We start from the raw sequence: 226,608 nt of genomic DNA, 5'->3' as shown, positions 1-226,608 counted from the left end.
CAGCGCGTATCCCGTCGCGCGGTCACCCGCCACCACGTAGGCCCAGTACCAGCGCCGTCCGAGCAGGGGATAGTCGCCGACCCGCACGAAACCGCCCGCGGTGCCGTCGGCCGCGGCGAAGTCGAAATACCACGACTCGCCCCACAGGCGGTCGGTGCCCGGCTGGTGCAGGCGCGCCGGGGTCGCGCCGCCGGCGGGCGGCGCGGCGTCCCTGTCGAGGTCCATGTCAGGCACACCTTATGGTCGAGCACGCCCCGCTGTCGGGGACGCCGGCGTGGACAGGCGGGCGGATGAGCGGGCGGGTGGGCGGGCATTGTGGCGGGCGGCCGATCCTGCTGGAATGCGACCGTGTGTAACGGCAGCCTGAGGCCCCTGGGCGAGCCGTCCGGGCGCGCCGCGTCGTTGGTCTGTTGCCCGCACGCGGGCGGGACGGCCGCGTTCTTCCGGAGCTGGCCGACCTATTTCCCACCTGACATCCACGTCGTGCCCGTGCAGTACCCGGGCCACGGCGACCGGCTCGACGAGTCGTGCCTGGACGACGTGCACGAGCTGAGCGCCCTGCTTGCCGCCGAGGTGGCGGACCTGCCGGGGCTGATCCTGTTCGGGCACAGCTTCGGCGCCGCCGTCGCCTTCGAGGCGGCGGTACGGCTGAGCGCCGCCGGCACGCCGCCGCTGGCCGTCTACATCTCCGCCAGAGGTGCCCCGCACCACGACCTCGAACGGGTCCGGCCGCCGCGCACCGACGCGGCGATCTGGCAGGAGATGGAACGGCTCGGCGGGACGCCGCCGGAGATCGCGGCCGCCCCCGAGTGGCGCGAGTTGCTGACGCCGATACTGCGCGCCGACTTCCACGCCGATGCCGACTACCGGCCCAGCCCCACCCGGCTGCCCTGTCCGATCACGGTCCTGCTGGGCGAGGACGACGCGGACCTGCCGGCCGCCTCGATCGAGGCCTGGCGGGAGTACACCACCGCGGAGTTCGCCGTCCGGGTGTTCCCCGGCGGCCACTTCTACCTGGCCGACCACGTCCCCGCCATCGCCGCGCAGGTGGCAGGGCAGGTGGCGGCGCTGCGCTCCCCGTCGACCCGCGCCGGCGGGGACGGCGCGCGGTCATCCACGTCCGGGGGCACCCCGTGATCGACGCTGCCGAGCTGAGCATCCGCGAGCTGCGCGAGATCGACCTGCTCGATCCGAACACGTTCGTCGACTACGACCTGACGTCCCTGTGGCGGAGCCTGCGCCATCAGAGCCCGATATTTCGGCATCCGCACGGGTTCTGGGTGCTGACCCGGTACGCGGATGTGGTCGCCGCCTACAAGGATCCCCGGTTCGGCTCCGACGGCGGCAACGTGCTGTCCACGCTGATGGCGGGCGGCGACTCGGCCGCGGGCGCCATGCTGGCGGTCACCGACGGGGCGCGCCATCGGCGCCTGCGCACCGCGCTCGTCGACGCGCTGCGGCCCAGGACGATGAACGCCCTGGCGGAGCCGCTGCGGGCCCGTACCGGCGAGCTGGTGCGGGCGATGACCTCGGGCCGGCCGTTCGACTTCGCCTCCGAGATCGCCGAACGGCTGCCGATGGGTACTATCTGCGACCTGATGGGCATTCCGGCAGGCGACCGCGCCGAGCTGCTGGAGTGGAACAAGCAGGCGCTGAGCTCCGACATCGCCGGCACGACCGAGGCCGACGCCCAGCTCGCCCGCGGCGAGATCCTCCTGTATCTCAGCGACCTGGTGCAGGAGCGCCGCGAGCGGGCCGGGACCGACGTGGTCACCGAGCTGGTCGCGCACCGGCCGGAGGACGGGGAGCCGCTGAGCGACGAGGAGATCGTCTACAACTGCTACAGCCTGCTCATCGGCGGGGACGAGTCGAGCCGGATGTCCGCCGTCTGCGGGGTGCTGGCCTTCTGCGAGCGGCCCGAGGCCTGGCGCCGGGTGCGGGACGGCGAGGTCGGCGTGGACTCCACGGTCGAGGAGATCCTGCGCTGGACCACCCCGGCGATGCATGTCGGGCGGCGGGCCAGGGCCGAGGCCGAGGTCGGTGGCCACCGCATCGCCGAAGGCGACATCGTGACGCTGTGGAACAGCTCCGCCGACCGCGACGAGACGGTCTTCCCCTCACCCGAGACCTTCGACCCCGCACGGCGGCCGAACCGCCACCTCGCCTTCGGGTACGGGCCGCACTTCTGCGTCGGTGCCCAGCTCGGCAGGCTCGAACTGAGGATCCTGCTGGAGGCGCTGCGGGAGTCGGTCACCGAGATGACGCTGGCGGGCAAGCCGCGCCGGATCTACTCCAACTTCCTGTACGGCTACAGCACCCTTCCCGTGGTGTTCACCTGACATCCCTCACGCCACGGCGGCCAGGAACTCCCGCATCAGGCGCATGAACCCGGCGAAGTCGCCGCGGTGGAGCTCGTGCCCGCTGCCCGGAAGCTCGCCCGCGACGCAGTGACCCGGCAGACACTCGCGGGCGAGCTGCCAGTCCGCGTCGCTCAGCATGCCGCCGCGCCGCGGATCGCCGCGCAGGACGAGCGCTGGAACCTTCACCCGCGCCAGGAGCGGGAGCAGCGGGCCCGCGGCGGCGCCCTCGTCGATTGCGCTGAGGTAGACCTGCACGTCGGCCCCGCGCAGCTCCTCCAGCAGGCTCTCCCGGTCGACCGGATGCCAGTCGCGGCAGACCAGGTCCACCCACTTCGCCACGTACTCCGGCGAGCTGCGCATCATCCGCAGGAAGTCGCGCACCACCGGCTGGGTCGCCGTGGCCGCCATGTCGGGCGGCAGCTCCTCCAGCACCAGGCCGCTCAGCACCGGCGGCACCCGGTCGGCCACCGCGCCGGTCGCCAGCGCGAGCGCCGCCGCGCCGCCCCAGCAGTGCCCGATCAGCAGGGGAGCGTGGACGCGCAGGGCGCGGAGGAGGTCGTCCAGGTCGCCGGCGACCTCGCGCAGGCCGTACGACCCGGCGGGCGGTCTGACGCTGGCGCCGCTGCCACGCAGGTCCACGGCGAGCACGTCCATCCCCGCCGCGCCCAGCGCCGCCCCGACGCGGGCCCATGTCGCCCAGGTGCCGCCGTTGCCGTGCACCAGGACCGCGCTGGGAGCCGGGACGTCCGGCGTCCACCTGCGGTAGTGGAACCGGCCCGCGGGCAGGTCGACGTAGTGTGACGTCCCGGAATCGGCGACGGAGCGGAGGTCCTGAGTCATGCTGCCGCCCGGCCCGCGCTCAGGCGAAGCGCTCACTGGGCGGCCTTCGCCTGGCCGCCGTTGGAGCGGACCAGCTCCGCGATGCTGCGCACGTCCTGGAAGTTCGAGGCGTTGAGCTGCTCTGGCGGGATCTGGGAACCGAGCTCGTCGTGGATGAAGCCGACGAGCCTGGCGGTCTTGAACGAATCGAGTACGCCCCACGCGAGCAGCGGCGTCTGGTCGGTCAGCTCGCCCGCGGGATCGCCGTCGAGGAACTGCGTGCGGATGAACACCAGGAGGTCGGACACGATCTGGTCGTCGGCCACCTTGCTTTCCTTCCTGCTACCGCCCGGCGGCGGGGTGGTGATTGGCTCGCCGGCCGAGTGCGGCGCGGTCGACTTTTCCGTTCCCGGTGCGGGGCAGCCCGGCGACCAGGTGGATCCGATCGGCGATCATGTAAGGAGGAAGGCGCTCCGCGCTGTGCCGCTTGAGCGCCAGCAGCCCCGGCGCCCGGCCGCTCACCGGCACCACGAACGCCTCCAGCCGCGCGTCATCGCCGTCCCCCACGACGATCACCGCGGCCTCGTCGACCTCCGGGTGGGCGGCCAGCGCCGCCTCGACGTCGCCCAGCTCCATCCGGCACCCGCGCACTTTCACCAGGTGGTCGCGCCTGCCGAGGTAGTCGAAGCCGCCGTCCGGCAGCACCCGGACGATGTCACCCGTGGGATAGGGCCCCTTCTGCGGGTCGCGCCCCCAGTAGCCGAGCATCACCGTGGGCCCCTCCACCCACAGCTCGCCCTCCTCGCCCGGCCCGGCCCGGTCGCCCTCGCTCGTGAGCGCCCACACTGTGTCGCCGCCGGCCGCCATGCCGATCGGCGCCGGGCGGTCGCGCTCCAGGTCGGCGGGCCCGACCTGGTGGAAGGTGCACACGTTGGTCTCGGTCGGGCCGTACAGGTTGAGCAGCCGCGCGGAGGTCCACGCGGCCAGCTCGCGCAGCTTGGTGATGGGGAAGGGCTCCCCGGCGAACAGTACGGCGCGCAGCGCGCCCGGCGCACGCCGCTCCAGCAGGCCGCCCTCGCGGATCATCAGGGTCAGCGCGGACGGGACCGAGTACCACACGCTGATCCGTTGCTCGTGCAGCAGCTCGACCAGGCGCTTGGGCGAGTAGGCGAGGCCGTTGGGGACGAGGTGGACCAGGGCTCCGGCGCTGAAGGCGGCGTAGATGTCCAGGACCGACAGGTCGAAGGACAGCCCCGCGTGGTTGGCGAAGCGGTCCTGCGGGACCGCGGCCAGCTCGGCCGCCGCCCAGTCCACGAACGCGCGGGCGTTGCCGTGGCTGATGGACACGCCCTTCGGCACGCCGGTTGAGCCCGAGGTGTAGAGGATGAAGGCCAGGTCATCGGTGCCGGCCGTCTCGTTGACCGGTTCGTTGGCCGGCTCGGGGCCGCCGGGCGCCGCCGCCGTGGCGAGATCGAGCATGCCGGGTGCCGCGCCGTAGTCGCCGGCCGCCCGCAGCAGCGGGCCGTCCCCGCACAGCAGGCGCGCGTCGCAGTCGCGGATCACGGTCGCGGCGCGGGCGGGCGGGGTGGCCGGGTCCAGCGGGACGTAGGCGGCGCCGAGCCGCAGGACGGCCTGCATCGCCGCCACCACGTCCGGCGACTTCTCCGCCCAGATGGCCACGCGATCGCCCCTGACGACCCCGGCCTCGCGCATCACGGCCGCGAGCGCGTTGGCTCGGCGGTCCAGCTCGGCGTAGGAAAGCTCACCTCCGGCCCCGGCCACGGCGGGCCGGTGCGGGTGGAGGGCCGCCGCGTCGATGGCGAGCTGGTGCAAGGTCATAGCCCGGCCCCGTTGGCGATGATCTCCCGCTGGATGTCGCTGGTGCCGGAGAAGATGACGCTGGGCACCGAGTCGCGTAGCTGCGCCTCGCTGCCGGCGCCCGACAGGTAGCCGGGGCCGCCGAAGATCTGGACGGCGTCCAGGCTGTTGGCCACCGTCGCCTCCGAGACCGCGAGCTTGGCCAGCGCGGTCGCCTGGGCGTCGGACCGCTCCCGGTCCAGCAGCCAGCAGGCCCGGTAGAGCAGCAGCCGCGCCGACTCCAGCCGCTGGGTCATGGTGGCGATCCGGTGCGAGACCGCCTGGAAGGCGCCGATCGGCCTGCGGAACTGGCGCCGCCGCTTGGCGTGGGCCACGCACTCGTTCAACTGGCGGCGCATCTGGCCCAGGTAGAGGGCGAACAGGCAACCGCGCTCCCAGCTCATCGAATGCTTGAAGATCGCGTTGCCCTGGCCCTCCGCGCCCAGCCGGTAGCGCACCGGCACCCGGCAGTCGGCGAACTCCACCCGCCCGGCGGGGCAGGCGTGCAGGCCCATCTTGGTGAACGGCTCGCCGACCGTGACACCCGGCAGGTCTCTGGGTACGGCCAGCGCGGTCTGGCCCAGGAAGCCGGCCTTCTCGTCAGAGGTGCCGTAGACGACGAACACGTCGGCCGCCGAGGCGTTGCTGACGAAGGACTTCACGCCGTGCAGCACGTAGTCGCCGCCGTCGCGGACGATCGTCGTGCCCAGGGTCCCGATGTCGGACCCTGCCGCGTCCTCCGTCATCGCGTTGGCGGCGACCAGAGTGCCGGCGGCCATGCCTTCCAGCAGTTCGGCGCGCACGGGGTCGGTGCCGAAGTCGCGCACCGGGACCGCGCAGGCCAGCAGGTGGGCGCCGATCGCGAAGGCCAGGCCGGAGTCGGCCCCGCCCTCGGTGAAGGCTTCCAGGCAGAGCGCGGTGTCCAGCGCGCCCAGGCCGCCCCCGCCGTACTTCGACGGCAGGCACAAGCCCGTCATGCCCAGGCTCGCGGCGGCCAGCCATTCCTCGCGGGAGAACGGGACACGCGGTCCGACCAGGTCTTGAACCTGCCCGCGGACACCCGCGAGCACTTCCTCGTAGCGCCTGCGCTGTGCTTCGCTGAAGTCGAAATCCATGCTTTGCACCAACTCGTCCGGAGCGGAGAAGGACACGGTGGCCGACAGGACGTTGGCAATCTGGCACAGCGTTCTCCGTCTGTCGAGCGTGTCGGTCGGCTCCTATGGAGGCGGGGCACGGCATGCCATGATGGGGCCGAAGGATCAGGTCCGAAGGAGGGCACGGTTTTGTCCGAGCGATCGAAAACGCTCGCCGACGACCCTTACGGCGGTCGGCGCCCGACCAGTCACGAGCGGCAGTCGGGGGAGCCGTGGGACGCGTCCTACCAGGACGGCCCCGCGCCGTGGGACATCGATGGTCCGCAGCCGGCGCTCGTCCGCCTGGCTTCCCGAGGCGGCCTCGCCGGCACGGTGCTCGACGCGGGCTGCGGCAGCGGCGACAACACCCTCCACGTGGCCTCGCTGGGCCTGCGGGTGCTGGGCGTGGACGTGGCGGAGACCGCCTTGGAGCAGGCCAGGGCCAAGGCCCGCGAGCGCGGGCTGGAGGCCGAGTTCGCCGTGGCGGACGCGCTACGCCTGGGGGATCTGGGGCGCGAGTTCGATACGGTGCTGGACTCCGGTCTCTTCCACACCTTCGACGGCGAGGAGCGGCCGGAGTACGTCTCGGGCCTGGCCTCGGTGACCGCGCACGGCGGCACCCTGTACGTGCTGTGCTTCAGCGACGAGGGGCCGGAGCCGGGGCCGCACCCCGTCAGCCGGGAAGAGCTGACGGCGGCGTTCTCCTCCGGGTGGAGCATCGCCGCCATCGAGCCCGAGCGGGTCCTGACCAGGCGCCACCCCGACGGTGCGCCCGGCTGGCTCGCCACGATCAAACGGATCTAGCCGGCCTGCGCCGCCCCCTCCTGTCCCATAAGAAGAGAGCGAAGGGTGTTGACGATGGGAACGTCCGAGTCCTGGCAGCGGCCGACCGTGACGCCGAGGATCATCACCGGCGACCCGGCCGGGCTTGTCGGCTTCCTCAAGGAGGTGTTCGGCGCTCAGGGCGAGATCCAGGGTGAACGGCCGGTCGAGATGCGGTTCGGCGACTCGCTCGTCATGGTGAGCGACGGCGGGGGAGTGCACGCGGATACGCCCGCCTTCCTCATCGTCTACGTCGACGACACCGACGCCGCCTTCGCCCGCGCCGTGGCGGCCGGGGCGGCTGTGCAGGACAAACCGGATGACATGCCATGGGGTGACCGGCGCGCCACCGTCCGCGACAAGTGGGGCAACACCTGGCAGATCGCGACGTCGCGCCACTGACCACTCCTGGCCGTGCGTAGGGCCACTGCGTCGACTTCGCCCCGCGCGACCGCCGCCTCACCCGCTGCCGCAACAGCGTCGGCGCGTCACCCGAGATCGGGCATGTCCCTGAGCCGCCTGCGCGACGTGATACCGAGTTCGCGGAAGATGCCGCGCAGGTGGGCGTCCATGAGCACCAGGTCGGGCCGGAGGCAGCGGGCCAGCTCCACGGCCTGCTCCCCCGTCCCGGCCTCGCCGACGGCCTCGGGGGCGGGAGCCGCGGCGGATGCCCAGGAACGGTCGGGGTTGCTGGCCGTCCCGAGCAGCGCCGCCCCGGCTCGAACACGTAGGGAACGCCAGGCAGGCCGTCTCAAGGTGGCGATCATCCGCCGGAATCAGGCACGCTGTACCGCCCTGGGCTGATCCCGGCCGGGCCCCGGGTTAGAGCGCTTCGGGGCGGACCACCCACGGCCGGACACGCTCGACGGCGGCGCCGATGTGGAAGACGGCGGCGTCATCATAGCTGCGGCCGACGATCTGTACCCCGGTCGGCACGCCGTTGGACGCGCGTCCGGACGGGACGTTGAGCACTGGGCAGCGGCTGGCGATGTTGAAGACCGTCGTCAGCACATATTCCATGTAGTGGTCGAGCTCGACGCCGTTCACGGTGAGCTTGGTGTCGATGTACTCCTCGCCCGCGCGCAGGCCGGGCGCGCCCGTGGTCGGGCAGATCAGCGCGTCGTAGCGGTCGAGCAGCTCGCCGATGGGGGTGTAGATCGCCGCCTCCAGCTCAAGGCCGGCGAGGAAGCCGCCGGTCTCCTCCGAAACGGCGCGAGAGTACGCGGCGAAATCCAGCGCGTACCGGGTGAGCGTGTCGCCGTGCTCGGCGGCGACCTGGCCGACCGATGGGCCGAAGACGGCGCCGAAGTGGGTGAACGTGGCACGCATGACGTCGGCGCGGCGCAGCCCGACCGTGACCTCCTCGACGACGGCCCCGGCCTCCCGCAGTGCGTCGGCCACGGCCCGGGTGTTGGTCGCGATGTCCGGCTCGATCTCCCAGTCGCCCAGGTTCGGCGCGTACGCGATGCGCATCCCGGCCACGTCGCCGAGCCGGTCGGGGATCTGGACGGCGGGGCGGATCGAGACCACGTCATGCGGGTGCGGGCCGGCGATGACGTTCTGCAGTAGCGCGCAGTCCGCCACCGTGCGGGCCATCGAGCCCTCATGGCAGTAGTGGTCGAGGTTGAACGGCGGCATGACGGGCACCCGCCCGTAGGGCGGCTTGTAGCCGACCGTGCCGGTGTTGGCGGCGGGCAGCCGGATCGAGCCGCCGATGTCGGAGCCGGTCGCCAGCGCGGCGGTGCCCGAGGCGAGCGCCGCGCCGGAGCCGCCCGACGAGCCGCCGGGGGAGTAGTCGAGGTTCCAGGGGTTGCGGGTGACGCCCCACAGCTTCGAGTGCGTGAACGCGGCACAGCAGAACTCGGGCGTCGTCGTGCGGGCGTGAATGATGCCGCCCGCGGCGACGATCCGTTCGACGACCGGGTGGGTCACCTCGGCCACGTGGTCGGCGTACGCGAGCGAGCCGCTCCTGGCCGGCCGTCCGGCGATCGGCTGCTCGTCCTTGGCCGCCACGGGGAGCCCTTCCAGCGGGCGCGGCGAGCCGTCGACGTAGGCGCGCTCGGCCTGCTTGGCCTGGAGGAGGGCCTCCTCGAAGGTGCGCTCACTCAGCGCGTTGACCTGGGGTTCGACGGCCTCGGCCCGCTCCACGACGGCGGTCATCAGCTCGACGGGGGACAGCTCGCGGGATCGGAACATCCGCAGGGCCTCGGTCGCGGGCAGGTAGGGGAGATCGGTCATGAGGCCACACTCCTTGTCGCGTTGTGGGGTGAAGGGATCCGGTGGGGTCCGGCGGGGCGGATCATCCGAGCCGTCCTCTGATCGGGAGGCGGAGTACCGCGCCGTCCGATCCCCCGAGGCGCAGCGTCTGCCGGGCCGCCCGAGACGAGGACGCGTGCCACGGATCCTCGTCGTTGCCGGGATGTACGAGATAGAGCGGGAAGCACGAACCGCTGATCGCCAGGCGCAGGCGGTGCCCGGGCCGGACCCGGTAGGCGGTGTCGCCGAGGCGCACGCGTACCCGGGCCGGACCGGCCACGGTGGACGCGATCTCCGCCCCCTCCAGCACCATGCGCGCCCGCCCGGAGGGATAGACGTCGAGCAACCGGACGATCACGTGGGTGGACGGCGCGTCGGCGTCCACCGTCAACGTGACCTCCACCGGCCCCACGATGTCGAACGGCGTGTCCTGCGCCTCCCCGGTGAAGGTCGCCACATCGTCGCGCGCATGGACGACCTGCTCGTCCGGAAGCCCGGAGAGCTGGCTCCACTCGACGGCGACCAGGTAGGGAACCGGGTTGAGTGGGTCGTGTGTCCACGAGACGCTCGTGCCCGTGCCCTCCGTGCGCGGGCGCAGCGCGCCGCCGTCCGCCCCGGACAGCGCCCGTTCCCCTTCCGCCAGGTGCAGCTCGACCAGGTCGACGTCCCCAGCCGGCCAGCGGTCCGCGATCTGCCAGCCGGAGTTCGCGACCCGGTACCGGACCCGGGGAGCCCGCCACCGGCCCGCGCGGCCCGACAGGTAGTGGTCGAGGAACCGGATGGGCTCATCCAGCATCCTGGGCAGATAGCGCACGAGCGCGTCGTCGTCGGCCTCGTGGTCGTCGACCGGGACGCCGTCCTCGCGCAGTTCCAGGTCCTCGTGATCCGTCGCGTTCATCCGGAGGAACTGGTGCGCCGCCGCCGGGGACGAGCCGGTCCAGCGCCAGTCATCGAGTTGGCTTCGCTGGAGGTTGTCCCACCAGCCGCCCATGTGGAGCGCGGGCAGCTTCATGACCGGGGCGGGCGGTCCGGAGGGGAACGAGCGCCGCAGCAGCGTGCCGTCGCCGCAGGCGCGGACGAGATCGTTGAGCAACGCGGCCATGTGGGCCGCGTATTCGGGGAGCGAGTCGAGCCCGGCCAGCGGTTCGGTTGGCAGGATGGCCCCGTCGAGCATGCCGAACGACGTGAACGTGTGCAGGACCCACTCGTAGAGCGGGAGCTTGGGCACGACGCCGGGCGAGAACATGTCCATGAACCGCGAGCCGGTGACGCGCGGGACGATCGCGCGCAATGCGGGGTGGGCGCTCGACACCGCGGCCCACTGGGTGAAGCCGTAGTAGGAGTCTCCCAGCATGCCGACCGTGCCGTCGCTCCAGGGCTGCGCGACGATCCAGTCGATCGTCTGGTGCCCGTCCGCGGTCTCGTTGACGAAGGGGAAGCGCTCGCCCTCGGACCGGAACTTTCCGCGGACGTCCTGGACCACGGCCGCGAAACCGTGGGCGTTGAGATAGGCGGCGACCGCCGGCATGAAGGTGTAGCGCCCGCACTTGTCGTACGGCAGGCGCACCAGCACGGTCGGCAGGTCCCGCCTGCTGGACTCGGGCAGGTAGACGTCCGTGGCCAGGCGCACGCCGTCACGCAGGCGCAGCATCGTGGCGTCGGCGCGTGCGTCGATCGGCGCCGGGGTGCTGCTCCAGCGCGGGCCGGTGGAAAGACCGGTGGAAGTGGTGCTCATGGACAGAACCGAATCTCCTCGTATGGGGGAAAGGGGAAGAAGGTGGCATGGCGACACCCGGCGCCGGCTGTGACGTGACCGGCGCCGCGATGCGTCCGCGGTCGGGAGGCGGGCCTGCGCGAGTGGGGGCTAGACGGCGCCGATCATGGCCGCCCAGGGCATCTGCAGGTACGCGAACGACGCCGGCGCGCCGGTGACGCGCTTGTTCATGTAGAGCTGCTGGTACGGAGCGGCGAGTGGGATGACGAGGCGTTCCGGCGTGTAGCGGGCTTGGGCTTCGATGAAGAGTTCGGCCGACTTTCGGGCGTCGGCCGTGTGCAGTCCCTCGTCCATCAGCCGGCGGACTTTGGGGTCGTCGTACCCCGTCCAGTTGAACAGGCCGTTGGGCCGGACGTAGTTGTCCGGGTAGGAGATCGGGTTGGCGAACTCGCTGTAGCCCACGGCGTAGACAAGGTCGACCTTCTTACGGCGCTCGGCGTTGTAGAAGAGGTCGGAGAATTCCGTCGGCTGGACCTGCCTGATCGTCATGGTGAGACCGATGTCCTTGGCGGCCGCCTGGACGAAGGTGAGGATCTGTAACGCGGTCTGGTCGCCGGCGGGCATCGCCGCCACGAACGCGCGGTTTGACGGGCCGGCCTCGGCGACGAGCGCCCGAGCCTTGTCCAGGTCGGGCTTGGCGGTGTCCTCCAGTTTCGCGTACGCCTCTTCGAAGATCTTCTGGGTGGGACCGGTTCCCCACATGCCCGGCGGGATCATGGTGTTCAGGGGTTCAGCGGCCGGACCGAACACGTTCGTGACCAGCGCGGTCTTGTCGATGGCCAGATCGAGCGCCTTCCTCACCTGGGCGTCGGCCATCGGGCCCGTCTTCTGCGCGGGAAGGAGCTCCACCATCTGGGTGCTCGGCCCGAGGTACAGCGTGCCCGACCCGGAGCCGGAGAGCACGGGATAGCTCGTGCTCGGCGGGCTGTACGTTCCGTCGACCTCTCCGGCGAGCAGCGCGCTCGTCAGCGTGCTCGAGTCGCTGATGAACGTGAAGACGACCTTCTTGGTCTTGGCCGCCCGGGTCTTGTCCCAGTAACGGTCGTTGCGGGTGAGCGTGATCTCCGCGCCGGGTGCCCACTTCTCCAGCGCGAAGGGGCCGGTGCACATCACGCCCCCTTTGGGCGTTCCGTAGGCGGCGCCCGCCTTCTCGACGTAGGACTTCTGGGAGATCAGACCCGCCGCTATGGCCATCGACTGCTCGAAGATCGCGCTCGGCCGCGAGAACCTGACGGTGACCTGCATCGGGCCTGTCTGTTTGATGGAGGTGACGGAGGCGTACGTCGACGACCAGAAGGAGCCGAGCTTCTTGTCTTTGGTGTGCCGTTCCAGGCTGTAGACGACGTCCTCCGGTGTGAGCGGGTCGCCGTCGGTGAACGTCACGCCCGGCCGCAGGTCGTAGACGAGCGTCCGGTCGTCGGGGCGGGTGACCTTCTCCGCCAGGCCGGGCTCGATCGAGAAGTCGGCGTTCATCCGCACCAGGCCCTCGCACAGGTTTCCTTCGACGGTGCTTCCGGGATAGTCGCCGGTCAGCGCGGGGTCGAGCGACGTCGGCTCCCCGTTGGGCAACGCCCACGTCAACTGCTCCAGTTGCCCGTCGCCCGGCGCCGTCGTGTACGTCACCGACTTCTCCAGATCCTTTCGCGAAACCTGCGCGGCCGGCTTGGCCGCGCATCCGGCGGCCAGTGACGACGCTGTCAGGCCGGCGGCGAGCGCGTAGAACGGGCGTCCGGTCGCGAACGCGGCGCGGTGTCGAGGATGGGTTCGGTCCCTCATTGGAGGGGCTCCTTCGTCTCGAATTCGGGGGGTGGGGGATGGCCGTTCGAGGCCGGCGGCTCACCGGCGGTCGTGCGGCGTCGCGGAGTCCACCCCGGACGCGGCACCGACGCGAGAAGCCGCCGCGTGTACGGATGAGCCGGCCGCTCGAGCACGTCCGCCACCGGCCCGCGCTCCACGATGCGGCCCGAGCGCATGACGACGACGTTGTCGCAGACCTGCTGGACGACGGCCAGATCGTGCGTGATGAACAGGTACGCGACACCGGTGGCCTCGCGGACGTCGGCGAGCACGTTGAGGACCTGGGCCTGGATCGACACGTCGAGCGCGGCGACGGCCTCGTCCAGGATCAGGACCTTCGGCTCCGCGGCTAGGGCGCGGGCGATGGCGACCCGCTGACGCTGTCCGCCGGACAGTGCGCGCGGCAGGGCGCCCGCCTGCCGCTCGTCGAGACCGACCTGATCGATCAGTTCGGCAACCCGGCGATCGCGCTCCCGCGCGTCCAAGCCGAAGTGCAGCGTGAGCACCTCGGCGATACAGTCGCGGACACGCTGGCGGGGATCCAGCGATGAATAGGGGTCCTGGAAGACGATCTGCACCTCACGCCCCCGCCGCCGGCGACGTGCGGCGCTCATGCGCCCGCGGCCCCGTTCCACCCCGTCGACGAGGACGGCGCCCGAAGTTGCGCGTTCGAGCCCCACGATGAGGCGGGCACAGGTGGTCTTGCCCGAGCCGGACTCGCCCACGACGGCCAGGGAACCGCCGAGCGCGAGGGTGAAGCTCTCGCGGTTCAGGGCCGTGAACTCGCCGTCGGGACAGTCCTCCGTGACGGCGACGGGGTACACCTTGCGCAGGTCGCGCACCTCGAGGACGGGGTGGCTCATCGGGCGCCTCCTTCCCCGACCGCAGCCTGGGATCCGGCCTCCCCGACGAAGTGGCAGGCGACCCGCCCTCCTGGGACGCGGGCGGGGGCGGGACGTTCCCGCCGGCACAGGTCGCGCACCATCGGGCAGCGGGTGGTGAACGCGCAGCCGGCGCCGACCTCGAACGCTGATATCGGCCGGCCCTCGATCGTCCGGAGGCGGGGCTCGCGTCGCCCGATCTCGGGGCGCGCGGCCAGGAGCCCCCTGGTGTAGGGGTGCGACGCGTCCGGAGTGAGCGCGCCGGCCAGCCGCTCCTCCACGATCGATCCGGCGTACATGACGGCGATCCGGTCGCAGACCGCGGCAGCGAGGTCGAGGTCGTGTGTGATGAAGAGCATGGCGAGGCCTCTCTCGCGGCGGAGCTCGTCGATGATCGCCACGACCTCCTCCTGTGTTGTGACGTCGAGGGCGGTCGTCGGCTCGTCGGCCAGGAGCAGGTCCGGCTCGGTGGCCAGCGCGGCGGCGATCATCACGCGCTGCAGGAGCCCGCCGGAGAGCTCGTGCGGGTGCTGACTCAGCCGTCGATCGACGTCGTCGACACCCACGGCGCGCATTAGCCGGGAGACCCGCTCCCGGGCCTGCGCGGCCGAGAGCCGCCCGTCGAGCCGCACGCCTTCCAGCAGGAAGTCCCCGATCCTCCGTACGGGGTTGATGTGTGCCCGGGGGTCCTGGAAGACCATGCCCACCCGTGTTGCCCGCCACCGGCGCAGCGCACGCCGGGGCATGCCGGGGATCGAGACGCCGTCGAACCGTATCTCGCCGGAGAGCCGCGCCCCCTCGGGGAGCAGCCGCATCACCGCCCGCGTCGTCATGGACTTTCCCGACCCGGACTCGCCGACCAGGGCGACCGCCTCGCCCGCCCGGACGTCGAGGGACACGTCGTGGATGACGGTCCGCATGTCCTTCTTCGCGGGGAGCTCCACGCGGAGCTGGTCGATCGACAGCAGGGCGCTCATCGGTTGTCTCCCAGGAACGTCCTGGACAACCCCTGGCCGAGCAGGTTGAAGGCCACAACGGCGACGACGATGGTGAGCCCGGCGGACAAGGACTGCTCCAGGTGGCCGGCGACGATCGACGGCTGGCCGTTCGCCACCATCAGTCCCCACTCGGGGGCGGGAGGCTGGGTGCCCAGGCCGAGGAAGGAGACGGCAGACAGGTCGAGCAGTGCGTACCCGAAGGCCACGGTCGCCTGCACGATCAGCAGCGGCAGCAGGTTGGGGACCAGATGCCGGGCACAGATCGCGGCAGCGCCGAACCCCTGCACCTCCAGCGCGGAGATGTAGGGAAGGTTGCGCTGGCGGATCGCGGCGGTTCGCAGCACCCGGGCGATGTAGGGGACGTAGGAGATCGACAGGGCGGCGGCCGGGGCCATCAGGCCGGGCCCGATGACCGCCACCGCGACGATCGCGAGAACGAGGCCGGGGAAGGCGAAGATCACGTCCAGGGCGCGCGAGACGAACGCGTCGAACCGTCCGCCGATCCAGGCGGCGGAGACGGCGACGAGGGTGCCGACGACGGCCGCGACGGCGACGACGATCGCCGGACCCAGGAGACTCGCCCGCGCGCCGTACAGCAGCCGGGACAGGATGTCCCGTCCCACGTCGTCCGTGCCCAGCGGATGCGCGCCGCCCGGCCCCTGGTAGACGGCGGACGGGTCGACCTGCGTCGGGTCGTACGGCGCGACGGCCGGCGCGAACACGGCGGCGAGGGTGAGCAGCGTCACGATGGCGCACGCCACGGCGGTGAGGGCGCCGAACCGGGAGGCCCGTGAGGTGATCTCGGGGGAGTCCGGCGCGGCGGCCAGTTGGAGGACGCTCATCCGGCCGTCCTCCTCGCGGCCCGCGGGTCGAGCAACGCGTTGGCAACGTCGACCAGCATGTTGACCACCACGAACGCGACGACGAGCACCAGTGAGATGGCCTGCACGATCGCGAGGTCCTGTTTGGCGGCACTCTGCACGAGAAGTGCCCCGACTCCGTTGATGCCGAACGCCTGCTCCGCCACCGCCGTGCCGGCGAAGAGTCCGGCGACGGTAAGGCCGCTGACGGTGAGGATCGGCCCCGACGCGTTGCGCAGGACATGGCGACGCAGGATCGACCGCTCCGGGACACCGCGACCGCGAGCGGTGTCGACGTGCTCCGAACGCAACTCTTCGCGTACGGCGGCCCGCGTCACCTGGGCGACGTAGGCGATCCATGAGAACGCCAGCGCGAAGGCGGGCAGGGTCAGATGCCACAACCGGTCGGCCAGGCCGCTTCCCGCGCCGAAGACGGGGAACCAGCCGAGTCCAGTGGCGAAGACCGCGACGAAGACGACGGCCATCACGAAGGTGGGCGCGCCCATCATCACCGTCGTGGCGACCGTGATGACGGCGCCGGCGTGCCTCTCCTTCCAGCCCGCGAGCAGGCCGAGCCCCACTCCGGCGACGATGATCACAATCGCCGCGTACGCGACGAGGAGCAGCGTGGTCAGCGCTCGGGCGGTGATGAGGTCGCCGACCGGGCTGCGGTAGACGAGTGACGTCCCGAAGTCACCGCGAACTGCCCCGCCGAGCCATCGGAGATAGCTCTGCCAGAACGGTTCGTCGAGGTGGAACTGGCTGCGTATCGCAGCCAGCGCCTCGGGATTCGGCTTGCTTCCCCCGACGAGCAACGACGCCGGATCGCCGGGTACGACGAACATGGCGCCGTAGATGACCACGCTGGCCACGACCAGTGTGGTGACAAGTGCGGTGAGTCGCCCCACTAATGATCGTGTGCGCGACGCTGCCCTGGAAGTGATGACGACACTCCCCTCTGTGCAGGTGAAATCGCGCGGGCCGGACACCGGCGCGGATCTCACGGAAGACGACGGGGCGGGTAGATGCAACGCTGTTGTATGACAGTGTTGTATGACGTTGTTGCAGGAAGCTATATGCTCTGCGAGACGGGCGTCAAGAACCGGTTTCCCGCGAAATCCCGGGGTCGTTTCCCCCGCGCAGGCGGGCGCCGTCGTCACGCGCGACAGCCGGAGAAGTCAGCAGCAGCGAAGGATTCGTGGTCAGCCAATGCCGATCGAGATCGACATCACCGAGCGTCTGGAGCAGATCGCCGAGGCCACGCTGCGCGTAGCCGAGCGCGAGGGGCCCGGGGCGATCACCATCCGGGCGGTCGCGGCCGAGCTCGGGGGCTCGACCGCCGTGGTCACCAACTACCTTGCGACCCGCTCCGACCTTCTGGTCAACGCCATCCGCCACGCCCAACGCGGATGGCGGGAGGACCTGGACAGCCACGTCAACCCGCACGAGGGGGCGCAGCGCCTGCGCGCGTACATGGCCTGGTCGTCGGGCACCGTCGGCCACGACCGCGCGGTGCGGCAGATATGGCTCGACGTCGCCGCCAAGGCCGAGTCGGGCAGTGCGGCGTTCGAACTGCTCCGCCAAGATGCCGTGGAGCATCACCGGATGCTGCGCGCTGCCGTGGCCGAGGCGGGCGTGCCCGACGCCGACCTCGCGGCGGACGTTCTCTACCTGATGCTTCGCGGCTTCTACTTCGCCAGCACCGAGGACCCCGAACGGTGGACGGATGAGCGGGTCGGCACGGCCATCTCCCGGTTGACCGATCTGTTCATCGCCGGACTGGGAACGCGTATGGACGGCGCGGGCGAGACCCCCGCCAAGGCGGACGGAGCATCGGAGCGGTAACCGGACACCGCACGGCGGAACGCAGCCGCCCTCCCGGAACCGGTTCCGGAACTCGCGGGTGACACGCCGGGCGAGCTGCGCGTGGCGCGGGCGGTGCAGGGTGGGCTGAGAGTGCCACGCCGCCCTGCGGCGATCTCCGGAACGTAAAAGACGATCACCCAAAACACCAACAAATGCGGTGGCAGATGTGCCGATTCGGTTGAATTCGTCCCATAGTGTGGGGTCCTCCCTTGATAGACGACGGAGGAGCCGGCATGGAAATCAAGCCACAGGCAGTTGTCATTCCCAAGGAGACCGACCAGCTCGAGCAGGGGAAATACGGCCCTGTCTTTCCGAGGACCCCGGCGTGTTATGGGTTCACCATCATCGCGAAAGTGAAGCCCGGCCGGGCCGACGCGATCCGCAAATACGGCTACACGCTCGCCAAGGCGTTGGAGGGCGATCCGTACCTTCTCGCGCCGCTCAAGCTGCACTATCTGCGCTGGGTGCTCTTCGACGACGACACCCGCTTCATGTACCAGGGCATCTTCGACACCGACTTCGACAAATACACCGAAGACGCCATCGCGCTGTTCACCAAGTCGGGCGTGAGCACGGCTTTCGAGAACCTCGAGGGATTTCCCGAGGACTGGAGAACCAATCCCGAGGCGTTCATCAGATTCGTTCGCGCGCACCACTGCCCGAGCTTCATCGAGTACGGGGAATACCCGTACGTCACCGCCGACGAAGTCAAAAAGGCGCTGCGGATCAAGAGCGCTCTGTCGGAGATGCTCGACCAGCTGCAGTGATATTCGACCCCGCCGCCCACATACCCCTGTAGATCGGAGACGTGATGAGTGAGTTCAGGACCGCCCGTACCTACAACCAGAACCATGTGCCGCGCGATTACACCCCCGGACGCCGACGCGTGAGCATCTACGTCGCGTGGAGCTACCCGGCCGAGGCCGGCCGGAACCCGGCAGAGCTCGACAACCGGTTCTCCACCATGACCGAGGTCCGGCGCGTGGCCTGGCCCGCGTACGAGGACCCGAAGTGGTCCGACCCGATGCAGTTCCAGCAGGGCATCGCCGGGACGCTGGAGCTGTTCTTCTGGGCCTGGGTGCCGTTCCAGCAGTTCGTCGAGGAGACCACCGGACACCCGGTGCCCGTGTACCAGCGGATCGATCAGGCCGGCTTCCGGACTCCGCTGGATGAGCGGGTGCTGGCGGACACCGACACCCTGTTCGTGTTCGGGCTGGACCACATGATCACCGGACAGGAGGCCGCGCCCGAGGAGATCGAGGCGCTGCGGCAGTTCGTCGACCGGGAGGGAACCTGCCTGGTCCTGGGGCCGCACCACGACGTCGGGGCCTCCGACGACCTCGCCGTACGCGATATGGAGTACCACCATCACGGCGACCTCCTGGTCCCCCGCCAGCAGCGGTTCGGCGAGTACACCCGCTCCTTGATGCGGGGGCTCGGAGTGCCGGTGGAGAACCGCTACGGGCTGCGTCCCGCGGCACAGGGACCGGGCAAGATCGCTCCGCTGTCCATCGCGAGGGATCTGGACACCAAGGGGTGGCTGGAAGGGGTGACGACCTTCAACTTCCACCTGCACCTGCCGCACTACGCCGTGACGACGGACGACCCGGACGCCGTCCACGTGCTGGGCAGGCAGCCGATCGACCTGTCCAAGCCGCACCCGTTCACGGAGGCCGGCAACACCGAGTTCAACATGTTCCTGTGGATGCCCCCGACCGGCGCGCGGGGCGGCGACATAGTCCTGGCGGACTCCACGATCTTCAGCTCGCTGTTCGGCGGCGACGAGAGCCTGCGCAACTTCTGGAGAAACATCGTCTCGTCCAAGTAGTGCCGCGGGGAGGAGGTTATCCGTGACCGAACAAACACATGCCGCGCTCGAACTCGACGACATCCAGCGCGGGGTTCTCAGCCCTCGGCCGACCCCGTACGCGGCGACATACATCCTGTTCCGCATCGACGACCGCGCGCAGGGGCGGGAGCTGATGCGGCGCATGAGCGAGGTGGTGACCGCGGCCACCGACTCGATGAGTCCCCTGGGCGAGACCTGGGTGAGCATCGCGCTCACCTGCCCCGGCCTCAGAGCGCTGGGCGTGCCGCAGGAGTCCTTGGACACGTTCGCCTGGGAGTTCCGGCAGGGAATGGCCGCACGGGCCACCGCGCTGGGCGACGCCGGCGAGAGCGGCCCCGCGAACTGGGAACCGCCGCTGGGCACGCCCGACGTCCACGTGGTGCTGGTGGCGCTCGCGCCCGACGGCGCCCAGCTCGAAGCGGCGGTCGATCGCGCCCGCCCGGCGTTCCGGAACCTGCCCGGTGTGGTCCCGATCTGGCGGCAGGACTGCTACGCGCTGCCGACCGAGACCGAGCCCTTCGGCTACCGTGACGGCATCAGCCACCCGGCCGTCGAAGGCAGCGGAATCGCCGGGTCGAACCCCTTGGAAGCGCCGCTCAAGGCCGGAGAGTTCGTGCTGGGCTACCGCGACGAGCTCGGCGGCGTCCAGGCCCCGCAGCCTGAGGTGCTGGGACGCAACGGCGCCTACGTGGCCTTCCGCAAACTCCACCAACGTGTCGCCGCGTTCCGGCGCTATCTGAAGGACAACTCCACCGGTCCCGACGACGAGGAACTGCTCGCGGCCAAGATCATGGGACGCTGGCGCAGCGGCGCTCCGCTGGCGCTCAGCCCGCTGCGTGACGATCCCGCCCTCGGCGCCGATCCACGCCGCAACAACCGTTTCCTCTACGAGCGGGACGATCCGGCGGGATTCACGACCCCTCCCGGCTGCCACATCCGCCGGGCCAACCCTCGGGACGCCGCGGTCGCGGGGGCGCCGCGGCTGCACCGGATGATCAGGCGCGGCACCGTGTACGGCCCTCCGCTGCCCGAGGGGGTCCTGGAGGACGACGGGGCCGACCGCGGGCTGATGTTCACCTTCATCGGAGCACACCTCGGGCGGCAGTTCGAGTTCGTCCAGTCCCAATGGATGAATGACGGCGTCTTCTTCGGCGCCGGGGACGCCAGAGACCCGGTAGTCGGGGCCGGCGACGGCGCCGGTGAGTTCACGATCCCCCGGCGGCCGGTACGACGGCGGCTGCGCGCGCTGCCGCGGTTCGTCGTCGCACGCGGCGGCGAGTACTGCTTCATGCCCGGGCTGAGCGCCCTGCGCTGGCTCGGTGATCTCGAAGACTGACGCGCGGCGGCGGACGCCGCCCGGACACGGCCGCCATCGGGGGACAGGGGCTCATGGATACGCTGCATCTGCTGTTCAACGCGGTCACCGTGATCTTCATCGCGACCACCATGTTCGCCGCCGGTCTCGGAGCCACGCTGCCGGAGTTGCGTGCCGTCCTGGCGAATCCGCCGCTGCTTCTACTGGCGCTGGCGGCCAACCTGGTGGCCGTCCCGCTGCTCGGCTGGGGCGTCGCCGCGCTGTTCGGCCTTCCCAGGGCGCCCTTGACAGCGCTGGTTCTGGTCGCGTCGTCACCGGGTGGACCGTTGGGGGCGAAACTGGGCATGGTGCAGAAGGGGGACGTGGTCGCGGGCGCGGCGACGCAGGTGCTGCTCGCCGCCGCCGGAAGCATCACCTTCGGGCCGACGGCCAGCGGCATCCTCGCCGCAGCCGCGGGGGGCGGGGGTATCTCTCTCGACGTGGCCGCGCTGGTGCGGACCGTGGCCATTCTGCAGCTCGTCCCCTTCGCCGTCGGACTGGTACTGCGCCACTACGCGCCGCCCACCGCGCGATCGTGGCATCCCGTCGCCGCCAAGGTCTCGAACGTGACGTTCCTGATCATGTTGGCGGGCATGCTCCTGGGCAGCTGGCACGACATCGTCGCGCTGCTCGGCTCGCGAACCCTGCTCGCGGGGTTCGTCCTGGCCGTCTGCGCGTTCATCGCCGGCACGGTGCTGGCCACCGGATCGCCGACGCGCCGCACCACTATGGGAAGCGTCGCGGCGGTGCGTAACGCGGGGCCCGCGCTGGCCGCCGTCGGCATCTCCTTCGGCAATGAGCCGGCCGTCCTGGGAGCGCTTGCCGCGGTGCTGCTCAGCGGCCTGGCGGCGGCCATACTGATCGCCGCGGTGCTCAGCCGCAGACGGAGCGGTGGCACCGCCTGAAGATGGCTCGGCGGCTCGGGGCGGCGCGGCTTCGCAGTTTAGATCCAGCCCTCGAGGCCGGCCATGAAGTCCTCGAAGAGGTGGCGGTGGATCGTGTGCTCGGCGCCCTTAACCACGCGCGTCTCGAAGCCCTTCGCGGCGAGGGCCTCGGCGAACTCGGGGGAGACCAGATCGCTCGGGTCGGCCAGCTGGACCAGCGACGGGACCACCGGCTCGGGCGTGAAGTCCGTCCCGGTGAACGAGCTCAGCGCCACCGCGGTCGCCGGGTCCCACTTGGCCAGCATCTCGATCTCCAGCGCGCATTCCTCGGCGGACCAGCCGGGATGGAACTGCCCCACCGTCTCCACGGTCTGGTCCTTGAAGGCGGCCATCATCGCGCCCAGATCCACGCCCTCGCTCTCGGGCAGGCGGAACCCCGGGTCGGAGTAGACCGCCCGGCCGGGCATGAGCCGCTCGATCGCGACCGCCAGGGTGAGGCCGCCGAGCGAGTGGCCGATGGCCAGGTCGGGGTTCGCCGGAACCGACTCCAGCACGCTCTGCGCGTACAGCTCCGGGGTGTACTCCAGCGCGCGCGAGCTGTCGCCGTGGCCGGGCAGGTCCACCGCGACGACCCGGTAGCCGCGTTCGGCCAGCGCCGGGCCGACCCGCCACCAGCAGCGGGAGTCGGCCATGATGCCGTGGATCAGCACGGCGACCCGGTCACCGGAGCCCCATTCGCGGGTGTGCAACATCGGTTACCTCACAAACATGATCGGCGAATTGCGACCGCGCCGACGGGATGGCGCCCCCGCAGGTCGATCCCCGACAGCCGGTCGCTTATACGTATAAGCATTGCTAGCACTGTCTGCGCGCGGGGGCAAGGGCGGGGCGCGGGTCGACGTCCGCTCGCCGTAATCCAGAATGGTGTCGATGTCCGCCAAGCCGCCCACCAGTCTCGACGTCGCCCGCGAGGCGGGCGTCTCTCAGGCGACGGTGTCGTACGTCCTGAACAATCGCTCGGACATGCGCATCAGCGACGAGACGCGGTCCCGCGTCCGGGAGGCCGCCGACCGGCTCGGGTACGTGCCGCACGCCGGAGCCCGGACACTGCGCACCGGGCACAGCGGGCTGGTGCTGGTGCCGCTGGTCGACATTCCCTACGGCCCGCTCGCCGTCGGCCTGATGGAGGGGTTGGATCGCGAGCTCAGCCGGCTCGGATACACCATGATCCAGTACGGCGCACGCCGCCTGAAAGGCGTGGCCGCCGCCCGCGCCTGGGCCGGGCTGCGCCCGGTCGCGGTCCTCGCCCCGGCCGACCGGCTGACCCGCCAGGCCGTGAACGTGCTGCGTGCCGCGGGGGTCAAGGCGGTGATCGGCATCGGCGGTGTGGCCAGGTCCGCCGAGATGGTCTCCACCATGACCATGGATCACGAGGCGATCGGGGCCACCGCCGCCGACCATCTCCTCGCCCGCGGCAGCCGCACTCTGGCCGCCGTCGTCCCGGCCGAGGACGGCCTGCGCGACATGGGCGTGCTCCGGGCGGCGGGCGTGCGCCGGGTGGCCGCCGCGCACGGCGTGCCGTACACCCAGGTGGGCCTGGCCTTCTCCGAGGCCGCGGCCGCCGCGGCGCTGGACGCCTGGCGGGGCGCGGGCGGCGTCGGGCAGGCACGGGCCAAGCACGGCGTGTTCGCCTACAACGACGACTACGCGATGCTGCTGATGGCGGTGCTCGCCGACAACGGGGTCTCCGTGCCCGGTGACGTGGCGGTCGTGGGGTGCGACGACCTGCCGTTGGCGCGACTGCTGCGCCCCCGGTTGACCACCGTCCGTCTCGACGTCACCACCGCTCCGGCCGTGCTCGCCCAGACCGTGGAGGAGATCGTCAAGAACGGCGAGACCACGCGGCGCCCGCTCGCCCTGTGGAGCCACACCCTGGTCGAGCGCGACTCCACCTGAGATCACGCCGCCGGGGACGGGGCGGGCCGTCAGTGAGTGGACAGCACGCCGAGTGCCACGACTCCGGCGGGAGAACCTCGCTGTGTCTCCTAAAGGGTCAGGGCCGTGGTGAGGCGGATGTCGTCGAGCGAATGCCCGGTCTGGAGCACGTAGTCCCCGGATACCAGGCGCCACCCGTCCGGGCTCCAAACCTCGGCCGCGCGGCGCGGGATCTCCACGGACACTTCGGCGGTCTCGCCGGGGCCGGCCTCGGCGACGACGAACCCGGCCAGCCAGCGTGCGGGCCGGGACTCGTCGGGCGTCGCCTGCGCGAGGTAGACCTGCACCACCTCGCGGCCGGGGCGGTCGCCGGTGTTGCGCACCCGGACGGTGAGCGTCGCGTCGGCGTACTCGGCGGATTCGTAGTGCCAGGTCGTGTATCCGAGGCCCGCTCCGAACTCGAAGGCGGGAGCCCTGCCGGACCGCTCCCAGGCGCGGTAGCCGACGAAGACGCCCTCCTCATAGCGCAGCATGCCGTCGACGGGGGTGACGTCGATGACCGGGCAGTCGGCCAGCACCGCGGGCCAGGTGGTCGGCAGGCGGCCGCCCGGCTCGGTGCGGCCGAGCAGCACGTCGGCCAGCGGGTGGCCGCCCTCCTGCCCGGGAAACCAGGTGAGCAGGACGGCCGCGACCTCGTCCCGCCACGGCATCTCCACCGGTGAGCCGGCGTTGACCACGACGACCGTCCGCGGGTTGGCGGCGGCCACCCGGGACACCAGCTCGTCCTGGCGGCCGGGCAGCTTCAGCGATGTGCGGTCGAAGCCCTCGCTCTCCACCTCCTTCGTCGTCGCCACGACGACCACGGCGACGTCCGCCGCCGCGGCGGCCCGTACGGCCTCCTCGATCAGCTCGTCCGGGCCGAGCGACGGTTCCCGGTGACCGAGGGTGGCGCCGACGAAGGGGAACGACAGCAGCTCGGACCGAGGCACCGGGTGTTCGAGGCGGACGTCCACCGGCTCGCCGGCGGCCAGCTCCACGTCGACGACCGTGCGTGGCGGCGCCATGAACACCGCGACCGGGTCGGCGCCTTCCGGGGCCATCGTCTCGTCGAAACGGGTCCGCCCCCCGACGATGAGCCGGAAGCGGCCGACCCCCTCGATCGAGAACCGGTGGACGCCTCCGAACTCGGGAGTGAACGTGCCGGTGATCTCGACGCCGCGCAGCTCCGCGAAGGCGACGCCGTCCGGCATCTCGCCGAGCCACTGGATCACCCCTTCGGGCAGCGGGACGTCACCCAGCACCCGCCCGTCCTCACCCCGGCACACCGCGCGCAGCGGGAACCGCGCCGGATTGAGCCGGTCGCTCGGGTCGGCGCCGCGGGCGTACGCCATCGGGACTCCCGCGGAGACGAGCCCCTCGTACGGCGACACGATATGGGAGGGGAAGACCTGGGCGCTGCCGCCGCCCATCACGCGGGCCTCCTTCGCCGCTCCTCCGATGAGGACCACGCTCGTGTCCGGGCCGAACGGCAGCACGCCGTCGTTGCGCAGCAGGGTGAATGACGCCGCCGCGACCTCGCGGGCCAGCACCTCCCCGTCGACGGCCGGGAGGGGGTCGGTTCGGGGCGCGCCCTCCAGGGCGCCCACCCGGCGGGCCAGGGTGAGCACCCGGCGCGCATGCTCGTCCACGACCTCCTCGTCCAGCTCGCCGGCCCGTACGGCCGCCGCGAGCGCCGGGCCGTACACGGTGATGGGGCCGGGCATGGCGATGTCGAGCCCGCCGAGCGCGGCGCGGACTGTGTCGCGGGCGGCGGTCCAGTCGGAGACGATGACGCCGTCGAACCCCCACTCGCCGCGCAGGACTCTGTTCTGCAGCTCGTCGTGTTCCGTCATGGTGGGGCCGTTGACGCTGTTGTAGGCCGCCATGACGCCGAACGGACCCGCCTTCTTCACCACGAGCTCGAAGGGCGCCAGGTAGAGCTCGCGCAGGGCGCGTTCGCCGATCAGGACGTTGGCGGTCATCCTCTCGGTCTCGGAGTCGTTGGCCACGAAGTGCTTGACCGTGGCGGCGACGCCGCCCTCCTGCACTCCGGTGACGTACGCGGCGGCGATCTCGCCGGTCAGCACCGGATCCTCGGAGTAGCACTCGAAGTGGCGCCCGCCGAGGGGCGAGCGATGCAGGTTGACGGTCGGCGCCAGTAGCACGTGCACGCCCTTTCGGCGGGCTTCCTGGGCGAGCAGGTTGCCGACGCGGCGGGCCAGCCGCACATCCCAGGTCGCGGCGAGGGCGGTCGGGCTCGGTAGGGCGATGGACGGGTCGTCGGCCGTCCATTGGGTTCCCCGGACGCCGATCGGTCCGTCCGACATGACGATCTGCTCCAGGCCGACGCCGGGCGCCGCGGGTAGGCGCCACATGTCCTGTCCGGCCAGAATGCGCGCCTTGGTGTCGAGGTCGAGTTTGCTCAGCGCCTGTTCGACGATGTCGTCGTGCTCGGTTGCCGACACGGTCAGCGAACCCCCTCGATATGAGTGACCAGAACTGTGTCCACGATCACGTCGATCTCCCTGGACCTTGCCGTGACCCGCTTCCTCCGGAGTATGCCCATGACTACCGAATAGTCGGTAGGTTGCGATATGTAATCGTTATGTCCACTGATCGCGTTAGGCTCGGCGCGACGAGAGGAGTTGACGCATGGTGCGGCGCCGAGGATCACGTGAGAGCCGGCGGGAGGAGATCCTGCTGGCCGCGCTCGACGTGTTCGCCGAACGCGGCTACACGGGGGCGTCGATCGCGTCGATCGCCGAACGGGTGGGCCTCAGCCAGCAGGGTGTGCTGCATTACTTCCCCAGCAAGGACCGGCTGCTCGCCGAGGTTCTGCGGCTGCGCGACGAGCGCAACCTGGACGTGCTCGTGCTGCCCGGTGAGGGAGGAGCGATCACGCTGGACACCGTGGCCGCACTGGTCGAGTACAACGCGCAGCGCCGTGGCATCGTGCAGTCCTTCACCGTGCTCTCCGCGGAGAGCGTGATCGAGGACCACCCGGCCAGGGACTTCTTCAAGGAGCGCTACGGAACCTCCCGCGCCTGGATGGCCGAGGTGATCCGCGCCGAACTCGGCGACGAGCTGCCCGCCGGCCTCACGCCCGAGCAGGCCGCGCCGCTGATGTTCGCGGTGATGGACGGACTCCAGCTCCAGTGGCTGCTCGCCCCCGATGAGATCGACATGCCGGGGCTGTTCCGCGCCTTCCTCTCCCTTCTGAGAGCCCGCCAATCGGTCTCCGGATAGCACTCCATGCGGCTTGTGCTCGCCGCGAGGGCCACCGCCCGCGCGGCGGCGACCGATGCGGCGAGCGCAGCGTCAGACACTTCGCTCTCCTCGGCGGAGATGGTCTGGGGCCGACGACGAAGCGACGCGGCGTCGCCACGGTCGTCGCCCCGATCCCGACAGTACGGCTCAGCGGACCGACCTGACGGGGAGCGCGGTCAGCGCCCCTACGATCGCCACCACGGCGGACGCGATGAAAAGCGTCGGGTAGCCCCCCAGGCCGATGAAGAGCGCGGCGGCGAGCGGCGCGATCATCTGCGGCCCGGCATTGGCGACATTGAGCACCCCCAGGTCCCTGGCGGCGCTCTCCGGGTTGGGCAGGACGAGGGTGACCAGGGCGGTGTCGACGGCGTAGTAGGCGCCGAAGCTCACCCCGTTGACGGCCATGAAGATCATCATTCCGGTCCAGGTGGGCGACAGCAGCAGGATCAGCGTGGCCAGCCCGGTGACCGCGCTGGAGATGAACACGAACATCCGATAGCGCTGCAGCTTGTCGGCCAGCGGCCCGCCGATCAGGGTGGCGATGACGGACGCGATCGTGTTGACCATGGTCAGGGTCGCCACGCCTCCGACGGCTGTCACGCCCGGGGGGAGCGGGATGTAGTCCTGGAGGATGTAGAGCTGGAACATCAGCACCATGAAATAGCTGAGGTTCATTAGCGCGCGGCCGACGAACACCCACATGAAGTCGCGGTGCTTCAGGGCGGACACGAAGTCCGCCAGCGCGGCGAGCGGCTTCCTGCGCTCCCTGACCACGACCTCGTACTCCCCGGGACGGGGATCCCGGCTGAAGAGCACCAGGAGTACCGCCGCCGCGACGACGCCCCCGCCCAGCAGCAGGTAGCCCGCGACCGAGCCGATGTACGTGGCCGCGACCTGGGTGCCGACGATGGCCGCGATCGAGGTGGCGATGCCGGCGACGGCCGAGGCGGTGCCACGCAGTTCCCTGGGCACGCGGTCGGGGACGATGGCCGTGAGCGCGGCCTGGAAGAGGTTCATCATGGCCTGGGCGATCGACCAGGCGACCAGGATCACGACGATGCTGCCGGCCGTGCCGAGGAACCACAGCGCGGCGAAGGCGCCCAGAGCGCCGCCCAGCAGCCAGGGGTTGCGGCGGCCGAACCGGGAGCGCGTGCGGTCGGAGAGCGCGCCGCCGATCGGGTTGAACAGGGTGGCGAAGATCGCGCTGACCGCGGCGACGATGCCGGCGTTGGACACCTTGCTGACGGGGTCGGCGGCCTCGACGGCGGTCTGCACGAGCGGGCCGCCCACCCCGAAGTAGACGGCGAACATCGCGGTGTTGGCGAGGAACAGGAGCCCGAAGAGGCCGGCCTGGCGGGTCCCCGGGCGAGAGGTCCTGACGGTCATGATGCTCCAAGGGGAGTGATCGGCATCAGTGATTGCGACGTGGTCAAAAGACGGGAGACGTGCTTCGCGCAGCGGCCCGCCTCGTGCGGGAGCCGTACCGGGGACTGGCGGGGTCGGAAGAAACGCAGGCGAGCGGCCGATCCGAAGCGGTTCTCCGAGATCAGCGCAGACCCGCCAGACGGGCGGCGGTCGCGGCGTAGGTCGCCGGGCCGGCCGTCCAGTCGGCGTCGATCGGGGTGATGCTGACCTGGCCCTGGGTGAGGGCGGCGAGATCGCTCCTCGCCTCGCCCTCGGTCTCCGCGTAGGAGACCTTCATCGTGTAGGTGTCACCGCCACCCGCCTTGTAGGCCACGCCGAACAGCTCCTCGCGGGTCTGCCGGGTGAACGCGATGCCGGTGGGCGAAGCCAGACCGGGACGCGTCGGATAGTTGACGTTGAGACCGGCGTGCTCGGGCAGCAGGCGACCGCCGCGCGCCGTGTGCTGAAGCCGCGCCACCAGCCTGGCGATGAAGTCCGCGGTGGCCGGCATGTTGGCGATCGTGTTCTGGGTGTTCACGAAGTCGAACTCGGTGCTCACCGCGATGGCCGGCACGCTGAGGTCGATCGCGGTGACCGCCGCTCCGACGGTGCCGGAGTTGTTGACGATGCCGCCGATGTTCTGCCCGAAGTTGGTGCCGGAGACGACCAGGTCGACCTTGCCGCCCGCGAGGACGTGGCCGAGGCCGAACAGGACCGAGTCGGCCGGGGTCCCGTCCACGGCCCAGATCTTGTCGGACACCTTCTTGGCGGTGATCTGATGGCCGTCCTCGACGGTCCGCTTGGCGCTCGCGCCGCTCTGGTTGGCGGCCGGGGCCACGATGGTGACGTTGTGTCCCGCGGCGGTGAGCGTGTCGAAGACGGCCTTGATACCCGGAGCGCTGTAGCCGTCATCGTTGCTGAGCAGGATGGTCAGCGGCCTGGCGGGCTCAGAACGCGGGGCGGAGGCGACGGCGGAGGCGGTCGGGAAGGCGGCCGTGGTCACGGCTATCGCGGCCAGGAAAGCGGCGCGTCGGCGGCTCGGTTTCATGGGGGGCTCCGAATCTCGCGAGGGGATATCGCTGACCAGGAGCATGAGTTATCAGACCGAGTACTCGGTAGATCTTGTTATCAGTTTGTTGCATACAACGCGTCGGGTCGTGACCATCCGCGCGGTGTCCATTGCAAGTTGCCGGCCCTTCAGGCTCACGGCGCCTGGAAGAACAACGGCAAGCTGTGACGAACCGGCCGGCCCGCCCGGCGGCGGGCCGGCCCGGTGCCGTTGCGCCGCATCGGGGTGCAAATCCGGTGGACGTCTATCCGTTATTCATTCCACGGTGAGACCAAATGGCACCCCACGCAAGAAGAATGAGACCTAGCGCGATTCCAGTGAATACCGGCGGCCCCGTATTCTTGGCGCCCGCCACGAAAGGGATGGCGGCGGTTACCGCCCATGTCACCGCTATCGCAAATGCGAATGGAGCGAACTTTGCATGCACATCCTGCCACGCCTCGTCACTTGCCATCGACTTTTGCGTACGCACACCGAAGGCGCCATTTCTGCGAAGTCGCCGCAATCGCCCCAGCAGGCCCAGAGCCAACGCTCCGAGGGAAGCTCCACCGAACATGAACGCAACGACAAGTTGCTCCGTGGCCGGATCGATATCTGCCATCATTTCCTCGATTCGCCGGAGGCGGACGTTGCCAAGCCCGTTCCCACCTCAAGGCCGGCTGGCGCCGGTCGCGGCCTACCTGAAGCACGTTTCTCAGTATGAACGCGCCTCCGACTTCACGTGGAAAAAGACAGCACGGCTTACGCCGGCCCGGGACGGGCGCGCGTCATGAGTGGGCGACCTGGGTGAGCCGGACCAGCTCGCTCATGGTGTCGAAGGGCAGGAGCCGGGGCAGGCCGTGGCTCATCAGGACGGCGCCATGGTGCAGCGCCCCGGTCTCCTCGTCGCGGTAGAGCCCGTCCGGATCGAGTGCTTTGAGCAGCACCGGGGAGGTGGTGCGGCGCAGGGCGGTGGGCTGCCAGACGAACACCACGGTCTCCGGGCCGCGCGTGTACTGCACCGCGCAGTCCCCGAGGCGATGCATCCGGCCGCCGTGCACGATCGGGCGGATCCGCTTGTACTGCTCCGTGAGCATCGCCGCCCAGCGCAGGTCGTCTTCGCTCCAGGTGAGCAGGTCACCGCCGATGCCGAGCGCCCCCGCCATCGCGACGTGGAAGCGGTAGCGGACGGGAGACAGGCGGGCGCTGATCCGGTTCGGGCTGTCGGTGACCCAGGCCCCCATCGTGCAGGCGGGATAGATCTGCGTGTACCCGTGCTGGATGGCGACCCGCTGCAGGGCGTCGGTGTTGTCCGAGGTCCAGATCTGGTCCGTACGGGCCAGCATCCCGAGGTCCGCCCGGCCGCCGCCGCTCGCGCACCCCTCGATGAGCAGGTCCGGGTGGTCGGCGCGCAGCCGGTCCATGACGGCGTACACGTTGCGGATGTACGGGATCCAGACGTCGTCCCCGGCCTCGGTGAAGGGACGGTTCATGTCCCACTTCAGGAAGGAGATGTCGTTCCTGGTCAGCAGGTCGTCCAGCCAGCCGTGCGCCCACTCGGCGACGTCGGAGCGGGAGAAGTCGAGCAGGAGCTGTTCGCGCATCTCCGTCCGCGCGCGGTTCGGTTGGTGCAGCACCCACTCCGGATGCGCGCGGTGGAGGTCGCTGTCGGGGTTGACCGACTCGGGCTCCACCCAGATGCCGAACCTCATGCCGAGCCGCTTCACGTGATCGATCAGGGGCGTGAGACCGTTCGGGAAGCGGTCCGGGTTGGGCCACCAGTCGCCCAGCCCCGCGTGCTCGCCGGTCCGCCCGCCGAACCACGCGTCGTCCATCACGAACAGTTCGACGCCGACGCCCGCCGCCCGCTCCGCGAGCTCCATCTGCTGCGTCTCGGAGATGTCGAACTCTGTCGCCTCCCACGAGTTGTAGATCACCGGGCGGACGCGGTCGGGTGCGGGCAGGACATGGCGGCGGATGTGGTCGTGCCAGCGGCGGCTGGTGCCTCCGAAGCCGTCCGGCGCGTACATGCCGGTGAAGACCGGTGTCTCGAGCTCCTCGCCCGGCCCGAGCCGCCAGGTCAGCCCCTCGTGGCCGAACCCGCCGGTCCAGCCGGCGCGGCCGTCCTGGTCGCGGTCGAGGGTCATCCGCCAGCTCCCGCTCCAGGCGAGCGCGGCGCTCCACACCTCGCCGTGGTCCTCGGCCGCGTCGCCCGCGTCGATCATCAGCCACGGGTTCACCTGGTGACCGCTGTGCCCGCGTCTGCTGGTCAGCACGGTCTCAGCCTCGGGGACGGGCCCGCGCCTGAGCTGGAACTCCCGCCCCCAGTCGCCGACGACGTGGGTCATCCGGTAGTCCTCACGCGGCGGCGCCGTCCACGCCGCCGAGTCGCAGCGCAGGATGGTGATCGGCTCGGTGCCGGCGTTGCGCAGGCGGGTCCAGCGTTCGACCGCGTCGCTGCCGGGCCGTACCCGGTAGTGCAACGTGATCTCCAGCGGGTAGTGCCGGTCGGCCATCCGGATCGCGAGCTGCCCGCCGCCCGGCTCTCCGTGGATGTCGTGTCCGAGGTGGCGCCACTCCACTCCGCGTACGGCGTCGCCGTACCTGATCTGGAGCGACGCCGCGCCGAACCGCTCGCCGCCCTCCGCCGGAAGCTCCTCGCGGTCCGGCGGCAGGGTGCGCGCCTGCTCGATCGTGAGCGGCCGGCCCCAGTGGGCGTTGTACGGGGCGTCGTCGGGGCCGAGCCGTACGGCGTAGCTGCTCGACGGCGTGGACAGCAGCCACAGCCGCGCTGCTGCGTCGTAGATCATCGTGGTTCTCCTGTGGTGGGGCGGTCAGACGCCGGTCCGCAGCCACACCGCGGTGTCGGCGGGAAGCAGGTCGCCGTCGAGCGGTCCGCTGGCGAGCAGCACCTCGTTGTGCGCGGGCAACGTGATCGGTTCCGCGCCGAGGTTGGCGACGAGGACGAAGCCCGGCTCACGCCCGAACGCGAGCACGTTGGGGCCGAGGTCCAACCAGATCATGTCGCCGTCGCCGAGGGCGGGATGGCGGCGGCGTTCCGTCAGCGCGGCCCGGTAGAGGGCGAGGATCGAGCCCGGGTCGGCCCGCTGGCGTTCGACCGCCAGCTCCGCCCAGTCGCCCGGCTGCGGCAGCCAGGTCCGGACCGGCCGGTCGGCGAAGCCGTAGGGCGCGGCGGCGCCGGACCAGGGGAGCGGCACGCGGCAGCCGTCCCTGCCCATGAAAGTCCGGGCCGTGCGCTCGAACATCGGATCCTGGCGCTCGTCGTCCGGGATGGCCAGATGCTCGGGCAGGCCCAGCTCGTCGCCCTGGTAGATGTAGGCGGCGCCCGGCAGCGCGAGCAGCAGCAGCGCCGCCGCGCGGGCCCGGCGGGTCCCCAGCTCGCGGTCCACGTCGATCCGGCCGAGCAGCACGTCCGGGGTGGGGTTGCGGACGAGGGCCTGGTCGACGCCGTACCGGGTCACCATGCGGGGCACGTCGTGGTTGCCGAGCACCCACGGGACCGAACCGCCGGTCTCGACGGCGAGCCGGTGGGAGTCCTCGATGACCGCGCGGAACTCCGCCGCGGACCACGGCGTCGGCATCAGCCGGAAGTTGAACAGCTGCGCCAGCCCGTCCCCGGCCAGGTAGGGCGCCGCCCTGGTGGCGTCGTCGAACCAGATCTCGGCCACTGTGCCGCGCGGCCCGGGGAACGCGTCGGCGGGGTAGGAGTCCAAGATTTTCCGCCAGGACCGGTAGAGGTCGAGCAGCTCGGGCTGGTGCTCGTACGGCACCGGCGACCCGTCCGGGATGAGGTAGGCCATCTGGCGGTCGGGCGGCAGGTCGGGCAGGCCCTCCTGCTTGTACAACATGGCGGCCACGTCGATGCGGAAGCCCGCGACGCCCCGGTCCAGCCAGAAACGCAGCACCTGCTCGAACATCGCCACCACGTCGGGGTTGCGCCAGTTCCAGTCGGGCTGTCCCGAGTCGAACAGGTGCAGATACCACTGGCCGTCGGCGACCCGGGTCCAGGCGCGGCCGCCGAAGTTCGACTGCCAGTTGTTGGGTTCGTCGCGGAAGATGAACCGGTCGCGTTCCGGACTGTCCGGGGGCGCCGCCAGCGCCTGCCTGAACCAGGGATGCGCGGCGGAGCAGTGGTTGGGCACGATGTCCACGATCACCCGGATCCCGCGCTCCGCCGCCTCGGCCACGAGGAGGTCGAAGTCGGCCAGCGTGCCGTAGCGGGGGTCCACGTCGCAATAGTCGGCGACGTCGTAGCCGCCGTCGGCCATCGGCGAGGGATAGAACGGGCTGAGCCAGACGGCGTCCACGCCAAGGTCGGCCAGGTGGTCCAGCCGCGCCCGTACACCGCGCAGGTCTCCTTCGCCGTCGCCGTCCGCGTCGGCGAAGCTGCGCGGATACACCTGGTAGACGACGGCGTCACGCCACCATTGGCCGGATGCGGGGCCGGCTGTGGGGTCGGGCATGAGGCCGGACGTCGGATCGGTCATCTCGGGCATCTTGGGCGTCGTTCCTTTCTTCGCGTGCTCCAGCGATCTTCCGCGTGCGTTAGCGAACGCCGCGGATCTTCCAGACGAGTACGGCTCCGCACGCGGCGGACGCCGCCGCGACGCCGTACATCAGGGGGTAGCCGCCGGCGGAGGTGACCAGGGGCGCGGCGATCACCGGCCCGAGGACGCTGGCGGCGGAGTTGGCCAGGCTCACCACCCCGAGGTCCTTGGCCCGGTCGGTGGCGGCGGGGAGCAGCTGGGTGACCATGGCCTGGTCCACGGACGCGAACATCCCGGTTCCGGCGCCGAGGAGCGCCGCGGCGGCGATGGCGGCCGGCCAGCTCGTCAGGATGGTGAGCACCAGCGCGGAGGCGCCCATGGTCAGGCCGCCCACGAAGACGACGGGCCTGCGGCGCCCGATCCGGTCCGACAGCCATCCCGCGATCAGGCCCGGCGCGACGCTGCTCAGCGTGAACACCGTCACCAGGACGAGCACGCCCTGCTCGGCCGTGGAGCCGGGGAAGAGCCGCTCGTACCGTACGGCGTCCCGCAGGAAGAAGAGCAGGTAGCCGATCCCCATCGAGAGCGTGAGGTTGATCAGGAACCTGCTCAGCCAGGCCCAGGCGAAGTCGGGGTGGCGGCGCGGGCTGATCCAGAATCCGGTGACGAAGGCGCGCGGGTCGAATCCGCGTCCGGGCGAGCGTGCGATCGGCGCCTCGCGGGTGAAAAGGCCGAAGGGCAGCACTGTCAGCAGGACCAGCGCCGCCACCGCAACGTAGCCGGGGAACAGCCCGGTGACCGCCATCGTCACGACCAGCCCGCCGAGCAGCGGCCCGGTGAGCTGGCCGACGCCCGCGAGCGCGGACACCTTGCCCCGCTGCGGGATGGGCACCTGGTCGGGGACGGTCGCAACGGCCGTGGCCATCATCGCGGTGAAGGAGAGCTGGGCCAGGCACCAGCCCGCCACCAGGCCGCCCAGCGAGTTCTGCCCGCCGAGGAAGACCAGGGAGGCCGCGCAGAGCAGCGCGCCCGCCACGATCCAGGGGCGGCGGCGGCCGAACCGGCCGACGGTGCGGTCCGACAGAGCGCCGAACACCGGATTGGCGACGGCGGTGAACACGGCGCCCGCGGCGAAGACCACGGCGAGCGACGCCTCCTTGTGCAGGGGGTCGATGCGTTCCACGTGGGACGGCAGCAGGATCTGGCCTCCGGTGGTGGAGGCCATGACGATCCCCATCTGGACCATGGCGAGCAGGGACATCCAGCCGACGGAGACCTTCCGGGCGGGCTCCCCGGGGACGGTGGTGCCGCCCTCTGCGTCACCTCCGGCATCGCGTCCGGTGCCGGATCCGGGTGTGGTGCGCCGATCGGCCACGGACGCCCCTCCTGTCCTAAGGTGAGTGGGCGCCACGTTAGAACATGACGGGGTGTCATGTTAAGACCCTGGGGGATCTATGTTGACCAGTCACGGCGTCCGTCGCAGGCCGGTGCAGAAACGCAGCATCGAACGCGTCGAGCGGATCCTCGACGCCTGCGCCGGGCTCCTGGACGAGGTCGGCTTCGATTCCCTCACCACCTCGGAGGTCGCCCGCCGCGCCGGCGTGCCGAGCGGCACGGTCTACCAGTTCTTCGACGGCAAGCCCGGCATGATGCGCGAGCTCGCCATGCGGAACCTGGAGTTGCTGATCGAGCGGCTCCGGCGCCGCGCCGCCGGCGAGGCCATGCTCACCTGGCCCCGGGCGGCCGAGATCGTCATCGAGGAGACGATCGAGATGCGACGCACCGTCCCTGGCTTCACCGTGGTCGACTTCGCCGACACCCGCCCTGGCGGCCCGTCCTTCCTGCCCGACGGCGAGACGGAGGAGGGCGGCGACGTGCTGGCCGACCGGCTCTACGCCTTCGCTGTCGAGGAGGCCGGTCTGCCTCCGCTGCCCGACCCGCATCGCGTCATGCGGCTCGCGATCGAGGCCACGTCGGTGGCTCTCGCCCTGGCCTTCCGTGCCGCGCGCCAGGGAGACCCGGCGATGATCGACCAGGGGCGGCGGCTGCTGCGCGCCTACTTCGCCGACGTCTCCCGCTGACCCACGTGGTGACCACGATCTGATCGCCTTCGCGGGCGGGTGTCGCGAAGGGGGGTGTGACGTAGGCCCGTGCTCACCCCTCGTTCAGCACTGCTGCCTGATCACGGAGGGCCTGGATGAGCGTCGTGACCTGGGGGTGGTCGCGTCGGCGGCTGATCGTGGCGACGCCGATGTGCCGGGTCGGGGCCGGTGGCCTGATCGGGACGGTGCGCAGGCCCGGCACCTCGGGGACCAGTGCGATGGAGGGGATCAGGGAGATTCCCATGCCCGCGGCGACGAGTGAGCGGGCGAAGAAGTAGTCGGTGGTCGTGCCGCGTATCTCCGGGTCGAAGCCGGCGCGCTCGGCGTAGCGGCGGAGGTACGCCTCGGTCTTGAGGCAGCCAAGCACCCAGGGCTCGACCGCCAACTCGGCGAGGTCGAGCGCGTCGCGTCCGGCGAGTGGGTGCCCTTCTGGCAGGACGACGTGCAGTGGGTCTTCCATGAGCGGGGTCCACCGCAGGCTGTGGCTCTGTCCTTGCTGTCCGGGCAGCGGGCCGTCGAAGTGGTAGGCGAGCGCGAGGTCCACGGCGCCCTGGCGGACCAGGGGCAGGCTGTGTTCGGGCTCGTTCTCCCTGACGTGGAGCACGGTGTCGGGATGGGCGGTCGTGAGCCGGTCGAGCGCGCCGGGGAGCAGCAGTCTGCCGCCGCTGGTGAAGGTGGCGATGGTGAGCTGGGTGCGTCCGGTGCTGAGCTGGTCGACCTGCTGTTTTGCGTGTTCGAGCTCGGCGGCGACCGATTCGGCGGCGCTGACCATGATCTGGCCGGATCGGGTGAGGGTGACGCCGCGGGTGCTGCGGGTGACGACCTGGGCGCCGAGGCTGCGCTCCAGGGCGGCCACGTGCTGGGAGACGGCCGAGGGGGTGAGGCGCAGGGCGGTGGCCGCCTGGTTGAAGCTGCCGTGTTCCGCCACCGCCCGCAGGACGCGGAGCCGCTGCACATCGATCAACAGTTTTCCTTAATGCCTATCCAGTAAGTCGGCACTTCTGCTGATGACCATAGATCTCCAGGATGGGGGCAGGCAAAAGATCCGCGTCATCGGCGGATCCCGCGCCAAGCGTCTGGCTTCTCCTTTTCCCGCACCACCGACCGGCTGCCCGGCGCCGTCGCCGAAGCCCGCGCCGCATCCGCCGTCCCCACCAGCTGAGGAACACAGTCACCATGCAGTACCGCAGCATCGGAAACACCACCGTCAGTGCCGTCGGCCTGGGCGCCATGCCGCTGTCCATCGAGCACCGCCCGGACGAACAGCGAGCCATCGCCACCGTCCACGCCGCCCTCGACGCCGGGGTCACGCTCATCGACACCGCCGACAGCTACCACTGGCACGCCGGCGAGGCCGGGCACAACGAGCTCCTCATCGCCCGCGCCCTGGCCCGCTACGGCGGCGACACCTCCGGCGTCCTCGTGGCCACCAAGGGTGGCCGCGGCCGTCCCGGCGACGGCAGCTGGACCGTCACCGGAACCCCGGACCATCTCAAGCGCGCCGCCGAGGCCTCCGCCAAGCGCCTGGGCGTCGAGGCCATCGGCCTGTACCAGCTGCACAAGCCGGACCCGGCCGTGCCCTGGACCGACTCCGTCGGCGCATTGCGCGAGCTGCTCGACGCCGGCACGATCCGCGCTGCCGGGATCTCCAACGTGACCACCGTCCAGATCCGCGAGGCGCACGCGATCCTCGGGGACGGGCTCGTCTCCGTGCAGAACCAGTACTCGCCGGCAGTCCGCGACAGTGAACCCGAGCTGCGGCTGAGCACCGAGCTGGGCCTGGCCTTCCTGACCTGGAGCCCGCTCGGCGGCATCTCCCGCAGCTCCCTCGACGGCCCCTCCGGCTCGACCTCGGCGGGCACCGCCTTCCACCACATCGCCGCCGAACGTGGTGTCAGCCCGCAACGGATCGCCCTGGCCTGGCTGCTGGCCCGCTCCCCGGTGGTGATCCCGGTGCCGGGAGCCAGCCGCCCGGCCTCCATCCAGGACTCGGCTCAGGCCGGGCAGGTCACGCTGAGCACGGCGGAGCTGGCGCGGCTTGAGGCGGCGCTGCCGAGCTGAATCGAGTCCCGGGGCGTACGTCGCTGAACTCTCCGGGACCTTCGCGGGAGACTCACGCTGCCCACCGGTGTCCCGAAACCCGCCAAAGGGGGGAATCCTGCACGGAGCCGGCTTCCCGGAGACCGCTTAGATCCCGGTACCGGGATCGGTCAGTCGTTGCGGGGTTTGCTGAATTCTTCGATCAGCACGGGATACTGCTCCCCGCCGTGTCCGGCGGCGATCGAGCGGTCGACCATCGCCTTGATCAACTTTGGCAGTTCGGCGTTGACACCCACCGCCTCGCTCTCCTCGATCAGGTGTGCTATCGCCCGCGCGTCGGTCTCCAGGGCCGACACCTCGGCCGGGAAGGAGCCGCTGTCGATCTGCTCGGCATAGCCAGGCAGCCATTCGGCCACACCGGCGGCGATCTGCTGCGCGAACGGCGCATACGTTGCGGCGTCAACACCGGCTGTCCTGAGCAGGGCCGTGCCCTGGAGCCAGGCGTTCAGGACGCTCCACATCATGGCGAGGCCGGCCACGTCGTACAGGGACGCCAGCCCATGGTCCGCACCCAGGTAGGTGACCGTGCCGAGCGCGTCGAGCGTTGACTTGTGCGCCTCGAAGTACGGCTGCGGCCCGCTGTGCAGAATCACCGCCTCGGCGGTTCCGATCGCCGATGGGATGGCCATGATGGCGCCGTCCAGATAATGGGCGCCACGCTGCTCGGCCCATTGGGCGGCTTCCCGGGCCTGGGCCGAGTCGCCCGAGGTCAGGTTGATCAACATCGTGCCGTCCAGCTCGCTCTCGCTCGCGCCGAGCAGCTCGTGCATGGCCTGGTAATCGCTGACGCAGATGATCGTCAGGGAACCTGCCTTGAGCGCGTCGCCAATCGTTGGCGCCAGTCGTGCGCCCTCGGCCACCAGCTGGTCGGCCTTGGAGGTCGTGCGATTCCACACGGTTGTGGGATGCCCGGCTTTCAGGAACGCGGCGGCGAGTGCCCGGCCCATCAGTCCGAGGCCGATGACTGTCACGGGTGTATCGGTTTTGCGGTTCATGGCAGCATCGTCAACGTTGATACCGGTGTGAAGGTCAAGTGAGGTTTGGATGCTGATCGGGGAATTGAGCCGTCGGACGGGCGTGAACGCCCATCAGTTGCGCTACTACGAGGCTCAGGGCCTGCTGGAGGCAGAACGCGGCGCGAACGGTTACCGTGAGTACGACGAGAAGGCTGTGCTGCGGGTGAAGCAGATCCGGCACCTACTTGGTGCCGGTTTGTCCTCTGAGGACATCGCGTACCTGCTGCCCTGTGCGGTCGGAGAGACCCCGGAGCTGCTTGGGTGTCCCGAGTTGCTGGCCGCGATGCGGTCACGGCTGCAGCGACTGGACGATCAAATGGACAGGCTCGCCCAATCCCGTGACGCCCTTGCCGACTACATTGATGCGGCCGAACGAACGGCCGGCGAGAGCTATCCCCCCTTTGACGATACTGACCAGGAGCTCGTCCCTGCCTGAGCCATCTACCCGTCGCCGGGAAGGTACGGCCCGAACACGCCGCGGTTCCAACTCTCGGCGTATGCACGGCCCGGCGTGTAGCGCGTCAACGCCCCCTCGAATCCGTTGTTCTCGCCCGGGGCGGCCAACTCCCTGAGACGGAACTTCCAGAGTGCCCGACTGTCGGAGGTGATCATCTTGTCCCGATGGAACCAGGCCAGCCGGTAGAAGGCGCCGGTCCGTTCGTCGCGCCACTGCCCGTCCACCCGGGTCACCGCACCTTGTTGGGCGGCCCGATCCGCGCGGTCAGGATCTGGCCGAGCCGTTCGGCAATCAGCTGTTGGCCGGAGGCCGCCCCCTCGATCAGAGGACCGCCGTAACGTGCTAGGCGAGCTGGGAGGGGTGCTGGTGATCGGCGTCTGCTGGCGCTGCAACCGCGGCAGGCGGGTGGTCACCTCGGGGCATCAGGCAGAGCGTGAGTAGGGCGGATAGAAGGGTGACCGCGCAAGCCGCGTTGAGTGCCAGTGGAAGGCTGATCAGTTCGCTCAGGGTTGGTCCGGCGAACGCCCCGGCCATGCTTGCCGCGGCTTCGACGGTGACAAAGGCCGAGCTGACCCGGCCGAGGAGCTCCTTCGGAGTGGCTCGTTGCAGCCAGGTCTGGATGGCGACCAGAACGGTGACTCCCGGCACTCCGAGAAGAACCGCGGCGGTCAGCGCGACGGGGAGCGACGCGGCGTTGAACATGAGAAAGAACGCGCCGGCGACGAGTGACTGGCTGAGGGCGATGATCGTCCTGGGGGTGAAGTGGTCGACGAGTCGTCGGCTGATGGGCGCTCCCAGGAGAAAGCCGAGGCCCAGCGCGGACAGGAGGTAGCCGACCTGGACGCTTTCCCCCAGGCGTGTCACGCCGAAGGGGATGAGCAGAGCGGTGAGGGCTGCGTTCGCGAGCAGGTACGCGCTGTTTGCGGCCAGCAGCGCCCGCGTTGCCGCGGCTTGCCGAAGATGACGCAGCCCTTTGATGAGGTCGGTGAGCACGTTGTGGGCGGGGCCGTGCGCGCGGGACCGTGTTGTGGTGCGGGCGATGGCCGTCGCGGACAGCAGGCTGGCGGCGATTGCGGCACCGATGACCGTGTTGATGCCGGAGGTGGCGAACAGCAGGCCGCCGATTGGCGGAGCGCTCAGTCCAACCACCCCGGTAGTGAAGGCGCCGAGCGCGTTCGCGCTGGTGAGAAGTGGGCCGACGCCTACGACGGTGGGGGTGTGCGCTTGGGCGGCCGGGCGAAAGATCACCGCAGCTGTGCCTTGGCCGATTGACGCCACGTAAATGAGCCAGATCGACTCGGGTGTTTCGGCCAGGAGCACCACGGAGATCGCCATCGTGTGCATGAGGTCGGTGGTGATCATGATGCGGCGACGGTCCCACCGGTCGGCTATGACTCCGGCGAACGGTCCCAGGAGCAGGGCGGGCAAATACCTGAAGGCCAGGCTGAGGCCGGTCGCCAGCGCTGAGCCGGTGACGGCGTAGACGTGTGCGGGAACCGCGACGTCAAGCAGGCCGGTGCCGAGAGTGGCGATTGATCGCGCTGTCCAGAGCAGTCGGAAGTCTCGCACGCGTAAGGCCTGCAGCATGTTTCCCCCCTTGGGATATTCTCTCAAGAGAGAAAGCCCTTTAAATTATTCTGTCAAGATAGTCCTATGGATCACGTCGAACTTGGCCGGCGGTTGCGGAGCCGCCGCGCGGCTCTCGGCCGGACGGTCGCCTCAGTGGCCACGGAGGCCGGGTTGTCGGTGCCCTATGTGGCGAACTTGGAGAATGGCCGCGGTAACCCGACGGTCGACGTACTCGACCGGCTCGCTGACGCGCTGGGGACCCGGTTGGTGATCGGCCTTGCCGATCCGACCGCGGAGCCGGCGATCGCGGCTCTGCCGCCGTCGTTGGTGAATTTCTCGCAGAGCCGCCGCTTTCGGCGCGAAGTCGGCCGCCTCGCCGCCGTGCTGGAGGAAGACCATCGAGCGGTCCACGCCATGCTCGTCGACGCGCTGGCGGCCGTCGGTGGTGCGCTCCGGCGAGACCTGCGGGAAGCCGATTGGCAGAGGTTGCTCGATGCGGTGGTGCTGATCTTGGGCCATCCGTCAGAGTGACGACCAGGCCGCTCTGGATTTCCCCGACCTTCACAAGTGCTATCGGGCTCCAGGGGTGTCGACCGCGGTCGGGTCAGGTCCTCGCGCTGTCGCCGTTGAGGCTGTTTTGGATGTCGGCCTGTTTCTGTTCCACCACAGTCTTGATCAAGGCTGCCAGGCCAAGCGCGACTCCGGCGATGATGGCCGTGATAATCACCCACTCGACGGCTGAAGCGCCGTGGGTTGGGGCCGTGCGCGCGCGATGGGCCCGAATGGCCAAGCAGGCCCGCAGGTAGATGATCCAGGGGTGATGCACGGACCTCGAAATCCTCCATCGCGAGTGCGTGAGGTAGCTCGTGAAGCGAGCGGAACATCCGCAGTCTTGAGAGCCACGTCCTCATAGCACTGAAAGCCACCGTCGATGTGCAGAGTGTGCCGGACGCCGCCGTGAACGAGATGAGGAACCAGCCCGGAATCTGGAACTCCATATGTGTGACGGGGTGCGCACGTGTGATGCGCCCGAGAGTCTGAGGGACTCACGAATATCGGCATCCGGGTGTTCGGCGAGGCCGGCTCCAACCCAGGGGTCGGGAGGGCCGAGGGCTGTCCGCTCCGGCCGAAGGTGGCGAGCGGCTCGCGCGCTGAGCTGCGGCTCGCCAATGGGGTCCGAACAGCCGACGCCTGAGTTGCTCAGGCCTATCTGGCGTCTTCGGCGCCGTTGGCCCGACGTGTTGAGTCCCGGGTTGCGTGGAAGCTCATGCTGTTTCGACGGACAGGCGGCCTGGTGGGTCGGAACAGCCAGAGTCCGGTCGGGTTGGTGCCGGTGTGGTCGTGGTTCGGGACGCGCATATTTGACCGTTCGATCTAGATATGGCTACGGTTCAGGGTATGGCGAGGACCAAGGAGTTTGATCCGGACGCGGCTCTGCAGAAGGCGCTGGAGTTGTTCTGGGAGCGGGGGTATGAGGCGACGTCCATGGCCGACCTGGTCCAGCATCTGGGTATCGCCCGGGCGAGCATCTACGCCACCTTCGGCGGCAAGCACGACCTCTATGTGAAGGCGTTCGAGAGGTACCAGCAGACTCGTGGCCTCGCTGTCATGGAGGCGCTCTCTCAGCCGGGGCCGGCGCTTCCGGCCGTGCGATCGCTGGTCGAAGCGTATGCCGAGGAGACCCTGTGCGATGAGCGCAGGCGCGGCTGCATGGTCGTCAACGCCGCCGTGGAGATCATGTCGCGCGATCCGCAGATCGCCCGGAGGGTCGAGGCGAGCTGGGACAATTTGGAGACCGCGCTGACCTCGGCGCTGACCCGGGCGCGTGCGCAAGGCGAGATCTCGGGCGAGAAGGACCCGCGCACTTTGGCCCGTTTCCTGCTCGTCATGATGCAGGGCATGCGCGTCCTCGGTCGCGCGCATCCTGACCCCGGCAGGCTTCGTGACGCCACCGCTCAGGCGCTGGCCGTCCTGGACTGAGGAAGTTTTCGTCGTGACAAGAAGTGCTTTCGCATGCCCGGAAAACAGAACGATCGGTCTAGATAGGCGTGGCTCGCCGATGGCGTTCGTGCTGCTCGGGGCGGTGCAGATAACGCTCATTGCCACGATCACGGTCATCACCGTGGCGTTGCCCGCCATCCAGCGGGAGCTGCGTGTTGACGATGCGGGGATGGTGCTGGTCAGTTCCGCCTACGGCCTGGCGTTCGGTGGGCTGCTGTTGCTCGGCGGGCGGCTGACGGACTCGTTGGGGCGGAGAAGAGTGTTCGTCACCGGCATGGTCGTCTTCGGCCTCGCCTCGGCGGCGGCCGGCCTCGCCCCGTGGATGGGCACGTTGCTGATCGCCCGATTCGCCCAGGGGATCGGCGCGGCGCTGGCGGCGCCAGCGGCGATGGCGTTGTTGGGCGTCGTGTTCCCTGACCCGCGTCGCCGGGGGCGGGCCATGGCGGTTTGGGGCGTGCTGAGCAGTGCCGGCGCGACGGCGGGAACCGTGCTGTCGGGCGTAGTGATCACCTGGGTGTCGTGGCGGTGGGTGTTCCTGGCGGCGGTGGTGATGTCGGCCGTCGCGGTGACCGCAGTGGCCTCGGGGCTTCTCCCCGCGGATCATCGGCCGGGCAGGAAGCGGATCGACTGGCTCGGCGCGGTGCTGGTGACCGCCGGTCTGGCCGTGCTGATCTACGGACTGCAGCGTTCCGGCTGGATGGTCTTCGGCGGTGTCGTGCTGCTCGTCCTGTTCGGGCTGGCCGAGCGGCGCTCTTCGGCCCCGCTGGTGCCATTGCCCTTCCTGGGAAGACGGGTCCTGCCCCTGATCGCCGTGATGTTCTGCGCCGGGGCGATGGCCACCGGGTTCTTCCTGCTTTCGCTTTATATGCAACAGGTCCATGGCCTGTCCCCGCTGCAGACGTCGGCCGCCTTCCTGCTGCCCGCCCCGGCCATTCTCGTTACCGGCCCGCTGGCCGGACGGCTCATCCCCCGTCTGGGGGTCCGCCGCGTGTTGGCGATCGGGTTGGGCGCGGCGGCCGCCGGCCTGCTTCTGCTCAGCCTCCTCGACATGCCCTACGCCGGGCTGCTCATCTTCCCCTTCGGAGCCGGTGTGACGTTCTCCGCCGCCACTCTCGCCGCGATGCAAGACGTGCGAGACGACCAGACCGGCCTGGCGGGCGGGCTGCTGAACACCGCGATGGAAATCGGCCCTCCCCTCGGTCTCGCGGTGCTGGTCTCTCTCGCCACCGCGTACTCGCACCACCCAGCGGGCGGCTATGCCTTCGCCCTGCGAATCGCCGCCGCCGTTCTTTTCATCACCGCCCTGTTCTCGGCGCCCACGCGCCGTACCAAGTAGGTAAAGGAAAATACGGAATGACCACACGTTTCACCGGCAAGGTAGCCCTCATCACCGGCGGAGGCTCTGGCATCGGCCGGGCCACCGCGCTCGCCTTCGCCCGAGAAGGCGCGACCGTGGTGGTCGCCGGGCGCAGCGCCGGCCTCCTCGAGCAGACCGTGAAGCTGATCGAGGACGAAGGCGGCCAGGCCAGCGCTGTGACCGCTGACGTCTCCTCCTCCGAGGACGTCGCTCGGCTTGTCGCGACCACCGTGGAGCGCCACGGTGGCCTGCACATCGCGTTCAACAACGCGGGAGTGCTTGAGGCCGGACCAATCGCGGACATGGACGAGGCCGCCTGGGACCGCCAGTTGGCCGTGAACCTGACCGGTGTCTTCCTCAGCATGAAACACGAGATCGCCTACATGCGCGGCCACGGCGGCGGCGTGATCGTTAATACTGCCTCCAACCTGGGCGCTCATATGCGACTGCCGTTCCTCGGCGCCTATGCGGCATCCAAGGCGGCCGTGAGCGCGCTGAGCCGGGCGGCTGCGAAGGAGTACATCGGGGAGGGCATCCGCATCAACGCGATCAGCCCGGGCCCCATCGACACCTCCATGTCCCTGGGACCCGGTGAGACCGAGGACGACCGCGCCGAACGGATGAAGGACGCACTGCCGATCGGCAGGGTCGGGACGCTCGACGAAGCGGCCTCCGCCGTGCTCTGGCTCGCATCACCCGAAGCGGGATTCGCCGTCGGTCACGACCTGGTCATCGACGGGGGCGCCAGCGCTTGATCCGCAGGAGGACATAACCACCGGCCGCCCACCCGCCGATCCGAGAACGAGACTTCTCGGATCTTGTGAGGTGGGCTTCCCGGGTGCATGAGAGGCACGGCCTTCGCGATCACGAGGTTGTCGAAGCCTTGATCGTGAGAGAAGACCGTGCCTGCTTCCTCATCCCCGATCTCTACCGCCCTTCGTCTGGAGGCAGGGGACCGGTCATACGGCTGCCTCCCGCACGCGCGAAGAACGCCGCCCACCGACGTGACAGGTGGGCGGCGCGCTCTCTGGGACGCGAGGCGGGGATCAGCACTCGGCGACGCCGCTCGGTGCCCGCACGCCAGCGTAAAGCTGTGCACGGCTGTATGCGCCGACCCACTCGCAGGGGCCGTCAGGCCAAAGATCGACCACGGCGCGCATCTTTCTCGCCGAGCCGCAGGCGTTGTAGAACTTCGCGTACCAGTAGATCAAGTCCTTCTTGATCGCTCCCTCGTAGGCGCCGCAGCCCATGATCTGAACATCGCCCGACGTCGACGCGGCGGAAGCTCCGGCCAGCGGGGACGCGAGCAGGGTTCCGGCGAACACCGCGGCCATTGAGCCATTTTCAGTAACTGAAGATCACGTTGTGTGACGCTGACATGGTCCAGTTGTGCTCGTGGTTGAGCAGGACGAGTGCGGCCTGAACAATTTTCCCGATGCGCCAGGGGTCGAGGCTGACCCGGCGTAGGGCCTTGAAGGTGACAGTGAGCAGGGCGTTCGCCCGCTCGCCGATTCCTCGCAGCCCGCGGAGCAGCTTGTTGTAGGTGTGCTGGTCATGGCCGAGCTTGGGCTGGCCGAACTTCTTCTTGACGGGGACGCGTACGACGTCGGCGGCGCCTTCGTAGCCCAGGTCGGCCAGGGTCGGCAGATCGGGGCGGAAAGTGGCGAGAGTGGTGATGACCCCGTGACGGCGGGCGCAGGTCATGTCGTGTTCGCGGCCGGGCCGGACGTCGGACACTCATAGCGGCCAGCCGTCCGGCGCGGAGACGACCTGTACGTTCCCGCCATGATGTTTGTGCTTGCCCGACCACCACAGGTCGGCGCGGTTGGGGCCTGGGGTGGCGACTCGGTCGGTGGCGATCACGATGCCGTCGAGGTTGACATGCGTGAGCCCTGCGTGCTTCGCCTTCTCCAGGACGTCGCGTAGGTCGGGTGCCAGGGAGGCGAGGACGTCGATGCCTTCGTGCAGGTAGCGGTAGGCGGTCGTGCGGCTGATGCCGTGATCGATCGCGAGCTGTGTGATCCGGGTGTTGTCTGCGAACCAGCGCAGGATGAGGACGGCCTGGGTGAAGCAGGTGATCGCGCGGCGGCCTCGGCGGGTACCTCGACGGCGGCGTTCTTCGCGTAGGAGAGTTGCCAGGAACAGGACGGTCTCCCGGCGGATGCTCAAGGTCGCGGTGTATGTGACACTTGTGGGCACGTGAAGCCTCTGGTTGTGAAGTTGATCTCTAGTCAAGATCACTTCTACCAGGGGCTTTACGCTTTCTGATCACCTGTCTGTCGGCGCCCCCCGCTCGCTACCCAGCGCAACAAGCCGTTACCGGCAATGGCTCAGTGTCCTCGGCCCGTGTCCGGCAACGCGATCAGAGATGTGACGAGCCGTTCCACTGGCTGGTCCTAGTGCCGGTTTATCTCATCCAGCTGCGCCTGCGCCGTAGCCACCTGACCAGTCGAGTAACAGCCGGGATTCTTGAGGACGACATAGATGGCAGCACGAGCGGCGACACGCTGAGCGGGTGACCCAGGCACCTCTAGGCCGATGGCCTCGTCGAGCTTTCTCCCATCTGCAAAGATCTGAGCGCAGTCACGGGCGAACGACTTGTCCCGGGCATGCCACCCCTCGTGGAACCCGTAGACGAAGGCGGCGATCACAAGGATGATGGCCAGGACATACTTCCATGTCGACCTCCAAGTCGACTTCCATCTCAACTTCCAGGGCTCACGTCTTGGGTTGGGCAGAAGAGGCTCATACAGGGTCATCGCGCCTCCTTGATCACGCAGGTGTCACTGAGACGCTTTGCCTGCCGTCGCGGAGCACGTTCCCAAGGATCTGGCCGGACGCCGAGGCGATACGGGGCGATGACCGTCCTCCGGACAACGGGAGAAGCTCCGACCGCGTCAGCGCCACCTCTGGCTCCGCAGCTGCGCTGGCATCACAAAGATCAGTCACTCGGAGACCTTGTTCGAGGCGCAGGAGAGTGCCTCCCCTAACCACCGTCGTGCTCGTCCACGTAACTCTGCTCCAGTCGATACAGCTGGTGGTCTTTCAGGGAAGTGCGGAGTCGGTTGTAACGCATGGTCGTCTCGATGGAGGCGTGCATGGCGATTCTCTGCACCTCATCAGGGGGTGTGCCCTCGTCGAGCAAGTGGGTCAGTACGGTGGCGCTCGGAACGCGAACCTCGGCGACGGACCTGAACCCAGTCCTGCGTGAGAGCAGCGAGGTACCGCTGAGGCGACAGGCCAACCGCCCCGCGCCTGCTACGAGAAGTGCGCGGCCGCCGTCAACTGGAGGGGGTTGTCAGGGAGACGCTGCACCCGCGCTACCGATAGCCGCTGGTCCGGGTGTGACCGTGGCGGCACCCTTCGCACGCGGCCAGGCTTCGGCGCCCCACGTGGATGGCGTCGCATCAGACGCCGCACCCCGGCTTGTACGAGCGCGCGGACCTGCTCGATGCGGGGATCGTACGACGCCAGCCTGCTCGCGGTCCGGTTCGGCGATGCCGCGGTCGACGAGCATCGACATGGACTCCGGTGATGAACACGTTCGAGGAGGTACGGCGGGCCTGGGCCGGGGACGACGAGGTCCTGCGCTCGCTGCTGGCCCGTGCCGCCGACCTCACCGACGCCAACGGCGCCGTCTTCGACGTGGCGAACGGCTTCCACGGCTGCATCGCCGGGGTCCACGAGGTGCTGCGCGGGCAGGGCCTCCTGGCCGGCACGTGGTGCCTCAACCCGGATGAAGGGCTGTCCCTGGGACAGGCCGAGGAGATCGCCCGGGTACGTGCCGCCTACCCCTGGCTGGTCGACGACGACTTCGTCGCCGCCCACCTGGACGACTGGATGCGCTGACCGCCGAGGGCGGGGTTCCGTATCTTCGGTTCGGGGCCGGGAGTGTCCTCCCGGCCCCGAACCGGGGTGTCCCCCGGGGCGGTGCCGCGGTTACGAACCATCAGATGATCGGCCCGCTCCATTACGGTCGACATTCCCGGGCCCCGCGGAAACGCCGAGCCTGCGAGGAGTTTTCGTGGGTGAGGCGACAACGCCGCGAGGCGCCATCTGGGCGACCGCAGTAGGCCAAGGAGATCCATAAAGCATGATCTAGCTAATGATGATTGGGTGACGGGCGTGGCTCCTCTGAGGATCGCACGGCTTAAAGACACTGCTGAACTTCAAAAATCGGATCCTTATTCACGCCCTGATAGGGCTGTCGGCCTCGGCCCCACACCCGCTACATATAAGAATCAAACCCGGATAAATCCTCGATGTGCCAGGGCCCTGGGTGTAACCAGGATGTAACCAGACTGTGCCCGTGTGCTCGGTCGGTGTGACGCCGACGTGACGCAGGGGCGGTAGTCTCTGATCAAGATCGGCATCTCCCCTCGACCCTAAGGATCGCCTTGTCTCTGCGCACCAAAATCCAAGCAGGTCTCACCTGCTCAATCGTCACTGCCGCCATGGTCATGACGGCAGCCGGCCCCGCTGCGGCCACCGGCGGAACGTGCGGCTCTGGATACAACTTCCTGAAGTCGTATCCGCTAAAAAGCAACTTCAGTAGCATCATCCCCGGAGATCTCAGTATCTACTACAGTCCTTCCACGGGAAATAATTGCGCCATCACCCGAGCGAGGGCGGCATGGGATGGCAAGGCACAGAATATGTTTGTCTCACTAGGCGACGGCCAGGGCCCGTCGGTAGTGGACCCGCCGAGCGGCAGTGGCAAGAATTACCACTATTACGCGGGGCCGGTTTACAAATACCTGAAGGGGAAATGCGTTTATTCCCTTGGGATTTTGGAGTATGGCGGACACGAATTCTCTGCGCATGCCGCTGGGGTTCACTGCGGATAGCCCCGGGTACGTCGGCGTAAGCAGTCATATTCCGTCGGCTGACTCGAAAAAGTCTACGCGCCGTCGCAGTTTCGTGTGGGCTCCCGCACCAGCCGGCACAGGCGACTCCCGGCAAGGTCCGGGCAGAACGGTGAAGCCTCTTCTGCCCGGGCCTTCCGACCGTCCGCCCAGGCAAGCGGCCGCACATCCTCGGCGAAGAAGTACGTCGCGTACGGCGTGGCCGAGGCGACCAGCCGCCCCACGCGCAGGTCACGCACGCGGTGGCCCGGCTCGAAATCGACACTTCAAGCGGGTCCCCGGCACAACGAGCCCGCCACCGCCAGTCATCCACGACCCGCCGGTCTGGTCGGTCACGGTTCGCGGCGCAGCAGCGAGAAGAGGATCGGCACCCAGCTCACCGCGAGGATCAGCGCGCCCAGCCACATCGGCGCCCGCACCCCCCCAGAGCTCCCCGAGCATTCCGGCGAGCAGTCCGCCGATTCCGAGCGAGCCCAGGCCCTACGCCGGGTCAGCCTCGACCCTTGGCGCATCGGGAAAATTGTTCAGGCCGCACTCGTCCTGCTCAACCACGAGCACAACTGGACCATGTCAGCGTCACACAACGTGATCTTCAGTTACTGACAATGGCTCATTGTCGTCCGGAGCAGCTTCCTGCCCTTCGTCGTGGTCCGGGATGAGGTCATCGAGTTCCCTTTCGGCCTGCCGAATGACTACTGTCAGAAAGATCGTCAGGGTGGTCCGGGTTTTCGGGAACCTGGAAGCTTCAAGGGTGCGAGAAACGACGCCCCCGACTCCGGAGTGTGACGCGGCCGGAGATGGCGGCGGAAGCGGTGCGGCCCTATCCCTTCGGGGAACTCCCAGGGACTTGTCGTGACTCAGGCAAGATGGCGATTGCCGCCACCCGCGACCAAAAATATGGATGTCGTTTTGGAGGGAAAGTTGTCCACAGCGGCCAGGAGCCTTCTCGCGCAGGCAGGTTTCCTGATCCTGTCAATAGGGGCGGTGCTTTCCAGCGCGGGATGCGGAACCGACTGCGCTTCCCAAGCAGAGCAGCACTTCGCCTCCGCAAGGAAAGCGATCAAAGATTCGTTTCCCGCCGAATGGCGTCCGTCGAGCGGTGGGCAGCATATCTGCGATCGCGACGATGATCCGCTACTGGCTATTTCCTTTGGAAGGGAAGTTGACGCAGTTGACGTCGTACTTCAAATGAAACGGGACCACTGGCAGTCGAAGATCACGGAGGAAGCGGTAAGAAGTGGAGGGCTCGCCATCCTCAGGAAGCGCGTCGATGATCACATGTTGACTGCCGTCGTCACTCGCTATCCGCAGGTTGCGGGGACCTTTGTCGAGGTGGCCGCGGGAGAGTGAGCCATTGTCGGTAAGGGCCTGTCGCCATCTCCGCCCCGGACGCTATGGGTGTCAGATGTCCGGCTAGGCCGCGAGCACGACATCACCTGCGCCCGCCACCACGGCGTCATCGCCGCCATCCGCCCTGACCTGCCGACCCTGGCTGACCTGGGCTACGAAGGCGCCGCCGACGTCGTACGCATCCCAATCAAGAAGAAGGCCGGTCAGCTCAAGCTCGGCCATGACCAGCACACCTACAACACGCTGCTCCGCGGCTTGCGAGGAGCGGGGGTCTGGCTCAGCCCGTCGGCTGCGATGGAGCAGGGGCGGTATGCGCGGTGCCGTTCGTTTCCGAGGGTGAGGGGGCGTCTGCCGGATGGGTGAAGATCATACGCATCCCTTTGGCGGTGTCCATGTACTCGCGCACCCGGTGGATCAGTCCATCTCGCAACTCGAAGACGAAGCAGTAATCGTTGGTGTAGTGGTTGCCGTTGGCCAAGATGGCAGTCATCGTCTCTTCGACGACCACGATGTCACCGTCGGCGTAGAAGCCTCGGAAATCGACCGAGACCCCCTCGGTGAACAGCCGAGGAAAGTCGCGGGTGAGGAAGTGGACGATCGCCTCCCGGCCGATCATGTGGTTGGTCACGCCGAGCGCGACGGCGGTCCCGTTGCCCGCCGGCGCCAGCCATTGGGCAGCCTCGTCGAAGAAAGGCAAGATCTGTTCTGGATCGCGGGTACCAAACGCTTTCCAGGCGCGTTTGACCAGCTCACGGTTCTGCTGAGAAGTCACAATGAGACAGCCTAGGCAGGACGGGAGAGGGGAGGCTGGCGGATTTCGGACATGGTCACCCCGCGTCGTGCGGCTAGGTTCCTTAAGCCGAACAACATGATCACGTAATGTCACCAGTCGTTACGGGTAATGGCTCATTGAGTCGCTACCAGTAGTCGAAGATCGTGCTTCACGGTGCGGGCGTGGTCATTCCGTGCTTGCGGGAGGGCGTCAAGGCCTGTGGATCGCGAGGGGTTCTGATTATCCAGCCGTCCGCATGCAACCTCACATGCAGACCATTGCCGAGCAGTACGTCGACTTCCTGACGTGAGCCGGCATGCGCCGGTACTCCCAGCCGAGCTCGGGGCGGCAGCGTCGGGTTCCGCACGATGGAGACGCGGAATCCGTCCACGAAGCCGTCGTGCACGAGCACGATGTTCCCGGTTGCCGTCATGGTCGCTCCTGACCTGGATGGACAGGCCTGACGCCGGTCCGATGCGCCTCATCCAAGTCGTGGACGCCTGCGCGGACCACGCAGAACAACACGCAGAAGTTGGGCGTCAGGCTGGGGTGGCCGCCACCGCGGCGGCCGACTGCCCTTCCCGTACGCCGACGCCTGACATCAGGGACGGGATCCGTGCGCGAACCGCACGGTGATGGACAAGCCGCCTTCTGGGCGTGCGCTGGTGGTAAGGGTGGCGTGGTGAGCGTGCGTGACGGCATTGACGATGGCGAGGCCGAGGCCATAGCCGTCGTGGCTGCCGTGACGATCAGGCACCAGTTTCTGGAAGGGGTGAAAGAGGCGCTGGACCTGATCGTCGGGGATGACCGGCCCGCTGTTGGTGACCGTAAGGGCCACCTGCGCGCCGGAGGTCTGCGTGGTGATCTCTACATGCCCGTCGGTGTGGTTGTGGCGGATGGCGTTGTCGATGAGGTTGGCGACGAGGCTTTCGATCAGTCTCGGGTCTCCGGCCGTCACCGCGGGCGTCAGGTGTTCGGCGAGGCCAATGCCTTTCCGCGTTGCTTGGTCGCGGCGGGAGGCGAGTACTCCTTCGACGACGTGGGCGAGGTCGAGAGTGTCCCAGCGGGTGGCGCCGCCCTCGCTGGTGGCCAGAGTGAGCAGTGCTTGGACGAGCCGCTCCTGATGTCCGCCGAGAGCGAGGGCCTCCTGGCAGGCCGCGCGCAAGGCGTCGGTGTCGGCGTCGGGGTCGGCGAGGGCGACTTCGAGGAGGGTGCGCAGGCCGGCGAGAGGGGTGCGCAATTCATGGGAGGCGTTGGCGACGAAGTGGCGTTGGGCGTCGAAGGAGGCTTGAAGGCGGGCGAACAGATCGTCGAGGGTGTGGCCGAGTTCGGTCAGCTCGTCCATGGGCTCGCCGAGGTCGAGGCGACGGTGGAGGTTTCCGGCGGAGATGATTCGGGCGGTGGCGGTGATGGCGCGCAGCGGGCGCAGGAACCGGCCGGCGACGAACCAGCCCAGAGCCAGGGCGACGGGAATCAGTAGGACCAGGGCGACGGCGGACCCGATGAGGAGTTGGGGCAGGCTGATCCCGGGCCCGGGTTCGGTGATCGCGCTCGATGAGGGGTATCCGTTGGGGGTGGCCGCGTCGATGCTCGCGAGCGGAACGGCGACGAATACGAGCACCAAGACACCGGCGGCGTAGATGCCCGCCGCGTAGGAGAACGCGAGCCGCGTCTGCAGGGACCTTCTGGCGAGCTTCCGGGAGGTCATGACGGTCCGATGCGGTAGCCGCCTTCGCGGATGGTCTCGATCACGGGCGGGTCGCCCAGCTTGGCCCGTAACCGATGCATGGTGTGCTTGACGGCGCTGCTGAAGGGGTCGGCGGCCTCGTCCCAGACGCGCTCCAGCAGTTCCTCGGCGGAGATGACCAGGCCGGGTACGGCGAGCAGGCATTCGAGCAGGGCGAACTCCTTGGGGCTCAGGTCAAGACGCCGGCCGGCCCGGAGCGCGGTACGACGGGCCGGATCGAGGGTGATGTCCCCGCATGCCAGGGTGGGCGGTAGCGGTGGGGTGGCGCGGCGGGCCAGGGCACGGACGCGGGCGACCAGTTCGGCGAACGCGAACGGCTTGGGCAGGTAGTCGTCGGCGCCGAGGCTGAGCCCGTCGACGCGGTCCTCGATCGTGCCGGAGGCGGTGAGCATCAGGACGCGGGTCTCGCAGCGGCCGTGGGCCAGTCGCCGGCAGATCTCGTCCCCGTGGACGCCGGGCAGGTCGCGGTCGAGGAGTACCACGTCGTAGCGGGTGGCGGCCAGGCGTTCGAGGGCGGCGGTCCCATCCAGGACGACGTCGACGGCCATGCCCTCGCGGCGCAGCCCGGTTCCGATGGAGCGGGCGAGGACCTCGAAGTCCTCGACGACGAGTACCCTCACCGCCACTCATCGCCGGTCGTCGTGCGGGAGGAGCGGCCGAACCGGCCGCCGGATCGAGGTGCCATGGGTTCACGATGCCAGATCCCCGGTTTCAGCCGGGTCGCAGCGGCTGCGACCCGGCTGGAACCGGGTGCCGCGTACAACCGTCGGCATGAGTTCGTTCACGCCTTACCGATCCAGCCGACGGGCCGGGCAGGACCGCCTCCCTCAGTTGCTGCGCGCGGAGTGGACCAAGTTCCGTACCGCGCGCGGCTGGGCGCTCGCCATGGTGGCTTCCGTACTGATCACCGTGTCGCTCGGATTGCTGATCGCCGGGGGCGCCCGCAGCACCTGCGTGACCGGGAAGGGGGAGGGCCCCTGCCCCGCGCCGTTGGTGGGACCCGATGGCACGGCGGTGAGGGACAAGTACTACTTCGTGCATCAGCCGCTCAACGGGAACGGCAGCATCACCGCCCGCGTGTCGGACATGACCGGGCAGGTCCGGCTGCCGGACGCCGTACCCGGGGTGCGCAACGTCAAGGAGGGAGTGGTGCCGTGGGCGAAGGCCGGGCTCCTCGTCAGGCAGAGCCTCAAGCAGGGCACACCGTATGCCGCCGTCATGCTCACCGGAGATCACGGCGTGCGGATGCAGTACAACTTCACCCACGACGTGCCCGGCGGTCCGCACAATGGCCCCCAATGGCTGCGGCTGGCCAGGTCGGGCGAGACCATCACCGGCTACGAGTCGGACGACGGCAAGTCGTGGACCGAGGTCGGCACAGTCAAGCTGGCCGGGCTGCCGGAGACGGTCGAGATCGGGCTGTTCGCCACCTCACCAGGCGTCTTGTGGGACATGGCGCAAGCCTTCGCCCAGGCCACCGCCACCTTCGACCAGATCACCCTGCAGGGCGCGAACGGTTCGTGGCGCCGCGACGACGTCGGCGTCTCCATGGAGTCCGACGGCACGACCCCGCATCACCCGGGCGGGGCCGTCGAGTCCGGCGACAAGCTCATCGTGACCGGGGGCGGTGACATCGGGCCCGCCACGGTGGAGGGCGGTGTGCGCGCTGACCTCATGCTGATCGGCGGGGCCGTGGGGCTGATCCCGGTGCTCGTGGTCGCGGTCACGTTCTTGACGGCGGAGCGCCGGCGCGAGCGGATCAGGACCAGCCCGCCGGTCGAGCCGTATCCGGCGCGGCTGCTGGCGGCCAAGGCCATGGTGGTCGGCGCGGTCGCGTTCGTGACGGGGCTGGTGAGCTCGGGGGTCGTGATTCCTGTCGGCCTGGTGATGTTGCGCGCCAATCAGAACCCGATTCAGCCGATCACCCCGGAGACCGAGTTGCGGGTGATCGTCGGCTACGCGGCGCTGACCGCGGCCGCCGCCGTGCTCGCTCTGGGCCTCGCCGCGCTGGTCAGGCGGGGCATCGTCGCCATCGGGCTGGCCATCGTGCTGGTCGTCGTGCCCTACCTGCTGGCGACCGCGGGCCTGGCGCCATGGCTGCTGATGATCACCCCTGCCGCCGGGTTCGCGATCACGCAGAGTGTCCCCACGTTCGCGCATGTGGACGTGGACCCGTCACTGATCGGGGGCTATTACCCGCTCCCGCCATGGGCAGGTTTGGCGGTGACCTGCGGATATGCCGTCCTCGCCCTCGGGGCGGCGACAGCCGTACACCGCAGGAACCCTCCTCAGGTTCCGCTCGCCTGAAGGTGCGGAAACCGTGAACACGGTCACGTTCACTGCGGCGGTCCCCGCACCGGGCCCCAGGATCCGGTGCGGGGACCGCTGATCACGCAACCGACTCCAGACCGCGGACACCCGTCGTGGTCAGACGGCGTGTGGCTGCGGAAGGTCCTGGATGCGAGGCCACGTGGTCTGCCCCTCGAGCGCGAAGGCGACCTCAAGCAGCGTGCGCTCGTCCCCGTACGCTGCGGCGAGCTGAACGCCGATCGGAAGCCCCTGCTTGGAGGTGGCCATGGGAAGCGAGATGGCGGGGGTTCCGGCGATGTTCTGCATGGGCGTGAACGCGACGTGGTCGCGGAGCCGGCTCATCAATTCGCCGAAGGGCACTTGGGGGCTGAGGTGTCCGAGCCGGGGCGTCACGTTCGCCACCACCGGGGACAGGATCAGTTCGCATCGGTCGAACGCGCGCGCGTACCGCGCCGCGGCGCGCCTGAGCCAGCGCAGCGCACCCGGCGTCCTGGCCCAACCGCCGCGCGTGAAGCTCCGGCGCAGGCCTTCCGTGAGCCCGTCGAGTTTGCCCGCGTCGAAGGACCGGTCGAACGTAACCTTGCCGAGCCCGCCGGTCATCGCGGCCAGCAGCCCCCAGTAGGTCTCGAAATCGTCGGCGAACCGGGCATCCACCGGGACCGGGATCGGTTCGACGACGTGTCCCTGGTCCTCCAGCAGCCGTGCGCAGCGTTCCACCGCGGCGCGCGTCTCGGAGTCGACCGCCGTACCGGTGACCGACTCCAGGAGGAGGCCGACCCGCAGCCTTCGCCGGGCGGGACCTTCCACCGCGCCGATGGGAGCCAAGCCGGGGTTACGCCAGCGCAGTTCCATCGCCGCCATGAACGCGGCGGTGTCGCGTACGGACCGGGTGACCACGCCTTCGCTGATGAGGTTGATCGGCATCATCCGTGCTGCCTCGCCGTCGATGTGCCGGCGCCGGCTCGGCTTGAGACCGATCAGGCCTGCCGCGGCGGCGGGGATCCGAATCGAGCCGCCGCCGTCGTTCGCGTGCGCGATCGGGACCGCGCCCGCGGCGACGAGAGCGGCGGCGCCGCCCGAGGAGGCGCCGACCGAGTACGCGGTGTTCCAGGGGTTGAGCGTCGGGTCACCGTCGCGGAACTCGGTGGTGGCGTTCAGCCCGAACTCCGGCATCCGGCTCTTTCCGAGCACCGTCATCCCGGTGCGCAGAAACTGCTGGGCGTAGCGGCCGTCCGACTTGGCCGGCTTCGCGACGTACGCGGCGGTGCCGTGGTTGGTGGGCATGCCGGCCAGGTCGGTGTTGTCCTTGACCAGGGTCGGGACCCCGTGGAAAGGCGCATCGGCGTCGTCGGACCGCCGGGGGCGGTCATATGCGGGGTAGGCGATCGCGTTCAAGGGAGCTGCGACGCGAGCCAACCTCGCCACCGCCGCCGCCTCGACCTCCGCCGCGCTGAGCTCACGTCGTCGGATCAGGCCGGCGAGCGCGACGGCGTCGTGGTCTCCGAGGGCGTCGTCCGAGAAGGCATGCAGGTGTTCGGTCCGGGTCATGCAGTCATGGTGAAGGCGCGGATCCAAAAAGTCTAGAAATTCTTACACACTATGATGAGCGCCATGAAACGACGCCACGGAGCCAGTGCCCGGCAGCGACGCGCCGCACTGATCGACGCGGCGGTCGAGGTGGCGGCTGAGCAGGGAATGGCCGGCGTCACCCACCGGGCGGTGACCGAAAGGGCCGGCCTCCCGCTGGCGACCGTCGGCTACTTCTTCGACTCGATAACCGATCTCGCCGTCGAGGCATTGCGAACCAAGGTCGCGGCGGACGCGACCGCGCTGAAGGACCTCGCGGCGCGGCTCGCCGCGCAGCACAGCACCCCCGCGGAGATGGCCGGCGCCTTCGCGGCCGCCGCGGAAGCCCCGCGGGCGGACGTGCTCGCTTTCGTCGAGGCACTGCTCCACGCCGCGCGCAACCCTGACGTCCGCCCTGCCGTCACGGAGGTTCTCGAGGCCGGCCGGGACGCGGTCACGGCGGCGACCAGTGCGGCCGGGGCGCCGGACGCGGACGCCGGCGCCTACCTCGCACTGGTGCACGGCTACCTCCTGCACTCGATCGCCGCCCCCGACCTGGTCGACCCCGATGCTCTCCTGCGAGGAATCCGCGGGTTGTTCATCGGCGGCCTGGTCGAGCGCGGACAGCTCGACGCCGCGCTCGAGATCGCACGCCCTCGCGACTGAGGGTGGAATCCGCGGCATCCAGGCGCCGCAGACTCACCTGCTTGGATTGCCGGCCGCACCGAGCCCGAGTGCCCCGTCGGCGAATGGAGTGACCCGCTCGGACGAGGCACCGGCCTTCGGCATGGCCGCCTTTCGCCGATGGCGTCCCATGCCGCAAGACGTACCGCCACGCCTTTGCCCGGTCCGGGGGCGGCCGCGGCGTAAGAGCAGCGGGGTGAGACCCGTGCCCCTGATCACGTGGAGATCGAAGGTTCACGGAACTCGCGATGGGATCCTTCTCGCTGACCCTTGACGAGCAACATGGTCGGGTATAAAAACAAACGGAACAACATCGAAACGGCGGTGAAACAACAGGATGTACGCCGAGGAACGGCAGCAGGAGATCCTGCGCGCGGCACGGGCCGCCGGGCAGGTCAACGTCGTGAGCCTGGCGGAACAGTTCGGCGTCACGACGGAGACGATCCGCCGGGACCTGACGGTTCTCGAGCGCGCGGGCGTGCTGCGGCGAGTGCACGGCGGGGCGATCCCGGTCGAGCGGCTCGGCTTCGAGCCCGCTCTCGCCGCACGGGACGAGGTCATGACGGAGGAGAAGGAGCGCATCGCCAAGGCGGCGCTGGCCGAGTTGCCGCAGGACGGCGCCATCATCATCGACGCGGGTACGACGACGGGCCGCCTTGTTCAGGCCATCCCCGCCGACCGTGAACTCACTGTCGTCGTCAACTCGCCGCCCCTGGCGACCGCGCTGGCCACCCGTGCCAATGTGACGGTGTTCATGCTGGGCGGCCGGGTGCGGAGGCGCACCCTGGCCAACGTCGAAGACTGGGGGCTCCGGCAGCTCTCCGAGTTGCACGTCGACGTGGCCTTCATGGCGGCCAACGGCTGTTCCGTCGCCAAGGGACTGACGACGCCCGACCCGGCAGAGGCGGCGATCAAGCGCGCCATGATCGCCTGCGCGCAGCGGTCGGTGCTTCTGGCCGACCACACCAAGTTCTCCGACAACTACCTGACGCGCTTCGCGTCGTTGCCCGAGATCGACATGATCATCACCGACACGCGGCTGGATGACCAACTCGCCGGAGATGTGGCGGCGGCCGGACCCGAGGTCGTGCGCGTATGATCCTCACTCTGACGCTGAACCCGAGCCTGGATCGCAGCATCGAGGTCGGCTCGCTGACCCGGGGAGCCGTCATCCGGGCGGCGGCGGCGCACCTCGACCCCGGCGGCAAAGGGGTCAACGTGTCACGCGCATTGCTGGCGAACCAGGTGCGGTCGCGCGCCGTCATCCCGTTCGGCGGGGCCGAAGGACAGCAGCTCGTGACCCTGCTCGCCGCCGAGGGCATCGACATGATCTCCGTTCCGGTGGCGGGTACGACCCGTTCCAACATCACGCTGGCGGAACCCGACGGAACAGTCACCAAGATCAACGAGCCTGGCACGGTCCTGACGGCGGCCGAGCTCGACACGCTGGCGAGCGCGGTCCTCGACGCCGCCGGCTCGGCCGACTGGGTCGTCGCCTCGGGCAGCCTGCCGCCCGGTGTGCCGGTCGATGTGTACGCCGTTCTGTGCGAGAGGTTCGCCGGTGCGGGCATACAGGTCGCGGTCGACACGAGCGGGCCGGCCCTGGTCTCCGCGCTGGCCGCCGGCCCCACGCTGGTCAAGCCCAACCGCGAGGAGCTCGCGGAGGCGACCGGCACGCCGATCACCCACGTCGGCGACGTCATCGGCGCCGCGGGCAAACTACGGGCGATGGGCGCGCGCTCGGTGCTGACCAGCCTCGGCGCCGACGGAGCGCTGCTCATCGAGGGCGACCAGGTCTGGTTCGGCACGAGCCCTGTCGAGGAGCCGCGCAGCAGCGTGGGCGCGGGCGACGCCATGCTCGCGGGATTCCTGGCAGCGGGGGCACGCGGCGAATCGGCTCTGGCCGAGGGGCTCGCGTGGGCGAGCGCCGCCGTAGGACTGCCGGGCAGCCGCATGCCGGGCCCGGCTGATATCGATCGCACAGCTGTCCGGATCCGCACCCCTGATCCGGACTTGCCGCTCACGCCCGGGGGGTGAGCGGCGCATCCCCCCATCAGGACGGCCGGTGCGGCCGTCCGCCCCGGAAGGAGTACACGTTGGCCACCGCATACACCCCCACGGTTCAAGGGACCGGGATTCGGGCCTCCATTCAGCGCTTCGGCGGCCATCTCGCCGGGATGATCATGCCGAACATCGGCGCCTTCATCGCCTGGGGCCTGATCACGGCCCTGTTCATCCCCACCGGCTGGCTGCCCAACAAGACGTTGGCCGAGCTCGTCGGCCCGATCATCACCGTGCTGCTCCCGGTGCTGATCGGTTACACCGGTGGGCGGATGGTCCATGGGCAGCGCGGCGCTGTCGTGGGCGCCGTCGCCACGATGGGCGTCGTCGTCGGGGTGGACATCCCCATGTTCCTCGGCGCGATGATCATCGGCCCGCTGGCCGCGTTCATCCTCAAGTACGTCGACCGGTTCACCGCCGAGCGGACCAAGGCCGGCTTCGAGATGCTGGTCGACAACTTCACCGCCGGCATCATCGGCGCGGCGATGGCGATCGCCGGCGTCTTCGCCATCGGCCCGATCGTGGAGAACATCACCAAGGTCGCGGGCAACGGCGTGGAGTGGCTCGTCAGCCACTCGCTGCTGCCGATCGCGTCGGTCATCATCGAGCCGGCCAAGGTGTTGTTCCTCAACAACGCGATCAACCACGGCGTGCTCGGCCCGCTGGGCGTGGCCGAGGCGGTCAAGCAGGGCAAGTCGATCCTGTTCATGCTGGAGTCCAACCCCGGTCCCGGCCTGGGGCTGCTGATCGCCTACCTGCTGTTCGGCCCGAGGTCGCTGCGGCCCAGCACCCCGGCAGCGATGATCATCCACTTCCTCGGCGGTATCCACGAGATCTACTTCCCGTACGTGCTGATGAAGCCGCGCCTGATCCTCGCGGTGATGGCCGGTGGTGCGTCGGGAATCCTCACCTTCCTGGTCACCGGGGCCGGCCTGGTCGCGACGCCGTCGCCGGGCAGCATCTTCGCCTACATGGCGGTGACCCCCAAGGGCGGCTGGTTCGGCGTGATCGCCGGGATCGTCGTGGCGACGGCCGTGTCCTTCGCCGTGGCCGCCGCGCTGCTGGGCTTCGGCCGCGCCAACGGCGACCAGCCGGACAAGGCGGCGCAGAGCGACAGTCAGGCAGGATCCCGCACCGTACCCGCAGCCAAGGAGGCGTGAAGCCGTGGCCAGCATCGACAGCAAGGACGTCCGCAAACTCGTCGTGGCCTGTGATGCGGGGATGGGCAGCAGTGTGATGCTGGCCAGCCAGCTCCGCAAGCAGCTGAAGGGCACGCCGGTCGAGGTGGTGCACACCCCGGTGAACTCGATCCCGGAGGACGCCGACGTGATCGTGAGCCATGTCGGGCTCGCGGACCGGGCCCGGGCGAGCGCCCCGGGCGTGGTGCTCGTGCCGTTCCAGATCTTCATCGGTGACCCGGCGGTCACCAGGCTGGTCGCGACGATCAAGAACGGCGGCACCATCGATGGCTGACTCGGCCGACATGGCCCCGCTGCCCCTTGATCCGCGGGCCATTCGCCTCACCGCCGTCGCGGACAGCCGCGATGACGCGATCCGCCAGTGCGGGCAGGCCCTCGCCGACGTGGGCGCCGTGGACGAGAGCTACATCGGCGCCATGCTCGAGCGAGAGCGCTCGATCTCCACCTACGTCGGAGAGGGCGTGGCCATCCCGCACGGAACCCTCGTGGCCAAGGACGCCGTCCACCATGACGCGATCTGCGTGCTGCGCTTCCCCGGCGGAGTCGACTGGAACGGCGAGCGGGTCACGGTCTGCGTCGGCATCGCGGCCCGGGGCGACGGCCACGTGCGGCTCCTGTCGGAGCTCGCGCAGATCCTGCTCGACCCGGACAGCGCCCGCGCCCTGCGGGACGCGACGGAGATCTCCGACGTCGTTGACCTGCTGCAACCCTCAAGAGAGGAAGCTTCCAAGTGAAGGTCGCCCGTTTCCACGCTCCCGGCGACATCCGCATCGAGGATGTGGCGGAGCCCGTCGCGGGCGCCGGCGAGGTGAAGATCCGTGTCCGCAACTGCTCGACGTGTGGCACGGACGTCAAGATCTACAAGCACGGCCACCACCACATCAGGCCGCCCAGGGTCATGGGCCACGAGATCGCCGGCGAGATCGTCGGCGTGGGCGAGGGCGTGACCGGGTGGGAACCCGGCGACCGGGTGCAGGTGATCGCCGCGATCCCGTGCGGCCAGTGCGAGGAATGCCGCCGCGGCCACATGACGGTATGCCCGAACCAGGAGTCGATGGGCTATCACTACGACGGCGGTTTCGCCCAGTACATGGTCGTTCCGGCCAAGGTGCTCGCCGTGGGAGGTCTCAACCGCATCCCCGACGAGCTCGGTTTCGCCGAGGCCTCGGTGGCCGAGCCGCTCGCCTGCGTGCTGAACGGCCAGGAGCTGGCCCGGGTCGGCGAGGGCGACGACGTGGTCGTCATGGGGGCGGGCCCCATCGGCTGCCTGCACGTACGGCTGGCCCGGTCGCGCGGCGCCGGGAGGGTGTTCCTCGCCGACCTCAACGCCGACCGGCTCGCGATGGCGGCCGCGCTGGTACGGCCGGACGCCACGATCTGCGCCGGTGACACGGACGTCGTGGACGAAGTGCTGAAGCTGACCGGAGGCAGGGGGGCGGACGTCGTCATCACCGCCGCCGCCTCCGGAGCCGCCCAGCAGCAGGCGCTGCAGATGACAGCACGCCAGGGGCGCGTCAGCTTCTTCGGGGGCCTGCCCAAGGACGACCCGATCATCCAGGTCGACTCCAACCTGGTGCACTACCGAGAGCTGACGATCGTCGGCGCCAACGGGTCGAGTCCCGCACACAACGCGCGAGCGCTCCAGCTCATCGCCGAGGGCGCGGTGCCGGTGTCCGACCTGATCACCCATCGCCTGCCCCTGGCGGAGGTCCTGGACGCCATCGACATCGTGAGCCGCGGCGCCGCGATCAAGGTGACCATCGAGCCCTGAAAGGAAGTCCGCAGATGCCAGAAAGGACAGTGGCTGTCGCCTCGCGCTCCGGTCTGCACGCGCGCCCCGCCAAGATCTTCGTCGAGGCGGTGGCGCGGCAGGAGATAGCCGTGCGCATTCGTGTCGGTGACGGCAAGCCGGTCCCCGCCAACAGCATGCTGGCCGTGCTGTCACTCGGGGCCAGGCACGGCACCGAGGTCACCCTCGACGCGGACGGGCCGGGCGCGGACGAGGTGCTGGCGTCCCTCGCCGAGCTGCTCGCCCGCGACCTGGACGTCGAGGAGGTGGCCGATGCTTGAGCCGGCGCCCGGCACGGAGCCGGGGAGGTCGCCGGAGACGGCATCCACCACGGCGGCGTCAGACCCGGCGACGCGGGAGGCAGCGGCGGCCGTGACGCCGTCCGAGATGTTGCGCGGCCTCGGCATCAGCCCCGGCCGCTCCGCGGGCCGGGTGCACCGGATGGCGGGCCCGCCACTGCTGCCGAACCCCGTCCCGGTCACGGACCCAGCCGCAGAGATCACCCGGGCGGTGCGGGGGCTGGAGGACGCCGCGGAGGAGCTGGCCCGACGGGCGGCGAAAGCGGCCGATCCGGCGGCGCGCGACATCCTGGAGGCGCAGGCCGTGATGGCGGGCGACCCCATGCTGCGCGAGTCGGTCGACCAGTACGTCGGAGCCGGGATGGACGCCGCGCACGCCATCGACGCCGCGTGCGCCCACCATCGCCAGGTGCTCGTGTCGGTGGGCGGATACGTCGCGGAACGCGCGAGCGATCTCGACGACATCAGGAACCGCGCCATCGCGGCCGTCCTCGGCCTGCCGATGCCGGGCGTCCCTTCTCCGGGGCACCCGTTCATCCTGACGGCTGAGGATCTCGCGCCCGCCGACACCGTGAACCTCGATCCCGGCTCCGTGCTCGCCCTGGTCACGGAGAAGGGCGGGCCGACGAGCCACACCGCCATCCTCGCGCGGGCCCTCGGGCTGCCCGCGGTGGTGGCGTGCTCCGGCGCGACCGGCATCGCCGACGGGACGTGGGTGTCCGTCGACGGCGACACCGGTGAGGTCAGCACCGGCATCGGCGAGGAGGCGGCCGGGGAGATCCAGCGGCGAGCCCTCGCCGAGCGCGACCGCCTCGGCAGGACGAGCGGCCCGGGCCGGACCGCCGACGGCTATCCGGTCAAGTTGCTGCTGAACATCGGATCCGTGGCGGACGCCCAGGGCGGCGTGGCCGCGGAGGGCGTCGGTCTCTTCCGCACCGAGTTCCTCTTTCTCGACCGTCGCACGGCCCCCACGCATGAGGAGCAGGTCAGCGCGTACGCGGCGGTTCTGCACGCCTTTCCCGGCGCGCAGGTCGTCATTCGCACCCTGGACGCCGGCACGGACAAGCCGCTGCCCTTCCTCGGGCTCGCCGACGAGATCAACCCGGCGCTGGGCGTCCGGGGGCTCCGCGTGGCACGTCGCCGGCCGGAGGTGCTCGACGCCCAGCTCGACGCCATCGCCGAGGCCGCCACAGCGAGTGACGCCTCGCCGTGGGTGATGGCGCCCATGGTCACCACGCCAGGGGAGGCGGCCGACTTCGCGCGACGGGCCCGTTCGCGGGGACTTGTCAACGTCGGCGGCATGGTGGAGGTTCCGGCCGCGGCTCTGCACGCCCGTCGCCTGCTCGACGAGCTGGACTTTCTGAGCATCGGCACCAACGATCTCAGCCAGTACACCTTCGCCTCGGACCGCCAGCACGGCGACCTCGCCGACCTCCTCGACCCCTGGCAGCCGGCCCTCCTCCACCTGATCGCGCAGTGCGCCGAGGCGGGGCGGGCCGCGGGAAAGCCGGTGGGAGTCTGCGGAGAGGCCGCCGCCGACCCGCTGCTGGCCACCGTCCTGGTCGGGCTCGGCGTCACGAGCCTGTCCATGTCGGCCCGTAGCGTGCCCGCCGTACGGGAGGCCCTCGCCCGTCACTCCGCGGACCAGTGCCGGCACAACGCCCAGCTCGCCCTGGCGGCACATGACCCCGATGAAGCACGAAGGGCCGTGCGGGAGTCCTGGTGAGCGAGACCGGCGGCCGCCTCCCGGGCGGCCGCGATCGGCGAACTCCAGGCACGTTTCCCGTATCGCCAGGCGGTAAAGCACCTTGATGATGGTCGCGGAGAGCCGGTCTTCGTGGTCGGTTTCGGGCCGGCCGACCCCGGAGAATCCTCCCCGTGCCTGACCGATGTGCGGCTACTCCTGGATCAGCCGGTGCGGGTGGCCCTGGAGGTTTGGCTGGAGCGGATCCCGACGCTCAGCCTCGCCGATCCGGCGGCGGTGACCTGGCCCACCGGCCAGGTCCGCGGGCCGCGTACGCTCTGGCTTCGCATCGCCTGACTCCGCCCGGGAAGGGAGCGCGTCTATCGGCCGCACCCGTCCAGTGGCCCGTCGGCAAACGCCGGACGGGTAACCGCCGAGGGGACCAATCGTCCGTCCGCCACTTCGCGGGCTGCTTGAACGACATTGTCACGGCGCGATAATCGGGTGGAGTCCGGCTTAAGACAGCGAGTACCGTTCAAGGATGCGGCGGTGCGGCAAATGCCACCACTGGGAACCCGCCGGAGCGCCTGAGTGCGAGCGATGTGCCGGAATCGTGGACGAGATCGTCGAATCCGGATGGCGCGAGTTCGTCACGCAGGAGTTCGGCACGCTGACGGCCCTGGATGAGCGCGATGTTGCTGAGATGGTGATCGACGAGCCCAACAGGCACCTGTGGCGGGTGGTGGACGCCGCCTACGACCGGCTCACCTGCACCGAGTGCGGCAACAGACTGAGCCGGGGTCCGGCCGGCTGCACTGGCTGCGACCTGGCCAACGGATTCCGGTACGTCGCCATCGAGATCGACCGGCCCGGCGTCCCACCAGGCAACGAGCACGCGTTGAGGGTCAACGTATCCGTGGTGCGCAGGCCATCAGGAATCTCGTGGCGTGAGGTACTGGGGCGGCGGCTCTTCCTCCCCTACCTCCTCGACGGGTATCTGCCTACGACCAGGCAGGCCCAGGCCGCCCGCGCCCTCCTCAACGTGGGGGGCGTGGCTGAGGACTTGGCGGAGTACCTCAACCTTGCCCTGCGGCCTGGTCAGGGGCGCTGAGCTGGTCACGGCGGCGCTGGAAGGCGTCGTGCTCGGCGCGGACGAGCCGGACGCGCTGGTGCGTGACGGCGTCCTGGTCGACGGTCTCCCGCTGCCGGATCAAGAACGTCTCCTTCGATGGGGCTGCGCGCTGAACCCGGCGTGGCACGGACACCATGACCGCGGATCGGCAGCCGAAGTCGTCATGACGCCTTCTCGTCAGTGTGGGACGGCGTGGACAGCTCACCCGCCGCAGGCCGTCCTTTGCGTTCGGTGACTGCGCATGCGACACCGCCCAGCATCATGCCCATGCCCGCGAGGACGAGTATGACGGGCTTGGTCAATCCGGCCATGACTTCCTGAATGTTCAGGACTTCCGACGTCGATTCTCCTACATCAGGAACAGTGAGCTCGAACCGGAAAACCATGATTACACCGACGAGAAGCAAGGCGGTGCCGGTAGTAATGAATATGGCGGTAAGTAGCCGCATGAGCTAAATGCTATGGCACATGATCAATGTGCACCAGGGAAAGGCCGATTCGAGGCGCCCCGACGTGCCTGGTACTCCAGTAGCACTTATCGATCTTTGAGTCGTTGTCGCTGGTAGTGGGATCGATGGGCTTGGGCTTGATGTCGCCGTCGCCACCGGGACCAGTTGCTGATGTGGCACTCGCTCGGGGCTGGCCGGGTCAGTTGGGCGAAGAGGCGGCGTATCTCGTTTGCGGAGATCACGATGGACTGATCGCGCTGTGTGACTGGTGTCAGGTTGGTGATCTTCCCTGCGGAGCAGGTGTACTGCCGCTGGATGACGCGTTCGCGCAGGTGGCAGGCCGGTTCAAACGCCGGGAGGTACGGCTTCGCGCGCGGTCGTGCGTCGAGGGATTGCTGTCGATCCTGGAACGCAAGAACGGCTGGACACTCGCCGAATACGCCGGTGACCGCTTTTCCCGGAAAGGGCGTGGTGCCGATGGTGTGCTTCATGCGCTTGCCGGATGATATTGACATCACTTGACATCCCACAGATTCGGGTATAAGTACCTGCAAAACACCATAGAAGCGGGGGTGAATCCACACGATGTACGCCGAGGAACGGCAGCAGGAGATCCTGCGCGCGGCACGGGGCGCCGGGCGGGTGGACGTGGTGACGCTCGCGGAGCAGTTCGGCGTGACGACGGAGACGATCCGCCGGGACCTGACGGTTCTCGAGCGCGCGGGCGTGCTGCGGCGGGTGCACGGCGGGGCGATCCCGGTCGAGCGGCTTGGCTTCGAGCCCGCTCTCGCCGCACGGGACGAGGTCATGACGGAGGAGAAGGAGCGCATCGCCAAAGCGGCGCTGGCCGAGTTGCCGCAGGACGGCGCCATCATCATCGACGCCGGTTCGACCATGAGCCGCCTGGTCCAGCTCCTGCCGCCGGACCGCGAGCTCACCGTCATCGTCAACTCGCCGCCGCTCGCGACCGCGCTGGCCACCCGTGCCAATGTGACGGTGTTCATGCTGGGTGGCCGGGTGCGGGGCCGTACGCTCGCGACGGTCGAGGACTGGGCGCTTCAGCAGCTCTCGCAGTTGCACGTCGACGTGGCCTTCATGGCGACGAACGGCTGCTCGGTGGCCAAGGGGCTGACGACGCCCGACCCGGCAGAGGCAGCGATCAAGCGGGCGATGATCGCCTGCGCGCAGCGGGCCGTGCTGCTGGCCGACCATACGAAGTTCACCGGGAGCTACCTGGCCCGCTTCGCCACGCTGTCGGAGATCGACATGGTCTTCACGGATACCGGGCTCGACCCGGATCTGGCCGCCGACCTCGCCGCCGCCGGACCCGAGATCGTCCGGGTGTGACACTCACGCCAGCCCCGGAGAAGGACACCCGGGACTGGATCGCCCAGTGGTACGACAACCCCCGGCCGTGCGGGTGGAAGAAGACCGCGACGCAGATCCTCGAATCCCTCGCACGACATCGTCGGCGGATTTCAGGCGGGGGAGACTAGCCCTGCTTGAGGCGGAGTTCTTCTTTGCGGACCTCGGCCTGGATGGACCGCTCGCGCTCCAGCCACGCCGGGTTCTCCGCCTTCAGCGCGTCGATCTCAGCGGTGGTGAGCGGTCCGGTGATCCCGCCTCTGGCCAGGCCGGAAATGGAGACCCTGAGCTTCGCGGCGACGACATGCTTGGGGTGCGGGCCGTTGCGGCGCAGATCGACGAGCCAGGCGGGTGGGGTCGCCTGCAACGCGTTCAGCTCGTCCCTGGAGACGACACCCGTCTGGAACTCGGCGGGAGTGGCCGAGAGGAGGACACCCAGCTTCTTGGCCGCGGTCGCGGGCTTCATCGTCTGGATGCTCTTCGGTTTGGGCGAGGTCATGGTGCCAAGCGTAGTCAGTCGGAACGGGTTCCCCTGACATCGGTACCCTGGGGAAGTGACTGATGGGGAGACCGGCAGGGTGTTCCGGCTGGCGTACGTGCCCGGGGTGACGCCCGCGAAATGGGTCAACATCTGGACCGAGAGAATGCCCGGCGTGCCGATCACTCTGGTCGAGGTTTCCGCCGCCGAGGTGGTGGGACTCCTGCGGGATGGCGGCGCCGACGCCGGATTCGTCCGGCTGCCGGTCGACCGGGACGGGCTCAGCGTGATCCCTCTCTACGTGGAGACCACGGTGGTCGTGGTGCCCAAGGATCACGCGGTGGCCGCCGCCGACGAGGTGACCGTCGACGACCTGACCGACGACGAGGTGTTCCACCCTCTGGACGACACCATCGAGTGGACGGTCCGGCCCGGGCTGCCCGCGTTCACCCGCCCGGCCACGACGGCGGCCGCGGTCGAGTTGGTGGCGAGCGGCGCCGGGCTTCTCCTGGTTCCGCAGTCGCTGGCCCGCCTCCACCACCGCAGAGATCTCACTTACCGGCCGGTGCTGGACACGCCGCAGTCTCAGGTTGCGCTGGCCTGGCCCACGGACGCGACCACCGACCTGGTGGAAGATTTCATCGGCATTGTCCGCGGCCGGACAGTGAACAGCTCGCGGGGCCGTACCCCCGAGTCCCCTGCGGAGAAACCGGCACAGCAGCAGGCGAAAAAGCCGGCACAGCGGCAGGCGCAGAAGCCCGCACAGCGGCAGGCACAGAAATCCGCACAGAATGGCTCCGGCCGCCGGGCCGCGCCGGCCCGCCGTCGAGGGAAGGGGCACCGGCCTCGGTGACCCGCGGCCCCGAACCTCCGGTTCGGACTCGGGAGCCCTGGGATCTCAGGGCTCCCGCGTGAGCGGCTGCGCGTGGCGTCAACGTGCGAACTTTTCGATGGCCGCCGGGGTGACGGGGGTGAAGAAGTTGACGAGGTTGCCGTCGGGGTCGCGGAACAGCACCGACCGGTTGCCCCAGGGCATCGTGGTGGGCCCGGTGACGAAGTCGGTGACGAAGCCGGTCAGGTTCTGGTGAATGCGGTCCACGTCGTCGACGAGGAACTCGATGATCACGCTCTGGTTGTCCGCCGGGCGGGCAGAGCCCGGGGCGAACAGCGGGACGGTGCGGGTGCCGGCGATCGCGAGGGTGGCGTTGGGGGTCTTGAGTTCGGCGAAGTCCTCGGTGGCCCACGTCGCCCGCGCCCCTGTGGCTCGCTCGTAGAACTCGACGAGGCGCGCTACGTCGCTGGTAATGATGCGGATCGAGACGAAGTCCATGGGAATCTCCTTGGCTGTGCTGGAGGCGTGCACGTCGCAGACTAGGAGAAATAGTGGACAGAATCGGTCCTGTATCCGCGTTAGGCTGCGAACGTGCCTCGACCGACCGCCCGCGTGCTGACACTCCTGGAGCTGCTCCAGTCGGGCGGCACCCGGACGGTGGCCGAACTCGCCGACCGGCTCGGCGTCGAAGGGCGCACCGTGCGGCGGTATGTGGACCAGCTGATCGACCTGGACGTGCCCGTGGAATCGGTGCGCGGCCGCTACGGCGGGTACCGGCTCGCCCCCGGGTACCGCTTGCCTCCGCTCATGCTCAGCGACGACGAGGCGCTGGCCGTGCTGCTCGGCCTGGTCGCCGGCCGCCGAGCAGGGTTGACGACGACGGAGCACACGGCAAGCGAGACGGCATCGGCGAAGATCCGGCGGGTGCTGCCCAAGCACATCGCCCGTCGGCTCGACACACTCCTGGAGGCTCTCGCCTTCACGGATCAACCCGGCGAGTTCGACACCCCGGACGCTGAGGTCCTGCTCACCATCGCCGATGCGGTGCGCCACCGACGACCGGTCTCGATCCGCTACACCGACCGCGACGGACGGCGCAGCGAACGCACGCTGCACGCGTACGGGATCGTCGCCCATTCGGGCCGGTGGTACGTCACGGGCAAGGACGACCAGATCGGCGAGGACCGAACCTTCCGGCTCGATCGCATCGCAGACGCGCGGACCCTGCCCGGCTCATTCGAAACGCCCGTGGGTCCCGGTCCGGCACAGCGTGTGCTGTCAGCGTTCGCCACGGCGGAGTACCGGCATGAGGTGACCCTGCGGATCCACGGGACGGTTGGGCAGATCCGCGCCCACCTTCCCGCCAGCGTCGCCAGCCTGGAGGAGTACGCGCCCGCGGCAGGCGAGGACCGGGCGACCGAGCGCTGGCTGCGCGTCGAGCTGCGGGTGGAGCGGCTCGACTGGTTGCCTGCGGTACTCGCCTCACTCGACCGGCCGTTCGTCATCGAGCGCCCCGATGAACTGCGCGACCTCGTCACCGTGCTCGCCGATCGCCTCACGTCCTACGCCCGCCAAGCCTGACAGCGAGGAACCAATGTCATGAGATGGCACACCGCTCAGCGGTGGGCCGTGAGGGTGTAGGCGCCCTGGGCGCAGCCGTTGATGCGCCAGCCGCCCGGTGTCTGCCGGGAGGAGACGCCCGTGAGTCCGGCACTGCGGACGACCGGCCGGGCGCCGCCGGGGAACCAGACGTCCAGGCCGCACCCGGCGCCCTCGCCCTGTGCCGTGAGGCTCGCCCGGTCCGACGTGAGGCCGGTCAGGCGGCCGGGGGCGGAGCGGGGGTAGGGGCGCGAGAGCTCGGCGACGTATTCGGGGGGCGGGGGCAGGTCCTTCCCGGTGGCGCAGTCCTCGATCATGAGGTTGCCGCCGGTCTCGTCCTCCGCTCCGGCGTGGGCGTCGCCGCAGGACTGCTTCCAGACCCAGAATGCGCCGCCGATTCGGTGCCGATCCTCGTTGTCGGTGTATTTCCTGATCGGGGCCGAGGCCGCGTCGCCGAACCACCCCCACTCTCCCGACCAGAGCCCCGCGCCGTAGTACTTCGCTGCCCGGCTGGCCAGGTCGAAGCCGCGCTCGATGCTCGTGATGGTGAGGCCGGTGCCCTGGTCGATGGTGATCGACTCGTTGTAGAGGTGAGGGGCGAAGACGAGCAGCCGGTCGTCGGTGAAGTCCTTGGGCACCGAGACCTCGAAGCCGAGACCCGACCAGAGCACGGACGGCTCGAAGAAGATCAGATGCGGGAATCCGCGCTTCTCGCCCGCCCTGATGGCCTTGATCGCTCGGTCGTAGTAGCGGCCGAGCAGGACGCCGGAGGTGATCGGCGGGGCCTCGCCGAAGCCGGGCTCGTTCAGCAGGTCGTATCCGGCGACCATGGGCTCGCTCGCGAACCGCTCCGCCAGCATGCCCCAGGCGGCGACCAGGCGGGTCTGGATGCCATCCCTGTCCTGGTAGAAGTTGGTGAAGGCGCGGGCGACGGCGGGAGAGATGTCGCGTCCGGTGAACTCGCACTTGGGGGCGCCGTCGAAGCGGTCGGCCCAGGTGGGTGCGCCGTCCCAGCCGTGCATCGGGGAACCGTTCTCGCAGGTGGTGCCGGGGGCGGCGTTGACGCCCTTGCCCCAGGCGTCCTGGTGCATGTCGATGACCGTGCGCAGGCCGTGCTTGGCGGCGGTCTCGACGGCCCAGGAGATCCTGGCGAGGTAGGCCGGGTCGTAGTGGCCGGGCCGGGGTTCCAGGGCTGACCAGGACAGGGCGAGGCGGATGACGTTGAAGCCCATCTGCTCCATGCCGGCGAAGTCGGCCTCGGTGAGCGGTCGCGTCACCGCCTTGTCCGGAAATTTCTGGAAGTAGTCTTCGAGCTGGTTGACGTTCACGCCGCGCAGCAGCACCTCATTGCCGTCGGCGTCGACGATCCTGCGGTCGGCTGAGAGCGTCAGGCCCTTGGTGCGTGGTGGCTGCGCGGTGGCGGTTCCGGGTTCCAGGAGCGGTACGGCGAGCGCCGCCGCGCCCACCACGACCGCCATCCATGTCGCCGCGGAAACGGTGAAGCCCGTACGCGCATGGACAAGAACGGCCTTTCGCGCCGGGAGGGTGGCGGGGAGGAGCGCGACGAGGGCTGCCGTCGCGAAGGCGAGAAGCGCGCCGAAGGAGAGCGCGGGGGCGAGGCGAAGCATGATCGCCGGTGCCCAGAACGTGTCGCCGCCCGCGAGGTCGCCGGGGAGCCCGAGGGCCACCTCGACCAGGCCCAGCGTCGCGGCCGCTCCCAGCGCGGAGATCCCGGCCACGACGGCCCGCGGCGAGGTGGTGGCGCCGAGCCGGCGGTTCAGTGCCCAGGTCATCACGCCCAGCAGGGTGACGGCGGCGAGGCAGCCCAGCGGTCCCGCCTCGGGCGCCGGGGCCAGCGGGGAGTCGCCGATCGCGTACCCGACGGGCGAGCCACCCCACCACACTCCACCTACCGACGCACCCATGACCACGGCCACCCCCGCCACCACCCAGCCCGGCCCCGCAGCCGGTGGGGAGAACGCCCCCGAGGACGTGGCGGGTCCGGTGCCCGGCCCCGGGGAGGGTGGGGAGGCCGAACTCGAGGTGAGGCGGCGGCGGAGGAACTGCGTGAGCCAGGTGGCCGCCAGAACCGGCAGGCCGAAGATCGCCGCCTTGACGCCGGTGAAGCCGGTCGACCACGCCAGGTAGACCACATCATCGAAGGCCATCACCAGCGACATCATCAGCTTGGCCGCCATCGCCGACCACACCACCGCGCCCCACACCAGCAGTGCCGTACGCAGCGGGGCACGCTCGCGCGCGACCGCCCACGCCAGCGTCCCGACGCCCGCCAGCAGCAGCGGCACATAGACGGCCGGCGCGGCCACCTGCCACAGCCCGGCGACAGGGAGCAGGTCGGCGCCCGTCCACGTGTACGGCGCGGCCAGCCCCGACGGGTCGAAAGCCGCCCCCAGCACGATGACGGCGGCCAGCACCACAACGGCGATCGGCGACAACCAGCGGTTTCTCATAGCGTCAGCGACCATATATGAGCATTGCTCACATATGAAGAGCCAGATCCGTAACAATGCGGAAGACCGTGTACCGCTTCAAACGTCGTCGCGGGGTGCTTGGCCTACTGCTGGATCGCGGCTCGTGTCTCTCCGCATCCTCTACGTGATCACGGTTCGGGCGGGCGAGCCGGCCGGGCGGCTGGGCCGGCCGGTACGGGTGGTCGACGACGTGGCCGCAGCCGAGGGTGGGACGCCGGGTCAGTCCGCGGACAGGTCCATGAGCTGCTCGATCTTCCGCTGGGCGACCAGGTCGAGGCTCTGGTCGAGGTCGTCACCATAGGTACGCAGCGCCACATCGAGGTGCGCGGCCATGGCGTCGCTCGCGGCCTTCGGGTCGCGGGCCGTGATCGCGCTGAGGATCTCCTGGTGGTACGGCACGCCCTCGCGGGAGACCGAAGGATCGCCCAGGCTGCGGAGCATGAGCTCGAAGGTGAGCGTGGCGATCGAGCCGAACATGGCCTCGATCACCGGGTTGTGTGACGCCGCCGCGATCGCGGCGTGGAAGGCGACATCGGCTCTGGCTCGGGAGACCAGGTCGCGAGCCTCGTCGAAGCGCAGCAGCATCTCCTCGATGACACGCAGGTCCTCGGGGGTCGCGTGCTGGGCGGCGAGCGCGGCCGTCTCGCGCTCCAACATCATCCGGGCGCTGATCACGTCACGTGAGGTCGGCTTGCGCTGCCGGTACAGCGCGTCGAGCGGGCGGACCGCGTCGGTGATCCGCACGTCGCGGACGAAGCTGCCCCGGCCCGGGACGACCTCGATGATGCCCTGCTGCTCCAGCCCCCGGAGCACCTCCCTGATCATCGGGCGGCTCACGCCGAACCGCTGGGAGAGCACCCGTTCCGACTCAAGCTTCGATCCGGCCGGGTGCTGCCCGGACAGGAGTTCCAGCTCGAGCCGCCTGGCCACGGCCTCCTTGGTCGGGGGGCGCCTGTCGCGCGCGGAGGCGTTTTCGCTTGCCATCATCCCTGCCACGCTACCTTCAAGATCGAGGGACAAGCGCCCTCCGGTGAAATCCGATCATTCCTGGTTGAACAACGAACAGCCACCGTCGGCCAGCAGCGTTGTGCCGGTGATGTAGTCGGAGTCCGGCGAACACAGGAACGCCGCCGCCTTGGCCACCTGCTGCGCGGTCTGCGGCGCCCCGAGGGGGATCGCCGTGCTCGCCCGCGCGGCGTAGGCCGGCTCGTTCTCGAACTGCCACTTGGCCAGGCCCGCGGCCACGATCCCGGGTGCGAGAGCGTTGACCAGGATTCCGTGCGGCGCCAGCTCCTTGGCCATCGAGCGGGCCAGCATCGCCACTCCCGCCTTGGACGCGCTGTAGGCCGCGATCTCCGGCCATGGGACCGTGCCCACCCAGGACCCGGTCAGGACGATGCGGCCCCCGCCGCCCTGGGCGACCATGCGCCGGGCGGCGGCTTGGGCGGTGTGGAAGGTGCCGGTGAGATTGATGCCCAGGTGGCGCTCCCACTGCTCGGCGGTGATCTCCAGGAAGGGGGCGGATTCGACGATCCCCGCGTTGGCGATCGCGATGTCCAGCTTGCCGAGTCGCTCCAGCGCCGCGTCCAGAGCCGGCCGGTCCCGTACGTCGGCTCGCACGTAGCCCACCTCGCCGTGCGCGGACGCCGTGGTGATCCACTCCTGTGCCTCGTCCGGGGACTTGACGTCGAGCAGCGTGACATGGGCGCCCCGGCGGGTCAGCTCGGCGGCCATGGCGGCGCCGATGTCGCCGGCGCCCCCTGTGACCAGCGCGTTTCTTCCCTCCAGGTCCGGCATGGAGACCTCCTCAGGTGTGGTTAGGCCGGTAAGACCAGGCTCACCATACTGCGTGGGCCCCGTCGTCGCGACCCGAGCGGCCGTTGCCGATTCGAGACGTGAGAAGGGGTTGACGAATCGCCCTTCGAAGCACAAACCTCGCTTGGCATAACCGGTCTTACCAGTCAAGCCAACCAGCGGGTTCGGAAGGGAGAGAGCATGCCACTGTTCGAGGCCGTAGGCGTACGCAAACGCTTCGGCGGGGTCGAGGCCCTGCGCGGCGTCGACTTCAGCGTCGAACCCGGCGAGGTGGTCGGCCTCATGGGCGACAACGGCGCCGGTAAGTCGACGCTGATGAAGGTGATCTGCGGTGCGTACCGGGCCGACGAAGGAGAGATCCGGATGGCCGGCCGTCCGCAGGTCTTCCGCAGTCCCCGTGACGCCGCGGCCTGCGGCATCGCGGTCGTTTACCAGAACCTCGGCCTGGTCGACCAGCGTAGCGTCGCCGCCAACGTGTTCCTCGGGCAGGAGCCGCGCAGGTTCGGCCTGGTCGACACCCGCAGGATGCGGGCGGAGGCGCGAGAGGTGCTCACCACCCTGCGCATCCGCATCCCGTCCGTACGGATGCCCGTGGCCGGGCTGTCCGGAGGGCAGCGCCAGTGCATCGCCATCGCCAGAGCCGTGCACCAGGGTGGTGAGCTCGTACTGCTGGACGAGCCCACAGCGGCGCTCGGACCCGAGCAGCAGCAGAACGTGCTCTCGCTGATCCGTGACCTGCGGGAACAGGGCAAGGCCGTCGTCGTCGTCTCGCACAACGTCGACCACGTGCTAGAGGTCGCCGACCGGGTCGTGGTCATGCGCGGTGGCCTGGTGTCGGGTGTGCGTGACGTCGCGGCCACCACGGCGGCCGAGGTCGTCGGACTCATCCTCGGCAACGCGCCGGCGGCTGCTGACGACGGCGCCCCTCACACCTCCGGAGAACTCGCATGACCATCCAGCAGCAGATCGCGATCGCCTACCGGGTGGACGACTCCGGTGGAAGCCTGGTCCGCAGGCTGCTCGGCGCCAGGGAGTTCGGCGTGCTGGCCGCGACCGCGGTGATCTTCCTGGTCTGCGCCGTGGGAGCCGACGGCTTCCTCGCCGCCGACAACCTGCTGTCCGTCGCCCAGCAGATCGCCATCCTCGGCATCGTCGCCACCGGCATGACCTTCCTGATCGTCGTCGGCGAGATCGACCTGTCGGTGGGGTCGCTGCACGGATTCCTCGCGGTGGAGCTGGCCTGGCTGGTGACGAAGGTGGGCGTGCCCGTCGGGGCCGCGGCCCCGCTGGCCATCCTCACCGGTGTGACGATCGGTGTGATCAACGGCCTGATCACCACCCGGTTCAAGATCCCCTCGTTCGTGGTCACGCTGGCCGCGCTGGCCGCACTACGCGGCGCCGCGCTGCTGCTGTCCGACGGCGTGCCCATCCGTGGCTCGCGCAACGAGGCGTTCACCCATCTGTTCGCGGGCAGCCCGCTCCCCAACGTCGCCGCGCAGACGCTGTGGATGGCCGCCGTGGTCGCCATCGGAGCCTTCGTCATGGCCAGGACCAAGTTCGGCTACGACGTCTACAGCGTGGGCGGCAACCCGTCCGCCGCTGCCGGGGCGGGCATCGCCAGCGACCGCGTCAAGGTCATGTGCTTCGCCCTCACCGGAGGGCTGACCGGCCTGGCCTCGATCATCCTGGTCGGCTGGCTGGGCAGCGCCAACCCCCTCACCGGCAACGGCTTCGAGCTCAGCGTCATCGCCGCGGTCGTTGTGGGCGGCGCCGGTCTGGCCGGCGGTACGGGCAGCGTGCTCGGCACGTTCCTCGGCGCGGTGATCACCGGTGTGATCACCAACGCGCTCGTCCTCTTCGGCGTGGACGGCAACTGGCAGCAGGTCGCCACCGGCCTGCTGATCCTGGGGGCCGTCATGCTCAACCACCTCGTCGCCAAGCGCTCGGCCCACGGCCTGAACGCCTGACCCCCCAACCGAAACAGGAGAGAACATGGCAACGAACAGCCCGCTGTCGCGCCGGGGCCTGCTGATCAGCGGATCCCTGGCCACCGCCGGCATCCTGGCCACCGCGTGCAGCAGCGAGAAGGAGCCGTCCGCCGCCGCTGCCTCGTCCGGCGGCAGCGCCGCCGACGGCCCGCAGAAGGGCAAGAAGGTGATCTTCGTCGTGCACGACAAGAACCCCTTCTTCGCCCCGGTGCAGCGCGGCTTCGAGGACTTCGGCGCGATCATGGGATGGCAGACCCAGTTCATCGGCCCGCCCGCGCAGGACACCCAGAAGACCGTCGAGCTCCAGGCGAGCGCGCTGAGCGCCAAGCCCGACGGTGTGATCTTCACCCGGATCGACGAGACCTCCTTCGACGCCAACATCCAGAAGGCGACCTCCTCCGGCGTGAAGGTGATCCTGTCCAACGTGGCCAGCGACGGCTACGAGAAGCTCGGCGTCGGCTTCGTCGGCCAGAACTTCGTCAACGCGGGCGACGCGTGCGGCCGTGAGATCGCCAAGTACGCCAAGGACCGCACCGGCAAGTCCGGTGGCGTCATCGTGTGCGGCAACTTCGCGCCCGGCAGCACCGCCCTCGAGCAGCGCATCCAGGGGATCAAGCAGGGGATCGAGGCGTACAACAAGGAGAACGGCACCTCCTTCACCACCGAGGTCCTCGTCACCAGCACCGACGAGTCCAAGGCCGTCGCCGCCATCGACGCCAAGTACACCTCGAAGAAGGACGAGATCGTCGGCTGGGCGATGGCCGCCTTCGACCACCAGTACGTGTCCACCTGGGCGAAGAGCAAGAACCTCGTCGGCAAGTTCGCCGTCGGAGGCTTCGACCTGATCCAGCCGGTCCTGGACGGCATCAAGGACAAGTCGATCGATTTCTCCCTGGGGCAGAACCCGTACGCGCAGGGCTGGATCGCCGCGGCCCTGCTCGCCGAGGAGTTCGACCCCGGCTACCCGGCCAGGACGTACGACACCGGCGCGGAGGTCGTCGACGCCGCCAATGTCGAGGCGGTCGCCACGCGTGAGGCCCGTTTCGCCTGACCGGTACGCCCGCGTGTCCCGTGTCCCCCGCAGTTCAGCAACCTTCGGAAGATCTGGATGAAGATCACTGCTCTTGAGACAATCCGTCCGGCCATCCAGCCCAACCTGCTGTTCGTCCGCCTGCACACCGATGCCGGACTGGTCGGCCTCGGCGAGGCGTTCTTCGGCGCCCGTACGGTGGAGGCCTACCTGCACGAAAGCGTCGCTCCCGTCCTGCTCGGGATGACCGATCCCACGCCGGAGCGCGCCGCGCGAGCGCTGGCCACCTATGTCGGATTCCAGGGAGCGGGGGCCGAGACGCGCGGCAACGGTGCGATCGACATCGCCCTGTGGGATCTGCTGGGACACACCTCGGGACTGCCGCTCGTCGACCTGCTCGGCGGAGCCGTGCATGACACGATCGGCATCTACAACACGTGCGCCGGACCCGGCTACGTCGGCTCTTCCACCCGGCAGGAGTCCCGCAACTGGGGGGTGAGCGCCGCCGAACGCTACGAGGATCTGCACGCCTTCCTCAACGAGCCCGCGCGGCTGGCCCGCGAGTTGTGGGACGAGGGCATCCGAGGCATGAAGATCTGGCCCTTCGACATCGCCGCCGAGCGGACCGGCGGCACCGACATCTCCCCGGCCGAGATGGACAAGGCGCTCTCGACGGTCGCCGCGGTCCGCGACGAGGTCGGCATGGACATGAAACTGATGATCGAGCTGCACGGCCTATGGAACAGGCCCGCCGCCGAAAAGATCATCTCGGCGCTCGCGCCGTACCGGCCGTACTGGGTGGAGGACCCGCTGCGCTCCGACGCGGCCGACGCGTTCGGCAAGTTGGCCAGGGTCGACGGCGTGCCGATCGCCACGGGAGAGACCTGCGTGGGGCGGCGCGGCTTCAAGCCGCTGCTCGACTCCGGGAGCGTCGACATCCTGACCCTGGACATCCAGTGGACCGGCGGGCTGACCGAGGCGCGCAAGGTCGCCTCGCTGGCCGACGCCTACGGCGTTCCCGTCGCCCCGCACGACTGCACCGGCCCGGCCACCCTGGCGAGCTGCGTGCACTTCGTGTGCAGCCAGCCGAACGGGCTCATCCAGGAGACGGTCAGGGCGTTCCTGCGTACCTGGTACGACGAGCTGGTCACCGGCCTGCCGGAGATCCAGGACGGGCAGGTGCGGCCGGGCAGGGCACCCGGGCACGGGGTCGCCCTGCGCGACGGGGTCGCCGAGCGGGACGACGTGGAACGGCGGGTGTCCCGGCTGTGAGAGCGGCCCGCTGGCACGCGCGCCGAGACGTGCGCGTGGAGGAGGTGCCCGCCCCCGTTCCGGCGGCCGGGGAGGTGCTGGTCCGTGTCGAGCTGTGCGGAATCTGCGGCACCGACGTGGAGGAGTACCGCGACGGGCCGCTCGCCATCGACACGGAGCGGCCCCACCCGCTGACAGGCACCCGGGCGCCGTTGGCGCTCGGACACGAGGTGGTCGGCGTCATCGCCGGGCACGGTCCGGGAACCGACGCCGGACGACTGCCCGTCGGCACCCGGGTCATCCCCGACGTCGTGCTCGGCTGCGGCACGTGTTGGTGGTGCCGCAGGCACCAGGAGGGGGTCTGCGCGCGGCAGGCGGTACGCGGCCTCAACCTCGACGGGGGGCTGGCCGAGTACATGATCGCCGACGCGGCCACCTGCGTCCCCGTCCCCGACCACGTCCCGCCGCGGATGGCGGTGCTCGCCGAGCCCGCCGCCGTCGCGGTACGCGCGCTGCGCAAGGCCGGTGACGTGACCGGTGGCACCGTGCTGGTACTCGGCGCGGGCGCCATCGGACTGCTGCTGACCCGGGTGGCGGTGGCCGCCGGGATCCAGGTCGTGACGAGCGAGACCGCCGATTCTCGCCGGGAGGCGGCTCGCCACGCCGGAGCTGTGGCGGTCCGGCCGGAGGAGACGGCCGCCACGATCGACCGGCTGACCGACGGCAGGGGGGCGGATGCGGTGTTCGAGTGCACCGGCCTGCCCGCTCTGCTGCCGGACGCGATCCGGCACTGCCGGGCCCGCGGCACCGTGGTGATCGTCGGGTTCTCCGGCCGGGACGCCGCGGTGCCGCTCGCCGACGTGGTGCTCAAGGAGAAGCGCCTGGTCGGTACGGCAGCGCACCTCTGGGACGAGGATGTCACCGCCGGAGTACGGCTGCTCGCCTCCGGGGTGATCGACCCGGCCCTCGTACCGGTACGAGTGGCGTCACTGGACGAGGTGCCCGCGCTGCTCGCCGTCCCCGATCAGGATGTCGTGAAGGTCGCGATCGACCCGTGCGGTCAGGAGGAGGTCTGATGGTCAGCGAAATCGACGGCGAACTCGTGTTGCGGAGCAACGCGGACGTGGGGGAGGGGCCGGCCTGGGACGCGGCCCGTCGGCGGCTCGTCTGGGTGGACGTCACCGGATGCGCGGTCCACACGTTCGACCCCGTCGGCGGCGTGGACCAGGTCGTGGACGTGGGCATGCACGTCGGCGCGGCGGTGCCCGCGGGCGACGCCGGCCTGATTCTCGCGGTACGCGACGGACTGGCGATGCTGTCACCCGCCGGCGATGTTCGCATGGTCGCCGAGGTGGAGGCCGACCGCCCGGGAAACCGGATGAACGACGCTAAATGCGACCCGTCCGGGCGGCTCTGGGCAGGCACCATGCCGTACGAGGCCGAACCCGGCGCCGCCGCCCTCTACCGCTACGACGGCCGGAGCGTCGCGCGCGTCCTGACCGGGGTCACGCTGTCCAACGGTCTGGGATGGAGCCCTGACGGGACCGTGATGTACCACGTCGACAGCGGAACCCAGCGGGTCGACGCCTACGACTTCGACCCCGCGACGGGCGAGCTGGGTTCGCGCCGCGTGGTCGTGACCGTCGACCCCGCCGAGGGCATGCCGGACGGCATGACGGTCGACGACGACGGCTGCCTGTGGGTGGCGCTGTGGGGTGATGGAACGGTCCGCCGCTACACCCCGGACGGCGTCCTGGATCGGATCGTCCGCCTCCCTGTCACCCAGGTGACCAGCTGCGCGTTCGGCGGCCCCGGCGGTGACGTGCTGTACGTGACCTCCGCCGCCTACCGGCTCACCCCCGGCGAGCTGGCCGCCCAGCCGCTGGCCGGGTCGATCTTCGCAGTGGAACCCGGAACCACCGGCCGTCCGGCCACACCCTTCCATGGAGCTGACCGATGACACATATCGTGCGCTACGCAAGAGACGGTGAGATCCGGGCGGGGGTGCGGGCGGATGACGGCCTGGTCCGTCCGCTGCCGCTGCCGCTGGCCGAGCTGTTGCGCCTGAGCCTGTCCGACCTGCGGGAACTCGTCGAGCGGGCCATGACCGAGCCCCCGGACGGCCCGGCCGAGCCGCTCGCGCCGGTGGAGGGCCGGATGGAGGTGTGGGCCGCCGGCGTCACCTACCGTCGCTCCCGCCAGGCGCGGATGGCCGAGAGCTCCGCCGCCGCGGACGTCTATGAGCGGGTGTACGACGCCGCACGGCCCGAGCTGTTCTTCAAGTCCGTCGCCTGGCGGGTCGTCGGCGACGGCGGCACGGTCGCGGTGCGGGCCGACTCCACGGTCGACGTGCCCGAGCCCGAGCTGGCCCTGGTGCTCAACGCGTACGGCGAGATCGTCGGGTACACGGTGTGCGACGACGTGAGCTCACGCACCATCGAGGGCGAGAACCCGCTGTATCTTCCTCAGGCCAAGATCTATCTCGGTGGCTGCGCGGTCGGCCCGGCCATCCGCCCGATGTGGGAGGTCGCCGACCCGTACGCGCTGCCGATCCGCATGACGATCCGTCGTGATGGCGTCGTCGCCTGGTCCGGTACGGCCGAGACCTCGCAGCTGAACCGGCGGCTCGACGACCTGGCCGGATATCTGTTCGCCGCCGACGTCTTCCCGGACGGCGCCGTGCTGGCGACCGGCACCTGCCTGGTGCCGGACCTCCCCTTCACGCTCGCCGGAGGAGACGTCGTAGAGATCGAGATCGGCGAGATCGGAACCCTGACCAACAGCGTGGTCCGCGGCCTGGCGCCCATGCTGGAGTCACTGGAAGGAACGCTGTGATGAACCACGCCACCCCGGACGTCGTCTCCGTCGACGCACGCACCGGTGAGGCCGTCGAGGTGATCGGCGCCGAGTCCACGCCGGCCGAGGTGGCGGCGCTCTGCGCGGCCGCCGACGCGGCCGTACCGGCGCTGGCCGCTCTGGGCGTCGCAGGCCGGGCGGCGCTGTTGCACGACATGGCCGCCGAGCTGGAGCAGGACGGCGAGACGATCCTGGCGCTCGCCGACCGGGAGAGCGCGCTGGGCCTGCCCCGGCTCACCGGGGAGCTCGCCCGCACCTGCGCCCAGCTCAGGTTCCTCGCCGACGTCGTCACCGAGGGAAGCCACCTCGGGGTCGTGATCGACCATCCCGACCCGGCCGCCGTACCGCCGCGTCCGGACCTGCGGCGGATGATGGTCCCGCGCGGCCCGGTCGCCGTTTTCGGCGCCAGCAACTTTCCGCTCGCCTTCAGCGTTCCGGGCGGCGACACCGCCTCCGCGCTGGCGGCCGGCTGCCCCGTCGTGGTGAAGGCCCACCCGGCCCACCCGGCGACCTCGCTGGCGACCTATGGCGCGCTGCGCAGGGCCGCCGTCCGCGCCGGGGTTCCCGACGCGGTGAGCCTGGTGCACGGGCAGGCCGCCGGAGTGGCGCTGGTCACCGACCCGCACATCGCGGCCGTCGCATTCACCGGCTCGGTGCGCGGCGGGCGGGCGCTGTTCGACCTGGCCGCCGCCCGCCCGGAGCCCATCCCGTTCTTCGGAGAGCTCGGCAGCGTCAATCCGCTCGTCGTCACTCCGGCCGCGGCCGCGGAACGCGGCGCGTCGATCGCCGAAGGGCTGCTGGGCTCCTTCACGCTCGGGATGGGTCAGTTCTGCACCAAACCGGGACTCGCCTTCGTTCCTGCGGGCGAGCACGGGACGGCGCTGCAGGAGGCGCTCGCCGCACGCGGTGCCGACGCGCCGACCGGCACGCTGCTCACCAGGAGCATCCTGGCGGCATACGCCGAAGGCGTGCGAGAGCTCGCCGCGCAGCCGGGCGTACAAGTCCTGGCCGGAGCCGAACCACGAGACCTCGCCGGAAGGGCGACGCCCACCGTGCTGAGGGTGCCTGGCGCGATGTTCGGCGAGGCGCTGACCGAGGAGTGCTTCGGCCCGGTGACCGTGCTGGTGGAGTACGCCACAGAAGAAGAACTCCTCGCCCTGCTCGGCCGTCTCCCCGGAAGCCTCACCGCGACGCTGCACATGGGAGAGGGGGAGGAGGATCTCCCGCGCCGTGTGATCGACGTCGTCACCCGGCGCACCGGGCGGGTGGTGTGCGACGGATATCCGACCGGGGTCGCGGTGAGCTGGGCGATGAACCATTCGGGACCGTATCCGGCGGCCACCGACTCCGCGCACACCTCAGTCGGCGCCGCCGCGGTGCAGCGGTTCCTCCGCCCGATCGCCTACCAGGACACCCCGCAGCGGCTGCTCCCGCCCGAGTTGCGCGACGACAACCCTCTCGGCGTTCCCCGTCGCGTGGACGGAGTCCTCGCCGGGACGGCGACCTCGCCCACCGGCTGAGCCGCATCCCATCCGGCTTCGGAGCGCGCGCCGGACGGGGTGGAGGCCGAGGTCATTCGTCCCTTTTCTGGATCGAGGCCGCGGTGCCGGGCTGTGGCGCCGGGTCGAGCCGTACCACAAGGCAGGCTCCGGCGCCGCGGTCGGTGATGGACACGACTCCCCGGTGCAGGAGGGCGATCTCCCGCACGATCGCCAGCCCGAGACCCGACCCGCCCGAGTCCCTTGCCCGCGCCCAGTCGAGTCGCGTGAAGCGGTCGAACACCGCCTCGCGATGCTCGGGAGGGATGCCCGGCCCGTCGTCGCGCACTTCGAGCAGCGCCACGCCGTCCTCGTTCGCGACGCGCACCTCGACGGTTGAGCGGGCATGCCGTACGGCGTTGTCGACCAGGTTGGTGACCAGACGGGCCAGGTGGGCGCGGGAGCCGTTGACCACGACGTCGGGCTCGACGGCCAGGCGGACCCGGACCTCCCGGCGGGGGCGTGGGCGCAGGGACTCCTCCGCGGCCACCTGTCCGAGGTCGACCTCGTCGTCGCGGGGAGGTTCGCCCGCGTCCAGCCGGGCCAGCAGGAGCAGGTCGGCCGCGAGTGACTGCAGCCGCTCCACGTCGGCGAGGGCTTCGGCCGGCTCCTCGCGGGCGGCGAGCTCCAGGCGGGTGCGCAGCGTCGCGATCGGGCTGCGTAGTTCGTGCGCCGCGTCCGCGACGAACCGTTTGTGCTGATCGACGGCGTTCTCCAGTCGATCCAGGGTGGCGTTGACCGTCCGGGCGAGCGCCGCGATCTCGTCCCGCGTGCTCGGCACCGGGACCCGCTGATGCAGATCGCGGGCGGTGATGTCGGCCAGCTTCGCCTGGATCCCGGATACCGGGACCAGCGCCCTGCCCATGACGTACCACGTCATCCCGGCGACGAGCAGAAGCAACGCGGGAACCCCGAAGATCAGCAGGCGGTTCAGGGTTCGCAGGGCGTTCTCCGCCGGTTCCAGCGAGCTGCGCGCGGTGACCGTCAGGACGGCGTCGCCGGTCGCGGCGGCTGCGCTCGCCACCGCGTAGCCGGCCGTGTCCCAGCTGGTTCGCGATGGTTCCGTCGAGAGGCTGATCTGGAGGTCGGGGTCCTCGACGGCCGTCGCGCCGCGCTCGGTCGCGGGCGTCGTGGGGCTCGCGGTGGCCGCCGGAGAGACGGCGGACAGGGTGTCGGCTACCGTCGCGGCTCGCCGCGCGGCGTCCTCTTGCGCGCTCTGTCGGAGGTTGTCGTGCAGCACTGTCCCCAGTACGGCCGACGCCCCGCCGAGGGCGACGGCCACGATGAGGGTGGCCGCGATCGTGGCGCGCACCCGTACCGACCAGCGCGCGGGCGGGTGCACCCGCATTCGGGCCGCCCATCCGGCTCGTCGGCGCATCAGAGCCGCCCGTCCAGCCGGTAGCCGGCACCGCGCACGGTCACCAGGGACGAGCGGCCGAAGGGAGCGTCGATCTTCCGCCGGAGCGCGCTGACGTAGACCTCGACGATGCTGGGATCGCCCGCATATGTGAAGTCCCAGGCCTGTTCGAGGAGCTCCGCCTTGGAGACCACCTCGCCGGCTCGCCGGGCGAGGCCATGCAGCACGGCGAACTCCTTGGGAGTGAGCGCGATCTCGGTGCCACCGCGACGGCACTTCATCCCGGCCGGATCGATCACGAGGTCGCCCACCGTCAACGCGACCGGCCGCTCCCTGCCGCCCCGCCGTACGAGCGCGCGCAGCCGGGCGAGCAGCACCACGTAGGAGAACGGCTTGGACAGGAAGTCGTCCGCTCCCGTGTCGAGCGCCTCGGCCTCGTCGTACTCGCCGTCCTTCGCGGTCAGCATCATGATCGGCGTCCAGTTTTCGGCCTCGCGCAGGCGGCGGCAGAGGGCGTATCCGTTCATGCGCGGCAGCATGACGTCGAGAATGATCGCGTCGTAGGTGTTCTCCGTGGCGAGCCACAGGCCTTCGGTGCCGTCGAGCGCGATGTCGACGGCGAAGCCCTCACTGGCCAGACCACTTTTCACGAGTTCGGCCAGCCGCCGCTCGTCCTCCACCAACAGCACACGCATGCCTGAAGCATGGACGAGTCCACCTAAAGCGAACCTGAAGATCCCTTCGGCCGGCTTCAGCTTCGCTTCAGGTGGCGGATGGCAGCATTCACCCCTGTCCGATACGGGGCGATCCCGACGGATCGACGATCAAAGGAGATCTGAATGTTCAGCAAGCGCGTACGGCTGGCGCTCTCGGTCGGTGTCCTCGGCGTGGCGCTCACCACCACGCTCGCCGCCGCGGCCAATGCCGACGAGGCCCCGCGGCCCGGGTCCGTCGCGTGCGAGAACGCCGACGTCACGGTGACGGAGAAGGACGGCAAGCTCGTCGCCACCGTGGACGGCAAGGAGGCGGAGGGCACGGCCGCCGCCGCGACGACGCCCGCCAAGTCAGTGCCCGCAGCGTCCGCCGCGTCCGACAGCGGAACCAGCGCGGGGAACGCCTCTGCCGGCACCTCAGTGGCAGGGGCGGCGGCTGAGACTACGCCCGCCTACACCTGCGCCTCCAGCACCGCTACCGAATAGGCGCCCGGCGCATGGCCGTACCGGCTTCCGGTACGGCCATGCGCCCACCGGTCGGCACAAGGTTGGGGCACGTCGCACCTTCCGCGACCGGGCCGCGCCCATCCGCCTGGTGGGTGCCGTGCGGCCGAGCAGACCGGCGAGTGGATCGAGGCCCACCGCTCCATGGCCTGGCCCAAGGCCAGGCCAGGCGTGATCCCCGGCGGCATACTGAGCCAGGAGCACCTCCCGGAAGCCCTCGCCGCTTAACCTGCAGAAACGGATCACAAGGCGGCAGCTCGTACACCAGCTGTGTGGACGTGACCTCAGGAGGTCGGCCACGTGATGACGGGCGCGTTTCGGCCGGCTGTCGATTTCGGCGGTTGTCATCCATCGGACTGATGAGGGCCCGGCATCGGGTCCATGGTCGAAGGAAGGAAGCGTCATGCCGCAGTATCTGATTCTGATCTACGACGACGAGGCCGTACGGTCAGCGACGAACCCGGAGGAGTTCGAGCGCCTGATGAAGGCGCACGAGGAGTTCTGCGCCGCCGACGGCGCCGTCATCCGTGGCGGCAACCCTCTTCAGGGGGCGGACACCGCGACCTCGATCCGGCCGGACTCCGCCGGCGGGTTCATCGTCACCGACGGCGCGTTCGCCGAGACCAAGGAGGTTCTGGCCGGCTACTACCTGGTCGAGGTCGCGCACCTGGACGAGGCGCTGGCCGTGGCCAAGCGTGTGCCGGCGCCTTTCGGCGGGGTCGAAGTGCGGCCCATCCGCGTGTTCGAGTGATGGACGCCGCCGGGCGCGACCGGGTCGAGGCCGGCCAGGGCGTCCAATGGTCCGACGGTGCTTCGGCCGTCGCTGTGGCCGAGGCGCACCGACGCGAGTGGGCCTTCGTCCTCGCCGCGACGGTGCGCGTCACGCGGGACCTGGATCTGGCCGAGGAGTGCGTGCAGGACGCCTACGCGCAGGCCTTGGCCGCATGGTCCGACCGTGGCGTGCCGGCCAAGCCCGGGGCATGGCTGACCACGGTCGCCCGGCGGCGAGCACTCGAACTGCTGCGCAGGGAGGCGACGATGCGCCGCCGCCTGCCGTATCTGCTCATGGAGCAGATCGAGCCGGGGCCCGGAGACGGTGATGCCCCGGACATCCCTGATGACCGGCTGCGGTTGATCTTCACCTGCTGCCACCCTGCGCTGTCCGTCGAGGCGCAGGTGGCGCTCACGCTGCGGTTGCTGTGCGGGCTCAGCACGGCCGAGGTGGCGCGCGCCTTCCTGGTCGGCGAGGCCACGATGGCGGCGCGGATCACCCGGGCCAAGAAGAAGATCGCCGCAGCCGCCATCCCCTACCGGGTACCGGCGACGGACGAGCTGCCGGCTCGCGTGGATGCCGTCCTCACGGTCGTGCACCTGCTGTTCACCACCGGGCACACCGCTCCCGCGGGGGCGGAGCTGATCCGCTGTGACCTGGTCGAACGCTCGCTCGAACTGGCCCGCCTGCTGCGGACGCTCCTGACCGACGACGCGGGCGTCGCGGGCTTGCTGGCGCTCATCCTGCTCACAGACGCCCGCCGTGACACTCGGATGGACGCGAACGGACGCCTGCTCCCCTTGCCCGAACAGGAAAGATCCCGGTGGGACCGGCGCGCCATCGACGAGGGCGTCGCACTGGTCAGGCACGCCCTGCGGCACCGGCCACCGGGCCGCTTCGCCCTGATGGCCGCCATCGCGGCCGTCCACGCCGAGGCGCCCGCCTGGCAGGACACCGACTGGGCCGAGATCGTGGCGCTGTACGACCTGCTGGTGCGGTTGTGGCCCTCTCCCGTGGTCGCACTCAACCGCGCGGTCGCCGTGGGGTTCGCCATCGGCCCCGCCGCCGGCCTAGCCGCGCTCGACGCGCTGGTCGCCGAGCCGCAGCTCGCCGGGTATGCCTATGCCGCCTCCGCTCGAGGCGCGTTCCTGGCCCGTCTCGGCCGCTTCGGGGAAGCCCGCGTGGCCTACGAGGAAGCTCTGCTTCTCACCGAGAATGCCGTGGAACGGGCCTATCTGGCCGCCCGCCTCGACGATCTGACCGAGAACGAGCCGTCCTGCTGAGAGCCGGACAGGCGCAGGCCCGCACAGGTCCGTCTCGGGTGAGCAGGCCGATGCCCTCGCTCCCTTCCGCTCCGCTCCCTCGACCCGGTGAACGTTCGCGGACAGCGCCGGGGGCCGACAGCGGTTCGGCGTCCGCCGGCCAACGCGGAATTCAACGCTCCCGGTCAAGGTGGACGGTCAATTCGAGCGGCGAATATGGTGATCATTAGGGGATCGTCACGGTGAGCCTATGGCGGGTGATAGTCAATTCGCCACGTCAATGAATCGCTGAGGCGAGGCCTGAGGTGCCCGGCCGGCTGCCGGAAAGGAATGCCGCCCGCGACAAGGTCTACGCCGGGATGTGGATGGCATGTCGCGACCGCGCCGACCCGGGTATCGCCATTGCTGAATTGAAGGCACAAAACAATATCATTTCGCTGTATAACGTCGGTATATCACTCCATATTTGACCCGAGGCTGACTCGGACGCGTCATTTCGCCGACGACGAAAAGGCGGTGCTCGCCGGAGGCGGCGAGGCGTGCCGGGGCCTGCTCGGGTGGTCTCCCGTGGTGCGGCGGCGGCCTGTCGACGTGCTCTGCGGGTGTTCCGTGAGGGGGGTCCGCCGTGCCGTGGGGGAGACGATCCCATAGCGGACAGTGCGCGCCTGATAATCCCCTGCGGGCCGTAGCGATTTTCTTCAGGACAGTTAATCGATTTCCGGATGACCGTGGAGGTCATGGAACGCTTTCTCGTCACTACAACCCACGGCGCCAGCCGTCCCGCAAGGTGGAAATCTGGTCTATTGGGCACCATGTCCGAATAGATACATTCAGGTAACAAAATGATTTTTGCTCGCTCTTGGGCAGTCGCGTTTGCCACCCTTGCCCTCGTCGACTTAAGCCTCCTTTATGGACATCGCGAGGAGACCCCCCAGGTGGTTGGCAAGCTTGAACTGCTCGAACCGGTCCACAAGGCCTTTGAACAGCAGGTGAGACGAACTCCAGGCCGAACAGCGATCATCGCCGGGACGACCCGGACGGTCTACACCGACCTCAACGCCCAGGCCAACCGGATCGCCCACGAGCTCATCGCCCGGGGAGTGGGGCGAGGGTCGACCGTCGGCGTGTGCCTGGACCGCGATGAGAGGCTGATCGCGGCGCTGCTGGCCGTCTGGAAGACCGGCGCCGCCTACGTGCCGCTCGACTCGACCTACCCGGCCGGCCGCGTGGAGTTCATCATCGAGGACGCCGGGGTGTCGCACACGGTGACCTCGGCGGCGCTGTCGGAGCGGCTGCCGGAGCGCGGCCTCATCCTGGTGGAGACCGTCGGCCATCGCCCCGACCACGATCCGGACCTGCCGAGCGACCCGGCCGACCTGGCGTACATCATGTACACCTCCGGATCGACCGGCCGGCCCAAGGGCGTGTCGATCGAACACAGCAACGTGATGACGCTGCTGCGCTGGGACGCCGACTACTTCACCGCCGAAGAACTGGCCGGATTCCTCGCCTCGACCTCGGTCTGCTTCGATCCGTCCGTTCCCCAGCTCTATCTCCCCCTGCTGCTCGGCGGCACGGTGATCATGGCCGAGAACCCCCTCGCCCTGCACACCCTGCCCGCCAAGGACGAGGTCACGATGATCAGCGCGGCGGCCTCGGCGCTGACCGCGATGCTGCGGGAGCCGCTGCCCCCGAACGTGCGCACGGTGCTCTCCAGCGGCGAACCGGTGAGCCGCGCGCTGGCCGACCGCGTCTTCGCCAACCCCGGCGTGCGGCGCATGGTCAACCTGTACGGGCCGACCGAGTGCACCGTGCACTGCTGCGCGTCCGAGATCTCCAGAGACGAGACCGGTGAGCCGCCGATCGGCACGCCCTACGCCTGGTCGCAGCTGTCGGTGCGCGGCGGCGACGGCGAGGCGCTCGGCGACGGCGCGCTCGGCGAGCTCTGGGTGGCCGGCCCGCTGGTCGGCCGAGGCTACCTGGACCGGCCCGAGCTGACCGCCGAGCGGTTCGTGACCGACGCCGACGGCGTGCGCCACTACCGCACCGGCGACCTGGTCCGCAGGGAGAACGGCGTCTACTTCTACGAAGGCCGGATCGACGACCAGGTGAAGGTCGCGGGCTTCCGCGTCGAGCTGGGCGAGGTGCAGGGCAGGCTGGCGCGTCACCCGCTGGTGAACCACGCCGTCGTGCTCGCCCCCAACGACGAGGAGGGGACCCGGCGGCTGGTCGCCTACATCGAGCCGTCCGGCCCGGGCCTCGACGACGGGCGGCTGCGCTCCTGGCTGCGCGAATGGCTGCCCGACTACATGGTCCCCTCCAGGTTCGTGTTCCTCGACGCGATCCCGGTGGGCCCCACGGGGAAGGCCGACCGTTCCCGGCTGCCCGCGGTGACCTTCTTCACCGCGCCGGCCTCGTCCGCCGACGGGGGCGGCTCCGCGGCCGAGTACGTCGCCCCCCGGGACGAGACCGAGGAGCGGCTCGCCGCCATCACCGCCGAGGTGCTCGGCGTCGAACGGGTCGGCGTCCACGACCACTTCCTCGACCTCGGCGGGCACTCCCTGGCCGCCGCCAAGATCTGCGCCAGGATCGAGCACACGCTCGGCGTCCACGTGGCGCTGACGACGTTCCTGGCCCGGCCCACCGTCGCCGAGCTGGCGTCGTACCTCGCCGACGCCGCGCCCACCGCGACGACCCCGCTGATCCGGCACGCGGGCCACAGCAGCTATCCGCTGACCCCCGGCCACCACGGCATGCACCTGATGCGTGAGGTCAGCCAGAACCTGGGCGCCACCGCGATCGCGTTCCGGCTCGGGCTGCGCGGCCTCACGTCGGCCGAGCCGGTGCGGGCCACCCTGGACGCGATCGTGCGCCGCCACGAGGCGCTCCGTACCGTCGTGGTGGACGGCGTTACGGCGGCGGTCAGGCCGCCGCTGCCCGTGCCGTTCGACGAGCACCGCCCGGCTTCGGAGAACGAGGCGGACGAGCTGCGGCGGGCCGCGGTCGCCCATGGCTTCGACATCGCCGAGGAGTCGCCGCTGCTGCGGGCCACCCTGCTGTGGTCCGGGCCGGACAGCGCCGAGCTCGTGCTCCTCACCGACCACACCGCGTTCGACGGCTGGTCGCTGGGGGTCGTCATGGAGGAGCTTCTCGACGGGCTCGCCCACGGCGGCGACATCCGGTTGCCGGAACCGCGGTTTCAGATCGGCGACGTCGCGCTGCGCGAGCAGGCGACCACCCTGGACACCGAGGCCCTGCGGGCCTTCTGGGCCGAGGAGCTCGCCGGCGCCGTTCCGCCGTACGAGCTGCTGCCCCGCCCACACGACCGCCCCAGCCGCCTGAACGGTGAGCGGCTGGTACGCGGGATGGACCCGTCGACGGCCGCCCGGGTCGCCGAGCTGGCGGCAGACTGCGGCGCGACCCCGTTCTCCGTCTACCTGACCGTGCTCGGCATGCTGGTCGCCGGGCTGACCGATCGGCGGGACGTCGTCCTCGGCGCCGCCGTGGCGGATCGCGCCGACCCCGGGCTGGAGTCCGTGGTCGGCATGCTGGTCGACGTGGTCCCGGTGCGGCTGCGCCTGGAGGACGGGCTGTCCCTGCGCGAGGCCGTACGGCACGCCGGAGCCGTGACCGCCCGCGCGGTGGACCACCGCGCGCTTCCGGGGCCGGGGCGGACCGAGGCCGGTGACGTGGAGCGCCCGCCCGGCGCGGTGCTGACGCCGGTCACGCTGTCGATCCAGCCGTCGGAGGTGCCGCTCTCCCTGGAGTGCGAGGGCGTGGGCGTGGACCTGATCGGCGAGCTGGACGCGGGCAGCACTCAGGCGCCGCTGATCGTCTACGTCAACGACACCGCCACCGGTCTCCAGCTTCAGGTCGAGTGGGACGTGGAGTGCCTGGACCGGCCCGGCGCCGAGGTCCTCACCGAGCGCCTGGTCCGGCTGCTGGAGGACGCCCTGGCCCACCCCGATCGGCCGCTGTCGGCGTTCGAGGTCGTCGGCGCCGAGGAGCGGGCGGAACTGCTGGCCGCCGGAACCGGTGTGCCGCTGCCCGACGACGCGCCGCGCACCGTGGTGGACGCCGCGCTGGAGCAGGCCGTACGGCGCCCGCACGCACAGGCGGTCGTCGACGCCGAAGGCGTCCTCACCTACGGCGAGCTCGCCGACTGGGCGCGACGGGTGGCGACGGCGCTCGGCCCGGCCGCCGAGGGGACCTGCGTCGGCGTCTGCCTGCCCCGTGACCGGTACCTCCCGGCGGCGCTGCTGGGCGTGCTGCTCGCCGGCGCCGCCTACGTCCCGCTCGACCCCGGCCACCCCTCCCAGCGGCTCCGGGACCAGGTCGAGGACGCCGGCATCAAGGTGATCGTCGCGGCGGGCGAGGCGCTGGCGGCGGCCGAGCGGCTGGACGCCGCCGTCGTCGACCTCGCCCGGCTGTCGCCGGCGCAAGCCGTACCGGGCCGGGTGGATCCGGCCGACCTCGCAGCGGTGGAACCCGACGGCGTGGCCTACGTCCTCTACACCTCCGGCTCCACCGGCAGGCCGAAGGGAGTCGAGGTCACGCACGCCAACCTCGCGGCGTTCGTCGCCTCGATGACGATCGCCCCCGGGGTCCGGTCCGACGACGTCATGCTCGGGCTGACGCCGTTCTCGTTCGACGTGTTCGGCTTCGACCTGTGGGTGAGCCTGTGCCACGGCCTGCGGCTGGAGCTGCTCGGCCGCGACGACGCGCTCGACGGGCGGGCCGTCGCCCGGCGGATCGAGGAGGCCGGGGTCACCCTGATGACGGCCACCCCGACGAGCCTGCGCATGCTGGTCGCCTCCGGCTGGCGTGGCGGGAACGTGCGCGTGGTCAGCATCGGCGAGGTGCTCGACGCGCCCCTCGCCGGCGACCTGCTGGAGCGGGTGGCCGAGCTGTGGAACGCCTACGGCCCCACCGAGACCACGATCTACTCCACGATGATCCAGGTGACGGCCCCGGTCGGCGACCCGGTGTCGATCGGCACGCCGCTGGCGGGGGAGCGCGCCTACGTGCTCGACCGGGCGGGCCGCATGCTGCCCGCCGGAACCGTCGGCGAGCTGTGGATCGGCGGCGCGGGCGTGGCGATGGGATACCGGGGGCGGCCCGAGCTGACCGCCGCCGCCTTCACCGAGGACCCGCTGGGCGGGCGCCGGTACCGTACCGGTGACCTGGCCCGCTGGCGGCCGGACGGCACGCTCGGCTTCCTCGGCCGCCGCGACCACCAGGTCAAGGTGCGCGGCCACCGGATCGAGCTCGGCGAGATCGAGGCCGCACTCCGGGAGAGCGTCGCCGACGCGGCCGTGATCGTGCACGGCGGCGACCACCTGGTCGGCTATCTCGCGGCGCCGGCGGGGACCGACACGGGCGAGCTGGAGCGGCGCCTGAGCTCCCGGCTCCCGGACTACATGATTCCCCGCCGCTGGATGCTCCTGGACGCCCTGCCGCTCACCGCCTCCGGCAAGGTGGACCGGACCGCGCTGCCCGAGCCCGGCGACGACGCCCCGCGGGTGCCGCCGAGCACCGACGCCGAACTGCTGGTCGCCGACGTGTGGGCCGCCGTGCTGAGCCGTTCCGACCTCGGCGCGCACGACGACTTCTTCGCCCTCGGCGGCCACTCCGCCACCGCCGCCCTCGCGGCGGCCCGGCTGAGCGACGCCCTCGGCCTGCGCGTGCCCGTGCGCCTGCTGTTCGAACGTCGGAGGCTCGCGGACTACGCCACGCAGATAGAGGCCCTGCTCCTGGCCGACATGGAGGAGCCCCGGTGACCGAGATCGCCGAGGCCCGCAAGAGACACGACACCGCGGTCACGCGACCGACGGAGGAGACCCGATGACCATCAGCGACGAGCGCCAGAGCGCTCTCGCCGCCAGGCTGGCGGCGGCGCGCCGCGCCGCCGCCCAGGCCGCCCCCGCGATCCCCGCCAGAGGGACGGCCGACGGCCCTGCCGCTCTTTCCCCCACCCAGGCCCGGCTGTGGTTCCTCTCCCAGCTCGACGACCTGGCCGCGTACAACGTGCCCGCCGCCGTGCGGCTGCGCGGGCCGCTCGACTCCGACGCGCTGCGAAGCGCCGTACGGGATCTCGCCGACCGGCACGAAGTGCTGCGCAGCCTGGTCACCGACGGCGGCGCCACCCCGGTCGAGGCCGACCGGGTCCCGATCACGGTCGAGGACCTCGACGACCCCGACCGGCTGGAGACGCGGCTGCAGGAGGAACTGGCCCGCCCGTTCGCGCTGGACTCCGAACCGCCCACCCGCGCCCTGCTGCTCCGCCTTCCCGGCGGCGAGGAGCACGTGCTGGCGCTGACCGTGCACCACATCGCCTTCGACGCGTGGTCGCGGAACCTCGCGCTGGCCGAACTGGCCGCCCTCTACGCGGCACGGCTCGGCCTGGCCGAGCCGCCCGCGCCGCCCCGGGTGCAGTACGCCGATTACGCGGCGTGGCTGGCCGGGCAGCCGGAGGGCGACCTCGCCTGGTGGACCACACGGCTGGCCGGACTCGAACCCGTCCTGGACCTGCCGGTGGACCGGACGCGACCGTCGATCGCGGACTGGTCGGGCGCCACCATCCCCGTACGGCTGACGGCCGAGCGGACCGCCAGGATCCGGGAGGTCGCCGCCGAGACCGGCTGCACGCCGTTCATGGTGCTGCTGGCCGTGTGGCAGGAACTGCTCGGCCGGATCTCCGGAACCGACGACGTGCCGGTCGGCGTGCCGGAGGCGGGGCGGCTCCACCCCGAGACCGCGCGCATGCTGGGCTGCTTCGTCAACACGCTCGTCCTGCGCGGCGACAGGTCCGGCGAGCCGACCGGCCGCGAGCTGCTGGCCCGGACCAAGGACGCGGCGCTGGACGCGCTCACCCACCGGGACGTGCCCTTCGACCGGATCGTGGAGCACCTGCACCCCGAGCGCAGCCTCGCCACCACGCCGATCTTCCAGGTGATGCTCAACGTCCTGGAGGACCGCCCCCAGGCCCTGGAGTTCCCCGGCCTGACCGCCGAGCCGATGCAGGCCTCGCTGCGCACCACCAAGTACGACCTCAACCTCGCCTTCGTCAACGACGGCGAGGAGTACGACGGCGAGCTCACCTACCGCACGGACCTGTTCGACGAGCCGACCGCGCGGCGCATGACCGGCTGGTATCTGAACCTGCTGGAGGGCATGCTCGCCGACCTGGACACGCCCGCGGCGGCCGTGCCGCTGGAGCCGGTGAACGGGCCGATCGTCGCGGGCACCCGGATGGGCATGGACCTGACCCGGCCGCTGCACGCGGTCATCGGTGACCGGGTCCGGCACACGCCGGAGGCGGTCGCGGCGGTGGACGCCACCGGCTCGCTGACCTACGGGGAAGTGGACCGGCTGGCCAACCGCCTGGCCCACCACCTCGTGGCGGCCGGGGTACGGCCCGACGAGCCGGTCGGCGTGCTCGTCGACCGGCACCGCGGCCTGGTCCCCGCGCTCCTTGGCGTGCTGCGGGCCGGCGGCGCCTACATGCCGATGGAACCCGCCTACCCCGACGACCGTCTCGCGTACATGATGGAGACGGCCGGCGCGCGCGTGGTGCTGGCCGACCCCGAGCACGCCGCCCGGGTCCCCGGCGCGCTGATCCTGCCCGATCTCCTGGCCGACGGGCCCGACGACCCCCTGGACGTCGACGTCACCCCCGGCCACCTGGTCCACGTGATCTTCACGTCCGGTTCCACCGGGCGGCCCAAGGGGGCCGGGATCGAGCATCGGTCGGCGATGCACTACCTGCACGGTGTCGCGGAACTGGTGCCCGACACCTACGCCTCCTACGGCGTGGTCTCCACGATCGCCTCCGACCTGGTCATGACCTGCCTGTACGGCGCGCTCGTCCGGGGCGCCGCGGTCCACCTGGTGGACCAGGACGCGGCCACCGACCCGGAGGAGTACGCCGCCCACCTCGAGGCGCATCCGCTCGACGTCATCAAGATGGTGCCCAGCCACCTTGAGCTGCTCGCCGCCCACGGCGACCTGGCCCGGCTGCTGCCGCGCCGGCTGCTGATCCTCGCCGGTGAGGCGACGTCGTGGGAGCTGGCCGCGCGCATCCGCGCCGCCCGTCCGGATCTGGAGGTGCAGATCCACTGCGGGCCGACGGAGACGATGGTCTCGGTCCTCGGCGGCCGGCTGCCCGACACGCCGTCGGGGTCCGGGTCGGTCCCGCTGGGCCGCCCGCTGCCCGGTGTCGACTGCTACGTCGTCGACCCGGGGGGACGCCCGCTGCCCGCCGGCGTGCCGGGTGACCTGTGGGTCGCCGGCCCGAGCCTGGCCCGCGGCTACCTGAACCGGCCCGACCTGACCGCCGATCGGTTCGTCCCCGATCCGGTGACGGGGACCAGCCGCTGCTACCGGACCGGCGACCGGGTCCGGCTCAACTCCGCCGGGCTGGTGGAGTTCCTCGGCCGGGTCGACGACCAGGTCAAGATCAGGGGCTTCCGGGTGGAGCTGGGCGAGGTGAAGGCCGCCCTGCAGGAGCAGCCCGGGGTCCGGGAAGCGGCGGTGCTGCCGGTCGGCGAGGGCCGCTCGCGGCGGCTGGCCGCCTGGCTCGCGCCGGCCTCCGTGGACGTCGCCGAGATCCGCGCGGGACTGCGTGATCGGCTGCCCGACTACATGGTCCCGAACGCGATCGTCGTCCTCGACGAGCTGCCGCTCACCCCGCTGGGCAAGGTCGACCGGGCCCGCCTGCCGATCCCCGAGGCGACGCCCGCCGGAGAGCGGGTCGCGCCGAGCACGCCCACCGAGCAGCGGATCGCCGCGGTGTGGGCCGGCATCCTCGACGTGGACGCCGACGACTTCGGCGTCGACGACGACTTCTTCGCCCTGGGCGGCGACTCCTTCCGCGCGGTACGCGCCGTCCGCGAGATCGATCCGGCGCTGCGGGTGATCGACCTGTTCACCCGGCCCACGATCCGCGAGCTGGCCGCCCACGTTGACGGCGGCGGCGAGGCCGCGGCCGGGCTGCTGCACCGCCTGGCCGGTCCGCGAACGGCCACCCGCACCGTCGTCTGCCTGCCCTACGGCGGCGGATCGGCCGCCGCCTACCAGCCGCTCGCCGCCGAGCTGAGCCGTACCTCGCCCGGCACGGCGGTGCTCGCCGTCGAGCTGCCCGGCCACGACCCGGCCCGGCCGGACGAGGCCATGCTCCCGATGCCGGAACTGACCGAACGGCTCGTGGCCGAGCTGGCGGACGTGTCCGGCCCGATCGCGCTGTACGGCCACTGCGTCGGCTCGGCCGCCGCGACCGAGCTGGCGCTGCGGCTGGAAGCGTCCGGGAAGCAGGTCGCCGGCGTCTTCGTCGGCGGCAGCTTCCCCGACGCGCGGCTGCCCGGACGGCTGTCGGCCTGGTGGAACAAGAAGTTCCCCGCACACCGCTGGGCCAACGACCGCGTCCAGCGGGACTTCCTGCGGACCCTCGGCGCGCTCGACGACGACTTCGGCGACACCGAGATCATGCTGCGCGGCCTGCGGCACGACGTCAGTGAGGCCCAGGCGTGGTTCGGCGGCCGCCTCGACTCTTCCGCCGATCAACGCAGGCTCACGGCGCCGCTGGTGTGCGTGATCGGTGAACGCGACCGCGCGACCGAGCTCTACCAGGAGCGCTACCGCGAGTGGGGGGCCTTCGCCGAGCGGGTCGGGCTGGCCACGATCCCGCGGGCCGGCCACTACTTCCTCAAGCACCAGGCCGAGACCCTGGCCCGGCTGATCGAGGAGCACCTGGACCGCTGGGCCGGCGGCGACCTGCCCGAGCCGGTCGCAGAGGTCGAGGTCTCCGGTCAGAGCGCCCGGCGGGACCTGCGCCGCTTCTACACGGTCGCGGCCGGCCAGACCGTCTCACTCCTCGGCGCGGCGCTGACCTCGTTCGCGCTGGGCGTGTGGGCCTACCAGGAAAACGGCCGCGTACTCGACTACGCCGTCGTCACCATGCTCGCCCTGCTGCCGTCGATGCTGGGGGCGCCGCTGGGCGGCGCGGTCGCCGACCGCGTGGACCGGCGGCTCGTCATGCTGGTGTGCGACGGCGTCTCCGCCGTGGCCACCGCGGCCCTGGTGATCCTGTTGTGGCTGGGACGGCTGGAAGTCTGGCAGGTGGGCATCATCGCCGGGCTGCTGTCGCTGGTGTCGGCCTTCCACCGGCCCGCCTATCTGGCGGCGGTGGCGCAGCTGGTGCCCAAGCCGTACCTCATGCAGGCCAACGCGCTGGCGAACCTCGGCACCGGCCTGGGCATGCTCATCGGCCCGCTGGGAGGCGCCGCGCTCATCACGATGATCGGGCTGCACGGCGTGGTGGCCGTGAACATCGTCACGTTCCTCGCCGGGCTCGGCACGCTGCTGCTGGTGCGCTTCCCCGACCGGCTGTTCCACCGCCTGGAGGAGTCCTTCGGGCAGGCCATCGTCGGCGGCTGGCGCTTCCTCATCCGGCGCCGCCCGCTGATGATCATGATCGGGTTCTTCGTCGTGATGAACTACCTGAACATGCTCGGGCTGGCCGTGACGGTGCCCACGGTGCTGTCGTTCAGCGACGTCGCCGGCGTGGGTACGGTCACCGCGATGCAGGGCCTGGGCGCGGTGATCGGCTCCCTCGTCATGGTGTTCTGGGGCGGCACCGAACGGCGCGCGATCGGCATGGTCGGGTTCGTGATCGGTTTCGGGGCCGGGGTGCTGCTCGTCGGGTTGCGGCCCTCACTCATGCTGGCCGCCTTCGGCGGGCTGATGTCGTGGGTGTTCCTCAGCGTGCTGAACGCGCACTGGCTCGCCCTCATCCAGCTCAAGGTCGGCCTGGAGCTGCAGGGCCGGGTGCTGGCCACCAACCAGATGCTCGCGGTGTCGATGACGCCGCTGGCGTTCCTCACCGCGCCGCTGCTGGCGGACGACGTCTTCGGCCCGCTGCTCGTCCAGGGTGGCCCGCTCGCGGATACCGTGATCGGCGACATCGTCGGGGTCGGGCCGGGACGCGGCGTCGGGCTGCTGCTGGCCGTCTGCGGCGGGTTGCTGATGCTCTGGGGCGCGCTGGGGCTCTGGTACCGGCCGCTGCGGCTCATGGAGGACGCGCTGCCCGACGCGGTGGCGGGCGCCGAGATCGCCGAGGATCTGGACGCCGTCCAGGTCGAGGCCGACGCCGCCCTGCTGGAGGGGGCCGGTCAAGCCCGGTGAACCACGCGTGTCCACCCCGGCTCCCGGCTCCTTGGTAAGGAGCCGGGAGCCGGGGCACGAACCACGCGCAGGGTTGCCAAGAGCTCGGCGGGGCCCTCCCTTTTCGCGCGCGGCCGGCATGCGGCGATCAAGTGGGCTGCAAGCGGGTGGCCTTTCACTGCGTGCACAAGCCCGGATGGCGCAGTCAAGGGCCAGACCGGGACGTGCCCGCTATTTCAGGAGATCTTGATGAAGCGCACCGCGCTCCCTCCGGCCGCCGACGCGATCGCCGGCCGCGCCGCCACGATCCTCGCCACCCCCGCGTTGAAGCTGCGCGTTCTTTCCGGACTCGCCCTTGTTCCTGCGTTGCTGACCCCCGTGCTGCTCACACCCGATGCCGCTCTCGCCCGCACCGCCACTGCCGACGGAGCCGGTGCGGCCGCCACGGCCGTTGGGACCACGAGCGCGGCGCCGAAGCCGCTCGAGGGGGTCGCCGTCTACTTCAAGGAGGGCAAGGGGAATCCGATCAGCCGGTACGACCCCAGTAACGGGTTTACCAAGATCGGCAGCGCGACGGACGCATGGCAGTTCTCCGCCTCGCCCGACGGTACGAGGCTCGCCTGGATCACGCTGGATGGCAAACTCCACGTCGGGGACGGGAGCACGTCGAAGATCGTGGCCAAGGGTGCCGTCGCCGGAGGTCCCTGCACCACGCCGGTCTGGTCCCCCGACTCCACCCAGGTCGCCTACTTCCCCAAGAGCTATGCCGACAATGCGCCGCTGATGGTTGTCAACGCGGACGGCACGGGCGCGCGCAAGGTCGGCAAGACGTTCGGCGTCTGCCACCTCGCCTGGTCCGCCGACGGACGCCACCTCGCCGGGTATACCGGGACGACGGACGGTGTCTATGTTTTCGACATGAAGACCGGGACCTCGGTCCGGGCCAAGGGAATCAAGCTGGCCAACCACGTGCAGAGCCTGTCGCCGGACGGCAGGAAGGTCGTGGTGCACACGCTGTCGCCGGAGGCTCCGGGGGGAGACGGGGGGTGGCCGGTGGGGTTCAGGCCGACGATCGTCGACACCGTCACCGGCAAGAAGGTACCCATCCCCGTCAAGGGGACCAAGGTGAGCGCGTTCTACCTCGCCGACGGCCGCTTGGTGGTCCGCGTCCTCGGTCGCACGCACAACACCCTGGTGGTGCTCGACTCCGCCGGCAGGGAACTGCAGCGCCTCGCTGAGCCGGCGCAGACGCGAAACCAGGGCCTGCTCCAGATCGTCAGATGACCCTGCCGACCTCACATGATCGGCTGGAGTCGTACCACGAGGCGGGGACGTGACCCCGGTGCCGGCTCGGCGACGAAGACCGCCGAGCCGGCACCGGCGCCTCAGTCACAGTGGTGCTGAATCGAGGGGGATCGGGCGGAACATCTCCGGCTCGTCCTCGGGGGTCAGCGCCGTGGGACCGAAGATCCAGTCGACGAATGCGTAGTCGTGGACGCCGCGGCCGCGCAGCAGGGCGTTGCGCTGTAGCCGCCGGACGCCCTCGAGATGCCACAGCTCGCCCCACGCCCGGGCGGTGGTGACAACCCGGCGGCAGTGCTCGGGCCGTACCGCCTCGTAGGCGGCGAGCACCCTGTCCCAGTCCACGCCCGAGCCGTCCTCGGTGCGCTGGGCGCGCTGGGCGGCGACGTGCTCGCCGAGCACCCAGCCGTCCTCGATCGCCATGATCGCCCCCTGTGCCATGTACTGCAGGGGCGGGTGCGCGGCGTCGCCGAGCAACGCGATCCGGCCGGTCACCCAGGTCGTGATCGGGTCACGGTCGTGCATCCGCCACCAGCGGTCGCGCCACATCAGCGGCAACCCCTTCTGGACCTGGTCGCAGGTCCCCGCGAACGCCGCGTCCAGCTCGTCGGGGGTTCCCCAGTCGCCCTCGCCGGCCAGCGCCTTCGGCGACTCGAAAACGGCGACCTGGTTGAACGTCTCGCCGCCCCGCAGCGGGTACTGCACGAAGTGGCAACGCGGGCCGACGTACACGACGACGTCTTTCTCGTGGATGTCGTTGCCGGTGACCGTTTCGAACGGCACGGCGCCGCGGTAGGCGACGTACGCCGAGTTCACCGGCTCGTCCCCGACCAGCAGCTCGCGGGCGACCGAGTGCAGTCCGTCGGCGGCGATCACCACTTCCGCCTCGTCGACGCCGCCGTCGGCGAAACGGACTCGGGCGGCGCCGTCGATGTTCTCGTACCGCGTGCAGTGGGCGTCGGTCAGGAGCTCGACGCCCGCCCGGTCACAGGCGCGGAGCAGGATTCCGTGCAGGTCGCTGCGGTGGATCACGAGGTAGGGGTGGCCGTAACGGCGTTCGACGTCGCGAGCGCACCGAGCGGGGTGTGGTCGCGGTGGGGTGCCCGGTGAGGGACCGCGCCGGCGCGACCGCCGCGGCGTTGTCGATCGCGATGCCCAGCGTCCGCTACTCCTCGAAGCAGGTCACGCCGCTCATCGCCGCGATCACGGCCGCGGCCGACGCGATCACCCGCGCCCTCTGAGGCGCCCGGTTCAACGGAGGAGGTCGCGCCGGCGCAGTGTGCTGCCGAGCGCGGCCGCCGCCGCCCGCACCGCCGTCACGTGTCCCTCGGGCCGGAACCTGTGGCTCGGCCCGGCCACGCTGATCGCGGCGAGCGGCTCGTCGCCGCGCCCCAGCACCGGCGCGGCGACGCACACGAGCCCGACGGCCGACTCCTCCTGCTCGAACGCGACGCCGGTCTCGGTGACGCGCTGCAGCTGGCGCCGGAGGATGCCCGGCGCGACGACGGTGTGCGGCGTGCGCCGCTCGAGCGTCCCGGCCAGCAACTCACGCCGCAGGTCGGCGCCGGCGTACGCGAGCAGCGCCTTGCCGATCGCGGTGCAGTGCAGCGGCATCCGCCCGCCGGTGCGCGAGGGCGCCTTGGCCTGACGGTGGCCGCCGATCTTGGCGACGTAGACGACGTCGTGGCCCTCCCGCACCCCGAGATGGACGGTCTCGTGGGTGCGTTCGTAAAGGTCCTGAAGGAACGGCATCGCCACCTCGAGCAGGCTCCGCTCCAGCGACGCGAGCATGCCGAGCTCGAAGAGGCCGCCACTGAGCCGGTAGCCGCCGTCGACCCGTTCGAGCAGGCGGTTGGCGACCAGGTCGCCGGACAGCCGGTGCACGGTCGCCTTGTGGAGGCCGGTGCGCCGCACCAGCTCGGCGAGGCTGACCGCCCGGTCCTCGGCCCGGAAGGCGCGCAGGATCGTCACCGCCTTGCCCAGCACAGTGTCGAGGTCAGCCGGTCCTGTCACGCCCGCAGCGTATCGCTGAACGAGACGAAGTGCTGGTTCGGCGCCCACCCCCGGCCACACAGTGGGGGGTGTGACCGAAACCACCGGGCTCGCCACCGCGAGCCAGTCCGACATCGCCGCCGCGGCCGAGCGGCTCGCCGGGGCGTCCGCGTCCGGCGTGCCCTGCGCGCCCGTGCGGGACCTGATCGGCCGGGACGACCTGGCCGCCGCGTACGCCGTCCAGGCGGCGCTCACCGGGCGCCGCCTCGCCGCCGGTGCCCGGATCGTCGGCCGCAAGATCGGCCTGACCTCGGAGGCCGTGCAACGGCAGCTCGGCGTCGACCAGCCCGACCTCGGCGTCCTCTTCGACGACATGGCGTACGCCGACGGGGACGCGATCCCGGTCGGGCGGATCCTCCAGCCGCGGATCGAGGCGGAGATCGCGTTCGTGCTCCGTGCCGACCTGGCCGACGGCCCGCTCGACGCGGCGCAGGTCCGGGACGCGATCGAGTACGCCGTCGCCGCGCTCGAGATCTGCGGCAGCCGGGTCGCCGGGTGGGACATCAGCTTCGGCGACACGGTCGCCGACAACGCCTCCTCGGGCGCCTACGTGCTCGGGACGGAGCGCCGCACCCTCGACGAGTTCGAGCCGGTGGACGTCGTGATGTCGATGAGCGTCGACGGCGAGGAGGTCTCCACCGGGACCGGCGCGGCCTGCCTCGGCGACCCGATCGGGGCGGTCGTGTGGCTGGCCCGCATGGCCCGCGACCTGGGCGAGCCGCTGCGCGCGGGGCAGGTCGTCCTCTCGGGCGCCCTCGGCCCGATGCGACCGGTCGCCGCCGGCGAGACCGTCACCGCCACCCTGTCCGGCCTCGGTGCCGTGCGGGTCCGCTTCAGCGAAGGAGCAGCGTCGTGAGCAAGACGAAAGTCGCGATCATCGGGTCGGGCAACATCGGCACCGACCTGATGATCAAGGTGTTGCGCGGAGCGCGGCACCTCGAGATGGGAGCCATGGTCGGCATCGACCCCGAGTCCGACGGCCTGGCCCGCGCCGCCCGGCTCGGCGTCCCGACCACGCATGAGGGCGTCGACGGGCTGATCGCGCTGCCGGGCTTCGACGAGATCGGCATCGTCTTCGACGCGACCGCGGCCAAGGCACACGAGGTGAACGCGGCGAAGCTGACCCCGCTCGGGAAGCGGCTGATCGACCTGACCCCGGCGGCGATCGGGCCCTACGTGATCCCCGCGGTCAACCTCGACGAGCACCTCGACGCGCCCAACGTCAACATGGTCACCTGCGGTGGCCAGGCCACCATCCCGATCGTCGCCGCGGTCGGCCGGGTAGTGCCGGTCGAGTTCGCCGAGATCGTCGCGTCGATCGCGTCGAAGTCGGCCGGCCCGGGCACCCGCGCCAACATCGACGAGTTCACCGAGACGACCTCGGCCGCCATCGAGCAGGTCGGCGGGGCGCGCCGCGGCAAGGCGATCATCATCCTCAACCCCGCCGAGCCGCCGATGATCATGCGGGACACGGTCTTCTGCCTCGTCACGGCGCCGGACCCGGCCGCACGCGAGGAGATCCGGCGGTCGGTCGAGAAGATGGTGGCCGACGTCGCCGCCTATGTCCCCGGCTACCGGCTCAAGCAGCAGGTGCAGATCACCGAGATCCCCGCCGACCAGCCGGTCGGGACGCTCCTCGCCGACGGCGCCTCCCGGCCCACCCACCAGGTGTCGGTCTTCCTCGAGGTCGAGGGCGCCGCGCACTACCTCCCGGCCTACGCCGGCAACCTCGACATCATGACCTCCGCCGCCCTGCGGGTGGCGGAGCGCATCGCGGCAGGGAAGGCGGGCCTCTGATGGGCACTCCGATCTTCGTCCAGGACGTCACACTGCGCGACGGGATGCACGCCCTACGCCATCGGATCACCCCGGAGGACGTCAAGCGCATCGTCACCGCGCTCGACCGGGCCGGTGTCGACGCGATCGAGGTCGCGCACGGCGACGGCCTCGCCGGAGGGTCGCTCAACTACGGTCCCGGGTCGCACACGGACTGGGAGTGGATCGAAGCCGCGGCGTCAGTGCTGGTGAACGCCCGCCTCACCACGCTGCTGCTGCCGGGCGTCGGCACCGTTCACGAGCTGAAGCGCGCCCACGACCTCGGCGTACGCTCCGTCCGGGTCGCCACGCACTGCACCGAGGCCGACATCTCCGCGCAGCACATCGCCGCCGCGCGCGACCTCGGCATGGACGTGTCCGGCTTCCTGATGCTCTCCCACATGGCCCCGCCGGAGGAACTGGCCCGGCAGGCGAAGCTGATGGAGTCCTACGGCGCGCACTGCGTCTACGTCACCGACTCCGGCGGCAGGCTCACGATGAACGACGTGGCCGCGCGGGTCCGCGCGTACCGCGACGTCCTCGACGCCGGGACCGAGATCGGCATCCACGCGCACGAGAACCTCTCGCTGTCGGTCGCCAACTCCGTCGTCGCGGTCGAGAACGGCGTCTACCGGGTCGACGCGTCGCTGGCCGGTCACGGCGCGGGCGCGGGCAACTGCCCGCTGGAGGCGTTCATCGCGGTCGCGGACCTCTCGGACTTTGAGCACCGATGCGACCTGTTCCAGCTCCAGGACGCCGCGGACGACATCGTCCGCCCGCTGCAGGACCGTCCGGTGCGGGTCGACCGGGAGACCCTCACCCTGGGGTACGCCGGCGTCTACTCGTCGTTCCTCCGCCACGCGGAGACCGCCGCCGCGCGGTACGGCGTCGACGTCCGCGACATCCTCATGGAGTGCGGCCGCCGCCGGCTCGTGGGCGGCCAGGAGGACATGATCGTCGACATCGCGCTCACGATCGTCGGCGAGCGCGAGAAGCGGACCGCCTGACCGTCGCGCCGGCCCGGGGCCCGCCTCAGCGGCCGGCGATCAGCGCCTCGCCGATCGCCACCATGGCGTCGGCGAGCTGCTCCATGAACTCGGAGATCGGCTTGCCGTCCTCCGACTGGAGCGAGACGACCGCGCCGTCGAATCCGGCCATGCCGAAGTGGGCGAGGGCGTCCGCGACCGTGTTCGCGGCGTCCTCGCCCTCGCCTATGAACGACGAGCGGATCATGTGCCGCATGTGGTCGCGGCCCTCGTCGCGGACCGCGATCACGGTCCGCATCGCCTCCGGCGCCTCGGCGGCCTCGTTGCTCATCACCAGCACCAGCAGCAGGCGGATGAACTCCTCCCGGTGCGCGAAGACCTCGCCCGTCTTCTGCAGGTACCACCCCAGACGCTCGCGCGGGGTGCCGCCCGCCGGCGGATTCCGCTGGGCCTCGCGCATGGCGTCGAAGAAGCCCTGCGCCCCCTGGGCCATGACGGCCGAGAGCAGCCCCGCCTTGGACGCTTGACGCGCTGGTCGAGAAGATCCGCGCGGCCGGGGTCGAGGTCACCGAAGGCGACGACGCCCTCGCCGCCGCCCGCAAGGTGGAGCGGATCTTCGTCACCACGGACCCCATGGGCAACCGGGTCGAGCTGGTCACCGGCCTGGCCGACGCCGCCACGCCGTTCGCGTCCGCGAAGCTGCTCGGCGGGTTCGTGACCGGCGTCGGCGGCGCGGGCCACCAGGTCCTCCTGGCGCACGGTGTCCCGCGCGAGACCTACCTGCACTTCTACGTCGACCTGCTCGGCTTCAAGATCAGCGACTTCATCGTCGAGGAGCTGGCCCCGGGCGTCGTCGCCGAGCTGCTGGCCGCCGCGCCCGCGCTGAACGGAGAGATCAACTGATGACCCTCAACGCCAAGGACATCGCGCGCACCGTCCGGACCGAGGACTGGACGCTCCGCTACTACGAGGCGGGCTCCGGCCACCCGGTCGTGCTGCTGCACGGCAGTGGACCGGGCGCGACGGGGTGGAGCAACTTCGCCGGCAACATCGAGGCGCTGGCCGAGCACTTCCACGTGTACGCCGTCGACATGCCCGGCTGGGGCGAGTCGGACCCCGCGACCGTCGACCGGCTCGACCACGTGAAGGCGGTGATCCAGTTCCTGGACGCCCTCGGCATCGAGAAGGCCGCGTTCGTCGGCAACTCGATGGGCGGCCAGACCTCGCTGCGGCTGGCCACGGAGCACCCCGGCCGGATCTCGCATCTGGTCACCATGGGTCCGCCGGTCGGCCGGATGCCCACGCTCTTCGGCGCCGGCGACGGCCCGTCCGAGGGCCTGAAGGTGCTGATCGAGGCCTACCGCGACGCGAGCCCGGAGAACATGCGCCGGCTCGTCGAGATCATGGTCTACGACAAGGCCCGGTTCGCCACCCCCGAGCTGTGCCAGGCGCGTTCTGATGCCGCGCTCGCCCGTCCGGACCACCTGCGCAACTACGTGGACGGCCTGCCGAAGGGCGCCCCGCTGCCGAAGTGGGTCGAGCCGGAGCTGCTGCCGACGATCCAGGTGCCGACCCTGCTCATCCACGGCCGCGACGACCGCGTCGTCTCGTTCGAGACCTCGCCGTACCTGCTGGCGAACATCCCGAACAGCCGGCTGGTGCTGCTCAACCGCTGCGGGCATTGGGCGATGATCGAGCACGCCGACGAGTTCAACCGGCTGGTCGCGGACTTCATCGCGAACAACTGATCCGGCGGTTTCACGTTCATTCGGTCGCGGAGCACGGGCGGTGAGGGCGGTCGCCGACTCGCCGGGCTCCGCGACCGAGGCGTGCGCGGTCCATCACCTTTGTGATCTACACCGTAAAGATGCCGTGCCCTTCGGGGGATGGATCATGCGGACGCCGAGATCCTGCGCGATGTGGGGCCGGTAGGGCGCCCGCACAGCTCGGTGGTGGTGTGCGGTCGTGTCGCCACAGCGCGGCGGCATTGCATGGCCATGCACGAGTATGCATATACTTGTCCTCATGTCCAAGGTCCTCACCTCTCTGCCTGTTGGCGAACGTGTCGGTATCGCCTTCTCCGGCGGCCTCGACACCTCGGTGGCTGTCGCGTGGATGCGGGAGAAGGGTGCCGTGCCGTGCACCTACACCGCTGAAATCGGCCAGTACGACGAGCCCGACATCGCCTCGGTGCCCGGGCGCGCCATGGCGTACGGCGCGGAGATCGCCCGGCTGGTCGACTGCCGCGCGGCCCTTGTCGAGGAGGGGCTCGCCGCCCTGGCCTGCGGAGCGTTCCATATCCGGTCCGGCGGCCGCACCTACTTCAACACCACCCCACTCGGGCGGGCGGTCACGGGCAGCCTGCTGGTGCGCGCGATGCTCGAGGACAACGTGCAGATCTGGGGGGACGGCTCCACCTTCAAGGGCAACGACATCGAGCGGTTCTACCGTTACGGCCTGCTCGCCAACCCCTCCCTGCGGATCTACAAGCCGTGGCTCGACGCCGACTTCGTCAGCGAGCTCGGCGGTCGCAAGGAGATGTCCGAGTGGCTGCTCACTCATGAGCTTCCCTATCGGGACAGCACGGAGAAGGCGTACTCCACCGACGCGAACATCTGGGGCGCGACGCACGAGGCCAAGTCGCTCGAACACCTCGACACGGGCATCGAGAGCGTTGAACCGATCATGGGCGTGCGGTTCTGGGACCCCGCCGTCGAGATCGCCACCGAGGACGTCACGATCGGCTTCGAGCAGGGACGGCCGGTCACGATCAACGGCAAGGAGTTCACCTCCGCCGTCGACCTGGTGCTGGAGGCCAACGCGATCGGCGGCCGGCACGGTCTGGGCATGTCCGACCAGATCGAGAACAGGATCATCGAGGCCAAGAGCCGGGGCATCTACGAGGCGCCGGGGATGGCGCTGCTGCACGCGGCGTACGAGCGGCTGGTCAACGCGATCCACAACGAGGACACCCTCGCCAGCTACCACAACGAGGGACGCCGGCTGGGCAGGCTGATGTACGAAGGCCGCTGGCTGGACCCGCAGGCGCTGATGCTGCGCGAGTCGCTCCAGCGCTGGGTCGGGACGGCGGTCACCGGCGAGGTGACCCTGCGACTGCGGCGCGGTGAGGACTACTCCGTCCTGGACACGTCCGGACCGGCGCTCAGCTACCACCCGGACAAGCTCTCCATGGAGCGGACCGAGGACTCGGCCTTCGGGCCGGTCGACCGAATCGGCCAGCTGACGATGCGCAACCTCGACATCGCCGACTCGCGCGCCAAGCTCGAGCAGTACGCCAGGATCGGCATGGTGGGCAGGGCACATCCGATGCTGATCGGTGCCGAACAGGCGGCCTCGACCGGTCTGATCGGCGCGATGCCCGAGGGCGGGGCCGAGGTGATCGCCTCCCGCGGAGAGGTCACCGCCGACGACGAGATGCTCGATCACGCCGCGATGGAGTCCGGCACCGACTGACGGCACCGACTGACGGCCGCGACGGAGACGGCCTCAGCCGGAGTTCCTGCCGGTGAGTTTCACACGCGCACCACGATGGCGAAGGCCGCGGGGGTCGGCGACTCTTTCGCCGACCCCCGCCGCTGTTGGCGAGCGGTGGCCGCGGGCGGTGCCGTGCTCCACGCAGGACAGGCTGCGGACGTGCCACCGATCGGCAGGTCGTCTTTCATTGCGTCACTTCGGGACGACTCGAGGGAAATCCGATGGACGAGGCGGTCCAAGTGATGCGATAGTCCCGCCGTGACCGCGACCACCATCTTGTCCACGCCCACGCCACTGGCCGACGGCCTCGTCCTGCGAGAGGCGCAGCCCGCGGACCTCGACCAGATCGGCGCGCTCCTCGCCGACCGCATGGACGCGGCCGACGCCGTCGACCACCGGCTGGTCGTCACCGACCCCGACGCCGGCTGGTCCGCCTGCGGCGTCGTCGTCGACGGCGACCGGGTCGTCGCCACCGCGACGCTCCTCGACGAAGACGTACACGTCGGCGGCGTCCACCTGCCCGCCGGCCAGGTCGAACTGGTCGCCGCCGACCGCGAATACGAAGGACGCGGACTCGTCCGGGCGCTCATGAAATGGGCCCACCACCGATCCGCCGCCCGCGGCCACGTCGTCCAGACGATGATCGGGATCCCGTACTTCTACCGGCTGTTCGGCTACGAGTACGCCATCGACATCCCACCGGCGCTGACCGTGCGCACCCCGCCGCCCGGCGAGGGAACACCCGCGCTCCGCGCCGCCCGGCCCTCCGACATCCCCGCCATGGCGGCCCTGCAGGACGCGACCCAGAGCCGGTTCGACGTGGCCATGCCGCACTCGGCGGCATGCTGGCGATGGCTGCTGGCCCACGAGGCGAGCAACCTCTGGGTCCTTGAGCAGGACGACACCGTCACCGCCGTCGGACGCACCACGCCCCCCGGCGACGAGGTGCTCCTGGCCGAGGCCGCCGCACGCGACAAGGCGGCGGCGCGGGACCTGCTCCGCGGCGTCGCCGCACTGGTGCCCGGCAGCGAGGTGCGGGTCGTCCACCGGGCCGGCACCGTGACCGCCGCCGCCTGGCAGGAGTTCCTCGACCACGAACCGCGTAAGCAGGCGGAGCAGTACTACGTCCGCATCCCCGACGTCGCGGCGCTGCTCGACCGGCTGCGGCCGCTGCTCCGGCACCGGCTCACCGCAGCCGGGATCGATCACACCGGCCGCGACATCGTCATCTCCACCTTCGGAGCCCACTACCGGATCCCGGTCCACGCGGACGGCCTCGGCGAAGTCGTCGCCGGCGGCGCGATGCAGAGTCCCGGAGTCGTGGGAGGCGCCGGAGTGGCGCCCGACTACCTGCCCGCCCTGCTGTTCGGTCCGCACGGAATCGAGGGGCTGACCCGGCTCCGGCCGGACGTCTATGCCAGGGAGAAGGAGCTGTTCCAGGCGCTCTTCCCGCCGCTCACCGCCGACCTGCTCACCTACTACCTGCCGTACTAGTGCAGTGCCGCAAAGATCCCTGAGGGGTTCAGGTGATCACTCGGAGTCAACCCTCTGATTCTGCAAGGTGGACACGGCAGGCACACTCCAGTGCCTCGCTGGGCGTGCCGACGCGGCTGCCGCTCGGCAGGATCGAGGGCTCGTAATCCTCGCTACTGGCCCGGTAGATCGCGAACCCCCAGGCGTCGGGATCGCCGAGGTACTCGATCCGGGCCAGCGGGAAACCCTCATCGCTTTCGTCGTCATCGAAATGCCCGGTCAGATAGCCGAAAGAGCCCTTCCAGCGGACGGTCACCTCTCCCAGCTGAGGCCAGTGCGTGAAGGCATAGGAATCGGCGTCCTCTTCGACGAGGACTTTGACCTGCTTGGGCGGTACCGGCATGGTGACGATTGTGGCCGATAGCGGTGTGTTGGTCCCGCTTCGACACCGTCAGCACTGCATCCTCGGGCGATCACTCGTGACCACCGAAGGATGGGAGTTCATGGCTGGACCGGTCAGCGAGGTCGTCATCACCATCGGTCATCGCCGCAGGAGGCGCCTCAACAAAATCATCAGCAGGCACTCCAGCCCGCAGTCGTTGGTGCTGCGCGCCCGGATCATCGTGCTGATCGCCGACGAGCGCCTGCCGGTGGCCGCGGTCGCCGAACGCTTGTCCACGACAGAGACGACCGTCCGTAAATGGCGCGACCGGTTCGCCGCGGGCGGCATCAAGGGGCTGGTCGACCTGCCCCGGCCGGGCCGCCCCGAACTCTACGGCCCCCAGGTGCGGTTACGGGTGATCGCCTGCGCAACCAGCACCCCGCCCGAGGGACAGGCGGCCTGGACGCACACGACGATCGCCGCCCACCTGGCCGATACCGGAATCTCCGCCTCCCAGATCGGGCGGATCCTGGCCGAGGCCGACCTGCGGCCGCACCGCGTCCGGGGCTGGCTCAACCGGCTCGACGATGAGCAGTTCTGGCACCTGGCCGGCGCCGTCTGCGACCTGTACCTCAACCCGCCCGAAGGTGCGGTCCTGCTCAGCGTGGACGAAAAGACCGGAATCCAAGCCAAATCCCGTAAACACCCCGAGATCTGCGCTCGGCCCGGCCGGCCCGGCCATGCCGCCCGGCGGGAGTTCGAATACATCCGCCACGGCACCGTCTCCATCCTCGCCGCGATGGACGTCCTGACCGGCCAGATCCTGGCCGAACGAATCGACCGCAACACATCTGCGACCTTCATCGCCTTCCTCATCCTGCTCGATCAGATGATCGACCCGGCCCTGGACATCCACCTGATCCTGGACAACGGCGCCAGCCACACCTCCAAGGCCACCCGCGCCTGGCTGGCCGCCCACCCCCGGTTCACGGTCACCTACACGCCCAAGCACGCCAGCTGGCTCAACATGATCGAGATGTGGTTCTCCGTGCTGACCCGCCGCCTTCTCCGCCGCGGTGATTTCACCTCCCGCGAGAACCTGATGCAGCAGATCGACACGTTCACGATCCGCCATAACGCCACCGCGCAGCCGTACCGGTGGCGCTACGACGCACGCGCCGACCACATCCGCTACCTCACCCGGCGCGATCAGGAACGGACACGTGCCGCACTCTTGAAGAAGACAGCAAGTTGAGCACGTACCGTTACGACTCGGACCCCTTAAGGATCTTTGCGGCGCTGCACTAGTGTCCTGCGCCCGCCGGTCCCGGCGGTCTACTCCCAGCGGAAGAGGCGGGCGGCGGCGACACCGAACACCACGGCGTACCCGGCCAGCACCGCCAGAGTGGTGAGGGAGGGCGAGCCGCTCGCTGCCGCGTCGTTGAACGCCAGGACGGAGGCGCCCAGCGGAGTGAAGTCACCGATCGTGGCGACCGCGGCCGGCATCAACTCCCTGGGCACGTAAAGCCCGGCGAAGAACATGAGCGGGAAGAACAGCGCGCTGCCCATGCTGGTGGCGGCCTTGGTGGTCGACAGCACAGAGGCCAGGAAGAGCCCGATGGCCAGGAGCGTCCCGACGGAGAGCAGGAAGGCGAGCAGGAAACCGCCGACGTTGGACGGCAACTTGACGCCCCAGAGCAGCCCGGCCGTGCCGAGAACCAGCACAGTGGTGACGATCGCGGTGGCCATCTGCACCACGAGCTGGGCGATCAATACCCGGGCCGGGCCGACGGGCGTGGTCGAGAGCCGGCGCAGGATGCCCTTCTCCCGGTACCCGACCAGGTATCCCGGGGTGATGAAGAGGGCGAGCAGCGCGAAGGACATGACCAGCACGACGGGCGTGTAGTAATCGATGCCGCGTGCGCCGAGCTCCGGGCTGTACTTCCGCGACGACGGGATGCTGCCGATGATCACCACGAGGGCGACCGGGAAGATCAACGTCCAGAAGAACGCGGCGGGGTCGCGTAGGAAGAGCTTGAACTCCACGGCAGTGAGTCGCTTCAGGGCCCGCACTGTCGTCTCCTTACTGGGCGGATGAGGGGTGACTGAGGCGGATCACTGGGCGGAGTGGTCGAATCGGCGGCCGGTCAGGGCGATGAAGGCGTCGTCGAGGCTGGCCTGTTCGGCCCGTAGGTCCATGGCGACGATCTGGTGCTGGACCAGGACCGAGGTGACGGCGTGCACCAGGTTGCCGGTACCGGTGACCACCACCTGCCGGCCGTGCCGTTCGACGGAGGTCACCTCCGGCAGCACGGTCAGCAGCGTGTCGTCCAGCGCGGAGGCCGGCCGGAAGCGCACCTTCTGCTCGGTGTCCACGTGGGCCACCAGGCCGGTCGGTGTGTCCAGGGCGACGATCTTGCCGCCGTCGATGATGGCCAGCCGATCGCAGAGCCGCTCGGCCTCCTCCATGAAGTGCGTGACCAGCAGGACGGTGATGCCGCGGTCGCGGACCTGCTCGACCAGCTCCCAGGTGTCTCGGCGTGCGGCCGGGTCCAGGCCGGTGGTCAACTCGTCCAGGATGGCGACCTTGGGGGATCCGACCAGGGCCAGGGCGATGGAGAGCCGCTGCTTCTGGCCGCCGGAGAGCTTGTTGAAGGCACTGTCGGCCTTGTCCTTCAGCCCCACGTCGGCCATCAGCTCGCGCCAGTCGGCCGGGTTGTCGTAGAAGGACGCGTAGAGCTCCATCGCTTCGGCGACGCGCAGCTTGTCGGGCATCTCGCTCTGCTGCAGCTGCATGCCGAGAATGTGGTGCAGCTTGGCGGCGTCGCGCTGGGGATCGAGACCGTACACCGAGATGCTCCCGCCGTCCGGCTTGCGCAACCCGGCGACGCACTCCACCGTGGTGGTCTTGCCGGCGCCGTTCGGGCCGAGGATGCCGAAGATCTCGCCCTCCTCGACGGTGAAGGACAAGCCGTCCACGACGACCTTCTGGTCGTACTGCTTGCGCAGGTCCGACACGACGATCACTGACACGGTGTTCGTCTCCTTGCCGCTCGGTGCAAGCTCCGGCGATCGGCGGTCACATTGATCATGGCATGCTGCACACACGAAAGTGAACCCAATTGGCATTTCGTCGTGTATTTCCAACACCGGGCATGCTCTGACTGAGGCCGTCTTTGAGTGATCACCCACGGACGGGAACGGGCTCCTGGTAGCTGCGGTGTCGCCTACGCAACTCGGCAGCCAGGAGCCCGTGGTGTCGGTTTACACGCCTGCGGTCTTGGACGCCAGCGGTTGTGCCTCGCCAGGGTGCCGGAGTCATGACCGGAAGCAGTCGTATCCGTCGGATCTGACCGATGCCGAATGGGCATGGGAGGCCGTCGGTCGACTCTACGGCGATGCTCATATCCGCAATTCAGCCGGTCCGGATGACGGGAAACGGCCGCTCTTTTTTTAAGCGGCAAACTGCGGATCGCTCATTTCATTGGGCATATCTGAAAAAATCTCGGAAAAGATCGTTCCTCACGGACGCCTCTCATCAGCACGGAGTGGCCGACTGCGGCCAGCCGGGAACTTGCCGTAAGCGGCCTATTTACATCTATTCGCCGACCGGTCGCCATATGGCCGTGGCCACAAAGTCACCGGGGTTGTCAACCAATGCGATTTGGTATCCGCTCGCGTCAAAACGTGAGGAGAGGGCGTCCCGGGTGGCCCAATCATAGAAATTCTGCACGGCCAGCGATCTCAAATTCCGTATGGCATAACGCCACACCAGAAGGAATGACACCGTGAGAATGACGCGAAGATTACGGGCCGCCGTGTGCGTGGTGGTGGCCGGTGCAATGCTGGTGGCCGGGGCAGGGGCGGCGTTCGCCGCGCCCGGAGTCACCCCGGCGGATGTGACGCTGAACCTGGCCCCGGGCGGATCGACGACGATCGCCAAGACCGTGTCCGCTCCGGCGATCCCGCCCAAGCCGGATATCACGTTCCTGATCGACACAACAGGGAGCATGGGCGGGGTCATCTCGAACGTGCGGACCAATGCGAACACCATCTTGTCCAACGTCGCTTCGGCGCAGCCGGACGCGCAGTTCGCGGTTGCCGAGTACAGGGACGTGTCGGCGGACGCGATGTCGTTCCGGGTGGCGCAGAACCTCACCGCCAACCAGACCGACGTCACCAATGGTCTCAACTCGCTGGTCGCGATGGGCGGCGGCGACTTCCCCGAGGACGGCATCAACGGTCTGTTCCAGGTCGCGTCCGGGGAGGTCCACTTTCGGCCGAACAGCTCTCGGGTCGTGTTGCTGATCGGGGACGCCCCCAGCCATGACCCCAGCAACGGCCATACGCTCGCCGATGCGATCGGCGCCCTGCAGGCAGCCGACATCACCGTGCTCGCGTTCGACCTGTCCGGGCTGGACTCGACCGGGCAAGCGACCGCAATCACCAACGCCACGGGTGGACGGCTGTTCTCCGGCATCAACCCCTCGGAGGTCAGCGACACCATCCTGGCGGCCCTGCACAACCTGCCGGTCACGGTCACCCACCAGCTGCGCGACTGCGACCCGAACCTGTCGGTGTCCTTGACCCCGGGCAGTCGGACGGTGACCAGCGGCGATGACGCCACCTTCACTGAGACCGTCTCCGTCGGCGCCGGAGCCATACCGGGAAGCACCATTACCTGCAAGGTGGACTTCCTGCTCAACGGCGTCCTGTCGCCAGGCTTCACTGAAACGATCAGCGAACACGTCCCAAAGGCGACCCCATCGATCGCCACGACGCCATCGGGCCCGGTGCCCGCGGGCGGGAAGGTCTCTGATTCAGCGGCCCTGTCCGGCGGGTACCACCCGACGGGCACCGTCACGTTCCAGCTGTTCGAGCCTGGTGACACCGGCTGTGCGACGCCGATCGCCACCCGCACCGACACGCTGTCCGGCAGCGGCACCGCCGCATCCGGCAACGTGACCATCGGCGCGGCCGGCACCTACCGGTGGGCCGCCACCTACAGCGGCGACGCCCACAACAACTCCGCCACCTCACCGTGCAGCGCCGAACAAGTCACCGTCACGCCGCAGCGGCTGACCGGACGGGCTTACGGCCTGACCGCCGACGCCTCCCTGGCCGGCATCCAACTGGTCAGCATCGCACCCACCCCCGACACCGGCCACATCTCCACCACCTCGACCAGTACCACTTCGGTGCCCTGCACCGCCGCCCTCAGCGGACTGATCATCGCGCACACCCTGTGCGCCAAGGTCGCCACCACCGAATTCCCCGGCAAATCCGTGGCCACCGCCTCCATCGACGACGCCACCATCGGGATCACCGGCATCCCTGTGATCACCGTCAAGACCATCAACTCCAGCTCCACCACCACCTGCGCTGCATCCAGCGGAACCACCACGATCGCCTTCCTCAAGGTCGGCAACACGGTGGTCATCGCAGAACCCACCAATATCCAACCCAACACCACGGTCAACGTCGGCGTCGTCAAGCTCGTCCTCAACGAGCAGACCCCATTCACCACCCCCGACACGGGCCTGACCGTCAACGCCGTCCACATCACCGTCGACGCCCTCGGCCTGGCCAAGACCAACGTCGTCCTGGCCTCCTCCGAAAGCGATATCGGCAACTGCCCATAACCCAATCCACCTGAACCAATCAATCCCGAGGCCGGGCGGAACACCGTAGCTCCGCCGGCCTCGGCCGGGCTTCAGGCGCCCCGGGGTCGCTTTGCTCCGCATGGGCGGTCTCGCCGCCGGTCCCGCCGGCCGGGCCGAAGACCGCGTCCGGGACACCGCGTGTGCCGCAGCCCACCACCATGATCAGCAGCAGCATCGGAAACGCTGACCCGCTCTGCTTGGGATAGGCCGGGCTTGCCCGAAATCTCCATAAATCTCCCGGCTCGCCCGGACGTGATCCCAGATAAGCCCTCAGCAGGAGGCGTGGTTAGGGGTATCCGCTCCGTCCGGCGATGCTTGAGCCCGGCCGCAAAGAGACAGAGGAGCGCGTGGCGCTGGAGTCGAACGAGCGGCGAATTCGTGCGCAGTTGCGTTTCTTTCGTGAGCTCATCCGGGCGCCGGCCGGGCAGGGTGATCCTTATGCGAAATCCCTGACCGTGCCCGACGACCCTTTTCCGCACTACGAGGAACTCCGGGCCCGCGGCCCGCTCTTTCGCAGCGCGCTCGGCACCTGGATGACGACGAATCACAAATTCGCCAACGAGGCTTTGTTCGACCGGCTACTCGGCGGGCACCATGATCGGCACGGTGATCGCCGGTGTCGCCGCAGTCGTCGCGCTGGTCATCGCCATTCGCAGCTACGACCTGTCCGTGCGCACCTACGACCTTCAGATCGCGGACCGCAACGAGCGACTCACTAGCGAGAAACGCGAGGTAGCCGGCCGGATCACCTGGTGGCGTGAGAGCTACGCGCGAGAGGCGGGAACGAACAGGTATTTCGAGCCGCTGGTGATCGTGCAGAACTCTAGCAGCGAGCCGGTTAGCGTTTACATCCTGAACGACTACTACCTCGACGGAAAATGGTCGAAAGGGTGGTCCAGTAAGGGCGTGATGCCGCCATGCACCCTCATACGCCACTATCCGCTGGAATCCGTTGGGTCGTTGATGAGGCAGAAGTACCGAGAGCCCTTCAACAAGGCGACATATACGTTGTACTTCATTGATTCGACAGGCAACGGATGGTCCAGGGACACTGAGCCATTGTCGGTAACGGCTTGTCGCGCTGGGTAACGAGCGGGAGCGATGGCGGGCAGGATGATCAAAAAGCGTAAAGCCCCTGGTAGAAGTGGTCTTGACTAGAGATCAACTTCCGGAACCAGAGGCTTCACGTGCCCACAAGTGTCACATACACCGCGACCTTGAGCATCCACCGAGAGACCGTCCTTTTCCTGGCGGCTCTCCTACACGAGGAACGCCGCCGTCGCGGTACCCGCAAAGGCCGTCGCGCGATCACCTGCTTCACCCAGGCCATGCTCATCCTGCGCTGGTTCCTGGACAACACCCGAATCACGCAGCTCGCGATCGATCACGGCGTCAGCCGCACGACCGCCTACCGCTACCTGCACGAAGGCATCAACGTCCTCGCCGCCACGGCACCCGACCTGACCGATGTCCTGGAGGAGGCGAAGCGGGCCGGACTGACCCACGTCAACCTCGACGGCGTCCTGATCGCCACCGACCGGGTCGCCACACCGGGACCCAACCGCGCCGACCTGTGGTGGTCGGGCAAGCACAAACACCACGGCGGGAACATCCAGGTCATCTCCGCCCCGGACGGTTGGCCACTGTGGGTGTCCGACGTCCGGCCCGGCCGCGAACACGACATGACCTGCGCCCGCCAGCACGGGATCATCACCGCTCTCACCACCGTCCGCCCCGACCTACCGGCCCTGGCCGACCTGGGCTACGAAGGCGCCGCCGACGTCGTACGCGTCCCCGTCAAGAAGAAGGCCGGCCAACCCAAGCTCGGCCATGACCAGCACACCTACAACAAGCTTCTCCGCGGCCTGCGAGGAGTCGGCGAGCGAGCAAACGCCCTGCTCGCCGTCACCTTCAAGGCCCTACGCCGGGTCAGCCTCGACCCTTGGCGCATCGGCAAGATCGTTCAGGCCGCACTCGTCCTGCTCCACCAAGAGCACAACTGGACCATGTCAGCGTCACACAACGTGATCTTCAGTTACTGACAATGGCTCACTGAGGGACGCCTAACGAGCATGTCGGCCGAGTACATACGTTCCCTCCGGTTCCACGACAAGCAGTTCGGCCTGGAGACGATGTGCGTCGGCGGCGGCCAGGGGATGGCCATGATCCTCGAGCGCCTGAGCTGAGAGCGCGATCCGAGCGGACGGCCGGAGGAATCGACGGAGGGCGGACCCTTACCGGAGGCGTGTGACCGACGGCGCCGCCGCAACGACGAGATGACGGGACACGACGGACACGGTGTGACATCCGCACACGTGGATCGCGCAACCAGAGGAGAAGCAGTGAGCGAGCAGCAGAACCGACAGCCGGACCGACAGCCGGGCCGCACCGCGGTGGTCACCGGGGCCGCGCGCGGCATCGGAGCCGCCATCGCGAAGCGGCTCGGCCGGGACGGGCTCGCCGTGGCGGTCCTGGATCTGGACGAGGCGGCCGGCAAGCCGGTCGTGGAGGAGATCGAGGCTGCGGGCGGCAAGGCGCTGGCGATCGGTGTGGACGTCGCCGACGAGCAGGCGGTGGAGGCCGCGATGGCGAGGGTCGCCGACGAGCTCGGTGCTCCGACCGTGCTGGTGAACAACGCCGGGATCATCCGCGACAACCTGCTGTTCAAGATGACGGCGGACGACCGGGACGCGGTGCTGGGCGTGCACCTGCGCGGGGCGTTCCTGATGAGCAGGGCGGCGCAGAAGTACATGACCGAGGCCGGATGGGGGCGCATCGTGAACCTGTCCAGCACGTCCGCGCTCGGCAACCGGGGGCAGGCCAACTACGCGGCGGCCAAGGCCGGTCTCCAGGGTTTCACCAAGACACTGGCGATCGAGCTGGGCAGGTTCGGCGTCACCGTGAACGCGATCGCGCCGGGGTTCATCGAGACCGAGATGACGGCCGCCACAGCCGCGCGGGTCGGGGTGCCGTTCGAGGACTTCAAGGCTGCGGCCGCCGCGCAGATCCCGGTCGGCCGGGCCGGCCGTCCCGAGGACATCGCCGCGACGGTGTCGTTCTTCGTCCGCGAGGAGGCGCGTACGAGGACGATCGGCGGAGAGCGCGCCTCCGCCTGGTCGAAGGAGGTCAGCATGTGGACCTTCGTGCCGGTCCCGACGGTTCTCCGATCGAGGACGACCGGCCCGCGGCCACCGCTCCCGCGGCCACCGCTCCCGCGGCTTTACGCCAGGCCCTGATCGGCGCAGAGGAGAAGGCCGGGCAGCCGTCCCCCAGGATGAGGGGCCGGGCGGGTCAGGAGCGGCGGCCGAACCAGCGGCGCGCCTTCGCAGGCTTGGCGGCCTCCCCGGTCCTCGTTCCCACCCCGGCCGTGGCCTTGGCGAAGCCGGCCTGCGGCTGGACGGTCGGGGCGCAGGTGTCCAAGGGGACCGGGTCGCCCATGGTGACCACGATCTTGCGGGGCCCCTTGAAGGACTCGCGGGCGTGGGCGGCGAGGATGTTGTCGACGATCAGAATGTCACCCGGCCGCCATGTCTCCCTGACCGTCGCCTGGCGGTAGGCCGCGTCGATGGTCTCCACGTCCTCCCTGGAGATCGGCTCGCCGTCGCCGTAGGCGGTGTTGAAAGGCAGGTTGTCGTGGCCCAGGTCCTCCAGGAACACCTCACGGATCTCCGGGTCGAGCGCCCACTCGTTCCAGAAGACCGTGTGGTTGAACCAGACCTCCTCGCCGGTTCCGGGGTGGCGGATGGTCGCCGAGCGGCGCTGCACGGTGCGCAGCTGGTCGCCGCCGACCCACTCGTGGGCGATGTGGTTCTCCGCGCAGTAGGCGGCGACCTCGTCCCTGTCCTCGGTGCCGAATGCGGTGCGCCAGCCGAGGCTGATGTGGTCGCCGTAGTTGCGCACCAGGGACCAGCCGTGCGCGCGGAACCGGTCGGCCAGCGGCTGCGGGATGCTTCTCAGCACCTTGCGCACGTCGGTCACCGGGGTCGCGCCCCCCTCGTCGGGGGCGATCAGGCAGCCGAACATCAGCAGCCCGGGGAAGCTGAGCGCGTAGCTGTTCTCGTTGTGCGGGCGGATCGTCTGGGACGGCGGTAGGTCGGTGGAGGAGTAGACGTCCTTGCCGAAGTGGCTGCGCGGGGTGGCCTTCTCGACATATCCGGCGAGTTTGGCGATCAGGGCGTCGCGTACCTCGGCGAAGTCCTCCACGCCCTTCACCGGCAGCCCTCGCAGGTAGAGGGCGCCGTGCTCGTCCAGGCCCGCACGGATGGCCTCACGGTTCTCCCGCAGCCAGTCGCAGGTCTCGCCCAGGTCCGAGCCCTGGGCGTCGGCCGCGGCGGGCCTGCCCTCCCTGACCTCCCAGGCGATGGTGGTGGTGTTCACGATGCGTGGGTCCTTTCCAGCTCTTCGATGCCGATGAGGTCGTCGGGCTTGGCGTCGGGCACCTCGTCGTCGAAGCGCGCCAGGGTTCCGATCCGGGTGGCGGCGAGCACCAGCAGCGCCATGCCGAGCCCGCACAGCAGGTAGAGAAGCCCGATCCCGCGCCCCGGCCCGGTGCCGATGACCGCGCCGAGGGTGTCCGCGAGCGGGCCGCCCACGGCCAGCAGCGGATCGAGGAGCGGGCCGGCGAGGGGGGCGATGACGCCGAAGCCGAGCGGTACGGTGGCTGCGGCGATCATGGTGTTGACCGCGATGATCCGCCCCTGGAAGCGGTGCGGCACCTTCACCTGGATGATCGTCATGATCGTGCCGTTGATCAGGGCCAGCGCGAAGGACATGCCGAAGGCGCCGACGCCGATCAGCCAGAGGCTGGGCCGCAGCCCGGTCAGCACGCCGGCGACCGCCATCAGCATCGTCGCGGCGATCGCGCCGCGCAGCCTGCGGTGGGTCGGGCCGCCCCACAGGCTCATGACGACGCCGCCGGTGATCGCGCCCGCCCCGGCCGCGACCGCGACCGCGCCGGCCGCCTGAAGCGGGGCGAAGGAGAGGACGAGCGGCGAGACCATGACGAACATGGGAGCCAGGAAGAGGTTCACGCCGGCGAAGAAGAACAGCATGCCGCGGAAGCTCCGGTGTCCCAGCGAGAAGCGGAAGCCGCCTGCGATCTCGGCCGAGATCGGCTCACGGCGGCGCAGCCCCAGCGTGGTGGGGAACTTGACAAACAGGACCACGACGATGGCGAAGGTGTAGGCCGCCACCTGGATGGTCAGGATGCCCTCCAGCCCGATCGCGGCGAGTAGGCCGACCGCGATGAGGGGGACCAGGAACTGGGCGGTGCCGATCGCGAGCTGCACGATGCCGTTGGCGTGCCCGAGGTAGCGCTTGGGCACCAGCTGCGGGATCGACGCCTGGTAGGCGAGCCGCTGGAACGTCACGGAGACCGAGACGACGGCTATCAGCGCGTAGAGCGGGCCGACCGAGAGCCGGTCGGTCAGCAGCAGCGCGAGCATCACCGCCTGTGTGACTCCCGACACCAGGTCGCCGGCGATCATCACCCGCCGTCGGTCGTAGCGGTCGACCACCGCGCCCGCCAGCGGGGCCACGATGATGCCCGGCACCAGGGCGAGCAGGGCGATGAGCCCGAAGTGGGCCAGTGACCCGGTGACCGTGTAGATCCAGATCGGCACCGCGAACTCGGTGAGGGCCGACCCGGTGAGCGAGACGAGCTGCCCCAGCGCGACGGGCAGGAACCGGCGCATGCTCGGCTCGCGCTCCTCCCGCACGGCCCGCCGCTCCACGCTGTCCTGGAGCCACCAGGTGCCGCCCGCCTCGCGCGAGTGCGCCTCCCGCCAGGCCGCGTCGGCGGTGTGGGTGCCGGTGAGGATCTGGGCGAGCTCGTCGGCGCGATACTTGGGGAAGAAGTGCCCGGCCTCGTCGATGACGACCAGCGACGAGGAGTCGGACAGGAAGCACCACTCCTTGAAGCGCTCCTGGTAGAACTCGGTGCTCGGGTCGCGCTCGCCGACGACCGAGATGATCGGCGCTCTCAGCCGGGGCTGCTCGGTCCCCAGGATCCGGGTGAAGTACTCCTCGGCCATCCGGCCGTCCCGGCGCATCAGCTCGACGGTGAAGGCCACCTGCTCCTCGTCGAGGCCCGTCATGTCGCCGCCGAGCGCGCGCAGCTCGGCCGCGATCGTGCGGGTGCCGTACAGCCGGTCACTGATCAGTTTGCTCAGCGGGCCGAGGAAGCGGCCCCGGGGCCGGGCGAAGGGGAAGATGCCGCCCAGGTAGAGGGCATCCAGCTCGCGTCCCGACGCCTCCATGCGCCGGGCCAGCTCCACGGCCAGCGCGCTGCCGGGGGCGCAGTGCCCGTAGATCACGATCGGGCCCCGGAGATGCTCGGCGATCTCCTCGACGCAGAGCCCCGCCACCTCCTCGAAGGAGAGCTGTTCCTCCTCGCCCGGCTCACGTCCGGGGGCGGCGACCGCGTAGAGGGAGTAGCCGGCGGGCATCGCGTCGGCGAGCGTCTGGTAGACGACCGCGTTGGCGCCGCCGTACGGCACGCAGATGACGGAGCCGACCCGGTTCTTCGGATCGATCGGGCGGGTCAGCTCGGCCAGCATCCGGCGGGGGGCGGCCGTCTCGCCCTGGCGTTCGGTGGCGAGCCTGGCGAGCTCGGCGACCGTGGGGTGCTGGAACATCTCCAGCACGCCGATCGGCGGCCTGCTCTCGGGAAAGGCCTTGCGCATTCTCGCCACGACCTGGGTGGCCAGCAGCGAGTGGCCGCCGAGGTCGAAGAAGTTGTCGCCGGTGCCGATCCGTTCGAGGTCGAGGACGCCCGCCCAGATCGCGGCGATGGCCTCCTCGGTCGGGTCGGCCGGGGCGGTGTAGCCGGGCCGCTGGTCCAGCCGCTCGGGTTCGGGGTCCGGCAGCGCCCTGCGGTCCACCTTGCCGTGGGCCTGGAGCGGGAAGCGGTCGAGCCAGGCGAAACGCCCGGGGACCATGTAGTCGGGCAGCCGGTCGAGCAGGTGCGCCCGCAGCTCGGACACCGGGGCCTCCTGCGCGCCCGGCTCCTTCTCCAGCCAGGCGACGAGGTGGTCGCCGCGCAGGTCCACGACGCCCTGGACGACTCCGGGGAGCGTGCCGAGCGCGGCCTCGACCTCGCCGAGTTCCACCCGGTAGCCGCGGATCTTCACCTGGTGGTCGGTGCGGCCGAGGAATTCCAGCCGCCCGTCGTCGAGCCTGCGGACCAGGTCGCCCGTGCGGTACATGCGTGCTCCGGCCGCGCCGTACGGGTCGGCGACGAAGCGCTCGGCGGTCAGTGCGGGGCGGCCGAGATAGCCGCGGGCCATGGTGTCGCCGCCGATGTAGAGCTCGCCCGCGACACCCGGCGGCACCAGGCGCAGCACCTGGTCCAGCACGTAGACGCGGGCGTCGGGGAGCGGGCGGCCGATGGGCCAGGCCGTACCGGCCGCGGGCGCCTGGGGGTCCACCCGCTCGGTGGTCACCGCGACGACCGTCTCGGTGGGGCCGTAGCTGTTGAAGATCGCGCAGCCCGCGCGGGAGGCCAGATCGCGGACCCAGGCGGTCGGCGACGCCTCGCCGGCCAGGACGAGCGCCCGGCGCGGCAGCAGCCGCTCGGGCTCCACCTCCGCGCCCAGTGCGGCGAGGTGAGAGGGCGTCATCTTCAGGTAGTCGAGGCGCGGCACGGCGTCGGCCAGCTCGGGCGCGGAGCCGCGGCGGGGCAGCTGGTGGAGGGTGCCGCCGTTGGTGAGCGGCAGGTAGAACATCAGCATGCTGAAGTCGAAGGCGAGCGACTGGAGCAGCCCGAAGGCGGCGTCGGGCACGATGTCGTATTCCTCGCGGATGTACTCCAGGTAGGCCACGATGTGCCGGTGCTGGACGCCGACGCCCTTGGGCCGCCCGGTGGTGCCGGAGGTGTAGATCACGTAGGCGAGGTCGCCGGGGCCGGCGAGCGGTTCCAGCGGCGAGTCGTCGCCTTCGTCGGCCAGCCGGTCCAGCTCGACGACCGTGCCGGTGAAACCGGCCGCCCGGTCGCGCAGCGCCGAATCGGTGATCAGCACGACGGCCGACGAGTCGGCGAGCAGGAACTCCAGCCGGTCACGCGGCTGCTCGGGGTCGAGCGGCAGGTAGGCGCCGCCCGCCTTGAGCACCGCGAGGATCGCGACCGCGGCGTCCACGGTCCCGTCCAGGCAGATCGCGACGCGCGCGTCGGGGCCGACGCCGGAGTCCCGCAAGTGCCTGGCCAGCCGGTTGGCCCGGCGGTGCAGCTCGGCGAAGGTGAGCGAGCGCTCCCCGGCGACGAGGGCGACCGCGTCCGGGGTCCGCGCCGCCTGGGCCTCGGCCATCTCGCCGAGCGTGCGGTGCGCGGGCCGCCAGGTGCGGGTGCCCGCCCAGTCGCCGAGCAGCGACTCGCGCTCCTCCTCGCCGAGCAGCGACACCTCGGACAGGCGGTGGTCGTGGTCGGCGACGGCACCTTGGAGGAAGAGCCGCATCGAGCGCTCGATGCGCTCGATGGACGCGGGCTCGAACAGGTCGGTGCGGTAGGTGAAGAAGCCGCTCAACCCTTCGTCGGTCTCGTTGACGTACAGCGCCAGGTCGAACTGGGTGACCGCGAGCGGCGGATCGAACGGGCTGATGTCCAGCCCGGCCACGGTCGTGGCGCGGACCGCCTGGTCAGCGAGCGCGAAAGTCGCCTGGAAGATCGCCGAACGGCTGGGGTCCCGCTCCACCCGCAGGTCGTTGACGAGCCGATGGAAGGGATGGTCCTGGTGCGCGAGCGCGCCGAGCACGGTCTCCCTGGTGCGGAGCAGGTGTTGGGCGACGGTCGGGTCGTCGCTGGTACGGCTGCGCAGGGTCACCATGTTGACGAAGGCGCCGACCACACCCTCCAGCTCCTGGTAGGGCCGTCCGGCCACCGGTGAGCCCACCGCGAAGTCGTCCTGGCCCGCGTGCCGGGCGAGCACCGCTTGGTATGCCGCGAGCAGGGTCATGTAGAGCGTGGCGGTGTGTGCCCTGCCGAGGGCGCGCACGGCCCCGGTCAGCTCGGCGTCCCAGGTGAAGGCGTGGACAGCGCCGTCGAAACGCTGCTCGGCCGGGCGCGGCCGGTCGGTGGGCAGCTCCAGGTCGGGCAGCCCGGCGAGCTGCTCGCGCCAGAAGGCGGCGTCGGGCTCGACGGCGGGCCCCGCCAGCCGCGCCTGCTCCCAGGCGGCGAAGTCGCCGAACTGGACGGCCGGTTCGGGCAGCGCCGCGGGCGTGCCCTCGCGGAGTCCGCCGTACAGCTTGAGCAGCTCGTCGACCATGATCTCCAGCGACTGGCCGTCGCTTACGATGTGGTGGACGACGAGCAGGAGCACGTGGTCGTCCGGCCCGATGCGGATCAGCGACGCCCGCAGCAGCGCGTCGGCCGCCAGGTCGAACGGCCGGATCAACTCCTCGCCGACGATCTCGGCCCCCCGCTCGGGGGTCTCCGATTCGGTGATCTTCAGCGTGACGGGCCCAGGCTCGTCGACGACGACCCTCGGCTGCCCGTCCTGGGTGGTGGGGAACCGTGTCCGCAGGGCCTCGTGCCTGGCCACCAGCGCCGTCAGCGCCTCTTCCAGCAGTGTGACCTCCAGTTCGCCCCTCAGGCGCATGGCCACTGGGAGCGTGTAGGCGACGTTCCCCGGAGCGAACTGCTCCATGAACCACAACCGCTCCTGCCCGCTGGACGGCGGCGGCTCGGTCCCCGCGGCGCGGGGCTGGACGGTGGTGCTCGCCGCTCGCCCGCGCAGTCGCTGCGACAGGAGGGCGCGTTTGTCGGCCGTGAGAGCGACGGCGCGCTCCGACAGCTGCTCGGTCATCCGGGACTTCTTCCATTCATGAGGGGGAACTACGGGATCTGTCCTTCGATGGCGGCGATCAGCAGCGCCTCGACGGTGTCGGCCAGCTTTTCGACCGTGGGATGGGTGAAGACCGCGTTGACCGGGATCTCTAGGTCGACGGCCGCTCTGACCCTGGCGGCGACCCTGATGGCCAGCAGCGAGTTGCCGCCGAGAGCGAAGAAGTCGTCGTGCACGCCGACCCGCTCCAGCCCGAGCACCTCGGCCCAGACCTCCGCGACCAGTTTCTCCGCCTCGGTCCTGGGCCCCTGCGTCACGGCGGCCGGCTCCTGCCACACGGGCGTGGGCAGGGCGTGGCGGTCGACCTTGCCGTTGTGGTTGAGCGGGAGGGCGTCCAGGACGACGAAGGCGGAGGGAACCATGTAGGCGGGGAGCGTCTCCTCGGCGAGGCGCTGGATTCGGCCGGAGAGGTCGGACTCATCGGCCTCGGGTGGAGAGGGATGGTGCGGGACCAGATAGGCGACCAGGCGTTTGTCCCCGGGGTGGACCCTGCTGGCTAACTTGTCTCAGGCCGCGAGAGCGAGTTCTGCCAGTTCGAGGCGGGCAAGGTGGCCGGTGCGGGTCCGATCGAGTGGGTGCCCGTTCCACCAGGCATCCAGGCGGATGAGGTTGAGCGCCACGGCGGAGAAGACGTGTTCGAGGTGGACCTTCGCCAGGCCCCGATAGCGGGCCCGGCGAACACCGGTGACCGCGACGGCCTGGCGCATGGTGCCCTCGACTCCGGCGCGGAGCTTGTATTTGTCCTGCCACTCCTTGCTGGTCTGATCGACACGGGCCTGGTCAAGAGCTTGTTGAAGTGGGCGGGCGCGGATGGTGAGCTGGCGTCCACCCTTCTTGGCCGAGGTGCACAAGGAGCGAACCGGACACGGCCGGCAGACCTCGCCGCCGAACTTGACCACGATCGCCGCGGTCTCGCGCTGAGTGCAGGGACTCCACGAGGAACTCGCCTGCCCTTGCGGGCAGATGACCTGCTCAGCGTCCCAGTCGATGGTGAACGCCGAGCGGTCGTAGCCGGCGGCGGCACGGGCTTGCGATGAGTGATCAAGCAGAACCGGGGTGACCAGCGCGATATCGAACCTCTTGCGCGCACTCACGAGGATTTCCGCGGACGGGTAGCCGGAATCGAGGTAGTGCTCGGCCGGCAGCAGCCCACGTGCCGCGAGCATCTGGTGGATCTTCTCGGTCATCTGGTTGTCGGGGACGGTCGCGTCCGTGGTGGCCACGTTCGTGATCAGGTTGGGCGGCACGATGTTCTCGCCGTTCTCGCCGTTCTCGCCGGGGGTGGGATGGCAGGTCTCGCTGATGTGGACCTTGTAGCCGTTCCAGAACAGGTCCTCGCCCTTGGCCGCCCACCGGGCATCCATGTCGTAGGGGGAAGTCAGCCGCCATCTGCCGGGCGGCAGTCCTCTCCGCCGTCTTCGAGGGGCCGCCGCCGCTTGACCACCTCCCGCCCGCCTCGACCGGTGATGCGCACATAGTTTTGAACCAGCATGACCCGCAGCGCGTCGACAGCGGGCAGGTTCCGCAGCCAGACCGGGGAGAACGGCGCGTACACCGCCTCCAGCAGCACATACCCGTCGGTGCCGTAGGCGACCGCCAACTCCTCCCGTTTCGACTCCGAGGTCGGCAGCCGCCAGGAATCGACGCGGGCCCGGTAACGCTGCGCCCATCCGGGCAGCTCCAGGACCCTGCTCGTCCAGCCCGGATCAGCGGCCGAGATCGCCTCCAACGCGGCGCGCACACACTCACCGGCCAACTCCAGCCGGTTCAGATCCCGAACCGCGCTGATCACGTGGGTGGAGTCGGTCCGCTGCTTACCACCCGCCCTCACCAGGCCTTTCTCGCCCAGCTTGGCGAGGAGAAGGTCCAGGGCCTTCTCCTCCAAGCCGTGCTGGAGGACCCGGGTACGGAACTCACTCAGCACAGACGCGTCGAACCCGGGATCATCCAGCGCTAATCCGAGAGCGTATTTCCAGCTCAGGTCCATCCTCACGGTCTCGGCGGCTTGGCGGTCGGTGAGGTTGTCCACTCGCTGCAGCACCGTGATCAACGCCAGCCGTCCCGGTGACCAGCCTGGCTTGCCCTCGATCCCGAACGCGACCGCGAACTCCGCGTCGGCGAACAGTTCTCCCAGCTCATCACGGACTCGGACCGGCAATGGCTTCTCGCGTTTACCGCGATGCATCGCCTGGATCGCTGCCGCGATCTGCGGGTCGGGATCCGGCCACGGCCTCGGCTGCATCGACACCGACCACTCCATCCGCGGCCGGATGAGGGGAGAAACGGCCGCGCACGGCATGATCTCGGGCTATAACAGCTCAGGTCACGGACCCGACACCCGCGTGTCGCGAGTTAGCCAGCAGAGTCGGGGTGGTCGTGTCTGGCCAGGACCACGATCTGGGCTATGGCGGGATGCCGGGCGAGGGTGGTCTCGATCTCGCCGAGCTCGATGCGGAAACCGCGGATCTTGACCTGCTGATCGGCCCGGCCGGCGAACTCCATGTTCCCGTCGCCGCGACGCCGTACCAGGTCGCCCGTGCGGTACATGCGCGTTCCGGGCTCGCCGTAGGGGGCGGCGACGAAGCGTTCGGCGGTCAGGTCCGGGCGGCCGAGGTAGCCGCGGGCCAGGTGCTCTCCGGCGATGTAGAGCTCGCCGGGCACGCCGGTGGGCACCGGGCGGAGCCTGTCGTCCAGGACGTAGGCACGTGTGTTGTCGAGCGGACTCCCGATGGGGACGGCGCCCGAAGACGGTTCCGCCACCCGGTAGGAGAGCGCGAACGTCGTCGTCTCGGTGGGACCGTAGCCGTTGTTGACGACGCCACCGGCGAGGACGACCCGCTCCACCGCAGCGGGAGACGCCGCCTCACCGCCCTGCCACAGTTCCGGTACGGCGGCCAGCACGGCGGGTGACTCCTCGGCCAGTGCGTTGAACAGGCCGGTCGTCAGAAACACCCCGGACACCCGCTCCTGGCGCACCGCCCGTTCCAGGGCGGGGGCGTCGAGCGGGCCGGGCGGGGCCACGACCACGGTCCCGCCGTTGAGCAGCGGCACCCACAGCTCGTAGGTGGAGGCGTCGAAGGCGAACGCGGAATGCGCCAGCACCCGGTCGTGCCCCCACCAGAGGCGGTCGGCGGCGAAGGCGGCAACATTGCGGTGGGTCACCGCGACGCCCTTGGGCACCCCCGTCGACCCCGAGGTGAACATCACATACGCCAGTCGGCGCGGGTCGATCTCCAGCCCCAGGTTCTCCCGGTCGCCCTGCGCCCCCACGACCATGGCCTGCACGTGCCCCATCAGCTCGTGTCCCGCGAAGACCTCGTCGGTCACCACGACCCGCGCGCCGGTCTCCTCCACGACCCAGCGCATCCGCTCCACCGGATAACCCGGATGCAACGGCACGTACACCCCGCCGGCCTTGACCACCGCCAGCAGCGTCACCACCACGTCCGCCGACCGCTCCATCAACACCACCACCGGCGACTCGGGCCCGACCCCGGCGGCCACCAGCCGCCGCGCCAGCGCGTTGGCCCGCGCGTTCAGCTCGGCCGCCGACAGCCGGACCTCACCGCAGACCACCGCCTCGGCATCCGGCGCCGCCGCCACCCGCGCCTCGAACAACCGGGCCAGGTCGCCTCCCGGGAGCGGGGCCGACGTGGCGTTCCACTTCTCCAGCAAGGTCTGCCGCTCCTCGGGAGCGAGCAGCTCCACCTCCCCGACCCGGACGTCCGGATCCGCCGTCACCGCCTCCAGCAGCCTCACCAGCCGCGCGGCGATCGACTCCGCCGTGTCGCGGTCGAACAGGTCGGTCGCGTACTGCAGCACCCCGTCGATCCCTGTGGGTGCACCGGTGGAGAAGCTCTCGCTGAGGCCGAACAGCAGATCGCACTTCGCGCCGCTCAAGCCGTACAGCGAGTAGGCGGGATCGGGCGTCACCGTCAGGCCGGGCAGCTCGGTCTTGTCATCCGGGGTGTTCTCCAGAGCGAGCATCACCTGGAAGAGCGGGTTACGGCCGGGGAGCCTTACCGGGTTGAGCGCCTCCACCAGGTGCTCGAACGGCACGTCCTGGTGCGAGTACGCCGCCAGACCCACATCCCTGACCCTGGCCAGCAGCTCGCGGAAGCTCGGGCCGCCCGAGGTGTCGGTGCGCAGCACCAGCGTGTTGACGAAGAAACCGACCAGGTCGTCCAGCGCCTCGTCGGTACGGCCGGCCACGGGCGAGCCGATCGGCACGTCGGTTCCCGCGCCCAGCCGGGTCAGCAGTGCGGCCAGCCCGGCCTGCAAGGCCATGAACAGTGTGGCCTGGTTGGCCCTGGCCAGGGTGAGCAGCCGCCCGTGCAGCTCGGGCGAGAACCGCAGGGGCACGGACTCGCCCCGATGCCCCGCCACCGGTGGCCGGGGTCTGTCGGCGGGCAGCGCCAGCTCGTCGGGCAATCCCGCAAGGGCCTCCCGCCAGTAGCCGGTCTGCGTGCTCATGAGGCTGCCCGGATCCGCCGCGTCCCCGAGCAGGTCGCGCTGCCACGGGGTGTAGTCCGAGTAGCGCACGGGCAGTGGCTCCCACACGGGAGCCTCACCGCGCGTGCGGGCCGCGTAGGCCACGGCCAGGTCACGCCTGAGCGGAGCCATCGACCACCCGTCGGCGGCGATGTGGTGGAGCAGCAGCACCAGCACGTGCTCGTCGTGCTCGCCGGGGCCGTCGGGCCTCAGGGCGAACAGGCACGCCCGCACCGGCAGCTCGGCTGAGAGGTCGAAGGCGGACATCGCCGCCTTCTCCACCGCCGGACCGAGCTCCGCCTCGTCGATCTCCGCCGTTGGTAGCTCGGGCACGGCGTCCAGCACGCGCTGCCGCGGCTGGCCGTCCAGCGAGGGGAAGACCGTCCGCAGCGTCTCATGCCGCCGCACCACGTCCCCGAGAGCCGCTTTCAGCGCGGCCCTGTCCAGCCGCCCGGACAGCCGCAGGACCAGCGGGATGGTGTAGAGCCCGGCCGACTCCGCGAGCTGGTCGATGATCCAGATCCGGTGCTGGGCGAAGGAGAGCGACGGCTGTTCCGAATCCCCCGAGCGGATCAGCGGCGGCCTGGCCCTGCCGATGCCCTCGCTCCTCGCCTCCTCGATCCTGACCGCGAGCCCGGCGATGGTGGGCGCCTCGAAGACCGTCCCCACCTGCAGCTCGATGGAGAGCGCCGACCTGATCCCGGCCACCACCCGCATGGCCAGCAGCGAATGCCCGCCCATCGCGAAGAAGTCGTCGTCGATCCCGATCCCCGGCACGGCGAGCACCTGCGCGAACAGCCCGCAGAGTATCTCCTCGACCGGCGTGCGCGGCGCCGTGCCGGAGGCCACCGTCTCGGGCGCGGGCAGGGCGTGCCGGTCGACCTTGCCGTTGTGGTTGAGCGGGAGGGTGTCCAGGACGACGAAGGCGGAGGGGACCATGTAGGCGGGGAGGGTCTCCTCGGCGAAGCGCCGCACCTGGCCGGAGAGGTCGGTTTCCGGTGCTGAGGTGTCGCCGGGGACCAGGTAGGCGACCAAGCGTTTGTCTGCGAGGTGGTCGTGTCTGGCCAGGACCACGATCTGAGCTATGGCGGGGTGCCGGGCGAGGGTGGTCTCGATCTCGCCGAGCTCGATGCGGATGCCGCGGATCTTGACCTGCTGGTCGGCCCGCCCGACGTAGTCGAGGAGGCCGTCGGGGAGCCGGCGGACGAGGTCGCCCGTGCGGTACATGCGCGTTCCGGGCTCGCCGTAAGGGCAGGCGACGAAGCGCTCGGCGGTCAGGGCCGGGCGGCCGAGGTAGCCGCGGGCCAGGTGCTCTCCGGCGATGTAGAGCTCGCCGGGCACGCCGGTAGGCGCCGGGCGGAGCCTGTCGTCCAGGACGTAGGCATGCGTGCCGTCGAGCGGCTGGCCGATCGGGACGATGTCGCCGGGCTCGGTCACGTGGTGGGCGGTGGCGTAGATCGTGGTCTCGGTGGGGCCGTAGCCGTTGTGGACGTTGCCGCCCGCCCTCAGGACGTGCTCCACCGTGACCGGGGACGCGGCCTCGCCCGCGATCCACAGCTCCGGCACGGCGGCCAGCACGGCGGGCGACTCCTCGGCCAGCACGTTGAACAGGCCGGTCGTCAGAAACACCCCGGTGACCCGCTCCTCCTCCAGCGCCCACTTCACCACCGACGCGTCCACCACGCCGGGTGGGGCCACGACCACGGTCCCCCCGTTGAGCAGCGGCACCCACAACTCGTACATGGAGACGTCGAAGGAGGACGCCGTGTGGAACAGGACCCTTCGATGCTCGGGGCCGTGCCAGAGGCGGTCGGCGGCGAAGGCGGCAACATTGCGGTGGGTCACCGCGACGCCCTTGGGCACCCCCGTCGACCCCGAGGTGAACATCACATACGCCAGTCGGCGCGGGTCGATCTCCAGCCCCAGGTTCTCCCGGTCGCCCTGCGCCCCCACGACCATGGCCTGCACGTGCCCCATCAGCTCGTGTCCCGCGAAGACCTCGTCGGTCACCACGACCCGCGCGCCGGTCTCCTCCACGACCCAGCGCATCCGCTCCACCGGATAACCCGGATGCAACGGCACGTACACCCCGCCGGCCTTGACCACCGCCAGCAGCGTCACCACCACGTCCGCCGACCGCTCCATCAACACCACCACCGGCGACTCGGGCCCGACCCCGGCGGCCACCAGCCGCCGCGCCAGCGCGTTGGCCCGCGCGTTCAGCTCGGCCGCCGACAGCCGGACCTCACCGCAGACCACCGCCTCGGCATCCGGCGCCGCCGCCACCCGCGCCTCGAACAACCGGGCCAGGTTTTCTCGAAAAGAAATTGGATTCATGAAATCTCCAGATTCATGGCGTGGCGGCGCGGCGAACAGGTCCGATCAATCGGGGAAAGGACGGCGTGCCGTAAACGCGGCTCACGGTGAACGCGGACTTGAAATGGGGAGCTCAGGATCCGTTCACGGCATCGAGAGGCCGCGGGGTCGCATATCGGTCCAGTTCGCGTTGATGAACTCCAGGCAGCCCGGCCGGCTGTCCTCCCCGTGCACGACATCCCAGCCGCGAGGGACCTCGGAGAACAGGGGCCAGAGGGAATGTTGGCCCTCGGCGTTGATCAGGACGAGATAGCGTCCGTTTTCGTCCTCAAATGGATTGCTCATGAAAACCTCGCACTTTGATGTGGTCTTTTGTGTGATTCCATCGACCGGAACGCACGCTTGCCGCGCACCGTCGGAAGGCTGACAGCCGCACCGTCTCCGTCTCGGATCCGCTCACCTGTGAGCCGCTCCGCCTACCGGGAAAACCTCACCGAGATCCGATGAGACCTGTGTGGCGCGTCATCCGCGAGAGGGCCTGTGCCCGGACCCGTCAAGCGATCTCGGCTCAACCGGGGCGATGTCACCTGGGCCAGGTCCTGCCTTGTCGCTCATGTTCGGGTCCCCCCTTCCCGATACGCGCAGATCGCTGGAGGTCATCCTGTTGAGTGCGGCTTTGATCTGGCTTGTAAACGACTGGGGAATGTGCTGAGCCGCCGGTCACCTCGGGCAGGCGTGCCGCTGTCCGAGGCGGAGCGGGTTCACGGCGCCTCCGGCTCCGTGACGCGGCGGCATGACGCACAGGACCGTGGACGCGGATGCCGGGGCTGATCAATCGCGAGGAAGGACGGCGGACGGTGAACGCGACTCGCGAGGGACGCGGCCCGCACGTGCGGAGCTCGGAAGCCGTTCAGGACAGGGAGAGGCGGTAAGGAGGAATCAGACCGGCAAGGTCGCGTCGAGCTTCAAGCGGGTCAGCCCCACCCGCCCGGCCATGCCTCCGAAAGCGTACGCCACCCCTGTTTCCTGCTCGTAGCCGTCTTGACGCTGCCAGGACCCCCGCGATGTGACTGCGGCCTGGATGGTCGGCCTTGTCGACGCCCTGACCGGTGCCAGCGTGACGACCTTGCGCGGATGCATGATCTGTCAACCCCGCCCGCGAGCCGTGCCAGCGTCTCCCGCTCGTTGCCGGTCACGCCATAGGCCACAGCTCACCCACTCCTCTTGACGCGAAAGGCGAATGGCGAGAAAGCGGCCGGAGCCCATGAACTTCGCCAACACCTGCGCGCTGGCCGTACGGAGTGGTCTGCGCGTCCGTGGTGCTGGGCCCACGGTGGTGTCGTGCGCCATCCATCCCGCCATTTCGGTGAGCGCCGAGCGTGCGGGCCCTTCGCCCAGCTGCGGAACTGAACCAGCCCCCACCGGCCCTCGTGGGCGGCGCCGCCTACTGTGCCTCGGGGGCCGGGGTGGGCTTGCCCTGACTGCCGCAACGACCTGCCGAAAAACGATCATCGGTGCTGGGGAGGGCAGGCCGAAGGTGGCTTTCGCCGGTGTCCGGTGGTCAGTGTGCTGCGGGCAGGTAGGCGAGGACGATCTGGCCGTTGGAGGCGTAGGCGGCGATTCTGGGGGACAGGGCGGCGTCCACGATCACGTTCACGAGGCGGGGTGGGCCGTGCGTGCCCGGATCGCTGACGGCATCGACCAGTGCGCTTTGGGCCAGCACGGTGGTTGTGCGGTCGCCGGGGTCCTGGCGGGGGAGGGAGATGATCTGTACTCGCTGGCCGGCTCTCAGTTCGGCGGGGGATTGGCCGGGTTTGAGGGCCAAGCCGACGCGGGCCTTGCCCGGGGTGATCCCTTCGCTTGCTGTGGCGGTCATCTGGGTGGTGAGCAGGGTTCCTGGGAGCAGGGTGACGAGGGCCAGGCGCTGCGCGTACGAGGCGTGCTGCGACCAGGGCAGGTAGTCGATGCCGGTGCCGGCTATCCGGACTTCTTCCATGCCGGCGCGGCTGAGCGGTTGGCCGGCGGTGACCTGCCGGGTGATGCGGATCGCCGAGACGCGCGCGCTGCCGTTCAGCATGAGCGTGATGGTGGCCGCGGTGCCTCCGAGGATGAGCAGCACGGCCAGTGCGGCCAGGTCGGGGCGCCGCCGGCGGGGTGACGCGGGCAGTCGGCGTCCGTCCGGTCCGGACAGAGCGGCGGGCGATTCTGCGGAGGCGGCGGCCGGAGGCAGACCGCCGCGGGCGGAGGTCGGACGGATCCGCATGATCGAAGCTCCCGGGAATCAGGCGTGCCCTGCGGCGCTCGGCGGCATTGAGCGCGAGCATGGACGGCGGAATTCACGCCATTGTCGCCACTTTGGCGAAGAGCTATCACGCGAACGTTAAAAATGCTGCCGACCAAAAGCGTACTTGCATTGATGGACGGTGTGCATATTTCCCGGCAGGAATGGATATGCCCGGATATCCTCCCCGGATCTCGCTAGATTTCAGAAACGCAGATATGGAGTCATCGGGTCGGATGGCAGCCGCGTCCGCTCGATCGCCGACGATCGCCGACGATCTCCGGCGGCATCGCCGGCGCCGCCCAAACACCGCCAAGGCTCAGGCACGCGGGGCGGGCGATGGGCATGAGGAAACCTGGGCGGCTCAGCCGGCCGAGGAACTCGCAAGGGCGTTGAGGTCGCCCAGAGTCCTGCTCAACATGACGCCCAGCTGGAAGCGGCTGCACACACCATGAGCGTCCATCAGCGCGCGTACCTCGTAGGCGACAGTGCGAGCGCTGATGCCCAGCCGGGCCGCCATCCCCGAATCGGTGTGGCCGGCAGCCAGGAGTGTCACCAGGGCCTGCTGACGCAGGCTGAGCGTTACCGCTTGCGCCGAACTTGACCAATGCTGCTCGAACAACGCGTGTATCCCTGCGACCAAGAGGGGCTCGGTTACCTCGAGGCGGCAATGCGGATCGTCTGCCGGGACCATCAACACCACCTGCCGGTCGTAGATGCCGATCTCGACCGGAAGCATGTCGGCGGTGCGCACTTCTCCGTCAAAGAGTGCAGTTCATCCTCGGGCAGGGCGGGAGGGAGCGATTCTGACAAGCTCAGCGAGCGACGGCGCACACCACGCGCACGCTGACGCCGCGCCCTGGGGACGAACTCGCGCAGCGACGCGGCCTCTTCCTCGGAGAAGGACATCTCCGTGGAGCAGTACAGGAATTCCTCGCGAACGGCGTCATGCAATGATCTGACCCGGTCCACCAGCGCCTGCCCCCGGAGCGGGCGCACACCGTGCAGGGTGAGGCCGGCCTGGGCGACGCGTCCGCCGAGCGCCACCGGCGGTGGCATCTGCCCCTTGGTCCGTCGCTCGCGCAACCGGGTGACCGCCTGTTCCGGCGGCCTGCCCGCCCACCAGGGCGTCGCCTCGTCGGGAACGGCGACCGGCATGGCCACCTCCGCGTCATCGAGAATCGCGAGCGCTGTTTCCATCCGATCACGCGACACCCTGAGACATCTGGACAACACCCTGACGGTCGCGGGACCGAACATCAGCAGTGTGCGGTAGACCAGATCGGCATCTGCGGGAAGACCCAGACGGGTCAGCACCGGCAGGGGCGTCGTGTCGGCATGATCGCTCATCCCACTCCAACGGCCTCATTGGTTACGGAAACTCGCAAAGCACTGTCAAGATCCTTGTATACCGTGTGGCGCTCATGCTTTGAAGTGGCTCTTGGCCGACACCTCTTGGCGGACATCCGGGGGACCAGCGATCGCGCTCTCCACTCCTGCCTTCGGAGGAACCGATGAGTGTGAGCGCGCAGCCGTACGAGTCTCCTTCGTGGCGCGAGGTACGCCGCTATCCGCGCCGGCAGTCGCGCTGCGGCCTGCCCTGACCGCTCGGCTGCGCCCTTGGTCGCCGTCGGAGCCCAGCCGGCGCACTGTCCGTAACCGTTCATCGGGGTCGAAGGAGCGGGGCGGAAGGGTGCGAGGACCGCGGCGGTGGCCCGGTGAAGCGGGCTTCGCGAGGGCCGCGGGTTCCTTGCGGCGAGCAGCGAGGGCACGCGCTGGTGGCCCATCCAGCGCAAGGCATCTCATTTCTCCCGAGCGTTGGCGCCGCTGGCCGGGAGCGGCGTATGGCCCACCGGCTGGCTCATGACACTCATCCACCTGGGCATAGGGTTGGGCGGCATGGCGCTGCGACTTGTTCAGGTGAATTTCAAGGCTCGGGACGACTCAGCCCTCGGCCGGTTTTGGGCGGAGGCGCTCGGCTGGGGTGTTTCCAGCGAAGGGCCCGGCGTGACCAACGTTGAACCCGTGGGCTTCGCCTGGCCGGACCCCGTCGCCGTCTGCGTCGATGTCGTCACCGTCCCGGACCCCGAAACGGTGAAGTACCGCGTGCACCTCGATCTCGCCACCACCTCTGCGGCCCATCAGGCGGAGTTGGTCGCGCGTCTGAAGGATCTCGGTGCGACGCCCGCGGATGTGGGCCAGGGCGATGTCCCGTGGACGGTTCTGGCCGACCCGGAGGGCAACGTGTTCTGCGTGTTGGAGCCTCGGGAGATCTACCGGGATACCGGGCCGATCGCCGCGGTGGTGGTCGACTGCGCGGACCCGCGGGCCATGGCCCGGTTTTGGGGCGAGGCGATGGACTGGACCCTGCACGAGGAGACCGACGATCATGCGCGGCTGCGTTCGGCCAAGGGCGTCGGGCCGTATCTTGAGTTCCTCCGCACAACGCCCGGCGTGAAGACCGTGTGGAACCGCGTCCATCTCGACCTGATGCCGTACCGCGGTGACGATCAAGCGGCGGAGGTGGCCCGGCTGGCGGCTCTCGGCGCCACCGGCGCCGACGTCGGCCAGGGTGACGTCCCGTGGATCGTCCTCGCCGACCCGGAGGGCAACGAGTTCTGCGTCCTCACTCCGGGCTGACGCGGAGCCTTGCCGACCCTCACCATGGGCACCAGCGACGGCTACCGGCCGGGCTTCGACGACACCATCGCCTTCGCCGCTGAGGGGTCCCGGTAGCACTGGCGAAGTTTCGGTCGGAAAACCGCTTGAGCCCTCCTTCCGCGTTCCCGTAGGTTGCCTGCGGCCCGTCGCAGTGAGGACAGAGGACAAAACCGCGTGACCCCGCCTGCTCTTCAGACCTGACACCTTCTTCCGCTCACCTGTAGCCGACGCTCCCGTCGGTTCTGCCGGGCTGCCCTTGTGCGCCCGGTCATACAGCGTTTGAGGTCGCGCATAATCGGCCTCGTGTCAGGTCTAGAGAGATCATGTCTTCACAACCTCATACCGTGCTGCCCTGGGTCGTTCGTCGGACCAGGCTGCCTCTGCTGTCGTTGCGGTGCGTGGACTGCCGGTCGGAGTCCGCCACCACCGGCGAGGGCAGGTTCCGCGTCAACGCCAACGGCAAGCTGCTGGACGTGTGGCTGCTGGTCCGCTGCGTATCCTGCGATCGGACGATCAAGCTCACCGTGCACGAGCGAGCGCCGGTCCGATCCTTCGACCCGGCCGAACTCCACGGCTACCGCGTCAACGATCCGGAACTGGTGGCATCCAGGTTGTTGGATCCGCTGCTCGCCCGGCGCAACCGCTTCACCCTGGACTGGACGGGGGCCTGGCGGCTGGACACCCCGTCGGCATGGCTCGACCAGGCGTGGCCGGTCCAGGTGGAGGTCGCCTTCGAGGATCCGGTACCGCTGCGCCCGGAACGGCTCATCGCGCAAGGGCTCGGTCTCAGCAGGAACGAGGTACTGCGCCGGATCAAGTGCGACATTCCGCTGCACCGTCCGACGAGCACCGGATTCACCTTTACCGTGATGGCCGGGGACTAGCGGGGATGTAGCCGTGGCGGGCCACCCGGCCCGCCCGGCTTCACCCCCGAAACCATGCCCATACCGGACGTGCAAGCCACACCCCGTCACAGAACGTGAATGTTGAACAGCACGATCGCGTTGAGGACCAGGCCGAGCGCGCCGATCTGGTCCTCCATGCCTTCGGAGTAGTTCTGGTACGGCTTGCCCGTTGCGGCCGTGGAAGATCTTGCGGGCCAGGGTGTGACGTCCTTCCTGCAGGTTGGCCTGGGCCTTGATCTGGTGCCGGTAGTCGGGTTCAACGGCCACCCGCAGGATGCGCAGGGTCTTGGAGACGCGGCCGTAGTGCGCGGTCGCGTCGCCGAGCTGGGTGGTCTGGCCGTAGCGCGACAGCATCCGGATCACGTCGTGCGCACGGACCGCCCCGGTGTACACCCCTAATCGGAATGTCATCAACAGTCCTCACAAATAGTGCAAGTACGACTACTTAGAGTTGAATATCGAACGTGTGAACGATATTCTCGCAGAGGTCGACCGTCAGACCGGGAGGGGAGGTGCGAAGAGATGATGCTTTCGGGTGGCGTGCTGCTGTCGAGCCGACCGGAGGACGCTCCTCCGCCCCGACCGTCTGACGCGCCTTCCACGTCCCCGCGACGGCGGCGCGGGTCCAGGCGGCATACGCCGTTCATCGGATCGGATCGTTTCTCCGGGGACTCTTATGGGGCGGTGCTCCTCGACCACGCTCGTAGTGCCGGGCTCCTCGATCACGGCCGCAGTTCCGGCGGCTGTGCGGGAGCCCTTGGTTTCGCCCCGCACGACCCGGCGCGCTCTGACGGGCGGGGTGGGCGACGCGGCGAGCCGGAGACGACACAGTCATGGGCCCGTCGGCTGCTCGGCCTCCCGGACGCGGCAGAAGAGCAGAAGCCTGACGGCGGGGAGGTACCGCAGCGCCCTGGGAACGATGGTGGTGCTCTTTTCGGTCGAGACGAGCCGCGGCCCGGGTGCGACCGTGGTGACCTGTCGGCCTGGGACGGGATCTGGCAAGGCCGCCGCCGCACCCACGAGTCGCCCGCGACCCGTCCCTTGCGGGCTGGTCGGGAGGGCCGGGGCGCTGTCCAGGGCATCGGCGGTGATGGCCCGGCCACTGGTGGTGACCGCCGGGGTGCTGGTCGGGATGGCCAGGACGCTGTTGGCCGGGGGCGCTGCCACCGACCGCCCGGACACTGATGGCCAGGGCATCGGCGGTGATGGGCAGGACGGTGCGGGCCCGGCCACTGGTGGTGATAGCCGGGTAGCGGACTGGCCCAACCTGAACCTGGCCGGACGCGACGTCATCGACCTGCTCGCCCGTGCCGAGCGGCTGGCCGCAGCTGCGGGAAAGGTGCTGGGCCGAACCGAGACCGAGGCTGGAGCCGAGGCCGAGGCTGGCGCTGGGGCCGGTGCCGGTGTTGGCGCTGGGGCCGAGACCCGGGCTGGAGCCGGTGTTAACGCAGGGGCCGAGGCCGGTGCTGGCGTTGGGGGCGAGGCCAGGGTCGAGACTGGTGCCGAGGTTGAGGTGGTGATGGCGGAGATCGTCGCCCTGGCCCGGGCGATCGATCTGGCCGAAGCCGCGATCGCCGCCCGCCTCCCGATAGCCGAAGCCGGGAAAGGCCACCACCTGTTCGGGCGGCGGTCGATCGGAGCATGGCTGGCAGCAGCCACCGGGGCACGCACCGCCCGCGCCGGAGAACGCGTCACACTCTCCCGGCAGCTCCCGCGCCTGCCCCACACCGCTGGTCTGTTCGCCTCGGGTCGCCTGTCGTTCGGGTATGCGGCGACGATCGCGTCCGCCACCCGGCATCTGGATGACGCCGAAACCGAACTGGCGGAACCGATCCTGGTCCAGTTGGCGCAGGCGTCGGCGTCGACGGTGGAGGACGTGGCCCGCGCCGGTCAGACCATCATCGAGACGATCGACCCGGACGGGAGGCTGGCGCGGGCGGCGGCCAAGACCGAACGCCAGCACCTGACGATCTCCGACACCGCCGATGGGATGGGCCGCCTGCGCGGGCTGCTCGACCCGGAGCTGAAGATGCAGCTGAAGACCTGGCTGGAACCTTTGGCGGTCAAAACCGACAGCACCGACCTGCGCAACCACGGCCGCCGCATGGCCGACGCCCTCGCCATCCGCCTATCGCAGGGCGGCAGGCGCACCGTGATGCACGTGTCGGTGACCGAGCAAACCCTGACCGGCCAATCGGAAGAACCAGCCTTTCTGGAGGACGGCACGGCTGTCCCGGCCGCCGATGCGCGGCGGATGGCCTACACCGCCGAACTCCGCAGGGTGCTCCGCGACGCCGACGGGATCATGCGGGACTTCGGGCGGGCACGCCGGCTGGCCTCAGCCGACCAGCGGGAAGCGATCCTGGCCACGTACCGGACCTGCTGCCGTGAAGGCTGCGACGTCCCCGCCTACCTGGCCGAGATCGACCACATCGAACCCTGGTACCCGACCGGCCGCACCGACCTGGACAACCTCGCACCGTTGTGCGCCGCGGACAACAAGTGGAAGTCCCGCCACCCCGACCGGGTAGAAGTGATCAATCAGGGCGACGGGACCGTCTCGATGCGCTTCCACCGGTATTCCAAGCTCCGCCCCCGACGCTGGACCGACAGACAGTGACCAACCACCACTGAACGACGATTCTCGCGAACAGCGACCCGCGAGCCACGAACGGTGAGCAGCGAGCCGCGTCCGGCGAACGGCGAACGGCGACCCATGATCGGTGATCGGCGTGACCCGCCAGCCGTGATCGGCGAGGTTGATCGCGGCGGCCACCCGATGATCCGGCCCCTCCCGCTGGCCGGCCCGGCAGCATGCCCGAACTCCATACGCCGGGGCCCACGGGCCGGTCCCGCAGCATGCCCGAACTTCACGCGCCAAGGCTTCAGACCAGGACCCCAGGGCAAGGCCCGATCATTCCTACCGGCGGCCTCAGCCGCTACGCGGACCATCGGGTTCTTCGGCTTGCCGCCGAGCACGCTCCTCTTCCCTATGGCGGCCCCGCCTGCCCGGCAGGGCCGTCAGGAGTTGACCAGGATCAGCCGCCGTGGCGACTCCTACATGGACGACCGCCGGCCGGACGACTCTTCGGCGTCCTGCGGATACCAGCGCAGTTCGACGGTGTTGCCGTCCGGGTCCTGCACATAGATCGAGGTCGCGTTACCCCGCGCGCCGAACCGGCCTACCGGCCCCTCGAGGACGGTGAAGACGCCCGATTCAATGACCTCTTGCCAATCCAGCGGTTCCACGACTAAGCAGATATGGTCGACGTTCGACTCGCCCCGAGGGTGGTGGACCAGGTCGATGATGGTTTCCGGGGTGACCCTCGCAGAGGGGAATCCGACGTCGCCGGCGCGCCACTCGGCGACGCGCACCGGCTCCAGGCCGAGGAGCCCACAGTAGAACTCAAGCGAACGCTCGACGTCTCGGACGTTGAGCACCAGGTGATCGAAGGCTTTCACGCGCATGGTCATCACTTCACTTCACTTCCAGTTCGTAGGCCTGACGCAGCCAGTCGGTGAAAAGGGTCGCGTCGATGTCGTCGGCGGTATGGAGCTGCACGGAGGCCATCTGGCGGACGCCCGGCTGGTAGCGCAGGCGGACCACACCGGTGGCCGGGGTGGCCAGGGGCCCGGTGGTGCTGAACATAGGGGTGACTCCGTGCGTTGTGGTCGGGCCGGTTTTCGGGTTTCTCCCGTGGACCGGATGCCGCTCTCTACGATGCGCCAGCCGTCGGCGGCCACCAAGCCACGATCGGGCTACGATCGTTTACTCAGATTCAACGGTGGAGCGGCCCATGCTGGAACGGCACGAGATCGAGACCTTCTTGACGCTCGCTGAGGAGCTTCATTTCGGCCGTACTGCCGAGCGTCTGCGGGTCACGACCGGACGGATCAGTCATGTGATCAAGAAGCTGGAACGCCGTATCGGGGCTCCGTTGTTCGAACGCACCAGCCGCGTCGTGCGTCTCACCTCGATCGGGCGGAAGCTGGCCGATGACCTGGCGCCGTTGGCGGCCCAGATGGACGAGGCGATCCGCAGGGCCGTCGACGCCGGCCGCGGTGTGGTCGGACGACTACGGGTCGCGTTCCTCGGCGAGTGGACCGCGCCGGTGCTGCTCGGGGCGGTCAGCCTGTTCACTGAGCGCCACCCGGACTGCGAGGTCGACGTTCACGAAGTGCAGCTGTTCAACTCGCGATCGAGCCTGCTCGACGGCTCCGTCGACATCCTCCTCGCCTCGTTTCCTTTCGACGGCATGGCCTGCGGCCCGGCCCTGCTGACGGAGGACCGCGTACTGGCCGTCGCCGCCAGGCACCCGTTGGCCCGCGAGAAGTCGGTGTCTCTCGAAGTTCTCGCCGAACACCCCGTCGTGCAGTACCCGTCGATCACGTCGGCGGACTTCAAGCGCGACCGCACGCCCGACCACACCCCCTTGGGCAGGCCCGTCCCGAAAGGGCCGGCGGGCAACACGTTCTCCGAGATGCTGTCCCTCGTCGCGATGGGCAAGGGCGTCCTCCCGGTGGGCGAGCACAGCAGGCGGTACTACCCCCGCCCGGATGTCGCGTACGTGCCGATCAGCGACGCGCCGCCGATCGAACGAGGACTGGTCTGGCCGGCGACCAACACGACTGAGCGGGTGCGCGAGTTCGTGCAGGCCGCGACGGATGCCAACCGGGGGAGCGCGGCGCCGTTCGCATCATGAGTCAGTTGCTTGAGCATGATCGGCTTACGTGTTCGCCGGCAGGATGCCAGGAGTTCGATCTCCTGGGTTCCGCCACATGGCGAAGGCCGCTTCCCGCGATCAGGAAGTGGCCTTTTCAATCCAGTGATGTGGCGAAGTGCGGATCCGGCGCAGATCCCGGTCGGCCATCCGGCGGATCACGTTTACGCTGTCGACAGGGCGGTTCTGAACGTCACCCTGCCGTGAGGAACTGCTCGGATGCCGCCTCGGGTCAGCCGGAGCCCTCTGAGGTGAGGGCCGTCAGGTGGCGGTGGAGGACGGCGAGCATGCCGTCGGCGTCGAGGTTTGCAGGATGGAGCACGGCCTGGAGGGAAAGGCCGTCGAGGAGCGCGCAGAGGCGGCGGGCTTCCACCTCCACGTCGGCGTCGCGGGTCAGGCGGCCCGCGTGGCGCGCGCCTTCCAGCACTCTGGTGGTGAGCGAGAGCAGTCCCCGATAGAGCTCGTCGGCGTCCGCGCGCAGTTCGGGGCGGAGGCGGGCGGCGGTGACGAAGCCCAGCCACACCACCGCCTCGCGTCTGCGCTCCTCGTCCAGAGGAAGCACCTCCGACAGCATCCGCACGACGGCTTCCCGCTGATCGTCTCGTGTGCTCATGGTCTGCAGGCGGTCAACGTGGGCGGTGAGCCGGGAGGTGACGCGCTCCCTCATCACCCGCATGGCGAAGACCATCAGCTCGGCGTGGCTGGCGAAGTAGTGCCGTACGGAGCCGATGGCCAGGTCGGCTTCGGCGGCGACATTGCGCAGGGACGCCTGCTCCAGGCCGTCACGCTCCATGACGCGGAAGACGGCTTCGGCCACGGCCTGCCGCCGCTCTTCAGGATCCACGACCTTCGGCACTCCTCGTTTATAGCACGACCGTGCTACGGTCTTTATGGCATGGTCGTGCTAAAAAGGAGGTTGTCGTGGCGTCGATATGGCCGGTGATCGTCGCGTTACTCGTGATCGGCGTCGTGGTCAAGCGGTTCGTCGGGGAGCCCTTGAACGCTCGCGATCTGTTCGGACCGCCTGTCGTCCTCCTCGCGATCGGCGTCTCGAACGCGACCTGGGGAGTCTGGACGGTGGTGGGCTGCGTCGTGGGCCTGCTCTTCGGCGCGTTGCGGGGACTGACCCCGCGGCTGTTCGTCAAGCAGGGCCACCTCTGGCAGCGCTACACGCTCTGGACTGTGTTGGTGTGGATCATCTCGGCAGCGGTCAACTTTGGAATCGGCCTCGTCTCCGGTATGCCAGAGCACGCACGGCCGATCACGCTGTCCATCGGGGTGAGCCTGCTCGGCGAGGCACTCACGCTCGGCCTGCGCGCCCTGGACACCGGACGCCCGTTCGCCCCTGAGCGCTCCTTCGGGCAAGCAGCAGGTACGGCGCCCGACGTTCCGGCGAAGCTGGTCGACGCGGCGCGGACGCTGGTGCGGCGCTGGGCGCGAGACTAGCTCGGCATGTCGGCCGGCACCACGAGGACGTACCGTCCCAGAACGAAGGCGAGGTGCTCGGCGACGGTCAGGGCGAGCCGTCGGCTCCACCCGCCGCCCGGCTCCACCCGCTGCCCGGCAGCGCCAGGGCTCCCGCCGGGCGCGGCGGAGGGCCGGCATCGGCTACCGGATTCGGCTATCGGATTCATCCGCGGTGCTCCGGCCTTCGGCCACGGCCAGGGAGCGCGTCAGGCGCCGATGAGGTTGAGCAGCAAGGGCGCCCCGACGCCGAGAAGGTAGCAGTGGGCGGCCCGGCCGGCGCACTCCCAGCCGCCCTCGGGCCGGACGGCGTGCGCCCGTGCGAAAAGCCTGATCAGCTCGTGCATGCGATAGCGGTCGGGTGCGCTGCTCTCCAGAAGCCGGGCGCGGACCAGGGTGTCAAGGGAGGCTTGGACGTCGTCGGCATCCCGGTCCGCGAGCGCGGCGACGAGGGAGGCGGTCACTTCCGCGATGTCGAGTCGGCCGAGCAGCGTGAAGAGTTCGCCGGCTTCCGGGTGATGGTCGAGTTCGTGGCCCGCGGCCAGGCTCTCCCGGACGGACAGGTCGCCGTGGCTCAGCTCGTCCAGCCTGGTATCGGCGTCGGCGAGTCGCGCGGCCAGCCGGGCCACCGGCCAGTGGGGGTTGTCGGCCAGGCGGGCGCCCGCGACCCGGACGGCGAGTGGCAGGCGGTCGCACAACTCCACCGTCCGCGCCGCCGCCTGAGGTTCGGCCCACACCCGTTCGTGGCCGGCGCAGGTGGCGAGCAGGTCCGTCGCCTCGCGTTCGCTCAGCCGGTCCAGATGGAGACACATGGTCGCGTCCAGGGTCGTGAGCCTGGAACGGCTGGTCACGAGGACGGCCGACGTCGACCCGCCCGGCAGCAGCGGCCGTACCTGGGAGGCGTCGACGGCGTTGTCGAGCACGATGAGCATTCGCCTGCCGGCCGTGTGGGTCCGGAACAGCGCGGCGGCCTCGTCGAGGTGGCAGCCGGTCTCGGGCACGTTGAGGGACCGGAGAAATCTGGCGAGCACCTCCTCCGGGGTCAGCGGGGCGAGGCCTGGGGTCGTGCCGTGGAGGTCCGCGTAGAGCTGCCCGTCGGGATACGCCGAGGCGACGGCGTGTGCGGCGTGGACGGCCAGCCGCGACTTGCCGGCTCCGCACGGGCCGTCGATGGCGACGACCAGACCGCGGCCGGCTCCGGGGGCGGACAGGAGGGCGCCCAGCCGGGCGAGCTCACCGCCTCTGCCGATGAAGGGTCCAGCGTCCGACGGCAGTTGCGCCGGCGCGTCGGCCGGAAAGGGAGCGCTCGTCGCCGCCCTGCCCGGCGGGTCCTCGCCGGCCGGCGCGAGGGCCGCGGGCCGGCGGTCCCGCCCGGCGTCGAGTCCGGGATCCGCGGCGAGGATGCGCTGGTGAAGGTGGCGGACGGCCGGTCCGGGCTCGGTACCGATCTCGGCGATGAGGTGGAGGCGGAGGTCCTGGTATGCCAGGAGGGCGTCGCTGGTCCTGCCGTCCCGGTAGAGCGCGAGCATGAGCTGGGCCCACAGCCGTTCCCTGAGCGGGTTCTCGTGGAGCGCGCGGCGCAGCGGGCCGATCGTCTCCGAATGGCGTCCCAGCGCGATCCGGACCTCCATGAGGTCCTCCATCACCCGGAGGCGATCTTCCGCCAGGATCCCCGCCCAGGCGTTCAGGGGTTCGGAGAGGGTGAGTCCCTGCAGCACCTCTCCGCGCCACAGGTCCAGCGCCTGGCTGAACGCGGCCTCGGCCGCGGCGATGTCGCCTCGGCGCAGGGCCTCGCCGCCCTGCCGGCTGAGCCGGTGGAAGAAGAGGGTGTCGAGCTCGTCGGGTCGTACGGTGATCTGGTAGCCGTTGCCGGCCGTCTCGATGCGCGCTCCGCGGTGGTCGAGCGCCGCGATCATCCCTCTCAGCTGCCAGATGTACGTCTTCAGGTTGCCGCGGGCGGATTTTGGCGCCCGCTCGCCCCACAGGTAGTCGATGAGGAGCCCCGAGGCGACCGTGGTGTTGGGGCGGAGGAGGAGCGCGGCCAGGAGCTGGCGGTGTTTCGGACGCTTCAGGGAGAGCTCCCGCCCGGTGGCCGCCTTGACGACAAGGGGTCCCAGCAAGCCGAATTCCATGTCGCTTGTGCTCCGGAGTAGTGCTGACCAGGCGGGGAGTTCAGTCAAGTCGGTCCTACGAGCAGTAAAGGGCGTGATCAATGCCCCAATATTCGATCTCATGTGCGCGCTCGTAAAGGGTTGATCGCTAAAAATCAGGATGAACTCTGACAGTCTTCCCGGGTCCGCGTGATCAGGAGTTGCCAAGGGCTGCCAGGCCACCTGGCGGCCCGGAGAAGGGGCGAGTGCCGTCGTGGACCGGCGGTGGACCGGCGATATACCGCTTTCTGGTCAGGTAATGGACGATCACACAGCAGTAGGCGGAGGTCCGATGCCGAAGATCGAGTTTTGCGTTCTGGGGCCACTCCAACTCGGTGACGAGGGCCGGCGGGTGCACCTCAGGAGCTCGCGGCAGCAGGTCGTGCTCGCCGCGCTCCTACTGAGCGCGAACCGCATGGTGCCGGTCGAGTCGCTGATCACGGCCGTGTGGGACGACCACCCCCCGGACGGGGCGCGCCACCAGATCCACAACTGCGTCTGGATGCTCAGGCGCCGCCTGCGGGACATCGGCGTGGCGGAAGCCGAGATCACCGGTTACCCGGCGGGGTACGCCATCCACCTCAGCGAGTGGCGCCTCGACGCCGCCGCCCGGCTGCGGTCGGCGCTGTCGCTGTGGCAGGGGCCCCCGCTGTCGGGGGTTCCCGGCCGGATCATGCAGCGGGAGGCGGTCCAGCTGACCGAGCGGAGGCTGTCCGCGCAGGAGGACTGGATCGATCTGGAGATCGCGCTCGGCAGGAGCGCCGAGGTGACCGCCGAGCTCTACCGCCTGATCGCCGAGCAGCCCTACCGGGAACGTCCGCGCGCCCAGTTGATGCTCGCGCTGCACCGGTCGGGACGGACGGCGGAGGCGCTGGCGACCTACCGGCAGACGCGGCGGCTGTACATCGATGAGCTGGGTCTTGAGCCGAGCCCCCTCCTGAAGGACCTGGAACAGGCGATTCTCCGGGGCGACCGGAGCCTGTGGCATACGTCCTCCGTCCAGCTGCCCCTGCGCCACGGAGCCCTCGGCGCCGGATATCCGCTCGACGCGTCGGGGGCGACGGCATGACGCCCCCGCGGGGTGGCCGGCTCGCCCGCCTCGCCCGCCTCGCCCGCCTCGCCCGCCTCGCCCGCCTCGCCCGCCTCGCCCGCCTCGCCCGGCGGGCCGGGGCGACCGCCGTCGACTACGCGGTCGTCTGCGCGCCACTCGCGCTCATCGGCCTCCTTCAGTCACGGCGCGTCCGCACCCCCCGCCCGTCGCCACGACAAGGCGGGCCCGGCGGCGCGCGGGCCCGCCTTCTCGTGGCGGTCGCGGTGACCACGCCGCTCGCCTGCGGGCTCGCGGCGGCCGAGGCGACGGGCGGCTCGCCCGGCAAACGCCTGCTCCGGCTCCAGGTGGTCACGCGCGACACGGACTCGCCGGTGCCGTACTCCGCCGCGCTGCTCAGAACCGTGCTGAAGACGGCGATCCCCTGGGAGATCGGGCATCAGGCGGTGTGGGATTTTCGCGGGACGTCCCAGACGCAGCGCAGGGGCGCCGTGCTGGCGGCGTGCGCGTACGCCGCGGTGGCCGCGCAGGTGGCGATGATCTGCACGGCGTCCGGCCGGACCTACGCGGACCTCCTCGCCGGCACGGTCGTCGTCGACGCCCCCGGAGGCGAGAACGGCTAGCTTCTCGACCGTCGCCTGCGCAGGGCCCAGGTCAGGAAGGCGACGATGAGTATCCCCTCCGCGGTGAGGACGAGCGCGGCGGCCGCCGGGCCCCACAGGTCGGCGAGCGTACCGAACCACACCGTCACGAGCAGGACGAGCGCGGGGCCGAGGATCGCGGCCGACAGCCCCGTGTAGGCGGCGTAGATCCATCTCGCCCGGGACGGATAGTCGCGCACCCCGGCGGGCCCGCGGCGCACGAACGCCGCCGCGAAGCGGAAGGACTCCGACTGGAGACCGAGCGTCGATGTGGCGTGTTCGAGCATGTGGTAGCCGTCGAGCTGGAGCACCGGCAACAGGTTGACGAGGACGGTGACGGTTCCGAAGAGCAGGAGCGTGGCGGCCAGGTTGTGCGGCCAGCCGGAGTCCGGACCCCACAGCCACAGCGCGCCGAAGGGCAGGAGGGCGACGAGGTTGACGTAGATCCCGGCGAAGGACGTCGCGACCCGGTGGCTCGTCCCGCGGAACGTGACGACGTCGTCGACCTTGCAGTAGGGCGCGATGAGCGGGAAGCGCCACATGAGGCCGATCTGCGTGGGCCGGCCTCCGTAGCGGTGACAGGCCACCCCGTGACCGAATTCGTGGAGGCCGATCATGGCCCACGAGATGAGGATGCCGAGCGCCGTCACCCACCACGGAGACCGCGCCTCCTGCAGGGAGGCGTAGAGCGCCGGCCAGTTCAGGGCGACGAGCGCGCAGACCACCAGGCCGGACAGGGCGAGGGGTACCGCGATGATCGGCCGGAGGAGCCAGCCGAGGCGGCGCGCGACCGGGGGCACGAGGTCGTGCGCGCCGGGGATCGGCATGCGCCACAGCAAGGGGGAGCGGCCCTCGGACCTGCGTGCGAGCGCCGCCTTCTCCCTGATGCGATCCAGCAGGCCCGGGTCCGCGGGGTCGAGAAGGCCGCGAGAGGCCAGCAGGCCGAGCAGCTGCCGCCAGTGCTCGTCGCCGAGCCGCCGGCCGAACCGCGTGGCGTACTCGACGCCGATCTCGGCGAGGCTGCGCTCGCCGTCGAGGCAGGCCATGAGGAACGCCTCACGCGGGCCCACCTGGAGGTAGGCCTGCGTCTCGCCGTCGGCCACGAAGTGGACGGTGGCGGTCCCCTTGGTCAGGGCGGGCCCCACCCGAACGGTGTGTCTGAGCCGGGGGCGGGCGTCATCGAGCCATGCGGGGTTCTCTCCCGCCGGGGGAAGATGCGTGCCGTCTTCCGCGATCGTCACGCGGACCTCGCAAGGTGTGCCTCCGGCTCCAGCACCCGCTCGATGAGATAGGAGAGGTAGATCTCGTCCAGGATGGCCGCGCCGATGCGGTTGTTGGTCATGTGCACGTACGAGCTCAGCAGGATCGCGGCCAGATCCTCCCCGTCGGGCAGCGGCGCCGGCTCGCCGCCGTCGCGCGAGGGGAACAGCAGTTCGCCCCTGCCCGCGGGCGCCCGCACGCGGTCGCGCAGCTCCCGGCAGTGGGACAGCCAGGTCCGCTCGATACCGGACGCCTCAGAAAGATCGCCGGTGCCGGCGAGCGACCGGATCCTGGCCACCCGCGCCGACAACGTGTCGCGGGTCAGCTCCAGGCTCTTGTCGAAGGAGTCGTGGTAGCCGTCCGAGGGCTCCTGGTACGACGTCTCCCAGAAGTTCCGGTACCGCCGGAAGAACCGGCGTACGGCGTCGTCGTCGCCGAGGAACGTGTACGCGGTCATCAGGCTCAGCTGCGTGGCCAGCCCGAGCAGCACCGGCCGCACGTGCGTGTTCGACGTGGCGAGCAGGTAGGCGACCATGTCGCTGGAGTGCTCGAAATGCCACTCGGCGATCCGGATGCCGGCCGCGCCGCCGTAGCGGTCGTACTCGGGCTCGTACGGCAGCACCGCGACGCTGTTGTTCGGCCGGAACGGCATCCGGCCGTCCGCGCCGTACTCCTCGTCCCACCGCGCCTCGCCGTACTCGGCCAGGTACATCTTCTTGTAGAGGTCGGCCAGGCCCTCGGCGTCGTTCTCGTAGAGCGCGGGCCGGCGTCCGAGGAACTCCTCCACGGCGCCGACGGCCCGGCGCGTGACCTCCGCACGGACCGACGGCGACGCCGGTTTGAACCGGACCCGCAGGTGCGGCCCCTCCTGCCAGTACTTGATGAAGAACCAGCCGCTGATGAGGCCGTCCTTCCTGAGGCCCTCGACGAGGGGGCGAACGGCCTCGACCACGATCGGATTGGCGTCGCTGGCGTAGAAGACGTGCAGCGCCACCCATTCGTCACCGGTGCTGTCACCCATGCTGACCCCTTGCCGTGTCGTAGAGCTCGATGAGGAATTCGCCGACGTGGGGGCGCCCGTGCTCGTCGCGGAGCCAGAGCTCGTCGAGGTCGGGGCCGCACTCGGTCAGCACGATGCGCGACGACGCGCCCAGCGCCAACTGCTCGAACAGCCGCAGGGACAGCCAACTGTCGAAGTCGACCGGCAGCGGCTTGCGCGACGCCTTGCGGTCGTTGTCGGGGCGGGCCGCCTCGGCGTCCTGGTCGGGGCCACTCCTGCGCTCGGAGGCGTCGACCTGGGCGAACACCCGGTCGGGAAGCCCGTGCTCCCGCCGCCACCGCCGGACCTTCAACAGGTGTTCCGCGTCGCTGTGCCGCGGATCCCTGAACGGGAACGCGCTCGTGTTCAGTTTCCACATCCGGCGCTGGAGCACGAGGTCGCCGAGCACCAGGCGCGGGTACATCGTGAGGCCCTCGGCTGGGACCGGCTGCCCGGTGCCGGCCCACAGGTCGATCTGCGCCATCCCGCCCGGCGCGAAGCACATCAGGACCTGCTGGACCTCCGGCAGCGCCATCGGCAGCAGGAAGCCCAGGTAGAGGGGGATCACCTCGCGGTCGAGCCGCCTGGACATCAGCCGTACCCGGTCAGCCCGCTCGTCGTGCACCATGACGATGTCGTCGAGGAGGATCTGCTCGTCGACCGGCCGGGCGCTGATGTCGCCGGGGCAGACGATCTCGTAGTCGGTGACGCTCGGATGGATGTTGAGGTTCGTCGTCTCGTAGCCGCCCCGCAGCTCGGCCAGCACGGCTCCCGGAGGCGTGTAGCGGCGGAGGGTCTCCGCGAGCAGCTCCCGCGCGCCCGCCCCGCCGGAGTCCAGGCTGTGCGCGAACCGGGAGAACATCAACGTCAGCCCCGAGTACGCCTGGTTGAGCACCAGCCTGCCCTCGTCCGGCCGGCCGAACGCGGACGCGAGCTGGACGAAGAACGACCACGGCTGGTCGAACCTGCGGTCGGCCGGCAGATGCCGCCGCACCTCGTCCACGAACGCGGGGCCCAGCCGGATCTCGTCCGTCCGGCCGGCGTCCGGCTGGAGGCCGCGCAGGTGCCGCGACGCCGCCTCGCGGGCCTGGTCCAGCGCGGTGAGTTCGGGGATCTTGAACCAGTTCTCCTGCGGGACGTAGTTGTTGCCCTCGTCGAAGGCGCGCCGGCGCATGGCGCGCTGGGCGTAGGGGGAGAAGAAGTCGCGCTGGAACTCGTGGCAGAACCGCTCCACGTCGTCGCATCGGCCGCCGGATCCGTATCGCGCCCGGAAGAACCCGGCGGCGGTCAGCCGGCGCGGAAGGCTCATGTCGAACGCGGGCAGGATGTCGGCGAGCGCGGCCAGGGACGGCAGCGCCCTGCTCTCCCATGCGCCGCGGTCGGTGGCCATGCCGTCGCCGGTGATCGTCGTGTCCTCGTAGATCAACGTACGCGGAACCAGCCGATCCGGCGCGCCGACCAGGGCGAAGGCGTCCCGGACCCGCTCGCGGATCTCGGCCAGCAGTACGGCCCGCCCGCGCGCCGGAGTCGCGGGGTAACGGGCGACGAGCTCACCTGCCTGCGTCAGCACCGCGGCGACCCGGCGCAGCGTCGGGTGGGACTGGGCGGCGAGCCCGGTGGCGAACGCGGCCGCGGGGTCGTGCGACCGCAGGTCGATCTGGAGGTCCGGCGCGAGCAACAGTCCGAGCCGGAGCAGATGCCCGAGCAGCCGGTCAGCCGCCTCGACGGTCCGGTCCTCCGCCGCCGAGGCCACGCGTTCCGAGAGTTCGCGCAGGGTGAGCCGGGCGTGCCTGGCGATCGTGACGACGTCGTTCAGCGCCGGCCCGCTCGGCAGGAAGAACAGATCCTCGTGGACGCCGTCGATCGTGACGACCGCGTCCGGATCGGTTCCGGCGGTGGTCCTGCGCCGGACGTAACGCGCGGTCTCGTCGTCGATGCTGGCGCCGGGCGCGAGCGTGACCGTGATCTCGGAACGCACCAGAGGATCCGCGAGGATGACGGCCGACAGCCGGGCGAGCACCGCGACGTTGAGCCGCACGGTGGAACGCTGCCGCAGCGACGCGGGCTCGGGCGCCGGACGGGCCGAGTCCGGAGTGAACCGCCCGAGGCCGACCGAGGTGAGCGTGCTGAAGGGGCTCGTCTTCAGCGCGGCGCGGTAGAGGAGTTCGAGGAGTGTCCCCTCGATCTGCCGCCCGTCCTTGTCCAGCTTCCTGGCCGGATCCAGGTAGCGGTCCATGCTCCGTTCGAGGACCTCCGACTGCAGCAGCACGGCGCAGCGCAGCGCGTCGTCGGACAGTACGGTCCGGGCCCGGACGCGGGCGGCGGCGATGTCCGCGGCGAGGATCTCCCCGCCTTCGGCTACCACGCCGTCGAGCGATGCCATGGCCCGGCGCCATTCCGCGAGCAGTGCGGCGGCGGACGGCGTGAGCGCGGGATCCGCCTTGGCCAGCGTGGCCGGGCGGGGGCGCCGGGCGTTGAACACGTCCCGGCGCAGGTTGATCAGAGCGACCCGGCTCGGGTCGCCGCCGCCGAGCGCGGCGACGGCCTTCTCGATCTCCTCCCGGAGCCTCGCCCCGGCCGCGTCCCTGGCCGCCTCCCGCTCGAAGACGCGCCGGGTCCACTCCACGGCGCCGCCCGTGCGCAGCGTGGTGACGACGTCGGCGGGCCGGCCGGCGACCCTGAGCAGGAAGGCCTCGCCGAGCCGCCAGCGGCCCGCGTCCTCCCCGGCGCCGAATCCCGCCGCCGGATGGACGAGGAGGTCCGTCATCGAATGCTCCCTTCTCCCGCCGCGCCTGGTTTCCCGTGGCCGTCGAATCGGTACAGGCTGTGGTCGTAGCCGAGCCGCGGGGCGCGCTCGTGGCCGAGAAGCATGAAGATCATGCTTCTCTCGCCGGATCCCTCGATGCCCAGCAGCTCGTCGACTCCGATGTTGTCGAGCCCGAGCACCGCGCCGACACCGAGACCGCGCGCGGTGGCCGCGAGGTAGGCCGTCTGGGCCGCCTGGCCCACCTCGATGCTGAGCATCCGGTAACCGGGCGCGCCGTACGCCTCCACCAGCGCGTCCAGCCGCCCGGTGACGACGACGACCGCGGCGACCTCCTGCAGGCTGTAGTTGGTGAGCGCGTAGAGCTGCTGCAGCCGGCCGACGTCCAGCGCGGCGCCGGCGACCAGGCCGCCCCGCGCGGCGTCATATCTGTAGACCCGGCGTTCCAGTCCCGCGACGCTGTTGGACAGGACCCACTGCCCGGTCCACGCGTGCTCGCGGGGGGCGGGCGCGACGTCCGTCCCGGTGCGGCCCGCCTCGGCGACCGACGACAGCACCCAGCCCAGGTCGCGGGCGTTGAGCGGCGGCCGGGCGCTGAACAGGCCGAAGCTCGTCCGCCGGCTGCGCAGGCTGTTCCTGACGTCGAGATCGGCGGCTTCCGGCGCGGGACCGGGAAGCGTCAGCAGGGCGTCTCCCGAGGCGCTCTCCGGCAGAGCCACCGCCCCGGCCCGTGCCGTCTCAGGGTCTGGGCGCGGCCGGTCGCCCATGAGGGCCGCCGCGTGGACCCGGCTGACCAGCTCGAACGAGCGCACCCGGCTGGACTGCTCCCACACGCGGTGCGCCGCCCCGGCGTCGACCCTGGCCGCCTCGCCCGCCCCCGCGGACGGGTTCGTGGACGGGTTCGCGGACGGGTTCGTGGTCGTGTGGCCGAATGGGACGACGACGAACGGCGCCTCGTCGTGCCCGTCCACGTCCAGCACGCCGCCGACGGCCGCCTCGTCGAACCACAGGACCGGTTCGAGCGGCGTGTCGTGGGCGGCCAGCACCAGCCGCCACGAGGCCAGCAGCGCGCCCACGTCCTGCGTGACCACGTGATAGCTGAACGAGTTGTACTTGAAGGCGTTCTTCCAGAAGCGCAGCGTCACCACCGCGTACAGCTCCGCCCGCACTCCGGTGGCGGCCGCGATCGCGCCGCACCGGTCGGTGGTCGACAGCCGGTCGAGGCTGTGGTGCGCGGTGTCGTAGTGGTACACCCCCGGCGGAAGCGGCCCGGAGCGGCCGGCCACCAGATAGCTCTCGGCCGGGTACATGCCGCCGCCGGACGCCGTGGGCCGCGCCCAGACCGCCTGGTCCGACCGGATCTTGGCGTGGCTGTCGTCGTTCCAGTTGGGTGTGGTCCGGCGGCCGGTCACCCCGTAGCAACTCAGCATCGAGGCGAGGACGCCGAGGTCCGGCACGCCCGGGGCGTCCGCCCGCGGCGACCTCGCGGCCCGCAGGGCGGCGCCGACCCCCACCGGCGGCACCGAACGGAACGGCTCGGGCAGCGGCGTCTTGACCGTGTCCGTGTACAGCTTGTGCCGGGACGGCTGGTCGGCCCAATCCACCTGGAACCCCAGAGGCGGCAGCGGCACGTGCTGCCGCTCGAACATGCGTCGCGCGTAGTCCAATGCGATCTCCGCGCCGCTCTGCGGCCCCTGATCGCGAAGGCGGGGCGGCGTACTCACCAGGGCTCAACTCCTACGGGAAGGGGTGCGGGACGAGATGCAGCTGTTCCGGCCGCAGGGGGTGGGGCGTCAGCCCGGCCCGATAGGGCGCCCACAGGGTCCGGGGCATCGACAGCACACGCTGCCTGCGCCACCCGAAGTCGATCGGGACGAGCCCGGGAACGAGCGCGGCGACGGTATGCAGCCCCATCGACCGCTGTTCCGGCGTGGTCTGGTCGACCGCCACGGTGTCGAATCCGGCCTCGGCGAGCACGCCGACGATCTCCCCGGCGGTCCGGGCGAGATCGGTGACCGGCCCGCGCCCGGCGGTCCAGTCGGCGAAGGCGTCGTCGAGGGAGGTGCGGCGGGTCTGGCGCAGCCAGTGCTCGGCGTGCCGCGTCATCTCCGGCATCCCGAACAGCTGGGCGTGGTGCTCCAGCTCGCCGACGTGGTCATAGTCGGTGACCATGAGCTCGACGTGTTCGCGGGACGCCGCCACCCGATCGGGGAACCCGGTCACGTAGGACGCCACCTCGCACACGGCGGCCCGTACGGCGTCGGCCGGGTCGGGCGACGCGCCGCCCGCGAAGCACAGGCTCCCCAGCCCGCCGTCCCGCCGTACGGCGACCGCTCCCACGGCCGGCACGGGCACGTCGACGCGGACGTCGAAGCAGCGCAGGTCATAACCTTGCAGGTCGACGTGTGCGCGCATCTGCTGGACCAGGGGATGGTCCACCGTGTCGAGGTCGATCTCCGGAGGCGTGATCCCCGAGTACCAGCTGATCAGGAAGGCGTCGCGTTCGATGAGCTCGAGCAGGCCGTGCAGCACCGCCTCGGTGACCGAGCTTCCCGACGCGCAGCCGTTGGAGCACTCCTGGACGGTGTTCCGGTGGCCGGCGCGGTGGTCCAGGTAGTACACGAGCTGTTCGGGCACCAGGACGGCCCGGTCGTCACGCAGCGACCACCCCCAGACCCAGGGCACGGAGGGGTTCTCCTGCCATGGCACGTACTTGTCGGTGTGGGTCCGGTAGAAGGCCGGGTCGTAGAGTCCGCACTGCTCCATGGAGACGTACGGGACGTCGAGCTCGGTCACCGCGGCCCACCGTGCCACCTCGACGCCGCGGGCGCGCTGGCCCGCGTCGCGTTCGAGTCCCTCCAGCACGCCGAGCAGCTCGCTGCGGCCGTAACTCTCCGCGTGCCCGCTCCAGTACATCTCGTGCAGGCCGTACTTGCTGCGGGCCAGGAACCGGCCGGTGACGGGAGCGGTGGCGGTGGCGTGATAGACGCGCAGCGGCGGCCGGCCCAGCATCCCGCACACCGGATTGGCGAGGGCGTCCATCGGCAGGCGGAGGTCCTCGGGCGCCCGTGATCGCGTCGCGCCGGGGCGCGCGGCCGGTGTGGGGGCGAGCCGGATCCGCGCCTTCTCCGCGGTGTCCGGCTCGGGCGCCGAGCACTCGCAGGACGAGTCCTTGATCAGGCTGAAGCGGTCGATCCGGGCGGTGAGCGTGTCGATCTCCCACACGGGCCGGGTCGGCGCGTCGTCGTCGGCGTGCCGCGCGGCCGTCTCGACCAGCGCGGCCACGATCGAGATCACATGCGGGGACGGTGGGGTGACCTCCGAGCGGACGACGCCGTGCGGCTCGTCGAGGATCCGCCGCTCCAGCATGGGTCTGCACCCTGTCCAGCGCCGGTCGAGGCATTGAGGACACGGGCCGCCGCCTCCCGGCGTGGCGGCCACGATGATCGTCCCGTCGTGGCGCCGGACGCTGACCGAGGGCGCGCGGTCCCGCGCGTGCCCCGCGATCGTGAAGTGATCGGTGTCGCCGGGAACCCCGAGCGTGGCGACGTCCACCGCGCCGCGGCGGCCGGCCGCCGACCCGGAGAGGACCGACGCGATCCGTTCCCCCAGCACGGCGGCGGCCGGTAGCGCGGGCGTCGCCGTCGGCGGGGCGGTGGTCTCCTCTGTCAATCTCGTCAAGGAACGCGGACCTTCCGTGCGGGCTGGCTACGGGGCTGAGTGACTGCTGCGGGCCAGGGCCCTTGGCCCGCAGGGTTCAGTTGTGGATCAGCCGCAGCTGGACGTGCTGGTGCTGGTCGAGCAGCAGCTGGACGTGCTGCACGAGCAGCAGCTGGAGCAGCTGCACGACGAGCTGGTGGCAGCCATGTCCATCGACGGGTCGATGTTGTCGACCACCTCGAAGGTGGCCGCCTCGAGCTCGAGCAGCTCGAGGCCGAGCGTCTTGCTCATCCTGTGCCTTCCTGATCTGATGCCGACTGGACGAATGCGGGGTCTAGCCGCCGCCGCATCCCGTGCTGGTGCTGGTCGAGCAGCAGCTGGACGTGCTGCACGAGCAGCAGCTGGAGCAGCTGCACGACGAGCTGCACCAACCGGCGGCGTCCTGCCCGACATCGCCGATGTCGGCGATCTCGAACGTCGCGGTCTCAAGGGCGAGCAGTTCATCTCGGAGAGCCATGGTCATTCACCTCCTTTCCATGGATTCCGTCTCAGGCCGTCCAGTCAGCTGGTGCTGCCGCAGCTGCTGCTCGTGCAACTGCAGCAACTCGAGGTGCTGCACGACGAGCAGCTGGACGTGCTGGTGCTGGAACTGCACCAATCGGTGGCGTCGCGGCCGAGGTCGGGGATGTCCTCGACCTCGAACGTGACGGTTTCGAGAGCGACCAGCTCTCGGGCCAGCTCGGACATGGAACCCTCCTCACTGCGGCGAGCGCTGCCTGAACAGCAGGACTCTGGTGACAGTCGTGACCCCGGCCAGGTCGGGCGGGGTGAGGTCGACGGCGGCGGCCCGCATGCCCGCGGCGCGCAGCCGGGCGACGACAGTGTCGTGATCGACGGCTTCGGACAGCGGGGACGGGTCGTCCCCGCCGTCCTGCCGTCCCGACAGGGTGAAACCGTCGAGAGCGGGAGCCGCGGGCAGGCACGGGCCGGTCGCCCAGCCCGTCGGGGACCCGGCGATCTGGCGTGCGCCCGCGACGGCGAGCAACGCGTGCTCCGCCGCGTCGAGCCACGTGCGGCCCGCCCGGGCGACGAGTTCCGTGCCCGCGCCGTCCCGCACAACCACGATCGCGACCGGCACGACACCGCGAGCCAGGTGGAACGCGACCGAGCGGCCGTCCTCGCGCACCGCCCGCGCGAGCATGGCCAGGCGCTTGAGCTGCTGCGGATCGCCGTCGACCGCCGACAGGTCGTCCACCGGGACGGCCCGGATGTCGTCTCTCGCGACCGCCGCGATCGTGTACGCGCCCACCGCCCCGAGCAGCGCCCTGGACAGGGCCGTCTCCGGGGTGCTCCCGGCCGCCACTCCGACGAGATCAGGCTCGAACCGGGCGTCCTTGCGATCCCAGGGGCCCGCGAGAACGGCGGCACGGGGAACGGCGAGCGAACCCGAGCCGGCCAGATCCGTCGCCGCCACCAGAGGGTCGCGGAGGAGCGGGGCGCCGCCCAGCCAGCTCTGTAACCGGCCGGCCTCGACGACCTCGGCGTCCGGCCGGGCCGGAGCGAGGAGGCCGCCGCATCGGCGCTGCGCGTTGACGGCGTACCGCAGCGCCGCCTCTTCGAGGGCCGCCACCCTGGCCTCGAGCAGAGTCTCCGAACCGAACGCGACGATCGGCGCGGGGTCGGCGGCCGGCGCGATCAGCGCGGAGACCTTGACGGGGACCTGGGAGAGGGCGTCGTCGTCGAACCCGCGCATGATGCCGACCGTGTCGGCGACCACGTGCGCGAAACGCTGGTAGGCGCGCTCGACCGGGGACACGTCGGCACCGTCCGGCTCGTCGAGGGGAACCCGGGCCACCGGCGCCTGAGGCGAGGCGGGATGGGCGACGACGTGCTCGATCCCGACGGTCAGGCGATCGGGATCGACGACCACGACGGCGTCGGCGATGTCGGAGGCGATGCTTTCGGTGAGCGCCTTGAACACCTCGAAACCGGCGATGCTGACGGCGATGGACACCGCGGCGCCGGGGAGCGCCGCCGGCGGGGCGGCCGCGGCGGCGCCCGCCACCGCCGCCTGCCACACGTCCGCGCTGCCCGGAATCGCGTTGTCGCTCATGCGCAGCACGGCCGAATAGACGCACGCGCTTTCGCGGTTCCCGCGCTGCCACGGGCCGAGGACCAGGCGGTCTCCGACGCGTACCAGAGGGACGAACGCCGCCCCCGTCGCGCGGGCGCGGTCGGCCAGGCCGAAGAGCGCGGACGACGGTCGATCCGCGGCGATCAGGCACACGACGTCGGCGCCGCTCGGGGCCACGGCGGAGACGTCGCCGGCCGTGTCGATCAGGACCGCACCCCCGGGGGCGCTGCCGACACCGTTGGCGGTCAACGCGTCCGCCAGCGCCGTCGCGTGGGCCGGATCCTCGCAGACCACCAGAACCCGCGCGGTCGCGGCGCGGAGGAAGCCCGTGCCGTCGTCGCCGTGGTGTTCGAGCAGGGCGATCTGACCGGAGAACCGGGCCCTGAGCTCAGGGTCCACGACGGCGCCGCCCTCGGGCACGTCGGTGATGACCCCGCGGGAGGCCAGCGTGACGATCAGAGACCTGACGCTGTCCGCGTGCGCCGGGGGCAGCCCGGCCAGGAGGTCGCTCAGCCGCGTGGAGCCGTCGAGATGCGGCAGCAACGCCGACAGGTAGCGGTAGGCCCCCGCGCCCCTGATGACGAAGCCGTCACCGTGCCCGCGAACGTACACACCGTCCCGGGTCTCGAGGAACGCCATGTCGGTACGCATCCGCGGACGGACGACTGCGGGGATCTGGGTTGTCAAGACGGCCTCCCGGATGAGGTACTCGGCGTCACGTGATGTCACGGCGGCGGATCAGGACGGTCGCGACCGCGATTCCGGCGGCGGTGTAGGCGAGCAGCACGGCGCAGGCGACCGGCCCGCTCACGTACGCCGCCACTCCCACGGCTCCCCCCCTCGCTCAGGGAGGGCACGCCCAGGGCGGCGACCAGGGAGCCGCTGGTGGGTCCCAGCAGGATCACGCGAACGGGTTCCAGCGCCGGAACGACCCCGGCGAGGCCGGACAGCGCGTTCTCCAGGCCGAGCGTCCACACGAGCCCCACGGCGAGGGCCGTGCCGACGCCCCGGAAGATCACCCCCAGCGCGGCGCCGAGGCTCAGCCAGGCCACGGAGATGAACACCGCGACGCCGAGAGACGCGGCGACCGCGGAGAGGGCCGGCCAGGTGAGCGGCCGCCCCTCGACCGACGCGATCACGACGGAGGTCACCATCGACGCCGCGAGAGCCGCGGCCGCGATGACGACCACCGCGGCGGCGCCCACCAGGACCTTCGCGATGACGACCTGGGCTCTGCCGGGCCCCTGGGCCAACCGGGCCGGCCACGTCCCCCAGCGGTATTCCGCACCGGTGACGAGCACACCGAGAATCAGCATGATCGCCCCGCCGAACATGGGATAGCTGCCGACCGCGGTGGTGTGGGCGGCGGAGGGCAGCAGCATCTCCAGCAGCGCGACCCGGTCCGCCGTCTTCGCCGGGTCGAGCGTGGCGTACACGATGTAGGGGACGCCGAAGCCGAAACCCACCACCAGCACGATCCAGGTGCAGCCGACCACGAACGGCGCCAGGCGCCTGCGCAGCAGAAGCGCCTCGGAGGCCAGTGCGTTCCTCATGTGCCGCTCCCCGCTGAGTGGTCTCCGGTGAGCGCGAAGAACACGTCCTCGAGCGACCGGCGCTCACGCCGTACCTCGTGGATCTCGACTCCCGCCTCCACCAGCGCCCGGACCAGCCCGGGGACGCCGTCCCCGTCCAGCTCCAGCCGCACGTGCGGATCGCCGGCGTCTCCGGCCCGGACGGCTTTCGACCAGGCGTCGTTCGACTTCAGGACTTTCTCCGCCAGGTCCATCGGCTGGGCCCGGACGATGACGGTCCTCGACCCGGACCGCGACAGCAGCGCCGAGACCGAGTCCTCCGCCACGACCGCACCCTTGTCCAGCACCACGACGCGGTCGCAGACGTGCTGGATCTCGCCGAGCAGGTGGGACGAGAGCAGAACGGTGGCCGAGCCGGCCAGGTCGCGGATCAGCGAGCGCATGGAGGCCGTGCCCTCGGGGTCGAGGCCGTTCGTCGGCTCGTCCAGGATGAGCAGCGACGGGTCGCCGAGCAGCGCGCCCGCGACACCCAGGCGCTGCCTCATGCCGAGGGAGTAACCGGTGACGCGGCGGTCGGCGGCGCCGTCCAGGTCCACGGCCCGCAGCACCCGGACGACCTCCGCGTCGGGCAGCCCGCGTGCCCGGGCGAGCACCTGCAGGTTCACGCGCCCCGACAGGTGCGGCACGAACGCCGGCGACTCGATCAGCGCGCCGATCCTGCGCAGCGTCCGCGGGTCACCCGGCGGCCGGCCGAGGACCTGCACGGTGCCCGCGTCGCCGCGGACGAGACCGACCAGGATCCGCATCAGGGTCGTCTTCCCCGCGCCGTTCGGGCCGAGGAGACCGTAGACCTGTCCGGGATCGATCCGCAGAGTCACTCCGCGCACCGCCCGGACCGTGCCGAACGTCTTCGTCACGCTCTGGAGCTCGACGACCGGCGGGGTGGCCCCGATGGAGTCGGGCCCCGAGGCGACTTCCTGGTGAAGCGTCATGGTCGCCGCGCGCTTCGCAGGGTCATGTCAACGTCCCATTCCTCGGAATCAGGCCCGGCATCGGGCCTGACGCATCGGGCCCGACAGATGATCGGCTGAGGCACATGATTCGCCCAGATGCTCCCGGCCTGCTCCCGGCCTGCTCCCCTTGTTCTCCTCGTTCGCTCCCCGCGCGCTCCCCTCCGGCTCAACCCAGAGCGAGCGTCACCGATCGCACAGCGCGCCAAGCTGCGGTACGACGACACGCTGGGCAAGCACGTGGACGGGTTTCCGGCCGAGAGCGCGGACCGGGTTACGCCAACGGCCGCAGCGGCTACGGGCCACCCTGCACGGGCCGATGCGTCGGCCGAAGAGCTGGAGGCGACCAAGCAGACCGTGCCGCAGTGGACGAGCCGGCTGTTACCGACCGGCCAAAGGTGCCCGCGGCCTTGGTGCACTCCCTGGAGTCAGGGCCGCGCGGCGGTGGTCAGGATTCGCCCGCAGGGTCACTTCACCAGCCGGCCGGCTTGACCAGGCCGGAGTCGTAGGACAGGACGACCGCCTGGGCGCGGCTGGCGAGCCCCAGCTTGGCCATGAGCCGGTTGAGGTGTGTTTTGACCGTGCCCTCGCTGACCGATAGGCGCTGGGCGATCTCCTTGTTGGACAGCGCGTGGCCGACAAGGCGCAGTACCTCGGTCTCACGGGTGGTCAGACGGTCGAGCTCCGGGGGAGGGGCGGCCGCCGGCGGGTTGACGAAGGCCTCGATCAACCGTCTGGTGGCGGTGGGCGCGAGCAGGATGTCGCCCGAGGCGACCGTGTGAATCGCGGCGATGAGGCGCTCTGGCGGAGTGTCCTTGAGCAGGAAACCTCCCGCGCCCAGCCGCAGCGCGTTGTAGACGTACTCGTCCAGGTCGAAGGTGGTCAGGATGAGGACCTTGGGCGCGGGCGGCTCGGCGGCGGCCAGGATCCGTTCGGTGGCATGGAGTCCATCCATCCCCGGCATCCGGATGTCCATGAGAACGACCTCGGGCCGGAGCGTGGCGGCGAGCCGTACCGCTTCCTCGCCGTCGGCGGCCTCGCCCACCACCGTCAGTCCCGCCGCGCGCAGGAGGGCCGCCAGGCCGGCACGGATGAGCACCTGATCGTCGACCACCAGCACGCTGATCATGGACCTGCTTCACTCGACCTCGCCGGGTGGGGCAGCGGGAAGATCGTCAGCACCTCGAAGCCGCCTTGCGGCAACGGGCTCGCCTTGATCGTGCCCTGATAGAGCTTGACACGCTCGGTCATGCCGATCAAGCCGTTACCGCCAGATCCCGGTGCCGGCCACACAGAGGCGGCGCCGGAGCCGTCATCGGTGACGCGTACGGTGAGCGTGGACCAGCCGTACGTGATCCCCACCTCCACCCGGGCGGGCCCGGCATGCTTGAGCACGTTGGTCAGCGACTCCTGGACGATCCGGTAGGCGCACACCTCCAGTCCGGGCGGCAACGGCCGCGCCGCGCCCTCGACGATCATCTCGACGGACAGGCCCGCCGCACGGAGCCGCTCCGCGAGGGCGTCGAGGTCCCTCAGCCCCGGCGCGGCGGCGTACAGCCCCTCGTCCTCCTCGTGCGCCTCGATCCGAAGGATCGACAGCAGGCGCCGTAACTCGTTGAGTGCCTCATGGCTGGTGTCCGCGATGACGCCCAGCGTCGCATGCGCCGTGGGGGGATGGGACAGAGCGACGAAGCGGCCGAGACCGGCCTGCACCGAGATCACGGACATGTGATGGGCCACGACATCGTGCAGCTCGCGGGCGATCCGCAGGCGTTCCCGGGTGACGGCTCGGTTGGCGGCGGCGTCCTGCTCCCTGCGGAGCTGCTCGGCGAGCTCGGCGAGCTGCCTGGTGCGCTCGGACAGCAGCCGCACGCTGAGGCCCGCGCCCACCGTACAGGCCGCCATGAGGAGCGACTGCCCGAGCGCCGACAGCAGGGCGACGGTGGCCTGGAGCGCCGATCCGTGCGTCCACGCGGGCACCACCCACGCGACACCTACCAGGTCGGCCTTCCAGGAGCGGTGGACGGCGACCGAGTAGAGGGCCACCATCATGCCGATGCTGTTGAGGCCCGCGTGGTAGCCCTGCATGTGGTAAACGAGCGACGCGACCGTGACGATCGCCAGGACGGACAGCGGCGCGCGCCTGCGCAGCGCCAGCGGCCCGTTCGCGAGCAAGGTCAGCATCATGGCCGGCAGGTCGACGGGGCGTCCCATGTCGGGTCCGTAAAGCTCCCACAGCCAGGTGACGACGACCAGGGAGGAAGCCAGGGCGCTGTCGAGGACCAGGGGGCTGAGCGAGGACAGCCGCCGGAGGCCCGGCGCGGCGCTGAGGGGCATCCGTCAGGCTAACTCCGAAACCGGCCGGGGCGCATCAATCCCGAGACATACCACGGGAGTTGCAGTCGACCACCTTTTGAATGGGCCCCTCGAACGATGGTGCTTTCCGGGATGACGGGAGGGCGACCCCGCTCATTCATATCGGCCGGTCGCCGCTCATATGGCCGGGCGGTACAGCGGGCAGGCCAACCGGTGTGTGCTGCCGGTGTCCTCTGTGACTTCCGCAGCAGACGGGAATATTCGCTCAACCCGGGGTGAAGGCGGAAACGACGAAAAAGCGTACAGACGATTCCAACCGCGGGTTGACGCCGTCGTGCGGGTCTCTCCCTAGGCTTCATGGCGTCGCTCTGTTTTCCACGAGAGCTCTGAAAGGAGAGACTCCTCGTCACACTCACGTCGATACTCACCTCGGGCGTATTCGCGGTGGGAAGTATACGCCCACGAAAAGAATCCGGTGTGTTTCTTCTGAGTACGATCAGCAACCGTTCATGACCGAAAGGAAAAGGATATGAAGACGATGATGAAGATCAGTGTCGCGGTGGCGGCAGGTGTGTTCTCGATAACGCCGGTGAGCACATCGAATGCCGCGGCGCAGAGCTTCACCACCCCGGCCGCGGCTGTCGACGCCTCGATGAACTCCGCGGGCGGCCGGACTCTGTCCCTTGCGGCCTCTGCGGCCGCTCGCTGCTCGTGGGGGGCCAATCCGCCCTACTTGAGCGGTGGTACGGTCAACGCCAGCGTCTGGTCATCCAGTTGCCCGGGGGGGTTCCGCTACACGGGCGTTCTCCAGCGTAAACGGTGGTACGGGTGGCAGGATCTGGCCAGCAAATCCTGGTACGGCAGTATGGGATTCTCCCTTAGCAAGGGATGTAAAGCCGGCACGACCTTCACCTACCGCAGCTATGTGGTCGATGGTGTGGGAACCCACAAGTTCAGCGCCCAGCGCCGCTTCAAGTGCCGCTGACCCGGGCGTGATCGTGCAATAGCCTGCGATGGGCCCTTGACCGGCCAGATCCCCTCCGTGAGCTCGCGGAAATCCGCAGGCGGTGGTTCGGTTCCCGAAGGGTGACATTGATCGGTGGCTGACGGCCGGTGCCGCGGATGCCCTCCGACGCTCCTCGGGTAAGCGATCAGGCCTACGCTTGGACGTAGCCTTCCGACTGTCTTGCCGACATCGGAGGTTGTGAGGCCCCCGCCCTGCGGGGGCTTCACTCGTCTTCGGGATCAACCGGAATAACCTCACCGCACCTTTTCTCCTCCAATCCCGACAGAATTGACTTTGAAGGAGCTATCGGTTAATGGACTATTTGAGAGGAAGCCTGGCGATGTCAACCGTGGCAAGGTCGATGAGGAACGCCTGCTTGTGTGGATCGTCCCAGTCATCGCACTCGGCGGCGTCAATGAGAGTCCATGTACCCCATTCGAGGAGCATGTAGCGAAGCGCCGTAGGCCACAATGCGATCTCGTTATCGGTGAGCTCGACATGGCGACGGTATGCTCCCAGGAACGCCGCCCATTCACCGCTGGTAAAAAGCCGAGGCGGAGAGCCGGCCGATTCATAGTGGAACAGCAGTGCGGACAGCGCCAGATCCAGCAACCTCGGCGCATATTCGGCATTGTCGGGGTCGATCAGGACGGGCCCGTCCTCGGCATACACCAGATTGTTCGCCTTGAAGTCCATGGAGACCACGGCTCTGGGAAGGTCCGCGTCGCGCACCGGCGGCAGCGTCTCGGTCATGAAGGACACAAGCCATGGGGACATCCTGGACAGCACCACGTCGAGGAGGTCAGGCGTGTACTTACCCAGCACGCGCTGCAGGCCGGTCACATCCTCCTCGACCGAGGCCGCGTCGTGGTCAGGCCAGGGAAACCGTGGCATGTCCTCGTCGGGCACCTGAGCTGAGTGAACACGACCGAGGAGATCGCCGGCCGCAGTGATGTCGGCCGTTGATCCGTCATAGGGACGGCCTTCGACCCACGGATAGGCCACCCATACCCGGTCGCCGATCTCCGCCGGGTTCTCCATGGAGAGCGGAAGCGGGGTCACCGCTTGCACGTCCTGCGCGACAAGGGCGCGGAGCCAGCGGGAGATCGCGGCAGCAGCGGTCACGGGGCCTGTCGTCCGTTTGACGACGGCCTTCATCCCGCCTGTTCGAATAGGAAAGACCGGGGCGTAGAGATAGCATGACTCATCTGGTCGGTCACCTTCCGTGATGGAAAAATGCTCGAACACGTCGGGGTAATCGCGCGCCTGTTCATATGCCATGCTCTTTGCTCCGAGTTAATAGCCGCTGAATGGTGTGAACGTTGACACTTCAAGTCGTGTTCTGGGAATGTATGGCCGAATATTAGCCGATGGGATGGTCGTGCGCTTCGGGGGGTGGGTGAGCCCGCCTGGGTATAGCGCAGAACTCGGCCGATTATCTTTGGTCTGGCCCGGTCGGGCTGTATCTGCTCTGGGTGGGAACCTGGCGTGTTCTGCGATAACGCTGCGGGGTCAACGAATTCAGTCGCCGTTCTGTCCCCCCTCCTGCCGGTGAATTTCCGGCCCGGCCTGGTTCTCGCTCCCATCGCGGGAGCCTGCGAATCGGCCGGGCCGATCGACCCATTGGCCCGCGCCAGGCGCTCTTCTCCGGCGAACGCGGCGACGATCTTGGGCTAGGCCAGCCAGCGCGCCGCCTCCACCACGCCCTCCACGGCACCCACGACGCACAGGTGCCAGAGACTGAGATGCCCATTCGAGTCGAAGCGGGTGGCCGCGATCGCTGCAATCGCGCCGTCACGCCAGAGCGACTTCGGCGATATCCGATCGACAGTTGTCGACCGTGCTGGTGCTTGTCGCCGGTGGTGCGAGCCCGAATGGTGGGCGCGGCGCTGAAAGGGTGCAGCGGCGGCAGCCTGGGTCCTGCTCGTCGTGTACTTGGCCCGCGCGGGGTGGCGTACCCGGTGAAACACCGGCAATCCGGCGTCCTAGCCGTACCGGCAACCTCGGTGTCCCTGAGCCACACCGGCAATCCTGCCGGCGCCACGCGCGACCGAGGCATTCGCTGACCGCTACTGCGCAGACGCCCCACCCGCGCCCGCCGCCAACTTGTGGAGTCGGCAGCGACGACGCCGACACCAGAGACGCCGACATGAGGGGCCTCGACTCCAGAGATGCCGACACCGGACACGCCGACACCGGACACGCCGACACTGGACACGCCGACACCGGACACGCCGACACTGGACACGCCGACACTGGACACGCCGACACCGGACACGCCGACACTGGACACGCCGACACTGGACACGCCGACATCAGAGGCGCTGGCCTTGGCGCGCCCTCTCCGGCCACGAATGCCCACAAGCGGAATGCCGTCCACAGCGCTGACAAATAGTGCAAGTGTGATTACTTAGAGTTGCTTATCGAACGCGTGAGCGATATCCTCGCAGAGGGTCGACCGTCAGACGGGGAAGGGAGGTGCGAAGAGATGATGCTTTCGGGTGGTGTGCTGTTGTCGCGCCGGTCGGAGGACGCTCCTCCGTCCCGGCCGTCCGACGCGCCTGCGCCGTCCCCGCGGCGGCGCGGGTCCAGGCGGCACATGCCGTTCATCGGATCCGGTCGCTTCTCTGGTGACTCCTACGGGGCGGTGCTTCTCGACCGTGCTCGCAGTGCCGGGCTCCTCGATCACGTTGGCGGCTCCGGCGGCCGCGAAGGAGCCGCTCATCCCGCCCCACACGACCCGGCCCACCCTGACGAGCGAGCTGCGCGGCGTGGTCAGCCGGACGCCACGGCGCGCTCTGACGGGCGAGATGGGCAACGCGGCGAGCCGAGCAAGACGTCGTGGCCAGGCAGCGTGGCCTGGGGTCAGAGGTTGCCCGCGATGTCCTGGGCGCGGCGGCTGCTGGGCCTCCCGGACGCGCCAGAAGACCAGAAGCCTGACGGCGGCGGAGGGCTGTCAGATCCAGCGCGATCGCCGATCGCGCCCGCTCCCGCTCCCGCAGAGCCCACCTGGTCCCGCGCGGAGACGGCCGACCCAAGGGAAGAGGCCAACGGCGGGGACGAGCTACTGCGGCCCGGGCACGACCGTGGTGACCTGTCGGCCTGGGACGGGATCTGGCAAGGCCGCCGCCCCACCCACGACAAGCCGTCCGCGAACCGTCCCCTGCGTGCTGACCGGGATGATCGGCAGCGGAACGGCTCCGGCCGACAGGACGCGGATGGGCAAGGCCGGCACCGCTTGGGCGAGGCTCAGCTGGGCGTGGGCCGCATCTGCCAGGACGAGCAGCGTCCGGGCCGCGCCCCGCAGGACACAGACGCACAGGGATCAGGTCGGCGTGGCGGTGACCGGCGGGCCGGTGGCGATGCTGCCGCCGATGGCCGGGGCGCTACCACCGACCGCCCGGACACTGACGGCCAGGGCATCGGCGGTGATGGGCAGGACGGTGCGGGCCGGGATGCTGCTGGTGGTGATAGCCGGGTAGCGGACTGGCCCAACCTGAACCTGGCCGGACGCGACGTCATCGACCTGCTCGCCCGTGCCGAGCGGCTGGCCGCGGCTGCAGGGAAGGTGTCGGGCGAAGCCAAGACCGGGGCTGGAGCCGAGACCGAGACTGGCACTGGGGCCGGTGCCGGTGTTAACGCCGGTGCCGAGGTTGAGGTGGTGATGGCGGAGATCGTCGCGTTGGCGCGGGCGATCGATCTGGCCGAAGCCGCGATCGCCGCCCGCCTCCCGATAGCCGAAGCGGGTAAAGGTCACTATCTGTTCGGGCGGCGGTCGATCGGAGCATGGCTGGCAGCGGCCACCGGGTCACGCACCGCCCGCGCAGGGGAACGTGTCACACTCTCGCGGCAGCTGCCGCGCCTGCCCCGCACCGCTGGTCTGTTCGCCTCGGGCCGTCTGTCCTACGGGTATGCGGCGACGATCGCGTCCGCCACCCGGCATCTGGATGACGCCGAGACCGAGCTGGCGGAGCCGATCCTGGTGGAGTTGGCGCAGGCGTCGGCGTCGACGGTGGAGGACGTGGCCCGCGCCGGTCAGACCATCATCGAGACGATCGACCCGGATGGGAGGCTGGCGCGGGCGGCGGCCAAGACCGAACGTCAGCACCTGACGATCTCCGACACCGCCGATGGGATGGGCCGCCTGCGCGGGCTGCTCGACCCCGAGCTGAAGATGCAGCTGAAAACCTGGCTGGAACCGCTGGCAGTCAAAACCGACAGCACCGACCTGCGCAACCACGGCCGCCGCATGGCCGACGCCCTCGCCATCCGCCTATCGCAGGGCGGGCGGCGGACCGTGATGCACGTGTCGGTGACCGAGCAGACCCTGACCGGCCAATCGGAGGAGCCGGCCTTTCTGGAGGACGGCACGGCTATCCCGGCCGAGGATGCGCGGCGGATGGCCTACACCGCTGAACTACGGCGGGTGCTCCGCGACGCGGACGGCATCGTGAAGGACTTCGGGCGGGCACGCCGGCTGGCCTCAGCCGACCAGCGGGAAGCGATCCTGGCCACGTACCGGACCTGCTGCCGTGAAGGCTGCGACGTCCCCGCCTACCTGGCCGAGATCGACCACATCGAACCCTGGTACCCGACCGGCCGCACCGACCTGGACAACCTCGCACCGTTGTGCGCCGCGGACAACAAGTGGAAGTCCCGCCACCCCGACCGGGTAGAAGTGATCAATCAGGGCGACGGGACCGTCTCGATGCGCTTCCACCGGTATTCCAAGCTCCGCCCCCGACGCTGGACCGACAGACAGTGACCAACGGCCACTGAACAACGACCCGCGACCCGCGAGCCACGAACGGTGAGCAGCGGGCCGCGTCCGGCGAACGGCGAACGGCGAACGGCGAACGGCGACCCATGATCGGTGATCGGCGAGCCGTGACCCGCCAGCCGTGATTGGCGAGGTTGATCGCGGCGGCCACCCGATGATCCGGCCCCTCCCGCGGGCCGGCCCCGCAGCATGCCCGAACTCCATGCGCCGGGGCCCCACACGCCAAAGTTCCACACGCCGGGGCGTTCGCGTGCGGAACCCCCACATGCCTGAACTCCACATCAATGATGCGGGCCTAGAGCTTCGGGAGAACTCCGACGGGACGTCGGGCGGATCCAACGGGAGAACCTCCGGGCAGAGCACCGAGAGGACCTGTGGGACGAACTCCGAAGGCGTCCCGGGGAAGAGCGCGGGGCGATGTCCGCGAGGAAGTCCGGGCGGAGCCTCGGGAAGGATCCCTGAGGTGCCGGTCCGGTTGCTCCGCGCTCGGCGTCGCCTACGCCCTGTGGGAGGAGCGGCTGCTGGACCCGGCGTACGCCGGGCTGACGCTCAGCGGGCAGGTGCCCATGCCACCGCTACAGCAGAGGCCGCCGCAGGTGGGGCAGCCACGGGGCGGCCTCCATCCAGGATCCCGTCCCTGGCCTGGACGTTGATCATCGAGTGGGGGCAGCGAACGGGAACCGCACGGCGGCCTCGGGTCTCCGTGGGCCGGTAGCGGTCCACGTCATTCCGTACCGTGCGGCTGCTGCGCTACCTCTGCGTGACTACGGTTTGGTCAGCCGGTCTTGGTGGTGAAGGGGCCGCCGTCGCCGAACGCGAGCCGCGCGAAGTTCTCGGCGATGCGGCGGTGCCCTGCGGGATCAGGGTGGACCTCGTCGGGCAGCGGGAGTTCGGCGTAGTCGGTCTCGCCGTACAGGTCACGGCCGTCGAGGTGGTGCAGGTTCGGGTCGTCGGCCGCCCGCTGCTTGACGATTCGGGCGAGTTCGTCGCGGATGATGTTGAGTGTCAGGCGCCCGGCGGCACGTTCGGCTGGATCGCCCGTGGCCTTGAAGCGCAAGGTCCCGCCGTCGAAGTCGGGCGCGAGGGGGCCGGGGGTGTCCTCCTGGACCGGGCACAGGATGGGGGACACGACCAGCAGCGGCGTGGTCGGATGCCCCTCGCGGATGGTGTCCAGGAAGCCGTGGAACGCAGGGGTGAAGGCGCGCAGGCGCATCGCGTCGGTGTTGACGACGTTGATGCCGATCTTGAGGCTGATCAGGTCCGCGGGGGTGTCCCGCATCGCGCGGGCGGTGAACGGGTCGAGCAGCGCGCTGCCGCCGAACCCCAGGTTGACCAGCTCCACTCCGCCCTGGGCCGCGGCCAGGGCGGGCCAGATGGCGGTCGGGTGGGCGGCGTTCGAGCCGTGGCTGATGGAACTGCCGTGGTGCAGCCACACCCTGCGCCCGCTGTCCGGCGCCGGCTCGACCGGGGCGTCGGTGCGCAGGGCGATCAGCTCGGTGATCTCCGTATGTGGAAGCCAGATCTCGACGTCCTTGTCACCCGCCGGCAGATCAATGAATCGGGCGGTGCCGGCGGGCCCCTCGCGTAGCTCGACGGACTGGGCGGTCATGTCGATCATGCGGACATGGCCGCCGGTCACCGTGGCCTGGGCAGCGAGACGGCCATCGACCAGCAGGTCGTACACGCCGTCCGCCGGGGCCGGGAGACCTCGGTAGGCCCTCTTGGTGGGGAGCGTGTCCAGTTCGATGGCGGTGGCCCGGGTGCGGAAGGCCAACCGCACGCCGGAGGGCTGGGCCTCGGCCATGGCCAGTTGGTCGTCGGGGATCTGGCGGCGAGCCCGCGCGGGCAGCCGATGCGGCAGCAGGCCGTGCGCCGTGCGTTCCAGGTCGAGGAAACCGCGCAGGAGGTCTGCGGTGACAGGTGTGGTGATCCAGTCGTGCTCAGCGTTCATTGGCCTCGGCCTGTTCATCAAGATTTCTGGATTGTTCAGATGCGCCGGCGCGCGGTGCGGCGGACCGCCTCCGGCGGTGCGGCCCCCTGCTGGTCAGAGTGTGGTTCCGTTCCGCAGCAGAGCGTCGAGGGAGTCCAAGATCCAGGCCCAGGAATCCTGCGAGTCGACGGCGGTGTGGCTGAAGCCTCCGGCCAATTCCAGGCTGACGTAGCCGTGGAAGACGCTGCCCAGCATCCGGACCGCGTGTGTCTGGTCCGGCTCCGTCAGGTTGTAGCCGCGCAGGATCGCCCGCGTCATCTGGGCGTGCCTGACGCCGGCGCTGGCGGCCGCCGTCTCGGGGTCGAGCTTGAGCCGGGCCGCGGTATAGCGGCCGGGATGTTCCCGGGCGTAGTCGCGGTAGACGTTCGCGAAGGCGGTCAGGGCGTCCTTCCCGGACCGGCCGGCCAGGGCGTCAGCGGCCCGGTCGGCGAGTTCCTCCAGAGCGAGCAAGGCGATCTTGGTCTTGAGGTCCTGGGAGCTCTTCAGGTGCGAGTACAGGCTCGCGACCTTGACATCGAACCGCCGGGCGAGCGCCGAGACGGTCACGTGTTCGAAGCCGACCTCGTCAGCCAGATCCGCACCCGCCTGGGTCAACCGTTCCGTGGTCAGACCTACTCGAACCATTACCCTTCTCCCATCTAGCGACAATCATTATGTATTTGCCTAATACTTTTAGGCAAGCCAGCCCCACTCATGAAGTCGCTGACAGAGCAAGAGATCCGCACCGCGCTCGTGAACCGCACCAAGGGCGAGGCGAAGCGGCCTGCCCGTACTCCTGCGGTCTGCCCGTCCCCCGCGGCCTGGCCGTGCCCCGCGGCCTGGCCGTGCCCCGAGACCTGGCCGTGCCCCGAGACCTGGCCGAGCGGCCCGCCTCCGGCCCTGCGACGGCCTGGACTTCCTCGGCCGGCGTGACCCCCAGGCCCCCCGACCGCGCCTACCGCGCCTACCTCGTCACCGAACCGGACGGCCGCCCGGTGGCACTCGCGCCGCGCTGCACTCGCGCCGCGCTGCACCCGCGCCGCCTCCTGATCGTGTTCACGGGCCATACCCACGCCGAGTTTCCCCACCGTGAGCGTGCGACCGATCTTCAAGGACGCGCGGCTCGTCAGATCCAGCCGTGCTTGGCGGCGATGCGCGCTGCCTCGTGCCTGTTCGAAGCGCCGAGCTTCGCGATCGCCGCGGCGAGGTAGTTGCGTACTGTCCCCGGCGACAGGGACACCCGCCGCGCGATCTCATCCACGGGCGCGCCGTCGCGCGCGAGCGCGAGGACGTCGGCTTCGCGCGGAGTCAGGGGCGAGTCACCCGCACTGATCGCCTCCGCTGCGAGTTCTGGATCCACGTGCCGTCCGCCCGCGGCGATCTTCCTGACGACTTCTGCGAGGTTGCGGGATGAGGTGGTTTTCGGGAGGAACCCGCGGGCGCCGGCCGAGAGCGCGGATTTCAGGTACCCGGGCCGGCCGTGGGAGGTCACGATGATGCTGCGGCACTCCGGCAACTGGTTCGTGAGCTGCCGGGCGACCTCGATGCCGTCGGGTGGAGGCATCTGCAGATCGAGCAGAGCCACGTCGGGGCGCAGGCGCAGCGCGGCCTTCAGCGCTTCGTCGCCTGAGGCGACCTGACCGACGATTTCGAAGTCGTCCTCGAGTTCGAGCAGACCTGCGATCGCTTCGCGGATCAGGTGTTCGTCGTCGGCGATCAGGATGCGGATCATTCGCGCTCTTTCGGCAGGGGGACGGCGGCTTCCAGCAGAAACCAGTTTCCGTCCCGTCGGGTCTCGGCGCGCCCGCCGATCGCGCGGATTCGATCGAACATCGCCCGAAGTCCTGTGCCGGCGTTCGGGTCCGAACGCGCGGAATCGTCCGTGGCGGATTGGGCGGGCCCGCTGTCGCTGACTCCGTCGTTCGCGATCGTGAGAAGAACCTCGCCCGCGTCGATCGTTGTGGTGAGCGTCACCCGGGTCGCCGAGGAATGACGCAGGACGTTCGTGATGCCTTCGCGGACGACCCACGCGAGCGCCTCCGCGCAGGGTGCCGGCACGGCTTCGCCGGTGACCGTGCAGGTGATGCCGGCCGAACCCAGGAGTGCGCGGGCGCCGGAGACTTCGCCTTCCCACGTCGTCTGGAGGTCGCCCCGGACGACCCTGCGGACCTCCGTACCCGCGTCGTCGGCCAGTCGTCGCACCTCCCTCAGTTCCGCGGCCGCGCGGTCGTCGCGGCCGCGGCGGATGAGCTCGGAGGCGAGCTCGCTCTTCACGGCGATCGCGGTGAGCGTGCGGCCGAACACGTCGTGGAGGTCGCGGGAGATGCGCAGGCGTTCCTCCGCGAGGGTGAGCGCGGCACGGTCCTCGTGCGCGCCCTGCAGTTCGCGGAGGACGCTCAGCATCCACACGCTGGACCAACAGATCCACAGGACGGCGCTGACCAGCGCCATGCAGACCACCAGCAACGCGATCTGGAGGACCGCCACGAGGGGTACGGCGAGCACGAGGATCGCGACGTTGAGAAGGAGTGTGCGGCGGGCGTCGAGGATGGGGACGATGCTCGCGGCCGCGGAGCCGATCGCAGCGGCCGCCGCCACCCGCATGGCCGGTATCGGGAGGACGACGGTCCCCGCCAGGACGGCGGCGAGCACGAGCAGCCACGTGACGACGAGGGCGATCGGGAGGCGCTCGCCGCGTTCTTCGCGAGCGTTGAAACTCCATCGGCTGACCACGATGTTGCACCACACCAGTGCGAACGTGGCGACGGCCACAGCGCTCACGACGGCGACGTTCTCGGTGGTGAGCGGCGGAGCGCTGACGAGTCCGCCGAGGAGAGTGGAGATCGGGGTGGAGACGACGGCGTAGGTCGACCAGCGCACGTAGCTTTCGAAACGGCGTGCGCTCACCACCGGCCACTCTCCCATGCCTCTCATTGTGCCGCTGGCGCTCCGAGCGAGGGTGAGCCCGTAGGCGCCGGCGCGGGCCCGGTGCGACGCGTGCGCAGCCACACGATCACTGCGCTGACGACGAGGAGGACACAGGGGATGAGCATGACGATGAACCGGCAGGATGTGAGGAGCCTGCTGGAGAACGGGGGCGATCGGGAGTCATCTCTCCACACTCCCGCCGCGGGGGTTCGCTCCCCAGTGTCGTCCGTAATGACTTCGGCGGCGTTCCGCACGACTGACGCATGACACATGTCACACGTCGGCGGGCCACCGCTGCCGTCTTCTTTCGTCTCCGAACGGGTGCGGCGGTGAATGTGTCAGTACAGCCGGCGCGCGGGTGCTCGCGTCAGACCACCCGGCCGCTCTGTTCGCATGCCAAATGTCATGCGCATGCCGTGTGGTTCCCATGCGAACTCGTGACTGACGACACTGCAGCTGAAACGAGTCTCGGAGGACGGTTGAAGCATGCAACGAAACGCTTCCGACCCCCCGGCATTCGACCCGGGCGCCCTTCTGTCCGGCACCGCTCTGTCCGGCACCGCGCCGACCGTTCTCCACGACGCATCACCGCACCGCCGCGGTCCGCGCCCGATCCCGCCAGGCGTTCCCTACCACCGCGTGCTGGCGGGTGAGAACCGCCGTATCGGACGCGGCATTCTGGCGCTCGTGCTGCTCCTTGTCGGGCTGTTCGGCTTCGGCGGTGTCCTCGCCGCCCTCGGCTCCGCCATCGACGAGGCGCTCGGCCGGGTCAACCCGATCGCGGGTGGTACGGAGTTCACGCCGGTCTACCACGCCGCGAACCTTCTCTCGATCGCGCTGATGATCCCATGGAGCATGTTCATCCAGCGCTGGCTCTACGGGGTGAAGGGGGCGTCGCTGCATTCCGTGCGGTCCATGTTCCGGCCCGCCGTGTTCGGCCGCGCGGTGCTGACGCTCGTACCGATCTGGGTGCTCTACACGACCGCCTTCTTCCTCCTCTCGTCGTACACGGAAGGGTCGTGGCGATTCTCCGACCTGGTCGCCGTGTTCGTCATCACGCTCCTGCTGACGCCTCTGCAGGCGGCGGGCGAGGAGTACAACTACCGCGGAGTGGCGTTCCGGGTGGCTGCGAGCTGGGGGCGCGGGCCCCGGGCGGCGATGGCCCTCGGCCTGGCGGTGTCGAGCATCCTGTTCGCGGCCATCCACCTGTCCACCGACCCGTGGCTGAACCTCTACTACCTCACCCTCGGCGTCACCTTCGGCCTGATGACGTGGCGGACGGGCGGTCTGGAGACGTCGGTCGTCATCCATGCGGCCAACAACACGCTCATCTACCTCATAATGATCGTCACGCACGCCGACCCCCTCGCGGGCTCCGATCGCTCGGCGGGGGCCGGGTCGATCGTGATGCTCATTCCCTGCGTCCTGCTTGTTGCGATCACCGCCGTCATCTGGGCGCGCACGCGACGGCCCGGCCCGGCCCTGACGCCGCAGCACAGTCCGTCCGCCAGGTGATCCCTCCGGCGAGGGGCGGCTGGAGTACACCAGCGGTTCCCACGCCCCGGCTCGCACTACGCCGCGAGTCCCTTTTCGAGATCGGCGATCAGGTCCGCCTCATGTTCCAGGCCGACGGCGAACCGGATCAGACCGGAGGGCACGCCGGCCTCGGCGAGCTGCTCCTCGGTCAGCTCCTGTGCCCACATGGCGGCGGGCCGTACGACGAGCGAGCGCACGCCGCCGAGGCTCGGCGAGAGGACGGGGAGCTCGAGAGCGGCGATGAGTCGCTCCGCGGCGGCGTGGCCGCCGCGGAGCTCGAAGCTCAGCAGCCCGCCGTACCCGCGCATCTGCCGCTTCGCCAGCTCGTGCTGGGGATGCGCCTCCAGCCCCGGGTAGTTCACCCGCGCCACGGCCGGGTGCTCCGAGAGGAACCCGGCCAGGGCCAGCGCGGTGCGGTTCTGCCGCTCCGCGCGCATCCCGAGGGTGCGCAGGCCGCGCAGGGCCAGCCAGGCGTCATGCGGGCTGACGACCGAGCCGATGACCGTGTGCGTCCGCCAGATCCTCTCGACGAGATCGGCGCGGCCCGCCACGATGCCGGCCAGCACGTCCGAATGCCCGGAGAGAGTCTTCGTGACGCTGTGCATGACGAGGTCCACCCCCAGGTCGAGGGGCCGCTGGTTCACCGGGGTGGCGACCGTGTTGTCGGCGAACGTGAGGATGCCGCGGTCACGCGCGAGCCCGGTCACGGCCGCGACGTCGGTGAGTCGAAGCAGGGGGTTGCTCGGCGTCTCGATCACGATGAGCCTCGTGTTCGGCCGGACGGCCCGTTCGAACGCCTCCGTGTCGGTCTGATCGATGAGGGTCGTCTCGACGCCGAAGCGCGGCGCCATGTCCTGGAGGAAGCTCAGCGTTCCGCCGTACATGCTCCGCTGGGCGACGACGTGGTCGCCCCCCGAGAGCAGCGACAGAAGGGAGGTGGAGATCGCCCCCATGCCGGAGGCGGTGGCCAACGCAGCCTCGGCGCCCTCCGCGGCCGCCACGATCTTCTCCAGCCGGGCCTGCGTCGGATTGCCGTACCTTCGGTAGTAACGCTCGTGTCGGGCAACGGCGTTCATCTCGGCGAACTCCTCGGCCGTGGCGGCGGAGAACGGCACCGTCTGGTAAAGGGGCGGCGCGATCGCCGACTCGGCCTCATCGGCGTCCGCGTGCAGGAGAAGCGTCTCAAGGCTGGTGAAGTGATCCATGGCTCAAGCCTCGTGAGGAGCGGCATGCGAATCGACAGCCACTTGCCCGGAAATTGGCTACGAACGGACCGCGCGCGTCTGCCAGGCGAGGGGCCGCTCTACCGGCGACTGGCCGGAGCCATCCGAGACGCGGTCTGCCGGGGTGAGGCGGGCGCCGGGTCGCGGCTGCCGTCGGAACGCGACCTCGCCCGATCGATGGGGCTCAGCCGGACCACCGTCGTCGCCGCCTATCGGCTCCTGCGGGAGGAAGGGCTGCTGGAGAGCGTGCGCGGCAGCGGGACGCGGGTCGCCGTTCACCGTTCGGCCGGGCCCGCCGTCCCGGCCGCCGATATGCCCGCGCTGAAGCTCCCGGAACGGCCGCCGGACGGGGTCGTCGACTGCCAGAGCTCCGTCGTCCCCGACCTCGGGGGAGTGCCGGACGAGATCCTGAACGTGACGGCAGGCGACTTGCGGGCGACAGCCGCGGACGCCGACTACGAGCCGCTCGGCCTTCCGGTGCTGCGGGCGGCGGTCGCGGACCACTACACGCGGCTCGGGCTGCCGACGACCGCCGAGCAGGTGCTCGTCACCAACGGCGCCCAGCAGGCGATCAGCCTGCTGTTCACCCTGTTCTCCCGCGGCCAGGGTGTCATCGTGTCGGAGAACCCCACCTACACCGGAGCGCTGGACTCGGCTCGGGCGGCCGGGGCGCGGATCGTGGGGCTGCCCGTGGACGAGGAAGGCGTGAAGGCAGGGGCGCTACGCGCGGCGCTCGGCCGTACGCGGGTCCAGCTCCTCTACCTGATGACGGCCGGCCAGAACCCCACCGGGGCGGCGATGAGCACGGAGCGCCGGCACGATGTCGCACGACTGGTGGCGGCCGCGGGCGTCCCCGTCGTCGACGACATGACGCTCGCCGACCTGGCGTTCGATGGGCGATCCTCCGGCCCGTTCGCCGCGACCGCCGTCGGCGCGACCGTCGTCACGGTCGGATCGCTCAGCAAGCTGTTCTGGCCCGGCCTGCGGGTGGGCTGGGTGCGGGCGCCCGAGCAGCTCATTGCCCGGCTCGCCCGGCTCAAGGTCGTCGCCGACCTCGGTTCCTCGCACGTCGGCCAGCTCATCGCCGTGCGACTCCTGCCTCGGATCGCCGAGATGGCGGCGACCCGGCGCGAGCAGCTCGCCGTACGGCGCGATCTGCTTTCCGGCCTGCTCCACGCGGAGCTGCCGGATTGGTCGTGGACCCGGCCGCGCGGCGGGGCGTTCCTGTGGGTCCGGCTTCCGTACGGCGACGCGGAGGAGTTCGCCCGGCTCGCCCTCGCGCACGGCGTGCTCGTCCTGCCCGGAAGCAGGACGTCCACCGACGGCTCGTTCGCGGATCACCTGCGGATCTCGTACGTCGCCGAGCCGGCCGAGCTGCGGCTCGCGGCGCAGCGGCTGAGCAGGGCGTGGGCCGCCCAAGGACGGGGATCTTCGGCTCCGGGTTTGTCGGCGTGATCTAGTACCTTGACGACCCGGTCCCGGCTTCTCGGGGCCGTCCCCGGGTTCGTGTGCTGCGCCGGCCCGGGGGCCTTGTCACCCCCCAAGGAAGCCTCCGTTGCACCGGTATCGTCTCTGGTGGTTCGCCGCCCCGGTCGCCGCCCTCCACGTGAGCGCGGCCGTCGCGCTCGGTGTCGTCGCGCTGGTCACCGGCGACGCCGTCCCCCTCACCCGCCTCGTGGCGTACGGCACCCCGCTCAGCACGGGGCCCGTCCCCTGGTGGCCGGTGGTGCCTCTCGTCCTTGTCGCCGTGTACCAGGGCTGGGCGCTGTGGCAGATCCTGCGTGGGAGGGTGCGCGGCCCGGTACCGGCGGATGGCGGCGCGGTCCGCGTGCTCCGGGTGACGTTGTATCTGGGTGCCGCCTTCTCCGTGATCGAGCTTTTCCCGGTGGTCCTACCGTGGTGGGCGGAGCTGGCCGGCGCCGCCGCGCAGCTCGCGCTCGTCGCGCTGTTCTTCGTGGTCCAGCGCGGCGCGTCCCGCGCGATGGCGACGGTCGCGCTGGTCGCCGGAACGCTCGCGGTGACGAGCTGGATCGCCCGCACGGCCGCCGACGCGCTGGGCGCCCGGCTCCTCGGGGAGATCTCGGCCATGGCCGGCCTCGGCGGGTTGTCGTGGACACTGTGGATGGCGCTGACCCTCCTCGCCCAGGCGAGGGACGGCAGGTGGGCGCGGGCCACCGTGTGGACCGGGGCCGCCTCACTGGTGGTGTCCTTCCTCATCGAGTCGTTGATCTACCACCTCTCCCTGGGCTGGCACGACGAGACGACGGTGCTGTTCATCGGCCTTGGCCGGGCGGCCGCCCCGCTCACGGCGGTGTGGCAGGCGCGTTCCGCGCACGATCTCGGCAGCCCGCCCGGCACGACGGCACGCACGACGACGCGGGCCACGGCCGGGCCGCCGCTCCGCTCCCGGCTCGCCGCCGTGGCGGCGATCGCGCTGCCGCTCCCGCCTGTGGTCGTCGCCTTCTGGTACGACATGCCGCGGTGGGCGGCGGGGAGCTGGTCCACGATGTTCTTCGGGGACGGCCCCGATCTCGCGGAGCTCCTGCTCTCGTGGGTCGTCGACCTGCTCGTCGACATGGGCGGGCTGCCGCTCCTCGTGCTCGTCGCGGTCCTGCGGAGGACCCCCGGCCTGCTCCGGGCGACGGCCTGGGTCCTGCTCGCCGCCGCCGTGGCCGGGGTCGTCGTCGCGCTGGCCGGTGGTTCCGCGCCCGGCGGCTTTCCCCGGCGTTATGCCGACTACTGGGCCACGGAGCCGGGCGATGTCCCCGCCGGCATCTCGCCGCTGTGGTTCGGCGCGGCCTACGCGGCGTCCGCACTCCTCCTGATGTGGCTGGCCGGCGGGGTGGGGCGCTCCCGGCTCTGGGGCGTCGTGACAGCGGCGGCGACGGCCGGACTGCTCGGCTTTCTGCCGGCGGCCGACCACTCGGGCGGCCGGGTCACCGCCGCTGCCGACTGCGCGCCGCCCGGCGGCCCGCGGGGCGGGGGAGAGCAGCCCGAGCCGGCGCCGGAGGCGGCCTTCGTGTGCCAGGTGCGCCAGTCGCGCGTGTTCAAGGTCGCCCCGGACACCCCGGACCGCTTCGTCGTCGGCTACGGCCGCCAGTTGTGTGACGTCTACACCCGTGAGGACCCGGCCGAGCTCACCCGGGTCCGGCGTACGGACGGCGTGGCGGTCCGCGAGCTGGCTTACCTGCTCGCGGACATCTGCCCGAGCGCCGCCGCGGTGGTCCGGGCCGCGAACGAGCGGCAGGAACGCGAGTTCCAGGAGTGGAAGGCGGCCGAGCGGCGCAAGTGCGCGGAGGCTCCCCGTCACCGCCCGCTGATCAGGCCGGTGGCGGTGGTCGTCCGGCGCGAGCCGGCGTGGACGGACTACGGCGACCTGGAGGCGTACGAACCGGAGACCGCCGAGGGTGACCCGGGGGCAAAACTGCCGTACGAGGACGACGTGCTGAGCGCGGGGCCCGGCCATCTGGTCGTGCACACCCACCCCGACTTCACGCTGTGCGTCACGACCGAGACCTACCGCCGTCGCCCGCCGGTGGAGACGAGGGGGTGGGACCACGTCGTCGAGGCGGGCTATCTCAGCGCCGGTGAGCTGGTGTTTCAGGACCCGCTGGGTGGTGTGCCGCTGCCGGACCTCGCCGTCCGGGGCGCGGGGCACTATCGCGTACGGGTGCACTACGCGATGCGCGGGTCCCTGGGCAGGGAGGACGATGTGCAGCGACTGCTGATCATGGCCTACCCGGGACGCGGAGACGACGTCGTCGTCCACCGGAAGCGCGCCACGCGCTGATCCGGGGGATGGCGGACGCCGAACTCTGGTCCGTCGTGGCCGATGCGGGGAAACGCATGCCGTTGCCACGCACCGGCCGGTCCGCCAAGTTGCGGGGTGCCGTCCGTCACCGCTGCGCCATGAGGGTGGGGATCCCCCACCCTGACATCCGCTACGGCGTCCGGAACCCGCGAAACGTCACGGGCTTTCGGACCACGAAGCCGAGCCGCTCGTAGAGTGCGCGCGCGGGGGTGTTGGCTTCGGCCACGTGAAGGAACGGTTGATCGTTCCGAGACGTGATACGTGCGACCAGGGCGCGCACCAGGCGGGCGGCATGACCTCGCCCGCGAGCTTCGGGGGCGGTGCAGACGGCGCTGATCTCGGTCCATCCAGGGGGACGGAGCCGTTCGCCCGCCATGGCGACCAGGGCGCCGTTCTCGCGGATACCCAGATAGGTGCCGAGCTCGTGAGTTCGAGGCCAGAACGGTCCCGGTTGGGTCCGCGCGGTGAGCTGAAGCATCTCGGACACGTCGTCGACGCCCAGTTCGACTATCCCCGAGTCGGGCTCGGCATCGGCGTCACCGGGGTGGCTGCCCGCGGGACAGATCATCTGGAAGCCGCCGAGAGCGAAGACCGGCTCCCAGTCCGCAGGCGGGGTCGCCGGGCAGCTGAACAGATCGGCGAGTTCGCCGCGACCGAGCATTCGCGCGAGGTCGGCCCACTCCGCCGCGTCCGGCTCGGCGGATACCGCGGAGAAGGTCGAGACCTCCGGGAGGTAACCGGCCGCTCGGCCGAGCCGACGGGCCAGGTGCGCGTGGAAGCCGCGGAGCGACTCACGGACCGGGTCGTCGAGCGTGACGGCGTCGCGGTTGACCATTGTGCCGTGCCTTTCGTGTCATGCGCGGGTGAGTGCCGGCAGTCGCCGGTGTCGTGCCGTGTCGTGCCGTGTCGTGCCGTGTACGTGCCGTGCCGTTCGAGCCCACAGTGTTCTGGGGACGACCGACACCGACGCGATCGGTGACCAGCCGTCGACAGGGTCGTGACCGGGGGTTCTCGCAAAACGTCGCGCCCGAAGTGGGTTCCCAAGCGCGGTGGCGTTCGCTGGCCAACGCGTGGGTACGATCGGCGGTGCCGTCCAGTGGAGTGTCGTCTCCTATGGCTCACCTTCGCGCTGGGCTGCGACCTACGTGCAGCCGCAGTGTAGTCAGGCGGGTTCCTGTCCTCGTGGGGGAGGGGCCACGCGGCCGGGGACGTGACCGGGCCGGGTGATCAACTCCCTCGACCGGCCGACCGGGGCACGACGACCGCGGCATGTACGATCTACCCTCACGACTCGCACTCGGTCTTCGGCTGTCGAGGCGTGCCGAGCATCCGCCGATAACGCTGCCTCGACGTTGAGCGAGCTGTTGTCGGCCTGAGAATCGGGCAAACCGGCCTGTGCCCTCCGTGTCGCCGGGACCAGCCGCTCCCTACGCCGCTGATCGCCCCGCACCTTCCCTGAGAAGCCCCGCATTCCCCTGAGAAGCCCCGCACCTCCCCGAGAAACAGAATCAAGGAGACGACATGAGCAACACCAACGGCCGTATCGCGATCGTTACCGGGGCCGCCCGCGGAATCGGCGCCGCCATCGCACAGCGACTCGCCGCGGACGGCCTCGCTGTGGCCGTGCTCGACCTCGACGAGGCTTCCTGCACGCCGGTCGTCGACGTGATCGAGTCCGGCGGCGGTCGCGCGCTCCCGGTCGGCGTCGACGTGGCTGACGCGGCCAGCGTCGATGCCGCGGTAACCCGGGTGGCCGAAGAGCTCGGTGACCCGGCCGTGCTGGTCAACAACGCCGGCATCACCCGCGACAACCTGCTCTTCAAGATGAGCGACGAGGACTGGGACTCGGTGATGAACGTCCATCTGCGCGGGGCGTTCCTCATGAGCCGTGCCGTTCAGCGCTACATGACCGCGAACAAGTGGGGTCGCATCGTCAACCTCTCCAGCACCTCCGCGCTGGGAAACCGCGGTCAGGCCAACTACTCCGCGGCCAAGGCCGGTGTCCAGGGCTTCACCAAGACCTTGGCCATCGAGCTCGGGAAGTTCGGCGTCACCGTGAACGCGATCGCCCCGGGCTTCATCGAGACCGAGATGACCGCCGCGACCGCCGAGCGGGTCGGCGTCACGTTCGAGGAGTTCAAGGCCGCGGCCGCCGCGCAGATCCCGGTGGGCCGCACCGGCAAGCCGGAGGACATCGCCCACACGGTGTCGTTCTTCGTCAGCGAAGGGGCGGCCTTCGTCTCCGGCCAGGTCATCTACGTCGCCGGCGGCCCCCGCGCCTGAGCGCGCGTCACGCGGGAAAGGAGTGACCGTGAAGGTCTTCCAGGGCATCGAGGAGTTCGAGCAGGCGGTCGGCACCCACCTGGGGTACAGCGACTGGCACACCCTCGGCCAGGATCAGATCGACCTGTTCGCCGATGCGACGGGTGACCATCAGTGGATCCACGTCGATCCGGAGAAGGCGGCCCAGGGCCCGTTCGGCACCACGATCGTGCACGGCTACCTGACGCTGTCGCTCGTTCCGAAGCTGGTCGGACAGGTCTATCGGGTCGAGGGCCTGAAGATGGGGATCAACTACGGCTGCGACAGGGTTCGGTTCCCCGCACCGGTTCCGGTCGGCTCTCGTGTCCGCGCGGGCGTCGAGCTGCTGTCGCTGACCCCGGGTCCGAGGGGCGTGCGGGCCGTCGCCCGCGTCACTGTCGAGCGCGAGGGGTCGGACAAGCCGGCCTGCGTGGTCGAGACGGTCACCGTTCTGGTGCCCTGACCGGGTAAGCGGCCTGACCTGCGACATCTCGGCCCCCTTCAAGACCATTCCTTGGTGATCTTGAAGGGGGTCGAGTGCGCCGTAGTCGCGGGACGGGGGTCGGCGTACCCGAGATCGGAGTCCGGATGGACAAAGGGAGTGCCGGACTCGTTCGCTCTCGACATGTGTCCGATGACAGGCGCGGCGACGCGCCAGTACTTCTTGAACGGGCTCAGGACGAGGAGCGGAATGAAGAGTCATCAAGATCGAGAGCCGGGATCGACGATCGAGTACGCGGCCCGGGACGGCGTGGCGCGGATCGCCCTCAACCGCCCGAGCCGGCTGAACGCCGTCACCCCGGAGCTGGTGCGCGACCTGCTGGAAGGGATCGAGCGGGCGGATCGTGACGAGGCGCGGGTCATCGTGCTCAGCGGGCGGGGCCGTTCGTTCTGTTCCGGCTACGACCTCAAGCACGAGGTGGTCGGAAGTCCGCCGGCCGGCGAGCGCGTCGAACGGCTGCGCCGCATCCAGGCGCTCACCACGAAGCTGCGCGGGTCGGCCGCCTGCGTCATCGCTCAGGTTCACGGATACGCGTTGGGGGCGGGCGCCGAACTCGCGCTCGCCGCCGATTTCGTCGTCGCCGCGGAGGACGCGGTGTTCGGATTCCCCGAGGTGGAGGCCGGTCTGAGCGTGACCGGCGGCATCTCGGCCATCCTCCCCCGGCTGGTCGGCCCGGCTCGGGCCCGGAGGCTGATGATCCTGGGGGAGCGGGTCGACGGGAAGCAGGCATGCGAGATGGGCCTGGTCAGCCATGTGGCCGCCGGCGGTGACGTTCCGGCGGTCGTGGATTCGCTGGCTGCGACGGTGCTGAGCCGGCCGAGGGTGGCCGTCGAGGGCGCGAAGCGACTCCTCGAACAGGGGATCTGGGCGGATCTGGACGGTGCGCTCGACGCGGAGGTGGGGTTCGCCCTCCGGGCGCAGGACTCCGGCGAGGCCCGTACCGCGCAGCAGAGTTTCGCCGCGGGCCGCGGCCTTCGAGTGGCGGGAGACAAGTGATGACGGGGACCGGCGGCGATGACGCTGTCAAGGTGCAGGATCTGGCCACGCTGGTGCGGCGGGCGGCGAGGCGCTGGCCGCACCGGCGCGCGCTGAGGTTCGATCAACACGACATCGACTACACGTTCGCCGAGCTCGACGAGCTGTCGGACCGCTACGGAGCCGTTCTCGCCGCCCTCGGGATCAGATACGGCGACCGGATCGCGCTGGTGTTTGACAACCGCCCGGAGTATCCACTGCTGTGGCTGGGCGCGGCCAAGATCGGTGCGGCGGTCGTGCCGGTGAACCCGCGATATTCGGTCAGGGAGCTGACCCGGCTCCTGGACCACGCTGATCCCGCCCTGGTCGTCACCTGCGCAGACCACCTCGATCTCGTGCTCGGCTCGGCGGCCGGAGGCCGTCGCGTCGCCGTGACCGACGCCGAGGGCGGGCCGGGAGTGATCGGCATGGACGCCGTCGCCGCGGGCCGCACGCCGGACCAGGCGGTCTATCCCGAGACCCTGGCCAACATCCAGTACACCTCCGGCACCACGGGCCACCCCAAGGGGTGCATGCTGTCACACGGCTACTGGACGGCGATGGTGCGCAAGTACGCGGACGGGTTCCCCCACCTCGGCCCCGACGACGTCCTGCTCACCGCCCAGCCGTTCTACTACCTGGATCCGCAGTGGAGCCTGGCGGCCTGCCTGCTGGTGGGGTCCTCGCTCGTCGTGCTGGACCGGTTCCATCCCACCTCTTTCTGGGACAAGGTGCGCGCGTACCAGGTGACGTACCTGTACTGCATCGGGATGATGCCGACCCTGCTTCTGCGCCAGCCGGAGCAGCCCACCGACCGGGATCACTCCCTCCGCGCCGTCGCCTGCTCGGGCATTCCGAAGGACATCCACGCCGCGCTCGAGAAGCGGTTCGGGGTGCCCTGGTACGAGGGCTTCGGGATGACCGAGACCGGCGGTGACCTCCGGGTCCTGCCCGACGATCACGACGAGCTGGTCGGCACCGGGTGCGTCGGGCGACCGAACCCGCACCGGGAGGCCCGGATCGTGGACGAGCGGGGCCATGCCGTACCTCGGGGCGGCACAGGGGAGCTGATCCTCCGCGGGGCGGGCATGATGGACGGCTATTACAGGGACGAGACGGCGACCCGCGAGGTGTTCCGCGACGGGTGGTTCCACACCGGCGACCTGGCGCGAATGGACGAACGCGGCCGCGTGTATCTGATGGGCCGGCTGAAGGACATGGCCCGCCGCAGCGGAGAGAACATCGCGTTGAACGAGGTCGAAGCGGTGCTGTGCTCGTCCGAACGGGTCGGCCAGGCGGCCTGCGTCCCCGTCGCCGACGACGTGCGGGGGGAGGAGGTCCACGCGTTCCTCGTCGCCCGCGGGGAGGCGGTGGAGGCGGTGGAGGCGGTGGCGGCCACCCTGGCGGACGTCATCGCGCACGCGAGCGCGAACCTGGCGCCCTTCAAGGTCCCGAGGTACTGGAGTTTCGTGGCCGAGTTGCCGCTGACCCCGTCACAACGGGTGGCCAAGGAGAAGCTGCGTGCCCTGCGGGTCACCGCGTACGACCGCACCACAGGGGAGCAGGTCCGGCTGGGGGCGCCGCCGGCCCCGCACGGGGTCGTCACCGAGCGAGCCGATGCCTGAGCCTCGTCTGAAGATCGCCGGCCACTCGATCCGGGCATCGGACGCCTGGGTGCTCCTCCAGCTGCCACCGGATCTGGAGTTCATCGGATTCGACTACGCCGGCGATCTGCTTAACGACCCGCCGAGCGCGAGCGACGTCGTGGAGTTGCCGGACTTCGGCCGCCTGCTGTTGCTCGGGGTCTCGTTGACACCGGACGACGTCCGCTCGTGCCTGATGGCGGCGGAGCAGGCGCCGTGGTCCTCCGTTCCCGGGGACGCCCGGCTCGTCGAGACTCCGTACGGCGGCGCGGGGACGCCGTACGCCCACGCGACCCTGCTGTACCGGCACTTCCGCTACCGCCATCGGCTCGGGGTCACGATCGCGTCGGCGATCCTGCATCTGAAACGCCCCCACCTGGTGCCGCTGCTCAACGACCGGATCCTCGCGTTCTACAGCGAGCGGGCCGTCGACCTCGCCGCGTCGAGCATGAGCGAGTCCCCGCTGTACTGGGAGGTCTTCCGGCGGGATCTCATCGACAGCGCCCCCGGGATCGACGCGCTACGGCGGAAGCTCGGCGCCGCCGACGACGCGGTGTCACGCGCGTTGTCGCGGCTCAGCGATGTACGGCTCTTCGGCATCGTGGTGAACGGCGTCGCGGCGAGCTAGTACCTCGTCACCGAAACCTGTTTCCCCAGGTGCGCCCGGCCGTTTCCGGTGTCCCGCGGAACGATTCCCGTCTGTCGCACGCCGAAGGACCCCGGGAGATCTCCCGGGGTCCTTCGTTCAGACGCGAGACCGCCGCCTGCCGCAGGTCGTGCGGCCGTGCCCTCGGCGGCGAGGCGACGGCATCCGGAGGGAAGGGATAGCGCGCCTTTCCTCCGGATCGCCCCCTCACCGATGGCAGACGATGCGCCGGACGGCCGGCGCCGAGACGACCTGGACCTCGGCGACGCCGGGCACCTCGATGTTCACGAAACCGCCCTCGATGGTGAAGCGGACTCCCTGCGCGGCGCCGACCGCGCGACCCTCTCCATCCGTGATCGTGTAGCCGTCGACCAGCTCGACCGATCCGTTTCTCCAGTCCCGGTTCATACGGCGACCTCGGGGAAGTCGAGGTCCGGCTGGGCCAGGTGGTTGAAGTAGTTGGACAGCGTGTTGAGCGCGACGTGGGCGACGATCTCGGCGAGCTCGGCATCCGTCACGTTCTCCGCGCGGGCGCGCGCGAGCTCCTCGTCGCCGACCCGGCCCCCGGTACGGATGATCTCCCGGGTGAGGCGCAGCACCGCGTCGTCGTGGGGGTCGGCGTCTCCGGCCTCACGGGTCAGGGCCAGCTCCTCATCGGTCATGCCCATCCGCTTGCCCCGCATCGTGTGCGCGCTCACGCAGTACGTGCACCGGTTCTCCTGCGCGACCAGCAGCGCGATCTTCTCGCGGAGCCGGGCCCGGAGCACCCCACGGGTCAGGTGGTCGCGCATGGCCAGGTATCCGGCCAGGGCGGCGGGGCCGTTCGCGAGGGCCGCGTAGAGGTTGGGCACCTTGCCGAGCTGGCGCCGTGTCTCTTCGAGCAGGCCGTCGGCGTCTTCGGTCAGTTGGGGCAGCCGAGACATCATTTCTCCAAACGGTACTGAGTGGTTCCGTTTGCGAACGGTACTGATCGGTTCCGTTTTGGTCAAGCCGGGCTAAGGAGTGTCTGACAAATGCTGCCCGTCGCGAGCGCGGATCCAGATGGATGCATCGCAAGGCGGAGGAGGAGGCCGTAGCGGAGCCTACGGCCGACGACGACAACGCAGCGAGGCGCCGTCTGGGCCGCGCGCAGCAGGGCTTGATTTGTCAGACACGACCTAGTGCAGCGCCGCAAAGATCCTTAAGGGGTCCGAGTCGTAACGGTACGTGCTCAACTTGCTGTCTTCTTCAAGAGTGCGGCACGTGTCCGTTCCTGATCGCGCCGGGTGAGGTAGCGGATGTGGTCGGCGCGTGCGTCGTAGCGCCACCGGTACGGCTGCGCGGTGGCGTTATGGCGGATCGTGAACGTGTCGATCTGCTGCATCAGGTTCTCGCGGGAGGTGAAATCACCGCGGCGGAGAAGGCGGCGGGTCAGCACGGAGAACCACATCTCGATCATGTTGAGCCAGCTGGCGTGCTTGGGCGTGTAGGTGACCGTGAACCGGGGGTGGGCGGCCAGCCAGGCGCGGGTGGCCTTGGAGGTGTGGCTGGCGCCGTTGTCCAGGATCAGGTGGATGTCCAGGGCCGGGTCGATCATCTGATCGAGCAGGATGAGGAAGGCGATGAAGGTCGCAGATGTGTTGCGGTCGATTCGTTCGGCCAGGATCTGGCCGGTCAGGACGTCCATCGCGGCGAGGATGGAGACGGTGCCGTGGCGGATGTATTCGAACTCCCGCCGGGCGGCATGGCCGGGCCGGCCGGGCCGAGCGCAGATCTCGGGGTGTTTACGGGATTTGGCTTGGATTCCGGTCTTTTCGTCCACGCTGAGCAGGACCGCACCTTCGGGCGGGTTGAGGTACAGGTCGCAGACGGCGCCGGCCAGGTGCCAGAACTGCTCATCGTCGAGCCGGTTGAGCCAGCCCCGGACGCGGTGCGGCCGCAGGTCGGCCTCGGCCAGGATCCGCCCGATCTGGGAGGCGGAGATTCCGGTATCGGCCAGGTGGGCGGCGATCGTCGTGTGCGTCCAGGCCGCCTGTCCCTCGGGCGGGGTGCTGGTTGCGCAGGCGATCACCCGTAACCGCACCTGGGGGCCGTAGAGTTCGGGGCGGCCCGGCCGGGGCAGGTCGACCAGCCCCTTGATGCCGCCCGCGGCGAACCGGTCGCGCCATTTACGGACGGTCGTCTCTGTCGTGGACAAGCGTTCGGCGACCGCGGCCACCGGCAGGCGCTCGTCGGCGATCAGCACGATGATCCGGGCGCGCAGCACCAACGACTGCGGGCTGGAGTGCCTGCTGATGATTTTGTTGAGGCGCCTCCTGCGGCGATGACCGATGGTGATGACGACCTCGCTGACCGGTCCAGCCATGAACTCCCATCCTTCGGTGGTCACGAGTGATCGCCCGAGGATGCAGTGCTGACGGTGTCGAAGCGGGACCAACACACCGCTATCGGCCACAATCGTCACCATGCCGGTACCGCCCAAGCAGGTCAAAGTCCTCGTCGAAGAGGACGCCGATTCCTATGCCTTCACGCACTGGCCTCAGCTGGGAGAGGTGACCGTCCGCTGGAAGGGCTCTTTCGGCTATCTGACCGGGCATTTCGATGACGACGAAAGCGATGAGGGTTTCCCGCTGGCCCGGATCGAGTACCTCGGCGATCCCGACGCCTGGGGGTTCGCGATCTACCGGGCCAGTAGCGAGGATTACGAGCCCTCGATCCTGCCGAGCGGCAGCCGCGTCGGCACGCCCAGCGAGGCACTGGAGTGTGCCTGCCGTGTCCACCTTGCAGAATCAGAGGGTTGACTCCGAGTGATCACCTGAACCCCTCAGGGATCTTTGCGGCACTGCACTAGCATGGGGGAATGCCAAGGAACGCGCGCGAGCGACTTCTCGCCACCGCGGAAGAACTCTTCTACGCCGAAGGGATCAAGTCCGTCGGCGTGGAACGCATCCTCACGGTGTCCGGTGTGGGGCGCGCCTCCTTGTATCGCCACTTCCCCGGCAAGGACGACCTGGTCGTGGCGGTCCTGCGACGGCGTGACGAGAACTGGCGGGCCTGGATGGCCGAGCGGGTGAGTGCGCTCGGCGGCGATCCGCTCAGCGTCTTCGACGCGCTGGCCGAGCGGTTCGCCCGCGCCGACTTCCGCGGCTGCGCGTTCATCAACACCATGGTCGAGTCGGCCGACCCGGACAGCCCTGCCCACCGTGTCGCCGCCGAGCACAAGGAGCGGGTCGTGTCCTACGTCGCGCGCCTTCTCGCCGAGTCGGGCCACCCGCACGCCGACGAGACGGCGCGGGCGATCGCCCTGCTCATGGACGGCGCGATCGTCACCGCGGTGCGGGAGCGCACCCCTGCTCCCGCCGGCCGGGCACGCGCGGTGGCGGCGGCGCTGCTCGCCGGTGGCCCGTCACCGAATCCGGGTACGGCTGATTGATCTCTGGCGGTGCCCCCGCCAGACAGGCTGCCTCGTCGTCCTCAGAGTCCGGTTTGCAGGATGGCATGCATCTGCAACGCGATCCCGAAGCTCAGCATCCACTCCGGGCTGCGCGGGTCCTTCCCGGTGAGCTGGGCGACGCGATCGAGCCGGTAGGAGAGGGTGTGCCGGTGGATGCACAGCTTCTCGGCGGTGGGGCCGGGACGGCAGCCCGTGTCGAAGAAGGCGGTCAGGGTGCTGACCAGCTCCGTGTTGTTGGCGGCGTCATGGCTGATCAGCTCGCCGAGCAGGGTGTCGGCGAACGGCCTCATCACGTTCTGCGGGTCGAGTCCCGCGAGCAGGCCGGGCAGCCCGAGCGATGTGACGTCGTGAATCTGGCCGGCCGTCTGCCCGGAGAACTGGCTGGCCGTCGCGGACTCGCGGATCGCCAGGGCGAGGCTCTCGGCGTCGGTCTTGGGCCGGCTGCGGCCGATCGTGACCGCCTTCCACCCGCGGGTCCGGCATGCCTGCAGGAAGTCCTCGGGCACCGTGCTGTCGACCGGCTGGACCAGGCAGAAGATCTTTCCCTGCAGGCCGCCGACGATGGGTCTCGTGCTCGCCGCCGCGACGTCCTCAAGCAGGGTGAACGCCCGGCTCTCGGGAGTGCCCCGGTCGAGCCGCACCGCGAGGACCCGATATCCCTCGGCGGGTTCGAGCCCGAGCCCGCGCAGCGCGAGCGCCAGCTCGCCGTGGTTCATCGACCCGTCCACCGCGGCGCGCAGGAGTTGCTCGACCGTGGAGCGCTGGGCGTCGCGCCGGGACTTCTCCCGCGCGAAGCGGAGCAGCATGGCCGAGCGGGCGCGCTCGACCAGGACGAGCTCGGCGGAGGCCAGCCGGCGGCCGCCGACGTACACGATGGAACCTTCGACCTGGTCGTGCAGGCCCACGCCGACCAGGACCGCGAAGCGGCCGTCGTCCAGCTCGACCTGCGTCGTGTCGATGGGGGGAGACGTCCTCAGCACGGCGTCGAGCTCGGCGGGCACGTTCAGGCTGCGCTGGCCGCGGTGACTCCATGAGGAGACGACGACGCCGGTGTAGTCGACGAACATCGCGTCGAACCCGGACACCTGGCGGGCGGTCAGCTTCAGGATCGTTTCCAGGTCGGCGCCCGCCATGACCGCGGCGACGAGCGAATCGTGCAGTTTCAGGATCCGGGTCAGGCTCGCCCGGCGGAGGCTCTCCACGAGCCGCCGCAGGTCCCGCGCGTACGTCGCGGCGTCGACGGGGCGGGGGCAGCACGCCAGGGAGAGCCCGGACATCGCGGCGTCCGCCGTGAGGGCCGGTCTGGCCTCGGCCGCCTCCATGCCGACCACCACGAGGGTCCCGGCGGGGCGGGGCAGTTCGCGGATCCTGGCGAGGGCGGCCGGGAGGGCGGCGGCGTCCACGACCAGGATCTCCCCGCGTCCGTGGAAGGCCGGCGGCTCCGCGGCGACGGCCTCCACCGGGAGCGCCGCCTCGGCGGTCTTCCGGATGAACGTGGTCGGGTGTTCGAGCGCGCTCAGCGCCGCGGACGAGGACACGTCGAACACACTGGATGTGCTGGCGCGCGTCAAACGTATCTCTCCCTGTGTGCTGTGCTGTCGGCTGGAGCCCGTCACGACCTGGGCCGTCACGGTCTGTGAACTCCCTGCCGGCGATGGCGCGCCCGGGGTCGTGCCGCGCAGCCGACGCCCACTGGTCGGCACCGGTACTTTACCGTTTTTGCCCAAAGTGCCGCGAAGGCGGACAGAACGCCCGTCAGGCCCGATGGCCATCCTGACCGCGTCGGCGGCGGGACCGGAAGCGCCGGACGCACCGATCGCCGCGTTTCGCATTGGCCACTTGGCCAGGTAGGCGCCGTCCAGACTGTCCATCCGTCGGCTGACGTGATTCGGGCGACGTGTGACTCTCTTACGACCGATCCAACGCGGTGGCCGCGATGGATCGTGACAAGCCGTGCGGGCCGGCGCCCGGAGGGGGCGAGTGGCCGGCTGCCGCAGTGACCCAAGAGCGGGAGATAACCGTGGTGCGAAGAATGTCGAAGAAAGCGTTACTGCCGCTTCTGCTTGCTCCGGTGACGGCGCTTTCCGCCTGCTCGGCCGGCGGCACCTCGGATGAGGCCGGCGACGGCACGACGACTATCCGTCTGATGGCCTACGCGACCGGTGGATTCAAGGAAAAGTATATCAAGGCGGTCGTCCAGCCCTTCGAGGCCGCGAACCCGAAGATCAAGGTGGAATACGACCCGGTCGTCTCGTCCGCGGAGATGCTCGGCAGGCTGCGTACCCAGAAGAGCAACCCCACGGTCGACCTCGCGATCATGGACCTCTCCGTCGCCGAGAGCGCGAACAAGGAGGGCATCTTCACGCCGCTGGACCCCGCGGCGGTCCCCAACATGAAGGACCTCAGCGAGCACGCGAAGGTCCGCGACGGCTACGGTCCGGGCGTCACCTTCGACAACCTGGCGCTCGTCTACAACACCAAGGCCGTGACCACGCCGCCGACGTCGTGGAACGACCTCTGGGATCCCGCGTACAAGGGGAAGATCTCGATCAGCGCGCCGCCGCAGCTGGACGGGATCGGGCTGACCATCGTCCTGAGCAAGGACCTCGGCGGGGACTACCAGACCTCCATCGATCCGGCGATCAAGCGGCTGCGCGAGCTCGCGCCGTCCGTGCAGACCTGGAACCCCCAGCCGGACACGTACACGCTGGTCAAGTCCGGAAAGGTGCACCTGGCCCTGGCCTGGAACGCGCGCAGCCAGCTGCAGCACGACGAATCCGACGGCGCGCTGAACGTGGTCCTGCCGAAGGAAGGCAGCATCATGCAGGTCAACACCATCAACCTGGTCAAGGGCGGCAAGCGGGCGAGCGCCGCGCAGTCGTTCATCGACTACGCGCTGAGCCCCGACGCGCAGGCCCGGTTCGCCGCGGAGATGTTCTACGCGCCGACCAACACGCTGGCCAAGGTCGACGACGAGGTCGCCCAGCGGACCGTGATGACGCCGGAGAAGCTCAAGACCATGATCGCAGTCGACTGGAGCTGGCTCGCCGAGCAGCGCGCCCAGTGGACCGAGATCTGGCGCAAGGACGTCATCTCGCAGTAGTTCCGGGCAGATCAGGAGTCCAGTGTGGAAGACGCGTATCTCGCACTCAGCAAACTAACGAAGACCTATCCGAACCAGTCCCGCTCGGCCGTGCACGACGTCGACATCGACGTCGCGCGCGGTGAGTTCATCTCACTGCTCGGACCGTCGGGTTGTGGCAAGACCACGACACTGCGCATGATCGCAGGTCTGATCGCCCCCACATCCGGCCACATCCGTGTCGGCGGGACCGACATAACCAACCGCCCTGTTCACAAGCGAGACATGGGCCTGGTGTTCCAGTCCTACGCGTTGTTCCCGCACATGTCGGTAGGAGAGAACGTCGACTTCGGCCTGCAGATGCGCCGGGTCGCCAAAAGCGAACGCCGGCGTCGAGTCGCCGACGCCCTCGACATGGTTCACCTGGCGCACCTCGCGAACCGCCGGGTGAGCCAGCTCTCCGGCGGCCAGGCGCAGCGCATCGCCCTGGCGCGGGCGTTGGTCATCGAGCCGACCGTGCTGCTGCTGGACGAGCCGCTGAGCAACCTCGACGCGAAGCTGCGTGAGGAGCTTCGCGTCGAGATCCGGCGGATCCAGCAGGAGACCGGGATCACCACGGTGTTCGTCACCCACGACCAGGACGAGGCGCTGGCGATGTCCGACCGGCTCGTGGTGATGTCCGAAGGCCGCGTCGAGCAGGTGGGCGAGCCGTGGGCCGTGTACGAGACCCCGGAGAACCAGTTCGTCGCGGACTTCATCGGCCGGACCAACATGTTCGACGGTCGGGTGGCCGGTCAGAGCGACGGCGTGCTGCGGCTGGAGGTCGACGGGCTCGGGACCGTGTCCGTACGCGCCGCGCGAACCGACGGGGCGACCGCGACGGTGATGGTCCGGCCGCACCGGGTGCGGATCGATCCCGCCGAGCAGACGGCGAACGAGTTGAAGGGGCGCGTCGTGCAGTCGAGCTATCTCGGCGACGTCGAGTCCGTCGTGATCGACGTCAACGGCACCCGCGTCACGGCGGAACGGACCCACAGCGGCCGGCCGCTGACGGCCGGCGCCACGGTCGCTCTCGGATGGGGTGACGCGGATGCCTACGTCATCCCGCAGTAGCGAAGGCGGCACGCGCAGGGCGGCGGCGGCCGCCCTGCTCACTCCCGGGCTGCTGGCGCTCGGAGTCAGCTTCGTCGTGCCGCTGGTGTGGCTGGCCCGCATGTCCCTCAACCGGACCGTCGGGCCGGCCGAGCTCCAGCCGGACGTGAGCCTGAGCTCCTACGTCGACGTGCTGACCGACGGTTTCATGTGGGAGGTCGCCTGGCACACGTTGTGGCTCGGCGTCCTGGTCACCGTTCTGGCGGTCGCGGTGTCGTACCCCATCGCGCTCTTCCTCGCGCGGACCCGCTCCCGCCTGCGCGGGCTGCTGATGGCGCTGGCCATCGCGCCGCTGCTGACGTCGTCGGTCGTACGCACCTTCGGCTGGCTGATCCTGCTCTCCGACGACGGCATCGTGAACTCCGCGTTGAGCAAACTAGGGATCATCGGCGAGCCGCTCACGCTCACCAACAACGTCACCGGCGTGGTCATCGCGCTCGTCGAGATCATGATGCCGTACGCCATCCTCGCGATGATCGCCGGATTCGGCCGGGTCTCCAAGGACTTGGAGGACGCGGCCGGATCGCTGGGCGCCGGGCGGCTGCGGTGCTTCGTCCGGATCACGTTCCCGCTGAGCCTGCCGGGCGTGCTCACCGGGGGGCTGATGGTGTTCGTGCTGACCGTCTCCGCGTTCATCACGCCGCGGCTCATGGGTGGCGGCCGGGTATTCGTGATCGCCACCGAGATCTACGACCAGGCGACGACGACGCTGGACTGGCCGCGCGCGTCGGCCCTGTCCGTGCTCCTGTTGCTCCTCTTCGGAGTCTTCCTGGTCCTCTATCAGCGCCTCTTCCGCATGGTTGAAGGAAGGTGAGCGGAATGCGATCTCTCTCCGAGCTGATCTACCGGACCCTTGCCGGGATCGTGGTTGTCTGCAGCTATCTGTTCCTGCTGGCGCCGCTCCTCGTGGTCTTCGTCCTCTCCTTCGGCGCCAGCCCCAACCTGGAGTTCCCGCCCAAGGACTGGACCCTGCGGTGGTACGCCGACCTGGCCGCCAACGGTGAGTTCCTCGAGGGCCTGCGGGTGTCGCTGCTGCTCGGCCTGATCGTGACGGTCGTCTCGCTGGTCGCCGGCGTCACCGCCGCCCTCGCGCTCACGCGGCACCGCTTTCGTGGACGGGACGCGGTGATCGGCCTGTTCACCTCGCCCTTGCTGCTCCCGAGCGTCGTGCTGGGCCTGGCCCTGCTGCTCGTGCTCGGGCAGGTGGGGTTCGTCGGCACGTATCCGGGTCTGGTCGTCGCGCACCTCGGCCTGACCATTCCGTACGTCGTCCGCACCGTGATGATGAGTCTCGAGGCGGTCGACCCCTCCTGCGAGCAGGCGGCGCGGACCCTGGGGGCCGGCCCCGTCACGACGTTCCGCCGGATCACCCTGCCGCTGATCACGCCCGGCCTGGTCGCGGGCGCGGCGCTGTCGTTCATCATCTCCTTCGACGAGGCCGTGGTGTCGCTCTTCGTGGTCGGCACCGGTACCACCACCCTGCCGGTGGTGGTGTTCCGCTACGTCTCCAACAACACCGATCCGCAGGTCGCCGCGCTGTCGGTGGTCCTCATCGTGTTCTCCCTCGCGGCCGTCGCCCTGATCGAGCGGGCACTCGGCCTTAAGCGCGTCCTGAGTAAGGGCTGATCGGTATGACGCAGATCATGACCGCGACCGGAGCCGTCGAGGGCGCGCGGCTCGGTGCCACCCTCATGCACGAACACGTCTTCATCAACCTGCTGCGTGAGTACCGCGGCACCGGGCTGATCCAGGATCTCCCGCTGATGAGGTCGGAGCTCGATCGCTACCAGGAAGCGGGCGGCGTGACCCTGGTCGACGTGACGTCCGCGGAGCTGACCTGGGGCGCGAGCCCCGACCCGGGCGGCGTGTACGGCGCCCGGCCGCCGGCCTCGGCCGAGCACACGAGGGCGCCGGACAACGTCGCCGCGTTGCACGAGCTGTCCGTCGCGACCGGCGTGCGCATCGTCCTGGGAACCGGCCACTACCGCGATCCCTACCTGGGCGACGACTTCGACCGCAAGAGCGTGGACGCGATCTCCGAGTTGCTGGTCCGCGACCTGGTCGAGGGGTTCGCCGGAACGCGGATCAGGGCCGGACTCATCGGCGAGGTCGGCTCGGACCAGTGGTTCATCTCGGCCAGGGAGGAGCGCAACCTGCGCGCCTCGGCCCGCGCGTCCCGCCGCACCAACGCGGTGGTCAGCACGCACGCGGCGCGCTGGCCGGTGGGCCGCCGGCAGCTCGACCTGCTGCTGGAGGAGGGGGTGTCGCCGGGCCGGGTCATCATCGGCCATTGCGACACGGTGAACATCCCCGAATATCACCTCGACCTCGCGCGAAGCGGATGCTACGTCCAGTTCGACACGATCCGCCCCGGGGCGGAATTCGCGTTGAACACCCGCGTCTCGCACATCGTCTCGCTGATCCGCGCCGGCTTCATCGACAGCATCCTGCTGAGCCATGACGTGTGCGGCAGGGACCATTTGCACGCGTACGGCGGCGGCGGGTTCGACTATATTTCCCGGCATTTCGCGAAGCGGTTGGCGCAGGCCGGAGTGGACGCCGGAGAACTGGACCACATTCTCATCGAGAATCCACGGCGGGCGCTGTCGGGGGAAGCCGGGTGACGGCGCCCGGCGACCGCGGGCCGGATCAGCTGACCGTGCGATATTCCGATCTGGACGTCGCCGGGCATGTCAACAACGTCGCCTGGCTCAGGTTCGTCCACGTCGGGGTGTCCCGCGCGGTCGCCGCATGGCGGCCGCCAGGAGGATCGGACCGGGCCGGGGACGGATCCAGTGCGGTCGCGTGGCGATGGGTGGACATCCGCTACCGCCGTGCGGTCCAGGCGGTGGGAACCCCGATCACGGTCCGCGCCATCCCCGTCGAACGGCCGGAGGGCCTGCTCATCACCTGTGAGGTGGGCGCGGCCGGACCTGACGGCCGGATGACGGAGTGTGTGACGGCGGACGTGTTCCTCGGCCCGCCCGCGCCGACCGCGCTCGAACGCGACACGCCCCACGCATGCCACGCGTCCGGGACGGAGCCGCCCGCGCGGACCGGCCGATGGCCGTGGTCGCTGGTCGTCCCGGTACGCGCCGGCGACCGGGCGGGCGGCGGATCCCTTTCGCCCGTCGCGGCGGCGGACCTGCTGCAGGAGGCGAGGCACGACGCGTCGTCCGGCTGGCGGCACAACATCCGAGGTCGCCTGGTCGTGGCCCGGACCACGTTCTGCCTGGGACAGGCGGCGGCCGGGCAGGAGATCCTGCTCCACTCCCGGTGCTCCCGCGTGGGCCGGGCCTCGGTCGAGCTGACCTCGCGCGGCGTCGACCCGGCCGGCGGCGCGGTCGTGATCCGGTCGACCACGAGGATCGCCCGGCTGCTGACCGACGCCGACCAGGAGGCCGCCCCGTGGTCGGACGCCGAGCGCGCGCTTCTTCAGGACATGGGAATGAGCACCCGCCCGGGAGGAGCCGGAACCGTGCCTCCAAATGGCCACGACCCGTCCGGCGGTTGTGGACAGTTGGATATATGACCGAACAACTCCGGCTCATAAAGTGACGAAAGTCGGCGGACGACCCCGACCCCGAGCGTGAATTTCTTATGGAGAATCAGGGAAACCGGATGTACCGACTGGGAATCGACACTGGCGGCACGCATACAGACCTCGTATTGCTGGATGAAGAGACCGGAAATATTTGGGTCGAAAAAGTTCCTTCGACCCCCCGGCGAATAGTCGACGCCGTACTGTCCGGAGCCGCGCGAATCCTCGACAAGGCGGGCGCCGCGCCCGGAGACGTGCACACGGTCGTCTACGGGACGACCGTCGCGGTGAACATGATCCTTCAAGGAGAGCGCATCTCAGCGGGACTGATCACGACCGCCGGATTCGGCGACGTCCTGGAGGTCGGGAACTCCTACCGGAGCGGCAACATCTACGACGTCCAGTGGGAGCCCAGCCGGCCGGTCATCGAACGCCGCCACTGCTTCGAGGTGCGCCAGCGCCACGACTTCCGCGGACACGAGCTGGAACCGCTCGACGAGGAGCAGGTGCGCGGCATCGCCGCGGCCGTCAAGGAACTGGGCCTGGAAAGCGTCGCCATCTGCCTGCTGCACAGCTACACCCAGCCGGCCCACGAGGTGCGGGTGGCCCAGATCCTGGCCGAGGAGGCGCCGGACATCCCGCTGTCGCTCTCCTCGGTCGTGAGCCCGCGCATCTCCGAGTACGACCGCGCGAGCACGACCGCGCTCGACGCCTACGTCAAGCCGAAGCTGAGCGCGCACTTCGTCGACTTCGCCGAGCAGACCGAAGCCGCCGGCTTCGGAGCCACGCTGCTGACCATGCAGGGGAGCGGCGGCACGTTCAGTCTCCGGCAGGCCGCGGAGAAGCCGATCCGGGTCGCCAACTCGGGGCCGGTGGCCGGAGCCATCGCGGGCTCCCACTTCGCGGCCGAGGTCGGATGCGCCAACGTCATCACGTACGACATGGGCGGCACCAGCACCGACCTGGCGGTGGCGATCGGCGGGGACCCCATCGTCGTGCCGCGCGACGAGCTGCTCGGCCACCCGATCCAGATGTCGAGCATCGAGATCACCCCCATCGGGTCCGGCGGGGGATCGATCGTCTGGATCGACGAGGGCGGCGCGCTGCGGGTCGGACCGGACAGCGCGGGCGCCAGCCCGGGGCCGGTCTGCTACGGCGCCGGAGGGACGCGGCCGACCCTGACCGACGCGGCCGTGGTCACCGGGCGGCTCAACCCCGACTACTACCTCGGGGGGCGCCAGCGGCTCGACCGGCAGGCCGCGCACGACGCGCTCGCGCTGTCCAGGAACGACACCGACGACTGGGACCCCGAGCGCTGGGCCGCCGGGGCGATCGCCATCGCCGCGGCCGACAGCGTCCGCGCGATCCGGCGGGTGTCCATCGCCCGCGGGCTTGACCCGCGTGATTTCGCGATCGTCGGCTTCGGCGGAGCGGGCGGCCTGATCGTCAGCGACGCGGCCCGCGAGCTCGGCATCCCCACCGTGGTCATCCCGCCGAACCCCGGCAACGTCTCGGCGATGGGCCTGCTGCTCGCCGACCAGAGCTGCGACGCGGTCGCCTCGCGGCTCTGCCCGCTGGACGAGGTCGAGGTCGGCGCGCTGAACGAATGGTTCGACCAGCTCGAGGCCGACGCGGCCAAGGAACTCCTGTCCGAAGGCATCCCGATCGACCGGATCACCGTCGCGCGGACCGCGGAGATGCGGTACCGGGGCCAGAGCTTCGAACTCGTCGTGCCCTTCGAGAAGGGGCACGGCGACCAGGCGCTCGACCACCTGGCCGCGTCCTTCCACGCGCTGCACGAGCAGCGCTACGGCCACGCCTCCCCGAAGGACCCGGTGCAGCTGGTGAGCCTGCGGGTGTCCGCGGTCGCCGCGACGGCCAAGCCCGCCTTCCCGCGTCTGCCGGACGCCACCACCTCCCGCGCCGACGAGGCGCTCAAGGAACGACGCCAGGTCGTGTTCGGCGAGCGGGTGGACACCCCCGTCTACGACCGTGCGCTGTTGCGGCCGGGCCATGTCATCGAGGGGCCCGCGATCATCGAGGAGCCGGGCAGCACCACCGTGATGTGGCCCGACCAGAAGCTCTCCGTGAGCCCGATCGGCACGCTCGTGCTCACCGCGCGCTGAGCGCCTCCCTCCGAACGAGACCCGAGACAGGAAAGAGAAGTTCGTGAACTCAGCGGATACGCGAGACGTCGCCGAAGGCCGCGGCCTGGACGTGGTGACCGTGGAGGTCATCCGGAGCGCGCTGGAGTCTCTCGCGGAGCAGATGACCGAGACGATGACGCGGACGAGCTACTCCCTGCTGCTGAAGGAGGGGAAGGACTGCTCGTCGTCGATCTTCGACGCGAGTGGCCGGCTGGTCGCCGAAGGGGCCAACGTGCCGGTGCATCTCAACGCGCTCGGCCCCTGCCTCAAGGGCATGCTGAAGCACCATTTCCCGCCGGAGACGCTCGTCCCCGGCGACGTCATCCTCACCAACGATCCGTACGTGGACGGCAGCGTCGGCGCCCACCACACGGCCGACTTCATCGTCTACGAGCCGGTCTTCTGGGACGGCGAGCTGGTCGGCTTCTCCACGATCTTCGCGCACCTGGCGGGGGCCGGCGGTCTGGACCCGAACGACTGGCACACGAGCATCTTCGAGGAGGGCCTGCGGATCCCGCCGGTCAAGCTGTACTCCGGCGGCGTCCTGGACGAGGACCTGCTCAAGCTGATCCTGACGAACACCAGCGTGCCCTACGCGCAGCGCGGTGATCTGCTGGCCCAGGTGTCCGGGGCGCACGTGGGCGCCGACGGCTTCCGCCGCCTGCTGGACCGGTACGGCCGCGACGTCGTCCTGCGGGCGGTCGACGCGCAGATCCAGTACGCCGAACGGCGCACCGCGGAGTACGTCCGGCGGATCCCGGACGGCGTCTACCGGGCGGAGAAGCTGCTGCTCGAAGACGGCAGCATGGGCGGTCCGGTCCGGCTGCGGCTCGCCATGAAGGTCACCGGCGACCGGATCACCTTCGACTTCACCGGCTCCGACGAGCAGATCGCCGGGCCGATCAACTGCCCGAAGTCGGCGACCATCTCGGCCTGCCTGTTCGGATTGCTGGCGATGATGCCGCCGGACATCCCGAAGAACCAGGGACCGGCCAACCTGGTGACGATCGACGCGCCCGAGGGGTCCATCGTGAACCCGACCCCGCCCGCGGCCGTCTACCAGCGGATGGCGGTGACGCACCAGATCGTGGACATGATCTTCGAGGCCATGGCCGAGGTGCTGCCGGACGCGGTGGTGGCCAACTCGTGCGGTCTCATCTACGGTCGCGGGTCCGCGGTGAACACCACCACCCATCCGGACGGCGGCGACATCTCGGCCCGCCAGGAGTGGCGGATGGGCACCGGCCCCAGCACCGGCGGCCTCGGCGCCCGGGCGAGCCGGGACGGCCTGAGCGCGATGCCGGGATGGATCACCAACGTGGCCAGCCCCTCCATCGAGAGCTCCGAGTGGGAAGCGCCCGTGCTGTACCGGTCGAAGGCCTTGTACACCGACTCCGGCGGGGCCGGCCGATGGCGCGGCGGCCTCGGCCTGAGACTGAGCTGGCAGGTGAAGGGCGAGGCCGCGCGGTTCTCGCACACGTCGCAGTACTCCGCCATCCCGCCGAAGGGCCTGTTCGGCGGGCACAGCGGCGCACCGAGCCGATGGATCGTTAACGAAGGCGGGGAGTCCGAGCAGGTGCTGCGGTACCAGACCGGCCCGACGATGAGCCTCGACCGCGACGACACCGTCACCCTGTACACGCCCGGCGGTGGCGGGTACGGCGACCCGCTGGACCGGGATCCGGCCCGGGTGCGGGTCGACGTGCTCGACCGCAAGGTGAGCGTCGAGGCCGCGCGGGACCGCTACGGCGTCGTGTTCACCGACGCCGGCGAGGTCGACGAACCGGCGACCGCCGAGCGGCGGGCCGCCCTCCGTGCGGCGCGGAGCCGAGCATGACGGCCGTGCGCGCGGACACGGGAGGAACGGCGCCGGGGCCGACGGTCGTCGTCGGCGGCGGCGTGGTCGGACTCTGCGTCGCGTGGGAACTCGCCCGGCGAGGTCACCAGGTCGTCGTCCTCGAACGGGACCGCGTCGGCAGCGGAGCGTCCCGCGGGAACGCGGGGGAGATCTGCTCGTCGATCGTCGGTCCGCTGTCGCAGCCCGGCATCGTCGGCACCACGCTGAAGAACATGTACCGCAAGGACAGCGCCCTCTACGTTCACCCGGCCGCGGCGCTGACCATGGGGACGTTCCTCCTGCGGATGGCGCGGAACGCCACCGCCGAGCGCTTCCGCGCCGGGGTGCGTGCGCTGGCCATGCTGGGAGCCGACACGGACGAGCGGTTCGCCGCACTGTCGGACGGCGGGGTCGGCGTCGAGGTCACCAAGGGGGAATACCTGTACCTCTTCCCCTCGCGAGAGCGGGCCGAGCGGAAGCGGGCGTTCCTGCGCGAGCACTATCCGGTCGACCGCGACCTCGGCGAGATCCTGGACGGGCCGGAACTCCGGGCCCTGGAGCCGTGCCTGGGCGAGCGGGCGAGGTCCGGGTTCGTGCTCTCCGGCCAGGCGCGGGTCGACCCCGGCGCGTTCGTGGACGCGCTCGCCGACGCCCTGCGCGCCGGCGGGGTCGTGATCCATGAGGGCGCCCGGGTGACGCGCGTCGTGTCGTCGGGACGCGAGGTACGCGTCGAGTCGACGGTCGACACCTTCGCCGCGGGGCACGTGGTCATCGCGGCCGGCGCCGGTTCGGCCGAGCTGACCGGAGATCTGGGGTTCGATCTCCCCATCCGTCCGGGCAAGGGATACAGCTTCGGCATCGCGCCCGCGGCCCCGCTGACCCGGGTGCTGAAGCTGGAGGAGGCCCACGTCGGCGCCGTCCCCTTGGGCGCGGGCGTGCGCATCGCGGGGACGATGGAGTTCGACGCCCGGGACGACAGGTTCAACCGCGGCCGGATCCGGGAGGTCGTCAACGCGGCGGCGCCGTACTTCACCGGCGTCGAGTGGTCGCGGCGCACGGCCGAATGGATGGGGCCGCGCCCGATGACCCCGGACGGGCTCCCGTTCATCGGGGCCGCGCCCGGCCGGTCACGGATCTTCCTGGCGACCGGTCACAACATGCTCGGCGTGATGATGGCCCCCTCGACCGCCCACCTGCTGGCGCGGCTCGTCGACGGCCGGGACGTCCCGGAACTGCGGCCATTCGACCCGGCCCGCGCCGCGCGGCGCCGCGCGGCGCGTCCGGTCAGCCCGGCGGCGTCGCGACGGAGGGGGGCGTAGATGCCGGAGGCGGTCATTGTCGCGGCGGTGCGATCACCCATCGGCCGCGCGGTGAAGGGCTCGCTGGCGTCGATGCGGCCGGACGACCTGGTCGCCCAGGTCATCCGGCACGGCCTCGAACTGGTGCCGGAGGTCGCTCCGTCGGACGTCGAGGACCTGCTGCTGGGCTGCGCGCAGCCCGCGGGGGAGTCGGGCTTCAACATGGCCCGCATCGTGGCGATCCAGTTGGGGTTGGACGGGCTCCCGGGAACCACCGTCAACAGGTACTGCGGCTCGTCGATGCAGACCACCCGCATGGCCTTCCACGCGATCAAGGCCGGTGAGGGCGAGGCGTATATCTCGGCCGGCGTCGAGACGGTCTCCCGGTTCGCCCGGGGAACGGCCGACGGGTGGCCCGACACGAGGAACGCGGTCTTCGCCGTGCCGGGTGAGCGCACCGCACGGCGCGTCGACGACCGGGTCCGCGGGTGGGACGACCCGCGGGACCTCGGGCTGCTGCCCGACGCGCACATCCCGATGGGCCAGACCGCCGAGAACGTGGCCTGGCTGAAGGGGATCGAGCGGGAGGACATGGACCGGTTCGCCGAACGCTCCCAGCACCGCGCGGAGCAGGCGGCCGACACCGGATTCTGGGCGCGGGAGATCTGCCCGGTACGCCTGCCGGACGGGCGGCTGGTCGCCGTCGACGACGGGCCGCGGCGCGGCGTCACGTACGAGGCGGTCTCGGGGCTGCCGCCGGTGTTCCGGCCGGACGGCCGGGTCACCGCCGGCAACAGCTGCCCGTTGAACGACGGCGCGGCGATGCTTGTCGTGATGAGCGACGCCAAGGCCCGCGGGCTGGGACTCACGCCGCGGGCGCGCATCGTGGCGACCGCCGTCAGCGCGTTGTCGCCCGAGATCATGGGCCTCGGTCCGGTCGAGGCGACACGCACCGTGCTCCGCCGAGCCGGGATGACGATGGCCGACATCGATCAGGTCGAGATCAACGAGGCGTTCGCGGCGCAGGTGCTGGCCTGCCAGCGGGACCTGGAGATCCCCGACGACCGGTTGAACGTGAACGGGGGAGCCATCGCCATGGGGCACCCGTTCGGCATGAGCGGCGCACGATTGACGGCGACGCTCCTGAATTCGCTGGAGTTCCACGATGGCCAGGTCGGGCTGCAGACGATGTGCACGGCCGGCGGGCAGGGCATGGCCATGATCGTGGAGCGGCTCGGGTAGCGGCGGCGGCCTGATCGGCGCGTGAATCCGCACCATGCTGCGGCCCCCACGGAACCGATCAGGCCGCCCGACCGGCGGAGCGGCCTTCGCGCCGCGCTGGCATAGATTGCTGTCCTGTTTTTCACGCGGACCGGACTCCCGGAGCGACAGGAGCGAAACCTTGCCACCAACCGGCACCACGATCCGGATCCGAGTCCGGATGAGCGCTCGCCCCACCGACGAGCCGCACCGCGTCTCCAGCCAGCTTGAGCTGCTGTTCGACCTCACCTTCGTGGTCGCGGTCGCCGGCGTCACCGCCCAGTTCGCGCACGCCATCGCCGGCGGTCATGGCCTCACCGGACTGGTCCCCTTCCTCCAGGTGTTCTTCGCGATCTGGTGGGCGTGGATGAACTTCACGTGGTTCGCCTCGTCCTACGACACCGACGATGTCGCCTACCGGCTGCTGACCATGGTGCAGATGGCCGGCGTGCTGGTCCTGGCCGCCGGTGTGCCCGCCGCGGCCCGTCACTCCGACTACGGTGTCGTCACGCTGGGCTACCTCATCATGAGGATGGCGCTGGTGGTCCAGTGGCTGCGGGCCGGTCTGGAAGATCCGGAGAGCCGCCGCACCGCGCTGCGGTACGCCGCGGGCATCAGCTTCGTGCAGGTGGGATGGGTGCTTCGCCTCGTCCTGCAGGACACGGGTGTCCTGCACACGTCCTTCGGGCTGCCGTCCTTCGTCTGCCTGGTCGTCCTGGAACTGGCGGTGCCACGGTGGGCGGAACGGGTCAGGCGTACGAACTGGCATCCGCACCACATCGCCGAACGCTACGGCCTGTTCACGATCATTCTGCTCGGCGAGAGTGTCCTGGCCGCGAGCAGGGGAGTCGCGGGAGCGCTCGAAACGGGCCGGATCAGCGGTCCTTTCGTCGTCATCGCCGTCTCCGGCCTCGTCCTGCTGTTCGCTCTTTGGTGGGCCTACTTCCTCGTGGAGGCCGGGGAAGGTCTCGGTGACCGCCGTCATCGGTCGTTCCTGTGGGGATACGGCCACTACGGCATCTTCGCGGCCTTGGCGGCCTTGGGCGCCGGGCTCGAAGTGGCGGTGGAGCAGAGCGGGCACGAGGTGCACGTACCGTCGTTGGCACTCGGCTACGCGGTCGCCATCCCGGTCGGTGTGTTCCTCGCCCTGCTGTGGGCGCTGAACGCGCTTGTCGTCGCAGAGCCGATCGCCCATCCCGTCGCGGTCCTGGCCTGCGTCATCGTCATCTTGTCCTTGCCACTCGCGACACCCTCGATCGGTGTGGCCGCCGTGGTCGCGGCGATCGCGGCTGTCTGTGTGCTGCTGGTCGCCGTCACGATCGCGACCGGTGCGGTCCGGGGCCCGCGTGAGAGGGCGTCGTTATAGCGGTTGACCACGCGGCCGGGCCGATCACCCGACGGCCGCGGGGACACACTCCACGTACCCGCGTTCGCCCGGCACCCTGTCACTGCGGCGGATCCTGTGAGAGGGCGTCGCGGAGTTGCGCCCTGGCGCGGATACCGAGCTTGGGGAAGATCTTGTGCAGGTGGTAGCCGACGGTCCGGGGCGACAGGTAGAGCCGGGCCGCGATGTCGCGGTTGGTCAGGCCCTGAGCGGCCAGTTCGGCGATCTGCTGCTCCTGCGCGGTGAGCTCGCCGGCCGGGCTCGCCGCTGCAGCCGGGGCTCCCGCCGCCCGCAGTTCCGCGGCTGCGCGATCGATCCAGGGCCGGGCATCGAGCCGCTGGAAGCACTCCAACGCCGCGCTGAGGTGCGTGCGTGCCTCGGTACTGCGGCGCCGTCGGCGCAGCCACTCGCCGAAGTCGAGTTGCGTGAGTGCCTTCTCGAAAGGCCAGCAGTCGACGGCGGAGTCGGCGAGGGCGGCGTGGAAATGGTCCGCGGCGTCCTGGGTATCGCTCAGCAGGGCCGCGGCCCGATGGAGGACGGCGGCCAGCCGGGGGGACCTGTCGGGTCCCAGGCCGCGCTCGACGGCGTCGACCACAGTGCGCGCGTCGTCCGTCCGCCCGGCGCGGACCGCGGCGGCGGCCAGGTCACCCAGGTAGTAGACCGAGGCGTGGTAGTGGACGGGAGCGGGACAGAAGTCGCGGGTGAAGGTCGCGCGCAGCTGCTCGTAGGCCTCGGCGTGCTCTCCGGCGACGAATGCGGCCATGCCCACCGCGTGACGGTGCCGGACCTGAAGGCTCAGGGATCTGCGCAGGTCCACGCCGCGCACGGCTTCCAATGCCCGCGTTCGCGCGGCCGTATGGTCGCCCCGCAGAGCGCACAGCGTGGCCTGGAGGATGCGGGAGCCCACGGTGGCGTTGTCGGCTCCGGCTTCCGTGGCCATCCAGAACGCCTCCTCCGCCGCGGACTGGGCCGCCGTCCATGAACCGCTCTCGAACAAGGCGAGGGCGAGTGCCTGAGCGATTGTCGCGTTGGCGCCCGCGCTGCCGGCGCGCCGTATGGCGTCCATGGTCTGCTCGAGGATGCGAACGGCCTGCTCGGTCTCGTCCAGGATCCAGGCCGTGCCGCCGAGCGCCGTCAGGTTCCCCAGCGACTCCTGCGACATGGCGGCCAGCCCCTTCTCCAGAAGCCCCACCAGCCTCGTCCTTCGGTGGTGCGGATCGATGACCGCCTCGGACCAGGCGGAGGCGGCCGGATCGCGGGCTTCGCCGATCAGAGCGCGGATCCGGCGCAGTTCCGCCCGGTAGAACGGTGCCCCGGAGTTGTAGACGGACGTCGCGGCGGTAGCCAGGGTGCCGAGCGCCAGGTCCGGAGCCGAGGCGGCGGTGGCTTCGGCCACGCCGAGCAGCAGCGCCAGCGCTTCCTCGTGGCGGAGCGTGACCCCCAGGGCCCACCCGGCCAGGAGGGAGGCTTCGGCGCGCAGCCGCGGATCCTCGGTCAGGTCGCCGACGCGCCCGCTGATCTCGCCGACCCACTGCGGGTGGCCGGCGAACATGGCCGCCTGTGCGGCCGACAGCAGGCGCCGGGCGCGCAGCTCCGATGCCGGAGTCAGTTCCGCGGCGCGCTCCAGCGCTGCCGCGGCAGCCGCGTACCCGCCCCGGGCACGGGCGCGGTCGGCGCTCTCCGCCAAGGCGCCGGCGACCTCGGCGTCCTGACCCGTCGCCGCGGCGGCCAGGTGCCAGGCGCGGCGGTCCGGTTCCCCGGAAAGGGCGGAAGCCAGAGACAGGTGGGCCTGCCGACGCTCAGCGAAGGAAGCCGCCTGGTAGACCGCCGAGCGGACCAGCGGATGGCGGAACAGCACCTGGCCGTCCTCGACCCGAACCAGGCCGAGGCCCTCCGCGGGTGCCAGCGCCTGGACGACGTCCAACGACGGGACGGCGCGTAGGAGATCGGCCGGTTGCCCCGTTCCCGCGGCGGCGACCAGGAGCAGCGCCGCACGCGTGGGCGCGGGCAGGCCGGGGAGGTCGGCGGCGAAGAGGTTCTCCAGTCGCGCGGTGAGCGGAAGGGCGGCACCGCCGTCCTGACCCGTGCCGGTCCGGCCTCGGGCGATGGCTCGGGACAGCTCGATCAGGGCCAGCGGGTTGCCGGCAGCCTGCTGGAGGATCTGCGTACGGGCCCGGCCGCGAGGTGGGTTCGGCTGGGCATCCAGGAGCAACCCCGCCTCTGCCCGGGCCAGTGGCCCGACGGCCACGTGCGGGAAGTCCCGGTCGAAGCGAGCCGGCACGGCCTCCTCACGCGCGGCGAGCAGCATCACCACGGGCTTGCCCTCCAGACGCCGGGCGAGGAAGCCCAGCACGTCCACCGAGCCGAGGTCGAGCCATTGAGCGTCGTCGACCAGCAGGAGCAGCGGTCGGCGTGCGGCGGCGTCGCTGATGAGGGTGAGCACGCTCACGCACAAGGACAGCTGGTCGAGGGGCATGTCGTCCTGCGCCGCCATCCCGAAGGCGCGGTCGAGGGCCTTCCGCAGGTTGACCGGCAGCGTGTCACCGGGAAGCAGCGGGTGCAGGAGCTGGTGGATGCCCGAGAGCCCCAGCCCGGCTTCAGCCTCGCTTCCGCGCACGCGCAGGGTCCGCAGGCCGCGGGCCAGGCCCTGCCCGGCCGTCCGGTCGACCAGGGTGCTCTTGCCCGCTCCCGCCTCTCCGGTCAGCACCAGCACCTGCGGGCCGCTGCCGTCCACCGCCCCGAGCAGGCTCTCGATGTGGGACAGCTCGGCGGCTCTGCCCAGGATGCCCGGATCGGCGGGGTGCATCTCGGTCGTTCTCCTCAAGCCGGCGATCAGGACGCTGGGGCCCCTGTCAGCCGCCGCACGGCCTGCCACCGGTGGCCCGACCGGAACGGCGCACGACCGGTCATATGACAGAAGCGTCGCGACCTTGTCTCCCCGATTATGGCCTGGCCAGGGAAGCCGGCCCACAACCATGATCGAGAGTAGGCGCATGACGGTCCGCCCACCCCAGGAAGCGGCCAGTCGTACGGCGAACGGTGGCGGCATGCCAACCGTCATCGGCTCCGTCGAGGAGAGACACCGGCCGCCAACCGCCTCCGCGAGTCCGCGAGCCCGGGTGCTGACCACCCGCTCGGTTCCGCCGCACGAGAGCCTGGACTTCTGGCACGACGCCGTGCTCGCGTCCCTGGTCGGGATGGACATCGCCACTGAAGGCAGCACCTATGACGCGGCCATGCGCACCGACCGCCTCGGGGACCTTCAGATCACCACGGTGGAATGCGACCCGGGCCGCGTCCACCGGGCGCCGCGCTTCATCGCCCGCGGCGACGGGCGGCACGTCTTCGTGGCCCTCCAGAGCACCGGTCGGGCCCAGGTCGAACAGGACGGCCGCACCACCGAGTTGCGGGCCGGAGACATCGGGTTCTTCGAGACCGTCCGGCCCTTCCGCACCACCTTCCCGGAACGCTTCCGACTGAAGATCTTCGCGGTTCCGCGCGGCCTGCTCGCGCGGTCGGAGGCCGACCTGCGACAGCTCACCGCGCGGGCAGTGCGCCCGATCGGCGGTCTCCCCGCCCTGCTCGCGCCCCTGCTGGAGCGGCTGGCGGACACCTCCGAGACGTACGCGACGCCGACGGCCGAGCGACTGGCCGCGTCCGTCATCGACCTGGTGGCGGCCACCGCGGCAGCCGAATTGGACGAGGACCCGGCCGAACTGCCGGGCGCCGGCGATGTCCTGCTGCTGAGGATCAAGACCTTCGTTCGCTGGCATCTGTCGGACCCCGGCCTGACCCCCCAGGTCATCGCCGACGTCCACGGTGTCTCCGTCCGTTATCTGCACCGGCTGTTCGAGGCCGAGGAGACCACCCTGTTCCGGTGGATCCGCGAGCTGCGCCTGCGGGAATGCCGAAGGGAACTCGCCGCACAGGCACCGGGGTCCGTCAGCCTGGGCCAGGTCGCGCGGCGCTGGGGTTTCACCAGTCCCGCCCGGTTCAGCAAGGCCTTCCGCGGCTCCTTCGGTCTGTCGCCCACGGAGTGGCTCGCCCGAGAGCGGGCGAGCCGCACGGCGGACGCGCCGTGCTGACAGGGGCGCTGACCTCCCCCGGTCGGGGGATGTTCTTCTCCACCCGGGACCTCGCTCCCGGCGACCGTGTCGCCGCTTGGGAACGCACGCTCTCGCAGGTTTTCGTGCACCTCGAGGTCGCCGTCGACGGCGACCGCCCGTGGGCGGGCGAGCTTGCCGCCGAACGATGGGGAGCCCTCCAGATCGCCACGGAGGTGTTCGGCCCGGGAACGATCCTGCGTGGTGCCGGTTCGGTGGCCGCCGACCAGCGCACCCACATCCTGGTGCGTCAGCAGCTGGACGGCGACGCGCTGCTGTTGCAGGACGGTCGCATGGCCGAACTCGTGCCTGGTCGTCTGGCGTTCCATGACGCGCGGCGCCCGTTCAGGATCGTGCTGCCGCGGCGGCAGCGGGCCCGGATCCTCATGATGCCCCGGGCGCTGCTGCGCCTGGAGGAAGCGCAGCTGTCCGCCCTCTCGGGCACAGTGGTGGACGAGGCGGGGGAGGGGGCGGTGGCCCTGCTCCTGCCGTCGCTGTGCGGGCTCCTCGAAGAGGTCACCAGGGCCACCCCGGCCCGGCGCGAACAACTCGCTCGCGTCGCCGCGGAGATCCTGGCCACCGTGGCCCTGGAACAGGTCAGCAGGCGGCCCACGTCGGCGCTGTGGGAGCGGATCACGGTGTCCGTCCGGGCCCGGCTGGGAGAACCGGGACTCGCCCCGCAGGACATCGCCGATCAGCACGGCGTCTCCCTGCGCTACCTGCACCGGCTCTTCCAGCTGCACGGCACCACCGTCAACGGCTGGGTACGGATGCGGCGGCTCGAGGCGGCACGCCAGGAACTTGCCCAGTCCGGCCCGGCCCACAGGTCGATCGCCGCGGTGGCCGCTCGCTGGGGGTTCGCCAGCCCCTCCCACTTCAGCCGGACATTTGGCGAAGCGTACGGCATGTCGCCGATGCAATGGCGGTCCGCCGCTGAGGCCGACGCACGCGCACGCTGCTGATCGCGGCGGCATCGCGCTGGTGGCCCCTGGCCGGCCGCGCCGGCCAGGGGCACCATCGATCATCCGGTCATGGCCGCGTGCAACCGAAGGTGGGTCTCCGCCTCCGCGTGCCGGTTGGCCCGCTGGAGGGTACGGCCCAGCAGCAGGTGGGCGTACTCCTCTGTGGGAGCACGCTCGATGACGGCACGCAGTTCCGCCTCGGCCCCACGCAGCTGGGCGGAGTGGTAGTAGGCGCGGGCCAGCAGCAGGCGGGCCGCCACGTTGCCCGGCTCGGCGGCGACCACCGGTGCCAGGATGCGGGCGGCGCCGACGTAGTCCTTGAGTTCGAAGAACATCCGGCCGCGGGCGAACTCCTCGGCCAGGGTCGCGGTCATGGCCGCTCCTCTCCGTCGGTGTGCGGCATCCGCTCGGCGGGGGCGACGCCCAGGCGGCCGGCCTGGTAGTCCTCCATCGCCTGCAGGATCTCGGCGCGTGTGTTCATCACGAAGGGCCCGTAATGCACGACGGGCTCGCGGATCGGCTGCCCGCCGAGCAGCAGCACCTCCAGGTTCGGCTCGGCCTGCGGCTGGCGCGGGTTCGCGGCCAGCGTGAGCGCCCCGCCGGGCCCGAAGAGGGCCAGCTGTCCCTTGTGGATCGGCGCGTGTCCGGCACCCACCGAGCCCTCGCCTGCCAGCACATAGGCCAGCGCGTTGAAGCCGGGGTTCCACGGCACGCTCAGCGTCGCGCCCGGGCTGACGGTGGCGTGCACCATCGCGATCGGCGTGAACGTGATCCCGGGCCCCGGGTGGCCGTCCAGCTCGCCGGCGATCACCCGCAGCAGCGCGCCGCCGTCGGCCGAGGAGAGCAGCGTGGCCTCGCCGCCGCGGATGTCCTGGTAGCGCGGCGGGTGGAACTTGTCCGCCCGCGGCAGGTTGACCCACAGCTGGATCCCGTGGAACAGCCCGCCGGACACCACCAGGTGCTCCGGCGGCTTCTCGATGTGCAGCAGCCCGGAGCCGGCGGTCATCCACTGGGTGTCGCCGTCGGTGATCGTGCCGCCGCCGCCGTTGGAGTCCTGGTGGTCGAAGATCCCGTCGATGATGTAGGTGACGGTCTCGAAGCCGCGGTGCGGGTGCCAGGCCGTGCCCTTGGGCTCGCCGGGCGCGTACTCCACCTCGCCCATCTGGTCCATGTGGATGAACGGGTCCAGGTCGGCGAAGGAGACCCCGGCGAACGCACGCCGTACGGGGAAGCCTTCCCCCTCGAAGTCGCTGGGCGCGGTGGTCACCGACCGGACCGGGCGCTGGACGGTCGCGGCGGGATCGGGCACGACCACGCGGGGCAGCGTCAGTGTGTTGGCGGTGATGGCGGGCATGGCACCCTCCTAACTTGGTTGAATGTTAAACATTCGACTTGCGGAACAGTTCTGGCGTGCGAGAAATTCCACGCGCTGCCGGGCGTGGGGACGACGACGGCGCGCACGTAGGTGAAGGGGCGCAGGGCGTGCTCGAGGACGAGTACGTCCAGCGACCACAATGGACCGTCCCGCCGAGGAAGGCACCTGACACCAGTCCGTTGTGCGCGCAGGGGCCGGCGGTCGTGCGCTGCCAGGCAAGGTGCGATCGCGTCACGCCGTAGTGTGGCGAGACTGCCGTCGCGGATGCCGTCGGGTGGCGCCGAGGGAGTGGATCGCGGTGCCCGGCGGAAGTGGGTGGGTACGACCGCTGTCGGGGTCGACAGCGCCTCGCGGGCTGTCGCGCTCCACCAACCGAACATGGTCGGTCACGTGGTCCGCGGCGCGGGCCGTGCCGTACCGTGCGGTGAGCTGACAAGTCCCGGAGGTGATACATGGCGGAGGCCGTCGACGCAGCGCGTACGGTCATCCTGACCGTGGACGACGACCCGGCGGTGTCCCGCGCCGTCGCCCGTGACCTGCGCCGCCGCTACGGCGAGCGGTACCGCGTGGTCCGCGCCGAGTCCGGTGAGTCGGCGCTGGAGGCTCTGCGCGAGCTGAAATTGCGGGGCAGCCATGTCGCGGTGCTCCTGGCCGACTACCGCATGCCGCGGATGAACGGCGTCGAGTTCCTGGAGCAGGCCCTCGACCTGTTCCCCGGTGCCCGTCGCGTGCTGCTCACCGCCTATGCCGACACCGGCGCCGCGATCGACGCCATCAACGTCGTCGACCTCGACCACTACCTGCTCAAGCCGTGGGCCCCGCCGGAGGAGAAGCTCTATCCGGTGGTGGACGACCTGCTGGAGTCCTGGCAGGTCACCAGCGGCAAGGAGACGCCCACCACCAAAATGGTCGGTCACCGATGGTCGGCGCGCTCCTCGCAGATCCGGGAGTTCCTGGCCCGCAACCAGGTTCCCTACCGCTGGTACTCGTCCGACGAGCCGGAAGGCCGGCGCCTGCTCCACGCCGCGGGCCAGGACGGGCTTCGGCTGCCGCTGGTGGTCGCTCCGGACGGGACCGCGCTGGTGGAGCCAGAGGAGCGTGAACTGGCCGGCCGGGTGGGACTGTCGACGACTCCGGCGGCCGACTTCTACGACCTCGTCATCGTCGGCGGCGGACCGGCCGGCCTGGGCTCAGCCGTGTACGGGGCCTCCGAAGGGCTGCGGACGGTCCTGGTCGAGCGTGAGGCGACCGGCGGCCAGGCAGGTCAGAGCTCGCGCATCGAGAACTACCTCGGCTTCCCGGACGGCGTCTCCGGGGCACAGCTCACCGACCGGGCGCGGCGTCAGGCGACGAAGTTCGGGGCCGAGTTGCTGACGGCGCGCCAGATCACCGCACTGGAGGTGCGGGGCGCGGCACGCACACTCCGGTTCTCGGACGGTTCCGAGGTCTCGGCGCACTGCGTGATCCTGGCGACCGGCGTGTCGTACCGGCAGCTGGATGTGCCGGGCGTCACCGAGTTGACCGGGCGGGGCGTGTACTACGGATCGGCCCTGACCGAGGCTCCCGCGTGCCAGGGGCAGGACGTGTACATCGTCGGCGGGGCGAACTCGGCCGGCCAGGCCGCGATGTTCCTCGCCCGGGGTGCCAAGTCCGTCACCCTGGTGATACGCGGGTCATCGCCGGCCGCCTCGATGTCGTACTACCTTCTCCAGCGGGTCATGGAGTCCCCGGTGATCTCGGTGCGCACCGACACCGTCGTGGAGGCCGTCCACGGTACGGATCACCTGGAGAAGCTGACGCTGCGCAACACGGTGAGCGGCGAGACCGAGACCGTGGAGACCCAGTGGATGTTCGTGTTCATCGGGGCCGCGCCGTTGACCGACTGGCTGGACGGCACGGTGCTCAGGGACTCGCACGGGTTCGTCCTGACCGGCCCCGACCTGTCGCCGGACGGGCGCCCGCCCGCCGGATGGACGCTGGACCGGCCGCCGTACCACCTGGAGACCAGCGTGCCGGGCGTGTTCGCGGCGGGTGACGTGCGGGCCGAGTCCGCCAAGCGGGTCGCCTCCGCGGTCGGCGAAGGGGCCATGGCCGTCATGCTCGTGCACCGCTACCTGGAGCAGTCGTGACCCGGCCCCGGACGCACTGCGACGAGGAAGAGCTGCGGGCTTTGTTCCTGTTCGAGAAGCTCTCCGACAGCCAGCTCGCCCGGCTGTGCCGGGACGGCCGGGCGGAGTGGTTCGACCCGGGCACGGTCTACCGGGAGGGCGACCCGGCCGCGTACCTGTACGTCCTCTTCGAGGGCACGGTGGTGCTCTCACGCCGCGTCGGCGGCGAAGACGTGGACGTCAACCGCACCTCCATGCGCGGCGTGTACGCCGGCGCCTTCCAGGCGTACCTGGGCGACCAGGTGCCACAGGTCTACAACAACTCGATGCGGGTCACCGAGCCCTCCCGGTTCTTCGTCCTGCCCGCGGAGACCTTCGCGGAGATCATGTGGGACTGGTTCCCGATGGCCGTCCATCTGCTGGAGGGGCTGTTCTTCGGGACCAAGAACACCCAGCAGGCGATCGGCCAGCGCGAGCGTCTGCTGGCCCTCGGGTCGCTGACGGCCGGGCTCACGCACGAGCTCAACAACCCGGCCGCCGCCGCGGTGCGGGCCACCGCCGAACTCCGGGAGCGGGTTGCCGGGGTGCGCCACGGGCTCGGCGACATCGCGGCCGACCCGATCCGGCGGGACAGTGTCGACGTGCTGGCCAGGATTCAGGAAGACACCGCCGAACTCGCCGCACGGGCCCCCGCTCTCAGCCCGCTGGAGGCTTCGGACCGGGAGGACGTCCTGACCGACTGGCTGGACGAACACGGCATCGCCGACGGATGGCAGCTCGCGCCGACGTTCGTGCAGGCCGGTCTCGATACCTCCTGGCTGGACCGGATCGCCGCGGCCGTGCCCCCGGACGTGCTCGAGGCGGCCGTGCGCTGGCTGAACTGCACCGTCGAGACCGAGCTCCTCCTCGACGAGATCGAGGACTCGACCACCCGCATCTCCGCCCTGGTCGACGCGGCGAAGCACTACGCGCAACTCGACCGCGCGCCATACCGGCACACCGACGTACACGACCTGCTCGACAGCACGCTGGTCATGCTGTCGCAGAAGATCGGGGCGCGCGTCAGTGTCGTCAAGGACTACGACCGCACGCTGCCCGAGATTCCGGCGTGCCCCGGCGAGCTCAACCAGGTGTGGACCAACCTCGTCGACAACGCGCTCTCCGCCATGGGCGGCACGGACGCCGACGGCACACTGACCGTCCGGACCGCACGGGCCGGCGACCGCCTGCTGGTCGAGATCGGCGACACCGGCCCCGGCGTGCAGCCCGAGATCCGCGACCGCATCTTCGACCCTTTCTTCACGACCAAACCCGTCGGTGAGGGCACCGGCTTGGGCCTGGACATCTCCTGGCGCATCGTCGTCGGCCGGCACGGCGGCGACCTGCGGGTCGAGTCCGTGCCCGGCGACACCCGATTCCAGGTCCGCCTCCCGCTGTCCCCCTCCGACCCGGACACCCCAGAGGAGTCGCAATGAGCCCCGAGCAAGCGATCGACCCCGCCGTTCCGCCGAGCGGCACCGGTTGCGTCGAGTGCGATGCGGCCGGCGGATGGTGGGTGCATCTGCGGCGTTGCGCCCTGTGCGGCCACATCGGCTGCTGCGACGACTCGCCGTCCAAGCACGCCTCGGCGCACGCCAAGGAGACGGGACACCCGGTGATCCGCAGTTTCGAACCGGGTGAGGAGTGGTTCTGGGACTACACCTCCTCGAAGTTCTACAAGTCCGGGCCCGCGTTGGCGCCGCCGGAGAGCCGCCCCGCCGACCAGCCCGTCCCCGGGCCCGCCGGGCGGGTACCCGCCGACTGGGCCGAACGCCTGGGTGGCGGGTGACCGAGCCACCGCGCCCGACTCGCGGTGCCCGGGGGAGGCTCCCGGCGTCGGCGCGAGCGATCACGCGTTGCGGATGCGGGCCGCGTCGTACAGGTCGAGGATCTCGACGGCGCGCTCGCGCATCTCCACCTTGCGGATCTTTCCCGTGACCGTCATGGGGAACGCGTCCACGACATGGATGTAGCGCGGGACCTTGTAGTGGGTGAGCCGCCCCCCGCAGAACTCCTTGACCTGTGCGCCGGTGAGCGGCGAGGTTCCCGGCCGCATGACGATCCAGGCCATGAGCTCCTCACCGTACTTCTCGTCCGGCACGCCGATCACCTGGACGTCGGCGATGTCGGGATGGGTGTAGAGGAACTCCTCGATCTCGCGCGGGTAGATGTTCTCGCCGCCGCGGATCACCATGTCCTTGATCCGGCCCACGATGTTGACGTACCCCTCGGTGTCCATGACGGCCAGATCGCCGGTGTGCATCCAGCGGGCGGTGTCGATCGCCTCGGCCGTGGCGTCCGGCTGCTCCCAATATCCGAGCATGACCGAGTACCCCCGGGTGCACAGCTCCCCGGTCTCGCCGCGCGGCAGCGTCAGCCCCGACACAGGGTCGACGACCTTGACCTCGATGTGCGGCATGGCACGGCCGACCGTCTCGGTACGGCGGGCCAGCCCGTCGTCGCGCCGCGTCATCGTCGACACCGGAGACGTCTCCGTCATGCCGTAGCAGATCGCCACCTCGCTCATGTTCATCTCGGCGACGACGCGCTTCATCACCTCGACCGGGCAGGGCGAACCGGCCATGATCCCGGTACGCAGGCTGGACAGGTCGAAGGCGGCGAAGTCCGGGTGACCGAGCTCGGCGATGAACATGGTGGGCACGCCGTACAGCGAGGTGCAGCGCTCCTGCTCGACGGCGCGCAGCGTGAGCTCGGGGTCGAAGCCGGGCGCGGGAAGCACGATGCACGAGCCGTGCGAGGTGACGCCCAGGTTGCCCATGACCATCCCGAAGCAGTGATACAGCGGGACCGGCAGGCAGACCCGGTCGGCCTCGGTGTAACCGACCAGCTCGCCCACGAAGTAGCCGTTGTTCAGGATGTTGTGGTGCGACAGCGTGGCTCCCTTGGGGAAGCCGGTGGTGCCCGAGGTGTACTGGATGTTGATCGGGTCGTCGAAGGTCAGCGTCGTGGCCCGTTCCCGCAGGGCGGCCGGGTCGCTCCGCCTGCCGCTCTCGACCAGGTCGTCCCATCCGCGCTCGCCGATGAACACGACGTCCGCGAACCCGATCTCGGCGATCATCGCCCGGTAGTCGCTGCTCCGGTACGCGACCGCGCTGACCAGCAGGCGCATGCCGGACTGACGCACCACGTAGGCGAGCTCGTGGCTGCGGTACGCCGGGTTGACGTTGACGAGGATCGCGCCGATCTTCGCGGTGGCGTACTGGACGAGCACCCATTCGGCGCAGTTGGGCGCCCAGATGCCGACCCGGTCGCCCTTGGCGATTCCGCGGGCCATCAGCCCGAGCGCGACCTCGTTCACCGCGGCGTCGAACTCGGCGTACGTCCAGCAGCGCCCGGTCGCCACGTCCACCAGCGCCTCGCGATCACCGAAGCGCGCCACGGTGCGTTCGAGGTTCTCCCCGATCGTCTCCCCGAGCAGAGAGACGTCCGAAGTGCCGGAGGAGTACGAGAGAAGTAAGTCGTGCATGGACGCAGCATCGGCGCGGACGCCGAGGACCACTACCCCCGTTCGGGGGATGGCTCCGACCGGCAAACCTCATTACATTCCGGTTGTATGGCCGTAACACACGCACCGGTCAGCAACCCGGAACACGAACGCGAGGTGCTGCACACCGCCCTGGCGAGGATGCGCCGGGTCACGGGACTCCCCGTCGCGTTCGGCGGTGCGGTGTCACCCGGGCGGCGGGACGTACGGCTCACGGAGTTCACCGGGACGCTGACCGGCGCCCTGCGCGGCCTGGTCATCGGCGCCGGCAACGGACTCGGCGGCCGGGTGCTCGTCACCGCGCGCCCCGGCAGCGTCGACGACTACCTCACCGACCTGCGGATCAGCCATGAGTACGACAGGCCCGTGATCGCCGAAGGGATGCGGGCGATCGCGGCCGTTCCGGTCACGATCGACGGCTCGGTGTTCGGGGTCCTGTACGGCGGGATCCGCGAGTCGCTGTCGCTCAGCACCCGCGTGCTGGACGCCATGACGCAGGTCGCACTCCGCATGGGCATCGAGCTGGCCGTGCGGCGCGAGGTCGAGCGCCGGATGGTCGAACTGGAGACGGCCGCGATCACCCGCGCGGCGCGTGAGGCGCCGACCGCCCCGGAGTGGGAGGAAGTCCGCCAGGTGCACGCCCAGCTGCGGTCGATCGCGCAGGAGATCGCCGACCCCGCACTCCGTCTGCGCCTCCAGGACGCCTGCGACCGGCTGGCGGGCTCCAACGGCCGGCCCCTTCGCGAGAACCCGCTGTCGCCGCGGGAGCTGGACGTGCTGGCCCTGGTCGCGGTGGGGTGCGGAAACGCCGAGACGGGCCGCCGCCTCGGCATTCTTCCCGAGACGGTCAAGAGCTACCTGCGCACCATCATGCGCAAGCTCGGCACTCACAGCCGGATGGAGACCGTGATCGTCGCCCGGCGCTCCGGGTTCATGCCGTAGAGGCCGAGCCGATCAATCGCGGGTGAGCTCCGCGCCGGCACGGTCATCGCACAGTCACCGCACGGCCACCGGCGGCCGCCGCGTTCACGGCAGACGGAAAAGGCAAGGAGTTCACGAACTCCCTGCCACTTTCAATTTATGCCGCACTGGGGGGCTTGTGGCAAGCCCCCGGTCGTGCCGCAGAATCTCCGGCTGGAGCCAGAACCTACGGAATTCCGCGACATGCGTGTGCTCGCGGGCCGTGCGTCGCCGAGCCACGTGGAGCAGCCGTTCGGAGACGCAACCTTGGTGAATGGGGGATTTTCGTGTTCGACGTGATCATTGCCGGTGGCGGACCGACCGGCTCGATGCTGGCCGGCGAGTTGCGGCTGCACGATGTGCACGTGCTCGTGCTGGAGAAGGACGCGGAGCCGACCAGAATCGCCCGCTCGCTCGGCCTGCACGTACGCAGCATCGAGGTGATGGACCAGCGCGGCCTGCTGGAGCGATTCCTCGCGCACGGCCAAAAGCATGCGCTCGCTGGATACTTCGCCGGTTTCGCCAAGCCGAGTCCGGCCAGGCTGGACACCGCGCATGCGTACATCCTCGGCATCCCGCAGACCGTCACCGATCGCCTGCTGGCCGAACGCGCCGCCGAGCTCGGAGCCGAGATCCGGCGCGGCTGCGAGCTGGTCGGGCTGAGCCAGGACGACCACGGAGTGACCGCCGAGCTGGCCGACGGCACGCGGCTGCGCTCGCGCTACCTGGTCGGTTGTGACGGCGGCCGCAGCACGGTGCGCAAGCTGCTCGGCGTCGGCTTCCCCGGCGAGCCCGCCAGGGCCGAGTGGCTGCTGGGCGAGATGCAGGTGACCGAGGACCCGGCGACGGTTGCCGCCGTCGTCGCGGAAGTCCGCAAGACTCATCGTGGGTTCGGCGTCGGGCCCATCGGGGACGGGGTGTACCGCGCGGTCGTGCCCGCCGAGGGGGTGGCCGAGGACCGCACGGTCCCGCCGACCCTGGAGGAGGTCAAGAAGCGGCTGCGGGTGTTCGCCGGCACCGACTTCGGCGCGCACTCACCGCGCTGGCTCTCCCGGTTCGGCGACGCCACCCGGCTGGCCGAGCGCTACCGGGTCGGCCGGGTGCTGCTGGCCGGCGACGCGGCGCATGTCCACCCGCCGATGGGCGGGCAGGGGCTCAACCTCGGCGTCCAGGACGCGTTCAACCTCGGCTGGAAACTGGCTGCCGAGGTCGGCGGCCGAGCGCCGGAGGGGCTGCTGGACAGCTACCACGCCGAACGGCGCCCGGTGGCCGCCGACGTGCTGAACAGCACCCGCGCGCAGTCCGAGCTGATGTCCCTTGAGCCGGGTCCTCAGGCGGTGCGCCGGCTGCTGGGGGAACTGATGGACTTCGAGGAGGTGAACCGGTACCTGATCGAGAAGATCACCGCGATCGGAGTCCGCTACGACTTCGGCGAGGGACATGAGCTGCTCGGCCGGCGGATGCGGGACGTGGGGCTGAAGCGGGGGCGCCTCTACGAGCTGATGCGCGGAGGCCGCGGGCTCCTGCTCGACCAGACCGGCCGTCTCTCGGTGGCGGGGTGGGCAGATCGGGTCGACCACGTCGTCGACACCAGCGAGGAACTGGACGTACCCGCGGTGCTGATGCGGCCGGACGGTCACGTGGCGTGGGCCGGTGACGATCAGCAGGATCTGCTCAGCCGGCTGCCCACGTGGTTCGGCGCCGCCGTCGGCTGAGCCCGCAGTTGTGGCTCGAAGGGGAGGCCTACCTCGGGCACTACCTCGGGCCGGGTTCGGCTTAGTGCAACTTTGCCGTCATCTCGGCCGTGCCGTTTCCCTTGAACATCACCCGGGCCACCTGCGCTATGGGCTGAACGATCGTCACGCCCCAGGATCCACGGCCGTTCGTGATCGTCATGGAGCCGACGCGGACCTGGTGGCCGTCGCGTGTCACGAGCGAGACGTCGTAAGTGCCCGATTCGAGGCGTGAGTCGACGGTCACGAACAGCCAGCTCGGGGAACCCTGGTAGCCGAAGACATGCCCCACCCGCTCATGCGAGGCATACAACACGGCGGCCGTGAGATAGCGGCCGTCCGCCACAGTCAGAGTGTTGCGGTAGTCCCTGGCGAGCCCCCTGTCGCCCGCGGTCGCCTGCCATACGACGCCGGCGGACAGCGCCGCGGCCACCACCGCGGACACCGCCAGCGCGATGGCGGCACGCACCGCGGTCCAGCGCCGGCGTGACGTACGCGGTCGCCGCGGAGCGATCTCGGCGAGCACGCGGGCCTCGAAACCCACGGGAGGCTCGTGCGGGGGAGCCAGGGCGACGAGCCGGTCCACCATGGCGGCCGAGTCGTCCAGCCGCCGCTGGCACGCGGGGCAGGCCGCCACGTGCCGCAGTGTCGCGGCACGCTCGTCACCGGAGGCGACGTCGGCGGCGAGTTCCGGGATGAGCTCCCTCGTCTGCTCGCACTCCCGATCGTCAGTCATCGTTCAACTCCAGTCGCTCGCGCAGCCGGGCGAGGCCCCTGCGAATACGCGTCTTGACGGTTCCCAGCGGGATTCCTTCCAGCTTGGCGATCTCCTTGCCGGTCATCCCGTAGAAGACCATGAGGGTGACGGCCCTTGCCTGTTCGACCGGGAGGTTGCGGAGTTCCTGTCGGGCGAGTTCCTCGTTCTCCGGCGGATCGTCCGCCGGTTCCGCGGTGGTCAGCGCCGCGAACAGCCGTCCCGGGTCCACAGGATGCTCACGCCGTACGCGAAGCGCGTCGATGGCGAGGTTGCGGGTGATGGTGAACAGCCAGGTCGCCACCCTGCCCTTGCGCGCGTCATAGACCCCGGCGTGTCGCCAGGCGCGAATGAACGCCTCCTGGGCCACCTCCTCGGCCATCGTGTCCTCTTCGAGGATGGTGCGGGCGAGACCGAAGACCCGTGCCTGATAGCGGCGGACGAATACCGTCGCGGCCTCGGTATCGCCCGACGCCATACCGGCCAACAGGGATTCATCAGAAAGCGCCCACTCCCTGTAATACGGAAAAGAGTCATATTTGGTTTCATCCTCATTTGAGGAATCTTTTGCGGTGTTCTCCTGCGTACTACTGCCGTACGGGAGTTTCCGAGCGAGGAGATCACCATGATGAAAAGATCGATCGCGCGCCCCGTGTCCGTGGCAGGGGCCGTGGCGCTGGGCGTGCTGCTCGCGGCCTGCGGCGCGAACGGTACGGCGGGCGGCGCGGCGGACGGAGGGGCCGGCGGACCCAAGGTCACCATCACCTCGCCGGCCGACGGAGCCGACGTGTCCATGCCGTTCACGCTGCGGTTCACCACCAGCGTGCCGATCGGGCCGCCCGACTCCGGCCGCGAACACGTGCACGTCTTCACGGACCAGGACGCCGCCGACTACACGGTGGTGACCTCCCCGAGCTTCACCATCCAGGACCTGCCGCCGGGCAATCACACGGTAGGGGTGACCCTGCAGCACGCCGATCACTCACCGGCGGGCGCGTCCGCTCAGATCACCGTCAACGTCACCGCGTCCGGCGGCGCGGGTGCCGCCACCACGCCGAGCGGCGGCGACAGCGGTGGCAGCGACGGTGGTTACAGCGGCTACGGCGGAGGATACTGAGCGGGATGGCCACGCGGCGGCGCCCGGCCGGGCGCTCTCGGCCGAGTGTGGAACGGAACGATCGCCGGACTCGGTGGTTCCACGCTGCCGTCTACCTCACCGTTCTCGTCCTGCTGGCGACCGGCTGGTGGCTGATCGCCGGGAATGAGGGCACGCCCAGCCCCCTGGCGACGCTCTTCGGCACGCCGGACACCACCCTGCACCGCGGCGTCGGCTGGGCGCTGGCCGTGCTCGTCCTGATCGGCGTCGTCCTGGGCAGGAAAGGGGTGCGGACCTTCGTCGCGGAGTCCCTCAGGTGGCGGCCCGGCGACGCGCGCTGGCTCGCTCGCTGGCCGCGGGCCGTGTTCACCGGACGATTCGCCCATCATGACGGCCATTTCGACCCTGGCCAGCGCCTGCTCAACGTCCTGATGGTCGTGGGTCTCGCCGTGCTGGTCGGCACCGGGCTCGGGCTCGTCCTGCTCCACGGAGGTCCGGTCTTCGCCGTTCTCGACCGGGTACACAGGTGGGCGACCTACGTGGTCACCCCGCTGATCGCCGGGCACGTGCTCGTCGCCTCGGGAGTGCTGCCCGGCTATCGGGGCGTGTGGAGATCGATGCACCTGGGCGGCCGGCTCGATCCCGAGGTGGCCCGGCGGCTCTGGCCCGCCTGGGCCGAACGCGAGAACCGTGATCGGCCACCAGGCTGAATCTCCCTGAACGCCTGGTGGGCCCGAGGGGAGTTGCCCCAAGGCCGGGTAGTTAGCGTTTTTGCGGCTTTGGCAAGGGAGCCGGCGGGTGCGTAGCGGCGGCGTAGAGGCCGGAATCGATCTTGAGGATGAGGCCGTTTTCGGCCCATCGTGAGAGCTGTCGATACATGGTGCCGAGCGTGATGTCGCCCAGGTAGCAGGCGATGTCCCGGGGGCGCCAGGACCGGCCGGGATCTTCCTGAAGCAGGGCCAGAACCCTTTCCCTACGGCGGTCGGTCAGTGCGGTGAGCCGGTCGTCCCGGGACGCGATGGGAAGCGGGGGCTCCGTAGGCGCTGCAAGGACGATGATGGTGAGAGCAGTGACAGGCTGACTTCGGTCGGGCCGGCCATCGTCGCGTCGTTCGTTGTAGCGAGAGATCGGTGACTTGACCTTGCGGGTACTCACCCGCGGGCGGCGGGACGGAAGCAGATGAGCCAGGACGCGGAGCCCGATGACCCCGACCAGGTTGGTGCCGCGGTCGGCGACGCATGCGGCTTGAACGAGCAGATCGCGCGCCGTGTGCAGGGCGATGGAGAAGCCGCAGCGGTCCGGGTCGGTGCCGGGCCGGGACTCGGCGGCGTCGACCATCACTGTACGAAGGAGCTGGTAGAGCGTGAGCACCGACCACATCTCCTGCTCCAGCCCGGCGGCATCGCCCGAGCGCAGCACCCGCCCCTGCATGATGGTGTGACGCAGCGCGTAGTAGGCCGACTCGTGATCCCACCGCTGGTGGTAGAGGGCGACCAGGGCGGCGGCCGGATAACGGCGTGCGTCGGTCAACGTGGTGGCCAGGCGGTAGGAGCCGGTGAAGGTGGTGCCGTCCGCGCAGGTCACGGTCACTTGGGCCTCGACGACGCGGATCTGGAGGGTGCCGACCATCGTGAGGTAGGAGCCGTCGGCGAACAGGGCCAGGACGGGGGTGCGCCGGTTGCTGCGCAGCCGGCCGAGGATCTGCGCGCCGGTGGCGGCGACCTGGGCGAGGAAGGCGTTGCTGTCGAAGCCCTTATCCCATAACACGAGCATGTCCGGCTTCAGCAGGTGCAGCAGGCGCCGGGCATAGCCGGTCTCGCCTTCGCTGGTGGGGCCGAAGACCGCGCCGATCAGGGCCCGTGTTCCGGTCTCGACCAGCGTCATCAGCTCCAGTTGGGGGTAGCCTCCGTGGCCCGGGCTGCCGAGCCAGGCCCGGTTGCGGACGGTGTCGGGCGCCTTGAGCGAGCTGCAGCCGTCGAAGGAGACCGTGCGGTAGGGCCCGAACCTCACGCCGGGGGTTGTGGGTTGGGCCAGCGGCCCGCACAAGATCTCAAACAAGCAGCGCATCGGTGCGCTGCCGACTCTGCGGCGCAGGTCGCGCAGGGCTTTGGCGGTGGGCGTCACGATCGGCGGGGTGGTCAGCGACGCTGTCAGCTTCTGCCAGACCAGCTGGTAGCCGACCTCGGGGAACAGGCACATCGCCAGCAGGAAGTAGACCCCGACACGCGAGGGCAGAGAACGCAGGCGGCGCTGCATGTTGCGCGTCTCGTGAAGGATCGCGTCGACGAGCTCGAACGGCACGAGCGTTGTCAGTTCACCCAAATGCCCGGGCGCGAATACTCCCTCGGCTGCTGGGCAGGGCGGGTGACCCGTCTCGATAGCGCTGGGCACAGCAGACCTGGCAGACTCGGCGATCAACGGAGATCCAGTTCTTCGACGGATGGCTGTGGAAGATCACCTGTCTACTGGATCTCCGTTCCCATGTCTGGGGAACTCACGTTCTTGACAGCGCCACGAGCGCCTTAACTACCCGGCCTTGGGAGTTGCCCCGGTTCGGTAGACACGTCAGGCCTTTCGGCTAGGTTCACATGTCTACGCAAATCGGATCAATGGGGAGACATGGGCCGCAGCACCCGACGTACCAAAGCTCTGTGGACCGCGGTCACGCTGGGGACGGTGGCGCTGCTCGCGGCGGCCTGTGGGACGGTGAACCGGGCGTTGCCGTGGAGCGGCGCGCTGCCGGACCGGTCGTGCTGGAACTCCATCGACCGGTCCCTGCTGTCGGAAGCGGCCCCACCCGGCGACACGTCCTGGGAGGTCACCGAGGGGGAGGACCAATGGGGTGACGCGG

General features: G+C 70.1%; 202 protein-coding genes and 5 pseudogenes (2 of these 207 cut by a window edge). 108 read left to right on the top strand and 99 right to left on the bottom strand.

Features of this window, described 5'->3' with window-relative positions:
- Positions 1 to 225, bottom strand: the beginning of a protein-coding gene (locus tag ACQP1V_RS26200) for a DUF7065 domain-containing protein (protein WP_433412616.1). 645 nt of this gene lie to the left of the window's left edge; the window shows 225 of its 870 coding nt (coding positions 1–225); it begins with the start codon at positions 223 to 225; its stop codon lies beyond the left edge, outside the window.
- 90 nt (positions 226 to 315) lie between these two features.
- On the opposite strand from ACQP1V_RS26200, the gene ACQP1V_RS26195 reads away from it, so the two are divergent.
- Both ACQP1V_RS26195 and ACQP1V_RS26190 read left to right on the top strand, forming a co-directional pair.
- Positions 316 to 1,137, top strand: a complete 822-nt coding sequence (locus tag ACQP1V_RS26195) for a thioesterase II family protein (protein WP_433412614.1) — start codon at positions 316 to 318, stop codon at positions 1,135 to 1,137.
- On the top strand, positions 1,134 to 2,339 hold the full coding sequence (locus tag ACQP1V_RS26190) for a cytochrome P450 (RefSeq protein ID WP_433412612.1): 1,206 nt from the start codon (positions 1,134 to 1,136) through the stop codon (positions 2,337 to 2,339). Before ACQP1V_RS26195 ends, ACQP1V_RS26190 begins: the two co-directional genes overlap by 4 nt.
- Before the next feature lie 6 nt (positions 2,340 to 2,345).
- Here ACQP1V_RS26190 and ACQP1V_RS26185 read toward each other — a convergent pair whose 3' ends face one another.
- From ACQP1V_RS26185 to ACQP1V_RS26170, 4 genes are read right to left on the bottom strand one after another with little or no spacing between them, the layout of a single operon-like run.
- On the bottom strand, positions 2,346 to 3,200 hold the full coding sequence (locus tag ACQP1V_RS26185; RefSeq protein ID WP_433412610.1) for an alpha/beta fold hydrolase: 855 nt from the start codon (positions 3,198 to 3,200) through the stop codon (positions 2,346 to 2,348).
- Between the two features lie 32 nt (positions 3,201 to 3,232).
- Positions 3,233 to 3,505 (bottom strand): acyl carrier protein, encoded by a 273-nt coding sequence (locus tag ACQP1V_RS26180; protein ID WP_433412608.1) that lies wholly within the window; start codon positions 3,503 to 3,505, stop codon positions 3,233 to 3,235.
- 16 nt (positions 3,506 to 3,521) lie between these two features.
- Positions 3,522 to 5,018, bottom strand: a complete 1,497-nt coding sequence (locus ACQP1V_RS26175) for an amino acid adenylation domain-containing protein (RefSeq protein ID WP_433412606.1) — start codon at positions 5,016 to 5,018, stop codon at positions 3,522 to 3,524.
- Entirely contained in the window at positions 5,015 to 6,151 is a 1,137-nt protein-coding gene (locus ACQP1V_RS26170) for an acyl-CoA dehydrogenase family protein (protein WP_433213763.1), read from the bottom strand. The genes ACQP1V_RS26175 and ACQP1V_RS26170 overlap by 4 nt, the downstream gene beginning before the upstream one ends.
- A gap of 168 nt (positions 6,152 to 6,319) precedes the next feature.
- Here ACQP1V_RS26170 and ACQP1V_RS26165 point away from each other — a divergent pair, with 168 nt between their 5' ends.
- Both ACQP1V_RS26165 and ACQP1V_RS26160 read left to right on the top strand, forming a co-directional pair.
- A complete protein-coding gene (locus tag ACQP1V_RS26165; protein ID WP_387411781.1) occupies positions 6,320 to 6,973 on the top strand; it encodes a class I SAM-dependent methyltransferase in 654 nt (217 codons plus the stop codon).
- 54 nt (positions 6,974 to 7,027) lie between these two features.
- Positions 7,028 to 7,393, top strand: coding sequence for a VOC family protein (locus ACQP1V_RS26160; RefSeq protein ID WP_433412604.1), 366 nt, complete (start codon positions 7,028 to 7,030; stop codon positions 7,391 to 7,393).
- 86 nt (positions 7,394 to 7,479) lie between these two features.
- Here the strand turns inward: ACQP1V_RS26160 and ACQP1V_RS26155 are convergent, their stop codons facing one another.
- The 8 genes from ACQP1V_RS26155 to ACQP1V_RS26120 form a co-directional block, all read right to left on the bottom strand.
- Positions 7,480 to 7,746: a hypothetical protein gene (locus ACQP1V_RS26155; RefSeq protein WP_433412602.1), complete on the bottom strand. Its 267-nt coding sequence runs from the start codon at positions 7,744 to 7,746 to the stop codon at positions 7,480 to 7,482.
- 67 nt (positions 7,747 to 7,813) lie between these two features.
- Positions 7,814 to 9,229, bottom strand: coding sequence for an amidase (locus tag ACQP1V_RS26150; RefSeq protein ID WP_433412600.1), 1,416 nt, complete (start codon positions 9,227 to 9,229; stop codon positions 7,814 to 7,816).
- Positions 9,230 to 9,290: 61 nt separating this feature from the next.
- A complete protein-coding gene (locus tag ACQP1V_RS26145; RefSeq protein WP_433412598.1) occupies positions 9,291 to 10,982 on the bottom strand; it encodes a CocE/NonD family hydrolase in 1,692 nt (563 codons plus the stop codon).
- Positions 10,983 to 11,111: 129 nt separating this feature from the next.
- Positions 11,112 to 12,797: an ABC transporter substrate-binding protein gene (locus tag ACQP1V_RS26140; protein ID WP_433412596.1), complete on the bottom strand. Its 1,686-nt coding sequence runs from the start codon at positions 12,795 to 12,797 to the stop codon at positions 11,112 to 11,114.
- Positions 12,794 to 13,681 carry an ABC transporter ATP-binding protein gene (locus ACQP1V_RS26135; protein WP_433412594.1) on the bottom strand — a complete coding sequence of 296 codons (888 nt, stop codon included), beginning with the start codon at positions 13,679 to 13,681 and terminating at the stop codon, positions 12,794 to 12,796. Before ACQP1V_RS26135 ends, ACQP1V_RS26140 begins: the two co-directional genes overlap by 4 nt.
- The gene (locus tag ACQP1V_RS26130) at positions 13,678 to 14,676 is read right to left on the bottom strand and encodes an ABC transporter ATP-binding protein (protein ID WP_433412592.1); all 999 of its coding nucleotides are present in this window, start codon (positions 14,674 to 14,676) and stop codon (positions 13,678 to 13,680) included. Before ACQP1V_RS26130 ends, ACQP1V_RS26135 begins: the two co-directional genes overlap by 4 nt.
- Complete coding sequence (locus ACQP1V_RS26125; protein ID WP_433412590.1) at positions 14,673 to 15,539, bottom strand: ABC transporter permease; 867 nt, start codon at positions 15,537 to 15,539, stop codon at positions 14,673 to 14,675. Before ACQP1V_RS26125 ends, ACQP1V_RS26130 begins: the two co-directional genes overlap by 4 nt.
- The gene (locus ACQP1V_RS26120; RefSeq protein ID WP_433412588.1) at positions 15,536 to 16,465 is read right to left on the bottom strand and encodes an ABC transporter permease; all 930 of its coding nucleotides are present in this window, start codon (positions 16,463 to 16,465) and stop codon (positions 15,536 to 15,538) included. Before ACQP1V_RS26120 ends, ACQP1V_RS26125 begins: the two co-directional genes overlap by 4 nt.
- A gap of 301 nt (positions 16,466 to 16,766) precedes the next feature.
- Between ACQP1V_RS26120 and ACQP1V_RS26115 the strand changes: the two genes are divergently transcribed.
- From ACQP1V_RS26115 to ACQP1V_RS26095, 5 genes are all read left to right on the top strand, one after another.
- Positions 16,767 to 17,402 (top strand): TetR/AcrR family transcriptional regulator, encoded by a 636-nt coding sequence (locus tag ACQP1V_RS26115; RefSeq protein WP_433412586.1) that lies wholly within the window; start codon positions 16,767 to 16,769, stop codon positions 17,400 to 17,402.
- Between the two features lie 254 nt (positions 17,403 to 17,656).
- Positions 17,657 to 18,190 (top strand): hypothetical protein, encoded by a 534-nt coding sequence (locus tag ACQP1V_RS26110; protein ID WP_433412584.1) that lies wholly within the window; start codon positions 17,657 to 17,659, stop codon positions 18,188 to 18,190.
- 44 nt (positions 18,191 to 18,234) lie between these two features.
- Positions 18,235 to 19,251: a hypothetical protein gene (locus ACQP1V_RS26105; protein ID WP_433412582.1), complete on the top strand. Its 1,017-nt coding sequence runs from the start codon at positions 18,235 to 18,237 to the stop codon at positions 19,249 to 19,251.
- Between the two features lie 22 nt (positions 19,252 to 19,273).
- Positions 19,274 to 20,608, top strand: coding sequence for a Dyp-type peroxidase (locus ACQP1V_RS26100; protein ID WP_433412580.1), 1,335 nt, complete (start codon positions 19,274 to 19,276; stop codon positions 20,606 to 20,608).
- Positions 20,609 to 20,661: 53 nt separating this feature from the next.
- Positions 20,662 to 21,531: a bile acid:sodium symporter gene (locus ACQP1V_RS26095; RefSeq protein ID WP_433412578.1), complete on the top strand. Its 870-nt coding sequence runs from the start codon at positions 20,662 to 20,664 to the stop codon at positions 21,529 to 21,531.
- 38 nt (positions 21,532 to 21,569) lie between these two features.
- Here ACQP1V_RS26095 and ACQP1V_RS26090 read toward each other — a convergent pair whose 3' ends face one another.
- Positions 21,570 to 22,262: an alpha/beta fold hydrolase gene (locus ACQP1V_RS26090; protein ID WP_433412576.1), complete on the bottom strand. Its 693-nt coding sequence runs from the start codon at positions 22,260 to 22,262 to the stop codon at positions 21,570 to 21,572.
- Positions 22,263 to 22,440: 178 nt separating this feature from the next.
- Between ACQP1V_RS26090 and ACQP1V_RS26085 the strand changes: the two genes are divergently transcribed.
- On the top strand, positions 22,441 to 23,466 hold the full coding sequence (locus ACQP1V_RS26085) for a LacI family DNA-binding transcriptional regulator (protein ID WP_433412574.1): 1,026 nt from the start codon (positions 22,441 to 22,443) through the stop codon (positions 23,464 to 23,466).
- Between the two features lie 89 nt (positions 23,467 to 23,555).
- Here ACQP1V_RS26085 and ACQP1V_RS26080 read toward each other — a convergent pair whose 3' ends face one another.
- Complete coding sequence (locus ACQP1V_RS26080; protein WP_433412572.1) at positions 23,556 to 25,949, bottom strand: glycoside hydrolase family 3 protein; 2,394 nt, start codon at positions 25,947 to 25,949, stop codon at positions 23,556 to 23,558.
- 187 nt (positions 25,950 to 26,136) lie between these two features.
- Here ACQP1V_RS26080 and ACQP1V_RS26075 point away from each other — a divergent pair, with 187 nt between their 5' ends.
- Positions 26,137 to 26,730 (top strand): TetR/AcrR family transcriptional regulator, encoded by a 594-nt coding sequence (locus ACQP1V_RS26075; RefSeq protein WP_433412570.1) that lies wholly within the window; start codon positions 26,137 to 26,139, stop codon positions 26,728 to 26,730.
- 168 nt (positions 26,731 to 26,898) lie between these two features.
- Here ACQP1V_RS26075 and ACQP1V_RS26070 read toward each other — a convergent pair whose 3' ends face one another.
- The 6 genes from ACQP1V_RS26070 to ACQP1V_RS26045 all read right to left on the bottom strand — a co-directional run bounded on the left by ACQP1V_RS26070 (position 26,899) and on the right by ACQP1V_RS26045 (position 35,086).
- Positions 26,899 to 28,137, bottom strand: coding sequence for an MFS transporter (locus ACQP1V_RS26070; protein ID WP_433412568.1), 1,239 nt, complete (start codon positions 28,135 to 28,137; stop codon positions 26,899 to 26,901).
- Positions 28,138 to 28,297: 160 nt separating this feature from the next.
- Complete coding sequence (surE, locus tag ACQP1V_RS26065; protein ID WP_433412566.1) at positions 28,298 to 29,203, bottom strand: 5'/3'-nucleotidase SurE; 906 nt, start codon at positions 29,201 to 29,203, stop codon at positions 28,298 to 28,300.
- A 265-nt stretch (positions 29,204 to 29,468) separates the two neighbouring features.
- Positions 29,469 to 29,780, bottom strand: coding sequence for an SdpI family protein (locus ACQP1V_RS26060; protein WP_433425945.1), 312 nt, complete (start codon positions 29,778 to 29,780; stop codon positions 29,469 to 29,471).
- A 211-nt stretch (positions 29,781 to 29,991) separates the two neighbouring features.
- Positions 29,992 to 32,013, bottom strand: a complete 2,022-nt coding sequence (locus ACQP1V_RS26055) for an alpha-galactosidase (protein WP_433412565.1) — start codon at positions 32,011 to 32,013, stop codon at positions 29,992 to 29,994.
- Between the two features lie 24 nt (positions 32,014 to 32,037).
- Complete coding sequence (locus tag ACQP1V_RS26050) at positions 32,038 to 33,711, bottom strand: glycoside hydrolase family 13 protein (RefSeq protein WP_433412563.1); 1,674 nt, start codon at positions 33,709 to 33,711, stop codon at positions 32,038 to 32,040.
- A 58-nt stretch (positions 33,712 to 33,769) separates the two neighbouring features.
- Entirely contained in the window at positions 33,770 to 35,086 is a 1,317-nt protein-coding gene (locus tag ACQP1V_RS26045) for an MFS transporter (RefSeq protein ID WP_433412561.1), read from the bottom strand.
- A gap of 79 nt (positions 35,087 to 35,165) precedes the next feature.
- Between ACQP1V_RS26045 and ACQP1V_RS26040 the strand changes: the two genes are divergently transcribed.
- On the top strand, positions 35,166 to 35,792 hold the full coding sequence (locus tag ACQP1V_RS26040) for a TetR/AcrR family transcriptional regulator (protein WP_387416703.1): 627 nt from the start codon (positions 35,166 to 35,168) through the stop codon (positions 35,790 to 35,792).
- A 73-nt stretch (positions 35,793 to 35,865) separates the two neighbouring features.
- Here ACQP1V_RS26040 and ACQP1V_RS26035 read toward each other — a convergent pair whose 3' ends face one another.
- Complete coding sequence (locus tag ACQP1V_RS26035) at positions 35,866 to 36,768, bottom strand: LysR family transcriptional regulator (RefSeq protein ID WP_433425943.1); 903 nt, start codon at positions 36,766 to 36,768, stop codon at positions 35,866 to 35,868.
- Positions 36,769 to 36,989: 221 nt separating this feature from the next.
- Here ACQP1V_RS26035 and ACQP1V_RS26030 point away from each other — a divergent pair, with 221 nt between their 5' ends.
- A complete protein-coding gene (locus ACQP1V_RS26030) occupies positions 36,990 to 37,874 on the top strand; it encodes an aldo/keto reductase (protein WP_433412559.1) in 885 nt (294 codons plus the stop codon).
- A 149-nt stretch (positions 37,875 to 38,023) separates the two neighbouring features.
- On the opposite strand, the gene ACQP1V_RS26025 is transcribed toward ACQP1V_RS26030, so the two are convergent.
- Positions 38,024 to 38,908, bottom strand: a complete 885-nt coding sequence (locus tag ACQP1V_RS26025) for an NAD(P)-dependent oxidoreductase (protein ID WP_433412557.1) — start codon at positions 38,906 to 38,908, stop codon at positions 38,024 to 38,026.
- 49 nt (positions 38,909 to 38,957) lie between these two features.
- On the opposite strand from ACQP1V_RS26025, the gene ACQP1V_RS26020 reads away from it, so the two are divergent.
- Complete coding sequence (locus ACQP1V_RS26020) at positions 38,958 to 39,365, top strand: MerR family transcriptional regulator (protein ID WP_433412555.1); 408 nt, start codon at positions 38,958 to 38,960, stop codon at positions 39,363 to 39,365.
- A gap of 5 nt (positions 39,366 to 39,370) precedes the next feature.
- Here ACQP1V_RS26020 and ACQP1V_RS26015 read toward each other — a convergent pair whose 3' ends face one another.
- Complete coding sequence (locus tag ACQP1V_RS26015; protein WP_433412553.1) at positions 39,371 to 39,619, bottom strand: hypothetical protein; 249 nt, start codon at positions 39,617 to 39,619, stop codon at positions 39,371 to 39,373.
- Positions 39,620 to 39,728: 109 nt separating this feature from the next.
- Complete coding sequence (locus ACQP1V_RS26010) at positions 39,729 to 40,973, bottom strand: MFS transporter (protein WP_433412551.1); 1,245 nt, start codon at positions 40,971 to 40,973, stop codon at positions 39,729 to 39,731.
- 66 nt (positions 40,974 to 41,039) lie between these two features.
- Between ACQP1V_RS26010 and ACQP1V_RS26005 the strand changes: the two genes are divergently transcribed.
- Positions 41,040 to 41,486, top strand: a complete 447-nt coding sequence (locus ACQP1V_RS26005) for a helix-turn-helix domain-containing protein (RefSeq protein ID WP_067134576.1) — start codon at positions 41,040 to 41,042, stop codon at positions 41,484 to 41,486.
- A gap of 73 nt (positions 41,487 to 41,559) precedes the next feature.
- On the opposite strand, the gene ACQP1V_RS26000 is transcribed toward ACQP1V_RS26005, so the two are convergent.
- Complete coding sequence (locus ACQP1V_RS26000; RefSeq protein WP_433412549.1) at positions 41,560 to 41,781, bottom strand: hypothetical protein; 222 nt, start codon at positions 41,779 to 41,781, stop codon at positions 41,560 to 41,562.
- Between the two features lie 572 nt (positions 41,782 to 42,353).
- On the opposite strand from ACQP1V_RS26000, the gene ACQP1V_RS25995 reads away from it, so the two are divergent.
- The 3 genes from ACQP1V_RS25995 (at position 42,354) to ACQP1V_RS25985 (ending at position 45,068) form a co-directional block, all read left to right on the top strand.
- On the top strand, positions 42,354 to 42,935 hold the full coding sequence (locus ACQP1V_RS25995; protein ID WP_433412547.1) for a TetR/AcrR family transcriptional regulator: 582 nt from the start codon (positions 42,354 to 42,356) through the stop codon (positions 42,933 to 42,935).
- Positions 42,936 to 43,014: 79 nt separating this feature from the next.
- Positions 43,015 to 44,292, top strand: a complete 1,278-nt coding sequence (locus ACQP1V_RS25990) for an MFS transporter (RefSeq protein ID WP_433412545.1) — start codon at positions 43,015 to 43,017, stop codon at positions 44,290 to 44,292.
- Between the two features lie 17 nt (positions 44,293 to 44,309).
- Positions 44,310 to 45,068: an SDR family NAD(P)-dependent oxidoreductase gene (locus ACQP1V_RS25985; RefSeq protein ID WP_433412543.1), complete on the top strand. Its 759-nt coding sequence runs from the start codon at positions 44,310 to 44,312 to the stop codon at positions 45,066 to 45,068.
- A 291-nt stretch (positions 45,069 to 45,359) separates the two neighbouring features.
- On the opposite strand, the gene ACQP1V_RS25980 is transcribed toward ACQP1V_RS25985, so the two are convergent.
- From ACQP1V_RS25980 to ACQP1V_RS25970, 3 genes and pseudogenes are all read right to left on the bottom strand, one after another.
- A complete protein-coding gene (locus ACQP1V_RS25980; RefSeq protein WP_433412541.1) occupies positions 45,360 to 45,647 on the bottom strand; it encodes a hypothetical protein in 288 nt (95 codons plus the stop codon).
- Between the two features lie 10 nt (positions 45,648 to 45,657).
- Positions 45,658 to 46,512 (bottom strand): annotated as a pseudogene (locus ACQP1V_RS25975) (transposase family protein).
- 197 nt (positions 46,513 to 46,709) lie between these two features.
- The gene (locus ACQP1V_RS25970) at positions 46,710 to 47,072 is read right to left on the bottom strand and encodes a hypothetical protein (RefSeq protein WP_387418465.1); all 363 of its coding nucleotides are present in this window, start codon (positions 47,070 to 47,072) and stop codon (positions 46,710 to 46,712) included.
- 775 nt (positions 47,073 to 47,847) lie between these two features.
- On the opposite strand from ACQP1V_RS25970, the gene ACQP1V_RS25965 reads away from it, so the two are divergent.
- The 4 genes from ACQP1V_RS25965 to ACQP1V_RS25950 all read left to right on the top strand — a co-directional run bounded on the left by ACQP1V_RS25965 (position 47,848) and on the right by ACQP1V_RS25950 (position 50,891).
- Positions 47,848 to 48,162: a hypothetical protein gene (locus tag ACQP1V_RS25965; protein ID WP_387418464.1), complete on the top strand. Its 315-nt coding sequence runs from the start codon at positions 47,848 to 47,850 to the stop codon at positions 48,160 to 48,162.
- 548 nt (positions 48,163 to 48,710) lie between these two features.
- Positions 48,711 to 49,160 (top strand): hypothetical protein, encoded by a 450-nt coding sequence (locus ACQP1V_RS25960; RefSeq protein WP_387418463.1) that lies wholly within the window; start codon positions 48,711 to 48,713, stop codon positions 49,158 to 49,160.
- An 870-nt stretch (positions 49,161 to 50,030) separates the two neighbouring features.
- Positions 50,031 to 50,528, top strand: a complete 498-nt coding sequence (locus ACQP1V_RS25955) for a hypothetical protein (protein ID WP_433412538.1) — start codon at positions 50,031 to 50,033, stop codon at positions 50,526 to 50,528.
- A 48-nt stretch (positions 50,529 to 50,576) separates the two neighbouring features.
- Positions 50,577 to 50,891: a transposase family protein gene (locus tag ACQP1V_RS25950; protein WP_433412536.1), complete on the top strand. Its 315-nt coding sequence runs from the start codon at positions 50,577 to 50,579 to the stop codon at positions 50,889 to 50,891.
- Here the strand turns inward: ACQP1V_RS25950 and ACQP1V_RS25945 are convergent.
- The 4 genes from ACQP1V_RS25945 to ACQP1V_RS25930 all read right to left on the bottom strand — a co-directional run bounded on the left by ACQP1V_RS25945 (position 50,806) and on the right by ACQP1V_RS25930 (position 53,667).
- On the bottom strand, positions 50,806 to 51,300 hold the full coding sequence (locus tag ACQP1V_RS25945) for a nuclear transport factor 2 family protein (RefSeq protein WP_433412534.1): 495 nt from the start codon (positions 51,298 to 51,300) through the stop codon (positions 50,806 to 50,808). The genes ACQP1V_RS25950 and ACQP1V_RS25945 overlap by 86 nt on opposite strands.
- Before the next feature lie 169 nt (positions 51,301 to 51,469).
- Positions 51,470 to 51,733, bottom strand: a complete 264-nt coding sequence (locus tag ACQP1V_RS25940; RefSeq protein ID WP_433412532.1) for a hypothetical protein — start codon at positions 51,731 to 51,733, stop codon at positions 51,470 to 51,472.
- 168 nt (positions 51,734 to 51,901) lie between these two features.
- Positions 51,902 to 53,008 (bottom strand): sensor histidine kinase, encoded by a 1,107-nt coding sequence (locus ACQP1V_RS25935; protein WP_433412530.1) that lies wholly within the window; start codon positions 53,006 to 53,008, stop codon positions 51,902 to 51,904.
- Complete coding sequence (locus tag ACQP1V_RS25930; RefSeq protein WP_433213648.1) at positions 53,005 to 53,667, bottom strand: response regulator transcription factor; 663 nt, start codon at positions 53,665 to 53,667, stop codon at positions 53,005 to 53,007. The genes ACQP1V_RS25935 and ACQP1V_RS25930 overlap by 4 nt, the downstream gene beginning before the upstream one ends.
- 151 nt (positions 53,668 to 53,818) lie before the next feature.
- Between ACQP1V_RS25930 and ACQP1V_RS25925 the strand changes: the two genes are divergently transcribed.
- Positions 53,819 to 55,354 (top strand): hypothetical protein, encoded by a 1,536-nt coding sequence (locus ACQP1V_RS25925; protein ID WP_433412528.1) that lies wholly within the window; start codon positions 53,819 to 53,821, stop codon positions 55,352 to 55,354.
- 120 nt (positions 55,355 to 55,474) lie between these two features.
- Here the strand turns inward: ACQP1V_RS25925 and ACQP1V_RS25920 are convergent, their stop codons facing one another.
- Positions 55,475 to 56,905, bottom strand: coding sequence for an amidase (locus ACQP1V_RS25920; protein ID WP_433412527.1), 1,431 nt, complete (start codon positions 56,903 to 56,905; stop codon positions 55,475 to 55,477).
- 63 nt (positions 56,906 to 56,968) lie between these two features.
- Between ACQP1V_RS25920 and ACQP1V_RS25915 the strand changes: the two genes are divergently transcribed.
- The 11 genes from ACQP1V_RS25915 to ACQP1V_RS25865 all read left to right on the top strand — a co-directional run bounded on the left by ACQP1V_RS25915 (position 56,969) and on the right by ACQP1V_RS25865 (position 65,750).
- Positions 56,969 to 57,589: a TetR/AcrR family transcriptional regulator gene (locus ACQP1V_RS25915; RefSeq protein ID WP_433412526.1), complete on the top strand. Its 621-nt coding sequence runs from the start codon at positions 56,969 to 56,971 to the stop codon at positions 57,587 to 57,589.
- 355 nt (positions 57,590 to 57,944) lie between these two features.
- A complete protein-coding gene (locus ACQP1V_RS25910; protein WP_433412524.1) occupies positions 57,945 to 58,706 on the top strand; it encodes a DeoR/GlpR family DNA-binding transcription regulator in 762 nt (253 codons plus the stop codon).
- Positions 58,703 to 59,644, top strand: coding sequence for a 1-phosphofructokinase (gene pfkB, locus ACQP1V_RS25905; RefSeq protein ID WP_433412522.1), 942 nt, complete (start codon positions 58,703 to 58,705; stop codon positions 59,642 to 59,644). The genes ACQP1V_RS25910 and pfkB overlap by 4 nt, the downstream gene beginning before the upstream one ends.
- Before the next feature lie 59 nt (positions 59,645 to 59,703).
- Positions 59,704 to 60,828, top strand: coding sequence for a mannitol-specific PTS transporter subunit IIC (mtlA, locus tag ACQP1V_RS25900; RefSeq protein WP_433412520.1), 1,125 nt, complete (start codon positions 59,704 to 59,706; stop codon positions 60,826 to 60,828).
- 4 nt (positions 60,829 to 60,832) lie between these two features.
- Positions 60,833 to 61,141 carry a PTS lactose transporter subunit IIB gene (locus ACQP1V_RS25895; protein ID WP_387416685.1) on the top strand — a complete coding sequence of 103 codons (309 nt, stop codon included), beginning with the start codon at positions 60,833 to 60,835 and terminating at the stop codon, positions 61,139 to 61,141.
- Positions 61,134 to 61,601, top strand: coding sequence for a PTS sugar transporter subunit IIA (locus ACQP1V_RS25890; RefSeq protein WP_387416684.1), 468 nt, complete (start codon positions 61,134 to 61,136; stop codon positions 61,599 to 61,601). The genes ACQP1V_RS25895 and ACQP1V_RS25890 overlap by 8 nt, the downstream gene beginning before the upstream one ends.
- Complete coding sequence (locus ACQP1V_RS25885) at positions 61,598 to 62,638, top strand: zinc-dependent dehydrogenase (protein ID WP_433412517.1); 1,041 nt, start codon at positions 61,598 to 61,600, stop codon at positions 62,636 to 62,638. Before ACQP1V_RS25890 ends, ACQP1V_RS25885 begins: the two co-directional genes overlap by 4 nt.
- A gap of 14 nt (positions 62,639 to 62,652) precedes the next feature.
- Entirely contained in the window at positions 62,653 to 62,937 is a 285-nt protein-coding gene (locus tag ACQP1V_RS25880; protein ID WP_433412515.1) for an HPr family phosphocarrier protein, read from the top strand.
- A 106-nt stretch (positions 62,938 to 63,043) separates the two neighbouring features.
- Entirely contained in the window at positions 63,044 to 64,681 is a 1,638-nt protein-coding gene (gene ptsP, locus ACQP1V_RS25875) for a phosphoenolpyruvate--protein phosphotransferase (protein WP_433425941.1), read from the top strand.
- A 111-nt stretch (positions 64,682 to 64,792) separates the two neighbouring features.
- Complete coding sequence (locus tag ACQP1V_RS25870; RefSeq protein ID WP_433412513.1) at positions 64,793 to 64,996, top strand: hypothetical protein; 204 nt, start codon at positions 64,793 to 64,795, stop codon at positions 64,994 to 64,996.
- 256 nt (positions 64,997 to 65,252) lie between these two features.
- Positions 65,253 to 65,750, top strand: coding sequence for a hypothetical protein (locus ACQP1V_RS25865; RefSeq protein WP_433412511.1), 498 nt, complete (start codon positions 65,253 to 65,255; stop codon positions 65,748 to 65,750).
- Here the strand turns inward: ACQP1V_RS25865 and ACQP1V_RS25860 are convergent.
- From ACQP1V_RS25860 to ACQP1V_RS25850, 3 genes and pseudogenes are all read right to left on the bottom strand, one after another.
- On the bottom strand, positions 65,716 to 65,853 hold the full coding sequence (locus ACQP1V_RS25860) for a hypothetical protein (RefSeq protein WP_433412509.1): 138 nt from the start codon (positions 65,851 to 65,853) through the stop codon (positions 65,716 to 65,718). The genes ACQP1V_RS25865 and ACQP1V_RS25860 overlap by 35 nt on opposite strands.
- A gap of 79 nt (positions 65,854 to 65,932) precedes the next feature.
- Entirely contained in the window at positions 65,933 to 66,220 is a 288-nt protein-coding gene (locus tag ACQP1V_RS25855) for a hypothetical protein (RefSeq protein ID WP_433412507.1), read from the bottom strand.
- An 86-nt stretch (positions 66,221 to 66,306) separates the two neighbouring features.
- Positions 66,307 to 66,474 (bottom strand): annotated as a pseudogene (locus ACQP1V_RS25850) (IS701 family transposase); the annotation flags it as partial.
- A 51-nt stretch (positions 66,475 to 66,525) separates the two neighbouring features.
- Here ACQP1V_RS25850 and ACQP1V_RS25845 point away from each other — a divergent pair.
- A pseudogene (locus tag ACQP1V_RS25845) lies at positions 66,526 to 66,669 on the top strand (IS701 family transposase); the annotation flags it as partial.
- Positions 66,670 to 66,805: 136 nt separating this feature from the next.
- The gene (locus ACQP1V_RS25840; protein ID WP_387416676.1) at positions 66,806 to 67,567 is read left to right on the top strand and encodes a DeoR/GlpR family DNA-binding transcription regulator; all 762 of its coding nucleotides are present in this window, start codon (positions 66,806 to 66,808) and stop codon (positions 67,565 to 67,567) included.
- Between the two features lie 145 nt (positions 67,568 to 67,712).
- Here the strand turns inward: ACQP1V_RS25840 and ACQP1V_RS25835 are convergent, their stop codons facing one another.
- A complete protein-coding gene (locus ACQP1V_RS25835; RefSeq protein ID WP_387416674.1) occupies positions 67,713 to 68,084 on the bottom strand; it encodes a DUF5997 family protein in 372 nt (123 codons plus the stop codon).
- A gap of 55 nt (positions 68,085 to 68,139) precedes the next feature.
- Here ACQP1V_RS25835 and ACQP1V_RS25830 point away from each other — a divergent pair, with 55 nt between their 5' ends.
- Positions 68,140 to 68,916 (top strand): LysR substrate-binding domain-containing protein, encoded by a 777-nt coding sequence (locus tag ACQP1V_RS25830; protein ID WP_433412504.1) that lies wholly within the window; start codon positions 68,140 to 68,142, stop codon positions 68,914 to 68,916.
- A 78-nt stretch (positions 68,917 to 68,994) separates the two neighbouring features.
- On the opposite strand, the gene ACQP1V_RS25825 is transcribed toward ACQP1V_RS25830, so the two are convergent.
- Complete coding sequence (locus ACQP1V_RS25825) at positions 68,995 to 69,393, bottom strand: VOC family protein (RefSeq protein WP_433412502.1); 399 nt, start codon at positions 69,391 to 69,393, stop codon at positions 68,995 to 68,997.
- Positions 69,394 to 69,486: 93 nt separating this feature from the next.
- On the opposite strand from ACQP1V_RS25825, the gene ACQP1V_RS25820 reads away from it, so the two are divergent.
- Positions 69,487 to 70,476: a helix-turn-helix transcriptional regulator gene (locus ACQP1V_RS25820; RefSeq protein WP_433412500.1), complete on the top strand. Its 990-nt coding sequence runs from the start codon at positions 69,487 to 69,489 to the stop codon at positions 70,474 to 70,476.
- 35 nt (positions 70,477 to 70,511) lie between these two features.
- Here ACQP1V_RS25820 and ACQP1V_RS25815 read toward each other — a convergent pair whose 3' ends face one another.
- From ACQP1V_RS25815 to ACQP1V_RS25805, 3 genes are all read right to left on the bottom strand, one after another.
- Complete coding sequence (locus ACQP1V_RS25815; RefSeq protein ID WP_433412498.1) at positions 70,512 to 72,965, bottom strand: glycoside hydrolase family 5 protein; 2,454 nt, start codon at positions 72,963 to 72,965, stop codon at positions 70,512 to 70,514.
- Between the two features lie 240 nt (positions 72,966 to 73,205).
- On the bottom strand, positions 73,206 to 73,973 hold the full coding sequence (locus ACQP1V_RS25810; protein ID WP_433412496.1) for a FadR/GntR family transcriptional regulator: 768 nt from the start codon (positions 73,971 to 73,973) through the stop codon (positions 73,206 to 73,208).
- Positions 73,974 to 74,027: 54 nt separating this feature from the next.
- A complete protein-coding gene (locus ACQP1V_RS25805) occupies positions 74,028 to 74,783 on the bottom strand; it encodes an SDR family NAD(P)-dependent oxidoreductase (protein WP_387416668.1) in 756 nt (251 codons plus the stop codon).
- Between the two features lie 198 nt (positions 74,784 to 74,981).
- On the opposite strand from ACQP1V_RS25805, the gene ACQP1V_RS25800 reads away from it, so the two are divergent.
- The 8 genes from ACQP1V_RS25800 to ACQP1V_RS25765 are packed head-to-tail and all read left to right on the top strand — an operon-like array spanning position 74,982 to position 83,446.
- The gene (locus tag ACQP1V_RS25800; protein ID WP_433412494.1) at positions 74,982 to 75,752 is read left to right on the top strand and encodes an ATP-binding cassette domain-containing protein; all 771 of its coding nucleotides are present in this window, start codon (positions 74,982 to 74,984) and stop codon (positions 75,750 to 75,752) included.
- The gene (locus ACQP1V_RS25795) at positions 75,749 to 76,768 is read left to right on the top strand and encodes an ABC transporter permease (protein WP_433412492.1); all 1,020 of its coding nucleotides are present in this window, start codon (positions 75,749 to 75,751) and stop codon (positions 76,766 to 76,768) included. Before ACQP1V_RS25800 ends, ACQP1V_RS25795 begins: the two co-directional genes overlap by 4 nt.
- Positions 76,769 to 76,793: 25 nt before the next feature.
- Complete coding sequence (locus tag ACQP1V_RS25790; protein ID WP_433412490.1) at positions 76,794 to 77,840, top strand: substrate-binding domain-containing protein; 1,047 nt, start codon at positions 76,794 to 76,796, stop codon at positions 77,838 to 77,840.
- Positions 77,841 to 77,897: 57 nt separating this feature from the next.
- Complete coding sequence (locus ACQP1V_RS25785; RefSeq protein WP_387416664.1) at positions 77,898 to 79,091, top strand: mandelate racemase/muconate lactonizing enzyme family protein; 1,194 nt, start codon at positions 77,898 to 77,900, stop codon at positions 79,089 to 79,091.
- Complete coding sequence (locus ACQP1V_RS25780) at positions 79,088 to 80,146, top strand: alcohol dehydrogenase catalytic domain-containing protein (protein WP_433412488.1); 1,059 nt, start codon at positions 79,088 to 79,090, stop codon at positions 80,144 to 80,146. Before ACQP1V_RS25785 ends, ACQP1V_RS25780 begins: the two co-directional genes overlap by 4 nt.
- Positions 80,146 to 81,030 (top strand): SMP-30/gluconolactonase/LRE family protein, encoded by an 885-nt coding sequence (locus ACQP1V_RS25775; RefSeq protein ID WP_387416662.1) that lies wholly within the window; start codon positions 80,146 to 80,148, stop codon positions 81,028 to 81,030. The genes ACQP1V_RS25780 and ACQP1V_RS25775 overlap by 1 nt, the downstream gene beginning before the upstream one ends.
- The gene (locus tag ACQP1V_RS25770; protein WP_433412485.1) at positions 81,027 to 81,905 is read left to right on the top strand and encodes a fumarylacetoacetate hydrolase family protein; all 879 of its coding nucleotides are present in this window, start codon (positions 81,027 to 81,029) and stop codon (positions 81,903 to 81,905) included. The genes ACQP1V_RS25775 and ACQP1V_RS25770 overlap by 4 nt, the downstream gene beginning before the upstream one ends.
- Complete coding sequence (locus ACQP1V_RS25765; RefSeq protein ID WP_433412483.1) at positions 81,905 to 83,446, top strand: aldehyde dehydrogenase (NADP(+)); 1,542 nt, start codon at positions 81,905 to 81,907, stop codon at positions 83,444 to 83,446. Before ACQP1V_RS25770 ends, ACQP1V_RS25765 begins: the two co-directional genes overlap by 1 nt.
- A gap of 52 nt (positions 83,447 to 83,498) precedes the next feature.
- On the opposite strand, the gene ACQP1V_RS25760 is transcribed toward ACQP1V_RS25765, so the two are convergent.
- Positions 83,499 to 84,812: a sensor histidine kinase gene (locus ACQP1V_RS25760; RefSeq protein ID WP_433412481.1), complete on the bottom strand. Its 1,314-nt coding sequence runs from the start codon at positions 84,810 to 84,812 to the stop codon at positions 83,499 to 83,501.
- A gap of 29 nt (positions 84,813 to 84,841) precedes the next feature.
- Complete coding sequence (locus tag ACQP1V_RS25755) at positions 84,842 to 85,516, bottom strand: response regulator transcription factor (protein WP_433412479.1); 675 nt, start codon at positions 85,514 to 85,516, stop codon at positions 84,842 to 84,844.
- Between the two features lie 144 nt (positions 85,517 to 85,660).
- Between ACQP1V_RS25755 and ACQP1V_RS25750 the strand changes: the two genes are divergently transcribed.
- The 7 genes from ACQP1V_RS25750 to ACQP1V_RS25720 all read left to right on the top strand — a co-directional run bounded on the left by ACQP1V_RS25750 (position 85,661) and on the right by ACQP1V_RS25720 (position 100,516).
- The gene (locus ACQP1V_RS25750) at positions 85,661 to 86,020 is read left to right on the top strand and encodes a hypothetical protein (protein ID WP_433412477.1); all 360 of its coding nucleotides are present in this window, start codon (positions 85,661 to 85,663) and stop codon (positions 86,018 to 86,020) included.
- 421 nt (positions 86,021 to 86,441) lie between these two features.
- Positions 86,442 to 86,789, top strand: a complete 348-nt coding sequence (locus tag ACQP1V_RS25745) for a YciI family protein (protein WP_387416656.1) — start codon at positions 86,442 to 86,444, stop codon at positions 86,787 to 86,789.
- A complete protein-coding gene (locus ACQP1V_RS25740; RefSeq protein WP_433412475.1) occupies positions 86,789 to 88,093 on the top strand; it encodes an RNA polymerase sigma factor in 1,305 nt (434 codons plus the stop codon). Before ACQP1V_RS25745 ends, ACQP1V_RS25740 begins: the two co-directional genes overlap by 1 nt.
- 284 nt (positions 88,094 to 88,377) lie before the next feature.
- Positions 88,378 to 88,542 carry a hypothetical protein gene (locus ACQP1V_RS25735; RefSeq protein WP_433412473.1) on the top strand — a complete coding sequence of 55 codons (165 nt, stop codon included), beginning with the start codon at positions 88,378 to 88,380 and terminating at the stop codon, positions 88,540 to 88,542.
- 465 nt (positions 88,543 to 89,007) lie between these two features.
- A complete protein-coding gene (locus tag ACQP1V_RS25730; protein WP_433412471.1) occupies positions 89,008 to 93,852 on the top strand; it encodes an amino acid adenylation domain-containing protein in 4,845 nt (1,614 codons plus the stop codon).
- Between the two features lie 64 nt (positions 93,853 to 93,916).
- Positions 93,917 to 99,253, top strand: a complete 5,337-nt coding sequence (locus ACQP1V_RS25725; protein ID WP_433412469.1) for an amino acid adenylation domain-containing protein — start codon at positions 93,917 to 93,919, stop codon at positions 99,251 to 99,253.
- 228 nt (positions 99,254 to 99,481) lie between these two features.
- Positions 99,482 to 100,516 carry a TolB family protein gene (locus tag ACQP1V_RS25720; RefSeq protein WP_433412467.1) on the top strand — a complete coding sequence of 345 codons (1,035 nt, stop codon included), beginning with the start codon at positions 99,482 to 99,484 and terminating at the stop codon, positions 100,514 to 100,516.
- A gap of 105 nt (positions 100,517 to 100,621) precedes the next feature.
- Here ACQP1V_RS25720 and ACQP1V_RS25715 read toward each other — a convergent pair whose 3' ends face one another.
- On the bottom strand, positions 100,622 to 101,566 hold the full coding sequence (locus ACQP1V_RS25715) for an FAD-dependent monooxygenase (protein ID WP_433412465.1): 945 nt from the start codon (positions 101,564 to 101,566) through the stop codon (positions 100,622 to 100,624).
- A gap of 74 nt (positions 101,567 to 101,640) precedes the next feature.
- Between ACQP1V_RS25715 and ACQP1V_RS25710 the strand changes: the two genes are divergently transcribed.
- The gene (locus tag ACQP1V_RS25710) at positions 101,641 to 101,775 is read left to right on the top strand and encodes a hypothetical protein (protein ID WP_433412463.1); all 135 of its coding nucleotides are present in this window, start codon (positions 101,641 to 101,643) and stop codon (positions 101,773 to 101,775) included.
- 10 nt (positions 101,776 to 101,785) lie between these two features.
- On the opposite strand, the gene ACQP1V_RS25705 is transcribed toward ACQP1V_RS25710, so the two are convergent.
- A complete protein-coding gene (locus ACQP1V_RS25705; protein ID WP_433412462.1) occupies positions 101,786 to 102,547 on the bottom strand; it encodes an IclR family transcriptional regulator in 762 nt (253 codons plus the stop codon).
- A gap of 70 nt (positions 102,548 to 102,617) precedes the next feature.
- On the opposite strand from ACQP1V_RS25705, the gene ACQP1V_RS25700 reads away from it, so the two are divergent.
- Genes ACQP1V_RS25700 through dmpG form a run of 3 tightly spaced genes read left to right on the top strand, consistent with a single transcriptional unit; the run spans position 102,618 to position 105,408 of the window.
- Positions 102,618 to 103,442: a 2-keto-4-pentenoate hydratase gene (locus tag ACQP1V_RS25700; RefSeq protein ID WP_433412460.1), complete on the top strand. Its 825-nt coding sequence runs from the start codon at positions 102,618 to 102,620 to the stop codon at positions 103,440 to 103,442.
- Entirely contained in the window at positions 103,439 to 104,383 is a 945-nt protein-coding gene (locus tag ACQP1V_RS25695; RefSeq protein WP_433412458.1) for an acetaldehyde dehydrogenase (acetylating), read from the top strand. Before ACQP1V_RS25700 ends, ACQP1V_RS25695 begins: the two co-directional genes overlap by 4 nt.
- Positions 104,383 to 105,408, top strand: coding sequence for a 4-hydroxy-2-oxovalerate aldolase (gene dmpG, locus ACQP1V_RS25690; RefSeq protein ID WP_433412456.1), 1,026 nt, complete (start codon positions 104,383 to 104,385; stop codon positions 105,406 to 105,408). The genes ACQP1V_RS25695 and dmpG overlap by 1 nt, the downstream gene beginning before the upstream one ends.
- Before the next feature lie 25 nt (positions 105,409 to 105,433).
- Here the strand turns inward: dmpG and ACQP1V_RS25685 are convergent, their stop codons facing one another.
- Complete coding sequence (locus ACQP1V_RS25685) at positions 105,434 to 105,880, bottom strand: hypothetical protein (RefSeq protein WP_433412454.1); 447 nt, start codon at positions 105,878 to 105,880, stop codon at positions 105,434 to 105,436.
- 140 nt (positions 105,881 to 106,020) lie between these two features.
- Here ACQP1V_RS25685 and ACQP1V_RS25680 point away from each other — a divergent pair, with 140 nt between their 5' ends.
- The 4 genes from ACQP1V_RS25680 (at position 106,021) to ACQP1V_RS25665 (ending at position 110,376) form a co-directional block, all read left to right on the top strand.
- Positions 106,021 to 106,290, top strand: coding sequence for a hypothetical protein (locus ACQP1V_RS25680; RefSeq protein WP_433412452.1), 270 nt, complete (start codon positions 106,021 to 106,023; stop codon positions 106,288 to 106,290).
- Positions 106,290 to 107,135: an alpha/beta fold hydrolase gene (locus ACQP1V_RS25675; protein ID WP_433412450.1), complete on the top strand. Its 846-nt coding sequence runs from the start codon at positions 106,290 to 106,292 to the stop codon at positions 107,133 to 107,135. The genes ACQP1V_RS25680 and ACQP1V_RS25675 overlap by 1 nt, the downstream gene beginning before the upstream one ends.
- 277 nt (positions 107,136 to 107,412) lie before the next feature.
- The gene (gene argG, locus ACQP1V_RS25670) at positions 107,413 to 108,861 is read left to right on the top strand and encodes an argininosuccinate synthase (protein WP_433412448.1); all 1,449 of its coding nucleotides are present in this window, start codon (positions 107,413 to 107,415) and stop codon (positions 108,859 to 108,861) included.
- Positions 108,862 to 109,140: 279 nt separating this feature from the next.
- The gene (locus ACQP1V_RS25665; RefSeq protein WP_433412446.1) at positions 109,141 to 110,376 is read left to right on the top strand and encodes a GNAT family N-acetyltransferase; all 1,236 of its coding nucleotides are present in this window, start codon (positions 109,141 to 109,143) and stop codon (positions 110,374 to 110,376) included.
- Between the two features lie 46 nt (positions 110,377 to 110,422).
- Here the strand turns inward: ACQP1V_RS25665 and ACQP1V_RS25660 are convergent, their stop codons facing one another.
- Complete coding sequence (locus ACQP1V_RS25660) at positions 110,423 to 110,758, bottom strand: hypothetical protein (protein WP_433411371.1); 336 nt, start codon at positions 110,756 to 110,758, stop codon at positions 110,423 to 110,425.
- A gap of 100 nt (positions 110,759 to 110,858) precedes the next feature.
- On the opposite strand from ACQP1V_RS25660, the gene ACQP1V_RS25655 reads away from it, so the two are divergent.
- Positions 110,859 to 111,992 carry an IS630 family transposase gene (locus ACQP1V_RS25655; RefSeq protein ID WP_433411369.1) on the top strand — a complete coding sequence of 378 codons (1,134 nt, stop codon included), beginning with the start codon at positions 110,859 to 110,861 and terminating at the stop codon, positions 111,990 to 111,992.
- 80 nt (positions 111,993 to 112,072) lie between these two features.
- Here ACQP1V_RS25655 and ACQP1V_RS25650 read toward each other — a convergent pair whose 3' ends face one another.
- Positions 112,073 to 112,810: an ABC transporter permease gene (locus ACQP1V_RS25650; RefSeq protein ID WP_433412444.1), complete on the bottom strand. Its 738-nt coding sequence runs from the start codon at positions 112,808 to 112,810 to the stop codon at positions 112,073 to 112,075.
- A 42-nt stretch (positions 112,811 to 112,852) separates the two neighbouring features.
- Positions 112,853 to 113,770: an ABC transporter ATP-binding protein gene (locus ACQP1V_RS25645; protein WP_433412442.1), complete on the bottom strand. Its 918-nt coding sequence runs from the start codon at positions 113,768 to 113,770 to the stop codon at positions 112,853 to 112,855.
- Between the two features lie 761 nt (positions 113,771 to 114,531).
- Here ACQP1V_RS25645 and ACQP1V_RS25640 point away from each other — a divergent pair.
- The 5 genes and pseudogenes from ACQP1V_RS25640 (at position 114,532) to ACQP1V_RS25620 (ending at position 119,636) form a co-directional block, all read left to right on the top strand.
- On the top strand, positions 114,532 to 116,379 hold the full coding sequence (locus ACQP1V_RS25640) for a choice-of-anchor P family protein (RefSeq protein WP_433425940.1): 1,848 nt from the start codon (positions 114,532 to 114,534) through the stop codon (positions 116,377 to 116,379).
- Between the two features lie 615 nt (positions 116,380 to 116,994).
- On the top strand, positions 116,995 to 117,489 hold the full coding sequence (locus tag ACQP1V_RS25635; protein WP_433412440.1) for a hypothetical protein: 495 nt from the start codon (positions 116,995 to 116,997) through the stop codon (positions 117,487 to 117,489).
- Between the two features lie 98 nt (positions 117,490 to 117,587).
- A complete protein-coding gene (locus tag ACQP1V_RS25630; protein ID WP_433412438.1) occupies positions 117,588 to 118,442 on the top strand; it encodes an HARBI1 family protein in 855 nt (284 codons plus the stop codon).
- 45 nt (positions 118,443 to 118,487) lie between these two features.
- A pseudogene (locus ACQP1V_RS25625) lies at positions 118,488 to 118,586 on the top strand (hypothetical protein); the annotation flags it as partial.
- Between the two features lie 156 nt (positions 118,587 to 118,742).
- Positions 118,743 to 119,636, top strand: a complete 894-nt coding sequence (locus ACQP1V_RS25620) for an SDR family oxidoreductase (RefSeq protein WP_433412436.1) — start codon at positions 118,743 to 118,745, stop codon at positions 119,634 to 119,636.
- A 55-nt stretch (positions 119,637 to 119,691) separates the two neighbouring features.
- Here the strand turns inward: ACQP1V_RS25620 and ACQP1V_RS25615 are convergent, their stop codons facing one another.
- From ACQP1V_RS25615 to ACQP1V_RS25565, 11 genes are all read right to left on the bottom strand, one after another.
- Complete coding sequence (locus tag ACQP1V_RS25615) at positions 119,692 to 120,777, bottom strand: TauD/TfdA family dioxygenase (protein WP_387416636.1); 1,086 nt, start codon at positions 120,775 to 120,777, stop codon at positions 119,692 to 119,694.
- Positions 120,774 to 126,197, bottom strand: a complete 5,424-nt coding sequence (locus ACQP1V_RS25610; protein WP_433412434.1) for an amino acid adenylation domain-containing protein — start codon at positions 126,195 to 126,197, stop codon at positions 120,774 to 120,776. The genes ACQP1V_RS25615 and ACQP1V_RS25610 overlap by 4 nt, the downstream gene beginning before the upstream one ends.
- A 29-nt stretch (positions 126,198 to 126,226) precedes the next feature.
- Positions 126,227 to 126,703, bottom strand: a complete 477-nt coding sequence (locus ACQP1V_RS25605) for a phosphopantetheine-binding protein (protein ID WP_433425939.1) — start codon at positions 126,701 to 126,703, stop codon at positions 126,227 to 126,229.
- Between the two features lie 39 nt (positions 126,704 to 126,742).
- Positions 126,743 to 127,600, bottom strand: a complete 858-nt coding sequence (locus ACQP1V_RS25600) for a transposase (protein WP_433412432.1) — start codon at positions 127,598 to 127,600, stop codon at positions 126,743 to 126,745.
- A 14-nt stretch (positions 127,601 to 127,614) separates the two neighbouring features.
- Entirely contained in the window at positions 127,615 to 128,478 is an 864-nt protein-coding gene (locus ACQP1V_RS25595; protein ID WP_433425937.1) for a transposase, read from the bottom strand.
- 110 nt (positions 128,479 to 128,588) lie between these two features.
- On the bottom strand, positions 128,589 to 133,064 hold the full coding sequence (locus tag ACQP1V_RS25590; protein WP_433412430.1) for an amino acid adenylation domain-containing protein: 4,476 nt from the start codon (positions 133,062 to 133,064) through the stop codon (positions 128,589 to 128,591).
- Between the two features lie 123 nt (positions 133,065 to 133,187).
- Positions 133,188 to 133,388, bottom strand: coding sequence for an MbtH family protein (locus ACQP1V_RS25585; RefSeq protein WP_067134477.1), 201 nt, complete (start codon positions 133,386 to 133,388; stop codon positions 133,188 to 133,190).
- Between the two features lie 594 nt (positions 133,389 to 133,982).
- Entirely contained in the window at positions 133,983 to 134,183 is a 201-nt protein-coding gene (locus tag ACQP1V_RS25580) for a hypothetical protein (RefSeq protein ID WP_387416633.1), read from the bottom strand.
- Between the two features lie 421 nt (positions 134,184 to 134,604).
- Positions 134,605 to 135,306, bottom strand: a complete 702-nt coding sequence (locus ACQP1V_RS25575) for a hypothetical protein (RefSeq protein WP_387416632.1) — start codon at positions 135,304 to 135,306, stop codon at positions 134,605 to 134,607.
- A 382-nt stretch (positions 135,307 to 135,688) separates the two neighbouring features.
- Complete coding sequence (locus tag ACQP1V_RS25570; RefSeq protein ID WP_433412427.1) at positions 135,689 to 136,078, bottom strand: LuxR C-terminal-related transcriptional regulator; 390 nt, start codon at positions 136,076 to 136,078, stop codon at positions 135,689 to 135,691.
- Positions 136,018 to 136,674 carry a hypothetical protein gene (locus ACQP1V_RS25565; RefSeq protein ID WP_433412425.1) on the bottom strand — a complete coding sequence of 219 codons (657 nt, stop codon included), beginning with the start codon at positions 136,672 to 136,674 and terminating at the stop codon, positions 136,018 to 136,020. The genes ACQP1V_RS25570 and ACQP1V_RS25565 overlap by 61 nt, the downstream gene beginning before the upstream one ends.
- Positions 136,675 to 137,223: 549 nt before the next feature.
- Between ACQP1V_RS25565 and ACQP1V_RS25560 the strand changes: the two genes are divergently transcribed.
- Positions 137,224 to 137,964 carry a VOC family protein gene (locus tag ACQP1V_RS25560; RefSeq protein WP_433412423.1) on the top strand — a complete coding sequence of 247 codons (741 nt, stop codon included), beginning with the start codon at positions 137,224 to 137,226 and terminating at the stop codon, positions 137,962 to 137,964.
- Positions 137,965 to 138,329: 365 nt separating this feature from the next.
- Positions 138,330 to 138,869: a DUF1062 domain-containing protein gene (locus tag ACQP1V_RS25555; RefSeq protein ID WP_433412421.1), complete on the top strand. Its 540-nt coding sequence runs from the start codon at positions 138,330 to 138,332 to the stop codon at positions 138,867 to 138,869.
- Between the two features lie 86 nt (positions 138,870 to 138,955).
- Here ACQP1V_RS25555 and ACQP1V_RS25550 read toward each other — a convergent pair whose 3' ends face one another.
- Together ACQP1V_RS25550 and ACQP1V_RS25545 are read right to left on the bottom strand one after the other, a co-directional pair.
- Entirely contained in the window at positions 138,956 to 139,150 is a 195-nt protein-coding gene (locus ACQP1V_RS25550; RefSeq protein WP_433412419.1) for a hypothetical protein, read from the bottom strand.
- A pseudogene (locus ACQP1V_RS25545) lies at positions 139,113 to 139,244 on the bottom strand (Tn3 family transposase); the annotation flags it as partial. The gene ACQP1V_RS25550 and the pseudogene ACQP1V_RS25545, both read right to left, overlap by 38 nt.
- Positions 139,245 to 139,980: 736 nt before the next feature.
- Between ACQP1V_RS25545 and ACQP1V_RS25540 the strand changes: the two are divergent.
- Complete coding sequence (locus ACQP1V_RS25540) at positions 139,981 to 141,510, top strand: DUF222 domain-containing protein (RefSeq protein WP_433412417.1); 1,530 nt, start codon at positions 139,981 to 139,983, stop codon at positions 141,508 to 141,510.
- A 437-nt stretch (positions 141,511 to 141,947) separates the two neighbouring features.
- On the opposite strand, the gene ACQP1V_RS25535 is transcribed toward ACQP1V_RS25540, so the two are convergent.
- Positions 141,948 to 142,364 carry a VOC family protein gene (locus ACQP1V_RS25535; RefSeq protein ID WP_387418198.1) on the bottom strand — a complete coding sequence of 139 codons (417 nt, stop codon included), beginning with the start codon at positions 142,362 to 142,364 and terminating at the stop codon, positions 141,948 to 141,950.
- A gap of 4 nt (positions 142,365 to 142,368) precedes the next feature.
- A complete protein-coding gene (locus ACQP1V_RS25530) occupies positions 142,369 to 142,539 on the bottom strand; it encodes a hypothetical protein (protein ID WP_433412415.1) in 171 nt (56 codons plus the stop codon).
- Positions 142,540 to 142,687: 148 nt separating this feature from the next.
- Here ACQP1V_RS25530 and ACQP1V_RS25525 point away from each other — a divergent pair, with 148 nt between their 5' ends.
- Complete coding sequence (locus ACQP1V_RS25525) at positions 142,688 to 143,593, top strand: LysR family transcriptional regulator (protein ID WP_433412413.1); 906 nt, start codon at positions 142,688 to 142,690, stop codon at positions 143,591 to 143,593.
- Positions 143,594 to 143,843: 250 nt separating this feature from the next.
- Here the strand turns inward: ACQP1V_RS25525 and ACQP1V_RS25520 are convergent, their stop codons facing one another.
- On the bottom strand, positions 143,844 to 144,455 hold the full coding sequence (locus ACQP1V_RS25520; RefSeq protein WP_433412411.1) for a TetR/AcrR family transcriptional regulator: 612 nt from the start codon (positions 144,453 to 144,455) through the stop codon (positions 143,844 to 143,846).
- Between the two features lie 77 nt (positions 144,456 to 144,532).
- On the opposite strand from ACQP1V_RS25520, the gene ACQP1V_RS25515 reads away from it, so the two are divergent.
- Positions 144,533 to 145,057 carry a hypothetical protein gene (locus ACQP1V_RS25515; RefSeq protein ID WP_433412409.1) on the top strand — a complete coding sequence of 175 codons (525 nt, stop codon included), beginning with the start codon at positions 144,533 to 144,535 and terminating at the stop codon, positions 145,055 to 145,057.
- Here the strand turns inward: ACQP1V_RS25515 and ACQP1V_RS25510 are convergent.
- Entirely contained in the window at positions 145,054 to 145,245 is a 192-nt protein-coding gene (locus ACQP1V_RS25510) for a hypothetical protein (protein WP_433412407.1), read from the bottom strand. The two genes, ACQP1V_RS25515 and ACQP1V_RS25510, sit on opposite strands and share 4 nt — an antisense overlap.
- A 39-nt stretch (positions 145,246 to 145,284) precedes the next feature.
- Positions 145,285 to 147,195 carry a BTAD domain-containing putative transcriptional regulator gene (locus ACQP1V_RS25505; RefSeq protein ID WP_433412405.1) on the bottom strand — a complete coding sequence of 637 codons (1,911 nt, stop codon included), beginning with the start codon at positions 147,193 to 147,195 and terminating at the stop codon, positions 145,285 to 145,287.
- 322 nt (positions 147,196 to 147,517) lie between these two features.
- Between ACQP1V_RS25505 and ACQP1V_RS25500 the strand changes: the two genes are divergently transcribed.
- Both ACQP1V_RS25500 and ACQP1V_RS25495 read left to right on the top strand, forming a co-directional pair.
- On the top strand, positions 147,518 to 148,294 hold the full coding sequence (locus tag ACQP1V_RS25500) for an AfsR/SARP family transcriptional regulator (RefSeq protein WP_433412403.1): 777 nt from the start codon (positions 147,518 to 147,520) through the stop codon (positions 148,292 to 148,294).
- Positions 148,291 to 148,896, top strand: coding sequence for an RDD family protein (locus ACQP1V_RS25495; protein WP_433412401.1), 606 nt, complete (start codon positions 148,291 to 148,293; stop codon positions 148,894 to 148,896). The genes ACQP1V_RS25500 and ACQP1V_RS25495 overlap by 4 nt, the downstream gene beginning before the upstream one ends.
- Here the strand turns inward: ACQP1V_RS25495 and ACQP1V_RS25490 are convergent.
- The 12 genes from ACQP1V_RS25490 to ACQP1V_RS25435 form a co-directional block, all read right to left on the bottom strand.
- On the bottom strand, positions 148,893 to 150,155 hold the full coding sequence (locus ACQP1V_RS25490) for a hypothetical protein (protein WP_433412399.1): 1,263 nt from the start codon (positions 150,153 to 150,155) through the stop codon (positions 148,893 to 148,895). The two genes, ACQP1V_RS25495 and ACQP1V_RS25490, sit on opposite strands and share 4 nt — an antisense overlap.
- On the bottom strand, positions 150,152 to 151,195 hold the full coding sequence (locus tag ACQP1V_RS25485; RefSeq protein WP_433412397.1) for a lantibiotic dehydratase C-terminal domain-containing protein: 1,044 nt from the start codon (positions 151,193 to 151,195) through the stop codon (positions 150,152 to 150,154). Before ACQP1V_RS25485 ends, ACQP1V_RS25490 begins: the two co-directional genes overlap by 4 nt.
- Positions 151,188 to 153,980: a lantibiotic dehydratase gene (locus ACQP1V_RS25480; protein WP_433412395.1), complete on the bottom strand. Its 2,793-nt coding sequence runs from the start codon at positions 153,978 to 153,980 to the stop codon at positions 151,188 to 151,190. Before ACQP1V_RS25480 ends, ACQP1V_RS25485 begins: the two co-directional genes overlap by 8 nt.
- Positions 153,977 to 155,701, bottom strand: coding sequence for a SagB family peptide dehydrogenase (locus ACQP1V_RS25475; protein WP_433412393.1), 1,725 nt, complete (start codon positions 155,699 to 155,701; stop codon positions 153,977 to 153,979). The genes ACQP1V_RS25480 and ACQP1V_RS25475 overlap by 4 nt, the downstream gene beginning before the upstream one ends.
- 13 nt (positions 155,702 to 155,714) lie before the next feature.
- Positions 155,715 to 157,658: a TOMM precursor leader peptide-binding protein gene (locus ACQP1V_RS25470; RefSeq protein WP_433412391.1), complete on the bottom strand. Its 1,944-nt coding sequence runs from the start codon at positions 157,656 to 157,658 to the stop codon at positions 155,715 to 155,717.
- A 313-nt stretch (positions 157,659 to 157,971) separates the two neighbouring features.
- Positions 157,972 to 158,154 carry a hypothetical protein gene (locus tag ACQP1V_RS25465; protein WP_084259434.1) on the bottom strand — a complete coding sequence of 61 codons (183 nt, stop codon included), beginning with the start codon at positions 158,152 to 158,154 and terminating at the stop codon, positions 157,972 to 157,974.
- A 44-nt stretch (positions 158,155 to 158,198) separates the two neighbouring features.
- Complete coding sequence (locus ACQP1V_RS25460; RefSeq protein ID WP_387418212.1) at positions 158,199 to 158,384, bottom strand: hypothetical protein; 186 nt, start codon at positions 158,382 to 158,384, stop codon at positions 158,199 to 158,201.
- Between the two features lie 10 nt (positions 158,385 to 158,394).
- Positions 158,395 to 160,458 (bottom strand): YcaO-like family protein, encoded by a 2,064-nt coding sequence (locus ACQP1V_RS25455; RefSeq protein WP_433412389.1) that lies wholly within the window; start codon positions 160,456 to 160,458, stop codon positions 158,395 to 158,397.
- A 38-nt stretch (positions 160,459 to 160,496) separates the two neighbouring features.
- Positions 160,497 to 161,324 (bottom strand): ABC transporter permease subunit, encoded by an 828-nt coding sequence (locus tag ACQP1V_RS25450; protein ID WP_433412387.1) that lies wholly within the window; start codon positions 161,322 to 161,324, stop codon positions 160,497 to 160,499.
- Positions 161,321 to 162,295: an ABC transporter ATP-binding protein gene (locus tag ACQP1V_RS25445; RefSeq protein WP_433412385.1), complete on the bottom strand. Its 975-nt coding sequence runs from the start codon at positions 162,293 to 162,295 to the stop codon at positions 161,321 to 161,323. Before ACQP1V_RS25445 ends, ACQP1V_RS25450 begins: the two co-directional genes overlap by 4 nt.
- 490 nt (positions 162,296 to 162,785) lie before the next feature.
- Positions 162,786 to 163,442 (bottom strand): response regulator, encoded by a 657-nt coding sequence (locus tag ACQP1V_RS25440; RefSeq protein ID WP_433213458.1) that lies wholly within the window; start codon positions 163,440 to 163,442, stop codon positions 162,786 to 162,788.
- Positions 163,439 to 164,650, bottom strand: a complete 1,212-nt coding sequence (locus ACQP1V_RS25435; RefSeq protein WP_433412383.1) for a sensor histidine kinase — start codon at positions 164,648 to 164,650, stop codon at positions 163,439 to 163,441. Before ACQP1V_RS25435 ends, ACQP1V_RS25440 begins: the two co-directional genes overlap by 4 nt.
- Before the next feature lie 508 nt (positions 164,651 to 165,158).
- Between ACQP1V_RS25435 and ACQP1V_RS25430 the strand changes: the two genes are divergently transcribed.
- Positions 165,159 to 165,614, top strand: coding sequence for a hypothetical protein (locus ACQP1V_RS25430; protein WP_433412381.1), 456 nt, complete (start codon positions 165,159 to 165,161; stop codon positions 165,612 to 165,614).
- A 339-nt stretch (positions 165,615 to 165,953) separates the two neighbouring features.
- On the opposite strand, the gene ACQP1V_RS25425 is transcribed toward ACQP1V_RS25430, so the two are convergent.
- Both ACQP1V_RS25425 and ACQP1V_RS25420 read right to left on the bottom strand, forming a co-directional pair.
- Positions 165,954 to 166,916: a phosphotransferase gene (locus tag ACQP1V_RS25425; protein WP_433412380.1), complete on the bottom strand. Its 963-nt coding sequence runs from the start codon at positions 166,914 to 166,916 to the stop codon at positions 165,954 to 165,956.
- A 513-nt stretch (positions 166,917 to 167,429) separates the two neighbouring features.
- Positions 167,430 to 167,951, bottom strand: a complete 522-nt coding sequence (locus tag ACQP1V_RS25420) for a Cys-every-fifth RiPP peptide CefA (RefSeq protein WP_433425935.1) — start codon at positions 167,949 to 167,951, stop codon at positions 167,430 to 167,432.
- 851 nt (positions 167,952 to 168,802) lie between these two features.
- Between ACQP1V_RS25420 and ACQP1V_RS25415 the strand changes: the two genes are divergently transcribed.
- Both ACQP1V_RS25415 and ACQP1V_RS25410 read left to right on the top strand, forming a co-directional pair.
- On the top strand, positions 168,803 to 169,117 hold the full coding sequence (locus tag ACQP1V_RS25415) for a hypothetical protein (protein ID WP_433412378.1): 315 nt from the start codon (positions 168,803 to 168,805) through the stop codon (positions 169,115 to 169,117).
- A 182-nt stretch (positions 169,118 to 169,299) separates the two neighbouring features.
- Positions 169,300 to 170,400: a DUF222 domain-containing protein gene (locus ACQP1V_RS25410; RefSeq protein WP_433412376.1), complete on the top strand. Its 1,101-nt coding sequence runs from the start codon at positions 169,300 to 169,302 to the stop codon at positions 170,398 to 170,400.
- 790 nt (positions 170,401 to 171,190) lie between these two features.
- Here the strand turns inward: ACQP1V_RS25410 and ACQP1V_RS25405 are convergent.
- From ACQP1V_RS25405 to ACQP1V_RS25390, 4 genes are all read right to left on the bottom strand, one after another.
- Positions 171,191 to 172,366: a GDSL-type esterase/lipase family protein gene (locus ACQP1V_RS25405; protein WP_433412374.1), complete on the bottom strand. Its 1,176-nt coding sequence runs from the start codon at positions 172,364 to 172,366 to the stop codon at positions 171,191 to 171,193.
- A 93-nt stretch (positions 172,367 to 172,459) separates the two neighbouring features.
- The gene (locus ACQP1V_RS25400; protein ID WP_433412372.1) at positions 172,460 to 173,029 is read right to left on the bottom strand and encodes a TetR/AcrR family transcriptional regulator; all 570 of its coding nucleotides are present in this window, start codon (positions 173,027 to 173,029) and stop codon (positions 172,460 to 172,462) included.
- 481 nt (positions 173,030 to 173,510) lie between these two features.
- A complete protein-coding gene (locus ACQP1V_RS25395; RefSeq protein WP_387416475.1) occupies positions 173,511 to 174,116 on the bottom strand; it encodes a response regulator transcription factor in 606 nt (201 codons plus the stop codon).
- Positions 174,113 to 175,309: a sensor histidine kinase gene (locus tag ACQP1V_RS25390; RefSeq protein WP_433412370.1), complete on the bottom strand. Its 1,197-nt coding sequence runs from the start codon at positions 175,307 to 175,309 to the stop codon at positions 174,113 to 174,115. Before ACQP1V_RS25390 ends, ACQP1V_RS25395 begins: the two co-directional genes overlap by 4 nt.
- A gap of 489 nt (positions 175,310 to 175,798) precedes the next feature.
- Between ACQP1V_RS25390 and ACQP1V_RS25385 the strand changes: the two genes are divergently transcribed.
- Positions 175,799 to 176,827 carry a lysostaphin resistance A-like protein gene (locus ACQP1V_RS25385; protein ID WP_433412368.1) on the top strand — a complete coding sequence of 343 codons (1,029 nt, stop codon included), beginning with the start codon at positions 175,799 to 175,801 and terminating at the stop codon, positions 176,825 to 176,827.
- 56 nt (positions 176,828 to 176,883) lie between these two features.
- Here the strand turns inward: ACQP1V_RS25385 and ACQP1V_RS25380 are convergent, their stop codons facing one another.
- Positions 176,884 to 178,053 carry a trans-sulfuration enzyme family protein gene (locus ACQP1V_RS25380; RefSeq protein ID WP_433412366.1) on the bottom strand — a complete coding sequence of 390 codons (1,170 nt, stop codon included), beginning with the start codon at positions 178,051 to 178,053 and terminating at the stop codon, positions 176,884 to 176,886.
- Between the two features lie 24 nt (positions 178,054 to 178,077).
- Here ACQP1V_RS25380 and ACQP1V_RS25375 point away from each other — a divergent pair, with 24 nt between their 5' ends.
- On the top strand, positions 178,078 to 179,526 hold the full coding sequence (locus tag ACQP1V_RS25375; RefSeq protein WP_433412364.1) for a PLP-dependent aminotransferase family protein: 1,449 nt from the start codon (positions 178,078 to 178,080) through the stop codon (positions 179,524 to 179,526).
- A 100-nt stretch (positions 179,527 to 179,626) separates the two neighbouring features.
- A complete protein-coding gene (locus ACQP1V_RS25370) occupies positions 179,627 to 181,861 on the top strand; it encodes a hypothetical protein (protein WP_433412362.1) in 2,235 nt (744 codons plus the stop codon).
- A 151-nt stretch (positions 181,862 to 182,012) separates the two neighbouring features.
- Here ACQP1V_RS25370 and ACQP1V_RS25365 read toward each other — a convergent pair whose 3' ends face one another.
- Positions 182,013 to 182,717, bottom strand: a complete 705-nt coding sequence (locus ACQP1V_RS25365) for a GNAT family N-acetyltransferase (RefSeq protein ID WP_433412360.1) — start codon at positions 182,715 to 182,717, stop codon at positions 182,013 to 182,015.
- Positions 182,718 to 183,403: 686 nt separating this feature from the next.
- On the opposite strand from ACQP1V_RS25365, the gene fabG reads away from it, so the two are divergent.
- From fabG to ACQP1V_RS25340, 5 genes are all read left to right on the top strand, one after another.
- Positions 183,404 to 184,165 (top strand): 3-oxoacyl-ACP reductase FabG, encoded by a 762-nt coding sequence (gene fabG, locus ACQP1V_RS25360; protein ID WP_433412358.1) that lies wholly within the window; start codon positions 183,404 to 183,406, stop codon positions 184,163 to 184,165.
- Between the two features lie 28 nt (positions 184,166 to 184,193).
- Positions 184,194 to 184,646, top strand: coding sequence for a MaoC family dehydratase (locus ACQP1V_RS25355; RefSeq protein ID WP_433412356.1), 453 nt, complete (start codon positions 184,194 to 184,196; stop codon positions 184,644 to 184,646).
- A gap of 228 nt (positions 184,647 to 184,874) precedes the next feature.
- The gene (locus tag ACQP1V_RS25350; RefSeq protein ID WP_433412354.1) at positions 184,875 to 185,681 is read left to right on the top strand and encodes an enoyl-CoA hydratase/isomerase family protein; all 807 of its coding nucleotides are present in this window, start codon (positions 184,875 to 184,877) and stop codon (positions 185,679 to 185,681) included.
- Entirely contained in the window at positions 185,681 to 187,324 is a 1,644-nt protein-coding gene (locus ACQP1V_RS25345; protein ID WP_433412352.1) for an AMP-binding protein, read from the top strand. The genes ACQP1V_RS25350 and ACQP1V_RS25345 overlap by 1 nt, the downstream gene beginning before the upstream one ends.
- Positions 187,317 to 187,970 carry a DUF6308 family protein gene (locus tag ACQP1V_RS25340; protein ID WP_067138901.1) on the top strand — a complete coding sequence of 218 codons (654 nt, stop codon included), beginning with the start codon at positions 187,317 to 187,319 and terminating at the stop codon, positions 187,968 to 187,970. Before ACQP1V_RS25345 ends, ACQP1V_RS25340 begins: the two co-directional genes overlap by 8 nt.
- A 225-nt stretch (positions 187,971 to 188,195) precedes the next feature.
- On the opposite strand, the gene ACQP1V_RS25335 is transcribed toward ACQP1V_RS25340, so the two are convergent.
- The 3 genes from ACQP1V_RS25335 to ACQP1V_RS25325 all read right to left on the bottom strand — a co-directional run bounded on the left by ACQP1V_RS25335 (position 188,196) and on the right by ACQP1V_RS25325 (position 190,332).
- A complete protein-coding gene (locus ACQP1V_RS25335) occupies positions 188,196 to 188,396 on the bottom strand; it encodes a hypothetical protein (RefSeq protein WP_433412351.1) in 201 nt (66 codons plus the stop codon).
- The gene (locus ACQP1V_RS25330; RefSeq protein ID WP_433412349.1) at positions 188,393 to 188,914 is read right to left on the bottom strand and encodes a carboxymuconolactone decarboxylase family protein; all 522 of its coding nucleotides are present in this window, start codon (positions 188,912 to 188,914) and stop codon (positions 188,393 to 188,395) included. Before ACQP1V_RS25330 ends, ACQP1V_RS25335 begins: the two co-directional genes overlap by 4 nt.
- A 284-nt stretch (positions 188,915 to 189,198) precedes the next feature.
- Complete coding sequence (locus tag ACQP1V_RS25325; protein ID WP_433411369.1) at positions 189,199 to 190,332, bottom strand: IS630 family transposase; 1,134 nt, start codon at positions 190,330 to 190,332, stop codon at positions 189,199 to 189,201.
- Between the two features lie 100 nt (positions 190,333 to 190,432).
- Between ACQP1V_RS25325 and ACQP1V_RS25320 the strand changes: the two genes are divergently transcribed.
- The gene (locus ACQP1V_RS25320; RefSeq protein WP_433411371.1) at positions 190,433 to 190,768 is read left to right on the top strand and encodes a hypothetical protein; all 336 of its coding nucleotides are present in this window, start codon (positions 190,433 to 190,435) and stop codon (positions 190,766 to 190,768) included.
- 59 nt (positions 190,769 to 190,827) lie between these two features.
- Complete coding sequence (locus ACQP1V_RS25315; protein ID WP_433412348.1) at positions 190,828 to 191,400, top strand: TetR/AcrR family transcriptional regulator; 573 nt, start codon at positions 190,828 to 190,830, stop codon at positions 191,398 to 191,400.
- A gap of 41 nt (positions 191,401 to 191,441) precedes the next feature.
- Here ACQP1V_RS25315 and ACQP1V_RS25310 read toward each other — a convergent pair whose 3' ends face one another.
- Entirely contained in the window at positions 191,442 to 192,992 is a 1,551-nt protein-coding gene (locus tag ACQP1V_RS25310; protein WP_433412346.1) for a PucR family transcriptional regulator, read from the bottom strand.
- A 500-nt stretch (positions 192,993 to 193,492) separates the two neighbouring features.
- Here ACQP1V_RS25310 and ACQP1V_RS25305 point away from each other — a divergent pair, with 500 nt between their 5' ends.
- From ACQP1V_RS25305 to ACQP1V_RS25255, 11 genes are all read left to right on the top strand, one after another.
- The gene (locus tag ACQP1V_RS25305; protein ID WP_433412344.1) at positions 193,493 to 194,524 is read left to right on the top strand and encodes an ABC transporter substrate-binding protein; all 1,032 of its coding nucleotides are present in this window, start codon (positions 193,493 to 193,495) and stop codon (positions 194,522 to 194,524) included.
- Between the two features lie 24 nt (positions 194,525 to 194,548).
- Positions 194,549 to 195,616, top strand: a complete 1,068-nt coding sequence (locus ACQP1V_RS25300) for an ABC transporter ATP-binding protein (protein ID WP_433412342.1) — start codon at positions 194,549 to 194,551, stop codon at positions 195,614 to 195,616.
- Positions 195,594 to 196,469 carry an ABC transporter permease gene (locus tag ACQP1V_RS25295; RefSeq protein ID WP_433412340.1) on the top strand — a complete coding sequence of 292 codons (876 nt, stop codon included), beginning with the start codon at positions 195,594 to 195,596 and terminating at the stop codon, positions 196,467 to 196,469. Before ACQP1V_RS25300 ends, ACQP1V_RS25295 begins: the two co-directional genes overlap by 23 nt.
- 5 nt (positions 196,470 to 196,474) lie before the next feature.
- On the top strand, positions 196,475 to 197,281 hold the full coding sequence (locus tag ACQP1V_RS25290) for an ABC transporter permease (protein WP_433412338.1): 807 nt from the start codon (positions 196,475 to 196,477) through the stop codon (positions 197,279 to 197,281).
- Positions 197,282 to 197,298: 17 nt separating this feature from the next.
- Positions 197,299 to 198,279, top strand: coding sequence for a phosphotriesterase family protein (locus ACQP1V_RS25285; protein ID WP_433412336.1), 981 nt, complete (start codon positions 197,299 to 197,301; stop codon positions 198,277 to 198,279).
- Positions 198,276 to 199,187, top strand: coding sequence for a hypothetical protein (locus tag ACQP1V_RS25280; protein ID WP_433412334.1), 912 nt, complete (start codon positions 198,276 to 198,278; stop codon positions 199,185 to 199,187). Before ACQP1V_RS25285 ends, ACQP1V_RS25280 begins: the two co-directional genes overlap by 4 nt.
- A 68-nt stretch (positions 199,188 to 199,255) precedes the next feature.
- Positions 199,256 to 201,322, top strand: a complete 2,067-nt coding sequence (locus ACQP1V_RS25275) for a hydantoinase/oxoprolinase family protein (protein ID WP_433412332.1) — start codon at positions 199,256 to 199,258, stop codon at positions 201,320 to 201,322.
- A gap of 43 nt (positions 201,323 to 201,365) precedes the next feature.
- Positions 201,366 to 203,180 carry a hydantoinase B/oxoprolinase family protein gene (locus ACQP1V_RS25270; protein WP_433412330.1) on the top strand — a complete coding sequence of 605 codons (1,815 nt, stop codon included), beginning with the start codon at positions 201,366 to 201,368 and terminating at the stop codon, positions 203,178 to 203,180.
- Complete coding sequence (locus tag ACQP1V_RS25265; RefSeq protein WP_433412328.1) at positions 203,177 to 204,499, top strand: NAD(P)/FAD-dependent oxidoreductase; 1,323 nt, start codon at positions 203,177 to 203,179, stop codon at positions 204,497 to 204,499. The genes ACQP1V_RS25270 and ACQP1V_RS25265 overlap by 4 nt, the downstream gene beginning before the upstream one ends.
- Positions 204,500 to 205,720, top strand: coding sequence for an acetyl-CoA C-acetyltransferase (locus ACQP1V_RS25260; RefSeq protein ID WP_433412326.1), 1,221 nt, complete (start codon positions 204,500 to 204,502; stop codon positions 205,718 to 205,720).
- Between the two features lie 199 nt (positions 205,721 to 205,919).
- Positions 205,920 to 207,104 (top strand): low temperature requirement protein A, encoded by a 1,185-nt coding sequence (locus ACQP1V_RS25255; RefSeq protein ID WP_433412324.1) that lies wholly within the window; start codon positions 205,920 to 205,922, stop codon positions 207,102 to 207,104.
- Positions 207,105 to 207,183: 79 nt separating this feature from the next.
- Here the strand turns inward: ACQP1V_RS25255 and ACQP1V_RS25250 are convergent, their stop codons facing one another.
- A complete protein-coding gene (locus tag ACQP1V_RS25250) occupies positions 207,184 to 209,946 on the bottom strand; it encodes an ATP-binding protein (RefSeq protein ID WP_433412322.1) in 2,763 nt (920 codons plus the stop codon).
- A gap of 223 nt (positions 209,947 to 210,169) precedes the next feature.
- On the opposite strand from ACQP1V_RS25250, the gene ACQP1V_RS25245 reads away from it, so the two are divergent.
- A complete protein-coding gene (locus ACQP1V_RS25245) occupies positions 210,170 to 211,207 on the top strand; it encodes a helix-turn-helix domain-containing protein (protein WP_433412320.1) in 1,038 nt (345 codons plus the stop codon).
- Positions 211,201 to 212,187 (top strand): helix-turn-helix domain-containing protein, encoded by a 987-nt coding sequence (locus ACQP1V_RS25240; RefSeq protein ID WP_433412318.1) that lies wholly within the window; start codon positions 211,201 to 211,203, stop codon positions 212,185 to 212,187. Before ACQP1V_RS25245 ends, ACQP1V_RS25240 begins: the two co-directional genes overlap by 7 nt.
- Before the next feature lie 59 nt (positions 212,188 to 212,246).
- Here the strand turns inward: ACQP1V_RS25240 and ACQP1V_RS25235 are convergent, their stop codons facing one another.
- The gene (locus ACQP1V_RS25235; protein ID WP_387416446.1) at positions 212,247 to 212,561 is read right to left on the bottom strand and encodes a tetratricopeptide repeat protein; all 315 of its coding nucleotides are present in this window, start codon (positions 212,559 to 212,561) and stop codon (positions 212,247 to 212,249) included.
- Positions 212,558 to 213,541 (bottom strand): pirin family protein, encoded by a 984-nt coding sequence (locus tag ACQP1V_RS25230; protein WP_433412316.1) that lies wholly within the window; start codon positions 213,539 to 213,541, stop codon positions 212,558 to 212,560. Before ACQP1V_RS25230 ends, ACQP1V_RS25235 begins: the two co-directional genes overlap by 4 nt.
- A 473-nt stretch (positions 213,542 to 214,014) precedes the next feature.
- Between ACQP1V_RS25230 and ACQP1V_RS25225 the strand changes: the two genes are divergently transcribed.
- Genes ACQP1V_RS25225 through ACQP1V_RS25215 form a run of 3 tightly spaced genes read left to right on the top strand, consistent with a single transcriptional unit; the run spans position 214,015 to position 217,498 of the window.
- Complete coding sequence (locus ACQP1V_RS25225; RefSeq protein WP_433412314.1) at positions 214,015 to 215,691, top strand: FAD-dependent oxidoreductase; 1,677 nt, start codon at positions 214,015 to 214,017, stop codon at positions 215,689 to 215,691.
- Positions 215,688 to 217,145, top strand: a complete 1,458-nt coding sequence (locus ACQP1V_RS25220; RefSeq protein ID WP_433412312.1) for an ATP-binding protein — start codon at positions 215,688 to 215,690, stop codon at positions 217,143 to 217,145. Before ACQP1V_RS25225 ends, ACQP1V_RS25220 begins: the two co-directional genes overlap by 4 nt.
- Positions 217,142 to 217,498 carry a UBP-type zinc finger domain-containing protein gene (locus ACQP1V_RS25215; RefSeq protein ID WP_387416442.1) on the top strand — a complete coding sequence of 119 codons (357 nt, stop codon included), beginning with the start codon at positions 217,142 to 217,144 and terminating at the stop codon, positions 217,496 to 217,498. The genes ACQP1V_RS25220 and ACQP1V_RS25215 overlap by 4 nt, the downstream gene beginning before the upstream one ends.
- 60 nt (positions 217,499 to 217,558) lie before the next feature.
- Here ACQP1V_RS25215 and ACQP1V_RS25210 read toward each other — a convergent pair whose 3' ends face one another.
- On the bottom strand, positions 217,559 to 219,196 hold the full coding sequence (locus ACQP1V_RS25210; protein ID WP_433412310.1) for an AMP-binding protein: 1,638 nt from the start codon (positions 219,194 to 219,196) through the stop codon (positions 217,559 to 217,561).
- A gap of 87 nt (positions 219,197 to 219,283) precedes the next feature.
- Between ACQP1V_RS25210 and ACQP1V_RS25205 the strand changes: the two genes are divergently transcribed.
- Together ACQP1V_RS25205 and rox are read left to right on the top strand one after the other, a co-directional pair.
- On the top strand, positions 219,284 to 220,156 hold the full coding sequence (locus ACQP1V_RS25205; RefSeq protein ID WP_433412308.1) for a LuxR C-terminal-related transcriptional regulator: 873 nt from the start codon (positions 219,284 to 219,286) through the stop codon (positions 220,154 to 220,156).
- A gap of 305 nt (positions 220,157 to 220,461) precedes the next feature.
- Positions 220,462 to 221,889: a rifampin monooxygenase gene (gene rox, locus ACQP1V_RS25200; RefSeq protein ID WP_433412306.1), complete on the top strand. Its 1,428-nt coding sequence runs from the start codon at positions 220,462 to 220,464 to the stop codon at positions 221,887 to 221,889.
- A gap of 61 nt (positions 221,890 to 221,950) precedes the next feature.
- Here rox and ACQP1V_RS25195 read toward each other — a convergent pair whose 3' ends face one another.
- Together ACQP1V_RS25195 and ACQP1V_RS25190 are read right to left on the bottom strand one after the other, a co-directional pair.
- On the bottom strand, positions 221,951 to 222,643 hold the full coding sequence (locus ACQP1V_RS25195; protein ID WP_067138858.1) for an anti-sigma factor family protein: 693 nt from the start codon (positions 222,641 to 222,643) through the stop codon (positions 221,951 to 221,953).
- On the bottom strand, positions 222,636 to 223,139 hold the full coding sequence (locus ACQP1V_RS25190) for an RNA polymerase sigma factor (protein ID WP_433412304.1): 504 nt from the start codon (positions 223,137 to 223,139) through the stop codon (positions 222,636 to 222,638). Before ACQP1V_RS25190 ends, ACQP1V_RS25195 begins: the two co-directional genes overlap by 8 nt.
- Before the next feature lie 147 nt (positions 223,140 to 223,286).
- Between ACQP1V_RS25190 and ACQP1V_RS25185 the strand changes: the two genes are divergently transcribed.
- Together ACQP1V_RS25185 and ACQP1V_RS25180 are read left to right on the top strand one after the other, a co-directional pair.
- Positions 223,287 to 223,778: a hypothetical protein gene (locus ACQP1V_RS25185; RefSeq protein WP_433412302.1), complete on the top strand. Its 492-nt coding sequence runs from the start codon at positions 223,287 to 223,289 to the stop codon at positions 223,776 to 223,778.
- A 47-nt stretch (positions 223,779 to 223,825) separates the two neighbouring features.
- Positions 223,826 to 224,467, top strand: coding sequence for a cytochrome b/b6 domain-containing protein (locus ACQP1V_RS25180; RefSeq protein WP_433412300.1), 642 nt, complete (start codon positions 223,826 to 223,828; stop codon positions 224,465 to 224,467).
- Between the two features lie 52 nt (positions 224,468 to 224,519).
- Here the strand turns inward: ACQP1V_RS25180 and ACQP1V_RS25175 are convergent, their stop codons facing one another.
- On the bottom strand, positions 224,520 to 226,079 hold the full coding sequence (locus tag ACQP1V_RS25175) for an IS4 family transposase (RefSeq protein WP_433412157.1): 1,560 nt from the start codon (positions 226,077 to 226,079) through the stop codon (positions 224,520 to 224,522).
- Between the two features lie 297 nt (positions 226,080 to 226,376).
- Between ACQP1V_RS25175 and ACQP1V_RS25170 the strand changes: the two genes are divergently transcribed.
- On the top strand, positions 226,377 to 226,608 hold the start of the coding sequence (locus tag ACQP1V_RS25170; protein WP_433412298.1) for a hypothetical protein. Its footprint extends 767 nt past the window's final position; 232 of the gene's 999 nt are visible here — the first part of the coding sequence; its start codon is at positions 226,377 to 226,379; its stop codon lies beyond the right edge, outside the window.

This window comes from Microtetraspora malaysiensis (assembly GCF_050947145.1).
Lineage (GTDB): Bacteria > Actinomycetota > Actinomycetes > Streptosporangiales > Streptosporangiaceae > Microtetraspora_A > Microtetraspora_A malaysiensis.
The sequence above is the reverse complement of the archived record's forward strand: the minus strand, read 5'-3'. Positions and strand labels throughout refer to the sequence as shown.

What these genes read in the sequence shown, in the direction of transcription:
- ACQP1V_RS26185 (WP_433412610.1), bottom strand. Translation starts at nt 3,200, where the DNA reads ATGACTCAGGACCTCCGCTCCGTCGCCGATTCCGGGACGTCACACTAC.
- ACQP1V_RS26175 (WP_433412606.1), bottom strand. Translation starts at nt 5,018, where the DNA reads ATGACCTTGCACCAGCTCGCCATCGACGCGGCGGCCCTCCACCCGCAC.
- ACQP1V_RS26170 (WP_433213763.1), bottom strand. Translation starts at nt 6,151, where the DNA reads ATGGATTTCGACTTCAGCGAAGCACAGCGCAGGCGCTACGAGGAAGTG.
- ACQP1V_RS26160 (WP_433412604.1), top strand. Translation starts at nt 7,028, where the DNA reads ATGGGAACGTCCGAGTCCTGGCAGCGGCCGACCGTGACGCCGAGGATC.
- ACQP1V_RS26150 (WP_433412600.1), bottom strand. Translation starts at nt 9,229, where the DNA reads ATGACCGATCTCCCCTACCTGCCCGCGACCGAGGCCCTGCGGATGTTC.
- ACQP1V_RS26145 (WP_433412598.1), bottom strand. Translation starts at nt 10,982, where the DNA reads ATGAGCACCACTTCCACCGGTCTTTCCACCGGCCCGCGCTGGAGCAGC.
- ACQP1V_RS26140 (WP_433412596.1), bottom strand. Translation starts at nt 12,797, where the DNA reads ATGAGGGACCGAACCCATCCTCGACACCGCGCCGCGTTCGCGACCGGA.
- ACQP1V_RS26135 (WP_433412594.1), bottom strand. Translation starts at nt 13,681, where the DNA reads ATGAGCCACCCCGTCCTCGAGGTGCGCGACCTGCGCAAGGTGTACCCC.
- ACQP1V_RS26130 (WP_433412592.1), bottom strand. Translation starts at nt 14,676, where the DNA reads ATGAGCGCCCTGCTGTCGATCGACCAGCTCCGCGTGGAGCTCCCCGCG.
- ACQP1V_RS26125 (WP_433412590.1), bottom strand. Translation starts at nt 15,539, where the DNA reads ATGAGCGTCCTCCAACTGGCCGCCGCGCCGGACTCCCCCGAGATCACC.
- ACQP1V_RS26115 (WP_433412586.1), top strand. Translation starts at nt 16,767, where the DNA reads ATGCCGATCGAGATCGACATCACCGAGCGTCTGGAGCAGATCGCCGAG.
- ACQP1V_RS26110 (WP_433412584.1), top strand. Translation starts at nt 17,657, where the DNA reads ATGGAAATCAAGCCACAGGCAGTTGTCATTCCCAAGGAGACCGACCAG.
- ACQP1V_RS26105 (WP_433412582.1), top strand. Translation starts at nt 18,235, where the DNA reads ATGAGTGAGTTCAGGACCGCCCGTACCTACAACCAGAACCATGTGCCG.
- ACQP1V_RS26095 (WP_433412578.1), top strand. Translation starts at nt 20,662, where the DNA reads ATGGATACGCTGCATCTGCTGTTCAACGCGGTCACCGTGATCTTCATC.
- ACQP1V_RS26090 (WP_433412576.1), bottom strand. Translation starts at nt 22,262, where the DNA reads ATGTTGCACACCCGCGAATGGGGCTCCGGTGACCGGGTCGCCGTGCTG.
- ACQP1V_RS26085 (WP_433412574.1), top strand. Translation starts at nt 22,441, where the DNA reads ATGTCCGCCAAGCCGCCCACCAGTCTCGACGTCGCCCGCGAGGCGGGC.
- ACQP1V_RS26075 (WP_433412570.1), top strand. Translation starts at nt 26,137, where the DNA reads ATGGTGCGGCGCCGAGGATCACGTGAGAGCCGGCGGGAGGAGATCCTG.
- ACQP1V_RS26070 (WP_433412568.1), bottom strand. Translation starts at nt 28,137, where the DNA reads ATGACCGTCAGGACCTCTCGCCCGGGGACCCGCCAGGCCGGCCTCTTC.
- surE (WP_433412566.1), bottom strand. Translation starts at nt 29,203, where the DNA reads ATGAAACCGAGCCGCCGACGCGCCGCTTTCCTGGCCGCGATAGCCGTG.
- ACQP1V_RS26060 (WP_433425945.1), bottom strand. Translation starts at nt 29,780, where the DNA reads ATGTTCGGTGGAGCTTCCCTCGGAGCGTTGGCTCTGGGCCTGCTGGGG.
- ACQP1V_RS26055 (WP_433412565.1), bottom strand. Translation starts at nt 32,013, where the DNA reads ATGATCTACGACGCAGCAGCGCGGCTGTGGCTGCTGTCCACGCCGTCG.
- ACQP1V_RS26050 (WP_433412563.1), bottom strand. Translation starts at nt 33,711, where the DNA reads ATGACCGATCCGACGTCCGGCCTCATGCCCGACCCCACAGCCGGCCCC.
- ACQP1V_RS26040 (WP_387416703.1), top strand. Translation starts at nt 35,166, where the DNA reads ATGTTGACCAGTCACGGCGTCCGTCGCAGGCCGGTGCAGAAACGCAGC.
- ACQP1V_RS26030 (WP_433412559.1), top strand. Translation starts at nt 36,990, where the DNA reads ATGCAGTACCGCAGCATCGGAAACACCACCGTCAGTGCCGTCGGCCTG.
- ACQP1V_RS26025 (WP_433412557.1), bottom strand. Translation starts at nt 38,908, where the DNA reads ATGAACCGCAAAACCGATACACCCGTGACAGTCATCGGCCTCGGACTG.
- ACQP1V_RS26020 (WP_433412555.1), top strand. Translation starts at nt 38,958, where the DNA reads ATGCTGATCGGGGAATTGAGCCGTCGGACGGGCGTGAACGCCCATCAG.
- ACQP1V_RS26010 (WP_433412551.1), bottom strand. Translation starts at nt 40,973, where the DNA reads ATGCTGCAGGCCTTACGCGTGCGAGACTTCCGACTGCTCTGGACAGCG.
- ACQP1V_RS26005 (WP_067134576.1), top strand. Translation starts at nt 41,040, where the DNA reads ATGGATCACGTCGAACTTGGCCGGCGGTTGCGGAGCCGCCGCGCGGCT.
- ACQP1V_RS25995 (WP_433412547.1), top strand. Translation starts at nt 42,354, where the DNA reads ATGGCGAGGACCAAGGAGTTTGATCCGGACGCGGCTCTGCAGAAGGCG.
- ACQP1V_RS25990 (WP_433412545.1), top strand. Translation starts at nt 43,015, where the DNA reads ATGGCGTTCGTGCTGCTCGGGGCGGTGCAGATAACGCTCATTGCCACG.
- ACQP1V_RS25985 (WP_433412543.1), top strand. Translation starts at nt 44,310, where the DNA reads ATGACCACACGTTTCACCGGCAAGGTAGCCCTCATCACCGGCGGAGGC.
- ACQP1V_RS25980 (WP_433412541.1), bottom strand. Translation starts at nt 45,647, where the DNA reads ATGGCCGCGGTGTTCGCCGGAACCCTGCTCGCGTCCCCGCTGGCCGGA.
- ACQP1V_RS25970 (WP_387418465.1), bottom strand. Translation starts at nt 47,072, where the DNA reads ATGACCCTGTATGAGCCTCTTCTGCCCAACCCAAGACGTGAGCCCTGG.
- ACQP1V_RS25965 (WP_387418464.1), top strand. Translation starts at nt 47,848, where the DNA reads ATGAACACGTTCGAGGAGGTACGGCGGGCCTGGGCCGGGGACGACGAG.
- ACQP1V_RS25940 (WP_433412532.1), bottom strand. Translation starts at nt 51,733, where the DNA reads ATGACGGCAACCGGGAACATCGTGCTCGTGCACGACGGCTTCGTGGAC.
- ACQP1V_RS25935 (WP_433412530.1), bottom strand. Translation starts at nt 53,008, where the DNA reads ATGACCTCCCGGAAGCTCGCCAGAAGGTCCCTGCAGACGCGGCTCGCG.
- ACQP1V_RS25925 (WP_433412528.1), top strand. Translation starts at nt 53,819, where the DNA reads ATGAGTTCGTTCACGCCTTACCGATCCAGCCGACGGGCCGGGCAGGAC.
- ACQP1V_RS25920 (WP_433412527.1), bottom strand. Translation starts at nt 56,905, where the DNA reads ATGACCCGGACCGAACACCTGCATGCCTTCTCGGACGACGCCCTCGGA.
- ACQP1V_RS25915 (WP_433412526.1), top strand. Translation starts at nt 56,969, where the DNA reads ATGAAACGACGCCACGGAGCCAGTGCCCGGCAGCGACGCGCCGCACTG.
- ACQP1V_RS25910 (WP_433412524.1), top strand. Translation starts at nt 57,945, where the DNA reads ATGTACGCCGAGGAACGGCAGCAGGAGATCCTGCGCGCGGCACGGGCC.
- pfkB (WP_433412522.1), top strand. Translation starts at nt 58,703, where the DNA reads ATGATCCTCACTCTGACGCTGAACCCGAGCCTGGATCGCAGCATCGAG.
- ACQP1V_RS25890 (WP_387416684.1), top strand. Translation starts at nt 61,134, where the DNA reads ATGGCTGACTCGGCCGACATGGCCCCGCTGCCCCTTGATCCGCGGGCC.
- ACQP1V_RS25880 (WP_433412515.1), top strand. Translation starts at nt 62,653, where the DNA reads ATGCCAGAAAGGACAGTGGCTGTCGCCTCGCGCTCCGGTCTGCACGCG.
- ptsP (WP_433425941.1), top strand. Translation starts at nt 63,044, where the DNA reads ATGTTGCGCGGCCTCGGCATCAGCCCCGGCCGCTCCGCGGGCCGGGTG.
- ACQP1V_RS25855 (WP_433412507.1), bottom strand. Translation starts at nt 66,220, where the DNA reads ATGCGGCTACTTACCGCCATATTCATTACTACCGGCACCGCCTTGCTT.
- ACQP1V_RS25840 (WP_387416676.1), top strand. Translation starts at nt 66,806, where the DNA reads ATGTACGCCGAGGAACGGCAGCAGGAGATCCTGCGCGCGGCACGGGGC.
- ACQP1V_RS25835 (WP_387416674.1), bottom strand. Translation starts at nt 68,084, where the DNA reads ATGACCTCGCCCAAACCGAAGAGCATCCAGACGATGAAGCCCGCGACC.
- ACQP1V_RS25825 (WP_433412502.1), bottom strand. Translation starts at nt 69,393, where the DNA reads ATGGACTTCGTCTCGATCCGCATCATTACCAGCGACGTAGCGCGCCTC.
- ACQP1V_RS25815 (WP_433412498.1), bottom strand. Translation starts at nt 72,965, where the DNA reads ATGAGAAACCGCTGGTTGTCGCCGATCGCCGTTGTGGTGCTGGCCGCC.
- ACQP1V_RS25810 (WP_433412496.1), bottom strand. Translation starts at nt 73,973, where the DNA reads ATGATGGCAAGCGAAAACGCCTCCGCGCGCGACAGGCGCCCCCCGACC.
- ACQP1V_RS25805 (WP_387416668.1), bottom strand. Translation starts at nt 74,783, where the DNA reads ATGCCGGACCTGGAGGGAAGAAACGCGCTGGTCACAGGGGGCGCCGGC.
- ACQP1V_RS25800 (WP_433412494.1), top strand. Translation starts at nt 74,982, where the DNA reads ATGCCACTGTTCGAGGCCGTAGGCGTACGCAAACGCTTCGGCGGGGTC.
- ACQP1V_RS25795 (WP_433412492.1), top strand. Translation starts at nt 75,749, where the DNA reads ATGACCATCCAGCAGCAGATCGCGATCGCCTACCGGGTGGACGACTCC.
- ACQP1V_RS25790 (WP_433412490.1), top strand. Translation starts at nt 76,794, where the DNA reads ATGGCAACGAACAGCCCGCTGTCGCGCCGGGGCCTGCTGATCAGCGGA.
- ACQP1V_RS25785 (WP_387416664.1), top strand. Translation starts at nt 77,898, where the DNA reads ATGAAGATCACTGCTCTTGAGACAATCCGTCCGGCCATCCAGCCCAAC.
- ACQP1V_RS25775 (WP_387416662.1), top strand. Translation starts at nt 80,146, where the DNA reads ATGGTCAGCGAAATCGACGGCGAACTCGTGTTGCGGAGCAACGCGGAC.
- ACQP1V_RS25770 (WP_433412485.1), top strand. Translation starts at nt 81,027, where the DNA reads ATGACACATATCGTGCGCTACGCAAGAGACGGTGAGATCCGGGCGGGG.
- ACQP1V_RS25765 (WP_433412483.1), top strand. Translation starts at nt 81,905, where the DNA reads ATGAACCACGCCACCCCGGACGTCGTCTCCGTCGACGCACGCACCGGT.
- ACQP1V_RS25760 (WP_433412481.1), bottom strand. Translation starts at nt 84,812, where the DNA reads ATGCGGGTGCACCCGCCCGCGCGCTGGTCGGTACGGGTGCGCGCCACG.
- ACQP1V_RS25755 (WP_433412479.1), bottom strand. Translation starts at nt 85,516, where the DNA reads ATGCGTGTGCTGTTGGTGGAGGACGAGCGGCGGCTGGCCGAACTCGTG.
- ACQP1V_RS25750 (WP_433412477.1), top strand. Translation starts at nt 85,661, where the DNA reads ATGTTCAGCAAGCGCGTACGGCTGGCGCTCTCGGTCGGTGTCCTCGGC.
- ACQP1V_RS25745 (WP_387416656.1), top strand. Translation starts at nt 86,442, where the DNA reads ATGCCGCAGTATCTGATTCTGATCTACGACGACGAGGCCGTACGGTCA.
- ACQP1V_RS25740 (WP_433412475.1), top strand. Translation starts at nt 86,789, where the DNA reads ATGGACGCCGCCGGGCGCGACCGGGTCGAGGCCGGCCAGGGCGTCCAA.
- ACQP1V_RS25725 (WP_433412469.1), top strand. Translation starts at nt 93,917, where the DNA reads ATGACCATCAGCGACGAGCGCCAGAGCGCTCTCGCCGCCAGGCTGGCG.
- ACQP1V_RS25720 (WP_433412467.1), top strand. Translation starts at nt 99,482, where the DNA reads ATGAAGCGCACCGCGCTCCCTCCGGCCGCCGACGCGATCGCCGGCCGC.
- dmpG (WP_433412456.1), top strand. Translation starts at nt 104,383, where the DNA reads ATGGGCACTCCGATCTTCGTCCAGGACGTCACACTGCGCGACGGGATG.
- ACQP1V_RS25685 (WP_433412454.1), bottom strand. Translation starts at nt 105,880, where the DNA reads ATGGCCCAGGGGGCGCAGGGCTTCTTCGACGCCATGCGCGAGGCCCAG.
- ACQP1V_RS25680 (WP_433412452.1), top strand. Translation starts at nt 106,021, where the DNA reads ATGGGCAACCGGGTCGAGCTGGTCACCGGCCTGGCCGACGCCGCCACG.
- ACQP1V_RS25675 (WP_433412450.1), top strand. Translation starts at nt 106,290, where the DNA reads ATGACCCTCAACGCCAAGGACATCGCGCGCACCGTCCGGACCGAGGAC.
- argG (WP_433412448.1), top strand. Translation starts at nt 107,413, where the DNA reads ATGTCCAAGGTCCTCACCTCTCTGCCTGTTGGCGAACGTGTCGGTATC.
- ACQP1V_RS25660 (WP_433411371.1), bottom strand. Translation starts at nt 110,758, where the DNA reads ATGCCGGTACCGCCCAAGCAGGTCAAAGTCCTCGTCGAAGAGGACGCC.
- ACQP1V_RS25655 (WP_433411369.1), top strand. Translation starts at nt 110,859, where the DNA reads ATGGCTGGACCGGTCAGCGAGGTCGTCATCACCATCGGTCATCGCCGC.
- ACQP1V_RS25640 (WP_433425940.1), top strand. Translation starts at nt 114,532, where the DNA reads ATGACGCGAAGATTACGGGCCGCCGTGTGCGTGGTGGTGGCCGGTGCA.
- ACQP1V_RS25635 (WP_433412440.1), top strand. Translation starts at nt 116,995, where the DNA reads ATGATCGGCACGGTGATCGCCGGTGTCGCCGCAGTCGTCGCGCTGGTC.
- ACQP1V_RS25610 (WP_433412434.1), bottom strand. Translation starts at nt 126,197, where the DNA reads ATGACCGAGCAGCTGTCGGAGCGCGCCGTCGCTCTCACGGCCGACAAA.
- ACQP1V_RS25600 (WP_433412432.1), bottom strand. Translation starts at nt 127,600, where the DNA reads ATGGATGCCCGGTGGGCGGCCAAGGGCGAGGACCTGTTCTGGAACGGC.
- ACQP1V_RS25595 (WP_433425937.1), bottom strand. Translation starts at nt 128,478, where the DNA reads ATGCAGCCGAGGCCGTGGCCGGATCCCGACCCGCAGATCGCGGCAGCG.
- ACQP1V_RS25590 (WP_433412430.1), bottom strand. Translation starts at nt 133,064, where the DNA reads ATGAATCCAATTTCTTTTCGAGAAAACCTGGCCCGGTTGTTCGAGGCG.
- ACQP1V_RS25585 (WP_067134477.1), bottom strand. Translation starts at nt 133,388, where the DNA reads ATGAGCAATCCATTTGAGGACGAAAACGGACGCTATCTCGTCCTGATC.
- ACQP1V_RS25580 (WP_387416633.1), bottom strand. Translation starts at nt 134,183, where the DNA reads ATGCATCCGCGCAAGGTCGTCACGCTGGCACCGGTCAGGGCGTCGACA.
- ACQP1V_RS25575 (WP_387416632.1), bottom strand. Translation starts at nt 135,306, where the DNA reads ATGCGGATCCGTCCGACCTCCGCCCGCGGCGGTCTGCCTCCGGCCGCC.
- ACQP1V_RS25565 (WP_433412425.1), bottom strand. Translation starts at nt 136,674, where the DNA reads ATGAGCGATCATGCCGACACGACGCCCCTGCCGGTGCTGACCCGTCTG.
- ACQP1V_RS25560 (WP_433412423.1), top strand. Translation starts at nt 137,224, where the DNA reads ATGGCGCTGCGACTTGTTCAGGTGAATTTCAAGGCTCGGGACGACTCA.
- ACQP1V_RS25540 (WP_433412417.1), top strand. Translation starts at nt 139,981, where the DNA reads ATGGCCCGGCCACTGGTGGTGACCGCCGGGGTGCTGGTCGGGATGGCC.
- ACQP1V_RS25535 (WP_387418198.1), bottom strand. Translation starts at nt 142,364, where the DNA reads ATGACCATGCGCGTGAAAGCCTTCGATCACCTGGTGCTCAACGTCCGA.
- ACQP1V_RS25530 (WP_433412415.1), bottom strand. Translation starts at nt 142,539, where the DNA reads ATGTTCAGCACCACCGGGCCCCTGGCCACCCCGGCCACCGGTGTGGTC.
- ACQP1V_RS25525 (WP_433412413.1), top strand. Translation starts at nt 142,688, where the DNA reads ATGCTGGAACGGCACGAGATCGAGACCTTCTTGACGCTCGCTGAGGAG.
- ACQP1V_RS25510 (WP_433412407.1), bottom strand. Translation starts at nt 145,245, where the DNA reads ATGAATCCGATAGCCGAATCCGGTAGCCGATGCCGGCCCTCCGCCGCG.
- ACQP1V_RS25500 (WP_433412403.1), top strand. Translation starts at nt 147,518, where the DNA reads ATGCCGAAGATCGAGTTTTGCGTTCTGGGGCCACTCCAACTCGGTGAC.
- ACQP1V_RS25495 (WP_433412401.1), top strand. Translation starts at nt 148,291, where the DNA reads ATGACGCCCCCGCGGGGTGGCCGGCTCGCCCGCCTCGCCCGCCTCGCC.
- ACQP1V_RS25485 (WP_433412397.1), bottom strand. Translation starts at nt 151,195, where the DNA reads ATGGGTGACAGCACCGGTGACGAATGGGTGGCGCTGCACGTCTTCTAC.
- ACQP1V_RS25480 (WP_433412395.1), bottom strand. Translation starts at nt 153,980, where the DNA reads ATGACGGACCTCCTCGTCCATCCGGCGGCGGGATTCGGCGCCGGGGAG.
- ACQP1V_RS25465 (WP_084259434.1), bottom strand. Translation starts at nt 158,154, where the DNA reads ATGGCTCTCCGAGATGAACTGCTCGCCCTTGAGACCGCGACGTTCGAG.
- ACQP1V_RS25460 (WP_387418212.1), bottom strand. Translation starts at nt 158,384, where the DNA reads ATGTCCGAGCTGGCCCGAGAGCTGGTCGCTCTCGAAACCGTCACGTTC.
- ACQP1V_RS25450 (WP_433412387.1), bottom strand. Translation starts at nt 161,324, where the DNA reads ATGAGGAACGCACTGGCCTCCGAGGCGCTTCTGCTGCGCAGGCGCCTG.
- ACQP1V_RS25445 (WP_433412385.1), bottom strand. Translation starts at nt 162,295, where the DNA reads ATGACGCTTCACCAGGAAGTCGCCTCGGGGCCCGACTCCATCGGGGCC.
- ACQP1V_RS25440 (WP_433213458.1), bottom strand. Translation starts at nt 163,442, where the DNA reads ATGATCAGCGTGCTGGTGGTCGACGATCAGGTGCTCATCCGTGCCGGC.
- ACQP1V_RS25435 (WP_433412383.1), bottom strand. Translation starts at nt 164,650, where the DNA reads ATGCCCCTCAGCGCCGCGCCGGGCCTCCGGCGGCTGTCCTCGCTCAGC.
- ACQP1V_RS25430 (WP_433412381.1), top strand. Translation starts at nt 165,159, where the DNA reads ATGAAGACGATGATGAAGATCAGTGTCGCGGTGGCGGCAGGTGTGTTC.
- ACQP1V_RS25425 (WP_433412380.1), bottom strand. Translation starts at nt 166,916, where the DNA reads ATGGCATATGAACAGGCGCGCGATTACCCCGACGTGTTCGAGCATTTT.
- ACQP1V_RS25420 (WP_433425935.1), bottom strand. Translation starts at nt 167,951, where the DNA reads ATGTCGGCGTGTCCAGTGTCGGCGTGTCCAGTGTCGGCGTGTCCGGTG.
- ACQP1V_RS25410 (WP_433412376.1), top strand. Translation starts at nt 169,300, where the DNA reads ATGGCGGAGATCGTCGCGTTGGCGCGGGCGATCGATCTGGCCGAAGCC.
- ACQP1V_RS25405 (WP_433412374.1), bottom strand. Translation starts at nt 172,366, where the DNA reads ATGAACGCTGAGCACGACTGGATCACCACACCTGTCACCGCAGACCTC.
- ACQP1V_RS25400 (WP_433412372.1), bottom strand. Translation starts at nt 173,029, where the DNA reads ATGGTTCGAGTAGGTCTGACCACGGAACGGTTGACCCAGGCGGGTGCG.
- ACQP1V_RS25395 (WP_387416475.1), bottom strand. Translation starts at nt 174,116, where the DNA reads ATGATCCGCATCCTGATCGCCGACGACGAACACCTGATCCGCGAAGCG.
- ACQP1V_RS25390 (WP_433412370.1), bottom strand. Translation starts at nt 175,309, where the DNA reads ATGGGAGAGTGGCCGGTGGTGAGCGCACGCCGTTTCGAAAGCTACGTG.
- ACQP1V_RS25385 (WP_433412368.1), top strand. Translation starts at nt 175,799, where the DNA reads ATGCAACGAAACGCTTCCGACCCCCCGGCATTCGACCCGGGCGCCCTT.
- ACQP1V_RS25380 (WP_433412366.1), bottom strand. Translation starts at nt 178,053, where the DNA reads ATGGATCACTTCACCAGCCTTGAGACGCTTCTCCTGCACGCGGACGCC.
- ACQP1V_RS25375 (WP_433412364.1), top strand. Translation starts at nt 178,078, where the DNA reads ATGCGAATCGACAGCCACTTGCCCGGAAATTGGCTACGAACGGACCGC.
- ACQP1V_RS25365 (WP_433412360.1), bottom strand. Translation starts at nt 182,717, where the DNA reads ATGGTCAACCGCGACGCCGTCACGCTCGACGACCCGGTCCGTGAGTCG.
- fabG (WP_433412358.1), top strand. Translation starts at nt 183,404, where the DNA reads ATGAGCAACACCAACGGCCGTATCGCGATCGTTACCGGGGCCGCCCGC.
- ACQP1V_RS25350 (WP_433412354.1), top strand. Translation starts at nt 184,875, where the DNA reads ATGAAGAGTCATCAAGATCGAGAGCCGGGATCGACGATCGAGTACGCG.
- ACQP1V_RS25345 (WP_433412352.1), top strand. Translation starts at nt 185,681, where the DNA reads ATGACGGGGACCGGCGGCGATGACGCTGTCAAGGTGCAGGATCTGGCC.
- ACQP1V_RS25340 (WP_067138901.1), top strand. Translation starts at nt 187,317, where the DNA reads ATGCCTGAGCCTCGTCTGAAGATCGCCGGCCACTCGATCCGGGCATCG.
- ACQP1V_RS25335 (WP_433412351.1), bottom strand. Translation starts at nt 188,396, where the DNA reads ATGAACCGGGACTGGAGAAACGGATCGGTCGAGCTGGTCGACGGCTAC.
- ACQP1V_RS25330 (WP_433412349.1), bottom strand. Translation starts at nt 188,914, where the DNA reads ATGATGTCTCGGCTGCCCCAACTGACCGAAGACGCCGACGGCCTGCTC.
- ACQP1V_RS25325 (WP_433411369.1), bottom strand. Translation starts at nt 190,332, where the DNA reads ATGGCTGGACCGGTCAGCGAGGTCGTCATCACCATCGGTCATCGCCGC.
- ACQP1V_RS25320 (WP_433411371.1), top strand. Translation starts at nt 190,433, where the DNA reads ATGCCGGTACCGCCCAAGCAGGTCAAAGTCCTCGTCGAAGAGGACGCC.
- ACQP1V_RS25315 (WP_433412348.1), top strand. Translation starts at nt 190,828, where the DNA reads ATGCCAAGGAACGCGCGCGAGCGACTTCTCGCCACCGCGGAAGAACTC.
- ACQP1V_RS25295 (WP_433412340.1), top strand. Translation starts at nt 195,594, where the DNA reads ATGCCTACGTCATCCCGCAGTAGCGAAGGCGGCACGCGCAGGGCGGCG.
- ACQP1V_RS25290 (WP_433412338.1), top strand. Translation starts at nt 196,475, where the DNA reads ATGCGATCTCTCTCCGAGCTGATCTACCGGACCCTTGCCGGGATCGTG.
- ACQP1V_RS25285 (WP_433412336.1), top strand. Translation starts at nt 197,299, where the DNA reads ATGACCGCGACCGGAGCCGTCGAGGGCGCGCGGCTCGGTGCCACCCTC.
- ACQP1V_RS25275 (WP_433412332.1), top strand. Translation starts at nt 199,256, where the DNA reads ATGGAGAATCAGGGAAACCGGATGTACCGACTGGGAATCGACACTGGC.
- ACQP1V_RS25265 (WP_433412328.1), top strand. Translation starts at nt 203,177, where the DNA reads ATGACGGCCGTGCGCGCGGACACGGGAGGAACGGCGCCGGGGCCGACG.
- ACQP1V_RS25260 (WP_433412326.1), top strand. Translation starts at nt 204,500, where the DNA reads ATGCCGGAGGCGGTCATTGTCGCGGCGGTGCGATCACCCATCGGCCGC.
- ACQP1V_RS25255 (WP_433412324.1), top strand. Translation starts at nt 205,920, where the DNA reads ATGAGCGCTCGCCCCACCGACGAGCCGCACCGCGTCTCCAGCCAGCTT.
- ACQP1V_RS25245 (WP_433412320.1), top strand. Translation starts at nt 210,170, where the DNA reads ATGCCAACCGTCATCGGCTCCGTCGAGGAGAGACACCGGCCGCCAACC.
- ACQP1V_RS25235 (WP_387416446.1), bottom strand. Translation starts at nt 212,561, where the DNA reads ATGACCGCGACCCTGGCCGAGGAGTTCGCCCGCGGCCGGATGTTCTTC.
- ACQP1V_RS25230 (WP_433412316.1), bottom strand. Translation starts at nt 213,541, where the DNA reads ATGCCCGCCATCACCGCCAACACACTGACGCTGCCCCGCGTGGTCGTG.
- ACQP1V_RS25225 (WP_433412314.1), top strand. Translation starts at nt 214,015, where the DNA reads ATGGCGGAGGCCGTCGACGCAGCGCGTACGGTCATCCTGACCGTGGAC.
- ACQP1V_RS25215 (WP_387416442.1), top strand. Translation starts at nt 217,142, where the DNA reads ATGAGCCCCGAGCAAGCGATCGACCCCGCCGTTCCGCCGAGCGGCACC.
- ACQP1V_RS25210 (WP_433412310.1), bottom strand. Translation starts at nt 219,196, where the DNA reads ATGCACGACTTACTTCTCTCGTACTCCTCCGGCACTTCGGACGTCTCT.
- ACQP1V_RS25205 (WP_433412308.1), top strand. Translation starts at nt 219,284, where the DNA reads ATGGCCGTAACACACGCACCGGTCAGCAACCCGGAACACGAACGCGAG.
- ACQP1V_RS25195 (WP_067138858.1), bottom strand. Translation starts at nt 222,643, where the DNA reads ATGACTGACGATCGGGAGTGCGAGCAGACGAGGGAGCTCATCCCGGAA.
- ACQP1V_RS25190 (WP_433412304.1), bottom strand. Translation starts at nt 223,139, where the DNA reads ATGGCGTCGGGCGATACCGAGGCCGCGACGGTATTCGTCCGCCGCTAT.
- ACQP1V_RS25185 (WP_433412302.1), top strand. Translation starts at nt 223,287, where the DNA reads ATGATGAAAAGATCGATCGCGCGCCCCGTGTCCGTGGCAGGGGCCGTG.